The sequence below is a fragment of the Pseudomonas sp. GW822-FHT02G04 genome (assembly GCF_058802085.1).
This window is the reverse complement of the sequence record NZ_JBXANU010000006.1, coordinates 1-225,929: the sequence shown is the minus strand read 5'-3', so window position 1 is coordinate 225,929 and position 225,929 is coordinate 1. Positions and strand designations below refer to the sequence as shown.

The following is a 225,929-nucleotide window of genomic DNA, read 5'->3' as shown; positions in this document are numbered from 1 at the left end:
TCAGTTTCGGCACCGCGCAGTATCACGACATCATTAGCTATACGATCAAAAGTGCGATTGACCTGGCGGTATTCGAACAAGCCGTGCGGATTCTGGTGCAGCGCAATCCGATTTTCCGCACCAGCTATCACTTGTCCGGGTTTGACCAGTTCATTCAGATGGTCAATCGGGAAGTGGAGCTGCCGCTGACCATGGCGGACCTGCGTGGCATGGACGAGCGCGCGCAGGAGCAGTGGTATCAGCAATGGATCGAGGACGAAAAGGCCCACCGTTTCGTCTGGGAAAACGCCGGCCTGGTGCGCCTGCATGTGCATGTGCTGAGCGACAATCTGTACCGCTATGTCCTCAGTCAGCACAACTCGGCCCTGGATGGCTGGAGCATTACGCTGGTGCACACGCAGCTTTTTGAAATCTACTACAGCCTGCTCAAGGGCAATGCCTACGACAAGCCGCTGGTGGATAACCACCTGCGCAATTACATGGGGCTGGAACAGCAGTCCCTGGCCAGCGACGCCGACCGCCAGTTCTGGCACAACCTGATGGATAACGCGCGGTTTACCCAACTGCCGCGCTTGCAACCGGAGGTGCCCACCTCGGGCCTGTCGGTGGTGTTCCATGAAGTGAAGATCGACAGCCTGCTGTCGGAGCGCATCATCGCCCTGGCCGACGCCCTGAATGTGCCAGTCAAAACCGTGCTGATGGCCGCGCACTTGAAAGTCCTGAGCGAGCTGGCGGCTGATGACGACGTGTTGGTGGGCTATGAACATAGCGGCCGCCCGGAAGTGGATGGGGCGACGCGGGCGATTGGCTTGTTCCTCAATACCCTGCCGCTGCGGGTAAAGATTGCCAAGGGCTCCTGGGCGCAATTGATCCAGCAGGTGTACAACGCGGAAACGGACTTGTTACCGCACCGTCGTTACCCGATGGCCCGGATCAAGCAAGACATGGGGACTCAGCAACCGCTGTTTGAAACCGCGTTCAACTACACCCACTTCTACCTGCTCAAGGACCTGGAGAGCCTGCCGGAGTTTGACCTGCTGGACGTGCGCGCCAACTCCGAAACCGAGTTTGTCCTGCGGGCCGAATTCTCCCGGCATTTTTCCACCGACGATGTCCGGCTCAGCTTGCACTACCACGACCATGTCTTCAGTGCGCAGTACATCGAACAGATGGGCAGTTACTACCGCCAGGCATTCGAGTTGATGACCCGTGACATGCAAGCCCGCCATGACGCAATCCCGCTGCCGAGTCCTGAACAGGCGCAGTTGTTGAACCAGGCCCGGGCCATTGAGGCCATGACCTTCTCCCGGGCGAGCAAGCCTGCAATCACCGGGCAGAGCGTAGCGCCACTGACGCCGAGCTCGCCCACCGAGCGGCGTATTGCCCAGGTCTGGGCAGAAGTCCTCGGCGTGCCGGTGGAGAGCATCATGGTCGAGGACAACTTCTTTGAACTGGGAGGCACCTCGCTGGCCGCGATCCGTGTGGCCCTGGTGTCCGACGGCCTGATCTCCATTCCCAACCTGATGCGCCATTCCACCCTCAAGCCCCTGGCCGAGGCCATTGATGAGGGGGCGGGAAATACCCAGAGCCTGCTGCAGCGCCTGACGCCGCCGTGCAGCGATGCCAGCGTCGCGGTGGTGTGCTTCCCTTATGCGGGAGGCAACGCCATCAACTTCCGCGATCTGGGGCAGACCCTGGCGGCGGACGGCCGCGAGCGTTCTATCTTCGCTGTCGAGCTTCCGGGGCACGACATCACCCGTGCCGACGAGCCGCTGCTGGATGTGCGTGAGGCGGCGCAACGCATCGCCCGGGCCATCGAGCAAACGTCGCCGTCCGTGCCATTGCTGTTCTGGGGACATTGCGTAGGGGCGGCGCTGATGTTGGAAACCGCTCGAATCCTCGAAGGGCAGGGCCAGCACATCAGCCGGGTATTCGTCGGTGGCAAGCTGCTGGACAGCGCCGAGGTGACTCGCCAGCGCACGGCCCAGACTCAGGCGCTCTCCCATGAACAGGTGCTGAACTGGATGGTGGGCGAGACCGGCTATCAGGAATTGGCGCAGATGAGTGAGCAGCAGTCGACAACCTTGATCCGTGCCTTTCGTCACGACGCCACGGTGGCCAATCTCTACTTGGCGGATGCCGAGCAAGCGTGGAGCGCCCACACCCTGGCTGCGCCGCTCACGGTGGTGGTGACTCGCGATGACAGCATGACCCCGGACTATGCAGAGCGCTATCAACGCTGGGGCCTGTTCAGCCAGGACGTTTCCCTGCACGTCATCGAGAACGGTGGGCATTACTTCTGCCGGACCCGCCCGGAGGAGGTTGCTGCCGTGATCAACGGTGCGATCCAGGCAAGCACCCCGCGTACTAATCCATAAGGAATCGACATGACCAACAAAGAGTCTTTTGTGCAGGACGCGGCGGTCGCGGTTTCATCCGCCGATCTTGATGCCATCCCCGCACCCAACCGGCGAGAGGAGTTGATTGCCGGGGCGAGAGCCATGACGCCGTTCCTGGTCTCGGCGTTTCCCATGGGCCTGCTGGGCGGTGCCTTCGGCATGACCAGCGGCCTGGGTGAAGCCAAGACCCTGGCACTGGCCATGGTGTTGAACTCCGGAACCGTGCAATTTATTGCCATCAAGTTGCTGCAACAGGATGCGGCGGCGTCGGTGTTGCTGTTGACCGGCCTGGTGCTCAGCCTGCGGTTGTTGATCTACAGCACGGTGCTGCGTTCAAGCACCCGCTACCTGTCGCAGCGTTGGCGGGCGGTGTTGGCCTTCGGCATGATCGACGCGGTGTTTTTCGTGATGCTTGACCGCTTCAAGAAAAAGCAGGACGCGTATGCCGGCTGGCAATGGTTCTACTGTGGCGCTTCCCTGGCCATGTATTTGAACTGGATGGTGGCGACCGTGATCGGCATTGCCATCGGTGCCTCGTTGCCCGACCTGATTCAACACGGGTTGGATTTCCCGATGATCGCGGTGTTTGTCGCCATGCTGGCTTCCACGCTGGTCAACTGGAAGGTCTGGGCCATCGTCAGCTGTGCCGGGGTGATCGCGCTGCTGTTTGTGGGGCTGCCTTACAACCTGGGGTTGCTGGTTGCCACCGTGGCGGGCGCGGCGATGGGCGTGCTGTGTGAAGTGCTGGAAAAACGTCGCGCCAAGGAGGTGTGAAATGAGTACCTGGATCCTGATTTTCGGCTTGGGCCTTTGCACCTTCCTGCCGCGTTATCTGCCCTTGGTGCTCTGGGGGCAACGAGAGCTGCCACCGCTGGCCAAGACCGTGCTGGGCGCGGTGCCCCCGGCGGTGCTGGCAGCGCTGGTGGTGCCGGCGATGCTGGTGCCCACCGGGACAACCATCAACACCAGCCTGGAAAACCCCTATTTGCTGGGGGCCGTGGCGGTATTTCTGCTGTTTTTCCTGACTCGGCGTATGTTGTTGTCGAGTTTCATCGGTGTGCTGGTGTTTTTTGCAGCCCAATGGTTCTTTGGTGGCGTATGAATGGTTTTGAAGGAGAAGGAAGATGACAGTCAGGGTTTTGATTTTGCCGGGCCTGTTCAATTCGGGTGAAACACACTGGCAGTCACAGTGGGAGCGGCAGTTTTCTGGCTTGTGCAGGGTTGAGCAGCGGGACTGGGAAACGCCAGTCGCTGAGGATTGGGTTACGCGCCTGAATGAGGAAATAGCGGCAACTGATGGGGAAGTCGTGCTGGTGGCCCACAGCCTGGCTTGTACGCTAATTACTCGCTGGGCGCAGCAGTATCCCAAAGCGGGCAAGGTGCGTGGTGCACTGTTGGTGGCTCCGAGTGATACTGAAGCGGATACCTATCCACTTGGTACCAGCGGTTTTGTGCCGATGTTGATGCAACGCCTGCCTTTTCCGACGATCATGGTGGCGAGTACGGACGACCCGTACGTTACCCAAGACCGAGCCAGGGCCTTCTCCCAGGCTTGGGGCAGTGAATTGGTCTGGGTGGAAAATGCCGGCCATATCAATGGCCAAACCGGATATGGACCCTGGCCCGAAGGCGTTGAGTTAATGTTCAAACTGACGGGCGACCCGCAGTTTCAGCTTAAGTAGCCTTCGCGGGTCAGGCTATATCAGTGGGGGCACCAAAGCTCGCAGTAGGCGCCACAGACTTTGCCGCTCGTGGTAGCAAACGAATCCGGTCAGATTCTCGATTTGTTCCGGATTCACCTTAATCGTTCTTGATCGCCAGGTGTCCGCTGTCCCCCCACTTCATCGTCGGATGAGGTGGAGCTTGATCGAACACCATTGGACAGGGAAGTAGCTGTAATCCCCGGAATAGCTAGGTTATCAGGTAGATTTTTGGACGGAACAGGATTATTTCAGACAATTAAAAAGCCGGCTTGTGGCCGGCTTCTCGGGGACTGGCTTGGTTTATTTTTGGTAAACCGCGCCAGCCTTCAAAACGTACACCCGGATCTTGCGTCCGGCTGTGGGACTTGGCGAGAAAGTGATCTGCCTTGTCGGTGCGATCTGAGCCTTAAAAGGGTCGATGCGCAAATGTGGGGCGCAGCATACTGATTTTTTTGAAGAATTCCCAGCTTGGCGTGCGGGGTAGAGCGATAGCGCTGAGGCGTAGCAGCTGCCGAAGGCTGCTGCTACAGGGCTTCGTATTTACAGGAACGGTATGGATGGTCTGCGTTTGTTGAGCGTGGACCACCAGAACACCCACCCCAATACCCTGATGTTCTGCTTGTCGATCTGCTCGGCACTGAAGATCTCATCCGGATACTCAGTACGGTTGTGACTGCGCAGCCGCAGCGCATTTCCCGGCATCCGGTGCAGGTATTTGATCCGCAACATTCCGTCATGCTCGATCGCATAGATCTCGCCATCGATAATCTGCGTAAGCCCGCGATCAATGGCTAGGGTTGAACCGTCTTCAATCTTTTCGGCCATGCTGTTACCGATCATATGGGTGCAGATGGCATTGGCATGTTTGATTTCCAGGGAGTCGAGGTGGCTGTGGGGCAGGCGGATGGATTGACCTTTGTCCTCGACGACGTGGGTTTTATTGGAGCCTGGGACGGTGGTGGTTTCTTTGAAGAAGGGCAGTTCGACGTCGATGGGCTCGATCACCGTGTAGATGCCACGGATGGCCTGGGCGTCGAAGGTGTTGCCGGACTCGTCGAGCACACGCAGGCGCGAGGACTCTTTCGGGCCTTCGCCGGTTTTCAGCCAGTCACTGTTTACAGACAGAAGTCGGGAGACTTCTTCCATGCGATAAGCGGGCACACCACGGGTGTACCAGTTATGGATGTTTTGCGCTTCCGTGTCGAAGAAAGCGGCAAATCCTGTCGTTGTGATGTTGGCTGCTTCGAGGAGCGCTCTAAACCGTGGGCCGCTAGTGTTCTTTTTCATAAACACGAGTCTACGGGCGCAGGATGGGGGTTTGAATAAACGACCCGTTCAAATTTCGAGGGAAATTTAAGACCGGATGTAAGACGCTTTTCGTAAAAAATAAACAGGCAAACACCCAGGCCGAAATGCTCAAAACTCATTGTTAAAAGCGTTCCAGGCAGGCACAAAAAAACCCCGGATCAACCGGGGTTTTCCTTGAAGCGTGAGGCTAGAAACTAACCGTTGCTTCTCAGCCTTTGTAGGCAGCGACCGACTTGGTGATCGCGGCGCGGGCGGCGTCTGCGCCGTCCCAGCCTTCGATTTTCACCCATTTGCCTTTTTCGAGGTCTTTGTAGTTCGCGAAGAAGTGCTCGATCTGCTGGATCAGCAGGGCTGGCAGGTCGGTGTATTCCTTCACGTCCACGTACAGCTGGGACAGCTTGTCGTGTGGGACTGCGATGACTTTGGCATCGCCGCCGCCGTCGTCGGTCATGTTCAGGATGCCGACTGGACGCGCACGGATCACCGAACCTGGAGCAACCGGGTAAGGAGTCACGACCAGCACGTCGAGGGGATCACCGTCGTCAGCCAGGGTGTTCGGGATGTAACCGTAGTTGGCCGGGTAGAACATTGGGGTGGCCATGAAACGGTCAACGAACAGGCAGTCGCTGTCTTTGTCGATTTCGTATTTGATCGGCGCGTGGTTGGCCGGGATCTCGATCGCGACGTAGATGTCGTTCGGCAGGTCTTTGCCAGCCGGAATCTTGCTGTAGCTCATTGGGCGGTGCCCCCGTTAGTTGACCAAAAACACTTGGCCGGATTGACCAAAAAGTGGCGGCGATTATAGGCATATTCCGCCGTTGATGCCATGCACCTAGGGTCGTAGAGACCCAGGTGCCCAGCCTCACAGATACTGTCGCTTTTTGACGGCGTCCGTTGCGGTCATGCTGCGTTGCCGCTCCTCGCCATAGCCAGCTATGACTCGTCGCGGCGCCTTGCCTGACCACAACGGCCACTCGTCAAAAGAGCAACGTATCTGTGAGGCTGGGCACTAGTCGCGTGCCTGATAGACCGGGTCTTCGGCTAGAAGTTGCCGTAGACGGGCCAGCGGATCCTGACGGTAAAACAACTTCAACTGCTCGTAGACCTGTGGATAAGCCTCATGCAGCAGATCCGGGGCGCTGAAGAAGTATTCGCTGGTAACCGCGAAGAACTCGGCGGGGTTTTCCGCCGCGTACGGGTCAATGGCGGTTTCAGCGTCGGGGTTGCGCTCCAGTTGCCGGTCGAGGTCGTCATAGGCTTCCTGCATGACCTTGGCCCAGTCGCTGACGCGCATGTCGGCGTGCAGCGGTGGCAGGCCGTTGGCGCTGCCGTTGAGCATGTCGAGTTTGTGCGCGAGTTCGTGGATCACCAGGTTGTAGCCTTCCCAGCCACCGCTGGCCATCACGCCGGGCCAGGCGAGGATGATCGGGCCTTGCTGCCAGGCTTCGCCGCTGTGTTCACCATCCCATTCGTGTTCGACGCCGCTGGCATCGCGATGGCGCTGGGGGCTGAGGAAATCGTCGGGGTAGAGGATGACTTCGTGAAAGCCCTGATACCAGTTCAGATCGCCCAAATGCATGAGCGGCAATTGGGCCTGGGCGGCGAGCAGTAGGCGTTGTTCCTGGTGCAGTTCGACGCCGGGCAGGGCGGTCAGGTGTTTGTCTTGCAGGAACAGCACGCTGGCTTCGCGCAGCCAATGGTCTTCGGCCGCGCTGATGCCATCGAGGAAACTCAGGTGATGACGCACCCGTTGCCACATGTCGTCGGCAATCGGATGCCTGGCCAGGGTGCGCCGGCGTCGCCAGGCGCTAAGGGACCACATCGTCAGTCAGCGGGGTTCAGCTTTGGACGCGGCATTAGCGAGGCGGCTGCGGATCACGCCAATGATCATCGGTAGCAGCGACACCAGGATGATACCCACCACCAGCAGCGACAGGTTTTTCTTGATGAACGGTACGTTGCCGAAGAAGTAACCGAGGGTTACCAGGCCACCCACCCAGAGGATGGTGCCGAAAACGCTGAAGGCGAAGAAACGCGGGTAAGGCATTTTGCCAACGCCGGCGACGAACGGGGCAAAGGTACGGATGATTGGCATGAAACGCGCCAGGGTCACGGTTTTGCCGCCATGTTTGTCGTAGAAATCGTGGGTTTGTTGCAGGTAGTCGCGGCGGAAGATTTTCGAGTTCGGGTTGCTGAACAGCCGTTCGCCGACGGTGCGGCCGATCACGTAGTTGGTACTGTCGCCGAGGATCGCCGCCAGCATCAGCAGACCGCCCAGCAGTACCGGATCCATGCCGCCACCGGCCGCCACGGCGCCCGCGATGAACAACAGGGAATCGCCCGGCAGGAACGGCATCACCACCAGACCGGTTTCGCAGAAGATCACCATAAACAGGATGGCGTAGATCCATGCTCCGTAGTTGTTCACCAGCATCTCGAGGTAAACATCGAGATGCAGAATAACGTCGATCGGGTTGAAATCCATGGAAAGCACCTGTGGTGATGGCCCGACTCAGCAGGCCTGTGCGGATGGCTTCGCGTAAGACTACAGCGGGGTGTAATTTTTCTTACGAGCCGTGAGGTGTGGGCATTATACGGGGTGAAAAGTGAAAAACGCGTCGAGTTTGTAGCGAGGAATGTCAATGTGTTGCGGAGTTTGTCGGAAAAGTTCGCAGCCTTTGGCAGCTCCTACAGGTTCGAGGTCGCCCCGGTCAATGTAGAGCTGCCGAAGGCTGCGATCTTTTTGGTGACCTTAAAGTCCGTCACTGATCGGCAACACGTAGTTCTTGAACTCGGTGTCCTCCCTGAACCCGATGGATTCGTAGGTTTTCTGCGCGACTTCGTTGTTGCTGCTGGTGGATACGCGCATGCGCACGGCATTGGTTTCCTTGGCCATTTTCTTCGCGGTGCGGATCAGGTTGTCGGCCACCAACTGGCGGCGGGCGTCTTCGGCGACGTAGATGTCGTTGAGGATCCATACGCGTTTGAGCGAAAGAGACGAAAAGCTCGGGTACAACTGACAGAAACCCATCAGTTTGTTGTTGTCGTCATCGGCCAGGGCCAGGTAGATCACCGACTCTTTGCGCCGCAGGCGCTTTTCGAGGAACGCTCGGGACGAGTCCGGATACGGCAGGGAACCGTAAAACTCGCGATATTTGACGAACAACGGGGTCAGCAGGTCCAGGTGTTCGAGGGTCGCTTGAATAATCCGCATGGTAGGTCTCGTCTTCAAGTGGCTGTCTTACATGGTGACGGCGATAGGAAACCCTTGGCGGCCGTGCATCGATCCTGCCTTAAACCAGAATAGAAACGCAATGCGGAAACGGTTCAGGCATCCGACGGGCTGAGTAGGAAATTACCTTTCAAGTCTGCTCCTGTGTCCGACTCCAGCGTCTGAACCTGGGCTTCGTCCTTCAGACTGACCCCTGATAACTGCCGCCGACAGGCTTCTCGCATCAAATACAGCAAACGGTGTGCCGCCATGCCGTAACTCAAGCCTTCGAGCCGGACATTCGAGATGCAGTTGCGGTAGGCATCCGTCAGTCCGACCTTGGGATTATAGGTGAAATACAGCCCCAGGCTGTCTGGCGAGCTTAATCCGGGGCGCTCGCCGATCAGAATGACCACCATTTTTGCGCCCAGCAGCTCGCCAATCTCGTCAGCCACCGCAACCCGGCCTTGTTCCACCAGAATCACCGGCGACAGGGACCAGCCTTCAATAGCTGTCTGTTCTTCCATGCGTGCCAGAAACGGCAAGGTGTGGCGATGAACGGCCAGTGCCGAGAGACCATCGGCCACCACCACGGCCAGATCCACCCCGCCAGGATTGGCTCGCGCGTAATCACGCAGTGTCTGCGCCGACTCGTCACTCAACTTGCGCCCCAAATCGGGGCGCTGCAAATAGCTGTTCCGATCCGTGGCGGCACTGTGCAGCAGCAAACTCTCACGTCCACGCTCGGTCAGTTGCGAACTGAGCCCCGTGTGGTCGAAGGGCAGGTGTACCGCGTCCCGGGCCTGGGCATGGGCGTACTGGAAATCCAGCTGCGCGCTGGTCGGCATACTGGTGCCGGTGCGGCCCAGTGCAATTCGCGCAGGGGTCAGGCGACGCAGTTCCAGCCATGGGTTTTGCGGATCGACGGGTGGTTTATCCATATCAACACTCATCCCAGTTGCGCCAATGCCTGGCGGAAGGCCGGCGGCAGGCTGTTGCCGAAGCGAATTTTGCCGTCTGCCTGGGTGAAGATGCCCATGTTCGCCAGCCATTGTTCAAACTCTGGCGCCGGTTTCAGGCCCAGGGTTTGCCGGGCGTAGAGGGCGTCGTGGAACGAGGTGGTCTGGTAATTGAGCATGATGTCGTCGGAGCCGGGGATGCCCATGATGAAGTTGATCCCGGCTACGCCCAGCAAGGTCAGCAGAGTGTCCATGTCGTCCTGGTCGGCTTCGGCATGGTTGGTGTAACAGATATCGCAGCCCATGGGTACGCCCAGCAGCTTGCCGCAGAAGTGGTCTTCGAGGCCGGCGCGGATGATCTGTTTACCGTTATAGAGGTATTCCGGGCCGATGAAGCCTACGACGGTGTTCACCAGAAACGGTTTGAAATGCCGTGCCACGGCGTAGGCGCGGGTTTCACAGGTCTGTTGATCGATGCCGTGGTGGGCGTTGGCCGACAAGGCACTGCCTTGGCCGGTCTCGAAATACATCAGGTTTTGGCCCAGAGTGCCGCGATTCAGGCTCAAACCCGCTTCATAGCCTTCCTGTAAAACGTTGAGGTTAATACCGAAACTGGCGTTGGCCGCTTCGGTGCCGGCAATCGACTGGAACACAAGGTCCAGCGGAACCCCGCGATTCACTGCCTCGATGGAGGTGGTGACGTGGGTCAGCACGCAGGCCTGTGTCGGAATGTCGTAGCGCTGGATGATCGCGTCGAGCATTTCCAGAATGGCGCAGATCGAAGCGATGCTGTCGGTGGCCGGGTTGATGCCGATCATTGCGTCACCGTTGCCGTACAGCAGGCCGTCGAGAATGCTGGCGGCGATGCCGGCCGGTTCGTCGGTGGGGTGATTGGGTTGCAGGCGCGTCGAGAGCCGGCCGCGCAGGCCCAGGGTGCCGCGGAACTGGGTGACCACGCGGATTTTCTGCGCCACCAGCACCAGGTCCTGCACGCGCATGATCTTCGACACGGCGGCGACCATTTCCGGGGTTAGGCCGGGGGCGAGTGCGCGCAGGCTCTGTTCGTCGGCGGCTTCGCTGAGCAGCCAGTCGCGGAAACCGCCGACGGTGAGGTGGCTGACCACCTTGAAGGCTTGCTTGTCGTGGGTGTCGATGATCAGTCGGGTGACTTCATCGGCCTCGTAAGGAATCAGCACTTCGTCCAGGAAGTGGGTCAGCGGGGTGTTGGCCAGGGCCATCTGCGCGGCCACTCGCTCGCCATCGTTGAGGGCGGCAACGCCGGCCAGAAAGTCCCCGGAGCGCGCCGGGCTGGCTTTGGCCATGACATCCTTGAGGCTGTTGAAGCGGTAGGTCTGGGCGCCGACGGTATGGGCAAATACGGCCATGGGGCGGTGTCCTCCTGATTCAATAAATATCTCAAATGCACCGCCGAACCCCTGTGGGTGATCTTGTGCACTTCAATATGGCAGGCGCCGGGAGTCAGCCCGGCGCCGGTGCAATTCAGACTCCTTCGAGCATCGCATCCGCCGGTGCATCGGCACGTTGCTTGGCGGTCAGTTGGAAGTACAGGTAGCCGGCCACCATGAAACCGAGGAACACGCAGCCGATCAGCGTGTTGAACCAGGCCATCGCCACCAGGCATACCACCGCCAGAAACAGCGCGATGCCTGGCACGATCGGATAGCCCGGCGCACGGAAGGTGCGTTCCAGGTTTGGCTCGGTTTTACGCAGTTTGAACAGGCTCAGCATACTGATGATGTACATCACGATGGCGCCGAATACCGACATGGTGATCATCGCAGCCGTCAGCGTCATGCCTTGCAGGTTGACCAGGCCGTCGCTGTAGATCGCCGCGATGCCGATCACGCCGCCCGCCAGGATCGCCCGGTGCGGGGTCTGGAAGCGCGACAGTTTGGCCAGGGAGGCCGGCAGGTAACCGGCGCGAGCCAGGGCGAAGAACTGCCGCGAATAACCCAGAATGATTCCGTGGAAACTCGCCACCAGGCCGAACAGGCCGATCCACACCAGCATGTGCATCCAGCTTGAATTGTTGCCGACCACGGCTTTCATCGCCTGAGGCAGCGGGTCGTTGATGTTCGACAGTTGACGCCAGTCGCCGACACCGCCCGCCATGACCATCACGCCGATGGCGAGGAACACCAGGGTCAGAATGCCGCTGACGTAAGCCTTGGGAATCGTGCGTTTCGGGTCCTTGGCTTCTTCGGCGGCCATGGCTGCGCCTTCAATGGCGAGGAAAAACCAGATCGCGAACGGGATGGCCGCAAAGATGCCGGGAATCGAGGCCATGCTGAATTCATTGGCGCCCGACCAGCCGTTGAGCACGAAGTTACTGAAGCTGAAGCCCGGTGCGACCACACCCATGAACACCAGCAATTCGGCGACGGCGAGCACGGTGACCACCAGTTCGAAGGTGGCCGCGATGCTGACGCCGAGGATATTCAGGGTCATGAACACGAAATAGGCACCTACGGCGGCGACCTTCGGGTCCAGTTCCGGGTACTGCACGTTGAGGTAGGCGCCGATGGCCATGGCAATCGCCGGTGGCGCAAAGACGAATTCGATCAGGGTGGCGATGCCGGCGATCAGTCCGCCGCGCTCGCCGAAGGCCCGGCGGCTGTAGGCAAACGGCCCGCCCGCGTGGGGAATGGCGGTGGTTAATTCGGTGAAACTGAAGATGAAGCAGGTGTACATCGTCGCCACCATCAATGCGGTGACGAGAAAACCCAGGGTGCCTGCGGTGCCCCAGCCGTAACTCCAGCCGAAATACTCGCCGGAAATCACCAGGCCGACGGCAATGCCCCATAGATGCAGGGTGCCGAGTGTGGGTTTGAGCTGTGTAGTAGAAGTCATAAGTCCTCTCTGTCTTTTTTATTGTTTGATCTATTGGACTTTCAGGTATGGCGTTCAGGTGTAGAGCGGGCACGCAAAGCCCATGCCATACCGGCAGGGCGCTGTGGATGGTGTTAATGGGGGCGCCTTCGCTGGCAAGCCATGCTCCTGTAGGAGCGAGGCTTGCCCGCGAAAGCCGTTACGCGGTATCGCGTCGCGTTAGAAGAAACCCAACGGATTGATGTCGTAGCTCACCAGCAGGTTTTTGGTCTGCTGATAGTGATCGAGCATCATTTTGTGGGTTTCACGGCCGACGCCGGACTTTTTGTAACCACCGAACGCGGCGTGTGCCGGGTACAGGTGGTAGCAGTTGGTCCACACGCGACCGGCCTTGATGGCGCGGCCCACGCGGTAGGCGCGGTTGATGTCGCGGGTCCAGAGGCCGGCACCCAGGCCGAACTCGGTATCGTTGGCGATGGCCAGGGCCTCGGCTTCGTCCTTGAAGGTGGTGATGCTCACCACCGGGCCGAAGATTTCTTCCTGGAACACGCGCATTTTGTTGGTGCCCTTGAGCAGGGTCGGCTGGATGTAATACCCGGTCGCCAGGCTGCCCTCGAGTTTTTCTACCTTGCCGCCGGTTAGCAGTTCGGCACCTTCGCCCTTGGCGATCTCCAGGTACGAAAGGATTTTGTCGAATTGCTGCTCGGACGCCTGGGCGCCGACCATGGTGTCGGTATCCAGCGGGTCGCCACGCTTGATCTGCAGGACTTTATTCATGACGACTTTCATGAACTCGTCATAGATCGACTCCTGTACCAAGGCGCGGGACGGGCAGGTGCAGACTTCGCCCTGGTTGAAGAACGCCAGCACCAGGCCTTCGGCCGCCTTTTCGATGAAGGTCGGTTCGGCTTGCATGATGTCGGCGAAGAAGATGTTCGGCGACTTGCCACCCAGCTCCACGGTGGACGGAATGATGTTTTCGGCGGCGCATTTCATGATGTGCGAGCCGACCGGGGTCGAGCCGGTGAAGGCGATCTTGGCGATGCGTTTGCTGGTGGCCAGGGCTTCCCCGGCTTCTTTGCCGAAGCCTTGCACCACGTTGAGCACGCCAGGTGGCAGCAAGTCGCCGATCAGTTCCATCAGCACGGTAATGCCCAGCGGGGTTTGCTCGGCAGGTTTGAGAACGATGCAGTTACCGGCAGCCAGGGCCGGGGCGAGTTTCCAGGCGGCCATCAGAATCGGGAAGTTCCACGGGATGATCTGCCCGACCACGCCCAGCGGTTCATGGATGTGATAGGCCACTGTGTTGCCGTCGATTTCGGCGGCACTGCCTTCCTGGGCGCGGATGCAACCGGCGAAGTAGCGGAAGTGGTCGGCGGCCAGCGGGATGTCGGCGTTGAGGGTTTCGCGCACGGCTTTGCCGTTGTCCCAGGATTCGGTGATCGCCAGCAGTTCCAGGTTCTGTTCGATGCGATCGGCGATTTTCAGCAGGACCAGCGAACGAGCCTGGGCGGACGTGGCGCCCCAGGCATCGGCGGCGGCATGGGCAGCGTCCAGGGCTTTTTCGATGTCTTCGGCCGTGGAGCGCGGGAATTCGGCAATAGGCTGGCCGTTGACCGGCGAAGTATTGGTGAAGTACTGACCTTTGACAGGCGCGACGAACTCGCCGCCGATGTAGTTACCGTACTTGCTCTTGAACGAAACGATAGCGCCTTCAGTACCGGGGTGAGCGTAACGCATGATGGGTTTCTCCTTGGCTTTTGTGCTTATAAGGGAGGACGCGCCAGAGCGCGGTAACAAGCGTAGAGCAAAGGTCGGGCCACCGCCTTGTGGGTCAGGTAAATCAAGGGCTTGTGTGTTTTTTGTCGGACGGCTGGGCGGTGCTTGTGACGCTTGCGGTACAACCCGTGTGACACTTTGTACCGCTTGTGGCACAGCCTGTGACCAATGGGTCTTGCCAGCATTGCAATGCGTCGATGGCTGGAGGATGCTGGGCCTCAAATTGCCCCGCAGGTAATCCTCTGTGGCGAGGGAGCTTGCGTGGCGAGGGGGCTTGCCCCCGTTGGGCAGCGAAGCAGCCCCCTCGCCACAGGAAGTGGTTATAGGTAAGCACTCACCTATCGGGGAGAATAATAAGAAATGCACGACAACCATTTGAGTCGCCATGCCCAGCAAGTGTTGACCGTGACCCAGGGTAAATCCCACCTGCACGGCCCCGGCAGCGATCCGTCCATTGCCCGTTCCTGGTTGCGTTGCCTTGAGGACTATCACCTCGACCCGGCCCTGACCATGGCGCCGACGGTGCTGGAACATGGTCGCATCCTGGAAAGCCGCGAACGTTTGCAGCAGGTGCTGCAGATCGCCGGCAACGAAATGACCAGCCTCCACCAGCAACTCTCCGGCGCCGGCCACGCGGTGCTGCTGACCGACGTCCGTGGGGTGATCCTCAACTGCGTTACCGCGCCCGCCGAACGGAAGATTTTCGAACGCGCCGGCCTTTGGCTTGGCGCCGACTGGAGCGAAGCCTGCGAAGGCACTAATGGTATCGGCACCTGTCTGGTAGAGCGCCAGTCCCTGACCATTCACCAGGACGAACACTTTCGCGGCCGCCACACCGGCCTGACCTGCTCGGCAAGCCCGGTGTTCGACCCTCACGGCGAACTGTTGGCGGTGCTCGACGTGTCTTCGGCGCGTCACGAGGTTTCGCGGCAGAGCCAGTTTCACACTATGGCCCTGGTCAATCTGTCGGCGAAGATGATCGAGAGCTGTTATTTCCTGCGTTACTTCGACAATCAATGGCTGCTGCGTTTTCACTTGCAGGCCGAATCCGTCGGGCTGTTCAGCGAAGGGTTGCTGGCGTTCGACGGGGAAGGGCGGATCTGTGCGGTCAATCAGAGTGCGCTGAATTTGCTGGGGCATATTCGCGGCGGGCTGTTGGGCCAACCGGTGGAAGCGTTTTTCGATTGCTCACTGGATGAGTTGCTCGGCCGCGCGAGCGCCAATGCCAGCGCCAGTTGGCCGTTGCGCACCCGCGACGGGCGGCGGCTGTTTGCTGTATTGCGCGGGCAGCCGCGCAGCATTCCGGCACCCGTGGTGCAAAGCCCGGCAGTGGTCGAGCGTCCACGGCTGTCGGGTATTTGCCTGGGTGATGCCGCGCTGCAGGAAGACTTCCGCAAGGCCTTGCGGGTGTTCGAACGGGACGTGCCGTTGCTGATCAACGGTGAAACCGGCTGTGGCAAGGAGGCTTTCGCCAAGGCCGTGCATCAGGCCAGCCAACGGGCGGAAAAATCGTTCGTCGCCCTCAATTGCGCGGCGATCCCCGAAAGCCTGATCGAAAGCGAGCTGTTCGGCTATCGCGGTGGCAGTTTCACCGGTGCCCGCAAGGAAGGCATGCGCGGTAAGTTGCAGCAGGCCGATGGCGGGACTTTATTCCTCGATGAAATCGGCGACATGCCGCTGAGCATGCAAACCCGGCTATTAAGGGTGCTGGAAGACCGTCAGGTGGTGCCGATTGGCGGCGAGCCGGAGTCGGTCAATGTGCGAATCATCAGCGCCACTCACCGCAACTTGCTCGAAAGGGTGCAGGACGGCAGTTTCCGCGAGGATTTGTATTACCGGCTCAATGGGCTGGAAGTCGCATTGCCGGCGTTGCGCGAGCGCACGGATAAATCACAGTTGCTCGACTTTCTGCTGGCCGAAGAGGCGGGCGGGGAGACGGTGCTGATTGATGCTGCGGCGCGGCAGGCCTTGCTGGATTTTGCCTGGCCGGGGAACGTGCGGCAGTTGCGCAATGTGCTGCGGACCCTGGCGGCGCTGTGTGACGGCGGTCGGATCGGACTGGAAGATTTGCCGGCGATGATTCGTCAGGCCCGGCCGGTAGCAGTGGCGACGATTGAAGAGCCGTCAGGGTATCCGCTGGACGATGCCGAGCGGTTGGCGTTGCTCAACGCACTGGAACAGCAGCGCTGGCACATGACTCACACAGCCGAGCAGCTGGGCGTGAGCCGCAATACCCTCTACCGGAAGCTGCGCAAACACGGCATCGCCCGCTAGGTTGTGACTGATCGTTCCCACGCTCTGCGTGGGAATGCCTCCCTGGACGCTCTGCGTTCGCTTTTGGGACGCAGAGCGTCCCTTGCTGCATTCCCACGCAGAGCGTGGGAACGAGCGTGGTTACAGCTAAAGAGTGCGATTTTCCCCTCCCTACGCTAACCTGCGGCCATGTTTTACGAGGTCGACTATGCACATTCATATTCTTGGTATTTGCGGCACTTTCATGGGTTCGATGGCGGTTCTGGCCAAAGAGCTGGGCCATCGCGTGACCGGCTCCGATGCCAACGTCTACCCGCCGATGAGCACTCAGCTGCAAGCCCAGGGCATTGAGTTGACCCAAGGTTACGACCCGGCGCAGCTCGATCCAGCCCCGGACCTGGTGGTGATCGGCAATGCCATGTCCCGCGGCAACCCGGCCGTCGAGTACGTGCTGAACAAAGGCCTGCCGTATGTCTCCGGCCCGCAATGGCTGGCGGATCACGTACTGCAAGGCCGCTGGGTGCTGGCGGTTGCCGGCACGCATGGCAAAACCACCACCAGCAGCATGCTCGCCTGGGTCCTGGAACACGCCGGCATGAGCCCGGGTTTCCTGATCGGTGGCGTGCCGCAGAATTTCTCGGTGTCGGCGCGTCTGGGCGATACGCCGTTCTTCGTGATTGAAGCCGACGAATACGACAGCGCGTTTTTCGACAAGCGCTCCAAGTTCGTTCACTACCGCCCGCGCACGGCGATCCTGAACAATCTGGAGTTCGATCACGCTGACATCTTCCCCGACCTGCCAGCCATCGAGCGACAGTTCCACCATTTGGTGCGGACCATTCCGAGCGAAGGCCTGGTGATCCATCCGACCACTGAGCCGGCTTTGCAGCGCGTGATCGAGATGGGCTGCTGGACCCCGGTGCAAACCACCGGCGCCGGCGGTCAATGGCAGGTCAAACTGCTCAGTGAAGATGGCTCGAAGTTCGAAGTGATGTTCGAAGGCGTCGCTCAAGGCGTGGTCGAGTGGGACATGACCGGTCAGCACAACGTCGCCAACGCCTTGGCTACCCTGGCCGCCGCGCGTCACGTCGGCGTCGTGCCGTCGATGGGCGTCGCGGCACTGAGCGCGTTCAAAAGCGTGAAGCGCCGGATGGAAAAAGTCGCTGAAGTCCGTGGCATCACCATCTACGACGACTTCGCCCACCACCCGACCGCCATTGCCACCACCCTCGACGGTCTGCGCAAGCGCATTGGCGATGCGCCGTTGATTGCGATCATCGAGCCGCGCTCCAACTCCATGAAGCTCGGTGCTCACCGTGATGGCTTGCCGGAGAGTGTGGTCGATGCCGATCAGGTGATCTGGTATTCGCCAGCCAACCTCGGCTGGGACCTGGGCGCCACGGCGGCGTTGTGCACGGTGCCGTCGATTGTCAGCGATTCGCTGGAAGGCATCATCGAGCGCGTGAAGAGCCAGGCCCAGCCCGGCACTCACGTGGTGATCATGAGCAACGGCGGCTTCGGCGGCCTGCACGGCAAACTGGCCGAGGCGCTGCAATGAACAATGGTCCGGAACGCATCACGCTGGCGATGACCGGCGCTTCGGGCGCCCAGTACGGCTTGCGCCTGCTCGACTGCCTGGTGCGTGAAGACCGCGAGGTGCACTTCCTGATTTCCAAGGCCGCGCAACTGGTGATGGCCACCGAGACCGATGTCTCGCTGCCGTCCAAGCCGCAGATGATGCAGGCCTTCCTCACTGAATACACCGGCGCCGCCGTCGGGCAGATTCGGGTGTACGGCAAGGAAGACTGGATGTCGCCGGTGGCTTCGGGCTCCGGCTCGCCAGCGGCGATGGTGGTGGTGCCGTGTTCCACCGGGACCTTGTCGGCTATCGCGACCGGGGCCTGCAACAACTTGATCGAGCGGGCGGCCGACGTGACGTTGAAAGAGCGCCGCCAGCTGATTCTGGTACCGCGCGAGGCGCCGTATTCGAGCATTCATCTGGAGAATATGCTCAAGTTGTCGAACATGGGTGTGACGATTCTGCCGGCATCGCCGGGCTTCTATCATCAGCCGCAAACCATTGATGACTTGATCGACTTCGTCGTGGCGCGAATTCTCAATCTGCTGAACATTCCGCAAGACATGCTGCCGCGTTGGGGCGAGCACCATTTGAGCAGTGATGAATAAGCTGCTGATCATTCTGCTGGTGGTGCAACTGGCGGGCTGCGCCACCGCGCGCACCCTCGATGCCGCCAAACCCGGGGCGCCGGTGGTGTATTCGGGGACGCGTCTGGATTTGTATGCAATGAACGGCGGGTGCTGCGCCATGGACAGATTTGGTGCAGAGGCGCCGAGCTATCCCGGCGTTGATCTGCCGGCCAGTGCGTTGCTCGACACGCTGCTGTTGCCGTTGTCGTTGTTGACAGTTTTAGGTGTTGGGTTTCAGGCGACCGGCGGATTGTGAGGGTAGCTGCGCTCCCTGTGGCGAGGGGGCTTGCCCCCGTTGGGTCGCGTAGCGGCCCTCCGTTTCTTCAGTTGCACCAAATCGCCTGGATTTACGACTGCTTCGCAGCCGAACGGGGGCAAGCCCCCTCGCCACAGGTCCGATATCGATCTGAAATCACTTGCCTAACTTGCGCAACTCATCCGACTCGACAATCCGCACGCCATCTTGCTCTTCCAGCGCCAGGCGCCACATGGCGCGGGCCAGTTGGCAGGCTTCGATGCCGTGGTATTTTCCCGGAATCAATTTCGACAACGGGCCGGCGACCCGTTCGGCCAGTCGCGGCTCAGCGCGATCGCCCAGCAACAGCGAAGGCCGGCAAATGGTCAGCTGCGGCCAGTTCTGCGCGCGCAATGCGTGTTCCATCTCGCCTTTAACCCGGTTGTAGAAAATCGAGGATCTGCGATCGGCCCCCAAGGCACTGATCACGATCAGGTGCCGTGCGCCCATTTCCCGGGCACGCTTGGCGAAGGCCACGACCATGTCCAGGTCCACCGCGCGAAACGCTTCCTCGGAGCCGGCCTGCTTGATCGTAGTACCGAGGCAGCAGTAGGCGACGTCGACGCGACCGTTCAATTGCGGCAGAAACACCGTCGGGTCACCGACCGGGTTTTCCAGGTGAGGATGCTCGGCCAGTGGCCGGCGTGAGGGTGCCAATACGCGTGCAATCGTTGGCTCATTGAGCAGACGGTCAAGCAAATGTTCACCGGTTAACCCGGTAGCTCCGGCAAGCAATACATGCTGAGGCGTCAAGTACATAAAAATTCCCCCTTGATACTGTTCAGCTTAGTTGCTCTTTTCATCCTTGCTGATAGAGACACTTTGCAGTGCCTTTCGTGCCTGCTGCTTGCGTAACAATTGCCAGTGGGCGAGCACGGTTTTCGGTGCCCAGATCTGTGGTTCGGAGGCTTCGAAGTTGTCGGCCAGCTCACGTTCGGCCACGGTGGCACTGGCCCGTTTGAAGGCTTGCTCCAGATCATCGGTCTGGTTCAGCGCCTGGGCGAACAGTGCGTCACCGAAGTAAGTGAAGTTGGCTTCTTCCGAACACCCGAAGGACACCCGGTCGGCGCGTGAGGCGGTCATGATCAGGGTGTGTTCATCCTTGAGGGCTGGGATGAAACCGCCGGAATAACAGGACGAAATCACGATAATCTTGTCGCGCTTCTTCAGGGGCGCGAGGACGGCGGCGAGTTCGTCGGCCGGCAGGTCGGCCAGTTCCATGCGTGGCTGGTCGAGTACCAGTTCGTGTTCACTGGAGCCATGACTGGTCAGGTAAATGAACAGCAAGTCTTCCGGGCCACTGCGTTCGGCCAGCGTCTGGGCGGCGCGACGCAGGTTTTCCCGGGTGGCCATTGGCCGGTCGCCGAGGTGGTCGCGATGGTTGACCAGACGGATCTGGCCGAAGGCGCCGAAACGGCTGGCGAGCATGTTGGCGACGTAGTCGGATTCGCGCAGGAACACGCTCTGCTTGCCGTCACCGCCCAGGGTCAAGGTGTACAGTTCGACCGCCGGAGTCGAGGCCGGCACGTTGGCCAGTGCTTCGTCGAGCAAGCGGCCCTGGGCCAGCAAGCCGAGTTCCAGGGTGTCGGGCAGCAGCTTGCCGTCGGCGTCGCGCACGCGCTGACTATTGATCCAGGTGCCGCTCAGCACCGTGCCATCGGTCAGCACCAACGTGCCTTTGCCCTGATAGTTGTCGCCGTCGAACTGGCCGATATAGAAACTGCCGTCAGCCAGGTTCAAGCGGCCCTGGCCGGTGAAGCGCCAGTCGCTGAACTGACCGATGTAGTGACTGCCGTCGGCGCCGATCAACTCGCCCTTGCCGTTCAGTACGCCTTCCTTGAACTGACCGATCCAGACATCGCCATCGGCGTTTTCGTAGCGGCCTTTGCCATGCAGTTGATTGTTCTTGAACCCGCCGACGTAGATATCGCCATCGGCGCTGTTGAAAGTACCGTTGCCTTCCAACTGGCCATCGACGAAATGCCCGGTGAACTGATTGCCGCTGGCATCGCTACGCTGGCCTTCGCCGTTGGGTTTGCCGTGGGTGAACTGACCCTGGTACTGGCTGCCGTCTTCGAGTTCCAGACGACCGAGCCCTGAATATTGGTCGGCCTTGAATTCGCCACGGTAGGTCATGGCATTTTCCTTGAGGGTGCCTTCACCGTCCCGTCGACCGGCCTTGAAACCGCCGGTGTAGCTGCTGCCGGTGGTGGTCAGCGTGCCCTGGCCGTCGAACAGCCCCAGCTGGAACTGCCCGCGATAGACCTCGCCGTTGCTGCCGTGCCATTCGCCCTGGCCATGCCATTGGCCTTTGTCGAACTGGCCGGCGTACCAGCTGCCGTTCGGGTAATCGATGCGGCCCTCGCCTTGCAGCAAGCCGTTGACCAGATCACCACGATAGCGTCCGCCGTCCGGCAGGCGGGCGTCGGGGGGCAACAGCGATTTGCCATCGCCGCAAGCGGTGAGCAACAGAGTCAGAGCAAGGAGTGCAAGTGAGCGCATAGCGGGATCCGGGCAATTAGGCGACGGAGTATGCCGCAGCTATGTGTCGCATTTATAGAGACACGGCAGAGACACAGCGCGAAACAGCGTGAGCTGCTTCGCAATCAGGCATGTGTCAGACGAAGCAGAGGGACAGTGGCTCGGCGATATACGCCGGTTTGTCCGACCCTTCGATTTCCAGCGTGGCGGTGGCCTTGAGCAGCCATTGACCGGGTTTCTTCTCGGTGACGTCGTTCATGTCGACCTTGAGTCGAACCCTGGAATTGACCTTCACAGGCTGGATGAAACGCACGCTGTCCAGGCCATAGTTGACCACCATCTTCGCGCCTTGGGGCAGGATGAGGATGTCTTCCATCAGTTTGGGGATCAGCGACAACGACAGGAAACCATGGGCGATGGTGCTGCCAAAAGGCGTTTGCGCGGCTTTGACCGGGTCGACATGGATGAACTGATAATCGCCTGTGGCTTCTGCGAACAGGTTGATGCGTTCCTGGTCGATGGTGAGCCATTGGGAACGTCCGAGTTCCTTGCCGACATAATCTTTGAGCTCTGCAACTGGAACATAGGGCATTGAGACTCTCCTTGGGTTCATCGGATTTATAGTTTTTCGAGTGGGGGACTTGACCTCCCTGCGAACCACTTTAGATCAACATGACAAATTGCTCCGGTCAACTGACCATGCTTTTGGCGAATGCCGATTCATAGCGTGGGCGTGCTTATAATGTCTGGCCCCTGCTTGGTGGGGGAGAGCGCGGGAGAGGATGGATGTTGTTACGTGGCCTGACCTGGCTGGTGCTGTTTCAATTGCTCGGCACTGCCCTCAACCATTTGATATTGCCGGTGCTGCCGGGGCCGATTATTGGTCTGCTGTTGCTGCTGGGGTATCTGATTAGTCGCGGTCAAGTCGGCGAACCGCTGAACCTTGCGGCCAGCAGCCTGCTGCGCTACTTGCCGTTGCTGCTGGTGCCGCCGGCTGTGGGGGTGATGGTTTATGCCACTGACATTGCCGCGGATTTCTGGGCGATCACCGGTGCGCTGGTGTTGTCGCTGGTGCTGTCGATGGCCTTCGCCGGGGTGCTGATGCAGCGCATGGTCAAGCGTCACGCCCATCCCGAGGACAACCAATGATGTTCGATTGGCACGGCGCCTGGGCATCGGTGATCCATCATCCACTGTTCGGTATCGGCATTACGCTGGGTGCGTATCAGTTGGTGCTGGCGGCGTTCGAGAAAACCCGCTGGATATTCCTGCAACCGGTGCTGGTCTCCATGTTGCTGGTCATTGGCGTGCTGGTCAGTTGCGGCCTGAGCTACGTTGAGTATCGCAAGAGCACCGAGATCCTCAGTATTTTGCTTGGGCCGGCCACCGTTGCGCTGGCGGTGCCGCTGTACCTCAACCTGCGGCGGATTCGACAGTTGTTCTGGCCGATATTTACTACGCTGGTGATAGGTGGGGTGGTCGCCACGGGCATGGGTGTGCTGTTGGGTTGGTGGTTCGGTGCCGAACACATGATCTTGATGACCATGGCCCCCAAGTCGGTCACCTCGCCGATTGCCATGCTGGTGGCGGAGCAGATTGGTGGCGTCGCGGCGCTGGCGGCGGTGTTCGTGTTGATTACCGGGGTGATCGGAGCGATCTTCGGGCCGAGTATTTTGACCCGTCTCGGCGTCCACAGCCCGGAGGCCCGCGGTATGGCCCTGGGCATGACCGCCCATGCGGTCGGCACCTCGGTGGCCTTGCAGGAAAGTGAAGAGTGCGGCGCCTTCGCGGCGCTGGCGATGAGTCTGATGGGCGTGGCCACGGCGGTGTTCCTGCCGTTGGCGGTGTCGATGGTGGTGTAAGGAAATGTCTATGAGTCTGCCGCTTTTTCCTCTGAACACGGTGCTGTTTCCGGACTGCATCCTCGACTTGCAGATTTTCGAGGCGCGCTACCTGGACATGATCGGTCGTTGCATGAAACAGGGCAGTGGCTTCGGCGTGGTGTGCATTCTCGAGGGTGAAGAAGTCGGCATCGCTCCTGAAGGCTACGCTCGCGTGGGGTGCGAGGCGCTGATCACCGATTTCCATCAGCAGGACAACGGCCTGTTGGGCATTCGGGTAAAGGGCGGGCGGCGTTTCCACGTGGTGCGCACCGAGGTGCAGCGCGACCAGTTGATCGTCGCCGAAGTCGAGTGGCTCAAAGATGAGCCTGAACAACCGTTACAGGATGAAGACGCCGACCTGGTCGCGCTGCTCAAGGCCTTGGCGGAACACCCGATGGTCGAAGCACTGAGCATGGGCACCGAAGCGACAGGGCAACAGTCGCTGGCCAATCAGTTGGCGTATCTGTTGCCGTTTTCCGAGGTGGACAAGATCGACTTGCTGCAACTCGATGATCCGCAGCAACGGCTGGATGCGATTCAGGCGTTGCTGGATGAGTTGCAGGGTGAGTTGTTTGCCTGATGTCCGCTTTTGATCTTCTAATACGCATACCGCAACAAAGCATGCGGCAAATGCCTCAACACAAAGAAACCGAACAACGCCACCAACGACGGCAACACCAGCCACCAGACCTTGGGTGGCATGGCGTTGAGCGGCGTCTGGCGTTGCGTCAGCCACAGGCTCGCCGCACACACGCATGCCGCCAGCATCGCTCCGGCCAGCACATCGGTAGGCCAGTGCGCCCCCAGGTACACCCGCGACAGGGCAATCGCCAGCGCCGGCAAACAACCCAGCAGCAACCAGGTCAGGCGCATTCGCGGCGGTTGTCCGCGGCCAGCCAGCACCGCGAGCGTCAGAAACAGCGCGAACGAGCCCGAGGCGTGGCCGCTGGGCATGCTGTAGCTGGTCAGTGGATCGCTCAGCACTTCCGGGCGAATGCGGGCGAAAAAGTGCTTGGTTGCAGTGTTGCCCAGCGCGGTGAAAAGCAACGTGCTGCCAGCAAAGATCGCGTGCCGCCATTGTCGCGTCAGCAACAGCAAGGCAATCAACAGGGCGCTGAACATAAACATGTTGCGGAACTCGCCAATCAGCGTGAACACCACGGCTACTTCATCGAGCATCGGGCTGCGGTGTTCCTGCACCAGGGTCATCAGCCCTTGGTCGAGGGCGGTCAGGAGCGGGTAACCGATGAACAGTCCCGCCAGAATTAGAAAACTCATGCCGGTGATCAGCATCGTCGCCTTGCGATGGCGGCGCATGCTGCTGGTAATGCTCAAGCCCACCATGACGGCGATGCTGCCGGCAACGATCCCTGCCTCGGGCCAGAACCCTTCGGGCAATGGCAAACGAATCGCCGCGCCGGTGGCCCAACCGGGCAGTAGATAGGCAACGCTCCAGCCCGCGGCGGCCAACAGGCTGACGGCGGCGAAGCGGGGGAAGGGCATGTCGAACATTCCTGCGACCATCGGCAGCATTGGTCGCAACGGGCCGATAAAGCGTCCGACTAACAGGCTGGCAATGCCATAACGCTGAAAATACGCTTCGGCCCCGGCGATCCATTCCGGATGATGGCGCAACCCCGGCAGGCGCCGGATGTTCTGGTGGAAATGTCGCCCCAGGAAATACGAAACGATGTCGCCCAGCACGCCGCCGAGGAAACCCAGCAGCAATGTTTCACCCAGCGACAGTGCGCCACTGCCGGCCAGCACTGCCACGGCAAACAACAACACCGTACCGGGTACGATCAGCCCTGCAATCGCCAGGCACTCCACACACGCCACTACGAACACTGCCATGGCCAGCCACTGCGGATTGACCGTCAGCCAACCGGTCACGCTATCGAGCCATGGGCCCATAAAAACAACTCCATCGTATTGATTGAACCTGTGTAGGGGACTGTGTTCACAGCAAAAAATAATCGCGACCTTCGACTTGCCCACGTCGCAGCGGGTTCCGAGTGCAATAGGCGGCGTAAGCCGCATCGACAAAGCGGTACAGCAAATGTTCGTCGCGCCCCTGGGGAATGCCCAGGCGGGTGGTCTGGATGATGTGGCCGGGCGCAGGCCCGATGTCTTCCACCAGCAGCACTTCATGGTCAAAGCGTTTGGCGTCCCAGACCGGCACCTTCAGCCCCAGCGCCTTGCACAGCAAGGTCTGCCCGGCGCACAGCTTTTGCGAGGGGCGAGGGCGGCCCTGGGTGTCGGGATTGTTCAACAGCATCTGCGCCAGGCTGGCTGGCCCGCTCAGTTCGTCGACCCATGGATAGGCGGATTTGATCAGCACCGCATTGCCCGGACCTTGGGCGCTGAAGTTCAGGGAATCACCGCCGCGGGCGTAATACATATAGATGTGGCCGCCATCCAGAAACAAAGCCTTACGTTTTTCTGTGTAACCCAGGGAGGCGTGGCTGCCTTTTTCTTCGCAGTAATAGGCTTCGGTCTCGATGATCCTGGCGCTGAGCCACAGGTCGTCGACCCGGTGACGGATGATTTTGCCCAGTAAATCCCGGGCCAGTGTTTGGGCGTCACGATCGAAAAAAGCATCTGGCAGCGCCTTGGGCGGGCGCGTTTCGGACGCACGAACAGTCAGGTTGGTCATGATGAACAGCGTTTATCAGGGCTGATTGAGTCGTGATGATAACAATGTGCAGCTTAATCCCGGCTGAACGTCGGCAAATTGCTCTCCATTTCGACCATCCGCCCGTCACCGCTGTTAGTCCCGAGACGCGACAGCTATAATCTGCCGCTTTCCTCTTTACCAAGACCACAGCAGACCATGACTGAGTCCGTTCTTGACTACATGACCCGTTTGGGTCGCGCCGCCCGCGAAGCTTCCCGCGTGATCGGCCGTGCCAGCACCGCGCAGAAAAACCGCGCCTTGCAGGCGGCCGCCAATGCGCTGGACGCCTCCCGCGCCGAGCTGACCGCAGCCAATGAACTGGATTTGGCCGCCGGCCGTGCCAATGGTCTTGAGCCGGCCCTGCTGGAACGCCTGGCGCTGACCCCGGCGCGCATCGACGGCATGATCGTCGGTTTGCGTCAGGTCGCGGCCTTGCCGGACCCGGTCGGCGCGATCCGCGACATGAGTTACCGGCCGTCGGGCATTCAGGTCGGCAAGATGCGCGTGCCGTTGGGCGTGATCGGCATCATCTACGAATCCCGGCCTAACGTGACCATCGATGCTGCCAGCCTGTGCCTGAAGTCCGGCAACGCGACCATCCTGCGTGGCGGCTCCGAAGCGATTCACTCCAACCGCGCCATCGCCGCCTGCATCCAGCGCGGCTTGGCCGAGGCCGATCTGCCGGCCGCGGTGGTGCAAGTGGTCGAAACCACCGACCGTGCGGCCGTCGGCGCGCTGATCACCATGCCCGAATACGTCGACGTCATCGTGCCCCGTGGCGGCCGTGGCCTGATCGAACGGATCAGCCGCGATGCCCGCGTGCCCGTCATCAAGCACCTGGACGGCATCTGCCACGTCTACGTCAGTGCCCACGCCGATCTGCCAAAAGCCCAGCGCATCGCATTCAACGCCAAGACTTACCGTTACGGCATCTGCGGCGCCATGGAAACCCTGTTGGTCGATCAGGCCGTTGCCAAAGAGTTTCTGCCGGAGATGGCTGCCCAGTTCCGCGAAAAAGGCGTCGAGCTGCGCGGTTGTGAGCGCACCCGGGCGATCATCGAGGCCGTCGCGGCCACTGAAGAAGACTGGACTACCGAATACCTGGCGCCGATCCTCTCGATCCGCGTGGTCGACGGGCTGGATCAGGCCATCGAGCACATCAACAAATACGGCTCCCATCACACCGACTCGATCGTCAGCGAAAACCTGGCCGACACCCGGCGTTTCGTGGCTGAAGTCGATTCGTCCTCGGTGATGATCAACACCCCGACGTGCTTCGCCGATGGCTTCGAATACGGATTGGGTGCCGAGATTGGCATTTCTACTGATAAGCTGCACGCCCGCGGCCCGGTGGGCCTCGAAGGTCTGACCTGCGAGAAGTACATCGTGGTCGGTGACGGTCAGTTGCGCGGCCAGGAGTCGCTCTGACTTGGGCGACCTCGACCCGTCAGCCCCAGTGACCGCCAGCGAGCCCCGGCCTCGACGCATTGGCGTACTGGGCGGGACCTTCGACCCGGTGCACATCGGCCATTTGCGCGGTGCGCTGGAAGTCGCCGAATCGCTGACTCTCGATGAGTTGCGTCTGACACCCAGTGCCAGGCCGCCCCATCGGGACAAGCCGCAGGTATCGGCGAAGGACCGTCTGGCGATGGTCAAGTGCGCGGTGGCCGGTGTGGCACCGTTGGTGGTGGATGCCCGCGAATTGCAGCGGGACAAACCGTCCTACACCATCGACACCCTGGAACTGATGCGCGCCGAACTTGCCGCTTCAGACCAGGTTTTTCTACTTTTGGGCTGGGACGCATTTTGCGGCCTGCCCACTTGGCACCGCTGGGAAGAGTTGCTCCAGCATTGCCACATCCTGGTGCTGCAACGCCCGGATGCCGACAGCGAACCGCCGGATGCCTTGCGCAACCTGCTGGCAGCACGTTCGGTGAACGACCCGCTGGCCCTCAAAGGGCCGAGCGGACAGATTGCATTCGTCTGGCAGACACCGCTCGCGGTATCCGCCACCCAGATCCGTCAACTGCTGGCCAGCGGTAAGTCGGTACGTTTCCTGGTGCCCGACGCGGTCCTGGCCTACATCGATGCGCACGGACTTTACCGTGCGTCGAACTGAAAAAGGGCGCGCTTCAAGGCACGTGAATGCGTGTATCGAAGCGCCCGAACATACGAGCAAAACGAGTTTTATATGACTGACAAAGACGTAAGCAAAGTAAAGCGCAAAGGCACATTCAAGAGCGCCCCGCTGCCAGTAGAAGCACCAACTGGCGCGCCACTGGCCGGCGAAGAGCTGGTCAAGGTTGCCGTAGCGGCCCTGGAAGACGTCAAGGCCCAGGACATCCAGGTGATCGACGTTCGTGAAAAGCAGAGCATCACTGACTACATGATCATCGCCACCGGTACGTCCAACCGCCAGATCGGCGCGATGCTGGACAAGGTCCGCGAAGCGGTCAAGGCTCAGGGCGTCAAGCCGCTGGGTGAAGAAGGCAAGGGCGACAGCGACTGGGTACTGCTGGATATGGACGACGTCATCGTGCACATGATGACTGCCTCGGCTCGCCAGTTCTATGACCTGGAGCGCCTGTGGGCCGGTGCAGAGCAGAGCCGTTCGGCCAGCGCTGCGCATCACAGCCCGGAAAACACCCATGAGCATTTCACCAAGCTCAACAAAGACCAGCAATAAGGGAACGCTGTGCGACTGCGACTGATCGCCGTCGGTTCACGCATGCCCAAGTGGGTGGAAGAAGGCTGGCATGAATATGCCAAGCGTCTTCCTTCCGAGCTGGCGCTGGAACTGGTGGAAATTCCGCTCAACACCCGCGGCAAGAACGCTGACGTGGCGCGCTTTATCCGTCAGGAAGGCGAAGCCATGCTGGCCAAGGTCGGGCCGAACGAGCGCGTTGTCACCCTCGAAGTCCACGGCAAGCCCTGGAGCACCGAGCAACTGGCGGTCGAGCTCGATCGCTGGCGGCTGGACTCGCGCACGGTGAATTTCATGGTCGGCGGCCCCGAGGGGCTGGCGCCGGAAGTCTGTGCCCGGGCGGATCAGCGTTGGTCGTTGTCGCCGTTGACGTTGCCGCACCCACTGGTGCGGATTCTGATCGGCGAACAGCTGTATCGTGCCTGGACAGTGTTGTCCGGCCACCCTTACCACAAGTAGTTCTGCCCTCATGTCCCAGCCGATCCGCATCAAGGACCACGAAAAAGACGCCCGTCTGGTGCGTGGCCGCGTCGTGTTCGGGGCTATTGCGGTCGTGACGCTGATCGGCGTGCTGATCGCGCGGCTGTATTTCCTTCAGGTGATCCAGTACGAGTACCACTCGACCCTGTCGGAAAACAACCGCGTCCATGTGCAGCCGATTCCGCCGACTCGCGGGCTGATCTTCGATCGCAATGGCGTGGTGGTGGCCGACAACCGGCCCAGCTTCAGCCTGAGCATGACCCGCGAACGCTCCGGCGACTGGCAGCAAGTGCTCGACGTGATCGTTGAAGTGCTGGAGCTGACGCCCGAGGACCGGGTGATCTTCGAGAAGCGCATGCGTCAGGGGCGTCGGCCGTTCGAGCCGGTGCCGATCCTGTTCGAGCTGACCGAAGAGCAGATCGCCCGCATCGCAGTGAACCAGTTCCGTCTGCCGGGCGTGGAAGTGGTTGCGCAGCTGGTTCGTCACTATCCGCAGGGCGCGCACTTTGCGCACTCGGTGGGTTACATGGGGCGGATCAACGAGAAAGAGCTCAAGACTCTGGACCCGGTGAGTTACAGCGGCACCCATCAAATTGGCAAAACCGGCATCGAGCGCTTCTACGAGCCCGAATTGCACGGTCAGGTCGGTTACGAAGAAGTCGAGACCAACGCCCGTGGCCGCGTGCTGCGGGTACTCAAACGTACCGAACCGATTTCCGGCAAGGACATCGTCCTGAGCCTGGACATCAAATTGCAGGAAGCCGCCGAAGCCGCGCTTGGCGGTCGCCGTGGCGCGGTCGTGGCACTGGATCCGGCGACCGGCGAAGTGCTGGCGATGGTCAGTCAGCCGAGTTTCGACCCGAACCTGTTCGTCACCGGCATCAGTTTCAAGGCCTACTCCGAGCTGCGTGACTCCATCGACCGGCCACTGTTCAACCGCGTGCTGCGCGGTCTGTACCCGCCGGGTTCGACCATCAAGCCAGCGGTGGCGATTGCCGGCCTGGATGCGGGCGTGGTCACGGCGTCGACCCGGGTGTTCGACCCGGGCTACTACATGCTGCCCAACTACGATCACAAGTACCGCAACTGGAACCGTACCGGCGACGGCTTTGTCGATCTCGACACGGCGATCATGCGCTCCAACGACACCTACTTCTATGACCTGGCGCACAAACTGGGGATTGATCGCTTGTCGTCCTACCTGAGCAAATTCGGCATTGGCCAGAAGGTCTCCCTGGACATGTTCGAAGAGTCGCCGGGGCTGATGCCGACACGGGAATGGAAGCGCGTAACCCGGCGTCAGGCCTGGTTCCCGGGCGAGACACTGATTCTCGGGATCGGGCAGGGCTACATGCAGTCCACTCCGTTGCAACTGGCGCAGGCCACGGCGCTGGTGGCCAACAAGGGTGTGTGGAATCGTCCGCACCTGGCCAAGACCATCGAGGGCGAGAAGCCGAAGGATGAAAATCCGATGCCGGACATTATCCTGCGCGACCCGTCGGACTGGACCAAGGTCAACCACGGCATGCAGCAGGTGATGCACGGTGCCCGGGGTACGGCGCGCAAGGCCTCGATCGGCGCGCAATACCGGATCGCCGGCAAAAGTGGTACGGCCCAGGTGGTCGCGATCAAGCAGGGCGAGAAGTACGACCGCTCCAAGGTGCAGGAGCGCCACCGCGACCACGCCTTGTTCGTCGGCTTCGCACCGGCCGACAACCCAAAAATCGTGGTCTCGGTGATGGTCGAGAACGGCGAGTCCGGCTCCGGCGTCGCCGCGCCGGTGGTGCGTCAAGTGATGGACGCCTGGCTCCTCGACCAGGACGGCCGACTGAAAGCCGAATACGCCAGCCCTATCAGTGCGGAGGCTACGGCCCGTGAAGAATAATTTCGATCGCATGCTCTCCAGCGAGGATGTGATGCGTCGCCGTGCGACGCTGTTGCAACGTCTGCACATCGACGGCCCGTTGCTGATCCTGTTGTTGACCCTCGCCGCCGGCAGCCTGTTCGTGCTGTATTCGGCCAGCGGCAAGAGCTGGGATCTGTTGGCCAAGCAAGCCACTTCCTTCGGCATCGGCCTGGTATCGATGATCGTCATCGCCCAGTTCGAACCGCGCTTCATGGCCCGCTGGGTGCCGCTCGGTTATGTGGTCGGCGTGATCTTGCTAGTGGTGGTGGACGTCATGGGCCATAACGCCATGGGGGCTACCCGCTGGATCAATATCCCCGGGGTGATCCGCTTCCAGCCCTCGGAATTCATGAAAATCCTGATGCCGGCGACCATCGCCTGGTATTTGGCCAAGCGCTCCTTGCCACCCCAGCTCAAGCACGTGGGGATCAGTCTGGTGCTGATCGGTGTCCCGTTCATTCTGATCGTGCGTCAGCCCGACCTCGGCACTTCGTTGCTGATCCTCGCCGGCGGCGCATTCGTGCTGTTCATGGGTGGCCTGCGCTGGCGCTGGATCCTCAGCGTGATCGCCGCCGCCGTGCCGGTGGCCGTGGCGATGTGGTTCTTCATCATGCACGACTATCAAAAGCAGCGAATCCTGACCTTCCTCGACCCCGAGAGCGATCCGCTGGGCACGGGCTGGAACATCATTCAGTCGAAAGCGGCCATCGGTTCCGGCGGCGTGTTCGGCAAAGGCTGGTTGCTCGGCACCCAGTCGCACCTGGACTTCCTGCCGGAAAGCCACACCGACTTCATTATTGCGGTCCTGGGCGAAGAGTTCGGCCTTGTAGGTATCTGCGCGCTGCTGCTGATTTACCTGCTGTTGATCGGTCGCGGGCTGGTGATTACCGCCCAGGCCCAGACATTGTTCGGCAAATTGCTCGCGGGCAGCCTGACCATGACGTTTTTTGTTTACGTTTTCGTCAACATCGGTATGGTCAGTGGCCTGTTGCCGGTGGTGGGGGTGCCGTTGCCGTTCATTAGCTACGGAGGAACTTCGCTGGTGACGCTGCTGTCAGCGTTTGGGGTTTTGATGTCGATCCATACCCATCGTAAGTGGATCGCACAGGTTTGAATAAGGTGAAGATTTCAATGCAAGTAATGCGTGGCTGGGCGACTCGATACGCACCGTGGGTCGGCCTGGTGAGCATCCTTGGTTCCGTGCAGGAAGCATTGGCCGGCGATTACGAAGGTTCACCCCAGGTGGCCGAGTTCGTTGGTGAAATGACCCGTGACTACGGCTTTGCCGGTGAACAGCTGATGGGCGTGTTCCGCGAAGCCGAGCGCAAACAGTCGATTCTGGACGCCATCTCCAAACCCGCCGAACGCGTCAAGCAGTGGAAAGAATATCGCCCGATGTTCATCACCGACGCGCGCATCGCCCGTGGCGTGGACTTCTGGCGTCAGCACGAAGCGGTGCTGGCCCGCGCCGAGCAGGAATACGGCGTGCCGGCGCAGGTGATCGTCTCGATCATCGGCGTCGAGACCTTTTTTGGCCGCAATACCGGTAATTATCGGGTGATCGACGCCTTGTCGACCCTGGGTTTCGACTATCCTCCCCGTGCCGATTTCTTCCGCAAGGAATTGCGTGAGTTCCTGCTGCTGGCCCGAGAAGAACAGGTCGACCCGTTGACCCTCAAAGGCTCCTACGCCGGGGCCATGGGCTTGCCGCAATTCATGCCGAGCAGCTTTCGCGCCTATGCGGTGGATTTCGACGGTGACGGCCACATTAATATCTGGACCAACCCCGATGATGCCATCGGCAGCGTCGCCAGTTATTTCAAGCAACACGGCTGGGTTGCCGGCGAACCTGTGGTCAGTCGTGCCGATGTGCGCGGCGATCAGGTGGACGACGGGCTGACCGATGGCATCGAACCGACGAAAACTGTCGGGGAGTTGCGGGCGCTGGGCTGGTCGAGTCATGATGCGCTGCGCGATGATATGCCGGTCACGGCTTTCCGCCTGGAAGGTGACAATGGCCCCGAATACTGGATGGGCCTGACGAATTTTTACGCGATCACGCGTTATAACCGCAGCGTGATGTACGCCATGGCTGTACATCAACTGTCTGAACAGCTGGTCCAAGCACGGGGCGTCAAGTAATGCGGGCATTGCCTATGAATAAACCCCTGAAGCTCATGGCATTCGCCGCGTTGGCGGTGCTGGTCGCCAGTTGTTCGACCAGCCGCTCGCCGACCCAGAAGTCCTCCACCGCCGTTCGTTCAGCACCCGGCCTGGACATCAACCGGGCTCACAAGGATGGCGCACCCTGGTGGGACGTCGACGTATCGCGCATCCCGGATGCCACGCCGACCCTGCACAGCGGTCCTTATAAAGCCAACCCGTACACCGTGCTGGGCAAGACCTACTTCCCGCTGCAGGAATCCAAGACCTACGTCGCGTCGGGCACGGCGTCCTGGTACGGCACCAAGTTCCACGGCCAGAACACCGCCAACGGCGAGGTGTATGACCTGTATGGCATGAGCGCCGCCCACAAGACCTTGCCACTGCCAAGTTACGTTCGGGTGACCAACCTGGACAACAACAAGACGGTGATTCTGCGGGTCAATGACCGTGGGCCGTTCTATTCAGACCGGATCATCGACTTGTCCTACGCGGCCGCCAAGAAGCTCGGCTACGCTGAAATCGGCACGGCGCGGGTCAAGGTCGAAGGCATCGACCCGCAAGAATGGTGGGCGCAGAAAGGTCGTCCGGCACCGTTGATGCTCAACGAGCCACAAGTGGCGCAAAATGCCGCGCCGACCGTGACCGCCTCCACCGGCACCGTCGAGCAATGGACGCCACCGCCGCAGCAACACGCCGCGGCCGTTGTGCCTGTGCAGATCGATGCAAAAAAAAACGCTTCTGTACCAGCCTCTGGCCAGTATCTGCAGGTGGGCGCGTTCGCCAACCCGGACGCTGCAGAACTCCTGAGATCGAAGCTCAGCGGGATGGTGAGCGCTCCGGTGTTCATCAGCTCGATAGTGCGTAACCAACAGACTTTGCATCGGGTGCGCATGGGGCCGATCGGCTCGCCAGGTGAAATCCAGCAGGTGCAGAACAGCGTGCGGCTGGCCAATCTCGGCTCGCCGAGCCTGGTCAGCGCCGAGTAACACGTAGTACTTGATTGACGGTTCGCTTGCGGTTTGGGGGGCGAACCGGGTTGTTGGCTCGTTGAAGAACAAAAGCCCGGCAAGGGTTACAGAGTGAGCAACTGAACACGTGACAGCTTTTTGAAAAGTTGTCTGATTAGTTTTGCCCTAGGGCAGTTTCCATTAGCGATTTCGAGAGACGGATGAACATCACCACCTTTGCCAAACGCCTGTGCCTGCTAGTCCCGCTGCTTCTCTCACCCGCGGCTTTCGCGGTCGAGATGATGCCGTCGCCACCGCAATTGGCCGCCAAAGCCTACGTACTCATGGACGCCAGCAGCGGCAACGTGCTGGTAGAGAACAACGGTGACCAGCGTCTGCCGCCGGCCAGCCTGACCAAGCTGATGACCGCGTACATCGCGACCCTGGAAATCCGTCGTGGCCAGATCGGCGAAAACGATCCGGTGACCGTCAGCGAGAACGCCTGGCGTACCGGCGGTTCGCGGATGTTCATCAAGGTCGGCTCGCAAGTCACCGTCAGCGACCTGCTGCACGGCATCATCATTCAGTCGGGCAACGACGCCAGTGTTGCGCTCTCCGAGCACATCGCCGGCAGCGAAGACGCATTCGCCGACCTGATGAACAAAACCGTTGCTGATCTGGGCATGAGCAATACCCACTTCATGAACCCGACCGGTCTGCCGAACCCGGAGCACTACTCGTCGGCTCACGACATGGCCGTGTTGGCTCGCGCGATCATCCACGAAGACCCGGCTCACTATGCGATCTACTCGCAGAAAGAGTTCTTCTGGAACGGCATCAAGCAGCCTAACCGCAACCTGCTGCTGTGGCGCGACAAGACCGTCGACGGTCTGAAAACCGGTCACACCGATGAAGCCGGCTACTGCATGGTGTCTTCGGCCGTACGTGATGGCATGCGCCTGATCGCCGTGGTGTTCGGCACCAACAGCGAAGTGGCTCGTGCTGCTGAAACCCAGAAGCTGCTGACTTACGGTTTCCGCTTCTTCGAAACCCAGACTTTCTATCAGAAAGGTGCCGAGCTGGCTCAGGCACCTGTCTGGAAAGGCACCACCAATCAAGTCAAGGCCGGCCTGGCTGAAGACCTGACCATGACCTTGCCCAAAGGCCAGCTGAAAAAGCTTGCTGCCAGCATGACCATGAACCCGCAACTGGTTGCGCCAATCGCCAAGGGCGACGTGATCGGTAAAGTCGAAGTGAAACTGGACGACAAAGTGGTGCACAGCGCCGACCTGATCGCTCTGGACGCGGTCGACGAGGGTGGTATCTTCCGCCGCATGTGGGATAGCATCCGTCTATTTTTCTACGGCTTGTTCAACTGATAGTGTGCACCTGCAAGGCCCCACGCTGATCCGGCGCGGGGCCTTGCTGTCGCCACGGCTTACGCTTACGAGGCCGTTACGCCATGACCGATACCGAAGTAAAGGCGCCAAAGATCGAATTTCCCCAAGTTGATTATCCGGTTAAGGTGATCAGCGATACGGGCGTCGGTAACAAAGACAAGATCATCGACATCGTCAAGAAACACGCGACCATCAACGATGAGCGTGTCGACGAGCGCCAAAGCACCAACGGCAAGTACACCACGATTCAGTTGCACATCGTCGCCACCGACCAGGACCAGCTGTACAACATCAACAGCGAACTGCGGGCTACCGGCTTCGTGCACATGGTGCTGTGATGCCTGGCACGCTGGGCTTTCGCGAACTCGGCCAGATGGCTTACGAGCCGGTCTGGCATGCCATGCAGCGCTTCACCAACGAACGCGGCAGTGATGCCGCCGACGAGATCTGGCTGGTCGAGCACCCGCCGGTTTTCACCCAGGGCCAGGCCGGCAAGGCTGAGCACCTGTTGCTGCCAGGCGATATTCCGGTGGTGCAGGTCGATCGCGGTGGTCAGGTGACTTACCACGGTCCAGGCCAATTGGTGGCCTACCTGTTGCTGGATGTGCGCAAGCTGGGTTTCGGTGTGCGTGACCTGGTCAGCCGCATGGAGCAGTGCCTGATCGAGTTGCTGGCCAGTTATGGCGTGACCGCATCCGCCAAGCCGGATGCACCGGGTGTCTATGTCGATGGCGCGAAAATCGCGTCCCTGGGTCTGCGGATCCGCCACGGTTGTTCCTTTCATGGCCTGGCCCTGAACGTGGATATGAACCTGGAACCGTTTCGACGGATTAATCCCTGCGGCTATGCCGGGCTGGCGATGACCCAGCTCCGCGATCACGCAGGACCGATTGAATTTGCCGAGGTAAGTGCCCGGCTGCGCGCGCAGCTCGTCAAACACCTCGACTATGCTGAGCAGACGACCCTAACGGGCGGAATCGATTGATATGACTACTGATGCAGTGCAAACCATGATCCCGACGCTCGATGTCACCGAGCGTCCGGCCCCGCGTGCCAAGGTTGAAGCCGGCGTCAAGCTGCGCGGCGCCGAGAAGGTTGCACGCATCCCGGTGAAGATCATCCCGACCACCGAACTACCGAAGAAACCCGACTGGATTCGCGTGCGCATCCCGGTTTCCCCGGAGGTCGACCGCATCAAGGCCCTGCTGCGCAAGCACAAGCTGCACAGCGTTTGCGAAGAAGCATCCTGCCCGAACCTGGGCGAGTGCTTCTCCGGCGGCACCGCGACCTTCATGATCATGGGCGACATCTGCACCCGTCGCTGCCCGTTCTGCGACGTTGGCCACGGCCGTCCGAAGCCACTGGACGTGAACGAGCCTGAAAGCCTGGCCATTGCCATCGCCGACCTGAAACTGAAATACGTGGTCATCACCTCGGTAGACCGCGACGACCTGCGTGACGGCGGTGCCCAGCACTTTGCCGACTGCATCCGCGAAATCCGCAAACTGTCGCCGAACGTACAGCTCGAAACCCTGGTCCCGGACTACCGTGGCCGTATGGACATCGCGCTGGAAATCACCGCCGCCGAGCCGCCGGATGTGTTTAACCACAACCTGGAAACCGTGCCGCGCCTGTACAAGGCTGCGCGTCCGGGGTCGGATTACCAGTGGTCGCTGACCCTGCTGCAACGCTTCAAGCAGATGATGCCGCACATTCCGACCAAGTCTGGCCTGATGCTGGGTCTGGGCGAGACAGACGAAGAAGTCATCGAAGTCATGAAGCGCATGCGCGAACACGACATCGACATGCTGACCCTGGGCCAGTACCTGCAACCATCCCGCAGCCACTTGCCGGTCCAGCGCTTCGTGCACCCGGACACCTTCGCCTGGTTTGCCGAGGAAGGTTACAAGATGGGCTTCAAGAACGTCGCTTCCGGTCCGCTGGTACGCTCCTCGTACCACGCCGACGAGCAGGCGAAGCTGGTCAAGGCCGAGTTGATGTCGTCCTGATTCCGCGCTGAGAAAAGAACACGCCCGCAAGGTCAGGCCTTGCGGGCGTTTTCATTGGCGGTGCCCACATCCTCTTCAGTCTTTTCCTGCAAGCCGTGGTGCGACTGACCCTCTTTTGTTTATTTCCGTTCCTGACTACTGTGTGCTGAAGCATTCACACAGGGAGAATCATGGATGACTGCTCGACCGACCCACACCCTTTGTCCTCACGTCCCTGTTCCGGCCTTGCCGCCTGCAGGGCTGATCGGCGTCATCGCACCTGCCGGCCCCGCTGCCCTGGACACCGATAAAGCGATTGCCTGGATGCGCGCTCGCGGCTATTCGCTGCGAGTGTTCCCCGGCGTTTACGAGAATGACGGCTACCTGGCCGGCAGCGACGATGTGCGGCTCAATGACTTGCACGCGGCATTTACCGACAGCGAGGTCGACGCCATCATCTGTTTGCGTGGCGGTTACGGTACGCCGCGTTTGCTCGATCGTATCGATTTCGAGTTACTGCGCAACAATGCCAAACCGTTCATCGGCTACAGCGACGTCACTGCGCTGCATCTGGCTATCAGCCGTTATGCGGGTTTCGTGACGTTTCACGGTCCGATGCTCAATGCTGACCTGCTGGGTGACAAGCAGAAACCCACCGAGTCCTCGTTTTTCAATATGTTGCGCGGGCAGGTGACGGCGGACAGCGTACTGGCGCACCCGGTGGCCTATCCGTTGACGACCGTCTCGCCAGGCATCGCTCACGGGCGTTTGCTGGGGGGCAATCTGTCGATGATCGCCGCGACTATGGGCACGCCTTACGAGATCGATGCCGAGGGCGCCATTCTGTTTATCGAAGACATCAACGAGCCGTTGTATCGCATCGACCGGCTGCTGACCCATTTGCGTCTGGCCGGCACGTTGCACAAGTTGCGCGGGGTTCTGGTGGGGGATGTGGCGGGTGTGGACACAATCGCGCTGGAGGGCTTGCTCAAGCAGACCTTCGCGTCGTTGCGCATACCCGTGCTGGCGGGGTGGCGCAGCGGGCATTGCGACCCGAACCTGACGTTACCGATGGGGGCGCTGGTCAGGCTGGATGCGGGGAGCAAGACGTTGGTGCTGGAGCAGGATGTGGTGATCAAGCGTTAGATCGTTATTGCCTGACAGTCAGTCTTCGCGGGCAAGCCTCGCTCCTACAGGGTTTGTGTCACCGTGAAAATCATGGTGAACCAGATACTGTAGGAGCGAGGCTTGCCCGCGAAGCTTTTAGCGGTTCCGCAGACCTTCGAGCAACTTGTGCGTCGGATACCCATCCGCCGGCCAGCCAAACGACTGCTGCGCGCTGCGGATTGCTTTACGGGTATTGGCGCCGATGATGCCGTCTGGGGTGCCGGCGTCATAGTTCCGGGCGCTCAGCAGGGTTTGCAGCTCGATTCGCTCGGTACGGCTCAGCGGCAAGTCGTCTTTTGGCCATAGACCGTTGATCAGGCCACCGCCATTGAAACGCTCGGACAACAGGCTCACGCCCAAGGCGTAGGACGAAGAGTTGTTGTACTTGAGGATTGCGCGGAAGTTATCGAAGATCAGGAATGCCGGGCCGCGATAACCTGCCGGCAGGAGCAGGGCGGCCGACAGGTGTTCGGAACCGGCCGGAGCCTGGACACCATTGGGCAGGGTAACCCCCAGTTGCTGCCACTCGGCGACACTTTTGCGAATCGCGCCATCGGCCAGGACGTAATTGAAGCTGCTCGGCAGTTGTACTTCGAAGCCCCACGGCTGGCCTTTCTGCCAGCCGGAGCTTTGCAGGTAGTGCGCGGTCGAGGCCAGCGCATCGGCGGAGCTGTTCCAGATGTCACGACGGCCATCGCCGTCGAAGTCTACGGCGTGGGTGTTGTAGGTGGTCGGGATAAACTGGGTCTGGCCCATGGCGCCAGCCCAGGAACCAAGCATCTTCTCGGGTTCGATATCGCCCTGTTGCAGGATTTGCAGGGCAGCGATCAGCTGCGCATGAGCAAAGCCTGGGCGTCGACCTTCATAGGCCAGGGTTGCCAGGGAGTTGATCACAGACTTGTTGCCCTGGAACTGACCGAAGTTACTCTCCATGCCCCACACCGCGACCAGTGCCTGACGGTCGACGCCATAGCGCTGTTCGATGCTTTGCAGGATATCGGCGTACTGGCTGACCAGTGCCTGACCTTTGCGCACCCGCAACGGCGACAGCGCGCCATCGAGGTATTCCCACACCGGGCGAGTAAACTCCGGCTGGCTGCGGTCGGCACGGATCACGCTGGCGTCCAGGCTGACATTGGCAAAGGCGCGGTCGAACAGGTCGGCGCGAATGCCGGCGGCGAGGGCGTCTTTGCGAAAACCCGCCTGCCATTCGGCAAAGGTCTGGGTTGGCTGGATGTCGAGATTCTCACCGGTCGGAACCACCGGCGGAATGACCGCAGGGGCCGTGGCAACGGTGCGGGTCTGAAGCGGCTGGGCGTCGGCGGCGGTGGGTTTTTCCGCGCAGGCGACAAGCAGAATGAGGCTGGAGGCAGCGATCAATTGGCGAAGGTGCCAACGACGGGAAAGACAAAGGGGCATGCACAGGTCCAGAGGATACGAATCAGGTGCAGACCTTAACATGTTGAGCGATGGCTTGCCTTTCAGGCCGCCAGAAAGTAAGAAGCCTCCCAGCTGTTAGACTGGAAGGCTTCGCGGCGGTAGCTGCCTTTGCCCTTGCCGGCTCGTTCCTGACGGCTGCGGAACAGTGGCTGGGCGATGATGGATTTGGCCTTGTTGGGGCCATGCCTGGATGGCTTTTTGCTCATGATGATCTCTCGCAAGTGAGTGGATTTTGCGGGGCAAATCATCGGCCGAAGTTGGGGTTCTGTCTAGTCCCTACATTGTGTAGGAAATGATACCTGTGGCGAGGGAGCTTGCTCCCGCTCGGCTGCGTAGCAGTCGTGAAACTGGTAGCCGAGGAACATCTGAAGACGCGCGGTGATTGGTTTTAGGGGCGCTTCGCAACCCAGCGGGAGCAAGCTCCCTCGCCACAGAGGTTGGTACAGGTTATTCGGCAGGCAACGACAATCTCTGCCCGGCCATCAACAACGTCAACCGGCTCAAACTCATCCACGGCGAACCCGCCGCCTGGCCTTTGATCTGCGCGTCGATGCGCTGTGCTTCAAGCAGCAATTGCGCCCAGCGTTGCGCCGAGTAGCGTTGCAGTGCCTTGCTCATCAGCGGTTTGCGCTTGTCCCAGACCGGTGGCCGGGCCTGGCTGAAGGCTTTGTCCAGCGGCACGCCCTGGCTGTATTGCAGCGACAGGTTGGCCAGCAGGCGCAGTTCACGGGCCAGCGCCCAGAGAATCACCGGCGGTTCAACGCCTTCGCCGCGCAGCCCTTCGAGCATGCGCAGGGCATGAGCGGCTTCGCCGTTGAGGATCGCGTCGGTCAAGCCGAAGACGTCGAAGCGCGCGCTGTCGGCCACTGCCGCTTGCACGGTTTCGACGGTGATCTGACCACCTTCGGCCATCAGCTTGAGCTTTTCGATTTCCTGGGCGGCAGCCAGCAAGTTGCCTTCGACCCGAGCGGCGATCAGTTCGACGGCGTCCTGGCTGGCGGAAAGCCCGGCCTGGGACAGTCGTTGACGAATCCAGCTCGGCAACTGGTTGGTGTCCACGGGCCAGATCTGCACGAACTGGGTCTGCGGACCTTCGACCAGCGCCTTGCCCCACTTGGTTTTCTGCGCACTGCCATCAAGCTTGGGCAGGCTGATCAGCAGCAGCGTGTCTTCTGCCGGGCGCGAGCAGTACTCGATAAGCGCGGCGGCGCCTTTGTCGCCAGGTTTGCCGGAGGGCAAACGCAGTTCCAGAAGACGTTTTTCGGCGAACAGCGACATGCTTGCACCAGCCTGCAGCAGCGTACCCCAGTCGAAACTGGCGTCGGCGGCGAAGACCTGGCGTTCATCGAAACCTTGTTGGCGAGCAGCGGCGCGAATGGCGTCGGCGGCTTCCTGGCACAGCAGTGGGTCATCGCCACTGATGATGTAGACCGGCGCAAGAGCGCCTTGCAGGTGTTTGCCGAGTTGGGCGGGGGCGAGTTTCATAAGAAGAGGCGAACGGGGCGCCTGAGCGCCCCGTAAGTCTTACTGCCGTGGCAGTTCGACAGGCGACTGACGCGGAGTCTCCGCTTCAGCCTTCTGCGCCGCTTCCAGCGCGGCGGCTTCAGCCTTGGCCCGGGCGTCGGCGGTCTGTTGCAGCTGGTCCAACTGAGTCGGGGTGAGCTGTTGCAGACGCAGCATCATGCGTTGAACCAGTTCACGACGAATGTCCTTGCGGGCATCGTTGGCTTCCTGGTCGGAGCCCACCAGGTTGTTGCCGTCGTGGATGAACACCTTCTGCACTTCAAGCTTGTCGCTCAGCAGTGGCAGGTCACCCTGACCACGGATGTCGTAATTGAGCACGGTGTTCACCTGGTACTCACCAGTACGGCCGGCACCGGCATAGCTGAGGATGCGCTGGCTTTCCTGCTCATCGGTCAGCACCAGTTTGTAAGGTGCGCCGGTGTAGACCCGGACGCCGCTGCTTTCCAGTACCTGACGCAATTGTGTCACGGTTTCGCCGTAGGCATTGCGGGCGCTCAGGTCGAGTTCCTTGATCGCCAGTTCGGTGGTGCCGGTGCCACGCAGGTGGAAACCGCAGGCGCTCAGCAGGACTGCGAGGCCCATCACCAGCAAATTGCGTTTGATCATCTTGTTGCTCCCCTTGAAACCATGTGGGCCGGTCAAACGGCCCGAAAGGTTTTACTCGGCGCCAGGCTCACCTGGCGCCCGATCCAATTTTTAGCTGGCGACGATATTGACCAGTTTCCCGGGCACTACGATCACTTTGCGAATAGTCAGGCCATCGACGAAGCGCAGGACGTTTTCGTTAGCCCGTGCGGCGGCTTCGACTTCTTCGCGGCTGGCGCTGGCCGGCATTTCGATGTGGCCGCGCAGCTTGCCATTCACTTGAATAACCAGTTGCAGGCTGTCCTGTACCAGGGCGCTTTCGTCCAGCACCGGCCAACCAGCGTCGATCACCGGGTCGGCGTGGCCCAGGCGATGCCACAGCTCGTGGCTGATGTGCGGGGTGATCGGGGCCAGCAGCAGAGTCACGGTTTCCAGGCCTTCGTGAATCAGCGCGCGATCCTGTTCGGTGCCTTGCGGGGCTTTTTCCAGCACGTTCATCAGCGTCATCACCTGGGCGATGGCGGTGTTGAATTTGTGGTTCTGGCCGACGTCGTGGCTGGCCTGCTTGATGGCCTGGTGGATCGAACGCCGAATGGCTTTCTGCTCGTCGTTCAGGCTGGCGACATCCAGTTTGCCCGGCAGGCCCTGAGTGACGTGCGCTTGAGCCAGGCGCCAGACGCGCTTGAGGAAGCGGTGCGAGCCTTCTACTCCGGAATCGGACCATTCCGCGCTCATGTCAGGTGGCGAGGCGAACATCATGAACAGGCGGCAGGTGTCTGCGCCGAACTGGTCAATCATCGACTGTGGGTCAACGCCGTTGTTCTTTGACTTGGCCATCTTCTCGGTGCCACCGATTTCCACCGGCAGACCGTCTGCGATCAGCTTGGCGCTAATGACCTTGGCCTTGCTGTCGCGTTCGAGTTCGACGTCCGCCGGGTTGAACCAGGTGTAGGCGCCGTTGGCTTCGCGACGATAGTAAGTCTCGGCGATCACCATGCCCTGGGTCAGCAGATTCTTGAACGGCTCGTTGGAGCTCACCAGGCCTTCGTCGCGCATCAGCTTGTGGAAGAAGCGCGCGTAGAGCAGGTGAAGAATCGCGTGTTCGATGCCGCCGATGTACTGATCCACCGGCAACCAGTGGTCGGCCGCCGGCTTTTCTACCAGGCCGCCTTCAAAGTGCGGCGAGGCGTAGCGGGCGTAGTACCACGAGGACTCGACGAAGGTGTCCATGGTGTCAGTTTCACGCTTGGCCGGTGCGCCGCATTTCGGGCAAGCGCACTCGTAGAACTCGGGCATGCGCGCCAATGGCGAACCAGCACCGTCCGGTACCACGTCTTCCGGCAGCACGACAGGCAGTTGATCTTCCGGGACCGGCACATCACCACAAGTATTGCAGTGGATGATCGGGATCGGGCAGCCCCAGTAGCGTTGACGGCTGATGCCCCAGTCGCGCAGGCGGAACTGGGTGCGCGAGGCACCGAGGTTTTTCTTGATCAGTGCGACTTCGATGGCGTCGAAAGCGCCTGCGAAGTCGAGGCCGTCGAACTCACCGGAGTTGATCAGCGTGCCGTACTCGCCGTAAGCGTCCTGCCACGGGGCCGGGTTGGTGTCACCGGAGCTGGTGCGCACCACGGATTTGATCGGCAGGTTGTACTTGGTGGCGAACTCGAAATCGCGCTCGTCGTGGGCCGGAACAGCCATGACCGCGCCATCGCCGTAGTGCATCAGCACGTAGTTGGCGACCCATACCGGGAGTTTCTCACCGGTCAGCGGGTGCTCGACGAACAGCGAGGTCGGCAGGCCTTTTTTCTCTTGAGTGGCGACGTCGGCTTCAGCAACGCTGCCGCCCTTGCATTCAGCGATGAACGCTTGCAGCTCAGGGTTGTTCTGCGCGGCCAGGGTGGCCAGGTGGTGCTCGGCGGCCACGGCGACGTAAGTCGCTCCCATTAAAGTATCCGGACGGGTGGTGAAGACTTTCAGCGCGCCGGCTTCACCGATGGAAGCGACGTCGTACGGGAACTGCACTTCCATGCCGCGGGATTTGCCGATCCAGTTGCGCTGCATGGTCTTGACCTGTTCAGGCCAGCCAGTCAGTTCGTCGAGGCTCTCCAGCAGCTCATCCGCGTAAGCGGTGATCTTGAAGTAGTACATCGGGATTTCGCGCTTTTCAATCAGCGCGCCGGAACGCCAGCCGCGACCGTCGATCACTTGCTCGTTGGCCAGAACGGTCTGGTCGACCGGGTCCCAGTTCACGGTGCCGCTTTTTTTGTAAATCACGCCTTTTTCGAACAGGCGAGTGAACAGCCATTGTTCCCAGCGGTAGTAATCGGGCTTGCAGGTGGTCACTTCGCGCGACCAGTCCACCGCCAGGCCCAGGCTGCGCAGCTGGCTTTTCATGTAGGCGATGTTTTCGTAGGTCCACTTGGCGGGCGCTACGTTGTTTTTCATCGCGGCGTTTTCCGCCGGCATGCCGAAGGCGTCCCAACCCATGGGTTGCAGGACGTTCTTGCCTTGCATGCGCTGGTAGCGGGAGATCACGTCGCCGATGGTGTAGTTGCGCACGTGCCCCATGTGTAGCTTGCCGCTGGGGTAAGGGAACATCGACAGGCAGTAGAAAGTCTCCTTGCCTGGCTGTTCACTGACTTCAAAGGACTTTTGCTCGTCCCAGAACGACTGGGCGGCGGCTTCGATTTCACGGGGCTGATATTGTTCGTGCATGGCTACTTTTGAACTGAATAGGGGTGGCCTAATCCTCTTCAATGCAACGCTGGACGATGATGACGCCAAATCGGCGTTTCGCTGCCCAGGCGAGCTGGAAGTGGAGTTACAGGAAGCGCCGTAGCATACATGACGGCACTCTACCGAGGGAAACCCTGATTACACGCAAGGGCGCGGCCAATTCCCGCCCCAAGGGCCGTTGGTCGCGGCGCTCAGCCGGTTTTTTCAGCGAAGCTAAGCTCTAAATGGGGAGAGAGTCTTATCTTCAATGAGGTGATGGATGGTTGATTCACAGCAAAAAGCTACAAAACCGGAGTTGTACGAAAGACTGATCGACCGTCTCGCAATGGCCTTGGACGCGGCCAAAACCGCTGGACGGCTTCGCGACGAGCGTCCCCTGGAGCTGGAACTGCGTGGTTTGACCCCCGCAGAGTTTGAACTGGTCAAGGCCTATCTGGACCGCAGTGAACGTGAAACGCACGGATGCTTGTCAGCAGCAGTGAAGCAACTCGAGGCACCACGTACGGCCAAGATCCTCTGGCTCAAGGATAAGACACCCGGCGGAGGCGCGGTAAAGGTCCGGTCTCTGCAGTTCAAGTAAGGACACTTGAAACCATGCCTTATGGTTTTTTGAAACAAAGTCCTTCCGCATTTGTTGTCGCATTGCGTCAACCCACTTAGGCTTCGGGCATCTATGGAGATGCCCGATGCCTTTTCGTTATTTCATTAAACAACTTCTATTGCCGCCCGGCGTTCTTTTGCTGTTACTGGTACTCGCCTGGTGGTGGCGCCGCTCAAGGCCGAGGCTGGCGGGAGTGTGCTTTGTTATGGGTGTGGGCGGCTTCTGGTTGATGAGCCTGCCAGTGATGGTGGAGTGGACTGCCAGAGCTCTGGAGCGCGAGCCGCCGCTCGTACGCGAAGAATGGGCCACCCTGGGCCAGCGCGCCGACGCGATCGTGGTGCTGGGTTCGGGGCGTGAGCGTGGCGACCTGGCCTGGGGCGTCGACCAGCCCACCGGCGTAGGTCTTGGGCGCGAGCGCTATGCCGCACGTCTGGCCAAGGTTTCCGGTTTGCCGATTCTGGCCAGCGGCGGCCTGCATTACGGGACACCGCCGACTGAAGCGCAGCTGATGGCGGATTCGTTGCTCGATGATTTTGGCGTGACGGTACGCTGGCAGGAAGGGCGCAGCCGCACAACCTGGGAAAACGCGCAGTTCAGCGCCCAGGTATTGTTGCCGCAGGGGATCAAACGGGTGGTGGTCGTGACTCAGGCGTGGCATATGCCGCGGGCGGTCTGGAGCTTTGAGCAGGCCGGATTTGAGGTGGTGCCGGCGCCGGTGGGGTTTTTAGGCGTGGACAATGCGCGGCCACTGGGTGGCTGGATGCCGGAATTCAAATCGATCTGGCAATCGGGGCAGTTGATGAATGAGCTCGTGGGGCAGGTCGGGTATTGGATGTTCTATCGAGGCGAGCCTGTTGAGGAGTGATCATTCCCGCAGGGGAATGATCACCAGGCCTGGGTTAAACGGTCTTCGCCATCCGGTTGGCCATCAACGCCCAGCCAAACAACAGCACACAAACGATGATCAACGGCCACGAACGCCATTGCAGATACGGCGTCAGGTTATGCATTGGCACCACTTCGCCGTACAGAATCCCGCGTTCGAATTGCGGGATCCGGGCAGTGATCTGACCAAACGGGTTGATCAGACCGGTCACGCCGTTGTTGGTGGCGCGGATCATCCAGCGGCCGGCCTCAAGGGCGCGCATCTGCGCCATCTGCAAGTGTTGCAATGGGCCGATCGAGGTGCCGAACCAGGTGTCGTTGCTGATGGTCAGCAGCAAATCGCTGCGGGCGGCGAGGCCGGCGGCGAATTCCGGGTAGACCACTTCGTAGCAGATGTACGGCGCAATCTGATAGCCCTTGGCCTGTAGCAGCGGTTGATCGGCCGGCCCACGGGCAAAGTCGGACATCGGCAGGTCGAAGAACGCGATCAGGCCGCGCAAGACTTCCTGCAACGGAACGTATTCGCCGAATGGCACCAGTTTCTGCTTCAGGTAAGTGCCATCGCCTTCACCAACCACGGTAATGCCGTTGAAGTAACGTTTCTCGTGACGGACTTCCTGGCGAATCGGCACGCCGGTAATCAGCGCAGATTTACGCTCTGCCGCGAAGCTGCCCATCATGTTCAGGTAGCCCTCGGCGGACTCCTTGAGCACCGGGACCGCTGTTTCCGGCCAGATCAGCAGGTCGACGGGTTTGGAGCTGAAACTCATGTCGCGGTAAAGCGCCAGCTGCGCGTTGATCTGCGAGGGGTCCCATTTCATGCTTTGTTCGATGTTGCCCTGAATCGCTGCGACGCTCAGCGGCGCACCCGAAGGGCTGGTCCAGGCGTGTTCCTTGAGCGCCATGCCGATCACCCAAGGGCCGGCCAGCAGCAACACGCCAGCGGCAATAAAGCCCTTGCGAGCGGTGCGAATCAGGCGCGGTGCGTTGTAGATCAGCGCGGCGGTCAGGGCCAGCGCGAAGGAAATCAGCCACATCCCGCCGACCGGCGCGAGCCCGGCCAATGGGCCGTCGAGCTGGCTGTAACCGGAATAGAGCCATGGGAAGCCGGTGAGGAACCAGCCGCGAAAGGCTTCCTGGCCCACCCACAACGCCGCAAACGCCAGGGCATCAGCCAGCGGCGCTTCGTTACGGCGCAGCCAGCGCGCCCAAATCCAGGCGGGCAGGGCGAAGAACCAGGCAATCGCTGCGGTGAAGAGCAGCATCAAGAACCCGGCCAGCAACACCGAGGCGCCGCCGAAGTTGTGAATGCTGTAGTAGATCCAGCTGGTTCCGCCGGCAAACAGGCCGAAACCGAAACACCAGCCACGGCCCAAGGCCTGACGGGGGCTCAGTTCGCGCAAACCGGCGTAAAAGAAACCGACCGCCAGCAATGCCAGCGGCCAGATATCGAATGGCGCCAAGGCCAGGGTGGTGAGTGCACCGGCCGCCACGGCCAGCAGATTACCGGGCCAGCCGGGGCGGGTCATCCAGCGCATTTCTTTCCTTAATTTTTACCGGGCGATTGGTGTCAAACGCAGCAAATGAATCCGACGGCTGTCAGCGTTCAGGATGCGGAAGCGATAGGCGCCGATTTCGGTGATTTCGTTGCGTTTTGGCAAGTGCCCGAACGCGCTCATCACCAGACCGCCGACGGTGTCGAATTCGTCGTCGGAGAATTCGCTGTCGAAGAACTCGTTGAAGTTCTCGATCGGCGTCAGGGCCTTGATCAGGAAGTCACCGCTGGGCAGCGGCTTGATGTAGCTGTCTTCTTCGACGTCATGCTCGTCTTCGATGTCGCCGACGATCTGTTCGAGCACGTCTTCGATGGTCACAAGGCCAGCCACGCCGCCGTATTCGTCAATGACAATGGCCATGTGGTTATGGTTGGCGCGGAACTCGCGCAGCAGCACATTCAGGCGCTTGGACTCGGGCACGAAGGTGGCCGGGCGCAGCAGGTCCTTGATGTTGAAGCTGTCGCCGTTCTCCTTGAGGATCAACGGCAGCAAGTCCTTGGCCAGCAGCACGCCCATCACGTCATCGTGGCTTTCGCCGATCACCGGGTAGCGGGAGTGGGCCGAGTCGACCACGGCGGGCAGGAACTCGCGAGGTGTCTGGGTCGCCTTGATGCTGATCATCTGCGAGCGCGGGACCATGATGTCCCGTACTTGCAGGTCTGCAACCTGGATGGCGCCTTCGACGATGGCCAGCGCTTCGCTGTCCAGCAACTTGTTTTGGTGTGCATCGCGCAGCAGCTCCAGCAGCTCCTGGCGGTTCTTCGGCTCGTGGGCAAAAGCCTGGGTGAGCTTACCCAGCCAAGACTTCTGCCCGTTGCTCGATCGATCTTCGCTCATAGCGATTACTCTGAATCCTTTGTTGTAACGATAGGGGATGTGTCTGTTTCGTCGTCCGCATAAGGGTCCGGATGACCCAGTTCTGCAAGCAACGTTCGTTCCAGTGCTTCCATTTCTTCGGCTTCGTCGTCATCTATATGGTCGTAACCAAGCAGATGCAAGCAGCCGTGAATGACCAGATGCGCCCAATGGGCGTTGAGTGCCTTGCCTTGTTCGGCGGCTTCGCGCTCGACCACGGCAATGCAGATCACCAGATCTCCCAGTAACGGGATATCCAGCAACTCGTCCGGCACGTCGGCCGGGAATGACAGCACGTTGGTGGCGTAATCCTTCTGCCGCCAGGTGTGATTGAGTTCGCGGCCTTCTTCTTCGTCGACCAGACGAATGGTCAGCTCGGAGTCGGCGGTGCGCTGGCGCAGGGCCAGTTCACACCATTTCCGGAACTCGGCTTCAGTCGGGGCAGGTGCGTCGCTCGCCAGTTGCAGATCAAGCTCAAGCATCGCGTGGGGTGTCCTTTGGCGCGGCATCGGCAGCGCGATTTTCGAAGCGCTCGTACGCCTCGACAATGCGTTGCACCAGCGGATGGCGCACCACGTCCTTGGGCTGGAAGTGGGTGAAGCTGATGCCCGGAACGTCCTTGAGCACTTCGATCACATGATGCAACCCGGACTTGGTGCCGCGTGGCAGGTCGACCTGGGTGATGTCACCGGTGATGACCGCCGTGGAACCAAAGCCGATCCGGGTCAGGAACATTTTCATCTGTTCGACGGTGGTGTTCTGGCTTTCGTCGAGGATGATGAAGCTGTTGTTCAGCGTGCGGCCGCGCATGTAGGCCAGCGGCGCGACTTCGATCACCTGACGCTCGATCAGCTTGGCGACGTATTCGAAACCGAGCATTTCGTAGAGTGCGTCGTAGAGCGGGCGCAGGTACGGGTCGATTTTTTGCGACAGGTCGCCGGGCAGGAAGCCGAGTTTTTCACCCGCTTCAACCGCCGGACGCACCAACAGAATGCGACGAATCTGCTCGCGTTCCAGTGCGTCTACCGCGCAGGCAACAGCCAGATAGGTCTTGCCGGTACCGGCGGGGCCGATGCCGAAGTTGATGTCGTTACCGAGGATTTCCTTCACGTAGCGCAGCTGATTCAAGCCGCGAGGGCGAATCATGCCTTTTTTGGTGCGCAAGGCGACGGACGGTTCGGCGGGGGAGTGGTTGTCCAGTTCCTCGACGGCCGATTCCTGCAGGAACAGGTGAACCATGTCCGTCGACAGCTCGGTACCCTTGGTTTCCCGGTACAGGCGGCGCAGGAGGTTTTCCGCGGAGGTGGTGTGTTTGGGCTCGCCGATCAGTTCGAACTGGTTTCCGCGGTTGCGGATCTCGATGGTCAGGCGCTGTTCGATCAAGCGCAGATGCTCGTCGAATTGCCCGCACAGATTGGCGAAGCGGCGAGCTTCAAAAGGCTCGAGGATGAAGCGATGTGGTTCTATGGGTGCGTTCAAGGTCGTATTTAGCCGCCCTGGGGCAATATTGATGAAATAAAGGATAACGCCAGTCGCCTGGGTGCGAAAGCTCTTAAAGCAGTCTCACTGGATAACTGTGGCGAGGGAGCTTGCTCCCGCTGGAGTGCGAAGCGCTCCCAAATTATCCAGCCTCAATCTTTCAGGATGATCGAGGTGTCTGGTTTGCGGCTGCTTCGCAACCGAGCGGGAGCAAGCTCCCTCGCCACAAAGGCTCTCTGGCCTGCTGTTATTGGATCAACGAGCCCCGCAGCGAGTGCGGTTGCGCGGCGTCGATGTGCACGTCGGCGAACTGGCCGATCAGGGTCGGATTGTCGCAGCGGAAGTTGACGATACGGTTATTCTCGGTGCGCCCCTGCAGTTCGCCAGGGTCTTTTTTCGAATAATCGGTGACCAGAATCCGCTGAATGGAGCCCACCATTTGTCGGCTGATCTCGAACCCTTGCTGGTTCAGGCGATGTTGCAGGGCATTCAGGCGTTCTTTTTTCAGTTCTTCCGGCGTTTCGTCGGCCAGATCGGCAGCAGGGGTGCCTGGGCGTTGGCTGTAGACGAACGAGTAGGAGAAGTCGAAACCGACGTCTTCGATCAGTTTCATGGTCTGTTCAAAGTCTTTCTCGGTCTCACCCGGGAAGCCGACGATGAAGTCCGAGCTGATGCAGATCCCTGGCACGGCGGCCCGCAATTTGCGCAGTTTGGACTTGTACTCCAGCGCGGTGTGGTTGCGCTTCATCGCCGCGAGGATCCGGTCGGAGCCCGATTGCACCGGCAAGTGCAGGTGTTTTACCAGTTCCGGCACGTCGGCGTGGGCCTGGATCAGGCTGTCGGAGAACTCCAGCGGGTGCGAAGTGGTGTAGCGAATCCGGTCGATGCCATCGACAGCGGCGACCACCCGGATCAATTCCGCCAGGTCGGCCAGGCGACCATCGTGAGTGGTCCCGCGATAGCCGTTGACGTTTTGCCCCAGCAGGGTCACTTCGCGCACGCCGTTTTCGGCCAGGTGGATGATCTCGGCGATCACGTCGTCGAACGGCCGGCTGACTTCTTCACCGCGTGTATAAGGCACCACGCAGAAGGTGCAGTACTTGCTGCAGCCTTCCATGACCGACACGTAAGCGCTCGGTCCATCGATGCGTGGTTCGGGCAAATGGTCGAATTTTTCGATTTCCGGGAACGAGACGTCGACTTGCGGCAGTTTGGTAGCGCGCGCGGCGTCGATCATTTCCGGCAGGCGGTGCAGGGTCTGCGGGCCGAACACCACGTCGACATACGGAGCGCGATCACGTATGGCTGCGCCTTCCTGACTGGCCACGCAACCGCCGACGGCGATAACCATTTCCGGATTGGCCAGTTTCAGTTCGCGCCAGCGGCCGAGCTGGGAATACACCCGGTCCTGGGCGCGTTCGCGGATTGAGCAGGTGTTGAGCAGGATCACGTCGGCGTCTTCAGCGCGGGCAGTGACTTCCAGGGCCTGATGTTCACCCAACAGATCGACCATGCGCGAGCTGTCGTACTCGTTCATCTGGCAACCGTGGGTTTCGATGTAAAGCTTCTTGGCCATGGAAAGATTCATCACGTGATTCAAAGAACCGCGCATTATAGGGAACATGTCCCAAGGTTCCTACCGTTGCGCGTCCGGTGGCTATGCTATAGTTCGCGCCCTCATTTTTATCCCCGATGTGTTACCCGCCCACCATGACCAAACGTGAAGCTCCAATCTACAAGGTGATTTTCCTCAACCAAGGCCAGGTGTTCGAAATGTACGCCAAGCAGATCTATCAAAGTGATCTGTGGGGCTTTCTGGAAGTGGAAGAGTTCGTCTTTGGCGAGCGCACGCAAGTGGTCGTCGATCCGAGCGAAGAAAAACTCAAGGCTCAGTTCGAAGGCGTTGTGCGCAGTTTTGTGCCGATGCATTCGATTGTGCGCATTGACGAGGTCGAACGCCTCGGCACGCCTAAAATCAGCGAAGCCCGCGGCGCGGTCGGCAATGTCATGCCGTTTCCGATGCCGATGCCTGAGAAGTAAGCAGCAGGTTTTGATCGTTCCCACGCTCTGCGTGGGAATGCCGCCTTCGACGCTCTGCGTCGGTGACGCGGAGCGTCACGGGATGAATTCCCACGCAGAGCGTGGGAACTATCGGATCCGGCAATTCAGGGAAGTGGCGAAAACGGCGTACGCCCGTCGGCGCTCTGCAATTCCATCAGGTATTTACGGAAAATTTGCCCTAGCACCTGGGTAGCAACTTCCAGGTCTTCGCGAGGCATTTTTTCGGCGACTTCGTCGGCGGTGTCCAGTGCCTCTTCGGCGCCGTTGACCGCGGCCATTTTCAGCACGATATACGCCTGAACGTTATTGGCCGGTACGCCTTCGCCATGGAAGAACATGGTGCCGAGTTTGAATTGCGCCTGGGCATGACCTTGCAGCGAGGCCTTTTCGAAGTAACTCAGGGCTTTATTGAGGTCGCGCGGCGCGTTTTTGCCTTCGTAGTAGAACTCACCCAACTCGTATTGCGCTTGCGCATCCCCTTCATCCGACGCTTTCTGGCAGGCGGCGAGCGCTTGCGTCAGGTCTTGCGGCTGAGTATTGAGGGTGCAGCGACCCATCGCTGGGATCAACAACGAGTTGCCGCCTGCTTGTGCGAGCGCGAGCAGGGGCTGAAGGAGCAACAGGCAGCCCAATGCAAGGGTGCGGCCGGTGCGGTTCATGGGAATCGACTTACCTCTGAGGGGCGCGCGGACCCGTCGAGGGATCCAATAAGCGCGCATTATGAAATAAGCAGGGCCAACCTTACAAAGTCTTTACTCGTTTTTCTGCTGCGCGGGGACTATATCACCCACTTTGCGGGGGATTATTGGCAGATGACCAGGAAAAAGGCTGCGGATGTAGGTGAAAGCTGACGCTGGCAATCGCCAACGTCAGCGTCGTAGCTTTACTTCAGTGCGGCGAAGGCACGCTCGGCGGCGTCCAGCGTCAGTTTCAACTCGGTTTCGCCGTGGGCGATCGAGGTGAAGCCGGCTTCGAAGGCGCTCGGCGCCAGGTACACGCCGCCCTCGAGCATCAGGTGGAAGAAGCGCCCGAACAGGTTCGCATCGCTGGCCATGACGTCATCGAAGGTGACGATGTCGTCGGCGCCGCTGAAGTACAGACCGAACATGCCGCCGGCCTGAGTGGTCACGAACGGAATGCCAGCGGCATCGGCGCGCTGTTGCAGGCCATCGAGCAGGCGGCTGGTGTAGTCGCTCAGCTCGGCGTGGAAACCGGGACGACTGATCAGGCGCAGCGTGGTCAGGCCAGCCGCCATCGCCAGCGGGTTGCCCGACAAGGTACCAGCCTGGTAGACCGGGCCCAGTGGCGCGATGTGTTCCATGATTTTGCGTTTGCCGCCGAAGCAGCCTACCGGCATGCCGCCACCGATGATCTTGCCGAAGGTGCTCAGGTCCGGTGTTACGCCGTAATAGGCTTGGGCACCGCCGAGGGCGACACGGAAACCGGTCATCACTTCGTCGAAAATCAGCACCACGCCGTGCTTGTCGCACAGGGTCCGCAGGCCTTCGAGGAAACCCGGTGCCGGCGGTACGCAGTTCATGTTGCCGGCCACCGGTTCGACGATGATGCACGCCACGTCCTGGCCGACTTCGGCGAGCATGGCTTCTACCGCGTCGATGTCGTTGAACGGCAGGGTCAGAGTGTGCTTGGCGAATGCCGCCGGTACACCGGCCGAGCTCGGTACGCCTTGGGTCAGTGCGCCGGAACCGGCCTTGACCAGCAGGCTGTCGGAGTGGCCGTGGTAGCAGCCTTCGAATTTGATGATGCTGTCGCGACCGGTGAAACCACGGGCCAGACGGATCGCACTCATGGTCGCTTCGGTGCCGGAGCTGACCATGCGCACCATTTCCATCGATGGCACGATCGAGCAGACCAGATCGGCCATCTCGGTTTCCATCGCGGTCGGGGCGCCGTAGGACAATCCGTGCTCAAGCTGTTTACGCACCGCGTCCAGCACGTCCGGGTGGCTGTGGCCGAGAATCATCGGGCCCCAGGAACCGACGTAATCCACATAACGCTTGTCGTCTTCGTCGGTGACGTAGGCGCCTTCGGCGTGTTTGAAGAACAACGGCGTGCCGCCAACGCTCTTGAACGCACGAACCGGCGAGTTCACGCCTCCGGGGATGTGTTTCTGGGCATTGGCAAACAGGGTTTCGGAACGAGACATTATTTGGCTCTCAAAATCAGGATTTGAACAATTCGTTAAAGGCGCGGGCGCGACGTGTAACTTCAGCAGTGCTCTCGGCGCCAAACAGGCCATGCACCACCGCCAGCAGATCGATCCCGTGGGCCACCAGCGGGGCGGCGTTGTCCAGGGTGATGCCGCCGATCGCACAGATCGGCAGGTGCAGTTTGCTGCGGGCCTGGTCAAGCAAGTCGAGGCTGCACGTCGGTGCGCCGGGCTTGGTGTTGGAATTGAAGAAACGGCCGAAAGCGACGTAACTGGCACCTTCATTGGCGGCTTGTTCGGCAAGTTCGAGTTGCGCATGGCAGGTCGAGCCGATGATCGCCTGACGCCCGAGCAGTGCTCGCACCGGCATCAGCGGGCCATCGGTCTGGCCCAGGTGCACGCCGACATTCAGGCGCGCGGCCAGTTCGGCGTCGTCGTTGATGATCAGCTGGGTCTTGTAGCGATCGCACAGATCGCGCAGGGCCTCAGCCTCGCGCAGGCGGCGGGCCTCGTCGCTGCTTTTGTCGCGGTATTGCAGCAGGGTGACGCCGCCTTCGAGCGCCGCCTCCACGTACGAAAGAAATTTACCGGCCAGTAACTGGCTGTCGGTAATGGCGTACAGGCCACGTAGTTTCATCGGACAAGCCTCTGCGCTTTACGCATCGAAAGTTACGAACAGAAATCCAGCGGCAGACGGCGGGGCACGAACTGGCCTTTGCCCAGTTGTTCCGCATCTCGCAGGGTGCGCCAAGTGTAGTCAAGCGCGCTCTGTACGGCACTGGCGAGGTGTTCACCCTGGGCCAGACGACCGGCGAGGGCGCTGGCCAACGTGCAACCGGAACCGTGATAGCTGCCGGGCAGGCGCTGGCAGGTAAAGGTTTCGCGGCGACCGTCGCGGCTGTACAGGCGGTTGTGGATTTCGTGTTCGTCGCCATGGCCGCCGGTGATCAGCAGGTGTTTGACGAATGGCAGGAGTTTTTCCGCGCACTCGTCGGCGGTGCCTTCGGGCAGTTCGGCGAGGATGCGGGCTTCGGGAAGGTTAGGGGTGGCGATGATCGACAGCGGCAGCAAGCGTTCGCGCATGGCGTAGCCGACTTCGTCCTTGCCCAGTCGTCCGCCACCGCCGGCGCGCAGCACCGGGTCGCAGACCACAGGCAGATGTGGGTGCGCTGAAAGCAGTTCGACCACGGTGTCGACCATTTCCAGGGAACCGAGCATGCCCAGTTTGACGGCGGCGACTTCGGAGTCGTTGAGCACGGCATTGGCCTGGGCCAGTACCCACTCGCGATCGAGCACGCGGAAGTCAGTGACGTTGACCGTGTCTTGCACGGTCAGGGCGGTGACGGCCGGAGCCGCATGGCAACCCTGAGCAAGCAGGGCTTCGATATCTGCCTGCAAGCCGGCGCCACCACTTGGGTCGTGGCCGGAGAGACAGAGGACAACGGGGCGAGAGCTGTAGATATTCATGGTGCGCGAGCTTACCACCAAACATGTTTTTTCGGGTGTTGCGACGTCCAGTCCGGCCGATACATTGTGGCGAGGGGGCTTGCTCCCGTTCGGCTGCGAAGCAGTCGTAAACCTGCCGACGCGGTGTTCCAGACAGAAGGCAAAGGGGCCGCTACGCAGCCCAACGGGAGCAAGCTCCCTCGCCACAGTTGTTCACCACTCGCCGGGACATTGTCTCATCCTGACCAAGCCAACAGCTCTAGCTCAATACATTGCGCTGGAACGCCCGTTCTAGAGCCTTTGTAGGAAAAATTTCAATGGTGTTCAATGGCCACTAACGGCTATGCTAGAGTGGATCCAAACCAATAACAGGTAATACCGGTTTTACGTCTACTCAAAAGGAATGGGGGGCTTCCTGACAGAACCGGACAGGCCACGCTGGGGCTTAAATGCGCTATTTGCTGATGTTGCTGCTGTGCTTGCCCCTCCTGGCGAGCGCCGTCGAATTCGACGAGTTCACCCAGAGCCTTCCCCTGGGCCGAACGATGCAGGTTTATGAAGACGCGGGCGGTCAAGCGACCATTGCCGAAGTCCGTGCACAAGCCGCGGCCGGGCACTTCAAACCCCACGATAAAGCCACCCTCAACGCCGGCTATTCGCGTTCGGTGTTCTGGCTGAAAATCGACCTGCAATACCGTCCGACCAATCCGTCGGCGCAACGGACCTGGCTGCTGGAGCTGGCCTATCCGCCCCTCGATCACCTTGATTTGTACTTGCCCGATGCTGGCGGTGACTATCAATTGGTCCGACAGACGGGCGATGCGCTGCCGTTCGCCACTCGCGAGATTCGTCAGAACAACTATCTGTTCGATCTGAACTTTGCCCCCGGGCAGGCGCAAACCGTGTACCTGCGTCTGCAAAGCGAAGGCTCGATTCAGGCGCCCGTCACCTTGTGGTCGAGCACTGCTTACCTTGAAGAGCAGCCGGTGCGGCTCTACGTGCTGGGGCTGATTTACGGCGTGTTGCTGGGGATGCTGGTCTACAACCTGTTCATCTTCCTCAGCGTGCGCGATACCAGCTACCTCTATTACATCGTCTACATCGCCTCGTTCGGCTTGTATCAGCTGTCGGTGAACGGCGCGGCCGTGGAGTATTTCTGGCCGAACAATCCGTGGTGGGCCAATGCCGCGACGCCGTTCTTCATCGGCTGTTCGGGGTTGTTCGGCAGCCAGTTTGCCCGCAGCTTCCTGCGGACGGCCACCCACAGCCGCTGGCTGGACCGTGTGCTATTGGCGCTGATCGCGTTCAGTGCGCTGGTGGTCGGGTTGTCTTTGATGACCAGTTACGCCTTGGCCCTACGTCTGGCGACGGCGTTGGCACTGGTCTTTACCGTGGTGATTTTCGCTGCCGGGATTTTCGCCTGGTGGCGTGGCTTGAGGGTGGCGCGCTACTTCATCATTGCCTGGTCGGCATTTTTGCTCGGTGGCGTCGTCAACACGATGATGGTGTTGGGGTATTTGCCCAACGTGTTCCTCACCATGTACGCCAGCCAGATCGGCTCGGCGATTGAAGTGGCGTTGCTGTCCCTGGCCCTGGCCGATCGTATCAACGCCATGCGCGAGCAACAGGCACAGACGTTGTTCGACGCCGGCCAGAAGCTTGAGGTGCTGAACCAGCAACTGGCTCACAGCAACAGGCTCAAGGACGAATTCCTCGCCACGTTGACCCACGAACTGCGCACGCCCATGAACGGTGTGATCGGTTCGCTGGAGCTGATGCAGACCGTCGAGATGAACCCAGAGCTGGAGCAGTATCAGCAAACGGCGGCAGGTTCGGCGCGGGACATGATGCGCATGGTCAACGGCATCCTCACCCTGACCGAATTGCAGGCCGGCAAGCTCAAGGTCTATCCGGACACGTTCAGCTTGCGCAGTGTGGTCGAGTCTTTGCGCGGGCAGTTCGATGGCAATGCGTCGAGCAAGTCGTTGGACTTCAAGGTCGAGGTAACGCCCGGGTTGCCGGATCGTTTGTTCGGCGACAGCGGCAAGCTGGCGCAATGCCTGGAATGCTTGCTGGACAACGCAATCAAATTCACCCGAGTCGGTGGTCTGGCGCTGCGGGTGACGGGTAAACCGGCGGCGGAGCCCGGTCGGCTGGCGCTGTCTTTTGCGGTGATCGACACCGGCATCGGTTTTACCGATTTGGGAGAGGCGACGCTGTACCAGCGCTTCTTCCAGCTCGACGGCTCGATGACCCGTGAGTACGGCGGTCTTGGCGTTGGCCTGGCGATCTGTCGGCAGTTGGTCGAATTGCTCGGTGGCCGCCTGAGCCACCGTTCGGAACTGGGCCGTGGAAGCCGCTTCCAGCTCGACGTCGAATTCGAGCTGTCGGTGGTGGATCCCGCCCCCTCGATCACCCGGCAAACCACCGGCCTGCGCTTGCCCCAGGAGTGCACGGTATTGCTGGTCGATGACAACAGCATCAATCAATTGGTGATGCGCGGTATGTTGCTCAAGCTTGGTTTCCGGGTACGCACTGCTGACAGTGGCCTTGCTGCGCTCGATCAATTGCAGTGTGAAGCCGTTGACGCAGTGCTGTTCGATTGCCAGTTGCCGTCAGTGGACAGCGCCTCCATCTGCAGTCGGATCCGCGCGTTGCCGGGTTGCGCCGAATTACCCGTGTTCATGATTGCCCTGAGTGCGGACCGAGTGCATTGCCCGAGCAATACCTTGGTCGACTACCTGAACAAACCGGTGAAATTCGAGGACTTGCAGGCAGCGCTCTATCGACGGGTGCTCTGTTCTGGCCAAGGCGAAAGCGCCGACAGTTAGGCAGATATGCCACTTTGTTCGGCCTCGGGGCGGTGCTTAACTGAAAGTCCCTTGGCTGACCAAAGGAGCCCCGTCATGAACCTGCATCAGTTCGCCGAAACCCACGAAGTCACCAACCAGCCACCATCGCTGGACGGCACCAACCTCTATCGCATCGACCTGCCTTTGCAGGAGTGGTCGCGGCGGTTCGATGCTGGTTGGGCCGAGTCGCGGATCGACGCTTACGGCGCATTGGCCGGCGGGCCGCTGATGGAGGCCGGGTTTGCGGCCAATCAGAACAAACCGGTGTTCGTCAGCCATGACCGTTACGGCCATCGTATCGACCTGGTGGAATTTCATCCGGCTTATCACCAGTTGATGCGCACGGCGGTGGAGCATGGCCTGACAGGGTTGCCCTGGACCGATCCGCAACCGGGCGCCCATGTGGCCCGCGCATCCATGACGTATCTGCACAGTCAGGCTGAAGCCGGCAGCGGTTGCCCATTGACCATGACCTTCGCCAGCGTCCCGGCGATGCGCCTGCAAGCGGATCTGGCCCGGCAATGGCTGCCGAAAATCCTCGCCACCGAATACGACCCACGCAATGTTGGCATGGCCCACAAGGCCGGGGTCACCATCGGCATGGCGATGACCGAGAAACAGGGCGGCACCGACGTGCGGGCCAACACCACCAAGGCGTATCCGGTAGGTGCCGGAGGGCCGGGCCAGGCGTATGAACTGGTGGGCCACAAGTGGTTCTGCTCGGCGCCAATGTGCGACGCCTTCCTGACCCTGGCCCAGACCGACAAAGGGCTGACCTGCTTCCTGCTGCCGCGTCATCGTCCGGATGACACGCGCAATCAGTTCTACATACAGCGCCTGAAAAACAAACTCGGCAACTGGTCAAACGCCTCCAGCGAGGTGGAGTTTCGTGGCGCCCTGGCCTGGATGGTCGGCGAAGAGGGCCGGGGCGTTCCGACCATCATCGAAATGGTCGCCATGACCCGTTTTGATTGCATGGTCGGTTCCAGTGCGCTGATGCGCCAGGCCCTGACCCAGGCCAGCCATCATTGCGCCCACCGCAAGGTCGGTGGCAAGTTGCTCAGCGAACAACCGTTGATGCAAAACGTGCTGGCCGACCTGGCCCTGGAAAGCGAAGCCGCCCTGGCGTTGAGCCTGCGCATGGGCCGGGCTCTGGATCATCTGGATGACGAGCACGAAGCGAAATTCGCTCGATTGGTGACGGCAGTGGGCAAGTACTGGATCTGCAAACGCGCGCCCGCGATGATCAACGAAGCGGCCGAATGCATGGGCGGCGCCGGTTACGTCGAAGAAAGCATCTTGCCGCGACTGTACCGTGAGGCACCGGTCAACTCGACGTGGGAAGGTTCCGGCAACGTGCAATGCCTCGACGTGCTGCGAGCACTGTCGAAAGAGCCGGGTGTGCTCGATGTGCTGTTCAACGAGTTGGGCGATGGTCATGGCGACAAGCGCCTGGCCGCGCACATCGGCCAGTTGCAGAAGGCGTTCAAGGACACCGACGACATTCAATACCGCGCCCGCCAGCTCACCGAAGACATCGCCTTGGGGCTTCAGGCCAGGCTGTTGCTGGAGGCTGGCAATGCGGCGGTCAGCGATGCGTTTATCGCCAGCCGCCTCGGTTCGGCCGGTCGGGTGTATGGAACATTGCCACGTGGGCTGGATGTGCAAGCGATAGTCGCCCGGTCAACACCGCAGGGCTTCTGAGGGGCGAAAAGATCGCAGCCTTCGGCAGCTCCTACAGGCGTGTGAAGGCTGCGATCTTTTTTCACTGTTCCCGTGAAGCGATGATGCAGGCAAGATGAAGGTCTGCAAGTCAGAACACAGGAAGCTGATCGTGACCGAAGCGTTTATTGTCGTTCAAACCGCCGAGCAAGCCGTTGACCGGCTTGCTGTCTTGCACGAGCGTGCAACCACAGCGCTGAATCAGGCGCTCAAGCGTTATCTCAAGGATCGCGTCGAGCCGGACGCTGAACAGCGTGCCCTGTTTCGTTATCCCGAGTTGCGTCTGACCTACCTCTGCCAGGGCGAAGTCCCACAGACCACTCGCGCCTATGCCAAGGTTCAATTGCCGGGGACCTACAGCGTCACCGTCACTCATCCGGCAGCCTTCCGCAAATACCTGCTGGAACAACTCGTCCCGTTGATGCACGACTTCACCGTGACCGTGGAAGTCGGCGTCAGCCAGCAGAACATTCCTTATCCGTACGTGGTCGAGCAGGGCGATGAACTGGCCGGCTCCGGTGTCACGGCGGCGGTGCTGGCGCGGGTGTTCCCGAGTACCGATCTGTCGGCCGCCACCGATGGCATCGCCGATGGCTTGTACGATTGGGAAAACACCGACCCGCTGCCATTGGCCCTGTTCGATGCCGCGCGGGTGGACTTCTCCCTGCGCCGACTGGTGCACTACACCGGCAGCGACTGGCGGCATGTGCAGCCGTGGATTCTGCTGACCAACTACCACCGCTACGTCGACCAGTTCATCGTTCATGGCCTGGAGCAACTGCGCAAAGACCCGCGTTTTGTGCGCATGGTGTTGCCGGGCAATGTGATTATCGAAAAGGGCATGGACCACGGCGAAGCCTCGGCGATTGCCGCGGGCGTGGTCTGGCATCGTTACCAGATGCCGGCCTATCACCTGATCGCCAGCGACGGCCATGGCGTGACCCTGGTAAACATCGGCGTCGGCCCGTCCAACGCCAAGAACATCACCGACCATTTGGCCGTGCTGCGTCCGCATTGCTGGCTGATGATCGGCCACTGCGGCGGCTTACGTCAGTCACAGACCATTGGCGATTACGTGCTGGCCCACGCTTACATGCGCCGCGACGGGATTCTCGACCGGGTGGTGCCGCCGAACATTCCGATTCCGGCCTTGGCCGAAGTGCAGTTGGCGTTGCAGCAAGCGGCGGCCAACATCACCGGTGAAAAGGGCGACGAACTGAAGAAGCGCCTGCGTACCGGCACCGTGTTGACCTACGACGACCGTAACTGGGAACTGCGCTGGGCGCAGGAACGTCCGCTGATCAACCTGTCCCGCGCCGTGGCGGTGGACATGGAAAGCGGCACGATTGCGGCCCAGGGTTATCGCTTGCGGGTGCCCTACGGCACGCTGCTCTGTGTGTCGGATAAACCGCTGCACAGCGAAATCAAACTGCCGGGTTCGGCCAACGCGTTCTATGAACGCGCGGTCAGCCAGCACTTGAAGATCGGCATCGAGGCGGTGGATCTGTTGCGCACCGAGCTCAACTCGCTGCACTCGCGCAAACTGCGCAGCTTCGACGAGCCGCCGTTCCGCTGATTGTTCTCATGGTCATTTAACGGTCAGGGCACTAGCATTAGCAGCCCTGACCGTTAGATGTTCCTTTGCTCATGTCTCGTCCTCAACGTCCCGACTCTCGCCGCCCAGGCGCGAACAAACCGCAATCAGCCCCGCGCCGTGTCGCCAAAGCGCCGCCGGCCGAGCCGAAGCTGATTCTGTTCAACAAGCCTTTTGATGTACTGACGCAATTCAGCGACGGCGAAGGGCGGGCGACGCTCAAGGACTTTATCGAGATTCCGGGGATTTACCCGGCAGGACGGCTGGACCGTGACAGCGAAGGCTTGCTGTTGCTGACTAACGACGGCCAGCTTCAGGCGCGGATTGCCGACCCGAAACACAAACTGGCCAAGACCTACTGGGTGCAAGTGGAAGGCGAGCCAACCGCTGAGCAGTTGCAGCGTTTGCGCGATGGCGTTGAATTGAACGACGGTATGACCTTGCCGGCCGAAGCGCGACAACTGGATGAGCCGCAACTGTGGCCACGCAACCCGCCGGTGCGCTTTCGCAAAAGCGTGCCCACCAGTTGGCTGGAGTTGGTGATTCGCGAGGGACGCAACCGTCAGGTGCGGCGCATGACCGCGGCGGTCGGCTTGCCGACGTTGCGTCTGGTGCGGGTCAGAATCGGTGACTGGTCGATCGAAGGGCTCGATCAGGGCCAGTGGAAGGAAGTGCCGGCGCGTTTATAGCGTGCCGGATTCGATCAGGCCGATGACCACGCTTTTGATCACGAATGCAGCCACGCCCAACCCCAGCACAAAGAACAGAATGAACGAGCCGAAGCGCCCGGCTTTGGATTTTTTTGCCAGATCCCAGACGATGAAGCCCATGAAAATGATCAGGATGCTGACCAGGCCAGTCATCATCCACTCTTCGAAAACTGCAGGATCCATCGAATATCTCCAGCGCGGGCGGGGCTAAAAAGGCCGGAGGAGTATACGCCAAGGGGGATTGGCGGGGTATTGACCTGCGTCGGATTGTGGCGAGGGAGCTTGCTCCCGTTGGGTTGCGAAGCAGCCCCCAAAGCCAGCCCATGAGTTTTACCTGACACACCGCGTTCTTTGATTTTATGACCGCTGCGCGGCCGAACGGGGGCAAGCCCCCTCGCCACATAGGCATTCTCAGCTGCGCAGATGGGTTAACGGCAACTCGGTGCTGTTAAGCACCTGGTTCAACACAAAACTCGACCGTACACTCGTCACCCCTTCAATTCGGGTCAAATGCCCCAGCAACAGCTTCTGATAGTGATCCATGTCCGGCACCACCACCTTGAGCTGGTAATCCGCATCCATCCCCGTCACCAGGCTACATTCCAGCACTTGCGGTAACGTGCGAATGGCGGCTTCGAAGTTCTCGAAACGCTCGGGAGTATGGCGGTCCATGCCGATCAGCACGTAGGCAGTCAGGCTCAGGCCGAGCATCTTGCGGTCCAGCAAGGCGACCTGGCGTGAGATGTAGCCGTCGTCTTCCAGTTGCTTGACCCGCCGCGAGCAAGGCGAAGGTGAGAGGCCGATGCGTTCGGCCAGCTCCTGATTGGAGATGCGCGCGTCGCGCTGTAATTCCGCCAAAATACTCAGGTCGTATCGGTCGAGTTTGCTCATCAATCAGGCCTTTGTCATAACTATTGCGGCAGATTATCTATCCTGAGTTAAAAATTGCGCAAGTGATGTTTATTTGAGCAATCTTCGCAATCCTCTGCCGGCGCTCCGGGCCTATTCTTATCACCAGAATCACTGCTCGGACAAACAGTCCAGTGCGGCTCGCCCAATCAGGCCAGCTGCGGTCGCCACCCCCACCGGGGATGCGTCGGCCCCCGAGCTACACACTGTCCAGAAGACGGCGTGAGGTGAGCCGACGTCATAAGCGTCGAGCACGGACGAAGTTCTCAAAGGGAGGCCGACGGGTCTCCCTTTTTTCTTGCCCGCAATTTGGCATGCCCTTAATAAAGAGCCGCTCAATAAATAAGTGGAGGACTGATAACCTGTTGCAGAACCGGCCTGTTCTTTCCCAGTCTTACGTATAGGCCCTAACCCGCAGTGAGGAAAAGCATGAAATCGCGCATCTGGCGTTTGGCCGGTGTTGGTTTGCTGTGTGTGAGTGTCACTGCACAATCGCTTGCCGATGAGCCGCAGAACCGCGGCCCCGATGGCGGGCAACATGGGCCTGATCATCGTGGCAATGACCAGGGGCAGGGCCATGGCGGCAGCAATCAGCCTCGCCCGCAGAACAACGAAATCATTCGTGGCGACAACAGCCGCAAGTTCGAGCTCCACGACCAGAATCAGGGCGGCCAGTGGCAGAACCGCGCGCCGCACGAGTCCAACAATCAGGGCGGCCAGTGGCAGAACCGTGCGCCGCACGAGTCCAGCGTTCAAGGCGGCCAGTGGCAGAACCGTCCACTGCACGACTCCAACGTTCAGGAGCGAGCGCCGCAACAGCCGAGTAACAATCTGCCAATCCAGAGTCGGCCCGACACCGTGCGCCAGACCCAGGAACCGCGGCGTGGCTACTATCAGGACGAGCGGTGGCGTAACAATTACAACCAGCCGTGGCAGACCGGGGGGCGGGAGCCGCGTCACGATGACCGTCGCTGGCCCGGTCGCCCGGATGGGCACGGCAATGGCTGGGGCCCCGGCCCGCAGTATCGTCCGGGGTATGTGATCGACCGCTTCCCGGAGGAGCGCCACTTCCGTGTGCCGTATCGTGGCCAGGATTATTTCTATTCCGGTGGCTACTGGTATCGCCCGCAAGGCCCGCGTTATGTGGTGGTTCAGCCGCCTCGCGGGATTCGTGTCAGCTACTTGCCCGATTACACCCGCGAAGTGTGGATCGGCGGCGCGCTGTTGTTCCTGGCAGCCGGCGCGTATTACGCCTACCAGGAGAGCACTCAGGATTACGTCGTGGTCGAACCTCCTGTGCAGCCGCAACCGGTCGGCAATGGTTACGATGTGGTGGCATACCCGGCCAACGGCCAGTCGCCGGAGGACGTCAGCCGAGACGGTTATGAATGTTATCGCTGGGCCGTGCAACAGAGCGGTTTCGATCCGCGTGCCGTCACCTACCAACCGGATCCGTCGGTGGTGCAAGCTTACCGACAGGCCCAAGGCAACTGCCTGAGCAGTCGCGGTTATCAGGTGAGTTACTGAGCCCTGGCAGCCTTTACCACTTCCTGCGGGTCGGCGTGCACCAGCACTTCGGCTCGCGGGTAGGCGGCGTGAATCGCATCGGCGGCTTGATCGCTGATGCTGTGGGCGACTGACAGGGTCAAGTCCCCCGGCAATTCCAGATGCAATTGCACGAACCACTGGTTACCGGAAATCCGCGTGCGCAAGTCGTGGGCGCCCAAAACCCCCGGTACGCTGCAGGCCAGTTCGAGCATGTGCTGGCTGACATCAGTCGGTAACTCTTCATCCATCAGCACTGCAAAACTTTCCCGGGCGATCTGAATTGCGCTCCAGAGGATGTAAGCAGCGATCCCCAGACCGAACCAAGGGTCGACTTGCTGCCAGCCAAATCCGGCCAGCACCAGCGCCACGAGAATGCCGCCGTTGAGCAGCAGGTCCGAGCGGTAATGCAAGGAGTCGGCGCTCACCGCGTTGGAACCGGTAGCCTTGATTACCCGATGCTGCAACATCAGCAGGGCCACGGTCAGGACGAGGGAAAACACAATCACCCCGATGCTGAGCCACGCTGCGCCTATCGGTTCCGGATGTTTCAACCGTTCGATCGCCTGCAAGGCAATCAGCACTGCACTGCCGCCAATGAACAGCGCCTGAGCCATGCCCGCCAATGATTCGGCCTTGCCGTGCCCATAACGATGATCGTTGTCGGCCGGGCGCAAGGCGTAATGCACGGCCAGCAGATTGAGCAGCGAGCTGACGCCGTCGAGTGCCGAGTCGGTCAACCCGGCGAGCATGCTCACCGAGCCGCTCAGCCACCAGGCGATGGCTTTGGCGATGATCAATATGCACGCGACCGCCACCGAGGCGCGCGTCGCCAGCCGCAGCAGGCGGGCGTGGTCGGTAGGGGTAGTCATCAGTGCTGTCATTCCTTTAAGTGCACCTTATGCGGCCGGTTGCAGGCCGAACATGGCCAGTTGCTGGGCGCTGCCCTTGTGCTGGATCAGGCGTGGATCGTCCAGCGGAAAGCTGCGGCCCAGTTCACTTTCCAGAATAGTCTGCAACTTGTGGTTATCGACCTTGCCGTCGGCGCCGATGGCTTCCTTGAGTTTTTCCGGGGCCACCTGAGCGGTCCGGCCGGGCTCGAAGTAAATGGCACCCGTGGCGAAGTCCACCGCAAAGGCAATCAGGCCGGGGATGATGTAGAACAGCAGGCCCACGGCATCCAGCGCAGCGATGGCCGGGTCGATCTTGCCGTCGATCTGGCCGCGACGATCCGGGTAGAAAATCGAACCGCAGGCGGTCACCTGGGTCAGCAAGGACGCGATCAATACACCGCCGATCAAGCGAAAGGGAGCACGCATTTGAAATCTCCTGGGTTATCTGGAAACGAAGCATCGTCGATATGAATTAGGACCGCGCTGAACGCCGTTATACTCGCGGCTCTGTTTGGGAGCCAGCATGATTTCTTTGCCAATTGATGAAGTTTTACCCGCCCTGCGTGAAGCCCTCGCTACACGCCACGAAGCTGTGCTCGAAGCACCGCCCGGCGCCGGTAAAACCACCCGTGTGCCGTTGGCCTTGCTCGATGAGCCATGGCTGGCCGGGCAGACCATTCTGATGCTCGAACCGCGCCGGTTGGCGGCGCGGGCGGCGGCAGAGCGGTTGGCCAGTGAATTGGGCGAGAAGGTCGGCGAAACCGTTGGCTATCGCATTCGTCTCGACAGCAAGGTCGGCCCCACTACCCGCATCGAAGTGGTCACCGAAGGCATCCTCACCCGACGCTTGCAGGATGACCCGGCGCTGGAAGGCGTGGGCTTGCTGATTTTCGATGAGTTTCATGAGCGTAGTCTTGATGCCGACCTGGCCTTGGCCCTGAGCCTGAATGGCCGGGAACTGTTCCGCGACGATCAACCGCTGAAAATTCTCTTGATGTCGGCGACTCTGGAAGGCGAACGCCTGGCCGGGTTGCTGGATGACGCACCAATCCTGCGCAGTGAAGGGCGCATGTACCCGGTGGCAATGCGCTGGGGCCGGCCGTTTCAGCCCGGTGAGTTCATCGAGCCAAAGGTGGTGCAGACCATCCTCGACGCGCTGAACGATGAAACCGGCAGCCTGCTGGTGTTCCTGCCGGGGCAGGCGGAAATTCGGCGGGTGCATCAACAATTGGCCGATGCGCTGGGCGAGGGCTCGCCGGTGTTGCTGTGCCCGTTGCACGGCGAGCTGGACCTGGCGGCGCAGCGTGCAGCGATTGATCCGGCGCCTGCGGGCAAGCGCAAAGTGGTGCTGGCCACCAACATCGCCGAAACCAGCCTGACCATCGACGGTGTACGCGTGGTGATCGATGCCGGGCTGGCGCGCGTGCCGCGTTTCGACCCCGGCAGCGGCATGACCCGCCTCGACACTCAACGCATTTCCAAAGCCAGTGCCACGCAGCGCGCGGGCCGGGCCGGGCGTTTGGAGCCTGGCGTGTGTTATCGCTTGTGGTCGCAGGATCAGCATGAACAACTGGCGGCTTACGCCAGTGCTGAAATTCTCTCGGCGGACCTTGCCGGGCTGGCCTTGCAACTCGGTCGTTGGGGCGTGACACCGGGGCAGTTGGTTTGGCTGGATGTTCCTCCGGCAGCGGCTTATGCACAGGCCCAGGATCTGCTTGAGCGCTTGGGCGCGCTGGAGGGCGAAGCACTGACCCGTCACGGTCAGGCCATGGCCGAACTGCCGGCGCATCCACGAATCGCGCATTTGCTGTTGCGTGGCCAGGCGCTCGGCCTGGCTGACATGGCCTGTGATGTTGCGGCACTGCTCTGCGAGCGCGATATCTTGCGTGGTGCTGGCGCAGACCTGCACAGCCGACTGGTGCTGTTATCCGGTGAAGAGCGGGCCGCTCGCGGTGCGCAGGGTGGTGTTCAACGGGCCCGGCAACTGGCGCGGCAGTATCGCGGTTATCTGCGGGGTAAAGCGTCGGAGCCGGTCAGTGATCCCGAACATCCGCGCTGGCTCGGTGCGTTGCTGGCGTTGGCTTATCCCGACCGGGTCGCCCAACAGCGGCGGGCCGGTGGCGCTGAATATCGCTTGGCCAACGGTCGTGCGGCATTGTTCGCCGAGGCGGACAGCCTGATGAAGCAACCGTGGCTGGTGATCGCCGATCTGGGCAGTCGTCAGGGCCAGCGTGAAGAACGGATTTATCTGGCGACGGATTTTGATCCAGCGCTGTTTGATTCGGTGCTGGCCGAACAGGTGCGCTGCGTCGATCAACTGGATTGGGATGAGCGCGAAGGTGTGCTGCGGGCCGAGCGTCAGCGTAAGGTCGGTGAATTGATCCTCAGCCGCGAACCGTTGACCGGGCTCGATGAGACCGCACGCAGTCAGGCGTTGGTGAATCTGGTGCGGCGCAAAGGTCTGGAGCTGTTGCCCTGGACGCCAGAGCTGCGTCAGTGGCAGGCGCGGGTGGCGCTGTTGCGGCAGCTGGATCTCGGCAGTAAGGAGCAGAGTGAATGGCCGGATGTCAGCGATGCTGCATTGCTCAAAAGCCTTGAGCATTGGCTGATGCCGTATCTAGGCAAAGTCTCGCGACTCAGTCACTTCGCCAACCTGGACTTGTCGAGCATCGTTCATAACCTGCTGCCATGGCCATTACCGCAACGGTTGGATGAGTTGGCGCCGCATCATTTGAGTGTGCCGTCGGGCTCTTCGATTCGTCTGGATTACAGCGAGCAGCCGCCGATTCTGGCGGTGCGTTTGCAGGAGTTGTTCGGCCTGGCCGAGACCCCGCGCATTGCTGGTGGCCGGCAAGTGGTGAAACTGCATCTTTTATCCCCGGCGCGGCGGCCGGTGCAGGTGACTCAGGATTTGGCGAACTTCTGGCGCAGTACGTATGCCGAGGTGAAGAAGGATTTGAAGGGGCGGTATCCGAAGCATTACTGGCCGGATGATCCGCTGGTGGCCGAGGCGACGGCGCGGATCAAGCCCCGTAAGTAGCGCCGGGACTTTTGTGGCGAGGGAGCTTGCTCCCGTTGGGCTGCAAAGCAGCCCCAAATGCTGTCACATCATTTTTTCAGGTGCGTGGCGTCAATCGGTTTACGACTGCTACGCAGCCGAGCGGGAGCAAGCTCCCTCGCCACAGGTGTTTTAAGGCGCAGCCGGCAACAGAAACCGCGCAATCACCGGCAAGTGATCGGAAATGCGCAGCGTATCGTCCTGCCGCACCCGTGCTTCGACCCGTTTGATATGCGGGCTGTAAAACAGGTAGTCGACGGTCCGGTCCGGCCCGTTCAAGCCGGGATCGTTCGGGTAATGGGTCAACCATTGCGCCCGGTCGATACCGCTGGCTTCGTTGTTGGTGGGGATCATCGGGTATTTGTCCCACAACACATGCAGAGCGCTGTCGGCGGAGTAGGGCGTGCGTTGCTCGGCGGGCAGGCGTCGATACTGGCCCAGCGGTAACAGATTGAAATCACCACCGATCAACCACGGCGTGCCGCGGCTTTCGTATTTGTCGAGTACCTTGGCCACGGCGGTCACCTGGGTTTGCAAGGTATCGTCGAGCTGGGTGGCGCGGTCCAGATGGGTGTTGAGCACAGCCATCTGGCCACCGTCGTTCAATGGCAGGTACGTGACCAGCAAGGCGTCTTTCGGCTTGAACTGACGGCTGATGAGATTGGCCGGCGCGACCGGCAATTGCAGGCGTTCGGCGTGTTCGATCCGGTAGCGGCTCAGGGTCGCCAATTGCCGGCCAACGCTGCCGAAGATGTGCGGTTCAGGCACGAAGTCGGCTTTCCAGTCGAAGGCTTGAGCGGAGCACGGATACAGGTCGGTGACCCGATCCTGAAGCAATTTGAACTGGTTCTGGTAGTCGCTGGCCTTGGCGCCGTCATCGAGTTCCTGCAACAGCACGATGTCCGGTTGCTCGTCGCGAATCACCCGCGCCACTTCGTCGAGGCTGAAGGCCATGTCTTCAGGCGTAGGGCTCTCGTCGTTTCCTGCGGCCAGGTCGTTCCAGAACACATAGCGCTTGCCGGCCAGGTACTGGACGTTCCAGGTCATCACCTTCAGCGCCTGGCCGGGCACCAGCGTCGGCGCCTGGGCGTTGCAACTGACCGGCAGCGCTTCCTTGGCGTCGGGGCGCCAGGTCAGGCTGTAGATCAGCATTGCAATCAGGCTGATGGCGATCAGCAGGCCCAGCAGGGTGTAGCGCAGTAGACGGGGCATGGCTCGGCTTATCGCGTTACAAAGATGACCCCGAGCATAACCGAGAGCCGCGCCAAAGCCCAAGGGTAGAGCGGTCAGAGCCGCTCGTCAGATTTCTCGGGCGCATCGGCGATCAGCATGAACAAGCGGAACAGCACCACGCTGGTAAACAGTTGCAGGAAGCTGTGGGCACTGTCGATCAGCAGCGAGATCACCGGGTTCTGCGGGTCAGGGTAAACCGCCAGTGTCGCTCCCTTGAGCACCCACAGCGGGCCCATCACACAGAGAATGCACACCAGAATGCGGATGAAATGCCCGCGGGTCAGGCGCATGCTTTCCTTCATCGCCGCCAGCGGAGCCAGGCCGCGCAATACCAGCAGGTACTCGCCGAACGCCAGCGTCACCATCAACCAGATGCCCGGCAGGAAATACAGCGACAGGCCGACCAGGATCAGCAGGGTATTAAGGGCGGTCAGCACGGCGAAGCGCGGCCACAGGGTCGCGGCGCTCGCCAGCAGGTCGCGGGTACGCGGCGATTCGCCGCGGCTGCGGGCATCGAGGAACAGGATCAGCGCGGCGGTGTACAGCGGATATACCAGCAAGCCGACAATCACACTGATGCCGGCGAAACTGTCCGGCCCGGTGGAGTGGTCGACCACTTGTTGCAGCAGCGCCTCGACAATCACCAGCGGCAGGCACAGCTGCACGATCTGGCCCAGATTGCGCTTGAAGAAATACAGAGAGTCACGCAGTACATCGAACGAATTCATCAGTCGGTATCGCAGGTTGAAAGCAGTGCCTCACTTTAACCGATCAAACCCTTCGGGGCACAAACGTAAACGTTCGGTAAAGGTCATTGAAACATCCTGTATCAGCCCCATTACTGGTGAGCACCTTATCCACTGTGGGTGAGGGCAACGATATTCCCGGCAATCTACGAGGTCGCCATGAACAGCGAAGAACAAACCCTGATCGATGGACTGTTTTCCCGGCTGCAACAGGCCGAAACGGACTCAGCCCCGCGCGATGCCCAGGCCGAAGCGCGGATCAAGGAGCACCTGACTCGCCAACCTGCGGCGGGCTATTTCATGACCCAGGCGATTCTGGTGCAAGAGGCAGCCATCAAGAGCCTCGACGAACAGAACAAGCAACTCACCCAGCAAGTGCAGCAATTGCAGGCCGAACTGCAACAGGCCAAGGCGCAGACAGCGGCGCCGGCGTCGAGCGGCGGCTTTTTGTCGAGCATCTTCGGCGGCGCTTCTCGTGATCCGCAGCCTGCGCCGACGCAAAGCGCAGCTCCATCGAATGGCGGCTGGCGTGAACCAGGACGGCCGTCGTTCAACTCGCAGCCGCAGCAAAACTTCGGTGCACCGCCTGCTCAGCAGAATTTCGGAGCGCCACCTCAGCAGAATTACGCACCGCAACAGCCTGTCGGCAGCGGTTTCCTCGGCGGTGCGTTGAAAACGGCAGCGGGCGTGGCCGGTGGCGTGATGCTGGCGCAAGGCATCAGCAGCCTGTTCCATCACAATCAGCAGCCGGAAGTGGTTGAAGTCATCAAGGAAGAACCGGCCCAGGTCAACAATCAGAGTGACAGTGGCAATGGCTGGGGCGACGATCAGCGCGTGGCTGACAACTCCAGCGATCAGGGCGGTTTCACCGACGCGAATTACGACGATGACGGTTCATCGTTCTTCGGCGGCGATGACGACGACTCCTTCATCTGATTCACCTGTGGCGAGGGAGCTTGCTCCCGCTGGACTGCGTAGCAGGCCCTTGGGTTTTAAAGCAAGGGGGCCGCTTCGCACCCCAGCGGGACGGTGCGGCGTTCCGACAAGCTCCCTCGCCACACGGCCGATTATTCGCGGAACAATCCTTCTGGCTGGCATACTGGGCGACTTTTCGGGCCTGGAGCCTGATCCAGCCCGCGCGCCTGTGCGCCAAGACCCCGCGCGCCAACGCGCTGAGAGGATGTACGGTGAAAAAAATCGCAGTGTTCGCCGATGTCCAGAACCTCTACTACACCGTGCGTCAGGCCTATGGTTGCCACTTCAACTACGCCGCCTTGTGGGCTGACGTCAGCAAACAGGGGCAGATCGTCGAGGCCTATGCCTATGCGATCGATCGTGGCGACAGCAAACAGCAGCAGTTCCAGCAGATCCTGCGTAACCTCGGCTTCATCGTGAAGCTCAAGCCCTATATCCAGCGCAGCGACGGTTCGGCCAAAGGCGACTGGGACGTGGGCATTACCCTCGACATCATGGACGCCGCCGACCATGTCGACGAAGTGGTGCTGGCCTCCGGCGACGGTGATTTCGACATGCTGCTGGAACGCATCATCGCCAAGCACGGCGTGCAAGCGGTGGCCTATGGCGTGCCGGGCCTGACGGCCAACTCGCTGATCCGCGCCGCCAGTCGTTACGTGCCGATCGAAGGCGCGTTGCTGCTCAAGAATTGATTTTTACGGAGTTGAAACAGGTTTGGAACGCATAGCAGTCATCGACTTTGAAACCACCGGGATCTCCCCGAGCAGTAGCTGCCGGGCCACGGAAATTGCCGTGGTGATTCTTGAACAGGGGCGCATCGTCGAGCGTTACCAAAGCCTGATGAATGCCGGCGTGCGTGTGCCGGCGTTCATCGAACAACTGACCGGCATCAGCAACGCCATGCTGCGCACTGCACCTTCGGCCGAGCAGGTGATGAACGAGGTCAACGAATTCGTCGGCATCACGCCGCTGCTGGCGCACAACGCTGCGTTCGACCAGAAGTTCTGGGATTACGAACTTGGGCGAATCAAACGTACACGCCTGCAGAACTTTGCCTGCTCGCTGTTACTCGCCCGCCGCCTGATGCCCGCTGCGCCGAACCACAAACTCGGCACCCTCACCACCTTCGCCAGCCTGCCCAATACCGGCAAGGCTCACCGGGCCATGGCCGATGCCGAAATGGCTGCCAACCTGACGGCGCATCTGGCGCAAGAGCTGCGGCAAAAGCATGGGTTGCGCGAGTTGTCCCATGATCTGCTGTGCAGCTTGCAGAAAGTGCCGGCGGCGAAGATCAATGAGCATTTGAAGCGGTATCGCGGGTTCTGACAGAAGCCCCCTGATCCTCTGAATCACTGGCCCCCTGAACCTCTACGGGGGAATTATTTTCCGTTTCCTTCCAGTTGACCCAACGGCACGCGCTTTTCGATGGCACTGGACAACACAATCGAGGTCTTGCTGAACCCGAACGTGGCGATCCGGTTGATCAACTCCTCCAGCTCGGGCATCGACCCAACCGCCGCTTGCATGATTACGCACGGGTCGCCGGTGACGCGATGGCATTCGGTGAGCTGTGGGATTTTGATCAGTTCGTCGTAGGTTTTCTGGTTGCCGTGCTGGTTCAGGCGCAGTTCGATGACGCACTGGATCGGCAGGCCGATTTTGGACATGTCGACTTTCGCCTGGTAACCGGTGATCACCCCGCAGGCCTCAAGTTTGGCAACGCGTTCGGCCACCGCCGGAGCGGACAGGTTCACCTTGCGCGCCAGATCGGCGTAGGACGCACGACCGTTTTCCAGCAGGGCGCTGAGGAGCATGCGGTCGTATTTGTCCATCGTGGCCTACCTGAAAAATGACTGGCTTTCGAAAGCACGGTTTATAGCGTCGAACTCCGTGTTTTGAAAAGTGTACCGGCGCTATAAACAGGTTTTGTAGCTTATTTTCCGCTGTTGGCCTTTCTAGAATAGCTGCTCTCCTTGTCTTGTTCCTCGAGCTGCCCATGTCTGGTCTACGCCGTTTTTCCTTACCGCTGATCGCTGCTTTTTTCGCGTTGTACGTGATTTGGGGGTCGACCTACCTGGTGATTCGCATCGGCGTGCAGTACTGGCCGCCGTTGCTGCTCGCCGGTATTCGCTTCGTGATCGCCGGGACGTTGATGTACGCGTACCTGCGCTGGCGTGGCGCGCCGGCACCGACCTGGGCACAGTGGAAAGCGGCGGGGATCATCGGGATTTTGCTGCTGACGTGCGGTAATGGTGCGGTGAGCGTCGCCGAGCACACGGGCGTAGCCTCTGGCGTGGCCGCGTTGGCGGTGGCGACGGTGCCGCTGTTTACCTTGCTGTGCGGATATTTCTGGGGCGCGCGTAATACCCGTCTCGAATGGGCCGGGATTGTGCTCGGGCTGATCGGCATTGCCATGCTCAACCTCGGTTCCAACCTGCAATCGAGCCCGTTGGGTGCGGCGTTGCTGGTGTTCGCGGCGGCTTCCTGGGCCTTCGGCTCGGTGTGGAGTAAACACTTGCCGTTGCCTCAGGGCGCGATGGCCAGTGCCGTGGAAATGCTGGTGGGCGGCGTGGTGTTGCTGATCGGCAGCGCGGCGAGTGGCGAGCGTCTGGAAAGTCTGCCGCCGATCGAAGGCTGGGCGGCGTTGGCGTACCTGACCATTTTCGGTTCGATCATCGCCTTCAACGCCTACATGTACCTGTTGAAACACGTGCGTCCGGCCGCGGCCACCAGCTATGCCTACGTCAACCCTGCGGTGGCGGTGTTGCTGGGGATCGTATTTGTTGGCGAGACCATCGGTATCGAGGAAGCGCTGGCCATGGCGGTGATCATCAGTGCCGTGGTGTTGATCGGGTTGCCGCAGTGGCGACGTACGCCGCAACAGTCGGTGGTCAAGCCAGTGCCGACTGTGGTGCCGAAAGAATCCCGCGCGAATTAGGGTAAACTGCGCGCCATTGCACACTTGTTTCGCACAATCGCGCTGAATTTTCCTACGGTACTCCCATGACTTTCGCCACCCTTGGCCTGATCGAACCCTTGCTGCGCGCCCTCGAGACGCTTGGTTACCAGACCCCGACGCCGGTTCAGGCGCAAGCGATTCCGGCGGTGCTGGCCGGTCGCGACCTGATGGCTGCGGCCCAGACCGGTACCGGCAAAACCGCCGGTTTCGCCTTGCCGCTGCTGCAATTGCTGGCCATGGAAGGGCCGAAAGTCAGCGCCAACTCCGTGCGTGCGCTGATTCTGGTGCCGACCCGCGAACTGGCTGAGCAGGTTCACGAAGCCGTGCGCCAGTACGCCGAGAACCTGCCGTTGAGCACCTACGCGGTGTACGGCGGCGTCAGCATCAACCCGCAAATGATGAAACTGCGCAAAGGCGTCGACCTGTTGGTAGCGACCCCTGGCCGCTTGCTCGACCTGTTCCGCCAGAACGCGCTCAAGTTCAACCAGCTGCAAACCCTGGTGCTGGACGAAGCCGATCGCATGCTCGATCTGGGCTTTTCCGAAGAGCTGGGGAACATTTACAAGGCGCTGCCGAAGAAACGTCAGACGTTGTTGTTCTCCGCGACCTTCTCCGATGCCATCCGCATGCTGGCCGGGCAAATGCTCAACGACCCGCTGAGCATCGAAGTCAGCCCGCGCAACGTGGCCGCCAACACCGTCAAGCAATGGGTGGTGACGGTGGACAAGAAGCGCAAGCCGGAACTGTTCATTCACTTGATGCGCAAGGGCAAGTGGAAGCAGGTGCTGGTGTTCGCCAAGACCCGTAACGGCGTCGACGCGTTGGTGGAAAAACTCCAGGGCCTGGGCGTCAATGCCGACGGCATCCACGGCGACAAACCTCAAGCGACCCGTCAGCGGGCACTGGATCGCTTCAAGGCCAGCGAAGTGCAGATCCTTGTGGCCACCGACGTGGCTGCGCGTGGTCTGGATATCGAAGATTTGCCATTGGTGGTCAACTTCGACCTGCCGATCGTGGCAGAGGACTACATCCACCGCATTGGTCGTACCGGCCGTGCGGGTGCAACCGGACAGGCGATTTCGCTGGTCTGCGCCGATGAAGTGAATCAGCTGTCAGCCATCGAGATGTTGACCCGTCAGACGTTGACTCGCCAGATGGAGCCGGACTTCGAACCGGAACACCGCGTGCCGGATACCGATGCCAGCGGTCAGGTGATCAAGAAGCCGAAAAAACCGAAGAAGCCCAAAACCTCCGGTGGCGGCAAGCGCAACCTGGGTAAATGGGTCGAGAGCGGTGAGGCGTCGGCGCCGGAGCCTTCGATCAAGCCTGTGCGTAAAGTGCCGGTGTTCAATACCGGGCCGCGCAAGCGTAAGCCTTGATCCAGTAAAGATCGTTCCCACGCTCTGCGTGGGAACGCCTCAATGGACGCTCTGCGTCCGCTTCGAAAGGAACGCGGAGCGTCCCGGGTTGCATTCCCACGCAGAGCGTGGGAACGATCAATCCTTGCGCCGCAACCACTCCACCATCCCCAACCCCGCCGCTCGCCCACTGGCGAAACACGCGGTCAGCAGATAGCCGCCGGTCGGCGCTTCCCAATCGAGCATTTCCCCTGCGCAGAACACGCCGGGCAGTTGCTTGAGCATCAAACGTTTATCCATCGCCTCGAACATCACGCCACCGGCGCTGCTGATGGCTTCGTCCAATGGCCGGGTTTTCACCAGCGTCAGCGGCAATGCCTTGATTGCTTTGGCCAGCAGCGCCGGATCGGTAAAGCATTCGGCCGGTGTCAGCTCCCGCAACAACGCTGCTTTCACGCCATCAAGCCCAAGCTGACTGTGCAGGTGTTTGGCCATGGAACGAGAGCCGCGCGGTTTGCTCAGCGCCGTCTGGATTTTATCCACAGGCTTGCCCGGCAACAGGTCGAGGTGAATGGTCGCTGAGTCATGTTGATTGATCGCTTCGCGGATCGCTGCCGACAGGGCGTAGATCAAACTGCCTTCAATCCCCGTGGCAGTGATCACACACTCGCCGAGTCGTGGCACGTCGTCATTGAGGCCGATGGCGATGTTTTTCAGCGGGCTGCCGGCGAATTTGCTGACCATCAATTCGCTCCAGGCCTGCACCTCGAAGCCGCAATTACTCGGTTGCAACGGCGCCAGTCCTACACCGCGCTGTTCCAGCGGCAGCATCCAGGTACCGTCCGACCCCAGGCGCGACCAACTGCCGCCGCCAAGGGCCAGTAAGGTCGCATTCGCTTGAACGGCTTTTTCGCCTTCGGGGCTGTCGATGCGCAAGTCACCGTTGTTATCCCAACCGAGCCAGCGATGGCGGGTGTGGATAACTACGCCGGCATCGCGCAGGCGTTTGAGCCAGGCACGCAGCAAGGGCGCGGCTTTCATGTCGGTGGGAAACACTCGGCCGGAGCTGCCGACAAAGGTTTCGATGCCCAAATCATGAATCCATTGGCACAAGGCTTCGGCGCCGAACGAGCGTAACAGCGGGGCAATCTGCGGCGCCCGTTCGGCATAGCGTGAGAGAAATGCCGGGTAGGCCTCGGAGTGGGTGATGTTCATGCCGCCGACCCCGGCGAGCAGGAATTTTCGCCCCACTGAAGGCATGCCGTCGTACAGGTCGACCTTGACCCCGGCCTGGCTCAACACTTCAGCCGCCATCAAGCCGGCGGGGCCGCCGCCGATGATGGCGACGTGAGGGGGAAGGGAAGTGGAGGGCTGGGTCATGGCGAGAGCTGCGGCGTGGCGGAATAAGCCGCGCATTCTAGCAGTCCTGCTCCTTGTGGGAGGATTCGAGGGCTGGTTAAAAAACAACCACCGTTCTGTAGCCTATACCCCGCATGGGCTGCAGACCCTTTCACTCAGGTTATCCACAGGCGGTTCCACAGGCATTGTGGGTAAAGACCCACACATCAATGACAACCTGATGACTGCCACACCCGTTGGGCGCTGTGATGGAGGAGGCCATGACGGCGCGCCAGGGCCTTGCGGTCCTTGCTGTAGCCGCCGCCGATCACGCCAACGACCGGAATATCCCGGCCCAGGCAATGGCGCATCACGCTTTCATCGCGAGTGGCGACGCCTTCGTCGGTCAGCTTCAGGTAACCCAGTGCGTCGTCTTTATGCACATCGACACCGGCGTCGTACAGCACCAGATCCGGTTGATAGAGCGGCAGCAAATAGTTGAGCGCGTCGTCTACCACCTTCAGATAATCGGCGTCGCCCATGCCCATCGGCAACGGGATGTCCCAGTCACTCTCGGCTTTGCGTGCAGGAAAATTCTTTTCGCAGTGCAGGGAAACGGTTACCGCCTCCGGGGTGTTGTGCAGGATTCGTGCAGTCCCGTCGCCCTGATGCACATCGCAGTCGAAGATCAGCACCCGATTCACCCGGCCACTTTCCAGCAGGTAATGGCTGATCACCGCCAGGTCATTGAAGATGCAGAACCCGGCAGGGTGATCGTAGTGCGCGTGGTGCGTGCCGCCGGCCAGGTGACAGGCCAAGCCGTGTTCCAGCGCCTGTTCGGCCGCCAGCAGCGAACCGCCGACCGCCCGCACTGTGCGCCGGGCCAGTGCTTCGCTCCAGGGCAGGCCGAGGCGCCGCTGGTCTTCGCGGGACAACTCGCCACCCATGTAGCGTTCGATATACGCAGGGTCATGGGCGAGGGCGAGAATATCCGCCGGGCACAGGTCCGGGCGCAGCAGGTCGGTATCGCGGGTCAGGCCACTGTCCACCAGGTGATCGCGCAGCAGGCGAAACTTGTCCATGGGGAAGCGGTGATCCGCCGGGAACTCGGGACTGTAGTCTTCGTGGTAGATCAGGGGCAGGGGCATGGCTGATTTATCGGGGAAGCGTGTAGGAATGAGTGAACGATCCTACCAGCGATGTAGACTTGCGGCATGGAAACAGAGAGGCGGGGCACGATGGAGCCGATACTGGAACTCGAAAGCGCGCGACTGTCGTTACGGCAGTGGCGCGATGAGGATTTGCCGGCGTTTGCGGCGATGTGCGCCGATCCACAGGTGATGCGTTATTTTCCGGCACCCTTGAGTCGGCTGGAAAGCGCCTCGCTGATCGGGCGGGTTCGCGGGCATTTTGCCGAGTATGGTTTCGGCCTCTGGGCACTGGAGCGCAAGGACACCGGGGCGTTCATCGGGTTTACCGGGCTGGGTGTGGTCGGTTTCGACGCGCCGTTCACGCCGGCCATCGAAATCGGCTGGCGCCTGGCGCGCGAGCACTGGGGCCTGGGTTATGCCAGCGAAGCGGCGTGGACCGCTCTGCGCTGCGGGTTTGACCGCTTGGCGCTGCAAGAGGTCGTGGCGTTCACCACCGAAACCAACCTGCCTTCGCAAAAAGTCATGCAGGCGATCGGCATGCACCATGACCCCGTTGATGACTTCGAGCATCCGAGGCTTGTCGCCGATCATCCGCTGCGCCCGCACGTGTTGTACCGCATCACCCGTGAGCAATGGCTGCAAACCTTGCATGGATAAGCAGGCGCGGACGTTTACAATGGCCCTCATGTTGAACCGGGCCATAAACTGAATCGACCGCCGCAGCCCAGACTGCGCGGCATTGCTTTGTGTGAGGAGAGTCTGAATGAGCCAAGTGTTGGAAGATCTGGTAGACCTGCTGACCCTGGAACCGATTGAAGAAAACCTGTTCCGTGGCCGCAGCCAGGACCTGGGTTTCCGTCAGTTGTTCGGCGGCCAGGTGCTCGGCCAGTCCCTGTCGGCGGCCAGTCAGACAGTCGAAGCGGCGCGTCATGTGCATTCGATGCACGGTTACTTCCTGCGCCCGGGCGATGCCAAGTTGCCGGTGGTGTATCAGGTCGATCGGGTGCGCGATGGCGGCAGTTTCAGCACGCGCCGGGTGACGGCGATCCAGAAGGGCAACCCGATTTTCACCTGCAGCGCCTCGTTCCAGTACGACGAAGAGGGCTTCCAGCACCAGAGCGAAATGCCGCAAGTGGTTGGCCCGGAGAACCTGCCGTCGGAGCTGGAACTCACTCAGCAGCGCGCACACCTGATTCCGGAGCACATGCGCGAAAAACTGCTGTGCCCGAAACCGATCGAATTCCGGCCGGTGACCGAAAAAGACCCCTACAACCCGCAGCCTGCCGATCCGGTCAAATACGTCTGGTTCCGTGCTGACGGTGCGTTGGCCGACACCCCGGCGCTGCACAAATACCTGCTGGCCTACGCCTCGGACTTCGGCTTGCTGACCACCTCGATGCTGCCCCATGGCAAATCGGTCTGGCAGAAAGACATGCAGGTCGCCAGCCTTGATCATGCGTTGTGGTTCCACGCCGACCTGCGCGCCGATGACTGGTTGCTGTACGCCATGGACAGCCCGTGGGCCGGCAACTCGCGTGGATTCTCCCGTGGCAGCGTGTTCAACCGTGCCGGGCAACTGGTGGCCTCGGTCACTCAGGAAGGCCTGATTCGTCATCGCAAGGATTGGGCATGAGCCTGGCCGAAGTGCGGCACTGGGTGTTCGACATGGACGGCACCCTGACCGTGGCCGTGCATGACTTCGCGGCGATCCGCGTAGCGTTGGCGATTCCTGCAGAACACGACATCCTCACTCACCTCGCGGCGCTGCCGGCCGAAGAAGCAGCAGCCAAACATGCGTGGCTGCTGGAGCATGAGCGGGATCTGGCACTGGGTTCGAAACCGGCGCCGGGCGCGGTGGAACTGGTGCGTGAGTTGGCCGGGCGCGGTTATCGTCTGGGCATTCTCACGCGCAATGCTCGCGAGCTGGCCCATGTCACGCTGGAGGCCATCGGACTGGCTGATTGCTTTGCGGTGGAGGATGTACTGGGTCGCGATGAAGCGCCGCCCAAACCGCATCCCGGTGGTTTACTGAAACTGGCCGAGGCCTGGAAGGTGCCGGCGAGTGAAATGGTGATGGTCGGTGATTACCGCTTCGATCTGGATTGCGGCCGGGCGGCGGGAACGCGGACGGTACTGGTGAATCTGCCGGATAATCCGTGGCCGGAATTGACTGATTGGCATGCGCGCGATTGCGTGGAGTTACGGCAGCTGCTTTCGGCTTGAGAGAGGGGGGCGTCCGATCAGATGCCCCAAAACTCACTGACCAAACAACGCCTTCTGCCCCTCGGGCGAGGTAAACATCTCGTCCCCATTGTGCCCGACCCCGGGCACTTCGATCAGTTGCTGACTCAACCCTTGAGGATGGCGCCGTTTCAGATAATTGAAATAATTGCGCCCGCGAATCAAACGAGACGCGCCCTGGGCTTTGGCCTCGCAACTTTTATCCAGCGCCGGGTGATTCGGGTCGATGTCCTGCTGCCCGAGTAGATAAACGACGTCACGTTTGACGTAATTTTCTTCCAACTGCGCGGGCGTTTGCCCACCGGCATAGGCGGGCAAGTCCGCCAGCCCGTACTTCCAGCGGTTGAAGTTCGGGCACCCCGCGTGACTGAACGCCACCGGCCGTTGCTCATTGAAATAGGCATACGACGAAGGATTGGCGATCACATAGCGCACCTTCACCCCCGCTGTGTCGAGGGCTGGCTGAGGGTGGCTCAACAAGGCGTAACGCTGAACCACCTGAGCGCCACCGGAGTGACCGGCGATGACGATTTGCTTCACGTCCGGAAACTGTCGCCGATCACCCAGGCGAGCGATGATTTCGTCGAGCGCCGCATAGGAGCTCAACGTAAACGGTGCTGTGGACAAGCCGCCGGCCATCCAGTCATTGCCCTGCCAGCGTAAAACGCTGTCAGGCACTGGATGGCTCGCGATGTCGGTTTCATTGAGGAACTGCGGGGCGAGCACCAAGGTGTTCGCGCTTTGCCCGGCTTGCTCGACGGCCTGCTCGGCGCTCTGGCGGTAGGTTTCAGCGTTGCGCAAACGACCATGGATGATGATCAGCACCCGTTCGATCTTTTCCGGCGGTGTCGGGCCGATGCCCACGGCGATTTCGCCGGCGCTCAACAGCAGGCGCCCGGAACTGATTGCCTTGACCCCATGCTCGGCCGCCTGGGTACTTGCGCAGGTGATCAACAGAGCCAGCAGCCACTTACGCATTACAGATTCTTCGCAGAAAAGGTATCGCACTGGCCGATCTCGCCCTGTGCGAATCCGGCTTTGAACCAGCGCACCCTTTGCGCTGACGTACCATGAGTAAACGAGTCCGGCACCACGCGGCCCTGACCTTGCTGTTGCAAGCGGTCGTCGCCGATGGCGTTGGCGGCGTTCAAGGCTTCTTCGATGTCACCGGGTTCCAGCCAGTTCAGGCGCTTCTGCGCATTGTTGGCCCAGACCCCGGCCAGGCAATCGGCCTGCAGTTCCTGGCGCACCAGCAAACCACCGTCGCCCTCCATTTGGCGGCCCTGTTGGCGAGCGGTCTGAATCTTCGCCGAAACACCGAGCAAGGTCTGCACGTGGTGTCCGACTTCGTGAGCGATCACGTAGGCCTGGGCGAAATCACCTGCTGCGGAAAAGCGTTGCGACATTTCCTGGAAGAAACTCATGTCCAGGTAGACCTTCTGGTCTGCCGGGCAATAGAACGGACCGGTCGCCGACGTCGCCAGGCCGCACGCCGAGTTCACCTGATTGCTGAACAGCACCAGGGTCGGGTCTTTATATTGCCGACCGGCCTGCTGGAAAATCTGGCCCCAAGTGTCTTCGGTATCGCCGAGGATCGAGCGCACGAATTCGGCGCCTTCATCATTGGCCGGTGGTGCCTTGCGGGTTTGGGTGGTGGCCGGGGCCGATTGCTCGCTCATCTGTCCGGTCAGTTGGCCGAGGATCTGCAACGGGTCCTGGCCGGTGATCCAGCCGATCCCGACGATCAACAGGATCGCCGTCAGGCTCAGGCCCTTGCCTCCACCGAAGCGCATCCCGCCGCCCCCACCGCCGACATCATCGCCACGGGCATCGACCACGTTGTCGCTGCGTCGGCCTTTTTTCCAAAGCATGGGGAGGAATCCTCGTTTGAATATGGTGATGAGTGTTGCTGGTCAGTGAGAGCGGCGCCAGTCCGGTCGTCTGTCTTTTACTGCGCACGGAATGTTTCAGACTTGTATTGAACACGGATAGCCCAGCGAATTCCTTCAGGGCGACAGGTTTTTACCGAGTGGGCGAATGCTTGTCTCGAGAATCACTGATCAAACTCACGCTATACCGGCGATATGCCGTGCAGCGATGTAGCCGAAAGTCAGCGCCGGGCCAAGATTGATGCCCCCGGCGGGATAGTGCCCGCCCATGATGCTGGCCATGTCACCGCCCGCCGCATACAGCCCGGCGATGGCTTGACCGGATGCGTCGAGGACTTGCGCGTGTTCGTTGACCTTGAGCCCGGCGAAGGTGCCAAAGCAGCCAGGCTGAACCTTCACCGCGTAGAACGGGCCCTGTTCAATCGGCGCGACGCACGGGTTGGGCTGCTGCAACGCATCGCCCTGTTTGCGGTTGTAGGGCGTCGAGCCACGACCGAACAACGGATCTTCACCGTTGCGCGCATGCCGGTTGTACTCATCCACCGTGCTGCGCAATCCGCTTGGGTCGATGCCGCAGGCCAGGGCCAATTCCTCGACGGTGTTGCCGGTTTTCAGATAGCCACTGCGGATAAAGGATGACAGCGGTACTGGAAAAGGCCGAGAGATGCCCAAGCCATAACGCCGCTGGAAACCATGGGGGCAGATCAGCCAGGAGGCGACTTCTTCACCCTGCGGTGCGGCGGCGACCATGGCCGTCACGTAGTCGTAGTAGCCGTCGGCTTCGTTGACGAAGCGCTGGCCGTTGCTCAGCACACCGATGATCCCCGGTTTGCCGCGTTCGATGATGTGCGGGAAGTGACCGATGCTGCCGTCACTGTGCGGCACTTGCGAAACCGGCGCCCAGGCCACGGGCGATGCCATGTCGGTGCTGACCCGCGCACCGGCGCTTTCGCCCAATCGCAAACCATCACCGGCGACGCCGAGAGGCGGTAGCGCCAGGTGTTCGTTGCCGGTCGGTGTGCGAGGGAACAGCGCCTTGCGCCGCTCGATGTCATTGGCAAACCCGCCGGCCGCGAGCAACACGGCCTTGCGCGCACGGATGCGGGTTTTACCTTTGGCGGTACTGACAATCGCGCCTTGCACCTGATCGCCTTCGCGAAGCAACTCGGTCACCGGCGCCGATTCCCAGAGCAAGACGCCCAAGTCTTCGGCGGACTTTGCCAGCCGGGCGATCAGCGCAACACCGTTGACCAGTTGCATCGCCCGGCCATGAACGGTGAGGTCGAGCAGGTGCCGGGTAAAGCGCCGGGTCACGTGCCATGCAGCGGGCAAAGAGCGAGTCAGGTTGAGAAATGCGCTCAGGTCCGCCCCTGCCATGATCGGCATACCCATGAACGAAGTTTCCCGCATGGTTTTGCGAAGGCGCTTCAGCAGCTTGCCGACTTTTCGCCCGTCATAAGGCGCAGCGATCACCGAGCGCCCACCGGTGCCGGCACCCGGCGTGTCGCCATGAATGTCGGCGATGGCGTTGCCGTCGGCGAATTGCAGGGAGGTGTGCTGCTCGAAGAACGCGACCATTCGCGGGCCAGCCTCAAGGAACGCGTCGATCATCGCCGGATCGTAACGCTCACCCAATTCGTGCTTCAGGTAAGTGCGCGGTTGCTCGACGTCTTCAACGATGCCGGCACGCCGCGCCAAAGGATTGCACGGCACCCAGGCCCATCCGCCGGACCACGCCGTGGCGCCGCCGAATACCGGGTCTTTCTCGACCACGATCACTTTCAAACCATGCCAGGCCGCGGTAACGGCTGCGGACAATCCGGCTGCGCCGGAGCCGACGATCAGCACATCGCATTCGATGTCCGCAAGGAGGGTGGATTCGGCAGGCATCGTCTAAAAGCTCCATCGCGTATTTTTAGAATTTGATTCCAGAAAATATAAGAATGAGATTGGCCTCGGCAATCATTCAAGGGCGTAAAGAGGGCGGTTATCGGACAGTGGGTTCCAGATTTCGCATTACGTGGTTTGTCTTCTAGAATCGGCCAAATTTCGAGTGGAACCCCCCATGGCCGGCAGTCAGATCGAACGTGTTTTCAGCGTGCTGGAAAGCCTCACCAGTGACCCTCGCGGCCTGCCGATGCAGACGCTGGCGGAGCAACTGGACATCCCCAAAAGTGCGACTCACCGGCTACTCGCCGAGCTGATTCGGCTGGGTTACGTGCGACAGAATCCAGAGAACCTGCGCTATCACCTGTCGACCAAACTGGTGGCGATGGGTTTCCGTTACCTGTCGAGCAGCGGCGCGGATATCGTGCAGCCGGTGCTCGATCGCCTGGCCGAGGAAACCGGTGAACTGGTGCGCCTTGGCGTTATTGAAGGCGAGCGGCAGGTCTGGATCGCCAAGTCTCAAGGCGCCCGCTCAGGGCTGCGTTACGACCCGGACATGGGCCGTGATGCGCCATTGTTCTACACCGCCTCGGGCCACGCATGGCTGGCGTGCATGAGCGATGCCGAAGCGTTGTCGCTGGTGGAGCGTCAGGGGAGCGAACGGCCGAAAGACCTGGGGCCAAACGCGCCGCGCTCCAACATTGAATTGCTGGAGCGTCTGCGTCTGGCGCGAGAGCAGGGCTATGCCTGGGTCGAAGAGAGTTCGGCCGTGGGCACCTCGGCGATTGCGGCGGTGGTGCGCCACTCAGGCGATGGTCGAGTGATCGGGGTGCTGAGCATTGCCGGGCCAAGCGCGCGGATGCCTGGGGCACGGTTGCATGAGTTGGCGCCGCTGTTGTTGAAGTTTACTGAAGAGCTGTCTGCCGCAAGTCTGGCTTCTGAGTTGTTCAGCTGACGTTTTAATCGTGTGCGCTGTTCGCACACTTTTACGGTTCGCTTGTGTAAGAATCTGGAACCAGGTTCTAAATTGTCGGAATTCATCCTTCCGACAATAATCACAAGAGGACCGCACCATGACTTCGCCCCTTCGCATCGCCCTGATCGGTGCCGGCAACATGGGCCAGCAGCATTACCGGCATCTGCAAACCCTGACACAAGCGACGTTGTGTGCGGTTGCCGATCCCGGCCCACAAGCGGCAGGCCTCGCGGCCGAATGGGGCGTGGGGTATTTCGCCGATCACCGTCAGATGCTGGAGCAGGTGAAGCCAGACGCAGTGATCGTCGCCAACCCGAACACACTCCACGTCAGCACTGCGCTCGATTGCCTCGCCGCCGGCGTGCCGGTGCTGCTGGAAAAACCGGTCGGTGTGCACCTGGATGAAGCGCGCGAACTGGTGGCTGCGTCGAAAGCCACCGGTGTTCCCGTGCTGGTCGGCCATCATCGCCGGCACAATCCGTTGATCGTCCGCGCCCATGAACTGGTGCAGGGTGGCGCTTTGGGGCAGCTGACGACGGTGACGGCGCTCTGGCAGCTGCGCAAACCCGACAGCTATTTCGAAACGCCGTGGCGCCGCGAGCCCGGTGCGGGGATGTTGCTGACTAACCTGATTCACGACCTCGACCTGCTGCGCCATCTGTGCGGCGAAGTGCGGCAGGTGCAGGCGATCACCAGCAATGCGGTGCGCGGGTTTGCCAACGAAGATTGCGCGGCGGTGTTGCTGCAATTCGACAATGGCGCACTGGGCAGCCTGACCGGTTCCGACGCGGTGGCGGCGCCCTGGAGTTGGGAACTGGATTCCGGGGAGAACCCGGTCTACCCGCGCCAGGCCGATCAGCCGTGTTACTTGCTGGCCGGGACGGGCGGTGCATTGAGCATTCCGCAGCTCAAGCGCTGGCATTACGCCGACGTCGATGGCGGATGGCATCAACCGTTGCTGGCGGAGCAGGAAAGCTTCAGCGCCGATGAAGCGTTGCGTTTGCAGTTGCAGCATTTCGTGCGCGTGGCACGTCGGGAAGTCGAACCATTGGTGAGCGCTGCCGATGCTGCGCGCACTCTGGCGCTGGTTGAAGCGATTCGCGAGGCCGCCGAAACCGGTCGTGCCTGCACCCCGATGTTGATCGAGGAATGAACATGAGTGAGCGGATCTTTTCCCTGGCCAGCCTGACCGTGCTGGAGTTGTCTCCGCCGGAGATGGTGGACGTTGCGGCGCGTGCCGGTTACAGCCATGTCGGATTACGCCTTGAACCGGCGACACCCGAAGAACATCACTTTGCGCTGGTAGCCGATGTCGGTTTACGGCGTGAGACGCTGGCACGGTTGCGCGATACCGGTATTCGTGTGCTGGATGTTGAAATCCTGCGTCTTAAACCGCAAACCGTCGTCGCCGACTTCGAGAAGATTCTGGCAGTCGGAGCGGAATTTGGTGCCAGCGAATTGCTGGTGGCCGGTAACGATTCTGACGAACAACGACTCACCGAGAACTTCGCCCGGTTGTGTGATCTGGCGGCGCCTTACGGGCTGCATCCGCACCTGGAGTTCATGCCGTGGACCGATGCGCGCAACCTTGAACAAGCGGTGCGTGTCGTCGAAAACGCTGACCGTGAAAATGGTGCGGTGTTGGTGGACGCGTTCCATTTCGACCGATCGGGTTCGCGGCTGGAAGATCTGGCCAAAGTTGCCCCGTCACGGTTACGGTATGCACAGCTGTGCGATGTTGCGGGACCACGGCCAACGGACATGGCGGAGATTTTGCGTCAGGCGCGTAACGAACGGCGTTTTCCGGGCGATGGCGATTGTGATCTGGCGGGGTTGTTGCAGTGTTTGCCGGCCGATATTCCATTAAGCCTGGAGATTCCCACCGTGAAGTTGCTGGAGCAGGGCGTGAGCGGTTTGCAACGGGCGCAGATGGCGTTGGATAAAACCCGGGAATTGTTGGCGCGCCTTTGAACCTGTGGCGAGGGAGCTTGTCGGACCGCCGCACCGTCCCGTTCGGCCGCGAAGCGGTCGTCAACGACCCTTTATATGAAGTGACGGAACACCTTTGCTGATTTGGGGACTGCTGCGCAGTCCAGCGGGAGCAAGCTCCCTCGCCACATTCTGATTTGATTCCAGAGGCCTTGCATGACCGTCAGCACACCGCTCTCCGGCGTAAACCAACCCTTCAAAGGGATTCTGCTGATCGTCGTCGCGACCTTCCTGTTTTCCAGTCACGACGCCTTGTCGAAATATCTATCGGGTTTCTATCCGATCGTCATGGTGGTTTGGGCCCGCTATGTGGTTCACACCCTACTGATGGCCGGGATTTTCCTGCCGCAATCGGGGATGCGAGTTCTGCGCACCAAACGGCCGTTGCTGCAGTTGCTGAGGGCGTTGTGCCTGTTGGGCACCAGTTTGTTTTTCACCACCGGTTTGCAGTACATCCCGTTGGCCGAAGCCACGGCGGTCAACTTTCTCGCACCGGTTCTGGTCACCGCGCTGTCGGTGCCACTGCTGCGTGAGCGGGTCACCCGTGGCCAATGGATCGCAGTGATTTGCGGATTTGTCGGCGTATTGATCATCGTCCATCCCGGCGGTGATCTGTTCACGCCAGCAGTCTTGCTGCCGCTCTGCTCGGCGCTGTTTTTCTGCTTCTATCAATTGCTCACCCGCAAGCTCAGTGAAATCGACAGTCCGACCACCAGTAACTTCTTTGCCGGCCTGTGCAACACCCTGGTGATGAGTGCTCTGGTGCCGTTCTTCTGGAAAGTGCCAAGCCTTGGGCATGGATTGATGATGGTTGCACTGGGCGCCTGCGGGATGACGGCTCACCTGTTTCTGACCCAGGCGTTCCGCCACGCCGCCCCCGCGCTGCTGGCGCCGTTCGGCTATTGCCAGATTGTCTTTGCCGGTTTGCTGGGCTGGTTGCTGTTTTCTCACACGCCGACCCTGACCACGGTGGTCGGGATCGCGGTGATTTGCTGCAGTGGGTTGGCGGCGGCGTGGCAACAAAGCCGCCGCTGAGGCCGGTCAAAACCTGAAACGCACCACCAGATTTTGCAGGCCGTCCGCCAGTCGCGACAACTCCTGGCTGGTGGCGCTGGTCCGAGTCGAGGCGTCGGCGCTTTCCAGCGACAGGTCGCGGATGTTCAGCAGATTGCGATCCACCTCACGGGCCACTTGCGCCTGTTCCTCCGAGGCACTGGCGATCACCAGGTTACGTTCATGGATCTGCTCCATCGCCCGGGTGATTTCTGCCAACGCCAGGCCCGCCTGTTCAGCAATCGACAGGGTTTCGGCGACACGCTGACTGTTGTCGTGCATCGACATCACCACACCGTCGGTGTCGCCCTGAACCCGACCAATGATCTGTTCGATCTCCCGGGTTGATTGCTGAGTGCGATGCGCCAGCGCCCGAACTTCATCGGCCACTACCGCGAAACCACGTCCGGCTTCACCGGCCCGCGCAGCCTCGATGGCGGCATTGAGCGCGAGCAGATTGGTCTGTTCGGCGATGGCGCGGATCACGTCCAGCACCTTGCCGATTTCCCGGGACTGCTCGGCCAGGGTCTGGACCTGTTGCAGTGCGGTGCCCGCATTGCTGCTCATCGCCTGAATCGAATCCAGGGTTTCAATCACCCGCGCCTGGCCCTGGCTGGCTTGCTGCGTTGACTGGCGGGTGCTGTCGGAAGTCGATACCGCGTTGCGCGCCACTTCTTCCACCGCGGCAGTCATTTCGTTGACGGCCGTGGCGGCCTGCTCGATTTCATTGTGTTGCTGTTGCAGCCGACTGGAGTCCTGCTGAGTGCTCTGATTCATCTGCAGGGCGGCGGCCGCCAATTGAGTCGACGTGCCGCTGATCAGTTGCAGGGTTTCCCGCAGGCTGGTCTGCATGGCCGACAGGGCCTTGAGCAAGCGTGCGGTTTCATCGGCGCCGTGGCTGCGGATCGGTTGACTCAGGTCACCGGCGGCCACTTGCTCGGCCACTTCGACCGCCTGACGGATCGGCATGACGATGCTGCGAATCAACAGCCAGGCCAGGCACAGGGTCAGGAGCGCAACCGCGATCAGCGCACCGATCACGGTGATTTTTACCTGGTTGTAGAGCGAGTCGGCCTGGTTGGCCGAGAGGCTGACTTCGTTGGCGGAAAGAGCCATCAATTCGGCGAACTGGTCACCGGTCTGGGTCGAGTAGTCCTGGATTTTGCCATTGAGCAACGCGGTCATTTCTTCACTGCGGTTTTCCCGCGACAGCGCTTCGTATTGCGCCAGCGCCTGGCGGTAGCTGGTGACGGTGGCGACGAACTTTTCGTACGGCCCCCGGTTGTAATCGCCGACCAGCGGGGTGAATTTTTCCAGCGTCTCTGTAAGCCAACCCTGCACTTGATGCAGGCGTGTGACGGTGGCATCGAGCACCTTTGGATCGCGGTTGAGCGCCATGCGCAAGCTGAGCACGCGAATGCTCAGGATGTAGTCGCGGATTTCACCCAGGTGGCGAATGCTGGGCAGGGAGATGTTTTCAGTGTGCTGGCCGGTGGCGCGAACCTGCGCGACCTGATTGAGGGCGAATAGTCCCTGCAACAGGACCAGCAGGGCGATGACGCCGAAGCTGATCACGGCACGTTTGGCGATGCTCAAGTTACCTGGCGACATGGTGTGCCTCTGTGGCGTTGAGAAAAAAAGGGGAAATTGATAAACCGCGCGCAAAAAAAAAACGCAGGCCCGGGATCAGGCCTGCGTTTGAGGTGTATCAATCTTTTAGGGTCGGAATCTTGCGCGGTGCCATGAAGTACATCCAGGTCAGCGCGATGAAGTACATCGCCGGAATGATGGTGAACAGCACGGTGTAGTTGTTGTTGGTGATGGTCAGAATGTGGCCGACCAACTGGGTCATGAACATCCCGCCGATGGCTGCGCACATGCCGCCGAAACCGAACACCGTACTCATCATGTGTTTAGGCGTGTAGTCCATCACCAGGCTCCAGATGTTCGCGGTCCAGGCCTGGTGCGCGCCGATGGCCAGGGAGATGGCGAATACCGCGAGCCACAGGCTGCTCGAACCGGCGGCCATGACCACGCCGATAATGCAGCAGGCGAACAGGAGCATGGACATCAGTCGCGCTGTGATCGGTTTGATTCCGCGACCGATCAGGAACGAAGACAGGATCCCGCCGCCGACGCTGCCGAAGTCAGCCGTGAGGTAGATGATGATCAGCGGGATACCCATCTGGGTCACGTTGATCCCCAGGTTGTATTGCTGATTGAGGAACGGCGGCAGCCAGTACAGGTAGAACCAGAACACTGGCGCTGTGATCGAGTAGGCGAGGGCGAAGGCCCAGGTGCCACGCATGCGCAGGATTTTCGAGAACGGTACGCGGGTCTGTTCCGGTTCGACTTCCTTCTGGATGTAGTCCAGTTCCGATTGTTTGACGCTCGGGTGATCTTCCGGGTTGAAGTACTTCAGACCCCAGAACAGCAACCAGATGGCGCCCAGCGACGCTATGCACAGGAACGCGGCTTGCCAGCCCCAGGCGTGGAGGATCAGTGGCAGCAGCATCGGCGTGAACATCGCACCGACGTTGGTCCCGGCGTTGAAGATACCGGTGGCCACGGCACGCTCGCCGGCAGGGAACCACAACCGGGTGGTTTTCACACAGGCCGGGTAGTTGGCGGCTTCGGTCAGACCGAGAATGAACCGGCAGACCATGAAGCCCGCCGCCGAAGTGGCCAAGCCATGAGCACCGGTGGCCAGGCTCCAGAGCAGTACCGCGAAGAAGAACACGCGCTTCACGCCGACCCGGTCGATCAACCGGCCTTGCAGCACGAAGCCGACGGCGTAGCCGACCTGGAACCAGAAGTTGATGTTGGCGTAATCCATCGCCGTCCAGCTCATTTCCTTGGCGAGGATCGGTTGCATGACGCCCAGGGCGGCGCGGTCGATGTAGTTCAGGGTGGTGGCGAAAAATACCAGTGCCAGCATTCCCCAACGGGTTTTGCCGACAGCCATGGCGCCGCGGATTTTGTCGCCGATGCCGCCAGTGGCGACGCTTTGGGCCGAAGCCACGCGAGAGCTTTGAGAAGGAAACATGTGTGTGCCATCCGTTCAATGACTGACAAGCGAGGCTTGTCGGGACTTCAAGGGCGCGTGATCAATCGATGGCGACGGGCGCGGGTGAGATTGATCGGCTGAGGTGTTCTCGTCAGGTGACGACAACGTTTTATTCAGCGAGCGGCACGGTTCGGCCGAGGGGGCGCAAGGTTCGGATGGGCACCAGGTCTGGCGTGAGATCGGTGGAGCAAGCAAACAAGGCGTTGAATGAGCGCATGAGCGTGTACCCGTTTTTTGAAATTTTTATGTGGTGTTCAGGGTCTTTGGTAACCGAGTCCATGGGTTCGTGACCGGACTCAATGTGGTGTCGATGGTGCGCAGTGGACGAAAAATCGTCAATTCGCCAACCGCCATTGTGTTCGATAATCGCCCGCAAAACTAACCGGGTAGTACACTTTGAATTGCTGTGCGGATTCGTCAAGCCAATAATTTACCCAACAAGAATGTCCCCACCACCGGGAGTCGACACATGCAGCGTTCCATTGCCACCGTTTCCTTGAGCGGTACCCTGCCGGAAAAACTAGAAGCCATCGCCGCTGCCGGTTTTGACGGGGTGGAAATTTTCGAGAACGACCTTCTCTACTACGACGGCAGCCCACGGGAAATCAGGCAGATGTGCGCTGATCTCGGGATCGCGATCACACTGTTTCAACCCTTTCGGGATTTCGAAGGTTGCCGCCGCGATCGCCTGCCGCGCAATCTGGAGCGGGCCGAGCGCAAGTTTGATTTGATGCAGGAGCTGGGCACCGACCTGGTGCTGGTGTGCAGCAACGTCTCGGCCGACTCCATCGGCGATGAGCAGATCCTGGTCGACGATTTGCGCCTGCTCGCCGAACGGGCCGGTGCTCGTGGTTTGCGGATCGGTTACGAAGCGCTGGCCTGGGGCCGACACGTGAACACGTATCAACAGGTGTGGAACATCGTTCGCCAGGCCGACCATCCGAACCTCGGCGTGTTGCTGGACAGTTTCCATACGTTGTCGCTCAAGGGCGATCCGAAGGCGATCGCCGAGATTCCCGGTGACAAGATCTTCTTCGTGCAAATGGCCGACGCGCCGATCCTGGCCATGGACGTGCTGGAGTGGAGCCGGCATTTCCGTTGTTTTCCGGGGCAGGGCGAATTCGATCTGCCGGGGTTCCTCGCGCCGATCATCAAGAGCGGCTACACCGGCCCGCTGTCGCTGGAGATCTTCAACGACGGCTTCCGCGCCGCACCACCCCGGGCCAACGCTGCCGATGGTTTGCGTTCGTTGCTGTACCTGGAAGAGAAAACCCGCCAGCGTCTGGAACAGGAAGCCGCGCCTGTGGCCAATCGCGACATTCTGTTCGATACCCCAGGCGCCAGCGAATACAACGGCATCGAGTTTCTTGAATTCGCCGTGGACGAGAGCCTCGGCGCCAAGCTGTCCCACTGGCTGGAGCGGCTGGGTTTCGTCAAGGCCGGGCAACACCGTTCCAAGAGTGTCAGCCTGTTGCGTCAGGGCGATATCAACCTGATCCTCAACTCCGAACCTTATTCCTTCGCCCACAGTTTTTTCGAGGCCCATGGGCCATCGCTGTGCGCCACTGCCGTGCGGGTCAAGGACAGCAGCAGTGCACTGGCGCGTGCCGTGGCTTATAAAGGCCAGCCGTATCGCGGGCTGGTAGGCCCTAATGAACTTGAACTGGCAGCGGTGCGTGCGCCGGACGGCAGTCTGATTTACCTGGTGGACCAGGACGCCGACGTCTATGGCACTGACTTCAATCTGCAACCCACAGCCGTGGCCAGCGGCGGCCTCAAGCGTATCGACCACATGGCCATGGCACTGCCAGCCGACAGCCTCGACAGTTGGGTGCTGTTCTATAAGAGCCTGCTGGATTTCGAAGCCGACGATGAAGTGGTGCTGCCCGACCCGTATGGTCTGGTGAAGAGCCGTGCCTTGCGCAGCCGTTGCAGTTCGATCCGCCTGCCGCTGAACATTTCCGAGAATCGCAATACCGCGATCTCACACGCGCTGTCGAGTTATCGCGGTTCCGGCGTGCATCACATCGCTTTCGATTGTGACGACATCTTTGCCGAAGTCAGCCGCGCCAAGGAGGCGGGCGTGCCGTTGCTGGATATCCCGCTCAACTACTACGATGACCTCGCCGCGCGCTTCGATTTCGACGATGAGTTCCTCAGCGAGCTGGCGTATTTCAACGTGCTCTACGACCGCGATGCTCAGGGCGGCGAGCTGTTTCACGTGTACACCGAGCCGTTCGAAGGGCGGTTTTTCTTTGAAATCATCCAGCGTAAAAACGGCTATGCGGGTTACGGCGCGGCCAACGTGGCCGTGCGACTGGCGGCCATGGCCAAATCTCGAAGTGGTGGCGTACGTCAGACAAAGTTGTAGGAAAATCGTAAACACGGGTACAAAACCGCTGCCGCGTGGCTTCCTTCACTGTGCGCAGCGGCCCATAATCGCCTACTTGTGCAGTGATGGCCGTGAGCCCGCAATGACAATAATTTCAGAACTCTCCGTAGCGCCCGAAAAGCCAATTGCCGAGCCTCGCAAGAGTCGCAAGAACAACCCGGAAAAAACCCGCGAGAACATCCTTCAAGAGGCTATTGTCGAGTTCGTCCAGCAGGGGCTTTCCGGTGCGCGCGTCGATGCGATCGCCGAGCGCATCCACACCTCCAAACGCATGATCTATTACTACTTCGGCAGTAAGGAACAGCTCTACGTCGAGGTATTGGAAAAACTCTACGGAGATATCCGCAGCACCGAAAGTCGCTTGCACCTGGCCGAGCTGGCGCCGGTGGAGGCGATTCGGCGGTTGGTGGAATTCACCTTCGATCACCATGATCGCAACGTTGATTTCGTGCGCATCGTCTGCATCGAGAACATTCACAACGCCGAGTATGTGAAGCGCTCCGATGCGATCAAGGCGATGAACAACACCATCCTCGATTCACTGGGCGAGATTTTGCGTCGTGGGGCCGCAGAGGGTGTATTCCGCGCCGGTCTCGATCCGCTGGATGTGCACCTGCTGATCAGTTCGTTTTGCTTCTATCGCGTGTCGAACCGTCATACCTTCGGTGAGATCTTTCAGATCGACTTGCCGGACGAAAGCATCAAGCAGCGTCATCGAGAGATGATTTGCGAGTCGGTGTTGCGATATCTGCAGGCCTGATTTTCAGGACCTTAAAAGATCGCAGCCTCGTTTCACTCGACAGCTCCTACAGGGGTATGGGTACTTGTAGGAGCTGTCGAGTGAAACGAGGCTGCGATCTTTTGCATTTCAACCATTCATGCTTTGAAAATGCGCCAGCATCCGCTGGGCATCCGGCACCACGCCGCTGAATAATTCAAACGCCTTCACCGCCTGAAACACCGCCATGTTGCCGCCGTCCAGGGTTCGGCAACCCAACGCACGAGCGTTGCGCAGCAGTTCGGTTTCCAGCGGGAAGTAAACGATCTCCGCTACCCACAACTGCGCCCGAAGCAGCTCTACTGGCACCGGCATGCCTGGCAGCTTTTTCATACCCATGGGCGTGGTATTCACCAGACCGTCAGCCTGACCCAGCGTGCCCGGCAAGTCATGACCGGCCACGGCGCGGCCAAAACCGAAATGCTGATTGAGGTTGTCCGCCAAAGACTGAGCCCGGCTCTGATCCACATCGAAAATGCTCAGCAGTTGTACGCCTTCGCTCAATAACGCGTGGGCCACCGCCGCGCCTGCGCCACCGGCGCCCATTTGCACCACACGCTCACGGGCAACGTCCTGCAGGCCGCGACGAAACCCTTCGGCAAAACCCAGGCAATCGGTGTTGTGGCCGATGCGTTTGCCGTCCTTCAGCACCACCGTGTTTACCGCGCCAATGCCACGGGCTTCCGGCGACAATTCGTCGAGTAACGGGATGATTGTCTGCTTGCACGGGAAGGTGATGTTCAGCCCGGTGAAATTCATCCGTTCGGCGGCCATCAGCAGATCGGGCAGGGCGCCGCTGTCGAGTTTCAGCTGATCCAGATCGATCAGTCGATACAGGTAGCGCAAACCCTGCGCATCGCCTTCATGCTCGTGCAGCGCCGGAGTGCGGGAAGCCTGAATGCCGGCGCCGATCAGCCCGGCCAATACCACGGTGTTCTGTGTCATGGCGCTTAACCTTTCAAACGTTGGCTGAAATGCTCCAGCGCCAAACGATAGCCGTGGCTGCCGAAACCGCACATGACCGCCGTGGCGATGGACGAGACAAAGGAGTGATGCCGGAAGGGTTCGCGGGCATGGACGTTGGACAGGTGCACTTCGATCACCGGCAGTTCGCTGGCGACCAGGGCATCGCGAATGGCGACCGAGGTGTGAGTCCAGGCGGCCGGGTTGATGACGATCCCGGCGCAGCGGCCACGGGCGGCATGAATCCAGTCGAGCAGTTCGCCTTCATGGTTGGTCTGGCGAAACTCCACCTTCAGGCCGAACTCTTCGGCGGCGCGACCGCACAGCGCTGAAATATCCGCCAGGGTTTCGTGGCCATAAGTTGCCGGTTCACGGGTACCAAGCAGGTTCAGGTTCGGGCCGTTGAGCACCAGAACGATAGAGGACATCGGGTTTCTCCACTTATTATTTTTGGAATTGGCCGAGGGTTTCAGCCTGTGGAGATAAATTGTACTAACTGGTTAATAAGGTCAATTGAAGAGGCGTCGGCCCTGGATTATCTGTGCGGTGATCGAACATTCAGCGCGGAAGATGCTCAACCAGAAAATCGATAAACGCCCTGAGCCGCAACGGCACATGGCGGCTTTGCGGATACAGCAACGTGAAGGGGCGGGAGCGCCCGCCATAGGGCTCGAGCACTTCCACCAGCGAGCCATCCGCCAGTTCATTTTCGACGATGAAACGATAGGTTTGAAACAACCCGGCACCGTGTTTCGCCAGCGTCACGCCGCCCAATACATCATCGGAACAGCAGTAATTACCCTCAGCCAAAATCTCCAGCGGCACGCCGTTATCGTTGAACAGCCAGGCAATCCGCCGCCCGCTGCTGGGCAGTTCGAACTGGATACATTCGTGGTGCGCCAGGTCGTCGAGGGTCTGTGGAGTGCCGGCACGCTTCAAATAGTCAGGGCTGGCAATCATCACCAGCGCGGCGTCCTCCAGCGGCCGGGCAATCAGCCCGGAGTCGGGAATGGCGCGCACACGGATTGCCATGTCATAGCCTTCGCCGACGAAATCGATGTTGCGATTGCTGATGTGCGCCTCGACTTTCACGGCGGGAAAACGCGCCCGGAACGCCGGCAGCAGCGGCAGGATGCGGTGGTGGGCATAAGTGGTGGGAATGCTGATGCGCAAGGTGCCGGAGGGTTCCTGCTGTTGGCCCATCACTTCGCGCTGAGCCTCGACCAGTTGCGCAAGAGCCAGGCGACATTCCTCGAAATAACGTCGGCCACTGTCGGTCAGCTTGACGCTGCGGGTGGTACGCGCGAACAGCCGCACACCCAGACGTTCTTCCATTCGCGACACCGAGCGGCTGACCGCAGCCGGGGTAACGCCCGCCACCAGGGCTGCGGCGGTAAAGCTGCCGGCTTCGGCGGCCAGGCAAAACAGTTCGATGCTGCCGAGCTGAAGATCGTCGAAATGTCGCTGCATGATTGATTACACCGGGAATCAAATGAAAGGTCTGAGGTGGTATTTATCAAAGATGGGCGCACAAATACAGGGCGTTTCAATCGCCCACAAAAAAGCCGTCCCAAGGACGGCTGATTTGTATAACGACTGCAATCAACGACGGGTCAACAACACTCCGGACTCCATGTGATGGGTCCATGGGAACTGGTCGAACATCGCGCATTGGGTAATGCGGTGGGTGTCGTTCAGTTGGGCGATGTTGGCCGCGAGGGTTTCCGGGTTGCAGGAAATGTAGAGGATGTTGTCGAAGCGCCGGGTCAGTTCGCAAGTGTCCGGGTCCATGCCGGCGCGGGGCGGATCGACGAACACGCTACCGAACTCGTAGCTCTTGAGGTCGATGCCGTGCAGGCGCCGGAACGGGCGCACTTCGTTCAGGGCTTCGGTCAGCTCTTCAGCAGACAAACGCACCAACGTGACGTTATCCACCGCGTTTTCGCTCAGGTTGCTGAGCGCTGCGTTGACCGAGGTCTTGCTGATTTCAGTGGCCAGCACTTTGCGCACGCGGGTAGCGAGCGGCAAAGTGAAGTTGCCGTTGCCGCAATACAGCTCCAGCAAATCGTCGGAACGATCGCCAAGGGCGTCATACGCCCAGTTGAGCATCTTCTGGTTCACCGTGCCGTTGGGCTGGGTGAACGCACCTTCCGGCTGGCGATAGCTGAAGGTGCGGCCGCCGACTTCAAGTTTCTCGACCACGTAATCGTGACCGATCACTTCGCGCTTGCCCTTCGAGCGACCGATGATGCTGACGTTCAGGTCGGCTGCCAGCTTCGACGCCGCCGTGTGCCAGTGCTCGTCCAGCGGGCGGTGGTAGCACAGGGTGATCATCGCATCGCCGGCCAGCGTAGTCAGAAACTCCACCTGAAACAGTTTGTGGCTCAGGGCTGCACTCGCTTGCCACGCCGTCTTGAGCTGCGGCATCAACTGGTTGATGCGCAGGCTGGCGATCGGGAATTCTTCGATCAGGATCGGCGTGCGTTTGTCTTCCTGGGAAAACATTGCGTAATGGCGCTCGCCGGCTTCACGCCACAGGCGGAATTCGGCACGCAGGCGGAAGTTTTTCAGCGGCGAATCAAACACCACTGGTTCGGGCGCATCGAACGGGGCCAGCAGGTCGCGCAGGCGCGTGACCTTTTCTTCGAGCTGAATGGCATAAGCCTGGGAATCAAAAGTCATGCGTTGAACCAACCCAACTTGATCACGAACAGAATCGACAGAATCACCAGCGCCGAATTCAGTTCACGGCCGCGACCGGACAACAACTTGGTGGCGGTCCAGGAGATGAAACCGAAGGCGATGCCGTTGGCGATGGAGTACGTGAATGGCATGGCCAGGGCGGTGACCACGACCGGTGCGGCGACGGTGATGTCGTCCCAGTCTATTTCCGCCAGGCCGGATGTCATCAATACGGCGACGAACAGTAACGCAGGCGCCGTGGCGAAGGCTGGAACGCTGGCCGCCAATGGCGAGAAGAACAGCGCCAGCAGGAACAGAATCGCCACCACGACGGCGGTCAGGCCGGTGCGGCCACCGGCACTCACGCCGGCTGCGGACTCGATATAGCTGGTGGTGGTCGAGGTGCCCAGCAACGAACCGGCCATGGCCGCGGTGCTGTCGGCGATCAGGGCGCGGCCCATTTTCGGCATGTGGCCGTCCTTGCCCATCAGGCCGGCGCGCTTGGCGACGCCGATCAGGGTGCCGGAGTTGTCGAACAGGTCGACGAACAGGAACGCGAAGATCACGCTGACCAGACCGATGTCCAGTGCGCCTTTGATGTCCAGTTGCAGGAAAGTCGGTGCCAGCGACGGTGGCATCGACATCACGCCGCCGAACGGGGTGAAGCCCAGCAGGATGGAGACGATGGTTACCGACAGAATGCCGATCAGCACTGCTCCACGGACTTTCAGGGCCTCCAGGGCGACGATCAGGGCAAAGCCCAGGGTCGCGAGGATCGGCGCCGGTTGCTTCAGGTCGCCGAGGCCGACCATGGTCGCCGGATTGCTGACGACGATGCCGGCATTGTGCAGGGCGATCAGCGCCAGGAACAGGCCGATGCCGGCGGCAATCGCCGAGCGCAGCGCCAGCGGGATGCTGTTGATGATCCATTCGCGGATGCGGAAGATCGACAGCAGGAAAAACATCACCGCCGAGAGGAACACCGCACCCAGCGCCACTTGCCAGGTGTGGCCCATGTGCAGGACCACGGTGTAAGTGAAGAAGGCGTTCAGGCCCATGCCCGGTGCCAGGGCGATCGGGTAGTTGGCGATCAGGCCCATGGTCGTCGAGCCGATGGCAGCTGCCAGACAGGTGGCGACAAACACCGCGCCTTTGTCCATGCCGGTCTCGCCGAGGATGCTCGGGTTGACGAACAGAATGTAGGCCATGGCCAAAAAGGTCGTGACGCCCGCCAGAATCTCGGTCCGCACGTTGGTGTTGTGTGCCTTGAGTTGAAACAGCCTTTCCAGCATGTCTGCTCCCCGTGGCGCGCCCGGCGCCGTGAATGTATCGACCTCAACAGCAAAGCACAGACCGCCGTAGGCGCCTGGGAATTTTCTGTGGGTCGGAAAAAGCCGCGCATCATACCAGCAGCGTGGGGCTATGGCTGCTTATGGCTGCGATCGTCGTCGATGTTTTGCCAGAAAGGGAACTGAGCCATACTGCGCGCTGTTTTTTTGGGGGCGGCTGGGGTGAATATGAAGTACATGAACAGGCGTGTGGTTGCCGCATTCGCAATAGTGAGCGCGTTGTTCCTGAGCGCACAAACCGCCTCGGCAGCGACAGCGCCACCGTTGAGCCAGGTCAAGGTGCTCAAGGTCGAGTCACCCAGCTGTGGCTTTGAAGATATTGCGGACAAGCAGGAGCAGACCCGTTGCGATCACCAGGGGCCGAACATCAAGGTTTACGTGCTGGAAGTCGGTTATGGTCGTGAGGCCCATGTCGCGCTGGACGGTTTCGAAGTGGATGGCACCCGGACCCCAGTCTGTGCTTTTGATACCGGCAACCTGACCGAGTGCTCAGTCGGGAAAAAAACTGTCGGTTATCTGTACATCTTCAACCTGGCAGGCAAGCAGGACGGCATCTTCACGTTCAGCAACACCTCGATCAACGCGCCGGGCAACACGATGTCGACGCAGCTTTACATCAAGTAACGGCCAGGCTCGAACAAGGGTCAGGAAAGCTGACTACGCTTTAAAGATCATCCTGTGGACCGCGCCCATGACCTTTAGAGCCCTGATTACCCTCGCCGAGGGCATCGACGATCTGCAAACCGTGACCCTGATCGATGTACTGCGCCGCGCCAAGGTTGAAGTGGTGGTGGCCAGTATCGAGTCGCGCCGCATGCTTACCTGCGCTCGCGGCACCCGCCTGACCGCCGATGCGATGCTGGTCGATTTGCTGGCCCAACCCTTCGACTTGATCGTTTTGCCCGGCGGCGCCGTGGGGGCGCAGCATTTGGCGGCCCATCAACCCCTGCAACAATTGATCAAGGAGCAGGTCGCCGCCGGACGCTTGTTCGCCGGCATTGCCGAAGCGCCGGCGCTGGCGCTGCAGACTTTTGGTGTACTGCGTCAGCGGCGCATGACGTGCCTGCCTTCCGTCAGCCATCAATTGTCGGGCTGCAACTTCGTCGATCAACCGGTGGTGGTCGATGGCAACTGCATTACCGCCCAGGGGGCGGGCGCCGCTCTGGAGTTTGCGCTGACGCTGGTGGAGCAACTCTGCGGTAAAGCCACGCGGTTGGCGGTGGCGGGGGAGTTGCTGGTGTAGAAGACTGCTTCAGGCCCTGACCTCTTCCACCGGCACATGCATGCGGTCGCGGTTGGCCAGGGTCGGGAACAGTTTGACCCAGGCCCCGGTCACCATCAGCGTGCCGATGCCGCCCATCACCACGGCCGGCACGGTGCCGAACCAGTGGGCCGTCAAACCGGACTCGAATTCGCCGAGCTGATTCGAAGCGCCGATGAACAAGCCATTCACGGCGCTGACCCGACCGCGCATCTCGTCCGGGGTTTCCAGCTGCACGAACGAGGCGCGGATCACCATGCTGATCATGTCTGCCGCACCTAAAACCACCAACACGGCGAGAGAGAACCAGAACGAAGTCGACAGGCCGAAAGCGATGGTTGCCACGCCGAATACACCCACGGCGGTAAACATCACCCGTCCGACGTTGCGTTCCACGGCAAATCGCGCCAGAAACAGCGACATCAGCAGTGCGCCCACCGCCGGGGCCGAACGCAGCAGGCCCAGACCCCAAGGGCCGGTCAGCAGAATATCTTTGGCGAACACCGGCAGCAGCGCAGTCGCGCCACCCAGCAAGACGGCAAACAGATCCAGGGAAATCGCCCCGAGAATGTCCGGGCGGCTGCGAATGAAGCGGATGCCTGCCAGCAGCGAATCCAGGGTCGCCTTGCCCTTGTTCAACGGTGTCTGCCGGGCCGGGAGGTTAAGCATCAGCGCACAGGCGATGAGGTAGAGGATCACCGTCGGGCCATACACCCAGACGCTGCCGAAGGCGTAAAGCAAACCGCCCAGCGCCGGGGCAACGATGGTGGCCGATTGCTGTGCAGATTGCGCGGCAGCAACCGCGCGCGGGAATAGAGCACTGGGCACGATGCTCGGCAGCAAGGCCTGGGTGGTCGGCATCTCGAAGGAGCGGGCGGCGCCGAGCAGGAATGCGAGGATGAAGATCATCTCCCGGGTGACATGGTCAGTCGCGCTGCCGATGGCCAGCGACAGGGCGATCAGCGCTTGCACGGACTGACAGATAGCCGCGACCTTGCGCCGGTCATAGCGATCCGCGACATGCCCGGTGTGCAGCATGAACAACACCCGCGGGGCAAATTCCACCAGACCCACCAGACCCAGATCGAGCACATTGCCGGTCAGTTGATACAGATTCCAGCCGATGGCCACGGTCAACATCTGAAAACCGCTGGCGGTAAATACCCGAGCCAGCCAGAACGCGATAAAAGGGCGGTGATGACGTAACAGCAGGGGCGCTTGGCTGGGCATCTGAAAGGCAAGTCTGGGCGAGGGGAAGGGCGAGATTATCACCAACCTGTAACCAGAGGTTGCGAGCGCGGAAAATTTAGTTAGCTAGACACCGATTCCACAAAACATACAAATCCCCCTGTGGCGAGGGAGCTTGCTCCCGCTGGGCTGCGAAGCAGCCCCGAACCTGCTACCCCATACCACAGGCACATCGCGTTACCCGGTTTTACGACTGCTGCGCAGCCGAGCGGGAGCAAGCTCCCTCGCCACAGGGAATGTATTGCAACGCATGACCAAACCCGTGAGGCAACCTGTCACGCGGCAATAGACCACACCGTCCATCGGCAAAAATGCGACTACTCTTTCAACGTTGCTTGATCCAGATCAAGACCCTTCGTGGAAATGATCCGGCGGCCAGATGGCCAGATTCCCTACGTTGTGATGATGGTAGAAAAAGAACGAGTTCAAATTCGCCACACTCCATTTTCGTGGGGGCAGTGGGTGTAGGCCACAAGCCTTCAGCCGGTTTTACCTGACAGAGGAAGACTTATGTTCGGTTTGGAGGCACTTGATCTCGCCCGGATTCAGTTCGCGTTCACCATTTCGTTCCACATCCTGTTCCCGGCCATCACCATTGGCCTGGCGAGTTACCTGGCGGTACTCGAAGGCCTGTGGCTGAAGACGCACAACGACACTTACCGCGATCTGTACCATTTCTGGTCGAAGATCTTTGCCGTCAACTTCGGCATGGGTGTGGTGTCCGGCTTGGTCATGGCCTATCAGTTCGGCACCAACTGGAGCCGCTTCTCGGATTTCGCCGGCTCCGTGACCGGGCCGTTGCTGACGTATGAAGTACTCACCGCGTTCTTCCTGGAAGCCGGTTTCCTTGGCGTCATGCTGTTCGGCTGGAACAGGGTCGGGCGCAAGCTGCACTTCTTCGCCACGGTCATGGTCGCCATCGGTACCTTGATTTCGACCTTCTGGATTCTCGCCTCCAACAGCTGGATGCAGACCCCGCAGGGCTACGAGATCGTCAACGGGCAAGTCATCCCGGTGGACTGGCTGGCGGTGATTTTCAACCCTTCGTTCCCCTACCGCCTGATGCACATGGCCACGGCGGCATTCGTCGCTACCGCTTTCTTCGTCGGTTCGTCGGCGGCCTGGCACTTGCTACGCGGCAAGGACAACCCGGCCATCCGCACCATGCTCTCGATGGCCATGTGGATGGCGTTGATCGTGGCGCCGATTCAGGCGGTCATCGGTGACTTCCACGGTCTCAACACCCTCAAGCACCAGCCGGCGAAAATCGCTGCGATTGAAGGTCACTGGGAAAATGTCGGTGATGAACCGACCCCGTTGATCCTGTTCGGCTGGCCGGACATGAAAGCCGAAAAGACCAAATTCGCGGTCGAGATTCCGTACCTGGGCAGCCTGATCCTGACCCACACCCTGGACAAACAGGTACCGGCGCTCAAGGAGTTCCCGCCTGAAGACCGGCCGAATTCGACCATCGTGTTCTGGTCGTTCCGGATCATGGTCGGCCTGGGGTTCCTGATGATCTTCACCGGTTTGTGGAGCCTGTGGCTGCGCAAGCGCGACACGCTGTATACCTCGCGTCCGTTCCTGTACCTGGCGCTGTGGATGGGGCCGTCCGGCCTGATCGCGATTCTCGCTGGCTGGTTCACCACTGAGATCGGCCGTCAGCCGTGGGTGGTCTACGGCTTGATGCGCACGGCGGACGCGTCCTCCGGGCACAGCTTCATGCAGATGAGCATCACCTTGATCATGTTCGTTGTGGTGTATTTCGCGCTGTTCGGTGCCGGTCTTGGCTACATGATGCGCCTGGTGCGCAAAGGGCCGAAGATCGACGAAGGCAAGGAAACCAACGAAGGCGGTCCTGGCCAGAAACGCACGCCGGCCCGTCCGCTGTCCGCCGCCGACGACAACGGTGACGGCGATCACAACCACAGCCTGACCAAGGAGATTTGAATCATGGGTATTGATCTTCCGCTGATCTGGGCCGTGATTATCATCTTCGGCATCATGATGTACGTGGTCATGGACGGCTTCGACCTGGGGATCGGGATTCTCTTCCCGTTCGTCAAGGGCAAGACCGACCGTGACGTGATGATGAACACCGTCGCCCCGGTCTGGGACGGTAACGAAACCTGGCTGGTATTGGGCGGTGCGGCCTTGTTCGGCGCCTTCCCGCTGGCCTATTCGGTGGTGCTCTCGGCGTTGTACCTGCCGCTGATTTTCATGCTGATCGGGCTGATTTTCCGTGGCGTGGCCTTTGAGTTTCGCTTCAAGGCCAAGGACGCCAAGCGCCACTTGTGGGACAAGGCATTCATCGGTGGCTCGATCGCCGCAACCTTCTTCCAGGGCGTGGCATTGGGTGCGTTCATCGATGGGCTGCCGGTGGTCAATCGTCAGTTTGCCGGTGGTTCACTCGACTGGCTGACACCGTTCACGATGTTCTGTGGCGCGGCGCTGGTAGTGGCTTATGCGCTGCTCGGTTGCACCTGGCTGATCATGAAGACCGAAGGCAAGCTGCAGGAACAGATGCATGACCTGGCGCGACCATTGGCCTTCGTGTTGCTGGCGGTGATTGGCATCGTCAGCGTCTGGACGCCGTTGGCCCACGCCGAGATCGCCGCACGCTGGTTCACCCTGCCGAATCTGTTCTGGTTCCTGCCAGTGCCGATTCTGGTGCTGGTGACCCTGTACGGTTTGATTCGCGCGGTGGCCCGCAATGCGCACTACACGCCATTCCTGCTGACCCTGGTGCTGATCTTCCTCGGCTACAGCGGTCTGGGTATCAGCCTGTGGCCGAACATCGTGCCGCCGTCGATTTCGATCTGGGACGCTGCCGCACCGCCGCAGAGCCAGGGCTTCATGCTGGTGGGCACGCTGTTCATCATCCCGTTCATCCTGGGTTACACCTTCTGGAGCTACTACGTGTTCCGCGGCAAGGTCACCCACGAAGATGGTTACCACTAGCCCATACCACTACGGCGCAAGGTTGATCCTGCGCCGTTGCAAAGGAGAAAGCGATGATGGCTGGCAAACCTGATTTGCAGGAAATCGAAGCCGCAGAGAAAAAGCCACTCTGGCAACGGCTCGGCTGGCTGGCGTTGATCTGGGCCGGTAGCGTTATGGCACTGTTCATCGTGGCCACGCTGATGCGCATGTTCATGAATGCCGCGGGCCTGAGTACCCACTGAAATTCCCATCCCGTTGCCTTGCGGCACGGATTTATAACCCTCCCTCGATGGAGGGTTTTTTTTGTGCGCGATTATTTGCGGGCTTTGAGGATCACGAACTTGGGGGTGGCCGCTACTTGCTCGACACCACGGAACAACCGCGCAAGCTTGCTGTGATAGCCCAGATGACGGTTGCCGACGATGTACAGCGCGCCGCCCACCACCAGCGCTTCGCGCGCCTGCTGGAACATCCGCCAGGCCAGGAAGTCGCCGACCACTTGCTGTTGGTGAAATGGCGGATTGCACAGCACGACGTCGAGGGATTGGGGTTCCTGCCCCGCCAACCCATCGCCGGCCCGTACGATCACATCACGATCACCCAGCGCCGCGCGCCAGTTTTCAGCGGCCGATTGCACGGCCATGAACGACTCGTCCACCAACGTGTAATGGGCCTCAGGGTTTTGCAGGGCGCTGGCGATTGCCAGCACGCCGTTGCCACACCCCAGATCGGCGACCCGCGCTGTGCCGAGGTTCTTCGGCAAGTGCGGCAGAAAGGCCCGCGTGCCGATATCCAGCCCTTCGCGACAGAACACATTGGCGTGATTGAGCAGTTCGATTGCTGGCGTATCGAGTCGATAGCGAGTCGGGTATGGAGAGACAGCGGGGGCTTTGGCTTCGGGCGTGGCGATCAGCAGCCGAGCCTTCTTCACGGCCAGCGAGGCTTGCACCGGGCCAATGTAGCGTTCCAGCAGATCGCCCGCGGCACGTGGCAGATGCTTCACCATCGCGCCAGCAATCACCTGAGCACCGGGAGCCAATTGACCCTGTAGCCGGATCAGTTGTTCTTCCAGCAAGGCCAGGGTTTTCGGTACCCGGATCAATACCCGGTCAAACGGACCGACGAACGCTTCGCTGGCAGGCACCCTTGGCACCGCATCAAACGCCTGGCCATTGCGAATCAGGTTTTTTTCCAGCCCCTGAAAAGCCAGGAACGAATCGCCGCTGCTGGTCACCCGGACCTTGCCCGCGAGGCTAACGGCCAATGCGCCGAAGCTGTCGTTGAGCACCAGCACTCGGGTATCTGCAGCCGGTTTTTGCCCGGCCAGATGATCGAGCAGGTATTCGTCTGCGGCATCAAACGCTTGCAGCGGTTCGTTCTGCTGTTCTGGCTGGCGGATCAGATCGAGTTGAGCGAAGGGGGTTTCGAGCAGGGGCATGAGGCGGGGGGCTCTGGGTAGTCAACGGAGGAATCAACGAGTGGTCCGCCGCTCACGAGCGTTGTAGCGGACGGCACCATTCGAGCGGACAGCGTCGTGGAACTTCCCACGGCATCACTCAGAACGGATCGCAAATGGTACGTTTTTTTCGTCCGGATTACTCGCACGGATTACCTGATTCGAACAGTTTCAGATAACCCCCGATCTTGCTGCGCTGATCACCGCTGCAATCTTGTTGTTGACGCCAAATTTGCGGATAGCACCCTTTATATGGAAATTTACTGTGCTTTCACTCAGTCTGAGGATGATTGCGATCTCGCATGCCGTCTTGCCGTCGGCTGAATATTTCAGCACTTCGATTTCTCTGCATGATAAATGCACCGTGGCCGGCTTCAGCGAGGATACATGCAGGTCTTTCGCGACAAGCCCGTGCAGGTGACGGCCAATGAACATCGCGTAGCCCAGATTTTTGTACAGTTCATATGCGGTAATCGGGCAATGGGTTCTGGCTACGCTCAGCATGCTGCGAAGCCCGTTTTTATCATGAACGGATAGGGACCAACCGTAGCGCACCCCCTGGTCTATTTGCGCTTGCCACAGACTTGGTGTTTTTGAATAGCACTCTTCTTGCCAGAGAATCGGCACTTCGGAATCATGGCAGTGGGCTAGTATTGGATCAACCGCACCGTAATGCTCGCTTTCATATTTCGTGTTCAACCCGCTAGGGTAATTATTCAGATTTATCTTATGGGGGTGTGCCCTTGTTGTTGGGGATGTTATTGAAAATGCACAGAAATTAAAGCCCATGTTTTTGACGAAATTAAGCGATATCTCATATGCAGTCTTTATTTCTTGAGCGTAAGAAAGCTGTGTTAACTGTGACTCCTTCCAGACTTTCATTTGGTAACTCCATGCGGACTTTCTTGGGGGCGCCGATTGGATCCAAGATCCGGCACGTCCCAGAGTGTAGGAGAATTCTTACAAACATGCTGAACTATTTTGCTCTTTAAAAAAGCGTGGAGCGGCATAACTGGTTCTTAGCTCTTTTTATGGAAAGACAAAATCCAACGTTCATATATTTGTTTTTATTGTTGTACTGTTTTGTTACCCGGATGAAAGACATTACAAATCATCGGTGTTTACACAGCACGCTTTGCGGGACACTGGGGGCATCTGTTGAATGGAGCGACCCATGACTGCCAGTGCAGAAAAATTCACTCGCCAGACGCTGTTTAACGTCCAGCCATTGACTCCCAATCTGTTTGCCCTGCGGACCACCAGGGATCCGGGCTTTCGTTTTCGCGCAGGACAATTCGCCCGGCTTGGCGTGACCAAGGCGGACGGCAACACGGTATGGCGGGCCTATTCCATGGTTTCGTCACCCTATGACGAGTTCCTTGAGTTTTTCTCCATTGTTGTGCCGGGAGGGGAGTTCACCAGTGAGCTGAGTCGGCTGGAAGTCGGCGATACGCTGCTGGTCGACCGTCAGGCTTTTGGTTATCTGACGCTGGATCGCTTCGTCGATGGCCGTGACCTCTGGTTGTTATCCACAGGCACGGGCGTAGCGCCGTTTCTGTCGATCCTTCAGGACTTCGAAGTTTGGGAGAAATTTGAACGAATCATCCTGGTCTACAGCGTGCGCGAAGCGCGGGAGCTGGCGTACCAGGCATTGATTGCGGAGCTGGCGCAGCGTGACTACCTGGCCGAGTACGCGCACAAACTGCAATTCATCGCCACCGTCACCCGCGAACAGCATCCGGGTGCCTTGAATGGGCGGATCACCAGACTCCTGGAAAATGGCGAACTGGAACAGACGGCTGGTGTAGCACTGACCGCGGAGCATTCACGGGTGATGCTCTGCGGTAACCCACAGATGATCGATGACACGCGCAAGCTACTCAAACAACGGAATATGCACTTGAGCCTCAGTCGCCGACCTGGCCAAGTGGCGGTGGAAACCTACTGGTAAACATACGGCGCCCCGAAGGCGCCGTTTCTCTGGGCAACCAGCTATCAGGGCCGATTGTTCTGAGCCTTGAGCAGATCGCGGATCTCGCTCAGCAGTTCTTCCTCTTTGGTCGGAACCGGCGGCAGGGTTGGCGCAACGGCCTCTTCGCGTTTCAGACGGTTGATGGCCTTGACGCCCATGAAGATCGCGAAGGCAACGATGATGAAGTCGATCATGCTCTGGATGAACTTGCCGTACGCCAGCACCACTGCCGGGACATTACCGTTAGCGGCCTTGAGCGTAATGGCCAGATCACTGAAGTCCACCCCACCGATCAGCAAGCCAATTGGCGGCATCACCACATCGCCGACAAACGAAGAAACGATTTTGCCGAAGGCAGCGCCGATGATGATACCGACGGCCATGTCGACCACATTACCTTTGACCGCGAAGGCCTTGAACTCACTTATCACGCCCATAGGTTATTTCCTTGTTACAGATGAGGTTGGTGAACGCAGTGTAATTCAGCAAAGCGTCCCTTGCTTGAAACGCCTTCTTACAATGCCCGTGTCTATCGACATATCTTCTGGCAATTAGTTTACAAGATGCCACTATTCGCGCGCGTCTATCCGCTCTAGACCGGGCTTTCCAGAACCTTTTCGCTATCGGCCCGGTACGGGATTTCTATTTATGTTTTGGCCCTTGGGTCACTAGCCTCTGTGGTGCGCACCAGGATGCGCTCAATAAAACCAGAGGAAACTTCCATGACAACTCCCCTTGGCCTCGGGGCTTTTCCCCTCCGTCGTACCTTCGGCGTTCTGACCGTCAGCCTGCTGTCCTTCTCCATCAACGCTGCAACGTTGACCCGTGATAACGGTGCCGCTGTCGGCGACAACCAGAACTCGCAAACCGCCGGCGCGACCGGGCCGGTGCTGTTGCAAGACGTACAGTTGATTCAGAAGCTCCAGCGTTTCGACCGTGAACGCATTCCTGAGCGCGTGGTGCATGCCCGTGGCACCGGCGCCCATGGCACGTTCACCGTGACTGACGACCTCAGTGACTTGACCAAGGCCAAGGTATTCGCCGGCGGGCAGAGCACGCCGGTATTTGTGCGTTTCTCCGCAGTGGTCCATGGCAACCACTCACCGGAAACCCTGCGTGACCCACGGGGGTTCGCCACCAAGTTCTACACCGCAGACGGAAACTGGGACCTGGTCGGCAACAATTTCCCGACCTTCTTCATCAGGGACGCCATCAAGTTTCCGGACATGGTCCATGCCTTCAAGCCGGACCCACGCACCAACCTTGACGACGACTCCCGTCGTTTCGATTTCTTCTCCCATGTTCCGGAAGCCACTCGCACTTTGACCGAGTTGTATTCCAACTCCGGTACCCCGGCCAGTTATCGGGAGATGGACGGCAACGGTGTACATGCCTACAAGTTGGTTAACGCCAAAGGCGATGTTCACTATGTAAAATTTCACTGGAAAAGTTTGCAGGGGATAAAAAATCTCGACCCCAAAGAAGTTACCAATGTTCAAGGTCAAGACTACAGTCATATGACTAACGACTTGGTCGCTCATATTGACAAGGGTGATTTTCCGAAGTGGGACTTGTACGTCCAGGTTCTGAATCCTCAAGACTTGTCCAAGTTTGATTTCGATCCATTGGACGCGACCAAGATCTGGCCCGGTGTTCCTGAGCGAAAAGTTGGACAAATGGTGTTGAACCGTAATCCGGCGAATGTATTCCAGGAAACCGAACAAGTGGCGATGGCACCGGCCAACCTGGTGCCGGGTATCGAACCTTCGGAAGATCGCTTGTTGCAAGGGCGAGTGTTCTCGTATGCCGATACCCAACTGTATCGCCTGGGGGCCAATGCTCTGCAGTTGCCGATCAACGCACCAAAAAACGCCGTGAACAACGGTAATCAGGATGGTGCGATGAACATCGGCGCCAGCAGCACGGGGGTGAATTACCAGCCAAGCCGTCTGCTGCCTCGTGAGGAGCCGCAAACTGCGCGTTACAGCCAGTCGACCCTGTCGGGCAGCACGCAGCAGGCGAAGATTCAGCGTGAGCAGAACTTCAAGCAGGCCGGCGATCTGTATCGCTCGTTCAACCAGAAGGAACGCCAGGACCTGATCGACAGCTTCGGCGGCTCCCTGGCCACCACCGATGACGAGAGCAAGCACATCATCTTGTCCTTCCTCTATAAGGCCGACCCGGAATACGGGACGGGAGTAACCAAAGTGGCCAAGGGTGATCTGGCCCGGGTCAAGACGCTGGCGGCCAAACTGGTCGATTGATCTATCTGTCTGAAGCGGGGCCTCACGCGAGGTCCCGTCTGATCAAGGAGCGCTGCCATGCGTCTTTATTTGTCTGTGTTTCTGGCGTGCTGGTCACTCAGTGTGCTCGCCGGGGCTGAGCCGCAAATCTCGAAGGACCCCGAGGCGCTGAAAGCGCAATTACAGGATTACTATTTCGATGCCGCTCGACGGGGTGATGTGCCGATGCTCGAGACCTTCATCGAGGCCGGCTATTCCCTCGACACCCGCGACAGCAAGAGTTACACCGCACTGATTCTGGCCGCTTATCATGGTCAGAGTGCCGCCGTGGAGCGTTTGCTCGCGGCCGGGGCGGACGCCTGCGCTCAGGATCAACGCGGCAATACCGCGCTGATGGGCGCGATTTTCAAAGGCGAAGTGCAGATCGCTCGAACCCTGCTGGCCGCCAATTGCAGCCCCGACCAACGCAACGGCGCGGGGCAGACTGCGGCGATGTATGCCGGGTTGTTCAAGCGCGTCGAGTTGCTCGAGGCACTCAAGGCCAAAGGAGCGGACATGAACGCCGAAGATCCGTTGGGCAACAGTGCCGCGCGTCTGGCCAGCGGTGAAATCCGCACGGCGGCGCCGCGCTGATCCGCGTCAGCTGAGCTATCATCGCGGTTTTTGCCGGGAGTTCAGATGGCCAAGGCCAAGCGCATGTACGGCTGCACCGAGTGTGGTTCAACCTTCCCCAAGTGGGCCGGCCAGTGCGGCGAATGCGGGGCCTGGAACACGCTGACCGAAACCATGGTGGAGAGTGGCGGCGCCGCGGCCCCCAGCGGTCGCACCGGTTGGACTGGCCAGCAGGCGCAGATCAAGACTCTGGCCGAAGTCAGCGTCGAAGAAATTCCGCGTTTCTCCACGGCGTCCAGTGAGCTCGATCGCGTACTGGGCGGCGGTCTGGTGGATGGCTCGGTGGTGTTGATCGGTGGTGACCCCGGCATCGGCAAGTCGACCATTCTGTTGCAAACCTTGTGCAACCTCGCCAAGAGCATGCCGGCGCTGTATGTCACCGGCGAAGAGTCCCAGCAACAAGTGGCCATGCGTGCCCGGCGGCTGGGCTTGCCGCAGGATCAACTGCGGGTGATGACCGAAACCTGCATCGAAACCATCATCGCCACCGCCCGGCAGGAAAAGCCCAAGGTGATGGTGATCGACTCGATCCAGACGATCTTCACCGAGCAACTGCAGTCGGCACCGGGCGGTGTCTCCCAGGTGCGTGAGAGTGCCGCATTGTTGGTGCGTTACGCCAAGCAAAGCGGCACGGCGATTTTCCTCGTGGGCCATGTCACCAAGGAAGGCGCGCTGGCCGGCCCCCGGGTGCTGGAACACATGGTCGACACCGTTCTGTATTTCGAAGGCGAATCCGATGGGCGCCTGCGTTTGCTGCGGGCGGTGAAAAACCGGTTTGGCGCGGTGAATGAATTGGGCGTGTTCGGCATGACCGACAAAGGCCTGAAAGAAGTCTCCAACCCTTCGGCGATTTTCCTGACACGCGCCCAGGAAGAAGTCCCGGGCAGTGTGGTCATGGCCACGTGGGAAGGCACTCGGCCGATGCTGGTGGAAGTTCAGGCGCTGGTGGACGACAGTCATCTGGCCAACCCGCGCCGGGTGACGCTCGGTCTGGATCAGAATCGCCTGGCCATGTTGTTGGCGGTTTTGCACCGCCACGGCGGCATCCCGACCCACGATCAGGACGTGTTCCTCAATGTGGTCGGCGGTGTGAAGGTCCTGGAAACCGCTTCCGACCTGGCCTTGATGGCGGCGGTCATGTCCAGTTTGCGCAACCGGCCGCTGCCGCATGATCTGCTGGTGTTTGGCGAAGTCGGGTTGTCGGGTGAAGTACGCCCGGTACCGAGTGGCCAGGAGCGCTTGAAAGAAGCTGCCAAGCACGGCTTCAAACGCGCCATCGTGCCCAAGGGCAACGCGCCGAAAGAAGCACCGCCGGGGTTGCAGATTATTGCCGTGACACGCCTGGAACAGGCCCTCGACGCACTGTTCGAATAAACACTCATTTACGCCTGAACACCAGTAGGAGCTGCCGAAGGCTGCGATCTTTTGATCTTGATCTTCAGCGGTCTGTGAAAGCGCCCCGATCAAAAGATCGCAGCCTGCGGCAGCGCCTACACAAGCCAATCAGATTTCGATCAGCGCCCCCAATTCCCGCTCCAGTTCCTCGGGATCTCCCAGGTTCAGCTCGACCAGCCGTCTCAGGTGTTCGATCGAGTCCAGCCCGATATGCAGGCAGACAAAACCCAACTGGCCCTTGCCATCGTGGGTCAGCTGCACGTCCATTCGGATCTCGGCCTCGTTGTTCAAATGGATATCGGCTGCGAAGGGCTGGCTGGCGTCGCCTGACCAGGGCTCGGGACGCTGGATCAGCATGCCCTTGAGCGACAGGTCGAGCAATTGCACCGGCCAACGCTGCCCGTCCTGGCTCAGTTCGGTCTGCGCGCTGAAGGCGATGCGCTTGAAACGGCGGCGATCGGAATGCTGTTCGCTCATGGCCTGACCTCTCTGCTTGGTGCAATGACTATAGACCGGGCTTTGCGTCAGCCGCCACGCAATCCCTTATCTAGACCAACGTTGGGGGTGGCCTTTGAGGCCAGTAGCGCTAAACTCGAGATGGCTGTCTTTCTTGTCCACTCTGGCTGGAATCATAAAATGAAAAATAATAATAGCCCGCTACGCCATTTACCCTGGCTGCTGCTGGCAGTCGTAGGAGCGTGCGCCCTGGGCGTAGTGGCATTGCGCCGAGGCGAGGCGATCAACGCCTTGTGGATCGTGGTTGCCGCCGTGGCCATTTATCTGGTCGCGTATCGCTACTACAGCCTGTTCATCGCCAACAATGTGATGCAACTCGATTCGCGTCGGGCTACACCTGCCGTACTCAACAATGACGGTCTGGACTATGTGCCGACCAACAAACACATTCTTTTCGGCCACCACTTCGCAGCCATCGCCGGTGCGGGGCCGCTGGTCGGTCCGGTGTTGGCGGCGCAGATGGGGTACCTGCCCGGTACGCTGTGGCTGATTGCCGGCGTGGTGCTGGCCGGTGCGGTTCAGGACTTCATGGTCCTGTTCATGTCCACCCGCCGCAACGGCCGTTCCCTGGGCGACATGGTCCGTGAAGAAATGGGCCGCATCCCCGGGACCATCGCGCTGTTTGGCTGCTTCCTGATCATGATCATCATCCTCGCGGTGCTGGCGCTGATCGTGGTCAAGGCGCTGGCCGAAAGCCCGTGGGGCATCTTTACCGTGATGGCGACCATTCCGATCGCGATGTTCATGGGCGTCTACATGCGCTACATCCGCCCGGGTCGCATCGGTGAAATCTCGGTGATCGGCGTGCTGTTGCTGCTGGGTTCGATCTGGCTGGGCGGGCAGATCGCCGCGGATCCGGTCTGGGCCAAAGCCTTTACCTTCACCGGACTGCAGATTACCTGGATGTTGATCGGCTACGGTTTCGTGGCAGCCGTGTTGCCAGTGTGGCTGATCCTTGCGCCGCGTGACTACCTGTCGACCTTCCTGAAGATCGGCACCATCGTTGCGCTGGCGATCGGTATCCTGATCACCATGCCCGAGCTGAAAATGCCGGCCCTGACCCAGTTCATCGACGGCACCGGGCCGGTGTGGAAGGGTGGGTTGTTCCCGTTCCTGTTCATCACCATCGCCTGTGGCGCGGTGTCCGGTTTCCACGCACTGATCGCTTCCGGCACCACGCCGAAGCTGCTTGCCAGTGAAGGCCATGCCCGTTACATCGGTTACGGCGGCATGCTGATGGAATCGTTCGTGGCGATTATGGCAATGGTCGCTGCCTCGGTGATCGAACCGGGCGTGTACTTCGCCATGAACAGCCCGGCCGCGGTCGTCGGCGGTGATGTGGTGGCGGTAGCGACAGCGGTCAGCAACTGGGGCTTTGCCATCACGCCGGAAGCGTTGCAAGCGGTGGCCAAGGACATCGGTGAAACCACCATCCTGGCCCGTGCCGGCGGCGCACCGACCCTGGCGGTCGGTATCGCGCAGATCCTGCACAGCGTGCTGCCGGGTGAAAACACCATGGCGTTCTGGTACCACTTCGCGATCCTGTTTGAGGCGCTGTTCATCCTCACCGCGGTCGACGCCGGCACCCGTGCCGGACGCTTCATGCTGCAGGACTTGCTCGGCTCTTTCGTACCGGCGCTGAGACGCACCGAGTCCTGGACCGCCAACCTGATCGCCACCGCCGGTTGCGTGGCGATGTGGGGCTACTTGCTGTACCAAGGCGTGATCGACCCATTGGGCGGCATCAACACCTTGTGGCCATTGTTCGGTATCTCCAACCAGATGCTGGCCGGTATCGCGCTGATGCTGGCGACTGTCGTCTTGATCAAAATGAAACGTCAACGTTACATCTGGGTCACCATGCTGCCAGCCGTTTGGTTGCTGATCTGCACCACCACCGCAGGCTTCATCAAGCTGTTCGACGCCAACCCGGCGATCGGCTTCCTGTCGCTGGCCAAGAAGTACAGCGATGCCCTGGCCAACGGTCAGATCCTCGCTCCGGCCAAGAGCATCGAGCAGATGCAGCACGTGATCTACAACGCCTATACCAATGCAACGCTGACCGCGCTGTTCCTGTTCGTGGTGTTCAGCATCCTGTTCTATGCGCTCAAGGTCGGCATTGCCGCCTGGGGTACCAAAGAACGTACGGATAAAGAATCGCCATTCCAGGCTCAGCCGGATGCGTAACCTGAGGATTGCACCATGTTCAATGACCTGAGTCGCCTCGGTAAATACCTCGGTCAGGCCGCGCGCCTGATGGTCGGCATGCCCGACTACGACAACTACGTCGAGCATATGCAGACCAAACACCCGGACAAACCGGTGATGAGCTACGAGGCGTTCTTTCGCGAACGTCAGGAGGCTCGTTACGGTGGCAAGGGTGGACCGAAGTGCTGTTGATGTACGCGGTTTAGGCAACACACCACTGTAGGAGCACGGCTTTCCGGCGAAGGCGATCGTCAAGACGCTTTTGCCGGCAAGCCTGGCTCCTACAGTTTTTTGCGTCCGGGAGATCTTATTTTGTTAGCGCCAATCCCTGTCACGATCCTCAGCGGCTTCCTCGGCGCTGGTAAAACCACCTTGCTGCGCCACCTGCTCAAAGCCGAGCACGGCTTGAAAATCGCCGTGATCGAAAACGAATTCAGTGACGCCGGCATCGACACCCAACTGTTGGGCGACGAGCCAGTGCAAGTGATGACGCTGTCCAACGGCTGCGTCTGCTGCACCATCCACACCGATTTGACCAAAGCGCTGTACCTGTTGCTCGAACGCCTGGACAGCGGTGAAATTGCCTTCGACCGTCTGGTGATCGAATGCACCGGCCTGGCTGACCCGGCCCCGGTGGCGCAAACCTTTTTCATCGATGAAGAGCTGCGTGAGCGCTACATCCTCGACGGCATCATCACCTTGGTGGACGCGGCCCACGCCGACCTGCACCTGACCCAGACCATCGCCCAGGCGCAGATCGGTTTTGCCGACCGCTTGCTGGTGAGCAAGCGCGATCTGGTGGATGAGCCGACCTTCACGGCCCTCAGCGAACGCCTGACCCGCATCAACCGTCGCGCACCGATTCGTGTGGTCGACCACGGCAAGATTGATCTGGTCGAATTGCTCGATGTGCGTGGCTTCAACCTCAATGCCGACCTCGGTGGTGGCGTGAGTTTGCGCCCGGTGAGCAAGGCGCCCTCCATCGATCGCATTTCCAGCCTGGTGCTGCGTACCGACAAGCCGCTGGATATCGACAAGCTCAGCGAGTTCATGAATGAACTGCTGGAAGAGCATGGCAAACAACTGCTGCGCTACAAAGGCGTTTTGAACATCCTTGGCGAGCCGCGGCGCATGGTGTTTCAGGGGGTGCTGAAACTGTACGGCTTCGATTGGGATACCGAGTGGGCGGACGATGACACGCGCGAAAGCGTGATCGTGTTCATCGCCGATGAGTTGCCGGAAGAGAAGATTCGCGAGGGGTTTGCGCGGGTTGCGGCGCAGTAAGCCCCGACATTTTCAGCGGGCCTGATGCCGTCGTCGCGAGCAGGCTCGCTCCCACAAGGGAATGCATTTCTAATGTGGGATCGAGCCTGCTCGCGACGGCAATCTACCCGGCAACACGATTCTGGCTGACTACTGATCCAGAGTGCAGCAGTACCTCCTCAAGATGATCCAGATGTCGGTGCATCAACATTTCGGCCATCACCACATTCCCACGTTCCACCGCATCGACAATCCCCATGTGCTCCTGCCAGCCGCAATAATCACCGGTCTGAGCGTCATACTGCGCAATCGCCAACGAAGTCAGCGGCACCAAACTGCCAAGAAAATGCGCCAGCGGTGCATTTCCCGCCATTTCGGCCAGTTGCAAGTGAAACTCCCCCGATAACCGGATCGATGGACCACGCTCCTTACATTGGCGTTCGCTTTCGATCAAGGCACGCAGGCGCTTCAGGTTTTGCGCACGAGGTTGCTGGCAGGCAAGTTTCACCAGCGTGATTTCGGTCAGACGGCGGGCATGAAGAGTCTGACGGGTCTGTTCGGCATCGGGCTCGGCGACCCGGGGACGATGATTGGTCCGCAGGATGATGACCTGCTGATGGGACAGCTGCGTCAGCACACTACGGATGTCACTGCGCCTGGCACCGAACATCTGCGCCAGGCTATCTTCGGTAAAGCGGCTGGCCGCATTGATGCGCTGTTCGAGAATCGCGTCGAAGATCCGCGAATAGAGATCATCCACCGGTGGGCGAAAGGGCAGGGCAACAAGAGTTTGTGGTGAGGCGAAGCTGTTCATGGCCTGTCTCCAGTTCGAAGAGGGGGTCAACTGCCGAGGTGGTCATCCGGGATGTTCAATTCGATGCCCATCCGTTGGCCTTCGCTAAGGATGTGTCGACGCATCTCTGCACTGGCCTGGGCGCTGTTCTTGCTGCGGATGGCGCGCACCACCGCTTCGTTTTCCTCGAGACGTTCTGCCAAGTGCTCCGGAGAATTGCGCAGCACGTCGGCGCTTTGCTTGAGGGCATTGCTGGTCTGCTGCACCACGCTCTGGAAAATCGGGTTCGAGGTCAGGGTGAACAACTCTTCGTGGAACGCGATGTAGGCGTTCACACCGGCCTCGCTGTCATTGGCTTCCAGGGCTTCGCGCATGTCCATCAGGGTCAGGCGCAGTTGCCCGACTTCCTTGCTGCTGATGGACTGTGCCACCAGGCCGACGATGAACGGTTCGAGGGTGTAGCGCAGTTGCAGCACGTCTTCCAGGCTGGCCCCGGCGACCGCGCTGTCATGGCTTTGGCTGTCGCTGAGATTGGCCTCCAGCACCACCACGCCTTTGCCCGGCATCGAGCGCACCAGCCCGAGGGTTTCCAGCACGATCACCGCTTCACGCAGGCTTGGGCGGCTGATGCCCAGTTGTTCGGCCAGTTCACGCTGGCCCGGCAGCATGTCGCCGGAGCGCCACTGACCGCGGGCCAGCGCGGCCCGAAGTTTTTCTACCACTGAATTTACGACGGTTGACGAGGTAATCACTGTTCGCTCCAAGTCGCGATAAATGTGCCCGCCCGTGGGCAGGCACATGTTGTTTAAAATTCCTGCTGATGCGCCGGGACCACCGGTTTTCTCGGCTGGAAGGTATATCCCACTTGGCCGGAAAGCACTTTGTTTGCCCGTTGGATATCGATGTCCTTTTCCCAGCGAGCGATGGCCACCGTGGCGACGCAGTTACCAATCAAATTGGTCAGCGCCCGGCCGATGCCCATGAACCAGTCCACCGCCAGCACCAGCACCAGGCCCACCACCGGAATTGCCGGGATCGCTGTCAGGGTGGCGGCGAGAATCACCAGCGCCGAGCCGGGAATTCCGTGGGCACCTTTGGAGGTGATCAGCGACACCAGCAGAATCGTCAGCAGGTCAGTCATGGCCAGCGGCGTGCCGGTGGCATTGGCGATGAATACAATGGCCAGGGTCAGGTAGATCGAAAAACCATCAAGGTTGAACGAATACCCGGTCGGAATCACCAGCCCGACCGTGGAGCTGCCGATGCCCAGATGCTCAAGCTTGCGCATGATTTGTGGCAGCACGGCGTCGGAAGAAGCGGTGCCCATGACGATCAGCAGTTCTTCGCGCAGGTACTTGAGCAGCGGCCACATCCGCAGACCCGAGAGGCGCATCACCAGGCCGAGTATCAGCGCCACGAATGCCGCGCAAGTCAGGTAAAACAGGCCGACCAGGCTGCCCAAGTGTTGCAGCGAGTCCAGGCCATATTTACTGGTGGTGAAGGCGATGGCGCCGAAGACGCCGATCGGCGCCAGGCGCACAATCATGCCCATGATGCGGAAGATCACATGGCTCAGCTCGTTGATCAGCCGGGAAATACCCGACGCCGCTTCACCCACCAGGTTCAGCGCGCTGCCGAACAGCACCGAAAACAGCAGGACTTGCAGGATGTTGTTGTCGGCGAAGGCGCCGATCACCGACGTCGGAATCAGGTCCATCAGGAACTGCGTGGTGGTGTGCATGTGCTGTCCGCGCTGGGCAATGTCGCCCATGTCGGCGGCGGAGAGCTGCTCCAGATGAATGTTCGCGCCGCTGCCGATGCCGGTAGTGAAGGCGAACACCAGGCCGATCACCAGCGCGATGGTGGTCAGTATTTCGAAGTAGATCACCGACTTGAGGCCAATGCGGCCGACCTTCTTCAGGTCACCGGCACCGCTGATGCCGCTGACCACCACGCAAAACACGATCAGGCCAATGAGCATCTTGATCAGTTTGATGAAGCCGTCGCCGAGGGGTTTGAGTTGGGCGGAGTATTCGGGAAGGGCCAGCCCGCAGACGATGCCGAGCACCAGTCCGAGAACCACTTGAAGGAAGATTGAACGCGAGCACCATCTGAGCATGGGAGGAATCCTGGTCGGTGTCCTGGCTGCCGTGCGCGGGGCGCATCAGATTCAGGACTTAATTATTGTGGTCTTACCGGTATGTCCAGTGCAGGCGCAGTCTACGCTGAGTTTTTTCGGGATTACAAGTGAAAATCTAAAAATTGGCATGACCGGTCTGACCAGTGGTGCCGGTCCCATTGAATCTTTATGACGGACGAAAAAAAACCGGCCATCACTGGCCGGTTTTTTCATTACTGCGATTTAGCGGTGCAATTAAGCGCCGTATACCGGCAGTTTCTTGCAGATGGCCTTGACCTTCTCACGAACGGCGTCGATCACCGCTTCGTTGTTCAGGTCAGCCAGGATGTCGCAGATCCAGCCGGCCAGCTCTTTGCACTCTGCTTCCTTGAAGCCGCGAGTAGTCACAGCCGGGGTACCGAAACGCAGGCCGGAGGTGACGAACGGGGAGCGTGGATCGTTCGGTACCGAGTTCTTGTTCACGGTGATGAACGCTTTGCCCAGTGCGGCGTCGGCGTCTTTACCGGAGATTTCCTGCTTGATCAGCGACAGCAGGAACAGGTGGTTCTGAGTACCGCCCGACACCACGTCGAAACCGCGCTCGATGAACACGCCGGCCATGGCCTGGGCGTTTTTCACCACTTGTTGCTGGTAGGCCTTGAACTCAGGCTGCAGCGCTTCCTTGAAGCAGATCGCCTTGGCAGCGATCACGTGCTCCAGCGGGCCGCCCTGGGCGCCCGGGAATACTGCGGAGTTCAGCTTCTTCTCGATGTCGGCGTTGGCGCGAGCCAGGATCAGGCCGCCACGTGGACCGCGCAGGGTTTTGTGGGTGGTGGTGGTCACCACGTCAGCGAAAGGCACCGGGTTCGGGTAGACGCCAGCGGCGACCAGACCGGCCACGTGGGCCATGTCGACGAACAGGTAAGCACCAACCTTGTCAGCGATAGCGCGAAAGCGTGGGAAGTCCAGAACCTGCGAGTAGGCAGAGAAACCGGCCACGATCATTTTCGGCTTGTGCTCAACAGCCAGGCGCTCGACTTCGTCGTAGTCGATCAGGCCATTAGCGTCGATGCCGTACTGAACGGCGTTGTACAGCTTGCCGGAGGAGGAAACGCTGGCACCGTGGGTCAGGTGACCGCCGTGAGCCAGGCTCATGCCCAGAATGGTGTCGCCCGCTTGCAGCAGGGCCAGGTAAACGGCGCTGTTGGCTTGCGAACCGGCGTGCGGCTGAACGTTGGCGTAATCGGCGCCGAACAGTTCTTTGGCACGGTCGATGGCCAGTTGCTCGACCACATCGACGAACTCGCAACCGCCGTAGTAGCGCTTGCCCGGGTAACCTTCGGCGTACTTATTGGTCAGTACCGAGCCTTGAGCTTCCATCACCGCAGGGCTGGTGTAGTTTTCCGAAGCGATCAGCTCAATGTGCTCTTCCTGGCGCTGAGCTTCTTGCTCCATGGCGGCAAAGAGATCGGCGTCGTACTTGGCAATAGTCAAATCACGGCTGAACATGGCGGTCCTCAAGGATCGGGGGCAGAAAAGGGGGGCATTCTAACCCAATGGGTTTTAGATGGCATATGAAAGGACATCATGTCGCAGACAAGTGGTGTTCATGCGCAGGATTTTCAGTGTCTGTGGCGTCTGTGGCGAGGGGGCTTGCCCCCGTTCGGCTGCGAAGCAGTCGTAATTTGCGCGAATGCGGTTTGTCTGAAGAAATGTCATCGCAGGTTTTGGGGCCGCTTCGCGACCCAACGGGAGCAAGCCTCCTCGCCACAGAAGTTCCTCTTCAGTCGAACATGAACAACGCATCATTGCTGAACTGCGCTTCGAACCGGCTGGCCGGCATCGGGCGGCCGAACAGGTAGCCCTGAACCTCATCGCAGCCATGCTCGCGCAGGAAGTCGAGTTGCTCATGGGTTTCCACACCCTCGGCGATTACCGCCAGATTGAGGCTGTGGGCCATGGCGATGATCGCCCGGGCAATCTGCGCATCCTGTTCACCCGACGGCAGGCCATCAACGAAGGTGCGGTCGATTTTCAGCACATCGATCGGGAATTGCTTGAGGTAGTTGAGCGATGAGTAGCCGGTGCCGAAGTCGTCGACCGCAATGCTCAGGCCGAGGTTTTTCAGACCGGCAAGAATCTGCATCGCTTCGCTGACTTCGCGCATCAGGATACTTTCGGTCAGCTCCAGCTCCAGGCACGCCGGCGGCAGGCCGGTTTCCTTGAGGATGGTGGCGATCCGCGTGCCGAGCTGCCCGTCGGAGAACTGCCGGGCCGAAATATTCACCGAAACCTTCGGCACCCGCACCTTGGCCTGGTGCCAGGTCTTGAGTTGACGACAGGCCTCACCGATCACCCAGTCGCCGACATCCACCACCAGCCCGAGCTCTTCGAGCACCGGAATGAAATCCCCCGGCGGCACCAGACCGCGGCGCGGATGGCGCCAGCGCAGCAGGGCTTCGGCGCCGGTCAGGCGTTTGCCGTCGCCGCTGAATTGCGGCTGGTAGTACAGCACGAATTCGTTTTGTTCCAGGGCGTGGCGCAAATCGCTTTCCAGCTCCAGACGCTCCAGGGCGCTGGCGTTCATGTCGGCCTGATAGAACTGGAAGTTGTTCTTGCCGCGCTCCTTGGCGTGGTACATCGCGGTGTCGGCGTTCTTCATCAGCTGGCTGAGTTCGCTGCCGTCCTGAGGGCTAAGGGCGATGCCGATACTGGCGGTGACGAAGAACTCGCGGCCTTCGAGCACGAACGGTTTCACCAGGCTGGCGAGGATCTGTTCGGCCACGTGAATCGCCCGGTTCAGCGCGATCTCACGGTTGACCCGCGGTTGCAGCAGCAACGTGAACTCATCACCGCCCATGCGCGCCACGGTGTCGTCATCGTCGACGCAGCCGAGCAGGCGCGCGGCCATTTCCTTGAGCATGCGGTCGCCGGCGGCATGGCCCAGGGAGTCGTTGATCGGCTTGAAGCGGTCCAGGTCGAGGAACATCAGCACCACCCAGGACTTCTGCCGTTCGGCCGATTGCAGCGCGGTGTGCAGGCGATCCTGGAACAGCGTGCGGTTGGGCAGGTGGGTCAGGGCGTCGTAATAGGCGAGGCGGTGAATCCGTTGCTCACTCGCCTTGCGTTCGCTGATGTCACTGAAGAAACACACATAGCTGGCCAGGTCGCCTTCGTCGTCGAGCACCGCCGTAATCCCGACCCAGGCCGGATAGTGTTCGCCGTTGCGACGCTTGAGCCAGACTTCGCCTTCCCAGGTGCTGTGCTGATGCAATTGCTTGAGCACATAGCGCAGATGAGCTTCCTGCTGCTCGTCGACGGTGAGCATGTTCGGCAACTGGTCGAGCACCTGGGACACCGCATAGCCGCTGACGCGACTGAAGGCCTCGTTGGCCTGGACGATGTAGCCGGCCGGGTCAGTGATCAGAATCGCCGAGGTCGAATGCTCGAATACCGTGGCTGCCATGCGCAGGTCTTTCTCGGCCCGGCGCTGCTGGCTGATGTCGCGACCGACCCCGAGCACGCCTTCGAAGGCGCCGTGTTCGTCCCAGACCAGTACCAGACGCAGCTCGATGGGAATCTTGCGCCCATCGGCCCGCAGGCAGTCGAACAAAAACAGTTGGGTCTGTACCTGACTGCGCAGCAGCGCCAGTTGATCGGGTTTATCCAGCGCTTTGCTGACCCGGTCCATCAGGCTGTAGATGCCGCTCAGTTGTTGCGGGTTGGCAATGGTCGATTGCCAGCCGTTCTGGAATATCCAGTCGGCGTCGAAGCCCAGCACCGCTTGCACCGAAGGGCTGACGTAATTGAGCGCCATCTTGCTGTCGGTGGAGAAAATCACGTCGCTGATGCTTTCGGCGAGCATCCGGTAGCGCTGCTCGCTGTCGCGCAGGGATTCACTGGCTTCGATCTGCTCGGTGATGTCCTTGGCCACGCCGATGATGCGCGTGACCTGATCGTGCTTGTCCCGCGCCAGGGCCTGTTCGCGAATGTCGAAACGTCGCCATTTGCCATCGCGATGACGGAAGCGCAGCTGGCATTGCAGCAATTGGGTGTAACCGGCGTGGCGCTGGGATTGGCGCGATCGGTGGTAGTAGTCGGCATCTTCCGGGTGCAGGAGGATTTCCCAGAAGTACTCGCCCATCTGGTGCAGCTCGGTGCGGTTGTAACCCAGCGTCTGCCCCAGGTGATGGTTGCTGAAGATCATCCGCTGGCTGATCACGTCCTGCACATACAGGTGATCCGGCACGGTACGCACCACATCGGACCAGAACCCTTCACGCTCCAGCAGCGAAAGCTCTATGAGTTTTCGGCTGGTAATGTCGCTGATGCTCAGGATCACCGCTCTATAGTCGGGCTGATCTTCCGGCAGGCGCAGCACCAGCCACAAGTGCTGGTCGCGGCCATTGGCATCCTGGAGTTTGATTTCCAGCTCAAGCTGTTTCTGCTGGTGGAGCACCGCTTCGAGTACTTGATTGCCGATGGCCGTGCAGTCCAGTGGGCAGCCGTTGATCAGCAGTTTCCAGGCCTGGTCGCAAGAATTGACGTTGAGCAGTTGCAGGGCGACCTGGTTGACTTCGGTGATGCGCAATTCCTGCAACAGTTGCTGGCGTTGCTCCGGTATCTCGAGCCAGGTTCTCAACTGCTCGCTGCTGGTGAGTTGCGCCTTGTCGAAAAAACTTTTGAGCCCGGACAGGTCGAGCACGCACAGGGCAACGCCGGTGCCTTCGAAGATGTCCTGATAGCGTCGGCGGCCTTCATGCAGTTGGCGTTGGCGGCGACGGATGTTCAGTAAAGCGACGAACGGTAACAGCGAGAAGGCCAGTCCCAGCAGGCATTTGCCGATGAACGCCGGCAGCAGTTGTTCGATCACCCGCTGCCGGTCGAACAGCCCGCGCAGTTGCCAGTCGCTGCCGCTCAGGGGGACGGTCAACACGCTGTTGGTCAGTTCGTCGGGTGTCAGCACCGCGGGTTTGGCTGAGGGCAGGGCGTCATCGCGACTGATGATCTGATGATTGATGCGATTTTCCACCAGCCACAGGGGGCGGATGCCGGCGTCGCCCTGTTTGGTCAGCGAAGAGAAAAACGTCGGTGTCAGGCGCAGGGCCCAGTAGCCGCGGGTGCTGCCGCTAGCCTGATGCAGGAGCAGGTGCACCACCGAACCGTCATCGGCATTGCTGAAATAGTGAGCCTGGGCACGGCTGCGCTGGACCAGTTCGCTCAGGTAGTTGGCGTCCTGGCTGTCGACGGCGCTGTCGCCGAGGACTTTTCCGGAGGGGCTAAGCAGCGCCAGGCTGCGCAGGTCGGGCAGAGCCTGTTGCAGTTTGCGCAGCAACGCCTGCTGTTCGTCGGCGCTTTGCGGTTGTTCGACGATCGGTAGCAGATTAAGGGCGATCTGGGCGTTGAGCGCCATGTTGAGGCTGACTTGAGAAGCCAGATCGGCGGTGTAGTCGATGGTGTACTGGCGCTGGTTTTTCTGGGTTTCGCGCAGCTGATCCAGCAACTGCCAGAACAGCAGTGCGAGCAGCAACAGCACCAGAGTCGCCAGCGCGCCCTTCAAGCTTCCGCGCAGGGGCGAGCCGAGCCCAGGGTTGAGCACGCTCGCGGACGGTGGCGGAGTGACATTGGACAAACTGTAATCCTGCGGTTTGGCTGGACTGGCGCGCGTGCACTATAAGCCGGACGCCCGAAGGGCGGCTAGCATGCCTTGAGTTGTGGCGAAGTGCCAGTCCCGCTCGGCTGGACTGCCTTCTGTCAATGAGGTAGCTTTGCCGGTTACGCGGGAGCGTTCCAGCTCCTAGGTTTTTTCAGCGCGCCGCCTTGATACCCATCAAACGAACGACGCGCATGGCCTGGCCGGGCATCGCCTGCGCTCCAATCATTCATCAGTCACTGACCCTAGGTTCTCCATGGCTCAATACGTCTTCACCATGCATCGGCTGGGCAAAGTTGTTCCGCCGAAGCGGGAAATCCTGAAAAACATTTCGCTGTCGTTCTTCCCCGGCGCCAAAATCGGCGTCCTCGGCCTCAACGGTTCGGGTAAGTCCACGCTGCTGAAAATCATGGCGGGCGTCGACACCGAGTTCGACGGCGAAGCCCGTCCGATGCCGGAGCTGAACATCGGCTACCTGCCGCAAGAACCGATCCTGGACCCGACCAAGACCGTGCGTGAAGTGGTCGAGGAAGCGGTCAGCGTGATCAAGGACGCCCAGGCGCGTCTGGACGAGGTCTACGCGGCCTACGCCGATCCGGATGCCGACTTCGACAAGCTGGCTGCAGAGCAAGCCAAACTTGAAGCCATCCTGCAGGCCAGCGATGGCCACAACCTGGATCGCCAACTGGAAGTCGCTGCCGATGCACTGCGTCTGCCGGCCTGGGATGCCAAGGTTGAACATCTTTCCGGTGGTGAAAAGCGTCGTGTGGCCCTGTGCCGCCTGCTGCTGTCCGCCCCGGACATGCTGCTGCTCGACGAACCAACCAACCACCTGGACGCCGATTCCGTCGCCTGGCTGGAGCATTTCCTGCACGATTTCCCGGGCACCGTGGTTGCGATCACGCACGACCGTTACTTCCTGGACAACGTTGCCGGCTGGATCCTCGAACTCGACCGCGGCGCCGGTATCCCGTACGAGGGCAACTATTCGGGTTGGCTCGAAGCCAAGTCCGATCGTCTGGCGGCCGAATCCAAGCAGCAATCGGCCCATGAAAAGGCCATGAAGGAAGAACTGGAGTGGGTGCGCAAAGGCGCCAAGGCCCGCCAGTCCAAATCCAAGGCTCGTCTGCAACGCTTCGAAGAAATGCAATCGCAGGAATTCCAGAAGCGCAGCGAAACCAACGAGATCTACATCCCGGCCGGTCCGCGCCTGGGCGACAAGGTCATCGAGTTCAAGAATGTCACCAAGGGCTACGGCGATCGCGTGCTGATCGACAACCTGTCGTTCTCCATGCCTAAAGGCGCCATCGTTGGCGTGATCGGCGGTAACGGTGCCGGTAAATCGACCCTGTTCCGCATGCTGATGGGCAAGGAAACGCCGGATTCGGGCAGCATCGAAGTCGGCGAAACCGTGCAACTGGCGTGCGTCGATCAGAGCCGTGAAGACCTGGATGGCAGCAAGACTGTGTTCCAGCAGATCTCCGACGGTTCCGACCAGATTCGCATCGGCAGCTACGAGATCCCGTCGCGTACCTACGTCGGTCGTTTCAACTTCAAGGGCGGCGATCAGCAGAAGTTCGTCAAGGACCTGTCCGGTGGTGAGCGTGGTCGCTTGCACCTGGCCCTTACCCTGAAAGAGGGCGGCAACGTCCTGCTGCTCGACGAACCGTCCAACGACCTCGACGTTGAAACCCTGCGTTCCCTGGAAGAAGCCTTGCTGGACTTCCCGGGCGCCGCCATTGTGATCTCTCACGATCGGTGGTTCCTTGACCGCGTCGCGACGCACATCCTGGCGTACGAAGACGACTCGCAAGCGGTGTTCTTCGAAGGCAACTACACCGAGTACGAAGCCGATCGCAAGAAACGCCTCGGCGAAGCGGCCTCCCAGCCGCACCGCGTACGGCACAAGAAACTGGCCTGATTTCAGGCTGGTTGCATAAAAAAACGGAGCCTTCGTTCGGGGGCTCCGTTTTTTATGGGCGTTGTAGGAGCGAGGCTTGCCCGCGAAGGCGTCATCAAATTCACTCGATCTCTATCGCCAGAACCTCAATCACCAAATCCCCCGCCGGCCGCTTCCACAACACCTCATCGCCCTTGTGCGCGCCCAGCAACGCCCGACCCAGCGGCGAACTCCAATTGATCAAGCCATGGGCGGCATCCGCCTGGTCTTCTCCGACCAATTGCACGCGCTGCTCATGATCGTGCTCGTCGGCAAAGGTCACCCAGTTGCCGATCTGCACTTTGTCGGTCGAGGAGGCTTGTGCGACCAACTGCGCACTTTGCAGGCGCTGCTTGAAGTAGCGCCAGTCGCGATCGAGGTCGGCCTGGCGCTGCTTGTCGGCCAGGTCACCTTTGGCGCTTTCCTCGTCGAGCAGGTTTTGCAGCTCGGTGACTTTCGCCTGAAGCTGTGCGAGCCCGGCGGGCGTGACGTAATTGGGCTGCGCGCTGACCTGTCGTTCGACTGGCAGGTCGGCTTGCGCGGCAGCGTTATCTTCATTGACGAAGGCGCGACTCATGTTGTTCTCCCGTTATAGGGTTTGGGCCATGGTCGCGTGCTTTAAGTTTCGACGAATGTCTGTAAACGACTTATTGCGAGCGATAGGCTCGCGCGGCGTCCCGGTCTTTCTCTCGTTGCCAGGCCCTTTCGCGCTCATCCCAATGGCGTTCCCTGTACTCGTTTCGATCCTCGTTTTCGCGCATGGCCTGGCATTGACGGAAGCCATCGGTCCAGCCTTCGGCGTATTGCTTGTCCTTGAGGTAGCGTGGGACGTTTTTGCGAAATTCACCGGTAATCGCCCCGGCGGCTTGCCGGCCACTGCTGCAACCGTCATCGAAGCCATCGGCGAACGCCGGCGGATAACCCCTGGCGATCAGATCCTCGTGGGTCGACTGACACCCTGTGATCAAGACCAATAACCCCAACACTCCCACGCAACGCCACATCTCGGACTCCAGGGCCGTTCAACGGCCTATAGGGGAAGTCTAGAAGCGGATTTGTCGGATGGGAGTGAAAGAAAGGTCAAAAGATCAATAGTGATACCACTTCACTTCAAGCATCACTTCGTTTTCAGGTGACGCCAGGTGGCTGAATTCGCGTTGGGCACTCAGGCGCAAACCGAGGTTACGCGACAATTCCCACTGCTGATTCACGCTCATGCTCCGGCGCACTTCGCCATTGGTGAAGTAATCGCCCTTGGCTTCCAGGCTGAAATTACCCAACGGGTTTTTCCACAGCAGGCCACTGTTGAAGCCTGCCGCCGGGGCAATGAAACCGGCGAAGTCGTTGTTGTGCTCCACACGCACGGTGCCCAAGGCGAACCCGAGCATGTCGTCGCCCAGTTGCCAGGTCCCGCCGCCGCCACCGTTGACATGACTGACCAGGGTTTCGTCATCATGCTTGCCCGGTACACGTTCCAGGCCGCCGGTGACTTGCCACGACAGCGGCTGCAACAGCGCGTTGCGCGGGGTCAGGGAGCGGATGGTCGCCAGGTCCAGTTGCTGCAACTGCCAGTGATTGCCTTCGTATTGGCGCAGCTTCATCTGCAGGATTTCGATCTGCGCGCCAAGGGGGAAGCTTTCGGCGTTGTCGTTGAGGTCGTGGTAGGCCATGCGCAGGCCATATTCGCCGAAGGCTTTGTCACCCCGGGTGCCGATGCCAGCCTGCCATGTGCGGGACTCGTGGCCATCCTCAGGCAAGCCAGGTCGCGCAATGTCCAGTTCCGGAGGCGGGTTTTGATTGATCGCGCGCAGCAATTCGAAACTGCGCTGAGCCCGTTGCGGGTCACGTTCCTGACCGTTGGCGCGATAACGCTCCAGGCGATAAGCCGCATCGATGATCAATGCCTGGCGCTCGCGCGGTTGTGCCTTGAATGCCGGCTCCTGCAATTGTTTCTGATCGGCGCTGACTTTCAGCACCCACTGCTGCTCTTCATCGGTCAACGGCTCTGCACGGCTCAACAGCTCCCGCTCGCGGGACGGGCGATATTCGATCGATTCCACCAGCCCGGCCTGTTTCACCGCTTTGACGGTGTCGGTGGGGATAGCGGTCAACGGGAATTGCTCGGTTAACCTCAGGTTCGGCCGCGCCACTTGCAGCAGCTCAAGCAGGCGATAGGAGCAGTTTTCATCGAAGAAGAAGTAATCGAACTGGATCTGCTTGAGCTCCCAGACATGCTCGACCATGCGCTCGGTTTCCTGCTGGGTCAGGTTCAGGCGGTATTCCCACAGGTCGCGGTTCTCGAGGCTACGGTATTCCGAGAGTTTTTCCTGGTACGGCACCAGCGCAAACAGCCCCGGATAGCCGCCCATCAGGCCTTTCCAGGCATACAGAATGCTGTTGTCCGAACCTTCGATGTAGGCGCCAAAGTTGATTGCGTAACTGAGCAGCGAGGTCTTGTCGTTCTGTACATTGGCCTGATCGATGCGCAGCAGGGTGTGGCCGAACATCGACGACGGGCTGTTCAGGTAGGCAGCCGGGAAAATCATCACCGCGCTGTGGGGCGAAACGTCCTTGAACCATTGCTTGAATTCAGCACAGTCCGGTGACGGCAGATCTGTCAGGTCAAGTTGCGTCTTGAGCCAGCGAGTACGGGCCGGGTAGACGCATTGCGCATGCTGCTCGCCGGCACTGGCCGGGGCGTACAGCGCCTGTACGGTCGCCGTCAGTTCACGCTCGGGGTGTTCGTTGCCGTCGGGGGCAAGAAAGAATTTTTTGTCGCTGACATAGCTGCGCCAGCCACCGAGCTTGGCGGTTTCGTAATGACCCAGGGAAATCCAGAAGGGGTCGTTGGCCAGTTGCTGCAAACGTTGATTGTCGATGTGGGGCGCGGCGGACAGCGGGGCGCAGACACAGAGCGCCAGCCAGGCAAGGCGTTTGAGCATAGTGAGCAACTTAAGTCGAAAGAAACAAAGACCCAAAGGGGCAGGCCAAAAAGGGCCAGGGTCAAAAAATAAAACCCGCTCCCCAAAGAGAGCGGGACGGGTCGAGCTTAAGCTTGAGTGGCGTACTTGGCCAGACGAGGATCGTTCTTCAATACGGCCAGGGTATTGGTGTGCACATCTTCAGCGGTCACATCCGCTTTGCTGAAAATTTGCTGGAAGTGCTGATGAGTCACAGCGGCGAAATACGCACGATCTTGCGGTGCCACGCCCAGTACCACGGCGTAAGTGGTCAGCGCTTCGCCCTGACCTTTAGCCATGTCTTCGGACAACTCGTTCATCATGCCATTCATGGCAATCCAGGATTTGCCGCCATAGGTCAGCGCCGCATTGGTCGCGCAACCGTTGGTACCGGAGGTCATGCCGAAAGTTGCGTTGCCGGAGGTGCCGTTGGTGGTGGATGCGAGGAAGTGTGCCGGGGTGCCACGCTGACCTTCGAACAGCATGTTGCCCCAACCGCAGTCCGGACCGCCTGGCGCCTGAGCCATGGCGTTGATGGATACAGCGGTGAAGAGAGTACCAAGAAGAATCCGTTTCATAGCTATGTTCTCTTTGTGTGCATACCAATGGACAGGGTGCTGGCCCCTAATGGTGCCAGTGGGCCGGTTATTCGTTTATTGCGTTCCAGCCGCGCAGTTTGGAGTTTAGGCAGGTTCCAGGGGTTCCGTGATTTTTTGCGAGACATTCCCTGAAAACATTGATTTTGGCTCGCGCGGCCCGGGGCTGAGGGTTTGTCTATGCTTTGGCTTGAGGCGCGCCTTGCCAGTGAGGTGCAGGCAGCGCCAGAATGCCGCTATCTGCCCCGCCTGATGTAAGGAAGCCCGATGCCTGATCCTGTTGCTGCCAGCTTGCGTCTAGCGCCTGAAGCGCTGACCCGTCCGTTTTCCGCTGAACAGTTCAGCTTCTCTACCACCAATGATCTGGAGCCCTTCCGCGGTGTGCTTGGCCAGGAACGTGCGGTCGAAGCCTTGCAGTTCGGTGTGGCCATGCCACGCCCCGGTTACAACGTATTTGTCATGGGCGAGCCCGGCACTGGCCGGTTTTCGTTCGTCAAGCGCTACCTCAAGGCCGAAGGCAAACGCCTGCAGACCCCGGCGGACTGGGTCTACGTCAATAATTTCGATGAGCCGCGCGAGCCTCGCGCCCTGGAGTTGCCGTCGGGCACCGCTGGCGCCTTTATCGGTGACATCAACGGCTTGATCGACAATTTGCTGGCGACCTTTCCGGCGGTGTTCGAGCACCCGTCCTACCAGCAGAAGAAAAGCGCCATCGACCGCGCGTTCAACCAGCGTTATGACCGTGCACTGGATGTGATCGAACGTCTGGCGCTGGAGAAAGACGTCGCGCTCTACCGCGACAGCAGCAACATTGCCTTCACACCGATGAGCGAAGGCAAGGCCCTGGATGAGGCGGAATTCGCCCAGTTGCCGGAAGCCGAGCGCGAGCGCTTTCACGACGACATCTCCGGGCTCGAAGAGCGGTTGAACGAAGAACTCGCCAGCCTGCCGCAATGGAAGCGCGAGTCGAGTAATCAACTGCGTCAACTCAACGAAGAAACCATCACCCTGGCCTTGCAGCCATTGTTGGCGCCGCTGTCGGAAAAGTACGCGGAAAACGCAGGCGTTTGCGGTTACCTGCAAGCGATGCAGGTGTACCTGCTCAAAACGGTGGTCGAGCAACTGGTGGACGACAGCAAGACCGACGCCGTCGCCCGTAAATTGCTTGAAGAACAATACGCCCCGAGCCTGGTGGTGGGGCATCCGTTCAGCGGCGGTGCGCCGGTGGTGTTCGAGCCGCACCCGACCTACGACAACCTGTTCGGCCGCATCGAATACAGCACCGATCAGGGCGCGCTCTACACCACCTATCGGCAGCTGCGACCGGGTGCTCTGCACCGGGCCAACGGCGGTTTCCTGATCCTCGAAGCGGAAAAAATGCTCAGCGAGCCATTCGTGTGGGATGCGCTCAAGCGCGCCATACAATCGCGCAAACTGAAAATGGAATCGCCACTGGGTGAACTGGGCCGTCTGGCCACCGTGACGCTGACACCGCAACACATTCCGTTGCAGGTCAAAGTCGTGATCATCGGCGCCCGGCAGCTCTACTACACGCTGCAAGACCTCGATCCGGACTTCCAGGAGATGTTCCGCGTCCTGGTGGATTTCGACGAAGACATCCCGATGGTCGACGAGAGCCTGGAGCAGTTCGCCCAGTTGCTCAAAACCCGTACATCCGAGGAAGGCATGGCACCGCTGACCGCCGATGCGGTGGCGCGCCTGGCGACTTACAGCGCGCGTCTGGCCGAGCACCAGGGGCGTTTGTCGGCGCGGATTGGTGATCTGTTCCAACTGGTCAGCGAGGCGGATTTCATTCGCGACCTGGCGGGCGACGAGATGACTGACGCCGGGCACATCGAGCGTGCACTCAAGGCCAAGGCCACCCGTACCGGGCGGGTTTCGGCGCGGATTCTCGATGACATGCTGGCCGGGATCATTCTGATCGACACCGATGGCGCGGCGGTCGGCAAGTGCAACGGGCTGACGGTGCTGGAAGTCGGCGATTCGGCCTTCGGGATACCGGCGCGGATTTCCGCCACGGTGTATCCGGGCGGCAGCGGCATCGTCGACATCGAGCGCGAGGTCAACCTCGGTCAGCCGATTCACTCCAAAGGCGTGATGATCCTCACCGGGTATCTGGGCAGCCGTTATGCCCAGGAATTCCCGTTGGCGATTTCCGCGAGCATCGCCCTGGAGCAGTCCTACGGTTACGTCGACGGCGACAGCGCATCGTTGGGCGAGGCCTGCACGCTGATCTCGGCCTTGTCGAAAACTCCACTCAAGCAGTGCTTTGCGATTACCGGTTCGATCAACCAGTTCGGTGAAGTGCAGGCGGTAGGCGGGGTCAACGAGAAGATCGAAGGCTTCTTCCGGCTTTGCGAAGCTCGCGGCCTGACGGGCGAGCAGGGGGCGATCATTCCTCAGGCCAACGTCGCCACGCTGATGCTCGACGAGAAGGTGCTGGCAGCGGTGCGCGCGGGGCAGTTCCATGTCTACGCAGTGCGCCAGGCCGACGAGGCGCTGAGCCTGCTGGTCGGCGAGCCGGCCGGTACGCCGGATGAGAATGGCGACTTTCCCGAGGGCAGCGTCAACGCGCGGGTGGTGGAACGCTTGCGGGTGATCGCGGAAATGGTCAGCGAGGAAGACCTCAAGGAGGCCGAAAAGGAGTTGGCGCAGGAAGCATTGCTGGAAGTCAAACCAGCCTGAGTTGTTCGCCTTGTAGGAGCGAGGCTTGCCCGCGAAGAGGCCGTGTCAGTCGACATCAATGTTGTCTGATTCGCCACCTTCGCGGGCAAGCCTCGCTCCTACAAGGGGCCGACAAGCTGCTCGCCACAAGTCTGGCGTCAATATTTGCACGGTGACCACTCGGCGCCTTCTGGCCGCGGTCCGCGTGCGAACCGGACTTTTCTTCTATTCTCTGCTCAAGGATATCGACAGTTATCACTGGATCGAGACAGCCTTCCCGTGGAGGCTGAATACCGGATCTACCGAGGGTCGCCGCCATGTCGCGCAACCTCTGCCTCACCCGTCAATGCTTGGGCCTTGTGACCCGTATCGAATGTGCTATCCGCCCGCTGGCGGGAGATACGGGCATGTGGACCTTGCTTTTTGCCGCCGGAATGGCCGGCGAGCAACCTTCAGCCATCAAGGCTCAAGGCCCGTTCCGTGGGCCGGTCGTGGCTGAATCGATCCTCGACACCATCGTTGAAAGTCTGACTCTGCATGGCTACGAGCTGGCCGATGACCCGCAAATCTGGTGCCTGCACCTGCAAGCCCAGTTGCGAGAGATCAACGGTGGCCGTTTCCACAACCTTGCCGGTCCCGGGTTTCGGCCCGAGGGCTGATCCAGGCTATTGATCCAGGTTGGCAGGCTCGGTCTTGTCGAGTTTGACCTCGAAACCGTATTGCACGGTGGTGAGGTTGGTTCGCTGATAAGTTTCCAGACGTGTGGGCTGGCCGTAGAAGTAATGCACTGCGAATAACCCCGGGCCTTGCGCGTTCGCGTCGTGACTGACCGAAAGAATCTCCCTCAGATAGTTGCCACTGTCGTCCTTGGCGAAAAAGCGCCAGTCCTGGTCGGGGAACAGCCTCAGATCAACCACCAACTCATTCCCTTTGAGCGCCAGGCCCTTGGGCAGTTGGTGGGCGTCGTAGGTTTGCTTGTCGACAGTCGCCAGGAACAGCGGCATGGAGCCCACCGCGTAGGCCGGAGTTTCTGCAAACAGATTCAGATCGTAGGTGATGCTGCTGCGTAGCGGGTCGACCTGATACGCCTCCGGTGGCAGCTCGATCGGCCCGTCGCGCCGGCCATTGCTGTCTTGGGTAAAGAACGTCACGGGACTTTCGCCGGGATTGAACGAGGTGCCGAGCAGTTCGTCATTGAAACTTCTGGGGTGATCGAAATCGATGCGCGCGGCGCTCGGATCATCGACCGACTGGCTGATGCTGATGCTTTTTTTCAGTTGCGCCTCGCTCAGCGTTGCACCCTTGAGCCAGGTCGCAGCCTGGTCGTCGTATACCACCGCGGGCAAGGCCAGTGGCTGGATGGTTTTTTCCGTAGTGTGCGGGTCGAAGCGGCGTACCGGCAGGTTCAGGCTCTTGCGGGTCACCGTGACCGCCGAGAAGTCCAGCAGACTGACTTCGAGTGTGTCGATCGACCCGTTGAAGTACACCTTGGCGTAATGCCGGGTTTGTTGCTTTTCAAACGCACGCTGATCGTCTTCGAGCTGTTTTTCGAAAGCTTCGCTCCAAGCCTTCTGCTGTTGCATTTGCGCCAGTTGTTTTTGATAGAACGCAATTTGCGCGGCGGTTTCATTGATCGCGCCCGAGCGCGAGAGGAATTGCCCGGTGGTGTCCCTGGCCTGAACGATCAGCGGGTTGGGCGGTGTATCGCGAACCTCGGGGGCCGGCGGCGCGCTGTTACTGAATTCGATTTCGGCATAGTTATTGGCCAGTTTCAGCAGCGTGACACTGAGGTTGTCATTGGTGCGCGTCTGGCCGATGTCCTTTTTCGTCAGGTCGAAGCTGTAGAGTCGGCGCGGGGCGATGACCTCCACCTTGCCTTGCAGGCTCACTGGTTGTGGCAGGTTCTTCTTGTCCACACCCAGGCCTTCGATGAAGGGGTAGGTCACCGTCAAATCATCGGGGTTGGTCAGGTTGGAGCTCGACGGGCTCAGCTGGATTCCGGGGTCGGTTTCTGACCATTCCGGCTGAAACGCGATGACGCGCTTGTTGCTGAGGGTAACCGATTGCCATTCCAGGTCATGAGGGAAAAGGAATGCGCCAGGGGTGTTGAAGTGAAGGGGGAATACCGGTTGCAGATCGGTCAGGTAATCCGAGCTGGACTCCTTGTGCAGCACGAGCAGCCCGTTGATGTAGGTGTCGACCAGCGCCTGGGGCGTGGGGTAGTGCTTGAACACGGCGAGGGCATCTTCGCCGTATTCGGTGACCACCGGTTTACTGTCGAGCTTGAGTTGCGCGCGCTCGAGTAGCAGCAGTGAACCGCCGAGTTCGGTCACCACGTCCTTGAGTTTCGGATCCTTGATCGCCTCCAGAGACTTTTCGAATTGCGCGGTCTTTTCTTCGAGGCTGACCTGGCGTTTCTCATCGCTGGGTGAACAACCACCGAGCAGCAATGCGAGGCAAAGTCCGGCACTCGTTAAAGGCAATCGCACATCCATTTCCAGTTTTCCTGTCCGATGTCGCTGACCTGTCATTGATCTGGACACTAGCAGAAAAACTTTGTCACACACACGCAGGTTGCGGATTTTCCGGCGGTTTCTGGGTGTAACAGGCGGCTGTTATACTCGCCGCCATTTCCAGCCCCTTGTGTGAGATTCAATGGAACGCTTTATCGAAAATACAATGTACGCCTCCCGCTGGTTACTGGCGCCGATCTATTTTGGTTTGTCGCTGGGCTTGCTGGCGTTGGCACTGAAATTCTTCCAGGAAGTCATCCACGTCATCCCTAACGTGTTCTCGATGGCCGAGTCGGATCTGATTCTGGTGTTGTTGTCGCTGATCGACATGGCGCTGGTAGGCGGCTTGCTGGTGATGGTGATGATTTCCGGTTACGAAAACTTCGTTTCCGAACTGGACATCGACGACAGCAAGGAAAAACTCAACTGGCTGGGCACCATGGATTCGTCTTCGTTGAAGATGAAGGTCGCGGCTTCTATCGTGGCGATTTCGTCGATCCACCTGCTGCGAATCTTCATGGACGCCAAGAACGTCGATCCCGAGCATTTGCAGTGGTACGTGATCATCCACATGACCTTCGTGGTATCGGCGTTTGCCATGGGTTACCTGGACAAGCTGACCAAGCACTGATCCGCTCTTACTTGCTTCACCGCACCGCCCGTCTGTTGCGAAACAGACGGGCGGTGTCGTTTGTGGCTTGTACTTTAGTGCGTCGAGGCATATCCATGTAAGGATCCTGGCTCGCCACTGCATGAGGTGCGTTCATGAACCTGCAAGAGTTGAATGCGTATGCCATCGCCGGAAAGATCGATGAGCTGAACCTGATCTCGATGGAAGGCGTGTTCTACGTACTGGAGGCTCGGATGCATGGTGCGGCGCATCCAGTGCTCGATGCTCATGGCGTGACATTGCAGCTGCGCTCGGTCGAGCATGCGCGTGAAGTGCTTCATGCCTGCCCCAAGCCATTCAACGTTGTACATACCTCGGCTCATGATGAAATGTGCGGTGCCAGCGCCGAGGAAAGTCCGAAATTACCGAGCACCTTCCGTTCTGCGTAACAGGGCTGATGCCGCTCATCAACGTGACTGCAACTGTGCTAGTCTGCTCGCCCTTTTGATTCCGGGCGCTCCGGGATGCGCTGTGCACGCACGGCAAGTTCCAGGGCCGTCCGCACAGCGGAGCAGTGTCATGTCCGAAGTAAATCTGTCCACCGACGAAACCCGCGTCAGCTACGGCATTGGCCGTCAGTTGGGCGACCAACTGCGTGACAACCCGCCACCGGGCGTGAGCCTGGACGCTATCCTGGCTGGTTTGACCGACGCGTTCGCCGGCAAGCCAAGCCGTGTGGGTCAGGAAGAAATGTCCGCCAGCTTCAAGGTGATCCGCGAGATCATGCAAGCCGAAGCGGCTGCCAAGGCTGAAGCTGCTGCTGGCGAAGGTTTGGCTTTCCTGGCTGAAAACGCCAAGCGTGAAGGCATCACTACTCTGGCTTCGGGCCTGCAATTTGAAGTGCTGACTCAAGGTGAAGGCGCCAAGCCAACCCGTGAAGATCAAGTACGCACTCACTACCACGGCACTCTGATCGACGGCACTGTGTTCGACAGCTCCTACGAGCGCGGCCAGCCTGCAGAATTCCCGGTGGGCGGCGTTATCGCTGGCTGGACCGAAGCCCTGCAACTGATGAATGCCGGCAGCAAATGGCGTCTGTACGTGCCGAGCGAACTGGCTTACGGCGCTCAAGGCGTTGGCAGCATTCCGCCGCACAGCGTATTGGTATTCGACGTCGAACTGCTCGACGTTCTGTAATCCTGTGATCCTGTAGGAGCGAGGCTTGCCCGCGAACGCATCAACTCGGTTTCAAGCTCAAACCGGGTCCCTGCTTCGCGAGCAAGCTTCGCTCCTACAGAGATTTGCTGTGTTACTCATATTTCGATCTTGTTGTGCAGCTCATTCGTCGGGCGCAGCGCCCGGGCATAGCAGAACAGAAACAGATTGCGCACCAGTTCCTTGAGCACCACCGGCTCACTGGAACTCAGGCCGTTGACGTCCAGATCACCCTGATCCTGCAGCTCGTTCAAGGCTTCTTCTTCAAGCACCGCACAGACTTCTCCGGTTTCCCGATGCAGGATTCTGAGGTAGGGGTGTGGGCGGTCCAGCCAGGCATCGATCAAATAAGTCATGAGTCTCATCTCCATTGACGGGTTTCAATGAGAATAATTCTTATTCGTCAAATAGCAAGGGTCTATTGGCGGTTTGCTTTTTTTTGCGGGTAAAGATTGCGTAAGGTCAAAACGGCTGGCGTTTGGCTATTGCGAGGACATGCTGGGTGGCGCGGGGGAGGGCGAAGCTCCATCCCACGCCAGGCGCGGGATGGAGTACAAAAGGCTCAGACTTTTCTGACGAACTCGGATTTGAGTTTCATCGGGCCGATGCCGTCGATCTTGCAGTCGATGTCGTGGTCGCCATCGCACAGGCGGATGTTCTTGACCTTGGTGCCGACCTTGACCACCAGGGAAGTGCCTTTGACCTTGAGGTCCTTGATCACGGTGATGGTATCGCCGTCCTGCAGGACGTTGCCGACCGAGTCCTTTTTCACGGTATCGTCGGACGCTACTTCGGCTTCGCCGTTGGCGGACCACTCATGGGCGCACTCCGGGCAGATCAGCTGTGCGCCGTCTTCGTAGGTGTATTCGGAATTGCATTTCGGGCAGGGTGGCAACGTGCTCACTAAAGCTCCTTGGATTCAGGATGGCTAAAAAGCGCACATTATATAGGGTTTATACGAGGAGGGGTGACACATGACTTGTAGGAGCGAGGCTTGCCCGCGAATGCGATCTACCAGCCGGATTAATGTGACTGACGTATCGCCTTCGCGGGCAAGCCTCGCTCCTACAACCGCGGATCAGTGCGTGCGAGCGACCGCAAACTCGCTCAGCTCCACCAGCGCATCGCGGTATTCGCTGGCGGGCAGGGCGTCGAGGCACTTGATCGCACGGGCCACGTAGTCGCGGGCCAGTTGCGCGGTGTAATCCAGCGAGCCGGAAGCTTCGACCGCTTCGCGAATGCTTTCCAGGTCTTCGATGCCACCTTTCTGGATCGCCTGACGAACCAGTGCGGCCTGCTCCGGAGTGCCTTCGCGCATGGTGTAGATCAGCGGCAGCGTCGGCTTGCCCTCGGCCAGATCGTCACCGACGTTCTTGCCCAGGGTCTCGGCGTCGCCACGGTAGTCCAGCAGGTCGTCGACCAGTTGGAAGGCTACGCCCAGGTGATCGCCGAAGGTGCGCAGCGCTTCGCTCTGTTCCAGCGAGGCACCGGCCAGGGCAGCGGCACTGTGGGTCGAAGCCTCGAAGAGCATCGCGGTTTTGCCGCGAATGACTTCCATGTAGGTTTCTTCGGTGGTGCTGGCGTCGCGGACCTTCGACAGCTGTAGCACCTCGCCTTCAGCGATGATGCGCGTGGCTTGCGAAAGGATCTTCATCACCGGCATGGAGCCCAGTTCGACCATCATTTCGAAAGAACGCGAATACAGGAAGTCGCCTACCAGCACGCTCGGCGCGTTGCCCCACATGGCGTTGGCGGTCGAACGGCCACGGCGCATGCCGGACATGTCGACGACGTCGTCGTGCAGCAGGGTGGCGGTGTGCAGGAACTCGATGGTCGCGGCCAGCAGACGCAGGTCATCGCCTTCGCGGCCCAGTGCCTTGCCGCATAGCAGTACGAGCAAGGGACGCAGGCGTTTACCGCCAGCCGAGGTAATGTAGTCGCCGATTTTCGATACCAGCGGCACTCGGGAAGTCAGCTGCTTCTTGATGATGCCGTCGACGGCGCTAAAATCGTCCGCCACCGCGCGGTAGAAAGCTTGGGGTTGCATCAGCGACAGTTGCTCCAGAAGGGTTGCGCGGCATGCTAGGACCCACGTCCGGGCCTGTCAAGGCGCGATGGGCGGCCACTTGCAACGCCAGAGCAGCTTGCGTACAATCGCGCACCCTGAACTTCCTGGGCAGCACCTGCCTTACGCAATTGCAAGCGGGCCTTCCAGCCCCATGCAGCCATGCCAGCCAATACCTCTTCTTATAAAGAGCTGGGTGAGCAGGATTATCGGAGAAATACCATGTCTTATGCAGTAATCGTTACTGGTGGCAAGCAGTACAAAGTCGCTCCAGGTGAATACCTGAAGATCGAAAAACTGGAAATCGCTACCGGCGAATCCGTAACTTTTGATCGCGTTCTGTTGGTTGCCAATGGCGACGACGTGAATATCGGCGCTCCAGTTGTTCCTGGCGCTACCGTTGTGGCTGAAGTGATCTCCCAAGGTCGTCACGATAAAGTCCGCATCATCAAGTTCCGTCGCCGTAAGCACCACATGAAGCGTATGGGCCACCGCCAGTGGTACACCGAGATCAAAATCACCGGTATTCAGGCTTAATCAGCCTAATTCCTCACTAGGAGAATTGAACTCATGGCACACAAAAAAGCTGGTGGTAGTACCCGTAACGGTCGCGACTCAGAAGCCAAACGCCTTGGCGTGAAGATGTATGGCGGCCAGGTCATCAAGGCCGGTAACATCATCGTGCGTCAGCGCGGCACCCAATTCCACGCTGGCTACGGCGTTGGCATGGGTAAAGATCACACCCTCTTCGCGAAAATCGAAGGCGTGATCAAGTTTGAAGTAAAAGGCGCCTTCGGTCGTCGTTACGTGAGCGTCGTCGCAGCTTAATTGCGCGATCGCTGGAAAAGCCCTGTCTTGCGACGGGGCTTTTTCGTTTGTGGGGTGAGTCTCTTGCAAAGCTGTTTGTGATGGGCTCCAGCGCTGTATTGGCGGTCGTTGATTGAGGTCGCTGCGCTCATTTTTGCAAGAGTCTTATGTCTTGGTTGTTTTTCGGCTCGTCCGTATGGCGAGAGGCGTTTTGTTATGAAGTTTGTTGATGAAGTATCGATTCGAGTAAAGGCCGGCGACGGTGGCAACGGTTGCATGAGTTTCCGTCGGGAAAAATTCATTGAAAACGGCGGCCCGAACGGCGGCGACGGTGGTGATGGCGGTTCCATCTACATGATGGCCGACGAAAACCTGAACACCCTGGTCGACTACCGTTACACCCGGCACTTCGATGCCGAGCGCGGTTCCAACGGTGGCAGCACCGACTGCACCGGCAAAAAAGGTGAGGATCTGATCCTGCGGGTGCCGGTCGGTACCACAGTGATCGACTCTGCCACCCAGGAAGTCATTGGCGACCTGACCAAGGCCGGCCAGAAGCTGATGGTGGTTCAGGGCGGCTGGCATGGTCTGGGCAACACTCGTTTCAAATCCAGTACCAACCGCGCGCCGCGCCAGACCACGCCGGGTAAGCCGGGTGAGCAGCGCGACCTGAAACTGGAAATGAAGGTGTTGGCGGACGTCGGTCTGCTCGGTTTGCCGAACGCCGGTAAGAGTACCTTCATTCGCTCGGTGTCGGCCGCCAAGCCGAAAGTCGCTGACTACCCGTTCACCACGTTGGTGCCGAACCTGGGTGTGGTCAGTGTCGATCGCTGGAAGAGCTTCGTGGTCGCGGATATTCCGGGCCTGATCGAAGGTGCTTCCGACGGCGCGGGCCTGGGGATTCGTTTCCTCAAGCACTTGTCGCGTACGCGTTTGCTGCTGCACCTCGTCGACATGGCGCCGCTGGATGATACCAGTGCGCCGGATGCTGCTGAGGTGATCGTCAGCGAGCTGACCAAGTTCAGCCCGTCCCTGGCTGAGCGTGATCGCTGGCTGGTGCTGAACAAGTGCGACCAGATCCTCGAAGAAGAGCACGATGCTCGCGTCAAGGAAATCGTTGATCGTCTGGAATGGACCGGTCCTGTCTACGTGATCTCGGCGATCGCCAAGCAGGGTACCGAGCGTCTGTGCCACGACATCATGCGTTACCTGGAAGATCGCGCCGATCGCTTGGCTAACGACCCAGCCTACAAAGAAGAGTTGGCTGAACTCGATCAGCGTATCGAAGATGAAGCTCGTGCCCAGCTGCAGGCGCTGGACGATCAGCGTGCTCTGCGCCGCAGCGGCGTGAAGTCGGTCCATGACATCGGTGACGACGATTGGGACGAAGAAGATGTGGATGACGAAGATGGTCCGGAAATCATTTACGTGCGTGACTGATTCGTTGCGATAAACTTAAGCGCCGCTCACTGGAGCGGCGTTTTAGTATCTGGAAATCGACTGTTGGTCACGAAGAACCACGAATAACGTCACGGGCAGTGCCAGGTCGCGCTGCCCTCAAGCTAAGGTTGAAGATGATGCGGAGCAAGGTGACAGGTGCGCAGCGTTGGGTCGTGAAGATCGGCAGCGCTTTGCTGACGGCGGACGGCAAGGGCCTGGATCGCGCGGCGATGAGTGTCTGGGTCGAGCAGATGGTTGCCCTGCATGAGGCGGGCGTTGAGCTGGTGCTGGTGTCCTCCGGGGCGGTGGCAGCAGGCATGAGCCGTCTGGGCTGGACCTCGCGACCCAGTGCGATGCACGAGTTGCAGGCGGCTGCCGCCATCGGTCAGATGGGGCTGGTGCAGGCCTGGGAGTCGAGCTTCGCCGAACATGGTCGGCATACCGCACAGATTCTCCTGACTCACGACGACTTGTCCGACCGCAAGCGCTACCTGAACGCTCGCAGTACCCTGCGCGCGCTGGTCGAGCTCAAGGTGATCCCGGTGATCAACGAGAACGACACGGTGGTCACTGACGAAATCCGTTTCGGCGACAACGACACATTGGCGGCGCTGGTGGCGAATCTGGTCGAAGCCGATTTGCTGGTGATCCTCACTGATCGCGACGGCATGTTCGATGCTGATCCGCGCAACAATCCCGACGCCAAGCTGATTTACGAGGCGCGGGCCGATGATCCGGCGCTCGATGCGGTAGCCGGTGGCACTGGTGGTGCGCTGGGGCGTGGCGGCATGCAAACCAAATTGCGCGCTGCGCGTCTGGCGGCACGCTCCGGTGCGCACACCATCATTGTTGGTGGGCGCATCGAGCGAGTGCTGGATCGCCTCAAGGCTGGCGAGCGCATCGGCACCTTGCTGTCACCTGAGCGCGGCATGCTGGCGGCCCGCAAACAGTGGCTGGCCGGGCATCTGCAAACTCGCGGCACGCTGGTGCTGGACGCGGGTGCGGTGACCGCGCTGTCCCAAGGCAATAAAAGTTTGCTGCCGGTAGGTGTAAAGCTGGTCCAGGGCAGCTTCCGTCGCGGCGAAATGGTGGTCTGTGTGGCGCCGGACGGTCGTGAAATCGCCCGTGGCCTGGCTAACTACAGCGCTCTGGAAGCACAAAAAATCATCGGTCAGTCGTCTGAGGCGATTATCGGTCTGTTGGGTTACATGGCGGAGCCGGAGCTGGTTCACCGCGATAACCTGATTCTGGTCTGAAGGAATACCTGAATGCGTGTGGCAAAAGGATTATTGGGTTTGTTGTTGGCGATGCCGCTGCTGGCCTCGGCCGAGGAAATTGGCCAGGTGTCGACGGTGTTCAAATTCGTCGGCCCGAACGACCGGATTGTTGTTGAGGCGTTTGATGATCCGAAAGTGGAGGGCGTGACCTGTTACCTGTCGCGCGCCAAGACGGGTGGCGTGAAAGGTGGTCTGGGATTGGCCGAGGATCGCGCTGAGGCGTCTATTGCATGCCGTCAGGTCGGGCCGATCAACTTCAAGGGTGAGCTCAAGGATGGCGAGGAGGTGTTCAAGGAGCGCACCTCGCTGGTATTCAAGACTATGCAGGTGGTGCGATTCCTCGACAAGAAGCGCAATACCCTGGTGTATCTGGTCTACAGCGATCGTTTGATCGAGGGTAGTCCGCAGAATGCGGTGACAGCGATTCCGATTCTGCCGTGGACGCACGCTCAGTAAGATAACGAAGATCCAAATGTGGGAGCGAGCCTGATCGCTCCCACATTTTTTTGCATTGTATTTAATAAATCGCAGGCAATAAAAAACCGACCCTGAGGTCGGTTTTTTAACGAGCGCGTCGCTTAGGCAGCAGCGGCAACGTTCAGGGCCTTGACGTGGCCATTCAGACGGCTCTTATGGCGAGCAGCTTTGTTCTTGTGGATGATGCCTTTATCGGCCATACGGTCGATAACTGGCACGGCCAGAACGTAAGCAGCTTGAGCTTTAGCAGCGTCTTTTGCGTCGATGGCTTTAACTACATTCTTGATGTAGGTACGAACCATGGAACGCAGGCTGGCGTTGTGGCTGCGACGCTTCTCAGCCTGTTTTGCACGTTTTTTGGCGGAAGGTGTGTTGGCCACCGTCGAGCTCCTCGAAAGACTTTTTAGGAAATAGCAAACAAAATAGGCCGCGAATCATGCCGATGAGTTGATGGCTTGTCAAGGGCGGGAGAGACGTTCCGCTAAGTGGCCGGTTCCGACCCCATGAAAACTACTGCGCTCGGCAATACAGCGTTGAAAGCAGACTCGAAATGCTCATTGACTAAAGTCAACTCCGCTATCTCGCCTGTTTTCGCCTTATCTTGCCTTCGCTCGCTACGTTTTCAAGGGGACGGTGCGCTGGATATTTCTTTCCGGCGCGCGACCTGTAAACTCGCGAGCTTTGGCTCTGTGCTGTTGCGGCGCGGAGTATCGCATAAGTGGGCGCGTTGTTCGCCTGCTGTTTATCGACAGGCACAAACTCTTTCAATGAATCTGCTCAAATCGTTGGCCGCTGTCAGCTCTATCACGATGCTTTCCCGGGTGTTGGGGTTTGTTCGTGACACTCTAATCGCCCGTGCATTTGGTGCCGGAATGGCGACCGACGCCTTCTTTATCGCCTTCAAACTGCCCAATCTGCTGCGGCGGATCTTCGCCGAAGGAGCATTTTCCCAGGCTTTTGTGCCGATTCTTGCCGAATACAAAAGCCAGAAGGGCGAGGAGGCGACGCGAACCTTCATTGCCTACGTCTCGGGCCTGCTGACACTGGTACTGGCGCTGGTCACCGCGTTGGGCATGCTCGCCGCCCCCTGGGTTATCTGGGCCACTGCACCGGGTTTCGTCGATTCTCCGGAAAAATTCCGGCTGACCACCGATCTGCTGCGGGTCACTTTCCCTTATATATTGCTGATCTCTCTGTCATCGCTGGCCGGGGCGATCCTTAACACTTGGAACCGCTTCTCGGTGCCGGCCTTCGTGCCGACCCTGCTCAATGTCAGCATGATCATCTTTGCGGTATTCCTGACGCCGTATTTCGATCCGCCGGTGATGGCGCTGGGCTGGGCTGTTCTGGTGGGGGGGCTGGCGCAGTTGCTGTTTCAACTGCCGCACCTGAAAAAAATCGGCATGTTGGTATTGCCGCGCCTGAACCTGCGCGATAGCGGCGTCTGGCGGGTCATGAAGCAGATGCTGCCCGCGATCATCGGGGTTTCGGTGAGCCAGATATCGCTGATCATCAACACCATTTTTGCCTCGTTCCTGGTGGCCGGTTCCGTGTCCTGGATGTATTACGCCGACCGCCTGATGGAATTGCCATCCGGCGTGCTGGGTGTGGCGCTGGGCACGATTTTGTTGCCGACGCTGGCCAAGACCTATGCCAGCCAGGATCGCCACGAATACTCGCGGATCCTCGATTGGGGGCTGCGCCTGTGCTTCATGCTGGTGTTGCCGTGCGCCCTGGCGCTGGGGATTCTGTCTGAGCCGCTGACGGCTTCGCTGTTCCAGTACGGCCAGTTCAGTGCTTTCGATGCGGCCATGACCCAGCGTGCGTTGATCGCTTATTCCGTCGGCTTGCTGGGGATTATTGTGATTAAAGTGCTGGCACCGGGCTTTTATGCGCAACAAAACATCCGCACCCCGGTAAAAATCGCGATTTTCACCTTGATTGTCACCCAGCTGTTCAACCTGGTGCTGATCGGTCCGCTGGCTCACGCCGGCCTGGCCCTGGCCATCAGCGCGGGTGCCTGCATCAACGCCGGTTTACTGTTTTATCAACTGCGCAAGCAGCAGATGTATCAGCCGCAACCGGGCTGGGCGAAGTTCGGGCTCAAATTGCTGGTGGCGGTAGCGGTGATGTCTGCGGTATTGCTGGGCGCGATGCACTTTATGCCGGCCTGGGGGCAGGGGTCTATGCTTGAGCGGCTGCTGCGTCTGGGCGCATTGGTGATCGCCGGCGTCGTGGCGTATTTCGGCATGTTGCTGTTGATGGGCTTCCGTTTGCGCGACTTCAATCGCAAGGCCTTGAGCTGAAGACGTTATCTCGATAATCATGGGCGAACCGGCAGTTTTGTCGGCTCGATTACTTTGGGTTACGGTGTTGCCTGTCGTCGGCCGCCGGGTGTGGTTATAATCGACCACTTTATGAGCAAGAAGCGCGTTATGCAGCTGGTTCGAGGCCTCCACAACCTGCGCCCCCAGCATCGGGGCTGTGTCGCCACTATTGGCAACTTTGACGGTGTTCACCGTGGCCACCAGGCTATCCTGGTCCGGCTGCGAGAGCGTGCGCTCGAGTTGGGCGTGCCCAGCTGCGTAGTGATTTTCGAGCCGCAGCCGCGGGAGTTCTTCGCCCCGGACACCGCCCCGGCCCGTCTGGCTCGCCTGCGGGACAAACTGCAGCTGCTGGCCGAAGAAGGTGTCGACCGGGTGCTGTGCCTGGCTTTCAATCAGCGCCTGAGCAAACTCAGCGCCAGAGAATTCGTCGATACTATTCTGGTGGACGGCCTCGGCGTGCAGCATCTGGAAGTCGGTGACGATTTCCGTTTCGGCTGTGACCGGCTGGGGGATTTCGATTACCTGCAACAAGCCGGCGTCCTTCAGGGCTTTACCGTCGAAGCGGCGCAGACCGTCGAGCTGGACGGCATTCGTGTTAGCAGCACTCAGGTCCGCAATGCCCTGGCCGCTGCCGATTTCGCCTTGGCCGAGCAACTGCTCGGTCGCCCGTATCGGATTGCCGGTCGGATCCTGCATGGCCAGAAGCTGGCGCGCCAGTTGGGTACGCCCACGGCCAACGTGCAACTCAAGCGTCGTCGTGTGCCGCTGAGCGGGGTTTACCTGGTCAACGTCGACATCGACGGCAAGACCTGGCCAGGCGTCGCCAATATCGGCGTGCGGCCAACGGTCCAAGGGGATGGCAAAGCCCACCTCGAAGTACACCTTTTAGATTTTGCCGGCGATCTGTATGACCGGCGTTTGACGGTGGTTTTCCACCACAAGCTGCGTGAAGAGCAGCGTTTCGCCTCTCTGGAGGCGCTTAAGACGGCGATCAATGCGGATATCGCCGCCGCCCGTGCCCTGTCGCACCTAGCGCCAATCGCTAATGAAGAGCCTTAAATGACCGACTATAAAGCCACGCTAAACCTTCCGGACACCGCCTTCCCAATGAAGGCCGGCCTGCCTCAGCGCGAACCGCAGATTCTGCAGCGCTGGGACAGCATTGGCCTGTACGGTAAGTTGCGCGAGATTGGCAAGGATCGTCCGAAGTTCGTACTGCACGACGGTCCTCCGTACGCCAACGGCACGATTCACATCGGTCATGCGCTGAACAAGATTCTCAAGGACATGATCATCCGCTCGAAAACCCTCTCGGGTTTCGACGCGCCTTATGTTCCGGGCTGGGACTGCCACGGTCTGCCGATCGAGCACAAAGTCGAAGTGACCCATGGCAAGAACCTGGGCGCCGACAAGACCCGCGAACTGTGCCGTGCCTACGCCACCGAGCAGATCGAAGGGCAGAAGTCCGAATTTATCCGTCTGGGCGTGTTGGGCGACTTCGCCAACCCGTACAAGACCATGGATTTCAAAAACGAGGCCGGTGAAATCCGCGCCCTGGCGGAAATCGTCAAGGGTGGCTTCGTGTTCAAGGGCCTGAAGCCTGTGAACTGGTGCTTTGACTGCGGTTCGGCCCTGGCTGAAGCGGAAGTCGAGTACGAGAACAAAAAGTCCGCGACCATCGATGTGGCGTTCCCGATCGCCGACGAAGCCAAACTGGCGGCCGCGTTCGGTCTGCCATCGCTGGCCAAGCCAGCCTCGATCGTGATCTGGACCACCACCCCGTGGACCATCCCGGCCAACCAGGCGCTGAACGTTCACCCGGAGTTCAACTACGCCCTGGTCGACGTCGGCGACAAGCTGCTGGTACTGGCTGAAGAACTGGTCGAATCCTGCCTGGCCCGCTACAGCCTGGAAGGTTCGGTGATCGCCACCACCACCGGTAAAGCGCTGGAACTGATTAACTTCCGTCACCCGTTCTACGATCGCCTGTCGCCGGTTTACCTGGCCGACTACGTTGAGCTGGGCGCGGGCACCGGCGTGGTTCACTCCTCGCCAGCCTACGGCGTAGACGACTTCGTGACCTGCAAGAAGTACGGCATGGTCAACGATGACATCATCAATCCGGTGCAAAGCAATGGCGTGTATGTGCCATCGCTGGAATTCTTCGGCGGCCAGTTCATCTGGAAGGCCAACCCGGCCATCGTCGATAAACTGACCGAAGTCGGCGCGCTGCTGCACACCACCACCATCGAACACAGCTACATGCACTGCTGGCGTCACAAGACCCCGCTGATCTACCGCGCCACCGCGCAGTGGTTCATCGGCATGGACAAAGAGCCAGCAGCGGGCGACACCCTGCGCAAACGCGCAATCAAAGCCATCGAAGACACCAAATTCGTTCCTGCCTGGGGCCAGGCGCGTCTGCACTCGATGATCGCCAACCGTCCGGACTGGTGCATCTCCCGTCAGCGTAACTGGGGTGTGCCGATCCCGTTCTTCCTGAACAAGGAAAGCGGCGAACTGCACCCACGCACCGTCGAACTGATGGAAATCGTCGCCCAGCGCGTCGAAGTCGAAGGCATCGAAGCCTGGTTCAAGATGGACGCCGCCGAGTTGCTCGGTGACGAAGCGCCGCTGTACGACAAGATCAGCGACACCCTGGACGTCTGGTTCGACTCGGGCACCACGCACTGGCACGTCCTGCGCGGTTCGCACCCGATGGGTCACGAGACCGGCCCACGCGCCGACCTGTACCTGGAAGGTTCGGACCAGCACCGCGGCTGGTTCCACTCGTCGTTGCTGACCGGTTGCGCCATCGACGACCACGCACCGTACCGCGAGCTGCTGACCCACGGTTTCACCGTCGACGAATCCGGTCGCAAAATGTCCAAGTCCCTGGGCAACGTGATCGCGCCGCAGAAGGTCAACGACACCCTGGGCGCCGACATCATGCGTCTTTGGGTCGCTTCCACCGATTACTCGGGTGAAATGGCGGTTTCCGAGCAGATCCTGCAACGCAGTGCGGACGCTTACCGGCGTATCCGTAACACCGCGCGCTTCCTGCTTTCCAACCTGACCGGTTTCAACCCGGCCACCGACATCCTGCCGGCCGAAGAAATGCTCGCCCTGGACCGTTGGGCCGTGGACCGCACCCTGTTGCTGCAACGCGAGCTGCAAGAGCACTACGGCGAATACCGCTTCTGGAACGTTTACTCCAAGATCCACAACTTCTGCGTGCAGGAGTTGGGCGGTTTCTACCTGGACATCATCAAGGACCGTCAGTACACCACTGGCGCCGACAGCAAGGCCCGTCGTTCGTGCCAGACCGCGCTGTTCCACATCAGCGAAGCGCTGGTGCGCTGGATCGCGCCGATCCTGGCGTTCACCGCCGACGAGCTGTGGCAGTACCTGCCGGGCGAGCGTAACGAGTCTGTGATGCTCAACACCTGGTACGAAGGCCTGAGCGAATTGCCGGAAGGCTTCGAGCTGGACCGCGACTACTGGGAGCGGATCATGGCGGTGAAGGTGGCGGTCAACAAGGAAATGGAAATCCAGCGCGCGGCGAAGGCCGTCGGTGGCAACCTGCAAGCCGAAGTGACGCTGTTCGCCGAAGACGCGCTGAGCGCCGACCTGGCCAAGCTGAGCAACGAACTGCGCTTCGTACTGATCACCTCGACCGCCAGTGTTGCGCCATTGGTGCAGGCACCGGCCGATGCCGTGGTCACCGAAGTCAGCGGCCTGAAGCTCAAGATCGTCAAGTCGGCTCACGCCAAGTGCGCCCGTTGCTGGCACTGCCGTGAAGACGTCGGCGTGAACCCGGAGCATCCGGAAATCTGCGGTCGTTGCGTCGACAACATCAGCGGCGCGGGCGAGGTTCGTCACTATGCCTAATGCGGCTGGCCGTTTCGGACGGCTGAGCTGGCTCTGGTTGAGTTTGCTGGTCCTGGTCATTGACCAGGCCAGCAAGTTCTACTTCGAAGGCAAGCTCGAGATGTACCAGCAAATCGTGGTGATCCCCGATTTATTCAGCTGGACCCTGGCCTACAACACTGGCGCGGCGTTCAGCTTCCTGGCCGATAGCTCGGGCTGGCAGCGCTGGCTGTTCGCCCTGATCGCGGTGGTGGTCAGTGCGGTGCTGGTGATCTGGCTCAAGCGCCTGGGGCGCAACGAAACCTGGCTGGCGATTGCGCTGGCCCTGGTGCTGGGTGGCGCGCTGGGCAATCTGTACGACCGCATTGCCCTGGGCCATGTGATCGATTTCATTCTGGTGCATTGGCAGAACCGCTGGTATTTCCCGGCGTTCAACTTTGCTGACAGTGCCATTTCTGTCGGTGCCGTGATGCTCGCGCTGGATATGTTCAAAAGTAAGAAGACCGGAGAAACCGTTCATGACTGAACAGGTATTGGCTGAACAACGCATCGGCCAGAACACGGAAGTCACCTTGCATTTTGCATTGCGCCTGGAGAACGGCGACACCGTCGACAGCACCTTCGATAAAGCCCCGGCAACCTTCAAGGTCGGCGACGGCAACCTGTTGCCAGGTTTCGAAGCTGCGTTGTTCGGCTTCAAGGCCGGCGACAAGCGCAGCCTGTCCATCGAGCCGGAAAACGCCTTTGGCCAGCCTAACCCGCAAAACGTGCAGATCATCCCGCGCTCGCAGTTCCAGGACATGGAACTGTCGCCAGGACTGCTGGTGATCTTCAACGATGCTGCCAATACCGAGCTGCCAGGCGTGGTGAAGGAATTCGATGACGCGCAAGTGACCATCGACTTCAACCACCCGCTCGCCGGTAAAACCTTGACCTTTGACGTCGAGATCATCAACGTCAAAGCGCTGTAACTGACCGAATACGGTTACCTGTAGGAGCAGAGCTTGCTCGCGAAGGCGTCATCACATTCAGCATCAATGTTGACTGACACACCGCTTTCGCGAGCAAGCTCTGCTCCTACAATGATCTAACTTCTTGCGCGCAAGACACGAGGCACAGCATGCAAATCAAACTCGCCAACCCCCGTGGCTTCTGCGCCGGTGTGGACCGGGCAATCGAAATCGTCAACCGCGCCCTGGAAGTCTTCGGGCCACCGATCTACGTGCGCCACGAAGTGGTCCACAACAAATTCGTCGTCGAAGACCTGCGTGCCCGTGGGGCGATCTTCGTCGAGGAACTGGATCAGGTGCCGGACGACGTGATCGTGATCTTCAGCGCCCACGGCGTTTCCCAGGCCGTGCGCACCGAAGCCACAGGCCGTGGCCTTAAGGTGTTCGACGCTACCTGCCCGCTGGTGACCAAGGTGCATATCGAAGTCGCGCGTTACAGCCGCGACGGTCGGGAATGCATCCTCATCGGCCATGCTGGCCATCCTGAAGTCGAAGGCACCATGGGCCAGTACGATGGCAGCAATGGTGGCGCGATCTATCTGGTCGAAGACGAGAAAGACGTCGCCGCGTTGCAGGTAAAGAATCCTGAAAGACTGGCCTTCGTTACCCAGACCACCCTGTCCATGGACGACACCAGTCGCGTGATCGACGCCCTGCGTACACGTTTCCCGGCGATCGGCGGTCCGCGCAAGGACGACATCTGCTACGCCACGCAAAACCGTCAGGACGCCGTCAAGCAACTGGCGGACGAGTGCGACGTGGTGCTGGTGGTCGGCAGCCCGAACAGCTCCAACTCCAATCGTCTGCGTGAACTGGCCGAACGCATGGCCACCCCGGCCTATCTGATCGACGGTGCCGAAGACCTGCAAAAGAGCTGGTTCGACGGTGTCGAGCGTATTGGCATTACGGCCGGTGCCTCCGCTCCGGAAGTGTTGGTACGTGGCGTGATCCAGCAATTGCAGGCCTGGGGTGCCACCGGTGCCGATGAACTGGCCGGTCGCGAGGAGAACATCACCTTCTCCATGCCTAAAGAGCTGCGCGTGCGCTCGCTGCTGTAATACTTTTCGCCTTTCGACACAGCGCCTGCTCAGCCTTATGGTTGGCCAGGCGCACTCGACCACTTCGTGCCAGCACAATCTGGAGCCGGCTGACCGGCTCGCGAGCCTCGCAAATGTGCAGTCTCCCTGCCTGAAATGTCCCCTCGGGCATTAACGGTTCCCCCAGGCTGCTGAACCGCACAAAACGCCTGACCCACCAATTGCCGACAATCGGCGTCCGCGCATCACTCGCGCGCTCGACCAGCAGCGGATTGCTGCTGTCCTCCGGCCCTTTGCCGCTGATGTCCAGAATGATCCGCCAGCCCTGGCTCCAATCGCCGTTGATGCCATGAATGACCACGCTCTGGTTGCGGGTAATGGCCAGGGTTCTGGCGTGCCGGATCCCGCTGATCAGCGACTCGGCCGCTTGCTCCCGATGGTTTGATTCTGTCAGGGCCGCAAATGCCGGGCTGACCAGGTGCAGAACAATCCCGACAATTGTCAGTCCCATGAGCAGTCCGATCAGGCTGAAACCTTGCTGATGCATGTCATCTCCCTCCATGGAGTGCTGCGGCCCGCGCGATCCTTGCGCGAGTAATGGCAAAACAACCATACATACGCCGGTCGAATGTTCTAGCGTGTAGAAGCAGGTATAGCCGACGGCAACGGAGGGCACTGATGGATCATCGTACAAAAGGTTTCACGCTGATCGAGCTGCTGATCACGCTCGCGGTGTTTCTGATCCTGATTACACTGGCCGTTCCGGCGTTCACCCGCTCGGTGCAAAGCAACAAGGCCGACACCGAGGTCGGCGATTTGCAACGGGCACTCAATTACGCACGGCTTGAGGCGATTGATCGGGGCCTCACCACTCGGGTTCGCCCGACGGCCGGCGGCAGTGTCTGGACCGGCGAGCTGAGCGTTTATGACGGTACTGGCAATCCGGCCAATGTATTGCGGGTTGTTCCAGCGATGAGCAGCGGAGCAACTCTGACGCTAACCTCAGGAGTGACCGCGATTGATTTCAACAATCTCGGCGGTTTGGCGGCGCCGTCCACGGCGGTGGTGATCAGTTATGTGCTGGGGGCGCAAAGCAGGACGCTGAATGTGTGTTTGAACGGACGAATTCTATTGGGTGGAAGTTGCGGATGAGGGGTTGGAGCAAGCGTGCACAGGAGGGCATGACGCTGATCGAGGTATTGGTCGCGTTGTTGGTGCTGGCTGTGGGTCTGTTGGGCGCGGCGGCGATTCAGCTCAATGCGCTGAAGTACACCGACAGCTCGCGGATGACCAGTCAGGCGAGTTTTATCGCCTACGACATGATGGACCGCATCCGCGCCAACTCCGGCGCCGATTACACCGTCACGCCACCGACCTCGGGCAACCTGAGCGTGGCCCGGGATCAGGACCTCTACGACTTCACTACCAATATCATCAATTTCGGCGGCACCACGGCCACCGGCAGCATCGTCCGCAACCAGCGGGTGTACACCATCACCATTACCTGGGACGACTCCCGGGCTGCCAATATCGCCGATTCGCGCCGCAATTTCGTCCTCACCAGTCGCGCCACCGTTGATCCGGTGACGACACCATGATCAGAACCAGCAGAGGTTTCGGCCTGATCGAATTGCTGATCGCCCTGGCATTGAGCCTGATCGTGGTCCTGGGCGTGGCGCAGATTTTCATCGCGGCCAAAAACACCTACGTCAGCCAGAGCACTGCCGCTGGCATGCAGGAAGATGCTCGGTTCGTCCTGAGCAAGATGATTCAGGAAATCCGCATGGTCGGCATGTTCGGTTGTTTGGGGACGATTACCGATGCCAGCTCGGCGGGGGATTTCAATGCAAGCCTGCTCACGCCGATCAGTTGGGACAATGCCAACCTCAAATTGACGCTGGTCACCGCAGATGTCGGCGGCAGTGGCGGAGTGCCGACCTGGACGGTGGTTTCCGACTGCCGAAATACCGCGACGGCCTACACCGGTTTACGCACGCCGGCATCGGGGCAGTTGGCGTTTCCGATCAGGCGGCTGATCTACAGCTTCAGCAACAACCAACTGCTGATGGGCACCGGCACCGGCACGCCGACTCAGGCGGTGCTCATCAATAACGTCAGTGCTTTTGGCGTGAGCTTCGGGCTCGCCAGCTCAGCTACGGATACAGCCGCCTCCAGCTATAGCAGCAATCCGTCCGATCCGGCGCGAATCCGCAGTGTGCGGCTGACGCTGACCCTCACCGACCCGAACAACCGGGTCCGCAATCAAACCTTCAACGTGGTTGCCGCCTTGCGCAACCGGTTGCAATGAGGGGAGGGCCGATGAGTCGTGCACCCATGACATCTCACGCCCAGCGCGGCATGGCGCTGTTGGTCAGCCTGGTGTTTCTCCTGGTGCTGACGTTGATCGGTCTCTCGTCGATGCAGAGCGCCACGTTGCAGGAGAAAATGACCAGCAGCGTGATCCTGCGCAACCAGTCGTTCCAGGGCGCGGAAGCGGCGTTGCGTGTCGGTGAGAGCGCGGTGCAACTGAACTCCTACTCATTGCCGGTCTGCAGTGGCACCAGCCAATGCGCGCCGCCGGCCGAGGCGTCGGTCATCACCGCCGCCGGGTTCAACTCCACCTCGGGGGTGACCTGGATCGCCTCCGGTAGCGGCTTTTACGGAGTGCAGAACATCGGCACTACCCTGACTGCCGTGAACGTGGCGAGCAACACGTCGGCAACACTTTACCGAGTGACCGCCGTGGGCATCGCGGGCAGCTCGCGCAGCGTGGTGGAGAGTATTTATGCGAAGTACTGAGGCCCGCACAGGCTGGCGCCGTTGGTTATTGCAGCTGTTCTGCGGCGCGGCCTCGAGCCTTTATCTGGTTGCGCCGACCTACGCCTTCACGCCCTCGGATTCGCCGCTGTTGAGCGCCGCCGCCGTGCCTCCCAACGTGATGCTGTTGCTCGATGACTCGGGGAGTATGAACAACATTATCTGGGCGGCCGGCTTCGACCCGACGCTCGTACGCACCCAGGTGACTATTTGCCTCTCGAATGGTACGTGCCTGAAAGGCCGCGACCTGGACATGACCGACACCAATATTCCCTTGTCGAGTTTGACTCATGGAACATGCTCGAAGGCTGGATGGTACGGTTTCTATAAAAACAGCATTCTCGGCTGGGAGTCGCTTTGCCTGAAGCTTCCTGATCCGGTGGGGAGCGAGGACACGCGGTATACGGCGAATTATTTGTCCTACCTGATCAGCCTGTCCAACAATACCGACCGGGACTTCACCGACGGCTCGATACCCAACGATTACCGGATGAATGTGGCGCGCAACGTTTCCAAGACGTTGGTGGCCGGCAACCGTTCGCTGCGCATCGGCCTGTCCACGTTCAATCTTGCGGTCGGTAACCATAAGAATGACGGCGGTTACATCGCCCGCTCGATCAGCGATTTGTCGGCGGTCAGCGGCACCGTGACCCAGGCTCAGGCCGATACCAATTACAACGCACTGATCGCCGGGATCGACGAGCTGAGTGCGCAAGCCAATACACCGCTGGCGGAAGCCTACTACGAGATCACTCGCTATTTCCGTGGCATGGCGCCGTACAACAACTCGACGCCCGCCACTTATACCAGCCCGATTCAGTACCGTTGCCAGAAAAATTACGGGGTGGTGATCACCGATGGTCTGCCGACCTACGATCGAACCTTTCCGACCGACGACCCGCTGGGTGGCAGCCGGTTACCGAACTGGGACGGGATCAGCAGTAACGATGGTGCCGACCCCTCAGGCGATGATGAGGGCGATACCCTGTACCTGGATGACATTGCCAAGTTCGCCTTCGACATCGACATGCGCTCCACGGGAACCGATGCCACGGGCAAAAGCTGGAACGCCCTGGATTTTCCCAGGCAGTACATGAACACCTATACCGTGGGTTTCACCGCTGCAAACCAGATGTTGGCGGATGCCGCGACCTATGGGCAGGGCAAGTACTACCAGGCGAGCGACAGTGCGGGACTTAACAATGCACTGACTGCTGCCCTGAGCGACATCATTTCCAAGGCCGGCTCAGGTGGCAGTGGCGTGGCCAGCGGCACGACCCTGACCAGCGACTCGAGCTATTTCCAGACCAGCTACGATCCCAAGGACTGGCGGGGTACGATCAAGTCCTTCGGCTTCACGTCGGCGGGCGCGGTTAACACCGCCGCTGTGCTGTGGACGACCGACACCACCATCGTGCCCGGCGCCACTGCGCCGACCTACCAGTCCTGGAACACCCAGACCAACGCCGCGGTCACCCTGGCCTACAGCAATTTCTCTTCGGCGCAGCAAACCTCCCTCAACCAGGGGCTGCCCACTGGCATCAACGGCAACGATCTGGTGGAGTGGAGCAAGGGCATCAACAAAACCGGGCTGAAAGTTCGCAGTGTATTGCTCGGCGACATCATCAATTCGCCACTCGTGCTGGCTGCACCCACGGACAAAACCGCGTCAGATCTGGTGGGTGACACCACCTACAGCACCTACCTGACCACCAAAGCCGCCAACATGAATACCAGCCTGGTGGTGAATGCCAACGACGGTTTTGTAAACGTCATCAACTCGACCAACGGTGTCAGGCGTTATGCCTACATGCCCTCCAGCGTGCTGCCATCGCTGAATGACATCGCTGATCCCACTTACATCAACGGTGTGAGCCACCAGTTTCTGGTCGATGGTCAGGTCGGCGTGTTCGATGCCCAGCTCAACAGCGCGTGGAAAACCCTGGCGATTGGCGGAACAGGGGCGGGCGGTAAAACGTTCTATGCGTTGCAGCTATTCGACGCCTCGGCCGGTAACGTGACTAAAGCGCTTTGGGAAATCAGTGCACCGGCCACGGCCAGTACCGCGAACGTTTTCAATGATCTGGGTTATGCCTATGCACGTCCAGAAGTGGCACGCTTGGCTGATGGGCGCTGGGCTGCGTTTATCTCCAATGGCTATGGCAGCAACTCCGGAGTGGCAGCGTTGTATGTGGTGGATATTCGCGACGGCTCGCTGATCAAGAAAATCGTGGTCGACAGTACCGAAACCACTAACGGCCTGTCGTCGGTGAAGCTCAGGGTCAACTCGCAGAATGTAGTGCAGGCCGCCTATGGGGGGGACCTGAAAGGGCGGTTGTGGAAGTTCGATTTGAGTGGCACCACCACCGATACCTGGGGCGTGGCGTTTTCCGGCAAGCCGTTGTTCACCACTGCAGGTGGCGCGACCCAGCCGATTACCGCGCAACCGTTGCTGGCGGATCACGTGTTGGGCGGCAAGGAGGTGTTTTTCGGCACCGGCAAATTCAATGAGGTCGCCGACAAGACCAACAAGGATCTACAGGCGTTCTACGCGGTATGGGATGCCGAGGGGGGCGCGGGGCAAATCACCGTTTCCAGTTTGCAGGCGCAGGCGGTGACCGGCGTGTTTTCGGGCAGTACCGGGCAATTCATCACCACCAGCCAGAACGAGGTGACCTACCCGGCCAAGAAAGGCTGGTACTTGCCCTTGGTATACAACAACGTGCTGACGGGGGAGCGGGTGATCTATCAGGCCAGTCTGGTATCGGGGCGAATCGTTTTTACCACGCTCAGTGTGGATACCGTGGACCCCTGTGCCAGCTTCGGTACCGGCAAACTGGTCGAACTCGATGCGTTCAGCGGTAAGATGCTCAATTACGCGGTACTCGACACCAATGCCGACGGGGTGGTCGACGGTAACGACACGATTTCCAGCGGGGTGATCTTTACCGGTGGTATCCCGACCCTGAACGCGGTCGTCAATGACGCAACCCGCAAGATTGTGAACGACTCCGGTGGTGGCGTGACCACTCTGGTGGAAAAATCTGGTGGCGGCAGCGGCCGTCGCATCATGTGGCGACAAATACAGTAAGTGAGAGTGGGGCATGCGCAGATCCAACCGAGGTTTTACCCTGATCGAAATCATGATCGTGATCGCGATCATCGGGATCGTCATCACCATTGGCTATCCGAGCCTTACCGAGTACGTAAAAAAGGGCCGCCGTACTGAAGTCGCCGGGTTGCTTTCCGAGCAGGCGCAGATCCTCGAGCGTTTCTATTCGAAGAATAATGTCTACACCAATGCCACCGGTCTGAGCACCGGCAATGATTTCTACACCATCACCCCGACCCTGACCGATCAGACCTTCCTGCTGACGGCAACACGCAAGGCCGGTTCGACCATGGCCAGTGACAAGTGCGGTGATTTCACTCTCACCAATACCGGTGTCAGGAGCATGGTCAATGCCGTGTCCGGCCTGGCCACCAAGGATTGCTGGGGTCGCTGAGTTCCTTTTTCGGGCGCCTTTTGCGCCCTCTGTCTATTGAACGGTTGGATCAGAACATGAGCAGTCAACAGCAAGTGGTGATTGTCGGTGGCGGGGTGATTGGCCTGCTGACGGCGTTCAATCTCGCGTCCGAAGTGCAGAGCGTGGTGCTGCTGGACCGCTCGAACGTCGGTCAGGAATCTTCCTGGGCCGGTGGCGGGATCGTTTCGCCGCTCTACCCATGGCGCTACAGCCCGGCGGTCACTGCACTGGCTCATTGGTCCCAGGATTTTTATCCACAGCTGGCCCAGCGTTTGTTCGCTGCCACCGGTGTCGATCCTGAAGTGCACACCACCGGGTTGTATTGGCTGGACCTGGATGACGAGGCCGAAGCACGCGCCTGGGCCGAACGGGAGAACCGTCCGCTGCGGGCTGTGGATATCTCTGCGGCCCACGATGCGGTGCCGGTATTGGGCGCCGGTTTTTCGCGGGCGATCTACATGGCCGATGTGGCCAATGTGCGTAATCCACGGCTGGTGAAATCCCTCAAGGCCGCCTTGCTGGCGTTGCCGAACGTGACGATCCATGAACAATGCGAGGTCGGCGAATTTATCCGGGAAGGTTCTGTGGTGGTCGGGGTACAGACCTCGATGGGGGCCATTCGGGGTGATGAGGTGGTTTTGACAGCGGGGGCCTGGAGCGGTGACTTGCTGAAAAAGCTGGGCCTGGAGCTGCCGGTCGAACCGGTCAAGGGACAGATGATTCTCTACAAGTGCGCAGCGGACTTCCTTCCGAGCATGGTCCTGGCCAAGGGGCGTTATGCCATTCCCCGGCGCGACGGGCACATCCTGATCGGCAGTACGCTGGAGCATGAGGGCTTCGACAAGACGCCAACCGACACGGCGCTGGAAAGCCTGAAGGCATCGGCGGTGGAATTGATTCCGGCGTTGGCGGATGCCGAGGTGGTGGGGCATTGGGCGGGGTTGCGGCCCGGGTCGCCTGAAGGAATCCCCTATATCGGTCGGGTGCCGGGATATGACGGGCTCTGGCTCAATTGCGGGCATTACCGTAACGGGCTGGTGCTGGCGCCGGCGTCGTGTCAGTTGTTTGCCGATGTGATGCTGGGGCGGGCGCCGATTATCGACCCTGCGCCGTATGCGCCAGCTGGGCGTATTTGACCGCACATTCTTTGTCGTTGGTCAGATCGCCTTCGCGGGCAAGCCTCGCTCCTACAAGATCTGTGCAAGACACATAACCTGTAGGAGCGAGGCTTGCCCGCGAAGGGGCCCTCAATCCAGCCCCAATTTCTTCAGCCTGTAACGCATCGACCGAAACGACAGATTCAATCGCTGGGCCGCCGCCGTGCGGTTCCAGCGGGTTTCTTCCAGGGCCTGGAGGATGAGTTTGCGTTCGACGTTTTCCAGATAGGCTTCCAGATTATCGATCTGTGTCAGGTCCGGCACGCCGCCGTCCGGGTTGCAGTTGCCTTCAGCCAGGCGCAGGTCGCTGGCTTCGATCTGTTTGTTCTCGCACAAGGTGTGAGCCCGCTCGAGCATGTTCTCCAATTCCCGCACGTTTCCAGGAAAGCGATAGTTTTTCAGCGCTTCGAGGGCTTGCGGGTGGAGTTTTGCAGGGGGGTGGCCAGTGCTGGCCGCCAGTCGCTTGAGCATATTGTTGGCCAGAAGCTCAATGTCGTCGCGGCGTTCACGCAAGGACGGTACTCGCAGCTCGATCACGTTCAGGCGGTAGTACAGGTCCTGGCGAAAGCGTTCGGCGGCGACTTCGGCGTCGAGGTCTTTGTGGGTGGCGCAGAGGATGCGCACATCGACCACGGTTTCCTGCTGGCCACCGATGCTGCGAACGGCTTTCTCCTGAATCGCCCGCAGCAGTTTGACCTGCATTGCCAGCGGCAGGTCAGCCACTTCGTCGAGGAACAATGTACCGCCATGGGCGGCCTGGAACAGCCCGGGCTTGTCTTCGATGGCGCCGCTGAAACTGCCTTTGCGATGGCCGAAAAACTCGCTTTCCATCAGTTCTGACGGGATTGCCCCACAGTTCACCGGGACGAACGGTCGGCTGGCGCGCGGGCCTTGGTCGTGGATCAGTCGAGCGACCAGTTCCTTGCCGCTGCCGGACTCGCCACTGATGTACACCGGAGCCTGGCTGCGGGCCAGTTTGTCGATTTGTTTGCGCAGGTTGCGCATTGGCAGCGAGTCGCCCAGCAGTCGACGGTCGATGCCGCTGCTGGCGCCGCCTGGCGCTGGCAAACTCAGGGCGCTGATGACCAGTTCGCGCAGGCGGGTGAGGTCGACGGGTTTGGTCAGGAAGTCGAAGGCGCCGGCCTTGAGGGCATTTATTGCTGTCTCCAGGCTGCCGTAGGCGGTGATCATCGCCACCGGCACTTGCGCATAGCGCTGCTGGATATGCTGCACCAACGCCAGACCAGTGCCGTCAGGCAGGCGCATGTCGGTCAGGCACAGGTCGAACGTATCCCGTGCCAGTAGCGCCTGCGCCTCTGCGAGGTTGCGTGCGCTGAAGGTGTCGAGTTTCATCCGTCCCAGGGTGATTTCCAGGAGTTCGCGGATATCCGGCTCGTCGTCGACGATGAGGATTTTTTGCCGTGGGCTCGTGTTCAACTTTGTTTCCGTCCGTGAGCAAAGGTGATGCGAAAGCAGCCGCCGCCTTGGCGTGATTTGAAGTCTAGGCGGGCTTGATTGCTTTCGCACAGCTCACGGGACAGATAAAGCCCCAGGCCAGTACCCTGGCTGCTGGTGGTGAAAAACGGTTCGAACAAGTGCGTGCGCTGGTCCAGCGCAACGCCGGGGCCATCGTCCAGGACTTCCAGGGTCGGCAACTGGCTGTCAGGGTCGACAAACAACTCGAACCAGGCCTGCGCCTGATCATGCTTCAGGGCGCTATGGCGCCAGGCATTACGCAACAGGTTATCGAGAACCTGGGTCAGCTGATTCGGATCCATCAGGGTTTTGAAGTCTCCCGCACCGATGCGCAGGTGAATCTGCTGACGTTCGTTCGACCCTTCGCGGGTTTCGGCGACGAAATGCTCCAGCCACGGCTTCAAATCGAGCCGTTGCGGCACGGTTTGCTGACGACGGGACAATTGCAGGACGTTTTCGATTACCCGATTCATGCGCTGAGAGTGGTCTTGAATAATCTGCGTCAGACGCCGGTCCGCACCGTTCAGTTCCTCGGATTCCTGCAGTAACTGCGCGGCATGACTAATGGCGCCCAGTGGATTGCGGATCTCATGGGCAATCCCGGCGGTCAGGCGACCGAGGGCGGCAAGTTTCAGTTGTTGGGCCTGTTGGGCGATTTGGGCGAGGTCTTCGAGAAAAACCAGCGTCTGGTGGTGCGGGCTTTGGTCCAGGGCAATGAAGCTTGGTTGCAGCTCCAGGCCGCTGCTGGCGATTTTCAGGCTTTGTGGGCGTAACGTCGGATTGTTGAGCCACAGTTGGAGTCGCTCGACCAACGGTATCGAATAATCGTCGATCAACTGGCCGTCCAGTTTTTCCTGCCCCAGCAAGGTCAAGGCGCTGTGATTGGCCAGTTGCACCCGCCGCTGGTCGTCGAGCACCAGAATGCCGGTGCGCATGCGTTGCAGGATCAAGGCGTTGAGGGCTTCGAGACCGAGCACCTCGCTGGCTCGCTGTTCGGCCAGGGTTTCGCTGACCTCCAGTCGTCGGGTCAAGCCCTGCACCAGCAGCGCCGCGGCAAAACACAGGGCGCCGAGGGTGCCGATTTGCAGGTAATCACTGGGGCTGGCGGGGTGGTTGAAGCTCAGGATGAAGCTCAAACCCACGATGCCAAGGGCACCGACCGCTGCGATCAGCAGACCGACACGCCCACGCAGCAAGGTATTGCTGATGGCCACCGAGACGATCAGCAAGTTGCCGATGGCGCTGGCCATGCCGCCTGCGGCATAGAACAGGCCGCACAGCAGCAGGACATCGACTAGCGCCAGGCCGAACAGCTGCGCGGGGCGCCGGGTGTTCCCCAGAAAGACCACCAGCAGGATATTCAGCACCAGGTACAACCAGCTGCCGTTGCGCAGCAGGTTGTCATCGGCGAACTTCAGCAACTGGTTGTCCATGTTGCTGGAGATCAACAGCACCAGGGTGATGCCGACGCTTAAGCGGTAGAGGTGATAGAGGCGCAGCAGTCGCTGGGCCTGTTTGTTGCCGGGGCTGGGCGTCTCAGCGATCACTGGAGCCCGGGCCTTGCTCAAGGTGAGCCTGGCTGCAATACCACTGTTGTTCGAGTTTCAACGCGCGGTCGCGGGGCAGGTGTACGCCACAATGAGCGCAGCGAACCATGGGCGGAGCATCTTGCTCGCGCGGCATATTGGCGACCGACGTCGGGCCCTTGAACTTGCGCCAGAACCATACGGCAGCGGCAATCAGGGCGATCCAGAACAATAGACGAAGCATGGTGAGCTGCTTTTTGATTAATGAATTGGCAGTTTAGCCAAGGACGGGTCAAGCGCACAGCGCAATACGCTCACCCAAAAATCCGGCAATAAAAAAGGCGCCTCGAAAGGCGCCTTCTCGGTACAACAACCCGGCGTCAGTCAAACACGCCGAAGGTCATGTAGCTGAACCACGAGCGGTCGGTGCTGTTGGCTTCGGACTCGTGTTTCTCTTCTTCGATCACATCGCCGTTTTCATTTTTAGGCTTGAGCTCGTTCGGAATCGCGTCCTTGGCATCCTGGAACTGCTTCTGCACGTCCTGGTTGGCGCGGGTTTCGCCCGGCGGCAGCGGCGGACGGGATTCGATCAGGCCCAGGGTGGCCTTGCTCAGCCACGAACGGTTGTCGGCTTCGGCTACCCTCGGCACAAACTGACCGTCCACCAGGCTTGGGTGGTTCGGGTAGTTGAGTTTCAGGGTTTCGAGGCTGGTCGCGGCCAGTTCGTCCAGGTGCAGACGCTGGTAGGCTTCGGTCATCACCGCCAGGCCGTCACCGACCGATGGGGTTTCCTGGAAGTTTTCCACCACGTAACGACCACGGTTGGCGGCGGCAACGTAGGCCTGACGGGTCAGGTAGTAGTCGGCAACGTGGATTTCGTAGGCCGCCAGCAGGTTGCGCAGGTAAATCATGCGCTGCTTGGCGTCCGGCGCGTAGCGGCTGTTCGGGTAGCGGCTGGTCAGCTGGGCGAACTCGTTGTAGGAGTCGCGGGCGGCGCCCGGGTCACGCTTGGTCATATCCAGTGGCAGGAAGCGCGCCAGCAGGCCGACGTCCTGGTCAAAAGAGGTCAGACCCTTGAGGTAGTAGGCGTAATCGACGTTCGGGTGCTGCGGGTGCAAGCGAATGAATCGCTCGGCGGCGGACTTCGCAGCCTCAGGCTCGGAGTTCTTGTAGTTGGCGTAGATGAGCTCGAGCTGAGCCTGATCGGCATAGCGACCGAACGGATAACGCGACTCCAGGGCCTTCAGCTTGGCTGTGGCGCTGGTGTAGCTATTGTTGTCCAGATCGTGCTGAGCCTGCTGGTACAGCTCGACTTCGCTCAGGTTTTCGTCTACGACTTCCTTCGATGAGCAAGCAGCGGTCAATGCGAGGATGGCGATCAGCAGCAGGTGTTTCACTTGCATGGCGGCTTGCGTCCCTATGACGGCCGCTGTCTTGGGCGGGGCCGTCCTGTTATGATGAGTGCCCCGTTGAAAAGCCTCGGGGCAAAAGACGCCGTATTTAACCACAAGCGCGCAGCCGAAACCAAAGGCTGTGCCGACGCCTAGTCTGAGCATGTCCGATAAAATTGAACTTCGCGCAGAGGTGCCGTCCGAATTGGGCGGCCAACGCCTCGATCAAGTCGCCGCACAACTATTCGCTGAGCACTCGCGCTCGCGCCTTTCCGCCTGGATCAAAGACGGCCGCCTGACTGTGGATGGGGCGGTTATCCGCCCGCGAGACATCGTTCACGGTGGCGCCATCCTTGAACTGACTGCCGAGCAGGAAGCTCAGGGTGAATGGATCGCTCAAGACATCGAGCTGGACATCGTCTATGAAGACGACGACATCCTGGTGATCAACAAGCCTGCGGGCCTGGTGGTGCATCCGGCCGCCGGTCACGCCGACGGTACCTTGCTCAACGCCTTGCTGCACCACGTGCCGGACATCATCAATGTGCCCCGCGCCGGTATCGTGCATCGCCTGGACAAGGACACCACCGGTCTGATGGTGGTGGCCAAGACCATTCAGGCGCAGACACAGCTGGTCACGCAATTGCAGAGCCGCAGCGTCAGCCGGATCTACGAGTGCATCGTGATCGGTGTGGTGACGGCCGGCGGCAAGATCAACGCACCGATCGGTCGTCACGGCCAGCAGCGCCAGCGCATGGCGGTGATGGAAGGTGGCAAGCAAGCCGTCAGCCACTACCGCGTGCTCGAGCGTTTCCGCTCCCACACTCATGTGCGGGTGAAGCTGGAAACCGGTCGTACGCACCAGATTCGCGTGCACATGGCGCACATCAACTACCCGTTGGTCGGAGATCCTGCCTACGGCGGTCGTTTCCGTATTCCACCGGCCGCCAGCGTGACCATGGTCGAATCCCTGAAGAATTTCCCGCGTCAGGCGCTGCATGCGCGGTTCCTGGAGCTGGATCATCCGACCACCGGTAAACGCATGAGCTGGGAATCGCCACTGCCGGATGACTTCGTCTGGTTGCTGTCGCTGCTCAAGCAAGACCGCGAGGCGTTCATCGGATGACCTGGCTGACGCCTGACTGGCCCGCGCCGGCCCGCGTCAAAGCCTGCGTTACCACCCGTGCGGGCGGCGTCAGTCTGGCGCCGTTCGACAGCCTCAACCTGGGCGATCATGTCGACGACAGCCCTGAAGCCGTCGCCGAAAACCGCCGTCGCCTCACCGATCACTTCTCGATTCAACCGGCCTGGCTGCAACAGGTTCACGGCATTGTCGTGGCTGATGCTGACCCAAGCCAGGTTGTCACCGCTGACGCCAGCTGGACGGCAACGCCCGGTATCGCCTGCGCGGTGATGACCGCCGATTGCCTGCCGGCGCTGTTCTGTGACCGTGCCGGCACCCGCGTTGCTGCCGCCCATGCCGGTTGGCGCGGGTTGGCGGCGGGTGTGCTGGAAGCGACCCTCGACAGTCTGGCCGTGCCGCCTGAAGACGTGCTCGTCTGGCTTGGCCCGGCCATTGGTCCGCAAGCCTTCGAAGTCGGTCCCGAAGTGCGCGAAGCCTTCGTCCAGCAACTGCCTGAAACCGCTAACGCCTTCGTACCGAGCCACAACGCCGGCAAATTCATGGCTGACATCTATGAACTGGCGCGTTTGCGTCTGGCCGCTCGCGGTGTCACGGCTGTTTATGGCGGTGGTTTCTGTACAGTGACCGATCCACGTTTCTTTTCTTACCGCCGCAGCCCTCGCACCGGCCGGTTTGCCTCCCTGGTTTGGCTCGAACACTAGACTCGAACGCTAGACTTCTCTGATCTGCATCAACTCCACTGCGCTTGAATCTCCCAGAATCGACCACATCTATAGCGGTATCTGGCAGGTTTCTTTATTCGGGATGTTTATAGGTCCGGCCTGCTCAAAAGGAAGGTGAACCCATGCGTATAGACCGTTTAACCAGCAAGTTACAGTTAGCCTTGTCCGACGCCCAATCCCTGGCTGTCGGTCTCGATCATCCGGCCATTGAACCGGCGCATTTGATGCAGGCCATGCTTGAACAGCAGGGTGGTTCGATCAAACCCCTGCTGATGCAGGTGGGTTTCGACGTCAACAGCCTGCGTAAAGAGCTGACCAAAGCGCTCGATCAGCTGCCGAAAATCCAGAACCCGACCGGCGACGTGAACATGTCGCAGGATCTGGCGCGTCTGCTCAACCAGGCCGATCGCCTGGCCCAGCAGAAGGGCGACCAATTCATCTCCAGCGAACTGGTGCTGCTCGCCGCGATGGACGAGAACAGCAAGCTCGGCAAATTGCTGCTCGGCCAGGGCGTGAGCAAGAAAGCCCTGGAAAATGCAATCAACAACCTGCGCGGCGGTGAGGCAGTCAATGACGCCAACCACGAAGAATCGCGTCAGGCGCTGGATAAATACACCATCGACCTGACCAAGCGCGCCGAAGAGGGCAAGCTCGATCCGGTGATTGGCCGTGACGACGAAATTCGCCGCACGATTCAGGTCCTGCAACGCCGCACCAAGAACAACCCGGTGCTGATCGGTGAGCCTGGCGTGGGTAAAACCGCGATCGCCGAAGGCTTGGCCCAGCGCATCATCAACGGGGAAGTGCCCGATGGCCTGAGAGGCAAGCGCCTGTTGTCCCTGGACATGGGGGCGCTGATTGCCGGTGCCAAATACCGTGGCGAATTCGAAGAGCGCCTCAAGTCTCTGCTCAATGAACTGTCGAAGCAGGAAGGGCAGATCATTCTGTTCATCGACGAATTGCACACCATGGTCGGTGCCGGCAAGGGCGAAGGCTCGATGGACGCCGGCAACATGCTCAAACCGGCATTGGCTCGCGGTGAGCTGCATTGCGTCGGCGCGACCACGCTCAACGAGTACCGCCAATATATAGAGAAGGACGCGGCCCTCGAACGGCGCTTCCAGAAAGTCCTGGTGGACGAGCCGAGCGAAGAAGACACCATCGCCATCCTGCGAGGCCTGAAAGAGCGCTACGAAGTTCACCACAAGGTGGCAATCACCGACGGTGCAATCATCGCCGCGGCCAAGCTCAGTCATCGCTACATCACTGACCGTCAGCTGCCGGACAAGGCGATCGACCTGATCGACGAAGCTGCTAGCCGCATCCGCATGGAGATCGACTCCAAGCCGGAAGTGCTGGACCGTCTGGAGCGTCGCCTGATTCAGCTGAAGGTGGAATCCCAGGCGCTGAAGAAAGAAAGCGACGACGCGGCGAAGAAACGTCTGGAAAAACTGCAGGAAGAAATCGCCCGTCACGAGCGTGAGTATTCGGACCTCGAAGAAATCTGGAACTCAGAAAAAGCCGAAGTTCATGGTTCGGCGCAGATCCAGCAGAAAATCGAACAGTCCCGTCAGGAACTGGAAGCCGCACGCCGTAAAGGCGACCTGAACCGCATGGCCGAGCTGCAATACGGGGTGATCCCGGACCTGGAGCGCAGCCTGCAAATGGTCGACCAGCATGGCAAAAGCGAAAATCAGTTGCTGCGCAGCAAGGTGACTGAAGAAGAGATCGCTGAAGTCGTGTCGAAGTGGACCGGCATCCCCGTGGCGAAAATGCTCGAGGGCGAGCGCGAAAAACTGATGAAGATGGAAAGCCTGTTGCACCAACGTGTGATTGGTCAGGACGAAGCAGTGATCGCCGTCTCCAACGCAGTGCGGCGTTCCCGTGCCGGGTTGTCCGATCCGAATCGCCCGAGCGGTTCGTTCATGTTCCTCGGCCCGACCGGTGTCGGTAAAACCGAGTTATGCAAGGCGCTGGCCGAGTTCCTCTTTGATACCGAAGAGGCGATGGTACGGATCGATATGTCCGAGTTCATGGAGAAACATTCCGTGGCTCGTCTGATCGGCGCGCCACCAGGCTACGTGGGCTATGAGGAGGGCGGTTACCTGACCGAGGCGGTGCGTCGCAAGCCTTACTCGGTGATCCTCCTGGATGAGGTCGAGAAGGCCCACCCGGACGTGTTCAACATCTTGCTGCAAGTGCTCGAAGATGGCCGTTTGACCGACAGCCATGGCCGCACGGTGGATTTCAAAAATACCGTGATCGTCATGACCTCCAACCTGGGGTCGGTGCAGATCCAGGAACTGATAGGGGATCGCGAAGCGCAGCGTGCGGCGGTGATGGATGCGATTTCCACGCACTTCCGGCCGGAGTTCATCAACCGGGTCGACGAAGTGGTGATCTTCGAACCATTGGCTCGGGATCAGATCGCCGGCATTACCGAGATCCAGTTGGGCCGCCTGCGTAGCCGCCTCACCGAGCGCGAGCTGAAGCTTGAGCTGAGCCCGGAAGCGATGGATAAGCTGATCGCCGTCGGTTACGACCCGGTCTATGGCGCACGGCCGCTCAAACGGGCGATCCAGCGCTGGATCGAGAACCCGCTGGCACAGCTGATCCTATCGGGTCGTTTCATGCCCGGAGAGACCGCCAAAGGTGTGGTGGAGAACGACGAAATCGTCTTCGTCTGATCCCCAGTGGCAACAAAATGAAAGAGGCCTCGCATTGCGAGGCCTTTTTTTCGATAGGCTGTTGAACTCAAAGGAAAATGCTTGTAAAGTGCGCCCCGCAGTAAGTCACCCCGATGGGGTTTCTGCTCCCCAAGCAGGAATCTGAAATAAGTTGCAAATCATTAACTTGAAAGCAATTTAGGGGGTTGACAGAGGTGCTTAAGATTGTAGAATAGCGCGCCTCAGACACACGAACGCAGCGATGCGAACGGGTAGAAGAGGTGAAGCAAGCTTCACAGTTTTAAATTGAAATACCAGTTGTAATTGAAATATGTAGTTCCGTGATAGCTCAGTCGGTAGAGCAAATGACTGTTAATCATTGGGTCCCAGGTTCGAGTCCTGGTCACGGAGCCAATTTCAAACCGGGGTATAGCGCAGTCCGGTAGCGCGCCTGCTTTGGGAGCAGGATGTCAGGAGTTCGAATCCCCTTACCCCGACCATTTTTGGGTCGTTAGCTCAGTTGGTAGAGCAGTTGGCTTTTAACCAATTGGTCGTAGGTTCGAATCCCACACGACCCACCATTTTTGAAACCAGTTAGCGCTGGAATCGAATCTTAAGATCAGACGCCAAAAGCTCTGTTCGCAGAAGGCGCCTTTCAAAGGTGCCTTTTTTTTACCGGGGTATAGCGCAGTCCGGTAGCGCGCCTGCTTTGGGAGCAGGATGTCAGGAGTTCGAATCCCCTTACCCCGACCATATTAAAAATCCTCGTATCGAAAGATACGGGGATTTTTTTTGCCTTGAACAAATGCAGATTGCTTCCAGTGCAACCGAAGCGCAGGGCCGGGCCGGTGCTTTCGGTAAATCCTCCAGACAAAAAAAGCCCTGCTTATCGATGGAAAAGCAGGGCTTGGCTCTTCAGGGCTAAGTCTTCGCAGACTTAGCTGTTGTCTTTCAGGTGCTCGAACAAGCCTTTTGGCATTTGTTTGCCGTTGGCTTCGTAGTTGGCTTTCACGTTATCGAAAGCCTCTTGCTCCGAGATTTGACCATCGTGGTTGGTGTCGATCTTGTCGAAGTCTCCCTTGGGCGCCACTTTCAGGAACTCCGCACGGGACACCTGACCATCGCCATCGGTGTCGGTCTTGGCCATCGAGGCATCGCCGCACTTGCCTTCGCCACATTTGCCTTCTGGGGTTTTTACCGAAGTTTCGGCCGAGGCGACCATGTAGCCCTGGGTCAGTGGCTGCGCGGCGAATACGGAACCGGACAACATCAGGCCGCCGGCCAGGACAGCACCAAGCAGGCCAACGGTATTTTTGCTGAGAGTAGTGGTACGGGACATTACAAATCTCCTGGGTTGCACGACACAACCGTTCGATAAAGGACGCCACGCAAGTGCGGCGATGACCGAAGCAGGCGGTGCCTTGCTCGGGTGTGGCCATTTAGCGGGCGCGGTGTATCGCTACTGTGTCGCGCAACGGGGGAGTTTGTAAGCGAAGGGGCGCAATCGTGGGGGAGATACAGTGAGACACATAGGTGTCAGGAAGTTGGACCGAGACGCCTGCTTCGCGGGCAAGCCTCGCTCCTACGGGGGAGTCGATGCATCTTTCGATTTGACTCCGAACTGTAGGAGCGAGGCTTGCCCGCGAAGAGACCCTAAGTGATGCCGAAGCTCTTAATGCAACTTGAGCCGCGGCTCGGTCCCACGCCCAATCTTGCTACCAAGCATCAACATCGCCGTACGGAACGCGCCATACAGTGCCATCTGGTGCATGCGGTACAGCGACACGTAAAACATCCGCGCCAGCCAGCCCTCTAGCATCACGCTGCCGGTCAGGTTGCCCATCAAGTTACCCACAGCCGAAAAACGCGACAGCGAGATCAGCGAGCCGTAGTCGGTGTATTTGTATTCCGGCAGGGCCTTGCCTTCGATCCGCAGTTTCAGCGATTTGGCCAGCAACGAAGCCTGTTGGTGGGCCGCCTGGGCACGCGGCGGCACATTGCGGTCGCTGCCCGGTTGCGGACAGGCCGCGCAGTCACCGAAGGCGAAGATGTTCTCGTCGCGGGTGGTTTGCAGGGTCGGCAGCACTTGCAGCTGGTTGATGCGGTTGGTTTCCAGGCCATCGATATCCTTGAGGAAACCCGGCGCACGAATCCCGGCGGCCCAGACTTTGAGGCTGGCGTTGATTACCTGGCCGTCGGCGGTAATCAAGCTGTCGGCGGTCACTTCGCTGACCGCGGCATTGGTCATGACGTTGACCCCGAGTTTCTCCAGGGTTTTATGCACAGGCCCGCCGATCCGCTCCGGCAGCGCCGGGAGAACCCGTGGCCCGGCTTCGATCAGGGTGATGTGCATGTTTTCCGGCTTGATCCGGTCCAGACCATAAGCTGCCAGTTCATGGGCGGCGTTGTGCAGTTCCGCTGCCAGTTCGACCCCGGTGGCACCGGCGCCGACGATGGCCACGCTGATCTGTTGCACCGTGTCAGTCTGCCCGGCGTGCGCGCGCAGGTAGTGATTGAGCAGTTGCTGATGGAAGCGCTCGGCCTGTTTGCGGGTGTCGAGGAACAGGCAATGCTGCGCAGCGCCTTGAGTGCCGAAGTCATTGGTGGTGCTGCCGACAGCAATCACCAGCGAGTCGTAAGGCACTTCGCGCGCCGGCACCAGTTCCAGGCCAGCATCGTCGTAGGTGGCGGCCAGCTGGATTTTTTTCTGCGCGCGATCGAGCCCGCTCATGCGCCCCAGCTGGAACTCGAAGTGGTTCCATTTTGCCTGGGCGACATAGTTGAGTTCGTCTTCGGAAGAGTTCAGGGAACCCGCCGCGACTTCGTGCAACAGCGGTTTCCAGATGTGGGTCAGGTTCGCGTCGACCAGCATCACACTGGCCGTGCCGCGCTTGCCCAGAGTCTTACCCAGACGGGTAGCCAACTCCAGACCGCCGGCGCCGCCGCCAACGATGACAATACGATGAGTCATGGGGATATCTCGCAAGGCTAAAAGAAATCGGTGCAATTACCCGAGCGAGCGCGATGCAGCTCATAGCGTCAGGTAACTGATCAGGCGGCTCAACAGGCCTAAACCAATGGTCACTGCCAGCACCACCACCAGAAGCATCCACGGCCGGAAAGGCCGGCGCTCGACTCGGTGCTGGGACAGGTGCAGGTACTCTTCGACATGCTTCTGGTCGTCGGGGTTCAGGCGGCTGGTCATATTGGGCCTCGTCAGGTAGACGTTGCTGAATGTGAGGAAGCTACAGCGCGCAGCGATATTGCGAACTGTCCGGTGTGGAGCGGAGCATAGCCGCTGGCTGGAGTGGCTCGACGCTCACCGTGTCGTCCAGGCGAATGATGCCACTTTGTAACACTCGGCGACCCGCTCCTGCAACGGACTCACAAGCTGATCCCGACATCGAAGACGATGCTGCGCCCCAGGTTGCTGCGCAGGAAATCCGGGGCATCGGGGTGGGCGAAGAGCACGCGGGCGAAGGTCGGGCCGACCAGCGACAACGAGCGCCAGCCCTGGCGCAGGTATTCGGTGGGGGGCGGAAAGTGGCTGTTGAGGTCCAGCACTTCGCGCTTGAGGCTGGCGAAGGCGATGATGTCCAGATCCCCCAGGTCCATACCGCGTTCTTTGTAGTTGTGGGCTTTTTTGCGCAAGGTCGGCGCCAGTCTCAGCAGGAATTCATTGGCCGGGATCCGCCGGGGCTTGGCCTCGCGGCGCACCAGCTGGCTCAGGGAGAACGCGCTGCGCCGACGTTGCAGCTCATCACGCCATTCGTCGTTGAGGCGCCGGCCCTCGTCGAGCACGAAGAACACCTCGAAATTCGCGTCGCGAAACAGCACGTCCGGTGGCTCTCCGGCGGGGGCAAACTCATCGGCGCGATAGGGAATGTTCAGACCTTGCAGCAGGCGCTGGCAAACCCAACGCTCACGCTCCCATTTGCGGGCATTGGAAAGGAACGTGTTGGCTTGCTCGGCCGCAATGGTCAGCAGGCGTAAATAATCGGAGTCATCCATAGGCCCAAGCTTAGCGTTCAAATGTGATCTGAATAATAAAGTCGGTCGCGATTTTTTTCAGATAGAGCCTTTTCTGGCGTGCCTATGGAGTCAGCAGCGTCGGTCCCTGGTTGTCTGGCCCGGGTTCTTGCGCTTGATCGTCCACCCATTGCCAGAACAGCCGATAGCCGACCGCCAGTATCACGGGGCCGATAAACAGGCCGAGGATACCGCTCGTGACCATGCCGCCCAAGGCACCGATCAGCACCACCGGCATTGGCACATCGACACCTCGACCTAGCAGCAACGGTTTGAGGACGTTATCTACCAGGCCCGCAACGAAGACATAGATGGCAAACACAATGGTCGCCGTACTGGCACCTTCGCTCGCGAAGACGTAGACGATGACCGGAACGGTAATCAGGGTGGCCGGTAATTGCATGATGCCAATAAGCAGTACCGCCAAGGCGAGAAGACCTGCGCCGGGGATGCCCATGAACACAAAGCCGATGCCGATCAACAGCATCTGAATGAAGGCGATGCCGACCACGCCCAACGCCACTGCCCGGATGGTCGCGGTGCACAGCTCGGTGATTTTCGGTCCCTTGACCGGACCGCAGAAGCGCGAAGCGATTTGCACTGCGCTGCGGTGGCCACTTTCACCATAGGCTAAAAAAATACCGGCAATAATCAGGGCGAAAATGAATAAAAGGAGCCCCATGCCGGCACCCGCCAGCCTGCTCAGCAGGGAGAGGCTGACACCTTTGATTTGCGGTATGAACTTCTGTAGCAGGTCGGGCAGGTTGGTGACAGCTTGTGTCCATAAGCCATGAAGGGGTTTGCCCACGAGTGGCCAGCCGGCTACCGCATCGGACGGAGGGGGGATATGGAAACTGTCACTTTTGACCATGCTTATCGCCCGTTCCACGGAGTCTGCAATCGAGGTTCCCAGCAAATAGGCAGGCACCATCAGGATGCAGATGGCGATCAGCACGATCAGCGTCGCGCTGAGCCCGTCCTTGTTTCCCAGCACGCGTTTGAACCTGACTTGCGATGGGTAGAGGGTGATTGCCAGGATTATCGACCACAGCATCAGATCGAGGAATGGACTGAATATCTGGAAGCAGAAAACCACCAGAACGGCAATCAACCCGGCACGAATCAGTACATCGAGCAGACCTCGGGAGAAAGCCTTCTCGGAAATGGGCGTGGGAACCATCGATTTTCCTCCTGTAGATAGGAGCAAAGGCATGAACCGGGTAAGTCCAGCATAGACGTGCTCCTCGCCACGGGTTTCTCTGATTCAAGACCCTCTTTCCCCACCCAGCGCCCGGTTCCGGGCAGTGCACAAAACGGATAGCGATCTGCGCAAAGCGGATATTGCCCTGCGCCTGGCGTCTTTACCCTCGGCTATACGGACGTTAGCCGCGTTACCGACTCTTAAAAAAACAACAACAAGAGATAGATGCCATGCGCAAGATTGACGTACACGAGGTTATCGACAAAGCACGATTCAACCGCTTTCACTGGATGGTGCTGTTCTGGTGCGCCCTGATCATCATTTTCGACGGTTACGATTTGGTGATCTACGGCGTGGTGTTGCCGATGCTGATGAAAGAGTGGGGGCTCAGTCCTCTGCAAGCCGGCGCATTGGGAAGTTACGCACTGTTTGGAATGATGTTCGGCGCGCTGTTTTTCGGCCCGCTGTCGGACAAGATCGGCCGCAAAAAAGCCATCACCCTGTGCGTGATGCTGTTTAGCGGTTTTACCGTGCTCAACGGTTTTGCCAGTAACCCCACCGAATTTGGCCTCTGTCGGTTCATTGCCGGGCTGGGCATTGGCGGGGTGATGCCCAACGTCGTGGCGCTGATGAACGAATACGCGCCGAAGAAAATCCGCAGCACGCTGGTGGCGATCATGTTCAGCGGCTACTCGGTGGGCGGCATGCTTTCGGCGGGGCTTGGCATCGTGTTGATCCCGAGTTTTGGCTGGCAGTCGGTGTTTTACGTGGCGGTGCTGCCGTTGCTGTTGTTGCCGTTGATCATGTACTTCCTGCCCGAATCGGTGGGTTTCATGCTGCGTCAGGGGCGTGATGAAGAAGCGCGCAACATTCTCCAGCGAGTCGATCCGGCGTACATCGCGCAAACCGGCGATCAGCTGCACATGAGCGAAGTGAAGGGCAGCGGCACCCCGGTGTTGCAGTTGTTTCGTGAGGGGCGGGCGCTGCGCACACTGATGCTGTGGCTGGCATTTTTCTGCTGCTTGCTGATGGTCTACGCCTTGAGTTCCTGGCTACCGAAACTGATGGCCAACGCCGGTTACAGCCTGGGCTCGAGCCTGTCGTTCCTGCTGGTGCTCAACTTCGGCGCCATTTTCGGCGCGGTCGGCGGCGGTGTACTGGGTGACAAACTCAACCTGCCGCGCGTGTTGGCGGGGTTCTTCATCGTTGCGGCGGCATCGATCACCTTGCTTGGCTTCAACAGTCCGATGCCGGTGTTGTACCTGCTGATCGCCATCGCTGGCGCCACCACCATCGGCTCGCAGATTCTGCTGTACGCCTGCGCCGCGCAGTTCTACTCCATGGCCATTCGCTCCACCGGTTTGGGCTGGGCGTCGGGCATCGGCCGCAACGGCGCCATCGTCGGCCCGCTGCTGGGCGGTGCCTTGCTGGGGATCAGCCTGCCGCTGCAACTGAACTTCATGGCGTTTGCCTTGCCCGGTGCGGTGGCCGCCATTGCCATGACCGTGTTCGCGATCAGCAGTCAGCGTAGCGCCAAACAAGCGCTGTCGGGCCTGCGCCATGGTTCGCCTGACGGGTCTGTCGGCGACGTTTCATGAAAGCGTTATTCCGGGATTTTTCCTTGTCGGCTGCCGTCGCCGGATTTATCGCGACGGTGATTTCCTACGCGGGCCCCTTGGTGATCATCTTTCAGGCTGCCGAAACCGCGCACCTCTCGCGAGAAGTGCTGTCGTCGTGGGTCTGGGCGATTTCCATCGGCAGCGCCGTGCTCGGCATCGGTTTGAGCCTGCGTTACCGGGTGCCGGTGATCATCGCGTGGTCGGCGCCGGGCTCGGCGTTGCTGGTGGCGCTGTTGCCGGGAATCTCCATGCCCGAAGCGGTGGGCGCATACCTGGTCAGCAGCCTGATTATCTTTCTGGTCGGGGTGTCGGGGGCATTTGACCGGATCATCGGCAAGCTGCCCGCGGCGATTGCGGCGGCGATGCTGGCGGGGATTCTGTTCAGTTTCGGCACCGGGTTGTTCGTCTCGTTGCAAGGCAAGCCGCTGCTGGTGCTGGCGATGTTTGCCACGTATCTGATCTGCAAACGGGTGATGCCGCGATATGCGGTGTTGATGGTGCTGCTGGTGGGCTGTTCCATCGCGTTTCTCGCCGGTGATTTGCACCGCGAAGCGCTGGTGATCGGTTTGGCCACTCCAGTGTGGATCACGCCTGCGTTCAGTTTGAGCGCGACGCTGAATATCGCCTTGCCGCTGGTGATGGTGGCGCTGACCGGCCAGTTTGTCCCCGGCATGGCGGTGCTGCGCGCCAGCGGCTACGCAACGCCCGCCGGCCCGATCATCGCCAGCAGTGCGTTGGGCACGGCGCTGTTGGCGCCGTTCGGTTGTCACGGGCTGAATCTGGCGGCGATTACCGCCGCCATTTGTACCGGCCCCGAGGCCCATGAAAATCCGGGCAAGCGCTATGTGGCCGGGGTTGCGGGCGGTCTCTGTTATTTGGTGCTGGGGATCTTTGGCGCCACGCTGGTTTCGTTGTTTTCAGCGTTCCCCAAAGAGCTGATCGCGGCCCTGGCCGGGCTGGCGTTGTTCGCCGCGATCGCCGGGGCACTGGCTGGCGCAATGGCGGTGCCGAGTGATCGCGAAGCCGCGCTGGTGACCTTTCTCACTACCGCCTCGGGCATGTCGCTGTTTGGGTTGTCTGCCGCTTTCTGGGGACTGATTTTCGGCATGGTCACCCACTTGTTTTTAAGCGCCCGTCGTCCCGTCCCTAGCGGCGAAATCGCCGCAATCGAATCACTTCAACCTGTCGATCAATAAAAATAAGAGAAAAAACGATGAAACAGATTTTCCCAACAACCGGTTCAGTGTTGTCCATGGCTGTCGTCTCGAGTTTCTCCGCCGGCGCGATGGCCGCCGAGGGCGGCTTCATCGAAGACACCACCGCCACCTTGCAAGCGCGCAATTACTACTTCAGCCGGGACTTCTCCGACATCGTCGGCGCCAATAAACAGTCGAAGGCCGAAGAGTGGGCGCAGGGCTTCATTCTCAACGTCAAATCCGGTTACGCCCAGGGGCCTGTCGGTTTTGGTGTGGATGTCATTGGCCTGCTCGGCCTCAAACTAGACAGCGGCCCGGATCGGGTCAATACCGGTTTGTTGCCGGTGCACGATGATGGACGCGCGGCGAATGAATACAGTCGTCTGGAAGGCGCGCTGAAGGTGCGTTACTCCAAGACCGAATTGAAGGTGGGTGAGCTGCAACCCAACCTGCCGGTGCTGGCCTTCAGCGATATCCGTCTGCTGCCGCCCAGCTATCAGGGCGCAAGCATCAGCTCCAATGAGATCGAAGGCCTGACCTTGCAGGGCGGCCATTTGAGTTCGACCAGCCTGCGCAACGAGGCCGGTGACGAAAAAATGCAAGCCATGCTCGGTCATGTACCCCAGCGTCAGGTCAGCAGCGATGGTTTCAACTTTGCCGGCGCCGATTACGCCTTCAATGACAAACGCAGCTCGGTCAGCGCCTGGTTCGGGCAATTGGAAGACATCTACAACCAGCGCTTTCTCGGCTTCAAGCACAGCGAGCCGCTGGGAGAGTGGACCCTGGGCGCCAACCTTGGCTATTACGATTCGCGCGAAGACGGCAAAAAGTTGTTGGGCAACATCGACAACCAGGCGTTCTTCTCTTTGCTGTCGGCCAAGCGCGGCGGTCACACGTTTTATGTCGGCTACCAGGGCATGTTCGGCGACAGCGCCTTTCCGCGAGTGTTTGCCAACATCTCACCGCTGGGCAACGAGGTGCCGACCTACGAGTTTGCCTACACCGATGAGCGTTCCTGGCAGGCGCGTTACGACTACGACTTCGCCGCCCTCGGCGTGCCGGGGCTGACCAGCACCGTGCGTTACATCACCGGCAATAACGTCGATACCGGCAAGGGGTTTGAAGGCAAGGATCGCGAGCGCGATCTGGACATCGGCTATGTGTTGCAAAGCGGCAGCCTCAAAGGCCTCGGGATCCGCGTGCGCAACGCCATGGCGCGTTCCAACTACCGCAGTGATATCGACGAGAACCGCCTGATTCTCAGCTACACATGGAAGTTGTTATGAGCCGGTGATCACAGATCAGTGGTGCAATTACCCATGACTTCGTACGTCACGCGGTGGGTCTGGCCCTGATGATCGATATATTCCATGGTCGCTGGCACGACTCCGCAGGCGGTTGCGGTGTTTGTCACTGAAACTACTTTGGCGATGTCCAGCGGCTGTGCCGGGTTGTACGGGGTGGCAGCGGCTGGCTCGTTGGCGGCCAGGGCCGAGGTGGCTGCGAGGGTCAGGAACAGGCTGGTCAGGGTTTTCATTTTTCTGTGCTCTGTGTGGGTTCCAGTGTCTGAATTTTAGTCTTTGCCTGTGGGTGATAAAGGGGGTTGGGTCTGATTCAGTCTTGCAGGAAATGTAATAATCGCTGTTGATTGTGTGCATATCCGTTTCTGCGGTAGTGCCGGCTGGTGGTTTCGCTCTTACAGCGAGTCACTTTGAAAAGCCCAAAGTAACCAAAGGCTCTTGCCCCTTTCGTTCGGCCCTTCGCCTAGGCTCAGGGTGCCCTCGCTCCGGTCCTGCTCCGTGGGCCCGCCGCCATCGGCCATCCATGGCCGGGGGCGGCTAACCCGGCATCCATGCCGGGTTGCCCACTGCGCAGAACCTCCACTCGGCCTCTCGAGGGGGCGTGCACCGCAAAAGCCAAAGCGAGGCGGCCTACCGGCCGGCCTGACTTCAAGTGAACGCATTCCCCTGTAGGAGCTGCCGAAGGCTGCGATCTTTTGATCTTGCCGTTGCCGTTGCCGTTGCTTTGGTTTTTGATCTTGATCTATCCGCCCCTTTCCCAGAGGCCGAACGCAGGCATTGCGTAGGGGGCACCGCGGCAGGGATGCCGCGGTAGCCGCCCCCGGCCATGGATGGCCGATGGCGGCGGGCCCCCGGAGCAATGCCGGAGTGAGGGCATGCCGAGCCTAGGCGAGGCACCGAATGGAGGGGCAAAAGCGCTTTGGTTACTTTCGCGCTTTTCGAAAGTGACCCGCCGTAAGGGCGGAACCATAAGTGGCCGTTACAAAAAAATGGATATGTACGCAACCAAAGAGCCGCCATTACCGCAGCAACGAATATGCCCCCCAATCGTAAAACGCCCCTCCAGAGCAAAGTCGAAGGGCGGTGTAGACTGATGACCTGTTCTCTTCTGGCAAGACAAGGGAGTGTGCCCAGCCATGATAGGTGCCGAGTTACTGTCATCCGAAACCCTGACGGTGGGTTGGCTGATCTATATACCGGCGCTGATCTGGGCAATTGCGCGAGCGCCATGGGTCGAACTGTTCAGCGACAGCCGTCGCCAGCATCTGCTGTTCGGTACGGTGTTCGCGCTGTTCATGCTGTGGCTGGTGCGACGGGACTTTGATACCGGCGTGTCCTATCACTTCATCGGCATGACCGCCGTGACCTTACTGCTGGATTGTCCGTTGGCGATTGTCGGCGGGTTGGTCGCGCAAGCAGGATTGGTGTTGCTCGGGCGTCAGGACCTGGCCGCTGTCGGCGTAAACGGAGCGCTGCTGATTCTGCTGCCGGTGCTGGTCACCGAGTGCTGCGCCATTCTGGTGGAGCGTGCGCAGCCGCGTAATCCCTTCGTGTACATCTTCTGTTCCGGTTTTTTTGCCGCTGCGCTGTCGGCCTTGTTGTGCCTGATCCTGACGCTCACGCTGCTGTGGTACGACGAGCGATTCGCCATGCCGTACTGGCTGGAAGACTTTGTTGGTTACCTGTGGTTGCTGATTTTTCCGGAAGCGTTCATCAACGGCATGGTGATCAGCGCGTTGGTGGTGTTCTGCCCCGAATGGCTGGAAACGTTCAATCGCACGCGCTATCTATCGGCGCCCTGGAAAGATGACGATCCCAAATCTTGATCCACATCAAATCCAAAAAACGCTGACGAATCCATGCTTCGGAAAACTTTCAGGAGCATCGAAATGAGTGTCTACGAGTGGGCCAGGCAGGAGTTGCGTCAGAGTCTGGATGTGGCGCAAGAGGTGGGCTTCGATCCGGGATTGAGCTTGCGCGCCTTGCTCAGTGCAGTGGTGCAGCAGAGCAAGGCAGTACGCAATACCGAAGACCTGGCCGATGAGTTGCGGTTTCTCGCCGAGAACCTCGACGAGGGCCAGGACTATGGCTTTATGCGGCCCTGATGGCCGGGATCAGTGACGCGGGTCGAAGTCGCCGCTGAACATCTCGTCCTCGGCATCAGGGGGCACCGGGATCTTGTGTTCTTCCGACGCCCAGGCGCCCAGGTCGATCAGTTTGCAACGGTCCGAACAGAACGGCCGGAACTTGCTCTCGGGGCTCCATTCGACAGGGGCGCCACAGGTTGGGCATTCGACGGTCGGGGGTTGGCTCATGACTGGCCTCCACGCAAAGTAAGGTAAAAGTGATGCAGGCGTTCGACCTCGCTGTGCAGCCAGGCGAGGTCGCGGTCGTTGACCACCACATCGTCGGCATGGTTCACGCGGTCCTGTCGGCTGGACTGAGCCTTGAGGATCGCCTGGACTTGCTGTTCGCTGGTCTGGTCACGCTGCAGGGTGCGTTCGATCTGTAACTGTTCCGGGGCATCGATCACCAGGACCCGTTGGGTCATGGCGTACTGCCCGGACTCGATCAGCAGCGGCGAAACCAGAATCGCGTAAGGCGATTGTGCCTTGGCCAGATGATGGGCGATTTCCTCGGCGATCAACGGATGCAGTAGCGCTTCGAGCCAGCGGCGTTCTTCCGGCACCTCGAAGATCAGCTTGCGCAGGGCCGCACGATCCAGCTGGCCATCGGCTTGCAACACGCCGGGACCAAAGTGCTCGGCGATCTTCGCCAGTGCCGGGCGGCCGGGTTCGACCACCCAGCGAGCCGCATGATCGGCGTCCACCACGTGCACGCCGAGGTCGATGAAGTGCTGCGCGGCCGCGCTTTTGCCGCTGCCGATGCCGCCGGTCAGGCCGAGAATCCAGGGTTTTTCCACAGGGGTATTCATTTCAAACCGACAAACTGCCAATAGAAGCCGGTTATTTGACCACCCCAGAGCAAGGCAATCCAGCCGGCAATGGCCAGATAAGGTCCAAAGGGCAGCGGCGTCGAGGTTTTCGCATCCCGCAGGCGCAGCAAAATCACCCCGAGAATGGCCCCTACCAGCGATGACAGCAGTATGGTCATGGGCAGGATCTGCCAGCCGCCCCAGGCGCCGAGCATCGCCAGGAGCTTGAAGTCACCGTAGCCGATGCCGTCCTTGCCGGTGATCAGCTTGAACAGCCAGAACACCGTCCACAGCGCCATGTAGCCGGCCACCGCGCCCCAGAACGCGTCATGCAGTGATACGAAGAGCCCGAAGCTGTTGAGGATCAATCCCAGCCACATCAACGGCATCACCAGTACGTCCGGCAACAGTTGATGTTCGGCATCGATCAGGCTCATCGCCAACAGTCCCCAGCTCAGGACCAGCACCATGCAGGCCTGCCAGCCGAAACCGAAATGCCAGGCGACGAACGCCGACAGCAGGGCGCAAGCCAGTTCGGTCAGCGGGTAACGTTTACTGATCGGCGCCGCGCAGTTCGAGCATCGTCCACGCAAAAACAGATAACTGAGTATTGGAATGTTTTCCCACACTCGAATCCGATGGCCGCAGTGAGGACACTCGGAGTGGGGCAGTATCAGGTTGTAAGTCGGGCCGGGGGCTTCGACTGGCAAGTCCAGTACATCATGGGCCTGCAGGCGCCATTCACGCTCAAGCATTTTCGGCAGGCGCCAGACCACCACGTTGAGAAAACTGCCGATCAGCAGGCCGATCAGCCCCGCGGTAATCACAAAGGCCAGCGGGGTGAGGCTCAGAAATTCGTTCAAGGACATATCAGACCGCTGAGCCGAGTTGGAAGATGGGTAGGTACATTGCCACTACCAGCCCGCCGACGATAACCCCCAGCACCACCATGATGAATGGCTCCATCAGGCTGGTCAGGTTATCGACCATGTTGTCCACCTCAGCCTCATAGAAACTCGCGACCTTGTCGAGCATGTCGTCCAGCGCGCCGGACTCTTCGCCAATGGCCGTCATCTGGATCGCCATGGTCGGAAAGATGCCGGAGGTACGCATGGAAAAATTCAGCTGCATGCCGGTCGAAACGTCCTGCTTGATGCGTAACACCGCTCGCTTGAACACGATATTGCCGGTCGCGCCCGCCACTGACTCCAGCGCTTCGACCAGTGGCACGCCGGCGGCAAACGTCGTCGACAGGGTGCGGGCGTATCGGGCCACGGCGGACTTGTACATGAGCGCGCCAACCAACGGCAGTTTCAGCAGCCAGGTGTCCGTCCGGTCGCGAAAGCCCGGGGAATTCTTGAAGGCATGGCGCAGGCCGAAGATCCCCCCGGCCAGCACGCCGAGTATCATCCACCACCAGTCCTGCATGAACTCCGACAAGCCGATGACCATCACGGTGAACGCCGGCAGTTCGGCGCCGAACCCCGAGAATACCGACTGGAACTGCGGCACAACCTTGACCAGCAGAATGCCAGTCACAATGATCGCAACGAACACCACCGCCAACGGGTAGGTCATGGCTTTCTTGATCTTGGCCTTGAGGCTTTCGCTCTTTTCCTTGTAGGTCGCCACCCGTTCCAGCAGGGTATCCAGGGCACCGGCCTGCTCGCCGGCGTCCACCAGGTTGCAGTACAACTCGTCGAAATACTGGGGCTTTTTGCGCAGGGCCGCGGCGAAGCTGTTACCGGCCGCGACTTCCTGTTTCACCTCGTCCACCAGTTTGCGCATGTTCGGGTTGTCGAAGCCTTCGCCGATGATCTCGAACGATTGCAGGAGCGGTACGCCGGCTTTCATCATGGTCGCCATCTGCCGGGTAAACAGGGCAATGTCCAAGGGTTTGATGCGCTTACCGGCACTGAAAATGGACGCGGATTTTTTCCGCACCTTGCCCGGGTTGATGCCCTGCTTGCGCAATTGGGCCTTGATCAGCGCTGGATTTTGTCCGGTCAACTCGCCGGTCATTCTCGCGCCTTTGCGATCCGTGCCTTCCCAGGCATACACGCTGATTTTCGCTGCTTTGACCGCCATATTCAGTCCTTCGTGACCCGGTTGATTTCTTCAAGGCTGGTGATGCCTTGCATGGCCTTGAGCAAGCCCGAGGTGCGCAGGTCGTTGAAGCCGTCCTTGCGCATCTGGAGGTCGATCTCCAGTGAATTGCCTTCGGCCATGATCAGCCGTTGCAGGTCAGGGGTGTTCTTTACCACTTCATAAATCCCCACTCGCCCTTTGTAGCCAGCGTTGCATTGATTGCAACCGACCGGTTCATAGATCGTGAACGAGCCGATGCGTTCCTCGGGGAAGCCTTCCTTGAGCAGCGTCTCGCGGGGAATCTCGATGGGTTTCTTGCAATGGCTGCACAACTTGCGCGCCAGGCGCTGGGCGATGATCAGGCTGACCGAAGTCGCAATGTTGAAGCCCTGAATCCCCATGTTGTGCAGGCGGGTCAGGGTTTGCGCGGCGCTGTTGGTGTGCAGGGTGGAAAGCACCATGTGCCCGGTCTGGGCGGCCTTGATGGCGATTTCGGCGGTTTCGAGGTCGCGGATTTCGCCGACCATGATCACGTCCGGGTCCTGGCGCAGAAACGAGCGCAACGCCTGGGCGAAATCCATTCCCTGCCTGGGATTGACGTTGACCTGGTTGACGCCCTCCATGTTGATTTCCACCGGGTCTTCGGCAGTGGAGATGTTGATGTCGACGGTGTTGAGGATGTTCAGCCCGGTATAGAGCGACACGGTCTTGCCTGATCCAGTTGGCCCGGTCACCAGGATCATCCCCTGTGGTTGCTTGAGGGCGGCCATGTACAGGTCTTTCTGCTCCGGCTCGTAGCCGAGGGCATCGATGCCCATTTGCGCACTGGACGGATCGAGGATCCGGATCACCACTTTTTCGCCCCACAGGGTCGGCAGGGTGTTGACCCGGAAGTCGATGGACTTGCTCTTGGACAGGCGCATCTTGATCCGCCCGTCCTGGGGTTTGCGCCGCTCGGAGATGTCGAGACTGGCCATGACTTTGAGTCGGGAAGCAATGCGGTTGGCCAGTTGCGTCGGTGGCTTGGCGACTTCATGCAGGATGCCATCGGTGCGCATCCGCACGCGGTAGATTTTTTCGTAGGGTTCGAAATGCAGGTCGGAAGAACCGCTCTTGATTGCATCGAGCAACATCTTGTGGACGAAGCGCACCACGGGCGCGTCATCGGTATCCTGTCCGGCGATGGCGTCCTGTTTCTGGTCATCGACCGACTCGATGTCCAGACCGTCGAGGTCGACATCGGCCATCTCTTCCAGGCCGGTGGCGTGGCTGTCGAAGAATTTTTCGATGGCGTCGCTGAGCTTGTCTTCTTCGACCAGGATGGCTTCGGTGTTCAGCCCGGTACTGAACTGGATGTCGTTGATGACCTGTTGATTGCTCGGATCGGAAACCCCCACGAACAGTTTGTTGCCGCGTCGCCAGAGGGGCAGGGCGTGGTGCTGGCGGATCAGTTTCTCGCTGACCAGCCCCTTGGGTTGGGTGTCTTTGTCCAGGCAGTTGAGGTCCAGCAGGGCCATGCCGAAATGCTCCGAAGCCACCTCGGCGACCTGCCAGCTTTTCAGCAGTTTGTTCTGCACCAGATAGCTGACCAGCGAGATTCGATCGCGTTGGGCTTGCTGATACGCCTGTTGCGCACTTTGGTCAGTGATCAGCTCGGCCAATACCAATTGCTTGGCCAGACCGCTAAGGGCAATGTCATTCATTGGGATTCCGGACGCAGGCGGTTAATGACTTATAGCCTAGTCAAGCAGTGGAACCAAACCAGCCGAGGTGAGGTGACAAAAAGTGTCAGAAAGTGCGGATCCTGGGAGTAGGAAAGATCTTTGTCGTGATCTCGAGTCCCGTCTGCAGGGGCATGTACGACTTGGCATGACCTGTGCTGTACCCTGTTCAGATCATGAGATTTCGACTCATGCATGGAGCCTGTCTATGAAAAATCAAAATGGTTTTACCTTGATCGAACTGTTGATCGTGGTGGCGATCATCGGGATTCTGGCGACGTTTGCATTGCCGCAGTATTCGAAGTACCAATCACGGGCGAAGGTCACCGCTGCGCTTGCAGAAATCTCGGCACTGAAGGTGCCTTTCGAAGACATTATGAATCAGGGCACAGATCCTACCCTCGCTTTGATCGGCGGTACGGCGACTACAGGTAATTGCACGATTACGGCATCGGGTACCACCGCTACCGGTGTGGGCAGTATTGCCTGCACGATCCTCAATGCTCCAGGGCCTGTGCTCAGCAAAACCATTACGCTTTCGCGTACCCTCGCCGGTGGCTGGACATGCGCCACTACGGCTCTACAAGAGTACGCACCTAAAGGCTGCACCGGTACCTGATCCATATCACCCGGCATAAACAATGCCCCGCTTCTCACGACGCGGGGCATTTTTTTTGGCCATTTGGGGGCGATTCGGATGATCACGAAAACCCCGACAATTCATGGCCTTAGGCCTGCGTTAAAACCCGCAAGTTGCATGTCGATAATTTCGCACTCTTGCATTTTGCATGATTTCGAAAATTGTCATTTTTATTAAATTGTTGATTTATAAGTGTTTATTTTTAATCGATCAGTTGGCATAGCGTTCGCACTCTCTCAGGTAACCCTGCTGACAAGACGACACGCAGCAGACTTTCCAGAAGAACAGGAGTTACTCGTATGAAGAAGTTCGCGATCGCTGCCGCTACTGCTACCGCGCTGACCCTGACCATGGTCAACGCTGCATTTGCACAGACCACCCAAACCACCCAGGCTCCCATGACGCTGGCCGCCGGTGAAGTGACCAAAGCCAAAGAGGCTACTTCCGATACCTGGATCACGACCAAAGTCAAAGCAGACCTGGTGACCGAAAAAGGCATCCCAGGCACCGACATCAAAGTCGAAACCAACAAAGGTGTCGTGTCGCTGTCGTCCACTGTTGCGGTGACTGAAGCTCAGAAAACCACCGCCGTGGCCATCGCCAAGAAAATCAAAGGCGTCAAAGCGGTGTCCGCTGACGGCCTGAAAGCCGAGTAAGGCAAGGCTTCTCGCCTGGACCGGGAGAAGATGCGGCAGGCGGGCCAAGTCATACGTCTGTCGCGTTTTGAGAGTTCATGCGAAAGGCCACAAGGACGTGGCCGTTACAGGCCCCGACATTCGTGTCGGGGCCTGTTCTATTGGGAGCAACGCAAAAAACTGTGGGAGCAAGCCTTTGTGGCGAGGGGGCTTGCCCCCGTTCGATTGCGAAGCAATCGTAAACCGGTTACCGCTTTCCCATTCAAGATCGCAGTGACGGGTTTCAGGGGCGCTCCGCACCCCAACGGGGGCAAGCCCCCTCGCCACACATTGGTTTGTGGTGGGTTCAGTTACCGCGTTTGCTGGTGATTTGAACCAACCGGTTTCCTTCGAAGCGCAGGTACTGGTACATCCCGCTGTTGGGCCCGTAGGTCCATTCCTCGACCTGAAACTCTTCCCGGCGATTGGCGCTGCGCTTGTAGCCGAGCAGGTCACGTGCGACAGGCTCTCCGCATTTTTGCAGCACTTCGCTGGACCTGTCCCCGACGCTGATCAGCTGGCTGCCGCAGCGCAGGGTATCGGCCGCAACGGCTTGGCCGGCGGCCAGCATCAAGGCCAGATTCAGAAGCCAGCGCGCGTCCATCACTCGGCATCCAGATGCATGGCCGTCACCACGCGGCCATCGCTTTCGGCCTCACCGAGGTTGGCGTCGATGAAGTACACGCGGTCATCGGCCAACTGCCCTTTGTCCACCAGATAGTCCTTGATGCTGCTGGCCCGCTCTTGTCCCAGTTGGCGCAACAGCACTTCGCTGGAACTCCAGAAGTCGATCACGCTTTCACGCATTTTTTTGCTGCGTTCTTCCTTGCCCAGATCCTTCCATTCCGCGGGCGGCTGGATCTTGAGGCGCGTGCGGTAGATCCCTTCAAGCAGCGGGCCTTTCTCATTGTCCGGCACTTGCAGCATGGAGGCTTGGGCCGGCACCTTGTCACCGCGGCGCTGGAGCATTTTGTAGTAGTTGTACTGGTATTCCCGTTCCAGGCGTTGCTCGGCGAGCAGCGGGCCGTCGCTGCTCTTGGCGGCAGTGCCTTCGATTTCCAGGCGCAGGGCCGGACGCTCCTTGAGCGCCTGGGACAGTTTGATCAATGTCGCTTCGGCTTCCTTGTTCAAGTCACTTGAACCTGGTGCAAACGCCACGGTACCCAGATCCTCTGAACCACCGCCGCTGACCAGCCCACCAATCATTTTGAACGGCGCCGCGGCCGCTTTCACGATCAGATTGCGCAGGGTCTGCCAGATGATCGGCATGACGCTGAACTGCGGGTTGTTCAGATCGCCGCTCACCGGCAGTTCGATGGAAATCTTGCCGTCGACATCCTTGAGCAAGGCAATCGCCAGTTTCAGCGGCAGGCTAACCGCATCCGGACTGTCGACTTTTTCACCCAGTTGCAGCTGCTCGACCACCACTTTGTTTTCGGCCAGGAGCTGGCCATTGGTGATCTTGTAATGCAGATCCAGATTGAGCCGGCCCTTGCGGATGCGGTAACCGGCGAACTTGCCGGAATAGGGCGTCAGGGTGGTCAGTTCCACCCGTTTGAAACTGGTGGCGATGTCCAGGCTGGCCATTGGGTCGAACGGGTTGACCGAGCCCTTGATGGTCACCGGCGCATAGCGGTCGACCTTGCCTTTGACGTCGACGCTGGCCGGTTTTACGTGGCGACTGTCGATGGTGCCGATCTGCCCATTCAACTGTTGAACGGCCGTGGCGAAGTTCGGGGTCAGGCTGAAGTCGGCGAAGTTCGCCGAACCGTCATTGATGGCAATTGCGCCAATGTGGATGCCCAGCGGTTTTTCGTTTCCGGCTGCCGGTTTGGCCGCGGCGGTCTTGGCGCCGGAGTCGGCCGGTTGCGGGATCAGCAGGTCATCGATGTTGGTGGTGCGGTCATCGTTGATCATGAAGCGCGCATAGGGCTGGAACAGGTTGACCTTGTCGATCGACAGGCTGTCGCCGTGCTGATAGTTCAGGCCTTCGAGCACCAACTGCTGCCATTTGAGGAAGTCGCGGGTTTTCAGGGTGTCGAGGGTATGCAGTTGATCGACCTGCGCCCGGCCAGTGACGCTGAACGCCAGTGGCTCGGTGCTTTTCAAGTCGACCGCCAGATCACTGCCCAGCATGCCGCTACGCAGTTCGAGGCGAATGAACGGATTGATGTAGGACTGGGCGACGCGCAGGTCGATATCCCTGGTCTGCACGTTCAGTTTGGCGCTGATCGGGGCCAGATTGACCGTGCCGTCTGCCATGATCTTGCCTTGCTTGCCCACGCCCGTGTCGAGCTTGAGGTTGAAAGGCGAACCATTGAGGCTGTCGAAATTCTGCAGGTCCAGATTCAGTGGGCCGAGCTCCAGTGCCACAGCGGGTTGCGCCTTGCGGTCGGCCAGGTGCACCTGATAATTACGCAGTTGCACGTCTTTGAGCAGCACCTGCCAGGGCTTGCTCGGCGCGGTCGGTTCGGGCTTCGGTGAATCGGCTGCCGCAGGTGTGCTGGTGGGTTCGGCGTTGGCTTTGGCAGCCTGTTTGGACGGCTGGCTGGCGAACAGTTTTTGCCAATCGAGTTGCCCATCGGCTTCGAGGGCGGCCCAGGTTTCCAGTTTCTGGCTGCGGATCTTGCCGACCACCACTTGCTGCTTGGCCAGATCCACGGTGGTGTCGCTGATGTCCAGCCGTTCGAGCTTCGCCAGCGGTCGACCATCCGGCGCCTTGATGGCGAAAGGCGCAACGCTGACGGCGACGTTGTTCAGCAGCAGTTCGGTGCCCTTGTTCAGATTGAGTTTGTAGTCGGTGCTCAAGTTCAGGACACCGTTTTCCAGGACCAGCGGCAGCGCATCGCGCACGTATGGCCACCAGACTTTCATCTGGCCGTCGGTGACTTTCAACTTACCTTCGGAGGCGATCGGGCTCAGGCTGAAATTGCCGGTCCAGTCGATCTGCCCGCCGGCCGGGCCGACCGCGACCAGGGTCATGTCGGCGTTGTCGTCGGGCAGGGTGCTGAGATTCTTCAGCTCGAAATCGAGTTTGTCGTAGAGGAACTCGATCGGCTCGCTGGGCCGGGCATCTTCGAAATGCACGTAGCCGCCGGCCAGTTTGATCCGCTCCACGCGCAGCGGGAAGGGTTTGGCATTCGGGTCGACCGGGGTCGGTTCGCTGGCGGGGATTTTGAACAGCCCGAGCAGGTTGAGTTGGCCGTCCTTGCCGAAGAGGATTTCAGTCTTGGGCTTGTCCAGTTCGATATCGGACAGGTGCAGCGCCTTGGTCCACAGGCTGTCGATCTGCAGGTTGGCGTACAGGCGTTCGAAGCCCACTTGCTCCTTGCCCGGCTCGCCGATGATCAGGCCCCAAAGGGTTACTTCAAGGCTGAACGGGTTGAGTTCGATCCGCGAAATCGTCGCGGGCGTTGTGGCGTAGTTGGCCAGTTGTTGGTTGGCAACCCGCAACGCGATGCCCGGCAAAATCAGAAACCCCAGCAGGCTGTAAAGGGCCAGGGCTGTTAACAAGGCGCCGATAGCGCGGATCAATCCTTTGGGCATGTGTGGCTTCATCTGTCGGAATCGGAGTGCCTTGGAGTATGGCATGCGTTTGCGGTTCCGAAGCAACCACGCTTTATAGGATTTGTCTGATAATGGGTGTGGATTTTCAGAGCTGCAGGATCAGCGTTTTCAGCGGCGGTTGTTGATCCATCGACGGAAAGTCGCTGCCCGGTGTCAGCGCTGTCCACTCACGCACCGGGCGCCCGGCCTTCTCTGCGCAGCGCAGCACTTGCTCGCGCCAATCGTCCATGCTGACCTTCGCCAGGTTGTTGCAGCAGATCAGCACGCCATTATCAGCAGTGGTCAGCAGCGCCGGTTTGAGCAGGCTCTGGTAGTCGCGCAGCAGGTCGACCGTGCCGAAAGCACTCTTGGCCCAGGCCGGTGGATCGAGCAGCACCAGATCGTACTGACGCTGCTCCAGACGTTGATAGCTCGGCAGTTTCTGCCCGCGACGCTGGCTGATCGGCAGGCCGGCCAATTGACGAATCGCCGGGAAGTAATCGGACTGGATAAATTCCATGGTCGGCAAATGTGGGTTGAGTAGACCGTTCTCGCGGCCGACCGCCAGGTTGCCTTCGGCAAAGTCCAGGTTGCACACCTCGCTGGCACCACCGGCCGCAGCGCAGAGGCCGACGCCACAGGTGTAGGCAAACAGGTTCAGCACACTTTTGTTTTTGCTGTGTGCCTTGACCCAGCCACGGGCGTTGCGCAGGTCGAGAAACAGCAACGGATCCTGGCCGGCATGGCGCCCGCGAACCCGGTAGTTCAGCCCCCATTCGTGGCCGATCAAATCTTGCAGGGCTGCTTCGTCCGCGCGGTAGACGGTGTCTTCGCGGTCGATGCGCGAGTTGCCGCGAGAACGGTCGTTGTACACCAGCAGGATATCGAGGCCCAGCTGTTGATTGACGATTTCGTGCAATTGCAGCAGGGCGTCACGCTCCAGCGCCTGGTGAAAACTTTGCACCAACAGTTGCGGGCCATAGCGGTCGATGGTCAAACCGCCGGCACCTTCCTGGCTGCCGTGGAACAGGCGATAGCAATCGGTGCCTTGCTGATGCAGCTCGGCGAGCAGGTCCTGGCGACGATCAAGGGCGGCGCACAGCGCCTGATTCAAGGAAGACATGCTGGGCGCCTTGCTGGAGGGAATTGAGGGCGCGGGAGTTTAACAGCTATGGGCTGATCGTTCCCACGCTCTGCGTGGGAATGCCTCACCGGACGCTCTGCGTCTGCTTCCGGGACGCGGAGCGTCCCCTGGCTGCATTCCCACGCAGAGCGTGGGAACGATCATTGCGCGAACGATTTACGAGTTCAGGCGTTTGTCGATCAAGCCCTGCACCACGCTCGGGTCGGCGAGGGTCGAGGTGTCGCCGAGGCTGTCCAGTTCGTTGCAGGCGATCTTGCGCAGGATCCGTCGCATGATCTTGCCCGAACGGGTTTTCGGCAGGGCCGGGGCCCACTGGATCAAGTCCGGTTTGGCGAAGCTGCCGATTTCCTGGCTGACATGGGCCAGCAGTTCTTTCTTCAGATCGTCGTCGGGTTCGACGCCGTTCATGGGCGTGACGAAGGCGTAGATGCCCTGGCCTTTGATGTCGTGGGGGTAACCGACCACGGCGGCCTCGGCAATGCTGTCGTGCAGCACCAGCGCGCTCTCCACTTCGGCGGTGCCGATGCGGTGCCCGGAGACGTTGATCACATCGTCGATGCGCCCGGTGATCCAGTAATCGCCGTCCTCGTCGCGGCGTGCGCCGTCACCGGTGAAGTAGTAGCCGGGATAGGGCTTGAAGTAGGTTTCGACCATCCGTTTCGGATCGCCGTAGACGCTGCGGATCTGCGCCGGCCAACTGGACTTGATGGCCAGCACGCCGCTGCCTGCGCCTTTGATTTCCTTGCCGTGTTCATCGAGCAACACCGGTTGTACGCCGAACATCGGTTGGGTGGCGCAACCGGGTTTGACCCATTGGGTGCTGACCAGCGGGCTGAGCATGATGCCGCCGGTTTCGGTCTGCCACCAGGTATCGACAATCGGGCAGCGTTGCTCGCCGACCGTATTGAAATACCACTCCCAGGCTTCCGGGTTAATCGGCTCGCCGACAGTGCCGAGTAAGCGCAGGCTCTCGCGGGATGTTTCCTTCAACGGTTCGGGACCTTCACGCATCAACGCGCGCAGGGCGGTCGGGGCGGTGTAGAAGATGTTCACGTGGTGCTTGTCGATCACCTGCCAGAAGCGCGAGGTGCTGGGGTAGCTCGGTACGCCCTCGAAGATCAGCGTGGTTGCGCCGTTGGCCAACGGCCCGTAGACGATGTAGCTGTGGCCGGTGACCCAGCCGACGTCGGCGGTGCACCAGAAGACTTCACCGTCGCGATAGTCGAGCACGTATTTGAAGGTCATCGCCGCTTGCAGCAAGTAGCCGCCAGTGGTGTGCAGCACGCCTTTGGGTTTGCCGGTGCTGCCGGAGGTGTAGAGGATAAACAGCGGGTCTTCGGCGTCCATCGGCTCTGGCGGGCAATCGTCACCGACATCGCGCAGTGCCTGGTGATACCAGAGGTCGCGGCCTTCAACCCAATTCACCTGGTTTTGGCTGTGCTCGACCACGATCACGCTGCTGACGTTCGGGCAACTTTGCAGGGCTTTGTCGACGTTCTGTTTGAGCGGCACGAATTTACCACCGCGCACGCCTTCATCGGCGGTGATCACGGTGCGGCAGTCGGCGTCGAGGATTCGGTCACGCAGCGAGTCCGGGGAGAATCCGCCGAACACCACCGAATGAATCGCGCCGATTCGCGCACAGGCGAGCATGGCGTAGGCAGCTTCGGGGATCATCGGCATGTAGATGCATACGCGGTCGCCTTTCTTCACGCCACGGCTTTTAAGCACGTTGGCCAGTCGACAGACGTTGTGATGGAGTTTTTTGTAGGTGATTTGGGTGGATTCGGCGGGGTCATCGCCTTCCCAGATGATCGCGACTTGATCGCCACGCTTTTCCAGATGACGGTCGATGCAGTTGTAACTGACGTTTAACTTTCCGCCGGCGAACCAGCTTGCGTCACCGGTTTTCAGGTCGTACCGCTGGACGGTCTGCCACGGCGTGCTCCAGTCGAGGAACCGTGTGGCCTGTTCGGCCCAGAAGGTGCTGGGGTGTTCAATGGATTCACGGTACAGGCGCTTATAGTCGTCCTGACTCAACTGTGCAGCCCGGCGGACGGCATCGGCTTTGGGGAACGTGCTGATATCGAACATGACGGTTCCTTATTCTTGTTTTGCGACAAGAGGGGAGCTGCGCGACCCCGTGTAGGAGCTGCCGAAGGCTGCGATCTTTTGATCCTGGTTGTAAAAACAAGATCAAAAGATCGCAGCCTTCGGCAGCTCCTACACAGTAATAGCGCACGCCACCGATTTTGCAGTAAACCCGGTGCCGTGGAACTGTCGGTGCTGCAAGTTGAAGGGGCGGGTCAACCGCCCCTTCAGCCTATCACCCGCGGTGACGACCGCGGAAGTAGTTGATCAGGCCTTGGGTGGAAGCATCGTCGGCCGGGGTTTCTTCGCTGCCGACCAGGCGGTTGTAGACGCCTTTGCCCAGCTCTTTACCCAGCTCCACACCCCACTGGTCGAAGGCATTGATGCCCCAGACCACGCTTTGCACGAAGACTTTGTGTTCGTACAGCGCCACCAGGGCGCCAAGACGCCGCGGGCTGATGCGTTCGACTACCAGGGTGTTGCTCGGACGGTTGCCCGGGATCACCTTGTGCGCTGCCAGCTTTTGCACTTCATCCTCGGCCATGCCCTTGTCACGCAGCTCGGCTTCGGCTTCGGCGCGAGTCTTGCCGAGCATCAATGCCTGGCTTTGCGACAGGCAGTTGGCGTACAGCCACTGGTGGTGGTCGGACACCGGGTTGAAACTGACGATCGGCACAATGAAGTCGGCCGGGATCAGTTGGGTGCCCTGGTGCAGCAACTGGTGGTAAGCATGCTGGCCGTTGCAACCAACGCCGCCCCAGATCACCGGGCCGGTATCGGTGGACACTGGCGTGCCGTCCTGGCGCACGCTCTTGCCGTTGGATTCCATGTCCAGCTGTTGCAAGTGCTTGGTGATGTTGCGCAGGTAGTGGTCGTACGGCAGGATCGCGTGGCTCTGCGCGCCCCAGAAGTTGCCGTACCAGACACCGAGCAACGCCAGCAGCACCGGCATGTTCTGTTCGAATGGCGCGCTCTGGAAATGCTGGTCCATGGTGTAGGCACCGGACAACAGTTCCTTGAAGTTCGACATGCCGATGGCCAGGGCAATCGGCAAACCGATGGCCGACCACAGCGAGTAACGGCCGCCGACCCAGTCCCACATCGGGAAGATGTTCTCTTCGCGAATACCGAACGCCACGGCCGCCGCGTTGTTGCTGGAAACGGCGATGAAGTGACGGTACAGCTCGGCTTCCGAACCGCCCTGAGCCAGATACCAAGCGCGGGCGGCCTGGGCGTTTTTCAGGGTTTCGAGGGTGTTGAAGGATTTCGACGAGACGATGAACAGCGTGGTCTCGGCGCGCAGCTTCATGGTCAGTTCGTGGAATTCACTGCCGTCGATGTTCGCCAGGTAATGGCAACGCACGCCTTTCTGGGCGTAGGACAGCAGCGCTTCGGACACCAGCTCAGGGCCGAGGAACGAGCCACCGATGCCGATGTTCACAACGTCAGTGATCGGCTTCTCGGTGTAACCGCGCCACAGACCGTCGTGGATTCGGCCTACGAGATCGGTGATTTGGTTGAGCACCTTGTGCACGTCGGGCATCACGTTGACACCGTTGACCGACAGCTTGTCGCCCACCGGACGGCGCAGTGCGGTGTGCAGGGCCGGGCGTCCTTCGGAAGCGTTGATGATTTCGCCCGAGAACAGCGCTTTGATCGCGCCCTTGAGGTCGACTTCGTTGGCCAGGCCCACCAGCAGATTGCGGGTCTCGGCGTTGATCAGGTTCTTCGAGTAGTCGAGAAACAGGCCGCAGCTGCTGAGGGTGAATTGATTAAAACGCTGCGGATCGGCATTAAAGGCTTCGCGCATGCTGAAATCCTGCATGGCTTGGCGGTGGTCATTCAGCGCTTGCCAAGCGGGCAGAGCGGTAACGTCGTGAGGAGTGCGGTAATACGCCATCGCTGCGGTTTTCCTTTTACTTGAACGGCCTTTTGAACACTAAAAATCCCGGAGCGCTGTGGGTGGGCGTCCGGTCAACTGCGTCGACACGATTTCTGGCGCAGGGCGAATACAGTAAACCTCGCGCTGCAATCTGTCTTGACTTTGTCTGACCTGCTCCCGGTACTTTTTTAACATTTAACCAAGAGCGGTCCGACAAACGGAAAGCTGGCAGGGGGGCGGTTCGGTCAGGCAACCTGAACCGGAATGGCATTGCTGGTGTGGCTCAGTTCGTTACCCGGAGCCATGTAGAGCATGCGCGGCTTGAAGTTGAGCAGCTCGGCTTCGCTGTAGTGAGCGTAAGCGCAGATGATTACGCGGTCGCCGACCTTGGCCTTGTGGGCTGCGGCACCGTTGACCGAGATCATGCGCGAACCTTCTTCGCCACGAATCGCGTAGGTGGTGAAGCGTTCGCCGTTGTCGACGTTGTAGATCTGGATCTGTTCGTACTCACGGATGCCGGACAGGTCCAGCCATTCGCCGTCGATGGCGCAAGAGCCTTCGTAATCGAGTACAGCATGGGTGACTTCGGCGCGATGCAGCTTGGCCTTGAGCATGATGGCGTGCATGAATGTTTCCCCGGGTCGGAATCGAACGGGGGGCAGTTTGCCCGAAGGCTTTGTGGGCGGCAATACAGTCTGGAAACGACGCAGATCTAATGTGGGAGCGAGCCTGTGGCGAGGGGGCTTGCCCCCGTTTGAGTGCATAGCACTCACAGGATCTTTGATATATCAGAGATTTTGGGGCTGCTTCGCAGCCCAACGGGGGCAAGCCCCCTCGCCACAGGGTTTTGCGGTGTTCAGGCGGGTGCGTCGAGGTTCAGGTGCAGGTTGTCGATCAACCGCGTCGTGCCGAGGAACGCGGCCACCAGAATCACCAGATCCCGATCTTGCGCTGTCGCCGGACGCAAGGTCAGCGCATGGCGAATTTCCAGGTAATCCGGACGCAGGCCAGCCGCTTCCAGTTGCTTGATCTGCTCGTTGATCAGCGTCGGGTAATCGCGCTCGCCCTGTTTGATCGCGTCGCTGATCCGGGTCAGGGTGCGATAGACCTCTGGTGCGATGGCCCGCTGTTCTTCGCTGAGGAAACCATTGCGTGACGACAACGCCAGACCGTCGGCGGCCCGTACGGTCGGTTCGCCGATGATCTGGATCGGCATGTTCAGGTCGTGTACCAGGGCGCGAATCACCGCCAGTTGCTGGAAGTCTTTCTGGCCGAAGATCGCCAGGTCCGGCTGGACCATGTTGAACAGCTTGCTGACTACCGTCGCCACCCCTTCGAAATGCCCAGGACGGCTGGCGCCGCACAGGCCTTCAGACAGTTGCGGAACGCTGACGCGGGTCTGGCCGGCCATGCCGTCGGGGTACATTTCTTCGACGGTTGGGGCAAACAGTAGATGGCAACCGGCCTGGAGCAGTTTCTCCTGATCGGCGGCCAGGGTCCGCGGGTATTTGTCGAGGTCTTCGCCGACGCCGAATTGCAGCGGGTTGACGAAAATGCTCGCGACCACGAAATCCACCCGTTGGGTGGCTTTGGTAATCAGCGCGATATGCCCGCTGTGCAGGTTGCCCATGGTCGGCACAAAGCCGATGCGCTTGCCTTCGCTACGGGCGCGGGCCACCGCGGCCCGCAGTTCGCGTACGGTTTTTACGGTGTTCATGCAGAGAATCCGTGTTCGATGCCAGGGAAAGTCGCCGCTTTGACTTCAGTGACGTAAGCGCTCAAGGCGGCTTGAATGCTGGTTTGGCCGGTCATGAAGTTCTTCACGAACTTTGGCACGCGGCCGGTAATGGACAAGCCCAGCATGTCGTGCAGGACCAGGACCTGACCGTCGGTGCCATTGCCGGCGCCGATGCCGATCACCGGGATCTTCACCGCCTGGCTGATTTCTTCGGCCAGTTCGCTCGGCACGCATTCGAGCAGCAGCATGGCCGCGCCGGCCTGTTCCAGGGAAATCGCGTCGGCACGCATCTGCCGCGCCTGGTTCTCGTTGCGGCCCTGGACCTTATAGCCGCCGAGGATGTTGACCGATTGCGGCGTCAGCCCCATGTGCGCACACACCGGGATGCCGCGTTCGGCCAGCAGACGGATCGAGTCCGCGAGCCACAATGCCCCTTCAACCTTGACCATGTGCGCACCGGCCTGCATCAACAGCGCGCTGTTGGTCATGGTTTGTTCGAGGGTGGCGTAGGCCATGAAGGGCAGGTCGGCGAGGATCAGTGCATCGGTATTGCCGCGTTTGACGGCCGCCACGTGGTAGGCCATTTCAGCGGTGGTCACCGGCAGCGTGCTGTCGTGACCTTGCAAGACCATGCCGAGGGAGTCGCCCACCAGCAGCACTTCAACCCCGGCCTCATTGCAGGCGTGGGCGAAGGTCGCGTCATAGCAGGTCAGCATGGTGATCTTTTCACCTTTCTGCTTGAGGCTCTGGAGCGTGGTCAGGGTGATGGCTGGCATGAAAAAAATCCTCATTACAGGCGCTATGAAAACTACTGCGAGTAACGCGCGTGATTCGTCATTTATACAGGCGCACCCTCTTTCGTGGTGCTTGTAAGGCCTGGATTGCGCCCTTTAGCGCCGCGTTGGCGGCAGCGGGACGCCTATAGTCGTGAGGAGAACCCGGGAAGTCAATTGCGTGTGTTACCGCATTGTTACGTGTGGGGTGTTACCGGCGTTACTGATGCGATTCAGCAGATTTGCAATGGGCTTGTATCGTCAAAAGCGGCAACTCAGGCTGCCGGGAGGCGTTCCAGGCCGACGAACGGGCAGGCGGCGAGTAATTCTGCGAGGGTGCGGCCATCGGCCAGGCGCAAGTCCGCCGGTGCCAGTTCGGCCAGCGGATAGAGCACAAAGGCTCGCTCCTGCATGTGATAGTGAGGGACTTTGAGGCGCGGTTCGTCGATCAGTCGATCGCCAAACAGCACGATGTCCAGATCCAGCGTGCGCGGGCCCCAGCGTTCAAGGCGCTGGCGGCCTTGTCCGTTCTCGATGGCTTGCAGGGCATCGAGCAGCTCCAGCGGCGCGAGGCGGCTGTCGAGGGCGGCGACCGCGTTGGTATAACGCGGTTGGCCGGGCAGCAGCGAGTCGCTTTGATAAAACCCGGAAACGCCGACCAGTTCGGTCTGCGGCAACCGCGCCAGCGCCAGGGCGGCGCTGCGCAACTGTTCGGCAGGGTCAGCCAGATTGCTGCCCATGCCGATGTAGATGCGTTCCATGGCTTACTCGCCTGTCGTGCTCGAAGCGCCGGCAGCGCGTTTGCGTTTGGCACCGCCACTGCGGCGACGTTTGCGCGGAGCACCGCTGCCGTCGTCCTTGCCGCTGAGTTCGCGGATCATGTCCCGACGTTCGCTGTCGTTGGCGTCCTGATAGTCGGTCCACCATTCGCCCAGGCCATCGGTCTGTTCGCCAGCGCTTTCGCGCAGCAGCAGGAAGTCGTAACCGGCGCGGAACCGTGGGTTGTCCAACAACAGGTCGGCACGCTTGCCGCTGCGGCGTGGCAGACGCTCCTGCATGTCCCAGATCTCGCGGATCGGCATGGTGAAGCGTTTTGGAATCGCAATACGCTGGCACTGTTCGGCGATCAGCTCATGCGCTGCTTCCTGCATCGCTGGAATCGGCGGCATGCCACGTTCTTGCAGGCGCAACACACGGGCCGGTAGCGCAGGCCACAGAAGAGCGGCAAACAGGAACGCCGGGGTGACCGGTTTGTTCTGCTTGATCCGCAAGTCGGTGTTGATCAGTGCTTCACTGATCAACGTGTGGGTGTACGTCGGGTTGTATTCCAGCGCCTCGGCACTGGCCGGGAACAGCGGATCGAACAGCTGCAGGTCGACCAGCATCTCGAAGGTGTCCGCGGCGTGGCCGGAGAGGAACAGCTTGAGCACTTCTTCGAACAGACGGGCTGATGGAATCTCGCGCAGCATCGGTGCCAGATCGCGGATCGGCAGGGCGCTGTGCTTCTCGATACCGAAATTCAGCTTGGCGGCGAAACGCACGGCCCGCAGCATCCGCACCGGGTCTTCCTGGTAGCGCTGCTTCGGATCGCCGATCAGGCGGATCAGGTGATTGCGGATGTCATGTACGCCATTGGCGTAGTCGAGAATGCGTTCGCTGACCGGGTCGTAATACAAGGCGTTGATGGTGAAGTCGCGGCGTTGCGCGTCTTCTTCCAGGGTGCCGTAGACGTTATCGCGCAGAATGCGCCCGCTTTCGTTGCGGGAAGACTGGTTGCTGTCTTCGTCCTCGTCGTTTTGCGGGTGATTGGCGCGGAAGGTCGCGACTTCGATGATTTCGCGGCCAAAGTGGATATGCACCAGTTTGAAGCGACGACCGATGATCCGCGCGTTGCGGAATTCGGCCCGTACCTGTTCAGGGGTGGCACTGGTGGCGACGTCGAAATCTTTCGGCGTGATGCCGAGCAGCATGTCACGCACACAGCCGCCGACCAGGTAAGCCTGGTAACCGGCGTTCTGCAAGCGTTCGACGATGTTGACCGCGTAACGGCTGAATTGCGCCTTTTGCAGCGAATGTTGGCCGCTATTGAGCACTTCAGGCGTGCTGCGGATGTGTTGCGTATGACGCTTGGGAGAACGGAATGACTGGAACAACTTCTTCAGCATGGGATGCACTGTTTGAAGGAATGTTCGGCCATAACGAAGAATGACCGCATGATGGGCCGGGATTCTAGCATTTAGTCGGGGGATGGTGTAGGAAGCTGCACAAGCGCTTGAAGGGAGATGTCTGGCACGGCTTGTAACAGCTGCCGAGCTGCGTACTGTGGCGAGGGGGCTTGCCCCCGTTCCAGTGCGTAGCGCTGGCATGGTTTCGGAAATGCTCAAGGGCTTGGGGCTGCTTCGCAACCCAACGGGGGCAAGCCCCATCGCCACAGAAACCACAAGGGGAGCCGAAGCTCCCCCAGAAGTAGTTGCGTGCTCTATTTTTATTATTGGTTTCGGGCTTCTTGTTTTTGTTGAGCGCCCTCGCCATGAAGTTTTCCTTCATGACCCTCCCAATCGGGAGCCAAGAGCAAACGGATTGCTTTGGTCGCTGTGTTGCTATGATCGTGTGATCCAACCAGTTCAGGCACTGTCTTGAGACAGTTTTTTATTGTTCTCGGCCTGGTTGCGGGGCAAGCCCCAAATGCAACGCCTCTCCAAAAGAATCAGTTAGCTACGCCTCTCGCCGTCTTGTTTTTATTGTGCGTGAGTCGATTCGTCTTATTTTTATTGTCTTGTGCATTACTTGTTATTGTTCTTGTACCGAACATATAGCAGGGTGCGTGCCAACTTTTGTGAAGCCCAGTAAAACAAGGGGTTAAGCGGGCTAATGGTGTTTTTCGAGGCCAAAAAAAACCGGGGCTTCGTTACCGTAAGCCCCGGCTTCTGTTACGTGAAAAAGCTGAGGTAACAGTTTTTCCACAATGTCACGTGTTACCCGCGCATCTGACAGGCGCGGTTCAGCTCTCGCTGGCCACCCCGGTTTTGCGCCGCGGGATGCCCAGGCGCTGGCGGCGTTCCCACAAGCATTTGCGACTGACCCCGAGTTTGCGGGCCAGTTCGGTTTCGGTCATGTGATCCTGATGCTCCAGCACGAAGTGCTGGAAGTAGTCTTCCAGGGACAAATCTTCGGTCGGTTCGTGGCTGGTGTTACCGGCGTTGTTGCCCTGCTGGGGCGCGAGGCCGATGAAATCGTCGTCTTCCAGATCGCTGAGTTCGATGTCGATGCCCAGCAGCTCGGCGGAAATCTCCGGGCTCTCGCACAGAATCACCGCACGCTCGACCGCGTTTTCCAGTTCGCGAACGTTACCCGGCCAGGAGTAATGCCGGATCGCCTGCTCGGCATCCAGGGCGAATTTCAGATCGGTGCGGTTGACCCGCGCGCTCTGCCGCGCCAGGAAGGCATTGGCAATTTCATTGACGTCCGCACCGCGCTCGCGCAGGGCCGGCAGTTTCAGGGCGATCACGTGGAGGCGGTAATACAAGTCTTCACGGAACTGGCCGATCTTCGCCAGGCTCTTGAGGTCCCGGTGGGTCGCGGCGATCAGGCGTACATCGACCTTCTGCGACTGGACCGAGCCAACCCGGCGGATTTCACCTTCCTGCAATACGCGCAACAGGCGGGCCTGGGCTTCCAGTGGCAGTTCACCGATTTCATCGAGGAACAAGGTGCCGCCGTCCGCCGCTTCCACCAACCCGGCACGCCCGGCGCTGGCGCCGGTGAACGCGCCTTTTTCGTGGCCGAACAGTTCGGACTCGATCAGGCTTTCCGGGATGGCTGCGCAGTTCACCGAAATCATCGGTGCCTTGGCGCGTTTGGACAGGTTGTGCAGGGCACGTGCTACCAGTTCTTTACCGGTACCGGATTCGCCCTGGATCAGGACATTGGAATCGGTCGGCGCGACTTTACGGATTTTGCTGTACAGGTCCTGCATCGGCGGGCAAGAGCCGATGATGCCGATTTCGCCGTTGCTGTTGTCGACACCGCTTTTGGCTGCGGCGCCATTGGACGCTTTGCCGACGACCGGCTCACCGCTGGCTTGCGCCGATTGCCGGTCACGCAGGATTCGCGCGACGGCCTGGAGCATCTCGTCGTGATCGAAAGGCTTGGCGATGTAGTCCACCGCGCCCATTTTCATGGAGTCGACGGCCGAACGCAGGCTGGCGTAACTGGTCATGATCAGCACCGGAGTGCCCTGGCCAAGTTTGATCAACTCGGTACCCGGCGCGCCCGGCAGGCGCAGGTCACTGACGATCAGGTCAAACGTGGGAATGCTGAAACGCTCTTGTGCTTCCTGCACGGATCCGGCTTCGCTGACCTGGTACTGGTTACGTTCCAGCAGACGGCGCAAGGCGGAGCGGATAATTGTTTCGTCTTCGACGATCAAAATGTGCGGCATTGATTCGATACTCTCGACGGTCTCAGTTCACAGCGGACGTCGCTTCGACATGACGCGGTAAGGTCACCCGGATACGGGTGCCGCGTTGGCTTTGAACATCAGCCGGGCTGTCGATGGTGATTTGTCCATAATGCTCTTCAACGATGGAATAGACCAGTGCAAGGCCCAGACCGGTGCCTTCGCCAGGATCCTTGGTGGTGAAGAAGGGTTCGAACAGTCGGTCCATGATGCTCGAGGGAATACCGCTGCCTTCGTCTTCGACGATCAGATCGACCGTGTGTTCGCCGGCTTCGCTCTTGACGCGCACTGCACTGCCCGGAGGCGAGGCGTCACGGGCGTTCGAGAGCAGATTGATCAATACCTGGGCGAGCCGCTGAGGGTCACCTTCGACCCAGTGATCAGGGTCGCACAGGTTGTAGAACTGTACTTCGAAATTGCGCCGGTTCAAGGCCAGCAGGCCGATGGCATCCTGGGCCACTTCTGCCAGACAAACGGGCTCGTCGCTGTGCTGATGACCGCCCGCATGGGCGAAGCTCATCAGCGACTGAACGATGCGTGACACGCGTTTGGTCTGCTCGAGGATCTGCCCGCTGATTTCCGTGAGTTCGGAGTCTTCTTCACGTTCTTCGCGCAGGTTTTGCGCGAGACAGGCAATGCCGGTGATCGGGTTGCCGATTTCATGGGCCACGCCGGCCGCCAATCGGCCGATGCTGGCCAGACGCTCGGAGTGCACCAGTTTGTCTTCGAGCATCTGGGTTTCGGTCAGGTCTTCCACCAGCAGTACCAGGCCGCTGTTACCCGGTGCCAGCGGTTCGTCGATCGCCGCTTTGTGCAGGTTCAGCCAGCGGGTCTGGCCATCGAGGGCCAGGTGCTGCTTGTGCAAGTGTTCGTCCGGCAGATTGATGAAGCCTTGCAGCAGCTCTTTCCACGGATCGGCAATGGTGCTCAGGCGCGAACCGACCACACGCTGCGCGGCAATCCCGGTCAGCTCCTCCATGGCTTTGTTCCACATGAGGATTTCCTGGTCCTTGGCCAGCGAGCACACGCCCATCGGCAATTCCTGCAGGGTCTGGCGGTGATAGCGGCGCAGGGCATCGAGTTCGGCGGCAAGGCCGGTGAGGCGCGAGTGGTAATCCTCGAGGCGACTTTCGATGAAGTGGATGTCTTCGGTGACGTAGTTTTCGCCGCCGGCCTTATAGGGCAGGAATGTTTCGACCATGTCCTGCGCCACGCTCGGGCCCATCAGGCCGGAGAGGTTGGCTTCGATACGGTCACGCAAACGACGCAAGGCATAAGGCCGGCGTTCGTCGAACGGCAGATAGAGGTCGCGCAGCGCCTGTTCGACTTCCTTCTGAGCGGCCTTGGCACCCAGCGGTTTGGCCAGTTGCGTGGCGAATTCCTGAGGCGAGGCGGCATGCAGTTCGCGGCGTTGCGGGCGGCGAACGTTGTCCACCGCGCAGGCTTCGGCGGCGCTGGCCTCTTCGGGGCTGGCGTTGGTGAACAGTGAAATCAGGGTGAACATCAGCACGTTGGCGGCCAGCGAGGCAATCGCCGCCATGTGCCAGCTGGTGTCGTCCAGCACGTAAATCATGTTCAGCAGCGGAATGTAGAAGCCTTGCAGATTGCCGACCAGCGGCAACAGCATGGTCACCAGCCACACCAGAATCCCCGCCAGCAAGCCTGCGATGAAGCCGCGTCGGTTGGCGGTCGGCCAGTACAGCACCGACAACACCCCTGGCAGGAACTGCAACGTGGCGACGAAGGCGACGATGCCGAGGTTGGCCAGGTCCTGTTCCGCGCCCAGCATCAGGTAGAAACCGTAGCCGGCCATGATGATCGCGACGATCAGCGCCCGGCGGGTCCATTTCAGCCAGCGGTAGATATTGCCCTCGGCCGGCGGCTGATAGAGCGGCAGCACCAAGTGGTTCAGCGCCATCCCGGACAGCGCCAGCGTGGTGACGATGATCAGCCCGCTGGCCGCCGACAATCCACCGACATACGCCAACAGCGCCAGGGCTTTGCTATTGGCGGCGATGCCGATGCCCAGGGTGAAATATTCCGGATTGGTGGTGGCGCCGAGTTTCAGCCCGGCCCAGAGAATCAGCGGCACTGCCAGGCTCATCAGCAACAGGAACAGCGGTAAGCCCCAGCTCGCGCTGACCAGAGAGCGCGGGTTGAGGTTTTCGGTAAAGGTCATGTGGTACATGTGCGGCATGACGATCGCCGAGGCGAAGAACACCAGCAGCAGCGTGCGCCATGGGCCTTCCTGCAGTGGCGTGTGCAGGGCGGCGAGGGCGGTCTGGTTTTGCAGCAGCCACAGTTCCAGTTGTTGCGGGCCGTCGAACACGCCATACAGCGCATACAGGCCGACGCCACCAATCGCGATCAGCTTGATCACCGACTCGAAGGCAATCGCGAACACCAGGCCTTCATGTTTCTCGCGGGTGGCGATGTGGCGCGAGCCGAAGAAAATCGTGAACAGCGTAATCAGCGCGCAGAAACTCAGGGCCACGCGATGTTGCACCGGCTCGCGGGTGAGGATGCCGATGGAGTCGGCCACCGCCTGAATCTGCAATGCCAGCAACGGCAGCACGCCGACCAGCATGAAAATTGTCGTCAGCGCGCCGGCCCAGGTGCTGCGGAAACGGAACGCGAACAGGTCGGCCAGCGATGAGAGTTGGTAAGTGCGGGTGATTTTCAGGATCGGGTACAAAAGCACCGGCGCCAGCAGAAACGCCCCGGAAACCCCGAGGTAGCTGGACAGAAAACCGTAGCCGTACTGATAGGCCAGGCCCACTGTGCCGTAAAACGCCCAGGCACTGGCATAAACGCCCAGCGACAGGGTGTACGTCAGCGGGTGGCGAATGATCGCCCGGGGGATCATCCCCCGTTCACTGATCCAGGCCACACCGAACAGCACCGCCAGGTACGCGGCGCTGATCAGGATCATCTGGGTCAGGCTAAAGCTCATCGGCATCTTTTTGGCTCTGCAGGATGAAGGTCACGACGATCAGAATCAGCCAGAGCAAATAAGGGCGATACCAGGCGCCAGTGGCGTCGATCCACCAATCCATGATGGCCGGGGAGAACAGATAAATCCCCACTACCAGGAGCAGGACCAAGCGATAGATGTACATCCCGGCCTCTCTCTTTTATGCGCGTGCCCGAAAACGTGCGGCGATGGTAACGGATGGGTGCGCCACTGCAAGTGGCATCACTGCAGTTGCGCTTCAGGCAATGTCAGTGTGCGCGGGATCAGCGACGCATCCCAGTGGGCGATGCCCCAGTTCAGTACTTCCCGTGGCGTGGCGTCATTCAGTTCGGTAACAGGATTGTGCCCCAGCGCCCGCAATGCTCGCAGCAACAGCGGCGTGGCCTGATCTTCGGCCAACGGCGGCGAGCGATAGGACTTGCCGAGTTTGTGGCCGTCCGGCTGGGTAATCAGCGGGATGTGCAGGTAGCGCGGTTGCGGCAGGCCGAGCAGTTCTTGCAGATAGAGCTGGCGTGGCGTGGAGTCCAGCAGGTCGGCGCCGCGCACGATATCAGTGATGCCTTGCCAGGCATCGTCCAGCACTACCGCCAATTGATAGGCGTAGAGCCCGTCACGGCGACGAATTACGAAGTCACCCACCTCGCGGCCCAGGTGTTGACGGAATTCGCCCTGCACCCGGTCTATGAAGTGGTATTCCAGCTCTGGTACGCGCACGCGGATCGCCGCATTCTCGGTGCCGTGCCCCGCGTTGCGGCAGAACCCGGGATAGATGCCGTGATACGGCTCCAGTTGCTTGCGCGAGCAGGTGCACGCATAGGCCAGGCCCTGGCTGAACAGGCGATTGAGGACGTCGGCGTAGGCCGCGTGCCGGTCACTCTGTCGGACCATCTCGCCATCCCACTCGAAACCGTAGCTTTCCAGCGCCTTGAGAATCGCCGCCTGAGCGCCGGGCTCCTCACGTGGCGGATCGAGATCCTCCATGCGCACCAGCCAGCGCCCGCCGGCCGAACGGGCGTCGAGGTACGAGGCTAGCGCGGCCACCAGCGAACCGAAGTGCAGATGCCCGCTGGGCGTGGGGGCGAAGCGCCCGATGTAGGTGGGGGAGGAGATGGCAGTCATGGCGATTATTTAACGTCTAAAAGCGTCAGAAACAAAAACGGAGCGTTCGCACGCTCCGTCTTTCGTTCAAGTCGAGATTACTTGCCGACTTGCTTTTCCTTGATTTCCGCCAGGGTCTTGCAGTCGACGCACATGTCGGCGGTAGGGCGGGCTTCCAGTCGCTTGACGCCGATCTCGACGCCGCAGGACTCGCACCAACCGTATTCTTCGTCTTCGATCAATTGCAGGGTCTTGTCGATTTTCTTGATCAACTTGCGCTCGCGGTCGCGGGCGCGCAATTCGAGGCTGAATTCCTCTTCCTGGCTGGCACGGTCTGCCGGGTCAGGGAAGTTGGCCGCCTCGTCTTTCATGTGATCAACAGTACGGTCGACTTCCTGCATCAAGTCCTGTTTCCACTTGTTCAGGATCTTGGTGAAGTGAGCACGCATGGGCTTGCCCATGTACTCTTCGCCCTTCACTTCTTTGTAGGGTTCGAAGCCGCTGATCGACTGATTTTGCTGCTTTGCTTGGGTGGGCATGAAATGGACCGCCTCTACTCTTGTAATCCATTGCGCAGGATTGCTCCATCACCGACACCTGCCGGCCCTGCGGCTGCAAGCGGGCGAACTTACCAGATCAAATCGGACCGCGCTACTCCCGGATGTCGAGCCCGCGGCCCGTGGTGCTTGCAAAAGATTGCAAAGCTTCGTCTGGTGGCTAAGGAGACCTGATCAATTATTGATTTTAGCCAAACCTGAGACATACGCTTGAATCAATTGAGGCCTGCATTATATGGGCTCGGACCGCTTTAGACTCTCGCTCGTTCCTGCGCTTGGGTAGAATCAATTCTTTTCCCCCGTTGTAAGGAAGGCTAATGGCTCTGTCCTACAGTGCGCGCAGTCGCGCTATCGAACCGTTCCACGTCATGGCTCTGCTGGCGCGGGCCAATGAGCTGCAAGCGGCCGGCCACGACGTGATTCACCTGGAAATCGGCGAGCCGGACTTCACCACCGCCGAGCCGATCATTCAGGCCGGCCAGGCCGCGCTGACGGCGGGGAAGACCCGTTACACCGCCGCCCGTGGCATTCCCGAGCTGCGTGAAGCCATTTCGGGCTTTTATCAGCAGCGCTACGGGCTGAACATCGATCCGCAGCGCATCCTGATCACGCCTGGCGGTTCAGGCGCGTTGCTGTTGGCCAGTGCCTTGCTGGTGGATCCGGGCAAGCACTGGCTGCTGGCCGACCCGGGTTACCCGTGCAACCGGCACTTCCTGCGCCTGGTGGAAGGCGCGGCGCAACTGGTGCCGGTCGGCCCGGACGTGCGTTATCAACTGACCCCGGACCTGGTCGCGCGTCATTGGGATCACGACAGCGTCGGCGCCCTGGTGGCATCGCCGGCCAACCCCACCGGGACCATCCTGACCCGTGATGAGCTGGCCGGGCTGTCCGCGGCGATCAAGGCCCGCCACGGTCATTTGGTGGTCGACGAGATTTACCACGGCCTGACTTACGGCACGGACGCGGCCAGCGTGCTGGAAGTCGATGACAGCGCTTTCGTCCTCAATAGTTTTTCCAAGTATTTCGGCATGACCGGTTGGCGCCTTGGTTGGCTGGTCGCGCCTGAAGCGGCGGTCGGTGAACTGGAAAAGCTCGCCCAGAACCTCTACATCAGTGCACCGAGCATGGCCCAGCACGCGGCATTGGCCTGCTTCGAGCCCGCCACCATCAGCATTTTCGAGGAGCGCCGCGCCGAGTTCGGTCGACGTCGTGACTTCCTGCTGCCAGCCCTGCGGGAATTGGGTTTCGGCATCGCTGTTGAACCGGAAGGCGCGTTCTATCTGTACGCCGATATCAGCAAGTTCGGCGGCGATGCCTTCGCGTTCTGCCGACACTTCCTCGAGACCGAGCACGTTGCGATCACCCCGGGGTTGGACTTCGGGCGTCATCAGGCCGGGCATCATGTGCGGTTTGCCTACACCCAAAGCCTTCCGCGCTTGCAAGAAGCAGTCGAGCGGATCGCCCGCGGTTTGAAGAGCTGGCAAGGCTGATGCGCTTTCATCCTCCCCTTGAAGAGGGTCGCTTGATTCGTCGTTACAAGCGTTTTCTTGCCGATATCGAAACCGTTGGCGGCGAGTTGCTGACCATTCACTGCCCGAACACTGGCTCGATGCTTAATTGCCAGGTCGAGGGCGGGCAAGTCTGGTTCAGCCGCTCCACCGACCCCAAGCGCAAGTTGCCCGGCACTTGGGAAGTTGGCGAAACCCCACAGGGGCGGCTGTTTTGCGTGAACACCGGGCGCGCCAACGGCTTGATCGAGGAGGCGTTGCAGGCCGGCGTCATCACCGAGTTGAACGGCTTTACCGAACTGAAGCGCGAAGTGGCCTACGGTCAGGAAAGCAGTCGCATCGATTTTCGTCTCGATTACCCGGGCGGCCCGGCTTATGTTGAAGTCAAAAGCGTCACCCTGGGCTTCGATGGCTCGGCAGTGGCGGCATTTCCTGACGCGGTGACCCAGCGCGGGGCCAAGCATTTGCGCGAACTGGCGCATTTGGCCAGGGACGGGATTCGCGCAGTGCAGTTGTATTGCGTGAACCTGACAGGGATCGACGCGGTACGTCCTGCCGAAGAAATCGATTCGGCCTACGCAGCTGCGTTGCGTGAGGCGGTGGCGTGTGGAGTCGAAGTGCTGGCGTATGGCGTGCGCTTGACCCACCAAGAGATGGTGGTCGATCGGCGGCTGGATGTGTTGCTTTAGAGCGTAACCCAGATCCCTTGTTCATCCTCGCGGCAGAGGATGGTAGTCAGGGATTGCCCGGCGCAGGGTCCGGCGACGCATTCACCGTCCTCGATCAGAAACAGTGCGCCGTGGGTCGCGCACTGGATCAAGCTGTTGCTGGGGTCGAGAAACTGGTCGGGTTTCCATTCCAGTCCGACGCCCCGGTGCGGGCAGCGATTTTCATACACATACACCCGACCGCCCCGGCGCACGGCCAGGAGCTTCTGGCCGTCGACGTCGAAACCGCGACTGCTGGCGTCAGCCAATTCGGCGCCTGTGCAAAGAAACTTCATGTCTATCCTCAAGTCCTGCGGCTCGTGACCCGGTATGTCCGAGCTTGACGTTCAAATGCAAGCAATTATCAAATGGTGGCTCGCCTGCAGGGCGATTGCCGGATGCCGAGGATACTTGGCCTGTCATCTCTATGCCCGGGAAACCTTTAAAGGAGGCTGTTTATGCACCTGTTCGATCCCGGTACGACTGGCCAATGACCCTTCTGGTTAAACCTCGTGCGTTGTTCATTGGCTTGAGCCTGCTGTGTTTGCTGGCGATCTGGCTGTCGCTGGCGTTGGGGTCGGTGAGCTTGCCGTTGTTCGACACCTTGCGCGCGGCGCTGCGCTTGGTCGGCCTGCCGATTGCTGCCGACGGGTTGGAGCAGGCCGAACTGATCCTCGGGCAAATCCGCCTGCCGCGAACCTTGCTGGGCTTGGCGGTGGGCGGCGTTCTGGCGCTGTCCGGCGTGGCGATGCAGGGCTTGTTTCGCAATCCTCTGGCCGACCCGGGCCTGGTGGGGGTGTCGAGCGGTGCGGCACTGGGCGCGGCTATCGCGATTGTCGGTGGCTCGGTATTCGGTGGACTGCCTGAATCCATCGGACCTTATCTGTTGTCAGTGTGCGCGTTTCTCGGCGGGTTGGGTGTGACGGCGCTGGTCTATCGACTGGGGCGACGCGATGGCCAGACCAACGTCGCGACCATGCTGCTGGCTGGTATTGCATTGACTGCCCTGGCTGGTTCGGCGGTCGGGCTCTTCACCTATCTGGCGGATGACGCGACCCTGCGCACCCTGACGTTCTGGAACCTGGGCAGTCTTAACGGCGCCAGTTATGCGCGACTCTGGCCGTTGCTGCTGGTGAGCACCGGCGTGGCGCTGTGGTTGCCGCGTCGGGCCAAGGCCTTGAACGCATTGTTGCTGGGGGAGTCGGAGGCCGGTCACCTGGGTATCGACGTCGAAGGACTCAAGCGCGAATTGGTGTTCTGCACGGCGCTGGGTGTCGGCGCGGCGGTAGCTGCGGCGGGGATGATCGGGTTTGTCGGCCTGGTGGTGCCGCATCTGGTGCGACTGCTGGTCGGCCCCGATCATCGGGTGTTGTTGCCGGCGTCGGTGTTGGCGGGGGCCAGTCTCCTGTTGTTTGCCGATCTGGTGGCGCGGCTGGCCCTGACGCCGGCTGAGTTGCCGATCGGGATTGTCACGGCCTTCATCGGCGCGCCGTTCTTTCTGTATTTATTGCTCAGAGGGCGTGCCTGATGTTGCGAACGCAGAACCTGCAAATCCGCCGCGGTCGAAAGATTGTCCTGACGGACATAACCCTTGAGCTTAAACCGGGCGAAGTCCTCGGCGTGCTGGGGCCTAATGGCGCCGGTAAAAGCACGTTGCTCGGCGCCCTGTGCGGCGAATTGCCTGCGGACCACGGCAGTGTCTGGCTTGATGAGCGTGAGCTGAGTCATTGGAACGGAGCGCAGCGAGCCCAGCGTTTGGCGGTGTTGCCGCAAGTGTCGACCCTGGACTTTGCCTTTCGCGTCGAAGAAGTGGTCGGCATGGGCCGCCTGCCTTATCAAAGCGGTCGGGTCCGGGATGACGAGATTGTCGCCGCCGCACTGCAGGCGGCCGATGCGGGGCACTTGAGCGGTCGCAGTTATCTGGCGTTGTCCGGCGGCGAACGTCAGCGGGTGCATTTGGCGCGAGTGTTGGCGCAGCTCTGGCCGGGCGAGGCGGGGCAGGCGTTGTTGCTCGATGAGCCGACGTCGATGCTCGACCCGCTGCATCAGCACACCACTCTGCAAGCGGTGCGTGAATTCGCCGATCGCGGTGCGGCGGTGCTGGTGATCCTGCATGATCTGAACCTGGCGGCGCGCTATTGTGATCGCCTGTTACTGCTCGAAGGTGGGCGTCCTGTGGTGCTGGACACGCCGGAACAGGTATTGCGCCCGGAACCGCTCAAGGCTGTGTTCGGGCTGGAAGTATTGGTGCAACCGCACCCGGAGCGTGGGCATCCGCTGATCATCGCCCGCTGAGGTGTTTTAGGGATGAAAACACGCATGATGGTTTTTCTGGCCGCGCTGATACTGAGTGCTTGCCAGCATGTAGCGGTGCCGCCGGTCAGCGGCGAAATCCGGGATCTGCGCAGCGGTCAGACCCTGACGGCGCAAGAACTGCTTGCACGGTTGGCGGAACCTTCGCGGTTGATCGTCGGCGAGCAGCATGACAATCGTGATCACCATCAACTGCAATTGTGGTTATTGCAGGCACTGGGTGAGCGACGGCCTCAAGGCAGCCTGCTGCTGGAAATGCTGACGCCGGCTCAGCAACAGCGCGTCGATGACGTTCGGCATGCCTCACCGCTGCCGACCGATTTGTCCGGGGCATTGGCCTGGCAGCCGGGATGGGACTGGAATCTTTACGGGCCGATCGTTCGTTTTGCCCTGACTCAGCCATACCCGTTACTGGCGGCCAATCTGGATACGCCTGAAGTCCGTACGGTCTATGCCAAACCGACAACATTGAGCGGTACGCGATCCAACGCTCCCACGGTCAAGAATGAGTTGCTGGCACAGATCAGCGATTCCCACTGCGGCTTGTTGCCTGAATCACAGATGCCCGCGATGCTGGCCGTCCAGCAGCAGCGTGACCGGCGGATAGCCGAGCGATTACTGGCGGCACCGATGCCTTCACTGTTGTTTGCCGGCGCGTTCCACGCACGCAAGGATGTCGGGGTGCCGATCCATGTGCTGGATCTGGGTGAGCAGGCTCCAACGGTATTGATGCTGGCGGAGCAGGGCGCTGAGGTCACGCCGGCCATGGCTGATTACGTCTGGTATACGCCAGCCACGCCGCCACAGGATTACTGCGCGCAAATGCGCAAGCAGTTCGGCAAGCCGTCAGGCCAATAAAATCAGGTGAGTTTTCCACAGGCAAAAAAAGACCCGGCAAGAGCCGGGTCAAATAACCGTGATTAGCCTGATGAGGAGATAATCTGAGAGTCCGAACCAAGGGCTTTTCAGAATATCGACCAGTCTCGCGACCAGTTGTGATAATAATAGCGATTCTCATTACCAAGTCAACCGCTGATTTCCCATTTCCGTGAATTACGTCATTCCTTCGCTGGAAAGCCCCGTAATCATTGGGTTTCAGGCTGTGCGTTCGAGTGAAATTACCCGTTCAATTCTTGTGGCGAGACGAAATAGCATCCAGCTGTTTGTTCAAGGCTTCCTTGCGCTCGGCGGGAATGTCGTTCCAGTGAACATCCATCAACGCGCCTTCAATCGCATACAACAACACCTTGGACGCCCGAAAACCGCGAGTGCGCACGGCCCGATAAGCATCCACAGCTCCCAGCCGACGCAAGTCCGAGGCACTGTGGATGCCCACGGCATGCAGCCATTGCGCCGACGTCTTGCCAAGATTCTTCAGGTGTTGCAGTTCATCATTCATCAAGCCTCCTTGCGACAGCCGAATGGTGCGTGGGCGAGCCTCTCAGCAGTGTAGCCATCAGTAGGAAAAGCGTGATTGTTTGGTCGGTTTCGACGCAAAAGCTTCTAAGAGGAAAACTCAAGAAGCGGCGGGAAAAGGTGGCTGATGCAACCCGATGGCGTATGGAAAATTGAGTTTTCGAGCAAAAAAACTACAAAGTCCAGCGCAAAGCGGGGGCGCCGGACTGAGTGAAACATCGCTTTTTAGCGGGTGCGATAACGCAGGCGTGTCCCGAAATTCATCGACATCAGAATCTCATCGGCACTCAGCTCTGGCGGGAAGTAGGCGCCGGAGATCTGCGCGTGGGCCAGGCTCGCGCCTTCCAGGGATGAGTTGCGAAAGTCGATGCCGCGCAAGTCGGCAGAGCGAAAATAGGCATCGGTGAAGTCGATGCCATCGGCGTTCAGTTCACGCAGATCGAGCCCTCGGAAGTCACCACCGACCATGTCGATAGGTCCATCTTTCGGGCGTTCATTATTGAAGCTTGTGATGTCGTCTTTGTGCAGCAAGGCATAAAGCGGGGTGTCGAGAAGTTTCGGCTGGCTCATGTCACATCACCTGATGGTTTTATGACGCCAGTATAGTGCCACTATTTGACAGCCGTGAAGCCGGCGAGGGCTTCACGGTTGAAATAGTTTCTTACAGGCCAGGCAGGCGCTGGCGAATCTGCGCTACGACGGTGTCGAGGGTGCCACTTTCATTGGTCTGGACGCGTTTGCTGCAGAGGATTTCTGCTGGCGTCAGTGCTTCGCGGCTGGCTTGCTGGGCGGCGATAACAGCCAGATTGGCGTCGGACGGATCGTTGTTGTCCGCCTGGCGTTGCTTCAACCAGCTCTCGATCACCGCTTGCGGTGCGTCGCAATCGAGGATCAGGAACGGCGCGCCGGTGGCCTCGGCGATTTTTGCCGCGCTGTCGCGTTGGTCGCGCTTGAGATAAGTGGCATCGATCACCACCGGGAAGCCGGCACGCAGAATCACATTGGCAACTTCATGCAGACGGGCATAGGTGGCGACGCTGGCGTCGGCGCTATAAATGCCGGCCTGCGGGTCGTTCGGTACGGTCTGTTCGCCGAACATACGCTTGCGCTCGACATCCGAACGCAGGCGAATGGCGCCCAATGCCTCCACCAGGCGCATGGCCACATGGCTTTTGCCGACGGCGGAAACACCGTGGGTGATCGCCAGGAAACGCGAAGGAATGGTGCTGTAGCTTTCCGCCAGGTTGGCGTAGTTGCGGTACTGACGCAGAGTGGTAGCGCGCTGCACCGGGTCGGCCTCGGCCGGCATGCTGAACAGGCTGACCTTGGCGCGAACCAGCGCGCGGTAGGCTTTATAGAAGTTCAGCAGCTCAAGGCCCTGGTAGTCGCCGGTCAGTTCCAGGTATTGGCTGATGAAACGGCGCGCCAGGCTCTTCAGGCCGCGGTCTTCCAGGTCCATTGCCAGGAAACCGGTGTCGGCGTAAACGTCGGTGAAGCGGAACGGTTCGTTGAACTCGATGCAGTCGAAGATCACCACTTTGCCGTCGATGACGGTAGCGTTGCCCAGGTGAATGTCACCATGGCATTCGCGAATGAAACCGTCGGCCTTGCGCTGGGCGAACAGCGGCTTGAGGCGCTCGAAGCTGCTTTCGGCCCAGGCCTGCAGTGCCTCGAGTTGCAGCAGATCGGCCTTGTCGCTGAGGAACGGGCGGATCTGTTCGAAGTTCTGCCGTACCGGCGCCATGACGCTGTCCGGCGTGCCGGCTTCGTGTTCGGCGGGCACTTTCGGTGCGCTGAGGTGGAATTGAGCGATCTGCGCGGCCATCTCGTCGATGTGCGCGGTGGTCAATTCGCCGTTGGCTTGCAGGGTGCTGAGTAGTTGGCTTTGTGGGAACTGACGCATTTTCAGGGCGTAGTCGACAACCGGACCGTCGCCGCCCAATTGTGGTACCTCGGCGCTGCCGGTGATCGGCAACACTTCAAGGTACAAGTCATGGGTCAAGCGCTGGTTCAGGCGCAGCTCTTCACCGCAGAAATGCTCGCGAGCCTCAAGGCTGGTGAAGTCGAGGAAGCCGAAATTCACCGGCTTCTTCACTTTATAAGCATAGGGGCCTGTGAGTATCACCCAGGAAATATGGGTCTCGATGACCTGGAACCCTTCTACGGGATGCGGGTAGAGGGCCGGGTTTTGCAGGGCAGCGATCAGGGACTGGCTCACAGGTGATCCTTCAGAGTCTGGGGGGAATTCAAGGCCGTCATTATGGCTGCAAGTCCGTCCGACGCAAACCTCAGAGGGCTCCTGTTGAGGATGAATAAAGTGCGTATAATCCGCCGCCATGACTCGAACTCGATCCCCCCGCACCCCTAAAAAACCACCTTCCAAGGGCATGCGCCCCTGGCTGGGCTGGGCCCTTAAACTCAGCCTGGTCGGCCTTGTGGTGCTCGCCGGGTTCGCGGTTTACCTCGACGCCGTGGTCCAGGAGAAGTTCTCCGGCAAGCGCTGGACTATCCCGGCCAAGGTGTACGCGCGCCCGCTCGAGCTGTTCGTCGGACAGAAGCTCAGCAAGGACGACTTCCTCACCGAACTCGATGCCTTGGGCTACCGGCGCGAAGCGGTCAGCAACGGCCCCGGCGCGGCAGCGGTCAATGGCAATACCGTCGACTTGAATACCCGAGGCTTCCAGTTCTATGAAGGCATGGAGCAGGCGCAGCCCGTGCGCGTGCGGTTCTCCGGCGATTACGTGGCCGAGCTCTCGGCGACCAACGGTTCGAAGCTTTCCGTGGTGCGACTGGAGCCGCTGCTGATCGGCGGCATTTACCCGAAAAACCTTGAAGACCGCATCCTGATCAAGATCGATCAGGTTCCGCCGTATCTGCTCGAAACCCTGGTTGCCGTAGAAGACCGGGATTTCTACAGCCACTGGGGCGTGTCGCCGAAGTCGATTGCCCGAGCTATCTACGTCAACACCTCGGGCGGCAAGATGACCCAGGGCGGTAGTACGCTGACGCAACAGTTGGTCAAGAACTTCTACCTCACCAATGAGCGCAGCCTGACCCGTAAGCTCACCGAAGCCATGATGGCGATGTTGCTTGAGCTGCATTACGACAAGAGCGAAATTCTTGAGGCTTACCTCAATGAAGTGTTCGTCGGCCAGGATGGTCAGCGCGCGGTGCACGGCTTCGGCCTGGCCAGCCAGTTCTTCTTCGGGCAGCCATTGTCCGAGCTGAAACTGCATCAAGTCGCTTTGTTGGTGGGCATGGTCAAGGGGCCGTCCTATTACAACCCCCGTCGCAACCCTGAGCGGGCGTTGGAGCGGCGCAATCTGGTACTCGATGTTCTGAAGGAACAAGGCGTTGCCAGCGCCGAGCAGGTTGAGGCGGCGAAGAAAATGCCACTGGGTGTGACCACTCGCGGCAAGTTGGCCGACAGCTCGTTCCCCGGCTTCCTCGATCTGGTCAAACGTCAGTTGCGCGAAGACTACCGCGACGAAGACTTGACCGAAGAAGGGCTGCGAATCTTCACCAGTTTCGACCCGATCCTGCAGATGAAAGCCGAAGCCTCGGTCAATGACACGTTCAAACGTCTTTCGGGTCGCAAGGGTTCCGATGACGTGGAAGCGGCGATGGTCGTGACCAACCCGGAAACCGGCGAAGTCCAGGCCATGATCGGTAGCCGTCAGGCGAGTTTTGCCGGTTTCAACCGGGCGCTGGACGCGGTACGACCGATCGGTTCTTTGATCAAGCCGGCGGTTTATCTGACGGCCCTTGAGAAACCGAGCCAGTACACGTTGACCAGTTGGCTGTCGGACGACTACTTCTCGGTCAAGGGTGCGGACGGTCAGATCTGGAAACCGCAGAACTATGATCGCCGTTCTCACGGTACGGTATTCCTTTATCAAGGGTTGGCGCATTCCTACAACCTGTCGACCGCGCGTCTCGGGTTGGCGGTGGGCGTGCCGAATGTCTTGAAGACCCTTGCACGACTGGGGGTGAGTCGCGAGTTCCCGGCGTTCCCGTCGATGTTGCTCGGTGCCGGCGGTATGACCCCGATCGAAGTGGCGACCATGTACCAGACGCTGGCCAATGGCGGGTTCAATACGCCGATGCGCGGGATTCGCAGCGTACTGACTGCCGAGGGAGAGCCGCTCAAGCGTTATCCGTTCCAGATTCAGCAGCAATTTGATCCGGCGTCCATTTACCTGATCCAGAACGCCATGCAGCGCGTCATGCGTGAAGGTACCGGCAGTTCGGTTTACAACGTGTTGCCGAAAACCCTGACCCTGGCCGGCAAGACCGGTACCAGTAACGATTCGCGGGACAGCTGGTTCGCCGGCTTCAGTCAGGATCTGCTGGCCGTGGTCTGGCTGGGGCGCGATGATAATGGCAAGACACCGTTCACCGGTGCCACCGGTGCGTTGCAGGTCTGGACCAGTTTCATGCGCAAGGCCGATCCGCTGCCGCTGGACATGCCGCAGCCGGACAACATTGTTCAGGCCTGGGTCGATTCACGTACCGGGCAAGGTTCCGAAGCCAACTGCCCAGGCGCGGTGCAGATGCCGTATATTCGCGGCAGCGAACCGCCTCCCGGTGCTGCTTGCGGTGGCGAAAGCCCTGCTGAATCGGTGATGGATTGGGTCAAGGGCTGGATGAATTAAGCAAAGAGGATTTGAAGTGAACAAGTGGTTGATTCCAGCGGTGACTGCCGTGGCTTTGCTCAGCGGCTGCTCCACTGTACAGCGTGGTTCGATCCCGGTTGTGGATTCCGGTACTGCCGTCTCCAACAGCGAGCGGATTTCGGCGAATGGTGGTTTCCGTCAGTCGACGGTGAAACGTCCTGTACAAGCTCAGACTCAGGCGATCCCGCAAGGTGACACCGGCGTCGTGGTGATGGTCCCGGGTGGTGGCGCCGTCTCCTCGGCACCGATCAGCACTTCGCCGATCACCCCGGGTCCGATTACTCCGGGGCCGATTGATACCTCGCCGGTTCAGTCGGCACCGATCAATCAGGGCAGTTACAGCATGCCATCGACGCCCAGTGGGATTCCTTCGGCGAACTCCGGCGGTCTGTCCGCCGATGAGCAACTGGACGGTCCGGTCCTGGCATTGTTGACCACCGCCCAGCAGCAACAGGCCAGTGGCGACCTTAATGGCGCATCTTCCAGCCTCGAACGTGCCCAGCGTGTTGCACCGCGCGAGCCGCAAGTGCTTTATCGCCTGGCCCAGGTACGTATGGCTCAAGGTGATGCGGCGCAGGCCGAGCAGTTTGCCCGTCGTGGCCTGACGTTCGCCAATGGGCGTCCGGATCTTCAGGCCAGCCTGTGGGAATTGATCGCCCAGGCCCGTGAGAAGCAGGGTGACCCGGCCGGTGCAGCGTTGGCTCGTCAGAAGGCCAAGGTTTCGCTGTGATGGATATGCGCTTTCCGAAGATTGCCGAGCAGTTGCTGTTGATCGAGCGCGAACTGCGCGTTCAGGGCTGGTGGGATGAAGTGCCGCCGTCCGCTGAGGCGCTTTCCAGCGTTGAACCGTTTTCGGTGGATACGCTGGATTTCGAGCAATGGCTGCAATGGATCTTCCTGCCAAGGATGAAGTCGATCCTGGAGCAGGATCTGCCATTGCCCAACGCATCGGGGATTCAGGAGATGGCCGAAATGGTCTTCGCCTCCCGCAACGTCCAGGGCAAGGATCGGCAGCTTCAGGTACTGCTCAAAGAGTTCGACGGGTTGATCACTGCCTCCCGCTGACTCCCGATCCGTTGTAGGAACCGTAGGAACCGTAGGAGCTGTCGAGTGAAACGAGACTGCGATCTTTTGATTTTGTTTTTAAAAGCAACGTCAAAAGATCGCAGCCTCGTTTCACTCGACAGCTCCTACATGCAGTTTTTCGTAATCTGTTTCTGTGCTTCGGTGATGCGCTCCTGACGTTGTTGGTCGGTCAGGCGGCGCGTCTCGCCGTCGACTTCCTCCCGTAATCGCGGATTGTTCTGCAGTTGAGCCAGGTTCGTCCGGGCTTGTTCGCAGAACACCTTCAGTTGGGCCTGCTGCTCGGCGACCTGCTTTTTCACTTTTTTATCGATGGCTTTTTGATCGCCTATGACGTTGCCGCGCGATGGCGCGCTCGGCTTGCCGACGAGCGGGGAGGGCGTGACCATCAAGGTGGCCTCTCGGCCCTGGGGCGGTTGCGCATCGAAATGGGTGACGCCCTGGGCATCGACCCATTTATAGATCTGACCCGCCATGCACAAAGGGCTCAGGCTGATCAGCAGGCTGGCGGTGAAGATGAACGTTCGCATGCGATTTCCTTGTCATGGGTGCGCAATTGAAGCTAACACAGTTGCGGTTTAAAGGTTTTTTCTTGCGTTCTCATGCGCTTAGTTCAATAAAGCACATTGACGGCTTGACTTGCGATGGGCGAAACAGAAGAATCCAAAGTCCGCTGTAGAGGGACTGCCAGAAGCAGACCCACTCGGTAGATCATGAGGCGCACATCCGCGCCGACCTGTTACACCCGCAACGCGTTACCTCGCGCTGGGTGGGAAAGGCCCGCAACACTTGGGACGATCCCAATACTTGCTCAGTCAGTGCTGACGTAGTCGGCGACCACCGTCGCTCATGCTCTGCCGAGAAGTAAACCTATTAAGACCCGTCCTCTTGTATGTGGGCGGTATTCTGGCGTTTTAGAGGTGAACAACGTGGAGCTTTTATCTGGCGGTGAGATGCTCGTCCGCTTTTTGCGTGACGAAGGCGTCAAATATATCTACGGGTACCCGGGCGGTGCTCTTCTTCATGTCTACGATGCCCTGTTCAAAGAACCGGAAGTGACCCACATCCTGGTTCGTCACGAGCAGGCTGCGACCCATATGGCTGACGGCTATGCCCGTGCCACCGGTAAAGCCGGCGTGGTACTGGTGACGTCCGGCCCGGGCGCAACCAACGCCATCACCGGTATTGCCACGGCCTACATGGACTCCATTCCGATGGTGATCATTTCCGGCCAGGTGCCTAGCACCATGGTAGGCACCGATGCGTTCCAGGAAACCGACATGATCGGTATCTCCCGGCCGATCGTGAAGCACAGCTTCATGATCAAGCACGCCTCGGAAATCCCGGAAGTCATGAAGAAGGCGTTCTACCTGGCGCAATCCGGTCGTCCTGGTCCGGTCGTTGTCGATATCCCGAAAGACATGACCAACCCGGCCGAGAAGTTCGAATACATCTTCCCGAAAAAAGCCAAGCTGCGTTCCTACAGCCCGGCCGTTCGCGGTCACTCCGGGCAAATCCGCAAGGCAGCCGAAATGCTTCTGGCGGCCAAGCGTCCTGTGTTGTACTCGGGCGGCGGCGTGATCCTCGGTGGTGGCTCTGCGCCGCTGACCGAACTGGCGAAGATGCTCAACCTGCCAGTGACCAATACCCTGATGGGCCTGGGTGCCTACCCTGGCACCGACCGTCAGTTCATCGGCATGCTCGGCATGCACGGCAGCTACACCGCCAACCTGGCGATGCACCATGCCGATGTGATCCTTGCAGTTGGCGCGCGTTTCGATGACCGCGTGATCAACGGCCCGGCCAAGTTCTGCCCGAATGCCAAGATCATTCACATCGACATCGACCCGGCTTCGATCTCCAAGACCATCAAGGCAGACGTGCCTATCGTTGGTCCGGTCGAGAGCGTCCTGACCGAAATGGTCGCGATCCTCAAGGAAATCGGCGAGACCCCGAACAAGGAGTCTGTTGCCAGCTGGTGGAAGCAAGTCGATGAGTGGCGCGGTGACCGCGGCCTGTTCCCTTATGACAAGGGCGACGGCAGCATCATCAAGCCACAGACCGTGATCGAAACCCTGTGTGAAGTGACCAAGGGCGACGCCTTTGTGACCTCCGACGTGGGTCAGCACCAGATGTTCGCGGCGCAGTATTACAAGTTCAACAAGCCGAACCGCTGGATCAACTCCGGTGGCCTGGGCACCATGGGCTTCGGTTTCCCGGCGGCCATGGGCGTCAAGTTGAGCTTCCCGGATTCTGACGTCGCCTGCGTAACGGGCGAGGGCAGTATCCAGATGAACATTCAGGAACTGTCGACCTGCCTGCAATACGGTTTGCCGGTGAAGATCGTCAACCTGAACAACGGCGTGCTGGGCATGGTTCGCCAGTGGCAGGACATGAGTTACGGTAGCCGTCACTCGCACTCCTACATGGAATCGCTGCCTGACTTCGTCAAGCTGGCCGAAGCCTATGGTCACGTGGGCATCCGCATCACTGACCTGAAGGACTTGAAGCCGAAGCTGGAAGAAGCCTTCGCCATGAAGGATCGCCTGGTGTTCCTCGATATCCAGGTCGATACCAGCGAGCACGTCTACCCGATGCAGATCAAAGACGGCTCCATGCGCGATATGTGGTTGAGCAAGACGGAGCGTACTTAATCATGCGGCACATTATTTCCCTGCTTCTGGAAAACGAACCGGGCGCTCTGTCTCGTGTAGTCGGCCTGTTTTCGCAGCGCAACTACAACATCGAAAGCCTGACCGTGGCGCCAACCGAAGACCCGACTTTGTCGCGTCTGACGCTGACCACTGTCGGCCACGATGAAATCATCGAGCAGATCACCAAGAACCTGAACAAGCTGATCGAAGTGGTCAAACTGGTCGACTTGTCGGAGAGTGCTCACATCGAGCGCGAACTGATGCTGGTCAAGGTCAAGGCCACCGGCGCCCAGCGCGCCGAGATCAAGCGCACCACCGATATTTATCGTGGGCAGATCGTTGATGTCAGCGCCAGCGTGTATACCGTTCAATTGACCGGTACCAGCGACAAGCTCGACAGCTTCATTCAATCGATCGGCACTGCCTCGATTCTGGAAACCGTACGCAGTGGCGTCACCGGGATTGCCCGCGGCGACAAAGTACTGAGCATCTAAACCAAATTAGCGAATGGCCTGAAGGGCCAGATATAAAGGGGAAATTCATGAAAGTTTTCTACGATAAAGACTGCGACCTGTCGATCATCCAGGGCAAGAAAGTTGCCATCATCGGTTACGGCTCCCAAGGCCACGCTCAAGCGTGCAACCTGAAAGACTCCGGCGTTGACGTTACTGTTGGCCTGCGTAAAGGTTCGGCCACCGTTGCCAAAGCCGAAGCCCACGGCCTGAAAGTAACCGACGTTGCTTCCGCCGTAGCAGCTGCCGACCTGGTCATGATCCTGACCCCGGACGAGTTCCAGTCCTCCCTGTACAAGAACGAAATCGAGCCGAACATCAAGAAAGGCGCCACCCTGGCCTTCTCCCACGGCTTCGCGATCCACTACAACCAGGTTGTTCCGCGCGCTGACCTCGACGTGATCATGATCGCGCCGAAAGCTCCGGGCCACACCGTGCGTTCCGAGTTCGTCAAAGGCGGCGGTATCCCTGACCTGATCGCTATCTACCAGGATGCTTCGGGCAACGCCAAAAACGTTGCACTGTCCTACGCTGCCGGCGTTGGTGGCGGTCGTACCGGCATCATCGAAACCACCTTCAAGGACGAGACTGAAACCGACCTGTTCGGCGAACAAGCCGTTCTGTGCGGCGGTACCGTTGAACTGGTAAAAGCCGGTTTCGAAACCCTGGTTGAAGCTGGCTACGCGCCGGAAATGGCCTACTTCGAATGCCTGCACGAACTGAAGCTGATCGTTGACCTCATGTACGAAGGCGGTATCGCCAACATGAACTACTCGATCTCCAACAACGCTGAGTACGGCGAGTACGTGACAGGTCCGGAAGTAATCAACGCCGAATCCCGTCAGGCCATGCGCAACGCCCTGAAACGTATTCAGGACGGCGAATACGCCAAGATGTTCATCAGCGAAGGCGCCACCGGCTATCCTTCGATGACCGCCAAGCGTCGTAACAACGCCGCTCACGGTATCGAAATCATCGGTGAGCAACTGCGCTCCATGATGCCGTGGATCGGTGCCAACAAGATCGTCGACAAAGCCAAGAACTAAGTCACGAGCTTGTACGGAAAACGCGGCCTAGGCCGCGTTTTTTCGTTTGGATCCGCCGGTTCTGGTATAAAGCTGCATCGTTTGCGGTCGAACCGTCGTCCCAGACACCTGTCGAAACTTTCCACCCCGTTGCAAGGTAATGTCCATGAGCGAACGTCCCGAAGAGCCAAAGCAGGCTTCTGACGCCGAAAGCCTTCTGCCCATCGATGAGCACATCGAAGAAGGGCATGATGCCGAAGGCCGTAAAGTCCGGCATCGTGGTATCTATCTTCTGCCGAATCTGTTCACCACTGCGAACCTCTTCGCAGGGTTCTATTCCATCATCAACTCGATGAGCGCCCAGAGTGCCTTGAGTGCTGGTGATGCGATCGGGGCGAGCAAGTACTTTGCGTTTGCCGCGATCGCGATTTTCGTCGCCATGGTGCTCGACGGTCTCGACGGTCGCGTTGCGCGCATGACCAATACCCAAAGCGCCTTCGGTGCCGAGTACGACTCGCTGTCGGACATGGTTGCCTTCGGTGTCGCGCCGGCATTGCTGGCGTTCGGCTGGGCCTTGGGTGATATGGGCAAGGTCGGCTGGATGGTCGCCTTCATCTATGTGGCGGGTGCGGCGTTGCGCCTGGCGCGCTTCAACACGCAGGTCGGCACCGCCGACAAGCGCTACTTCATCGGTCTGGCCAGCCCGGCTGCGGCCGGTGTGGTCGCGGGAATTGTCTGGGCGTTCAGCGATTACGGCATTCAGGGCTCCAAAATGTCGTTCCTGGTTGCGCTGATGGTTGCCGCCGCGGGCATGCTGATGGTCAGTAACATCAAGTACAACAGCTTCAAGGAGCTGGACTTGAAGGGGCGCGTTCCCTTTGTCGCGATCCTGGCAGTGGTGCTGGTATTTGCCGTTGTATTCAGTGATCCACCGCGCATCCTGCTGCTGGTTTTCCTTGCCTATGCGGCTTCCGGGCCGGTGCAGTACCTGCTGCGTCTTCGTCGGCACAAAAAAGCCGAGTGATGTAATTTCCCTCATACTCCGCAGTCTATGGGTGCATCTGTCCTCCAATGCTGCGGAGTTGCCATGCTGATCAAAGTCCCCAAAGCGTCTGACTGTCATGAGTCGGACGTCACGCCTGAATCTCTCTACCTTTCCCGTCGCAATATATTAGGCGCCGCCGTCGCCGGTTTGGCTGTGAGTACGCTGCCGCGCTGGGCGAGTGCCGACGATGCTGCGCGTTATGCCGATGTCGAGCCTGGCAAGGCGCCGTCCTGGTTTGCCGAAAAACTGCCTTCCACTAAATGGGGGGCGGTCAACGTCAAGGATGAAGCAATCACGCCTTTCAAGGATGCGACCCACTACAACAACTTCTATGAGTTCGGTACCGACAAAGGCGATCCTGCGGCCAACGCCGGTGCGCTAAAAACAGAGCCGTGGAGCGTGGTGGTAGACGGGGAGGTGGGTAAGCCGGGGCGGTATGCGCTGGAAGACTTCATGAAGCCTTATCAGCTGGAAGAGCGTATTTATCGTCTTCGCTGTGTGGAGGCCTGGTCGATGGTCATTCCGTGGATAGGTTTTCCAATTTCGGCTTTGCTGAAGGAAGTAGAACCGACGTCCAAGGCCAAATTCATTCGCTTTGAAACCCTGCAAGATCCCAAGAGTATGCCTGGACAGCGTTCTGGCTTCGCCTTGATCGACTGGCCATATGTAGAAGGGCTGCGCCTGGATGAGGCGATGAATCCGTTGGCGATTCTCGCGGTAGGCATGTATGGGCGTGAGTTGCCCAATCAGAACGGTGCGCCGCTACGTCTGGTGGTGCCGTGGAAATACGGCTTCAAGAGCATCAAGTCCATCGTGCGAATCAGCCTGGTCAGTGAGCAGCCGAAAACCACCTGGCAGAGCATTGCCTCGAATGAGTATGGCTTTTATGCGAACGTGAACCCGACAGTCGACCACCCGCGCTGGACGCAGGCGCGGGAAAGGCGTTTGCCGAGCGGTCTGTTCAAGCCCAATGTGCGGGACACGCAAATGTTCAACGGCTACTCGGATGAAGTCGCTTCTTTATATGCAGGGCTCGATCTGCGGAAGAATTACTGATGCGATATCTGTTCTGGCGTACTGGTGTCTTTATCGCCGCAGCGATTTGGCCGCTGCTTTGGTTGTATCAAGCCTGGGCGGATGTGCTGGGACCTGATCCAGGAAAGGTGCTGGTTGATCGTCTGGGGTTGGGGACGCTTGTCCTGCTGCTCATTACGTTAAGCATGACGCCTTTGCAGAAACTCACCGGTTGGTCGGGGTGGATAGCTGTCCGGCGGCAGTTGGGGTTGTGGTGTTTCGCCTATGTGGTTTTGCATTTGAGCGGTTATACGGCATTCATCCTCGGCTTTGATTGGTCACAGCTGGGTGTCGAGTTGCGCAAGCGGCCGTACATTATTGTCGGCGCGCTGGGGTTTCTCTGTTTGTTGGCGCTGGCGGTTACCTCCAATCGGTACAGTCAGCGGCATTTGGGCGTTCGCTGGAAAAAATTGCATCGGTTGGTCTATGTGATTCTCGGGCTTGGGCTGCTGCATATGTTGTGGATTATTCGTGCTGATCTGAGGGAGTGGGCGATCTACGCTTCTATAGGCGCGTTGTTATTAGTCTTGAGATTGCCGCCTGTAACCCGCCGAATTCCACGTTTAATTGTTAAAAAGGTACCTTCTGCAAGAAAGGCGTAATTAAAGGTTGACGGCAGATTCTGGACGTCTATAATTCGCCCCACTTCCGGCGCAGTCGAAACGGAAAACTCCTTGGTAAACAATGAGTTATGCAGTTTTCGGCAGCGGTTACGCTTCAGTTCATCGAAGCCCAGAAGGAGTTGGTAAGGCAGTATGTTGTTGCCTTATTGACGGTTCGATCTTCTCGGTCGAAAGCGGAGAAAAAGAGGTGTTGACAGCAGCGACTAACGCTGTAGAA

General features: G+C 59.9%; 209 protein-coding genes and 4 tRNA genes (1 of these 213 running past the window's edge). 111 read left to right on the top strand and 102 right to left on the bottom strand.

The annotated features are described in order from the left end of the window. The 4 genes in view from AC1RO5_RS11165 to AC1RO5_RS11150 are tightly spaced (at most 22 nt apart) and all read left to right on the top strand, a layout consistent with a single transcriptional unit that may run on beyond the window. On the top strand, nt 1-2,378 hold the final stretch of the coding sequence (locus AC1RO5_RS11165) for an amino acid adenylation domain-containing protein (protein WP_493174907.1). Its footprint begins 2,692 nt before the window's first position; 2,378 of the gene's 5,070 nt are visible here — the last part of the coding sequence; its start codon lies beyond the left edge, outside the window; its stop codon occupies nt 2,376-2,378. A gap of 9 nt (nt 2,379-2,387) precedes the next feature. Next, nucleotides 2,388-3,173, top strand: coding sequence for an AzlC family ABC transporter permease (locus tag AC1RO5_RS11160; RefSeq protein WP_493174906.1), 786 nt, complete (start codon nt 2,388-2,390; stop codon nt 3,171-3,173). 1 nt (nt 3,174) lies between these two features. Further along, entirely contained in the window at nt 3,175-3,501 is a 327-nt protein-coding gene (locus AC1RO5_RS11155) for an AzlD domain-containing protein (protein ID WP_493174905.1), read from the top strand. Between the two features lie 22 nt (nt 3,502-3,523). After that, the gene (locus AC1RO5_RS11150) at nt 3,524-4,081 is read left to right on the top strand and encodes an RBBP9/YdeN family alpha/beta hydrolase (protein ID WP_493174904.1); all 558 of its coding nucleotides are present in this window, start codon (nt 3,524-3,526) and stop codon (nt 4,079-4,081) included. Nucleotides 4,082-4,642: 561 nt separating this feature from the next. Here the strand turns inward: AC1RO5_RS11150 and AC1RO5_RS11145 are convergent. From AC1RO5_RS11145 to exaC, 9 genes are all read right to left on the bottom strand, one after another. After that, on the bottom strand, nt 4,643-5,389 hold the full coding sequence (locus AC1RO5_RS11145) for a S24 family peptidase (protein ID WP_493174903.1): 747 nt from the start codon (nt 5,387-5,389) through the stop codon (nt 4,643-4,645). Nucleotides 5,390-5,618: 229 nt separating this feature from the next. Continuing rightward, nucleotides 5,619-6,146, bottom strand: coding sequence for an inorganic diphosphatase (gene ppa / locus AC1RO5_RS11140; protein WP_007933577.1), 528 nt, complete (start codon nt 6,144-6,146; stop codon nt 5,619-5,621). A 273-nt stretch (nt 6,147-6,419) separates the two neighbouring features. Continuing rightward, nucleotides 6,420-7,232: a M90 family metallopeptidase gene (locus AC1RO5_RS11135; protein WP_493174902.1), complete on the bottom strand. Its 813-nt coding sequence runs from the start codon at nt 7,230-7,232 to the stop codon at nt 6,420-6,422. 6 nt (nt 7,233-7,238) lie between these two features. Beyond that, on the bottom strand, nt 7,239-7,895 hold the full coding sequence (locus AC1RO5_RS11130) for a DedA family protein (RefSeq protein WP_019650877.1): 657 nt from the start codon (nt 7,893-7,895) through the stop codon (nt 7,239-7,241). A 267-nt stretch (nt 7,896-8,162) separates the two neighbouring features. Beyond that, entirely contained in the window at nt 8,163-8,624 is a 462-nt protein-coding gene (locus AC1RO5_RS11125; protein WP_253418281.1) for a GNAT family N-acetyltransferase, read from the bottom strand. A gap of 113 nt (nt 8,625-8,737) precedes the next feature. Continuing rightward, nucleotides 8,738-9,562: an ethanolamine ammonia-lyase subunit EutC gene (gene eutC, locus AC1RO5_RS11120; protein WP_493174901.1), complete on the bottom strand. Its 825-nt coding sequence runs from the start codon at nt 9,560-9,562 to the stop codon at nt 8,738-8,740. Between the two features lie 8 nt (nt 9,563-9,570). Beyond that, nucleotides 9,571-10,965 (bottom strand): ethanolamine ammonia-lyase subunit EutB, encoded by a 1,395-nt coding sequence (locus tag AC1RO5_RS11115; RefSeq protein WP_493174900.1) that lies wholly within the window; start codon nt 10,963-10,965, stop codon nt 9,571-9,573. A gap of 115 nt (nt 10,966-11,080) precedes the next feature. Continuing rightward, the gene (gene eat, locus AC1RO5_RS11110; RefSeq protein ID WP_007933568.1) at nt 11,081-12,451 is read right to left on the bottom strand and encodes an ethanolamine permease; all 1,371 of its coding nucleotides are present in this window, start codon (nt 12,449-12,451) and stop codon (nt 11,081-11,083) included. A gap of 198 nt (nt 12,452-12,649) precedes the next feature. Next, the gene (gene exaC, locus AC1RO5_RS11105; protein WP_413695116.1) at nt 12,650-14,170 is read right to left on the bottom strand and encodes an acetaldehyde dehydrogenase ExaC; all 1,521 of its coding nucleotides are present in this window, start codon (nt 14,168-14,170) and stop codon (nt 12,650-12,652) included. A 399-nt stretch (nt 14,171-14,569) separates the two neighbouring features. Between exaC and AC1RO5_RS11100 the strand changes: the two genes are divergently transcribed. The 4 genes from AC1RO5_RS11100 (at nt 14,570) to AC1RO5_RS11085 (ending at nt 18,926) form a co-directional block, all read left to right on the top strand. Further along, complete coding sequence (locus AC1RO5_RS11100; protein ID WP_493174899.1) at nt 14,570-16,483, top strand: sigma-54-dependent Fis family transcriptional regulator; 1,914 nt, start codon at nt 14,570-14,572, stop codon at nt 16,481-16,483. Between the two features lie 187 nt (nt 16,484-16,670). Further along, nucleotides 16,671-18,020: a UDP-N-acetylmuramate:L-alanyl-gamma-D-glutamyl-meso-diaminopimelate ligase gene (gene mpl / locus AC1RO5_RS11095; RefSeq protein WP_493174898.1), complete on the top strand. Its 1,350-nt coding sequence runs from the start codon at nt 16,671-16,673 to the stop codon at nt 18,018-18,020. Then, nucleotides 18,017-18,649: a flavin prenyltransferase UbiX gene (ubiX, locus tag AC1RO5_RS11090; protein ID WP_493174897.1), complete on the top strand. Its 633-nt coding sequence runs from the start codon at nt 18,017-18,019 to the stop codon at nt 18,647-18,649. The genes mpl and ubiX overlap by 4 nt, the downstream gene beginning before the upstream one ends. After that, on the top strand, nt 18,642-18,926 hold the full coding sequence (locus AC1RO5_RS11085; RefSeq protein ID WP_493174896.1) for a YceK/YidQ family lipoprotein: 285 nt from the start codon (nt 18,642-18,644) through the stop codon (nt 18,924-18,926). Before ubiX ends, AC1RO5_RS11085 begins: the two co-directional genes overlap by 8 nt. Nucleotides 18,927-19,082: 156 nt before the next feature. Here AC1RO5_RS11085 and AC1RO5_RS11080 read toward each other — a convergent pair whose 3' ends face one another. The 3 genes from AC1RO5_RS11080 to AC1RO5_RS11070 all read right to left on the bottom strand — a co-directional run bounded on the left by AC1RO5_RS11080 (nt 19,083) and on the right by AC1RO5_RS11070 (nt 22,038). Further along, complete coding sequence (locus AC1RO5_RS11080) at nt 19,083-19,724, bottom strand: oxidoreductase (RefSeq protein WP_477814553.1); 642 nt, start codon at nt 19,722-19,724, stop codon at nt 19,083-19,085. Between the two features lie 27 nt (nt 19,725-19,751). Continuing rightward, on the bottom strand, nt 19,752-21,467 hold the full coding sequence (locus AC1RO5_RS11075; protein WP_493174895.1) for a C13 family peptidase: 1,716 nt from the start codon (nt 21,465-21,467) through the stop codon (nt 19,752-19,754). Between the two features lie 115 nt (nt 21,468-21,582). Continuing rightward, entirely contained in the window at nt 21,583-22,038 is a 456-nt protein-coding gene (locus tag AC1RO5_RS11070; RefSeq protein ID WP_205886531.1) for a MaoC family dehydratase, read from the bottom strand. Nucleotides 22,039-22,232: 194 nt separating this feature from the next. On the opposite strand from AC1RO5_RS11070, the gene AC1RO5_RS11065 reads away from it, so the two are divergent. The 3 genes from AC1RO5_RS11065 to AC1RO5_RS11055 are packed head-to-tail and all read left to right on the top strand — an operon-like array spanning nt 22,233 to nt 23,909. Further along, nucleotides 22,233-22,595: a CidA/LrgA family protein gene (locus AC1RO5_RS11065; RefSeq protein WP_493174894.1), complete on the top strand. Its 363-nt coding sequence runs from the start codon at nt 22,233-22,235 to the stop codon at nt 22,593-22,595. Further along, the gene (locus AC1RO5_RS11060) at nt 22,592-23,308 is read left to right on the top strand and encodes an LrgB family protein (RefSeq protein ID WP_493174893.1); all 717 of its coding nucleotides are present in this window, start codon (nt 22,592-22,594) and stop codon (nt 23,306-23,308) included. Before AC1RO5_RS11065 ends, AC1RO5_RS11060 begins: the two co-directional genes overlap by 4 nt. Nucleotides 23,309-23,318: 10 nt before the next feature. Beyond that, nucleotides 23,319-23,909 (top strand): LON peptidase substrate-binding domain-containing protein, encoded by a 591-nt coding sequence (locus AC1RO5_RS11055; protein ID WP_018925747.1) that lies wholly within the window; start codon nt 23,319-23,321, stop codon nt 23,907-23,909. Between the two features lie 17 nt (nt 23,910-23,926). Here the strand turns inward: AC1RO5_RS11055 and AC1RO5_RS11050 are convergent, their stop codons facing one another. Continuing rightward, complete coding sequence (locus tag AC1RO5_RS11050) at nt 23,927-25,243, bottom strand: bifunctional DedA family/phosphatase PAP2 family protein (RefSeq protein ID WP_493174892.1); 1,317 nt, start codon at nt 25,241-25,243, stop codon at nt 23,927-23,929. Between the two features lie 46 nt (nt 25,244-25,289). Continuing rightward, the gene (locus AC1RO5_RS11045; protein WP_493174891.1) at nt 25,290-25,985 is read right to left on the bottom strand and encodes a DNA-3-methyladenine glycosylase; all 696 of its coding nucleotides are present in this window, start codon (nt 25,983-25,985) and stop codon (nt 25,290-25,292) included. Between the two features lie 177 nt (nt 25,986-26,162). Between AC1RO5_RS11045 and AC1RO5_RS11040 the strand changes: the two genes are divergently transcribed. The 13 genes from AC1RO5_RS11040 (at nt 26,163) to AC1RO5_RS10980 (ending at nt 38,743) form a co-directional block, all read left to right on the top strand. Next, nucleotides 26,163-27,434, top strand: a complete 1,272-nt coding sequence (locus AC1RO5_RS11040) for a glutamate-5-semialdehyde dehydrogenase (RefSeq protein WP_493174890.1) — start codon at nt 26,163-26,165, stop codon at nt 27,432-27,434. A gap of 1 nt (nt 27,435) precedes the next feature. Further along, nucleotides 27,436-28,125 carry a nicotinate-nucleotide adenylyltransferase gene (nadD, locus tag AC1RO5_RS11035; protein ID WP_493174889.1) on the top strand — a complete coding sequence of 230 codons (690 nt, stop codon included), beginning with the start codon at nt 27,436-27,438 and terminating at the stop codon, nt 28,123-28,125. A gap of 72 nt (nt 28,126-28,197) precedes the next feature. After that, nucleotides 28,198-28,692 (top strand): ribosome silencing factor, encoded by a 495-nt coding sequence (rsfS, locus tag AC1RO5_RS11030; protein WP_007937440.1) that lies wholly within the window; start codon nt 28,198-28,200, stop codon nt 28,690-28,692. A 9-nt stretch (nt 28,693-28,701) separates the two neighbouring features. Next, the gene (gene rlmH / locus AC1RO5_RS11025) at nt 28,702-29,169 is read left to right on the top strand and encodes a 23S rRNA (pseudouridine(1915)-N(3))-methyltransferase RlmH (protein WP_007937439.1); all 468 of its coding nucleotides are present in this window, start codon (nt 28,702-28,704) and stop codon (nt 29,167-29,169) included. A gap of 10 nt (nt 29,170-29,179) precedes the next feature. Then, nucleotides 29,180-31,075: a penicillin-binding protein 2 gene (mrdA, locus tag AC1RO5_RS11020; protein ID WP_007937437.1), complete on the top strand. Its 1,896-nt coding sequence runs from the start codon at nt 29,180-29,182 to the stop codon at nt 31,073-31,075. A gap of 31 nt (nt 31,076-31,106) precedes the next feature. Further along, a complete protein-coding gene (gene rodA / locus AC1RO5_RS11015; RefSeq protein WP_050438283.1) occupies nt 31,107-32,210 on the top strand; it encodes a rod shape-determining protein RodA in 1,104 nt (367 codons plus the stop codon). A gap of 17 nt (nt 32,211-32,227) precedes the next feature. Further along, the gene (gene mltB, locus AC1RO5_RS11010; RefSeq protein ID WP_018925755.1) at nt 32,228-33,238 is read left to right on the top strand and encodes a lytic murein transglycosylase B; all 1,011 of its coding nucleotides are present in this window, start codon (nt 32,228-32,230) and stop codon (nt 33,236-33,238) included. After that, nucleotides 33,238-34,248 carry a septal ring lytic transglycosylase RlpA family protein gene (locus AC1RO5_RS11005; RefSeq protein WP_493174888.1) on the top strand — a complete coding sequence of 337 codons (1,011 nt, stop codon included), beginning with the start codon at nt 33,238-33,240 and terminating at the stop codon, nt 34,246-34,248. The genes mltB and AC1RO5_RS11005 overlap by 1 nt, the downstream gene beginning before the upstream one ends. 182 nt (nt 34,249-34,430) lie before the next feature. After that, nucleotides 34,431-35,588: a D-alanyl-D-alanine carboxypeptidase family protein gene (locus tag AC1RO5_RS11000; RefSeq protein WP_493174887.1), complete on the top strand. Its 1,158-nt coding sequence runs from the start codon at nt 34,431-34,433 to the stop codon at nt 35,586-35,588. Between the two features lie 83 nt (nt 35,589-35,671). Beyond that, nucleotides 35,672-35,947, top strand: a complete 276-nt coding sequence (locus AC1RO5_RS10995; RefSeq protein WP_007937427.1) for a DUF493 domain-containing protein — start codon at nt 35,672-35,674, stop codon at nt 35,945-35,947. Then, complete coding sequence (lipB, locus tag AC1RO5_RS10990; RefSeq protein ID WP_007937425.1) at nt 35,947-36,594, top strand: lipoyl(octanoyl) transferase LipB; 648 nt, start codon at nt 35,947-35,949, stop codon at nt 36,592-36,594. The genes AC1RO5_RS10995 and lipB overlap by 1 nt, the downstream gene beginning before the upstream one ends. Nucleotide 36,595: 1 nt before the next feature. Next, on the top strand, nt 36,596-37,618 hold the full coding sequence (gene lipA / locus AC1RO5_RS10985; protein WP_007937422.1) for a lipoyl synthase: 1,023 nt from the start codon (nt 36,596-36,598) through the stop codon (nt 37,616-37,618). Nucleotides 37,619-37,792: 174 nt separating this feature from the next. Then, entirely contained in the window at nt 37,793-38,743 is a 951-nt protein-coding gene (locus AC1RO5_RS10980) for a S66 peptidase family protein (protein WP_493174886.1), read from the top strand. A gap of 117 nt (nt 38,744-38,860) precedes the next feature. On the opposite strand, the gene AC1RO5_RS10975 is transcribed toward AC1RO5_RS10980, so the two are convergent. From AC1RO5_RS10975 to leuS, 5 genes are all read right to left on the bottom strand, one after another. Beyond that, the gene (locus tag AC1RO5_RS10975) at nt 38,861-40,183 is read right to left on the bottom strand and encodes a lytic murein transglycosylase (protein ID WP_493174885.1); all 1,323 of its coding nucleotides are present in this window, start codon (nt 40,181-40,183) and stop codon (nt 38,861-38,863) included. 62 nt (nt 40,184-40,245) lie between these two features. Further along, the gene (gene arfA / locus AC1RO5_RS10970) at nt 40,246-40,410 is read right to left on the bottom strand and encodes an alternative ribosome rescue factor ArfA (RefSeq protein ID WP_065908951.1); all 165 of its coding nucleotides are present in this window, start codon (nt 40,408-40,410) and stop codon (nt 40,246-40,248) included. 241 nt (nt 40,411-40,651) lie between these two features. Then, nucleotides 40,652-41,689, bottom strand: a complete 1,038-nt coding sequence (gene holA / locus AC1RO5_RS10965) for a DNA polymerase III subunit delta (RefSeq protein ID WP_007937416.1) — start codon at nt 41,687-41,689, stop codon at nt 40,652-40,654. A gap of 39 nt (nt 41,690-41,728) precedes the next feature. Beyond that, complete coding sequence (locus AC1RO5_RS10960) at nt 41,729-42,334, bottom strand: LPS-assembly lipoprotein LptE (protein ID WP_493174884.1); 606 nt, start codon at nt 42,332-42,334, stop codon at nt 41,729-41,731. Between the two features lie 90 nt (nt 42,335-42,424). After that, nucleotides 42,425-45,031, bottom strand: coding sequence for a leucine--tRNA ligase (leuS, locus tag AC1RO5_RS10955; RefSeq protein WP_493174883.1), 2,607 nt, complete (start codon nt 45,029-45,031; stop codon nt 42,425-42,427). 280 nt (nt 45,032-45,311) lie between these two features. Between leuS and AC1RO5_RS10950 the strand changes: the two genes are divergently transcribed. Both AC1RO5_RS10950 and AC1RO5_RS10945 read left to right on the top strand, forming a co-directional pair. After that, nucleotides 45,312-45,632, top strand: coding sequence for a hypothetical protein (locus tag AC1RO5_RS10950; protein ID WP_493174882.1), 321 nt, complete (start codon nt 45,312-45,314; stop codon nt 45,630-45,632). 106 nt (nt 45,633-45,738) lie between these two features. Next, on the top strand, nt 45,739-46,518 hold the full coding sequence (locus AC1RO5_RS10945; protein WP_493174881.1) for a YdcF family protein: 780 nt from the start codon (nt 45,739-45,741) through the stop codon (nt 46,516-46,518). A 34-nt stretch (nt 46,519-46,552) separates the two neighbouring features. Here the strand turns inward: AC1RO5_RS10945 and lnt are convergent, their stop codons facing one another. From lnt to miaB, 5 genes are all read right to left on the bottom strand, one after another. Then, complete coding sequence (gene lnt / locus AC1RO5_RS10940) at nt 46,553-48,076, bottom strand: apolipoprotein N-acyltransferase (RefSeq protein ID WP_493174880.1); 1,524 nt, start codon at nt 48,074-48,076, stop codon at nt 46,553-46,555. A 15-nt stretch (nt 48,077-48,091) separates the two neighbouring features. Beyond that, nucleotides 48,092-48,931 carry a CorC family transporter gene (locus tag AC1RO5_RS10935; protein WP_007909641.1) on the bottom strand — a complete coding sequence of 280 codons (840 nt, stop codon included), beginning with the start codon at nt 48,929-48,931 and terminating at the stop codon, nt 48,092-48,094. A 5-nt stretch (nt 48,932-48,936) separates the two neighbouring features. Next, on the bottom strand, nt 48,937-49,431 hold the full coding sequence (ybeY, locus tag AC1RO5_RS10930) for an rRNA maturation RNase YbeY (protein WP_493174879.1): 495 nt from the start codon (nt 49,429-49,431) through the stop codon (nt 48,937-48,939). Beyond that, nucleotides 49,424-50,428 carry a PhoH family protein gene (locus tag AC1RO5_RS10925; protein WP_493174878.1) on the bottom strand — a complete coding sequence of 335 codons (1,005 nt, stop codon included), beginning with the start codon at nt 50,426-50,428 and terminating at the stop codon, nt 49,424-49,426. The genes ybeY and AC1RO5_RS10925 overlap by 8 nt, the downstream gene beginning before the upstream one ends. 247 nt (nt 50,429-50,675) lie before the next feature. Next, nucleotides 50,676-52,004 (bottom strand): tRNA (N6-isopentenyl adenosine(37)-C2)-methylthiotransferase MiaB, encoded by a 1,329-nt coding sequence (miaB, locus tag AC1RO5_RS10920; protein WP_018925767.1) that lies wholly within the window; start codon nt 52,002-52,004, stop codon nt 50,676-50,678. 134 nt (nt 52,005-52,138) lie between these two features. On the opposite strand from miaB, the gene AC1RO5_RS10915 reads away from it, so the two are divergent. Beyond that, nucleotides 52,139-52,468 (top strand): DUF1820 family protein, encoded by a 330-nt coding sequence (locus AC1RO5_RS10915; RefSeq protein WP_003185742.1) that lies wholly within the window; start codon nt 52,139-52,141, stop codon nt 52,466-52,468. 125 nt (nt 52,469-52,593) lie between these two features. On the opposite strand, the gene AC1RO5_RS10910 is transcribed toward AC1RO5_RS10915, so the two are convergent. From AC1RO5_RS10910 to AC1RO5_RS10895, 4 genes are all read right to left on the bottom strand, one after another. After that, the gene (locus tag AC1RO5_RS10910) at nt 52,594-53,148 is read right to left on the bottom strand and encodes a tetratricopeptide repeat protein (RefSeq protein ID WP_007937389.1); all 555 of its coding nucleotides are present in this window, start codon (nt 53,146-53,148) and stop codon (nt 52,594-52,596) included. A 224-nt stretch (nt 53,149-53,372) separates the two neighbouring features. Then, a complete protein-coding gene (gene hemL / locus AC1RO5_RS10905; protein ID WP_018925769.1) occupies nt 53,373-54,656 on the bottom strand; it encodes a glutamate-1-semialdehyde 2,1-aminomutase in 1,284 nt (427 codons plus the stop codon). A gap of 16 nt (nt 54,657-54,672) precedes the next feature. Further along, nucleotides 54,673-55,296: a thiamine phosphate synthase gene (gene thiE, locus AC1RO5_RS10900; protein ID WP_493174877.1), complete on the bottom strand. Its 624-nt coding sequence runs from the start codon at nt 55,294-55,296 to the stop codon at nt 54,673-54,675. A 32-nt stretch (nt 55,297-55,328) separates the two neighbouring features. Continuing rightward, nucleotides 55,329-56,126: a hydroxymethylpyrimidine/phosphomethylpyrimidine kinase gene (locus AC1RO5_RS10895; RefSeq protein ID WP_019581334.1), complete on the bottom strand. Its 798-nt coding sequence runs from the start codon at nt 56,124-56,126 to the stop codon at nt 55,329-55,331. Between the two features lie 428 nt (nt 56,127-56,554). On the opposite strand from AC1RO5_RS10895, the gene AC1RO5_RS10890 reads away from it, so the two are divergent. From AC1RO5_RS10890 to AC1RO5_RS10875, 4 genes are all read left to right on the top strand, one after another. After that, entirely contained in the window at nt 56,555-58,936 is a 2,382-nt protein-coding gene (locus tag AC1RO5_RS10890) for a 7TM diverse intracellular signaling domain-containing protein (protein WP_493174876.1), read from the top strand. Between the two features lie 75 nt (nt 58,937-59,011). Beyond that, entirely contained in the window at nt 59,012-60,661 is a 1,650-nt protein-coding gene (locus tag AC1RO5_RS10885) for an acyl-CoA dehydrogenase family protein (RefSeq protein ID WP_493174875.1), read from the top strand. Nucleotides 60,662-60,755: 94 nt separating this feature from the next. Next, a complete protein-coding gene (gene amn / locus AC1RO5_RS10880) occupies nt 60,756-62,255 on the top strand; it encodes an AMP nucleosidase (protein WP_018925774.1) in 1,500 nt (499 codons plus the stop codon). Nucleotides 62,256-62,326: 71 nt separating this feature from the next. After that, the gene (locus AC1RO5_RS10875) at nt 62,327-62,962 is read left to right on the top strand and encodes a pseudouridine synthase (protein ID WP_493174874.1); all 636 of its coding nucleotides are present in this window, start codon (nt 62,327-62,329) and stop codon (nt 62,960-62,962) included. Here the strand turns inward: AC1RO5_RS10875 and AC1RO5_RS10870 are convergent. Continuing rightward, the gene (locus tag AC1RO5_RS10870; protein WP_007937369.1) at nt 62,957-63,166 is read right to left on the bottom strand and encodes a DUF2788 domain-containing protein; all 210 of its coding nucleotides are present in this window, start codon (nt 63,164-63,166) and stop codon (nt 62,957-62,959) included. The genes AC1RO5_RS10875 and AC1RO5_RS10870 overlap by 6 nt on opposite strands. A gap of 228 nt (nt 63,167-63,394) precedes the next feature. Continuing rightward, nucleotides 63,395-63,874, bottom strand: coding sequence for an Lrp/AsnC family transcriptional regulator (locus tag AC1RO5_RS10865; RefSeq protein ID WP_007937367.1), 480 nt, complete (start codon nt 63,872-63,874; stop codon nt 63,395-63,397). Between the two features lie 447 nt (nt 63,875-64,321). Between AC1RO5_RS10865 and AC1RO5_RS10860 the strand changes: the two genes are divergently transcribed. Next, a complete protein-coding gene (locus AC1RO5_RS10860; RefSeq protein WP_493174873.1) occupies nt 64,322-65,419 on the top strand; it encodes a DUF6515 family protein in 1,098 nt (365 codons plus the stop codon). Here AC1RO5_RS10860 and AC1RO5_RS10855 read toward each other — a convergent pair. After that, nucleotides 65,413-66,309, bottom strand: coding sequence for a cation diffusion facilitator family transporter (locus AC1RO5_RS10855; protein WP_493174872.1), 897 nt, complete (start codon nt 66,307-66,309; stop codon nt 65,413-65,415). The genes AC1RO5_RS10860 and AC1RO5_RS10855 overlap by 7 nt on opposite strands. Nucleotides 66,310-66,336: 27 nt before the next feature. Further along, a complete protein-coding gene (locus tag AC1RO5_RS10850) occupies nt 66,337-66,756 on the bottom strand; it encodes a hypothetical protein (protein WP_007937354.1) in 420 nt (139 codons plus the stop codon). 97 nt (nt 66,757-66,853) lie between these two features. On the opposite strand from AC1RO5_RS10850, the gene hrpB reads away from it, so the two are divergent. Beyond that, nucleotides 66,854-69,370, top strand: a complete 2,517-nt coding sequence (gene hrpB, locus AC1RO5_RS10845) for an ATP-dependent helicase HrpB (protein ID WP_493174871.1) — start codon at nt 66,854-66,856, stop codon at nt 69,368-69,370. Nucleotides 69,371-69,520: 150 nt separating this feature from the next. Here the strand turns inward: hrpB and AC1RO5_RS10840 are convergent, their stop codons facing one another. Together AC1RO5_RS10840 and AC1RO5_RS10835 are read right to left on the bottom strand one after the other, a co-directional pair. Further along, nucleotides 69,521-70,600 (bottom strand): endonuclease/exonuclease/phosphatase family protein, encoded by a 1,080-nt coding sequence (locus AC1RO5_RS10840; RefSeq protein ID WP_493174870.1) that lies wholly within the window; start codon nt 70,598-70,600, stop codon nt 69,521-69,523. A 74-nt stretch (nt 70,601-70,674) separates the two neighbouring features. Continuing rightward, nucleotides 70,675-71,349, bottom strand: coding sequence for a YciC family protein (locus AC1RO5_RS10835; RefSeq protein WP_493174869.1), 675 nt, complete (start codon nt 71,347-71,349; stop codon nt 70,675-70,677). Nucleotides 71,350-71,526: 177 nt separating this feature from the next. On the opposite strand from AC1RO5_RS10835, the gene AC1RO5_RS10830 reads away from it, so the two are divergent. The 3 genes from AC1RO5_RS10830 to AC1RO5_RS10820 all read left to right on the top strand — a co-directional run bounded on the left by AC1RO5_RS10830 (nt 71,527) and on the right by AC1RO5_RS10820 (nt 73,668). Continuing rightward, on the top strand, nt 71,527-72,303 hold the full coding sequence (locus AC1RO5_RS10830) for a DUF2076 domain-containing protein (RefSeq protein ID WP_493174868.1): 777 nt from the start codon (nt 71,527-71,529) through the stop codon (nt 72,301-72,303). A gap of 251 nt (nt 72,304-72,554) precedes the next feature. Next, nucleotides 72,555-73,034 carry a LabA-like NYN domain-containing protein gene (locus AC1RO5_RS10825; RefSeq protein WP_007895393.1) on the top strand — a complete coding sequence of 160 codons (480 nt, stop codon included), beginning with the start codon at nt 72,555-72,557 and terminating at the stop codon, nt 73,032-73,034. Between the two features lie 22 nt (nt 73,035-73,056). Beyond that, nucleotides 73,057-73,668 (top strand): 3'-5' exonuclease, encoded by a 612-nt coding sequence (locus AC1RO5_RS10820; RefSeq protein WP_018925784.1) that lies wholly within the window; start codon nt 73,057-73,059, stop codon nt 73,666-73,668. Nucleotides 73,669-73,721: 53 nt separating this feature from the next. Here the strand turns inward: AC1RO5_RS10820 and AC1RO5_RS10815 are convergent, their stop codons facing one another. Continuing rightward, nucleotides 73,722-74,174, bottom strand: a complete 453-nt coding sequence (locus tag AC1RO5_RS10815) for an Lrp/AsnC family transcriptional regulator (protein ID WP_007937341.1) — start codon at nt 74,172-74,174, stop codon at nt 73,722-73,724. 164 nt (nt 74,175-74,338) lie between these two features. Here AC1RO5_RS10815 and yedA point away from each other — a divergent pair, with 164 nt between their 5' ends. Together yedA and rhlE1 are read left to right on the top strand one after the other, a co-directional pair. Then, a complete protein-coding gene (gene yedA / locus AC1RO5_RS10810) occupies nt 74,339-75,280 on the top strand; it encodes a drug/metabolite exporter YedA (RefSeq protein WP_493174867.1) in 942 nt (313 codons plus the stop codon). Nucleotides 75,281-75,345: 65 nt separating this feature from the next. Continuing rightward, complete coding sequence (gene rhlE1 / locus AC1RO5_RS10805) at nt 75,346-76,680, top strand: RNA helicase RhlE1 (protein ID WP_018925787.1); 1,335 nt, start codon at nt 75,346-75,348, stop codon at nt 76,678-76,680. A gap of 117 nt (nt 76,681-76,797) precedes the next feature. Here rhlE1 and AC1RO5_RS10800 read toward each other — a convergent pair whose 3' ends face one another. Together AC1RO5_RS10800 and AC1RO5_RS10795 are read right to left on the bottom strand one after the other, a co-directional pair. After that, a complete protein-coding gene (locus AC1RO5_RS10800) occupies nt 76,798-78,039 on the bottom strand; it encodes a TIGR03862 family flavoprotein (RefSeq protein WP_493174969.1) in 1,242 nt (413 codons plus the stop codon). 185 nt (nt 78,040-78,224) lie between these two features. Then, nucleotides 78,225-79,145, bottom strand: coding sequence for a histone deacetylase family protein (locus AC1RO5_RS10795; protein WP_493174866.1), 921 nt, complete (start codon nt 79,143-79,145; stop codon nt 78,225-78,227). A gap of 90 nt (nt 79,146-79,235) precedes the next feature. Here AC1RO5_RS10795 and AC1RO5_RS10790 point away from each other — a divergent pair, with 90 nt between their 5' ends. From AC1RO5_RS10790 to AC1RO5_RS10780, 3 genes are all read left to right on the top strand, one after another. Further along, nucleotides 79,236-79,805, top strand: coding sequence for a GNAT family N-acetyltransferase (locus tag AC1RO5_RS10790; RefSeq protein WP_493174865.1), 570 nt, complete (start codon nt 79,236-79,238; stop codon nt 79,803-79,805). Nucleotides 79,806-79,911: 106 nt separating this feature from the next. Next, complete coding sequence (tesB, locus tag AC1RO5_RS10785) at nt 79,912-80,781, top strand: acyl-CoA thioesterase II (RefSeq protein ID WP_465806752.1); 870 nt, start codon at nt 79,912-79,914, stop codon at nt 80,779-80,781. Then, nucleotides 80,778-81,371 (top strand): HAD family hydrolase, encoded by a 594-nt coding sequence (locus tag AC1RO5_RS10780; protein WP_138866345.1) that lies wholly within the window; start codon nt 80,778-80,780, stop codon nt 81,369-81,371. The genes tesB and AC1RO5_RS10780 overlap by 4 nt, the downstream gene beginning before the upstream one ends. A gap of 33 nt (nt 81,372-81,404) precedes the next feature. On the opposite strand, the gene AC1RO5_RS10775 is transcribed toward AC1RO5_RS10780, so the two are convergent. The 3 genes from AC1RO5_RS10775 to AC1RO5_RS10765 form a co-directional block, all read right to left on the bottom strand. Continuing rightward, nucleotides 81,405-82,367, bottom strand: coding sequence for an alpha/beta fold hydrolase (locus AC1RO5_RS10775; protein WP_493174864.1), 963 nt, complete (start codon nt 82,365-82,367; stop codon nt 81,405-81,407). Next, nucleotides 82,367-83,260: a KPN_02809 family neutral zinc metallopeptidase gene (ypfJ, locus tag AC1RO5_RS10770; protein ID WP_413695094.1), complete on the bottom strand. Its 894-nt coding sequence runs from the start codon at nt 83,258-83,260 to the stop codon at nt 82,367-82,369. The genes AC1RO5_RS10775 and ypfJ overlap by 1 nt, the downstream gene beginning before the upstream one ends. Nucleotides 83,261-83,455: 195 nt before the next feature. Then, entirely contained in the window at nt 83,456-85,168 is a 1,713-nt protein-coding gene (locus tag AC1RO5_RS10765) for an FAD-dependent oxidoreductase (protein WP_493174863.1), read from the bottom strand. A gap of 175 nt (nt 85,169-85,343) precedes the next feature. Here AC1RO5_RS10765 and AC1RO5_RS10760 point away from each other — a divergent pair, with 175 nt between their 5' ends. The 4 genes from AC1RO5_RS10760 (at nt 85,344) to AC1RO5_RS10745 (ending at nt 89,165) form a co-directional block, all read left to right on the top strand. Then, complete coding sequence (locus AC1RO5_RS10760; protein ID WP_493174862.1) at nt 85,344-86,120, top strand: IclR family transcriptional regulator; 777 nt, start codon at nt 85,344-85,346, stop codon at nt 86,118-86,120. 118 nt (nt 86,121-86,238) lie between these two features. Next, nucleotides 86,239-87,294: a Gfo/Idh/MocA family protein gene (locus AC1RO5_RS10755; RefSeq protein WP_493174861.1), complete on the top strand. Its 1,056-nt coding sequence runs from the start codon at nt 86,239-86,241 to the stop codon at nt 87,292-87,294. 2 nt (nt 87,295-87,296) lie between these two features. Continuing rightward, nucleotides 87,297-88,112, top strand: a complete 816-nt coding sequence (locus AC1RO5_RS10750) for a sugar phosphate isomerase/epimerase family protein (protein ID WP_493174860.1) — start codon at nt 87,297-87,299, stop codon at nt 88,110-88,112. Between the two features lie 174 nt (nt 88,113-88,286). After that, a complete protein-coding gene (locus AC1RO5_RS10745) occupies nt 88,287-89,165 on the top strand; it encodes a DMT family transporter (protein ID WP_493174859.1) in 879 nt (292 codons plus the stop codon). Between the two features lie 6 nt (nt 89,166-89,171). On the opposite strand, the gene AC1RO5_RS10740 is transcribed toward AC1RO5_RS10745, so the two are convergent. Together AC1RO5_RS10740 and AC1RO5_RS10735 are read right to left on the bottom strand one after the other, a co-directional pair. After that, nucleotides 89,172-90,794, bottom strand: a complete 1,623-nt coding sequence (locus AC1RO5_RS10740; RefSeq protein ID WP_493174858.1) for a methyl-accepting chemotaxis protein — start codon at nt 90,792-90,794, stop codon at nt 89,172-89,174. A 97-nt stretch (nt 90,795-90,891) separates the two neighbouring features. After that, nucleotides 90,892-92,229, bottom strand: a complete 1,338-nt coding sequence (locus tag AC1RO5_RS10735) for an MFS transporter (RefSeq protein WP_493174857.1) — start codon at nt 92,227-92,229, stop codon at nt 90,892-90,894. A 490-nt stretch (nt 92,230-92,719) separates the two neighbouring features. On the opposite strand from AC1RO5_RS10735, the gene quiC reads away from it, so the two are divergent. Together quiC and AC1RO5_RS10725 are read left to right on the top strand one after the other, a co-directional pair. After that, entirely contained in the window at nt 92,720-94,621 is a 1,902-nt protein-coding gene (gene quiC / locus AC1RO5_RS10730; RefSeq protein WP_493174856.1) for a 3-dehydroshikimate dehydratase QuiC, read from the top strand. A 103-nt stretch (nt 94,622-94,724) separates the two neighbouring features. Next, nucleotides 94,725-95,402: a TetR/AcrR family transcriptional regulator gene (locus AC1RO5_RS10725; RefSeq protein ID WP_258671217.1), complete on the top strand. Its 678-nt coding sequence runs from the start codon at nt 94,725-94,727 to the stop codon at nt 95,400-95,402. Between the two features lie 108 nt (nt 95,403-95,510). On the opposite strand, the gene AC1RO5_RS10720 is transcribed toward AC1RO5_RS10725, so the two are convergent. The 5 genes from AC1RO5_RS10720 to AC1RO5_RS10700 all read right to left on the bottom strand — a co-directional run bounded on the left by AC1RO5_RS10720 (nt 95,511) and on the right by AC1RO5_RS10700 (nt 100,357). After that, a complete protein-coding gene (locus tag AC1RO5_RS10720) occupies nt 95,511-96,365 on the bottom strand; it encodes a shikimate dehydrogenase (RefSeq protein WP_493174855.1) in 855 nt (284 codons plus the stop codon). Nucleotides 96,366-96,370: 5 nt separating this feature from the next. Beyond that, on the bottom strand, nt 96,371-96,811 hold the full coding sequence (gene aroQ / locus AC1RO5_RS10715; protein WP_493174854.1) for a type II 3-dehydroquinate dehydratase: 441 nt from the start codon (nt 96,809-96,811) through the stop codon (nt 96,371-96,373). A 130-nt stretch (nt 96,812-96,941) separates the two neighbouring features. After that, nucleotides 96,942-97,853 carry a LysR family transcriptional regulator gene (locus AC1RO5_RS10710; protein WP_493174853.1) on the bottom strand — a complete coding sequence of 304 codons (912 nt, stop codon included), beginning with the start codon at nt 97,851-97,853 and terminating at the stop codon, nt 96,942-96,944. Between the two features lie 132 nt (nt 97,854-97,985). Beyond that, nucleotides 97,986-99,065, bottom strand: coding sequence for a tRNA (uridine(54)-C5)-methyltransferase TrmA (gene trmA, locus AC1RO5_RS10705; protein WP_493174852.1), 1,080 nt, complete (start codon nt 99,063-99,065; stop codon nt 97,986-97,988). Next, on the bottom strand, nt 99,062-100,357 hold the full coding sequence (locus AC1RO5_RS10700) for an NCS2 family permease (protein ID WP_493174851.1): 1,296 nt from the start codon (nt 100,355-100,357) through the stop codon (nt 99,062-99,064). The genes trmA and AC1RO5_RS10700 overlap by 4 nt, the downstream gene beginning before the upstream one ends. A gap of 225 nt (nt 100,358-100,582) precedes the next feature. On the opposite strand from AC1RO5_RS10700, the gene AC1RO5_RS10695 reads away from it, so the two are divergent. Together AC1RO5_RS10695 and AC1RO5_RS10690 are read left to right on the top strand one after the other, a co-directional pair. Continuing rightward, the gene (locus AC1RO5_RS10695) at nt 100,583-101,038 is read left to right on the top strand and encodes a DUF4879 domain-containing protein (RefSeq protein ID WP_493174850.1); all 456 of its coding nucleotides are present in this window, start codon (nt 100,583-100,585) and stop codon (nt 101,036-101,038) included. A gap of 67 nt (nt 101,039-101,105) precedes the next feature. After that, the gene (locus AC1RO5_RS10690; RefSeq protein WP_493174849.1) at nt 101,106-101,657 is read left to right on the top strand and encodes a DJ-1 family glyoxalase III; all 552 of its coding nucleotides are present in this window, start codon (nt 101,106-101,108) and stop codon (nt 101,655-101,657) included. 9 nt (nt 101,658-101,666) lie between these two features. On the opposite strand, the gene AC1RO5_RS10685 is transcribed toward AC1RO5_RS10690, so the two are convergent. Beyond that, nucleotides 101,667-102,905, bottom strand: a complete 1,239-nt coding sequence (locus AC1RO5_RS10685; protein WP_428635878.1) for an MFS transporter — start codon at nt 102,903-102,905, stop codon at nt 101,667-101,669. 528 nt (nt 102,906-103,433) lie between these two features. On the opposite strand from AC1RO5_RS10685, the gene AC1RO5_RS10680 reads away from it, so the two are divergent. From AC1RO5_RS10680 to AC1RO5_RS10670, 3 genes are read left to right on the top strand one after another with little or no spacing between them, the layout of a single operon-like run. Next, nucleotides 103,434-104,873, top strand: a complete 1,440-nt coding sequence (locus tag AC1RO5_RS10680; protein WP_493174848.1) for a cytochrome ubiquinol oxidase subunit I — start codon at nt 103,434-103,436, stop codon at nt 104,871-104,873. Nucleotides 104,874-104,876: 3 nt separating this feature from the next. Beyond that, complete coding sequence (gene cydB / locus AC1RO5_RS10675) at nt 104,877-105,884, top strand: cytochrome d ubiquinol oxidase subunit II (protein WP_019650938.1); 1,008 nt, start codon at nt 104,877-104,879, stop codon at nt 105,882-105,884. 56 nt (nt 105,885-105,940) lie between these two features. Further along, a complete protein-coding gene (locus AC1RO5_RS10670; protein ID WP_177318282.1) occupies nt 105,941-106,108 on the top strand; it encodes a DUF2474 domain-containing protein in 168 nt (55 codons plus the stop codon). Nucleotides 106,109-106,179: 71 nt separating this feature from the next. Here the strand turns inward: AC1RO5_RS10670 and AC1RO5_RS10665 are convergent, their stop codons facing one another. After that, nucleotides 106,180-107,304, bottom strand: a complete 1,125-nt coding sequence (locus tag AC1RO5_RS10665; RefSeq protein WP_493174847.1) for a methyltransferase — start codon at nt 107,302-107,304, stop codon at nt 106,180-106,182. A 189-nt stretch (nt 107,305-107,493) separates the two neighbouring features. Further along, nucleotides 107,494-108,204, bottom strand: coding sequence for an autoinducer binding domain-containing protein (locus tag AC1RO5_RS10660; protein WP_493174846.1), 711 nt, complete (start codon nt 108,202-108,204; stop codon nt 107,494-107,496). Between the two features lie 292 nt (nt 108,205-108,496). On the opposite strand from AC1RO5_RS10660, the gene AC1RO5_RS10655 reads away from it, so the two are divergent. Beyond that, the gene (locus AC1RO5_RS10655; protein ID WP_493174845.1) at nt 108,497-109,273 is read left to right on the top strand and encodes a ferredoxin--NADP reductase; all 777 of its coding nucleotides are present in this window, start codon (nt 108,497-108,499) and stop codon (nt 109,271-109,273) included. 44 nt (nt 109,274-109,317) lie between these two features. Here the strand turns inward: AC1RO5_RS10655 and mscL are convergent, their stop codons facing one another. Further along, entirely contained in the window at nt 109,318-109,731 is a 414-nt protein-coding gene (mscL, locus tag AC1RO5_RS10650; protein WP_019581290.1) for a large-conductance mechanosensitive channel protein MscL, read from the bottom strand. 285 nt (nt 109,732-110,016) lie between these two features. Between mscL and katB the strand changes: the two genes are divergently transcribed. From katB to radA, 3 genes are read left to right on the top strand one after another with little or no spacing between them, the layout of a single operon-like run. Next, nucleotides 110,017-111,558 (top strand): catalase KatB, encoded by a 1,542-nt coding sequence (katB, locus tag AC1RO5_RS10645; protein WP_493174844.1) that lies wholly within the window; start codon nt 110,017-110,019, stop codon nt 111,556-111,558. A gap of 57 nt (nt 111,559-111,615) precedes the next feature. Further along, a complete protein-coding gene (locus AC1RO5_RS10640; protein WP_493174843.1) occupies nt 111,616-112,170 on the top strand; it encodes an ankyrin repeat domain-containing protein in 555 nt (184 codons plus the stop codon). A gap of 45 nt (nt 112,171-112,215) precedes the next feature. Beyond that, complete coding sequence (gene radA, locus AC1RO5_RS10635; protein WP_007937264.1) at nt 112,216-113,583, top strand: DNA repair protein RadA; 1,368 nt, start codon at nt 112,216-112,218, stop codon at nt 113,581-113,583. 129 nt (nt 113,584-113,712) lie between these two features. Here the strand turns inward: radA and AC1RO5_RS10630 are convergent, their stop codons facing one another. Next, entirely contained in the window at nt 113,713-114,081 is a 369-nt protein-coding gene (locus AC1RO5_RS10630) for a PilZ domain-containing protein (RefSeq protein ID WP_493174842.1), read from the bottom strand. 159 nt (nt 114,082-114,240) lie between these two features. Between AC1RO5_RS10630 and AC1RO5_RS10625 the strand changes: the two genes are divergently transcribed. The 3 genes from AC1RO5_RS10625 to yjiA all read left to right on the top strand — a co-directional run bounded on the left by AC1RO5_RS10625 (nt 114,241) and on the right by yjiA (nt 117,612). Continuing rightward, nucleotides 114,241-116,307 (top strand): carbon starvation CstA family protein, encoded by a 2,067-nt coding sequence (locus AC1RO5_RS10625; protein ID WP_493174841.1) that lies wholly within the window; start codon nt 114,241-114,243, stop codon nt 116,305-116,307. 15 nt (nt 116,308-116,322) lie between these two features. Further along, nucleotides 116,323-116,520, top strand: coding sequence for a YbdD/YjiX family protein (locus AC1RO5_RS10620; protein ID WP_007937254.1), 198 nt, complete (start codon nt 116,323-116,325; stop codon nt 116,518-116,520). A 120-nt stretch (nt 116,521-116,640) separates the two neighbouring features. Beyond that, nucleotides 116,641-117,612 (top strand): GTPase, encoded by a 972-nt coding sequence (gene yjiA, locus AC1RO5_RS10615; RefSeq protein ID WP_493174840.1) that lies wholly within the window; start codon nt 116,641-116,643, stop codon nt 117,610-117,612. A 103-nt stretch (nt 117,613-117,715) separates the two neighbouring features. Here the strand turns inward: yjiA and AC1RO5_RS10610 are convergent, their stop codons facing one another. The 5 genes from AC1RO5_RS10610 to AC1RO5_RS10590 all read right to left on the bottom strand — a co-directional run bounded on the left by AC1RO5_RS10610 (nt 117,716) and on the right by AC1RO5_RS10590 (nt 126,135). Continuing rightward, a complete protein-coding gene (locus AC1RO5_RS10610) occupies nt 117,716-118,405 on the bottom strand; it encodes a GntR family transcriptional regulator (protein WP_493174839.1) in 690 nt (229 codons plus the stop codon). Between the two features lie 26 nt (nt 118,406-118,431). Continuing rightward, nucleotides 118,432-119,136 (bottom strand): FadR/GntR family transcriptional regulator, encoded by a 705-nt coding sequence (locus AC1RO5_RS10605; RefSeq protein ID WP_493174838.1) that lies wholly within the window; start codon nt 119,134-119,136, stop codon nt 118,432-118,434. Nucleotides 119,137-119,189: 53 nt separating this feature from the next. Then, entirely contained in the window at nt 119,190-120,503 is a 1,314-nt protein-coding gene (locus AC1RO5_RS10600) for a C4-dicarboxylate transporter DctA (protein WP_493174837.1), read from the bottom strand. 255 nt (nt 120,504-120,758) lie between these two features. Next, a complete protein-coding gene (gene glyA, locus AC1RO5_RS10595) occupies nt 120,759-122,012 on the bottom strand; it encodes a serine hydroxymethyltransferase (protein ID WP_493174836.1) in 1,254 nt (417 codons plus the stop codon). 274 nt (nt 122,013-122,286) lie between these two features. Continuing rightward, a complete protein-coding gene (locus tag AC1RO5_RS10590) occupies nt 122,287-126,135 on the bottom strand; it encodes a sensor domain-containing protein (protein WP_493174835.1) in 3,849 nt (1,282 codons plus the stop codon). A gap of 277 nt (nt 126,136-126,412) precedes the next feature. Here AC1RO5_RS10590 and ettA point away from each other — a divergent pair, with 277 nt between their 5' ends. Further along, on the top strand, nt 126,413-128,077 hold the full coding sequence (gene ettA, locus AC1RO5_RS10585) for an energy-dependent translational throttle protein EttA (RefSeq protein ID WP_493174834.1): 1,665 nt from the start codon (nt 126,413-126,415) through the stop codon (nt 128,075-128,077). 100 nt (nt 128,078-128,177) lie between these two features. On the opposite strand, the gene AC1RO5_RS10580 is transcribed toward ettA, so the two are convergent. From AC1RO5_RS10580 to AC1RO5_RS10565, 4 genes are all read right to left on the bottom strand, one after another. Then, nucleotides 128,178-128,672, bottom strand: coding sequence for a GreA/GreB family elongation factor (locus AC1RO5_RS10580; RefSeq protein WP_493174833.1), 495 nt, complete (start codon nt 128,670-128,672; stop codon nt 128,178-128,180). Between the two features lie 70 nt (nt 128,673-128,742). Then, the gene (locus AC1RO5_RS10575) at nt 128,743-129,099 is read right to left on the bottom strand and encodes a hypothetical protein (protein ID WP_493174832.1); all 357 of its coding nucleotides are present in this window, start codon (nt 129,097-129,099) and stop codon (nt 128,743-128,745) included. A gap of 84 nt (nt 129,100-129,183) precedes the next feature. After that, nucleotides 129,184-131,037 carry an Lnb N-terminal periplasmic domain-containing protein gene (locus AC1RO5_RS10570; protein WP_493174831.1) on the bottom strand — a complete coding sequence of 618 codons (1,854 nt, stop codon included), beginning with the start codon at nt 131,035-131,037 and terminating at the stop codon, nt 129,184-129,186. A 107-nt stretch (nt 131,038-131,144) separates the two neighbouring features. Next, nucleotides 131,145-131,633 (bottom strand): DUF3015 domain-containing protein, encoded by a 489-nt coding sequence (locus AC1RO5_RS10565; protein WP_493174830.1) that lies wholly within the window; start codon nt 131,631-131,633, stop codon nt 131,145-131,147. Nucleotides 131,634-131,918: 285 nt separating this feature from the next. Between AC1RO5_RS10565 and AC1RO5_RS10560 the strand changes: the two genes are divergently transcribed. After that, complete coding sequence (locus AC1RO5_RS10560; RefSeq protein ID WP_493174829.1) at nt 131,919-134,357, top strand: Lon protease family protein; 2,439 nt, start codon at nt 131,919-131,921, stop codon at nt 134,355-134,357. A 296-nt stretch (nt 134,358-134,653) separates the two neighbouring features. After that, nucleotides 134,654-134,995 (top strand): PA4575 family protein, encoded by a 342-nt coding sequence (locus tag AC1RO5_RS10555; RefSeq protein ID WP_019581273.1) that lies wholly within the window; start codon nt 134,654-134,656, stop codon nt 134,993-134,995. A 6-nt stretch (nt 134,996-135,001) separates the two neighbouring features. Here the strand turns inward: AC1RO5_RS10555 and AC1RO5_RS10550 are convergent, their stop codons facing one another. Beyond that, nucleotides 135,002-136,831 carry a hypothetical protein gene (locus tag AC1RO5_RS10550; protein WP_493174828.1) on the bottom strand — a complete coding sequence of 610 codons (1,830 nt, stop codon included), beginning with the start codon at nt 136,829-136,831 and terminating at the stop codon, nt 135,002-135,004. Between the two features lie 160 nt (nt 136,832-136,991). On the opposite strand from AC1RO5_RS10550, the gene AC1RO5_RS10545 reads away from it, so the two are divergent. From AC1RO5_RS10545 to bamJ, 3 genes are all read left to right on the top strand, one after another. After that, nucleotides 136,992-137,480, top strand: coding sequence for a TIGR00645 family protein (locus AC1RO5_RS10545; protein ID WP_007938436.1), 489 nt, complete (start codon nt 136,992-136,994; stop codon nt 137,478-137,480). A 134-nt stretch (nt 137,481-137,614) separates the two neighbouring features. After that, on the top strand, nt 137,615-137,908 hold the full coding sequence (locus tag AC1RO5_RS10540) for a DUF6482 family protein (protein ID WP_493174827.1): 294 nt from the start codon (nt 137,615-137,617) through the stop codon (nt 137,906-137,908). Between the two features lie 130 nt (nt 137,909-138,038). Next, on the top strand, nt 138,039-138,656 hold the full coding sequence (gene bamJ / locus AC1RO5_RS10535) for a BamJ family beta-barrel-assembly machinery protein (protein ID WP_007938433.1): 618 nt from the start codon (nt 138,039-138,041) through the stop codon (nt 138,654-138,656). Between the two features lie 116 nt (nt 138,657-138,772). On the opposite strand, the gene AC1RO5_RS10530 is transcribed toward bamJ, so the two are convergent. The 3 genes from AC1RO5_RS10530 to AC1RO5_RS10520 form a co-directional block, all read right to left on the bottom strand. Continuing rightward, nucleotides 138,773-139,030 (bottom strand): PA4570 family protein, encoded by a 258-nt coding sequence (locus tag AC1RO5_RS10530; protein WP_007938432.1) that lies wholly within the window; start codon nt 139,028-139,030, stop codon nt 138,773-138,775. Between the two features lie 206 nt (nt 139,031-139,236). Beyond that, a complete protein-coding gene (locus tag AC1RO5_RS10525) occupies nt 139,237-139,578 on the bottom strand; it encodes a zinc ribbon domain-containing protein YjdM (RefSeq protein ID WP_007938431.1) in 342 nt (113 codons plus the stop codon). 174 nt (nt 139,579-139,752) lie between these two features. After that, a complete protein-coding gene (locus AC1RO5_RS10520) occupies nt 139,753-140,721 on the bottom strand; it encodes a polyprenyl synthetase family protein (RefSeq protein WP_019650960.1) in 969 nt (322 codons plus the stop codon). A 240-nt stretch (nt 140,722-140,961) separates the two neighbouring features. On the opposite strand from AC1RO5_RS10520, the gene rplU reads away from it, so the two are divergent. The 5 genes from rplU (at nt 140,962) to AC1RO5_RS10495 (ending at nt 144,719) form a co-directional block, all read left to right on the top strand. After that, nucleotides 140,962-141,276, top strand: coding sequence for a 50S ribosomal protein L21 (gene rplU, locus AC1RO5_RS10515; protein WP_007901869.1), 315 nt, complete (start codon nt 140,962-140,964; stop codon nt 141,274-141,276). Between the two features lie 33 nt (nt 141,277-141,309). Continuing rightward, nucleotides 141,310-141,567 (top strand): 50S ribosomal protein L27, encoded by a 258-nt coding sequence (rpmA, locus tag AC1RO5_RS10510; RefSeq protein WP_003228360.1) that lies wholly within the window; start codon nt 141,310-141,312, stop codon nt 141,565-141,567. 195 nt (nt 141,568-141,762) lie between these two features. Beyond that, complete coding sequence (gene cgtA / locus AC1RO5_RS10505; protein ID WP_018925882.1) at nt 141,763-142,986, top strand: Obg family GTPase CgtA; 1,224 nt, start codon at nt 141,763-141,765, stop codon at nt 142,984-142,986. Nucleotides 142,987-143,123: 137 nt separating this feature from the next. After that, nucleotides 143,124-144,242, top strand: coding sequence for a glutamate 5-kinase (gene proB, locus AC1RO5_RS10500; protein ID WP_493174968.1), 1,119 nt, complete (start codon nt 143,124-143,126; stop codon nt 144,240-144,242). 12 nt (nt 144,243-144,254) lie between these two features. Then, nucleotides 144,255-144,719: a CreA family protein gene (locus AC1RO5_RS10495; RefSeq protein WP_007938427.1), complete on the top strand. Its 465-nt coding sequence runs from the start codon at nt 144,255-144,257 to the stop codon at nt 144,717-144,719. A 122-nt stretch (nt 144,720-144,841) separates the two neighbouring features. Here the strand turns inward: AC1RO5_RS10495 and rpsT are convergent, their stop codons facing one another. Next, nucleotides 144,842-145,120 carry a 30S ribosomal protein S20 gene (rpsT, locus tag AC1RO5_RS10490; RefSeq protein WP_007901883.1) on the bottom strand — a complete coding sequence of 93 codons (279 nt, stop codon included), beginning with the start codon at nt 145,118-145,120 and terminating at the stop codon, nt 144,842-144,844. A 387-nt stretch (nt 145,121-145,507) separates the two neighbouring features. Here rpsT and murJ point away from each other — a divergent pair, with 387 nt between their 5' ends. The 6 genes from murJ (at nt 145,508) to ispH (ending at nt 153,005) form a co-directional block, all read left to right on the top strand. Further along, the gene (murJ, locus tag AC1RO5_RS10485; protein WP_493174826.1) at nt 145,508-147,046 is read left to right on the top strand and encodes a murein biosynthesis integral membrane protein MurJ; all 1,539 of its coding nucleotides are present in this window, start codon (nt 145,508-145,510) and stop codon (nt 147,044-147,046) included. Nucleotides 147,047-147,175: 129 nt separating this feature from the next. Continuing rightward, nucleotides 147,176-148,126 (top strand): bifunctional riboflavin kinase/FAD synthetase, encoded by a 951-nt coding sequence (gene ribF, locus AC1RO5_RS10480; RefSeq protein ID WP_493174825.1) that lies wholly within the window; start codon nt 147,176-147,178, stop codon nt 148,124-148,126. Further along, on the top strand, nt 148,127-150,958 hold the full coding sequence (gene ileS, locus AC1RO5_RS10475; RefSeq protein WP_493174824.1) for an isoleucine--tRNA ligase: 2,832 nt from the start codon (nt 148,127-148,129) through the stop codon (nt 150,956-150,958). Continuing rightward, nucleotides 150,951-151,463 carry a signal peptidase II gene (gene lspA / locus AC1RO5_RS10470; protein ID WP_007938422.1) on the top strand — a complete coding sequence of 171 codons (513 nt, stop codon included), beginning with the start codon at nt 150,951-150,953 and terminating at the stop codon, nt 151,461-151,463. The genes ileS and lspA overlap by 8 nt, the downstream gene beginning before the upstream one ends. Before the next feature lie 7 nt (nt 151,464-151,470). Next, on the top strand, nt 151,471-151,908 hold the full coding sequence (gene fkpB / locus AC1RO5_RS10465) for an FKBP-type peptidyl-prolyl cis-trans isomerase (RefSeq protein WP_177318289.1): 438 nt from the start codon (nt 151,471-151,473) through the stop codon (nt 151,906-151,908). Between the two features lie 149 nt (nt 151,909-152,057). Next, nucleotides 152,058-153,005 (top strand): 4-hydroxy-3-methylbut-2-enyl diphosphate reductase, encoded by a 948-nt coding sequence (ispH, locus tag AC1RO5_RS10460; RefSeq protein WP_493174823.1) that lies wholly within the window; start codon nt 152,058-152,060, stop codon nt 153,003-153,005. On the opposite strand, the gene AC1RO5_RS10455 is transcribed toward ispH, so the two are convergent. Then, a complete protein-coding gene (locus AC1RO5_RS10455; RefSeq protein WP_493174967.1) occupies nt 152,974-153,531 on the bottom strand; it encodes a GspH/FimT family pseudopilin in 558 nt (185 codons plus the stop codon). The two genes, ispH and AC1RO5_RS10455, sit on opposite strands and share 32 nt — an antisense overlap. A 131-nt stretch (nt 153,532-153,662) precedes the next feature. Here AC1RO5_RS10455 and AC1RO5_RS10450 point away from each other — a divergent pair, with 131 nt between their 5' ends. Genes AC1RO5_RS10450 through thiO form a run of 7 tightly spaced genes read left to right on the top strand, consistent with a single transcriptional unit; the run spans nt 153,663 to nt 160,464 of the window. Then, a complete protein-coding gene (locus AC1RO5_RS10450) occupies nt 153,663-154,136 on the top strand; it encodes a GspH/FimT family pseudopilin (RefSeq protein ID WP_007938416.1) in 474 nt (157 codons plus the stop codon). Then, nucleotides 154,133-154,582, top strand: coding sequence for a type IV pilus modification protein PilV (gene pilV, locus AC1RO5_RS10445; protein ID WP_493174822.1), 450 nt, complete (start codon nt 154,133-154,135; stop codon nt 154,580-154,582). Before AC1RO5_RS10450 ends, pilV begins: the two co-directional genes overlap by 4 nt. Further along, the gene (locus tag AC1RO5_RS10440; protein WP_493174821.1) at nt 154,579-155,292 is read left to right on the top strand and encodes a PilW family protein; all 714 of its coding nucleotides are present in this window, start codon (nt 154,579-154,581) and stop codon (nt 155,290-155,292) included. Before pilV ends, AC1RO5_RS10440 begins: the two co-directional genes overlap by 4 nt. An 11-nt stretch (nt 155,293-155,303) precedes the next feature. After that, nucleotides 155,304-155,783 (top strand): pilus assembly PilX family protein, encoded by a 480-nt coding sequence (locus AC1RO5_RS10435; RefSeq protein ID WP_258671196.1) that lies wholly within the window; start codon nt 155,304-155,306, stop codon nt 155,781-155,783. Beyond that, entirely contained in the window at nt 155,770-158,892 is a 3,123-nt protein-coding gene (locus tag AC1RO5_RS10430) for a pilus assembly protein (protein ID WP_493174820.1), read from the top strand. The genes AC1RO5_RS10435 and AC1RO5_RS10430 overlap by 14 nt, the downstream gene beginning before the upstream one ends. A gap of 13 nt (nt 158,893-158,905) precedes the next feature. Further along, nucleotides 158,906-159,307, top strand: coding sequence for a type IV pilin protein (locus AC1RO5_RS10425; RefSeq protein WP_493174819.1), 402 nt, complete (start codon nt 158,906-158,908; stop codon nt 159,305-159,307). A gap of 56 nt (nt 159,308-159,363) precedes the next feature. Continuing rightward, nucleotides 159,364-160,464 (top strand): glycine oxidase ThiO, encoded by a 1,101-nt coding sequence (thiO, locus tag AC1RO5_RS10420; protein ID WP_493174818.1) that lies wholly within the window; start codon nt 159,364-159,366, stop codon nt 160,462-160,464. 111 nt (nt 160,465-160,575) lie between these two features. Here thiO and AC1RO5_RS10415 read toward each other — a convergent pair whose 3' ends face one another. From AC1RO5_RS10415 to AC1RO5_RS10400, 4 genes are all read right to left on the bottom strand, one after another. Further along, nucleotides 160,576-161,922 carry a sigma-54-dependent transcriptional regulator gene (locus AC1RO5_RS10415; protein WP_493174817.1) on the bottom strand — a complete coding sequence of 449 codons (1,347 nt, stop codon included), beginning with the start codon at nt 161,920-161,922 and terminating at the stop codon, nt 160,576-160,578. Beyond that, nucleotides 161,919-163,508 (bottom strand): sensor histidine kinase, encoded by a 1,590-nt coding sequence (locus AC1RO5_RS10410; RefSeq protein WP_493174816.1) that lies wholly within the window; start codon nt 163,506-163,508, stop codon nt 161,919-161,921. The genes AC1RO5_RS10415 and AC1RO5_RS10410 overlap by 4 nt, the downstream gene beginning before the upstream one ends. Next, nucleotides 163,498-163,731: a PP0621 family protein gene (locus AC1RO5_RS10405; protein ID WP_007938406.1), complete on the bottom strand. Its 234-nt coding sequence runs from the start codon at nt 163,729-163,731 to the stop codon at nt 163,498-163,500. Before AC1RO5_RS10405 ends, AC1RO5_RS10410 begins: the two co-directional genes overlap by 11 nt. Nucleotides 163,732-163,867: 136 nt before the next feature. Continuing rightward, nucleotides 163,868-164,890 (bottom strand): outer membrane protein assembly factor BamD, encoded by a 1,023-nt coding sequence (locus AC1RO5_RS10400; RefSeq protein ID WP_493174815.1) that lies wholly within the window; start codon nt 164,888-164,890, stop codon nt 163,868-163,870. Nucleotides 164,891-165,041: 151 nt separating this feature from the next. On the opposite strand from AC1RO5_RS10400, the gene rluD reads away from it, so the two are divergent. From rluD to AC1RO5_RS10365, 7 genes are all read left to right on the top strand, one after another. Continuing rightward, entirely contained in the window at nt 165,042-166,004 is a 963-nt protein-coding gene (rluD, locus tag AC1RO5_RS10395; RefSeq protein ID WP_007901932.1) for a 23S rRNA pseudouridine(1911/1915/1917) synthase RluD, read from the top strand. Then, nucleotides 166,001-166,723, top strand: coding sequence for a peptidoglycan editing factor PgeF (gene pgeF, locus AC1RO5_RS10390; RefSeq protein WP_493174814.1), 723 nt, complete (start codon nt 166,001-166,003; stop codon nt 166,721-166,723). The genes rluD and pgeF overlap by 4 nt, the downstream gene beginning before the upstream one ends. A gap of 143 nt (nt 166,724-166,866) precedes the next feature. Beyond that, nucleotides 166,867-169,431, top strand: a complete 2,565-nt coding sequence (gene clpB, locus AC1RO5_RS10385; protein ID WP_493174813.1) for an ATP-dependent chaperone ClpB — start codon at nt 166,867-166,869, stop codon at nt 169,429-169,431. 317 nt (nt 169,432-169,748) lie between these two features. Beyond that, nucleotides 169,749-169,824 (top strand) — tRNA-Asn (locus AC1RO5_RS10380). A 9-nt stretch (nt 169,825-169,833) separates the two neighbouring features. Continuing rightward, nucleotides 169,834-169,910: transfer RNA gene (locus tag AC1RO5_RS10375), tRNA-Pro, on the top strand. Between the two features lie 5 nt (nt 169,911-169,915). Further along, nucleotides 169,916-169,991, top strand: a tRNA-Lys gene (locus AC1RO5_RS10370). Nucleotides 169,992-170,086: 95 nt separating this feature from the next. Continuing rightward, a tRNA-Pro gene (locus AC1RO5_RS10365) sits at nt 170,087-170,163 on the top strand. Nucleotides 170,164-170,347: 184 nt separating this feature from the next. Here AC1RO5_RS10365 and AC1RO5_RS10360 read toward each other — a convergent pair. The 5 genes from AC1RO5_RS10360 to AC1RO5_RS10340 form a co-directional block, all read right to left on the bottom strand. Continuing rightward, nucleotides 170,348-170,749 (bottom strand): HvfA family oxazolone/thioamide-modified RiPP metallophore, encoded by a 402-nt coding sequence (locus AC1RO5_RS10360; protein WP_019650978.1) that lies wholly within the window; start codon nt 170,747-170,749, stop codon nt 170,348-170,350. 333 nt (nt 170,750-171,082) lie between these two features. Then, entirely contained in the window at nt 171,083-172,381 is a 1,299-nt protein-coding gene (locus AC1RO5_RS10355) for an NAD(P)/FAD-dependent oxidoreductase (RefSeq protein ID WP_493174812.1), read from the bottom strand. A 60-nt stretch (nt 172,382-172,441) separates the two neighbouring features. Beyond that, nucleotides 172,442-172,615, bottom strand: coding sequence for a DUF3094 domain-containing protein (locus AC1RO5_RS10350; protein ID WP_032830895.1), 174 nt, complete (start codon nt 172,613-172,615; stop codon nt 172,442-172,444). A 179-nt stretch (nt 172,616-172,794) separates the two neighbouring features. Next, nucleotides 172,795-173,421 (bottom strand): DUF1780 domain-containing protein, encoded by a 627-nt coding sequence (locus AC1RO5_RS10345; RefSeq protein WP_007938395.1) that lies wholly within the window; start codon nt 173,419-173,421, stop codon nt 172,795-172,797. Nucleotides 173,422-173,503: 82 nt separating this feature from the next. Then, nucleotides 173,504-174,619, bottom strand: a complete 1,116-nt coding sequence (locus AC1RO5_RS10340) for an AI-2E family transporter (protein ID WP_493174811.1) — start codon at nt 174,617-174,619, stop codon at nt 173,504-173,506. Nucleotides 174,620-174,870: 251 nt separating this feature from the next. On the opposite strand from AC1RO5_RS10340, the gene AC1RO5_RS10335 reads away from it, so the two are divergent. The 3 genes from AC1RO5_RS10335 to AC1RO5_RS10325 are packed head-to-tail and all read left to right on the top strand — an operon-like array spanning nt 174,871 to nt 178,741. Further along, a complete protein-coding gene (locus AC1RO5_RS10335) occupies nt 174,871-176,238 on the top strand; it encodes an aromatic acid/H+ symport family MFS transporter (RefSeq protein ID WP_493174810.1) in 1,368 nt (455 codons plus the stop codon). Continuing rightward, nucleotides 176,235-177,455: a benzoate/H(+) symporter BenE family transporter gene (locus AC1RO5_RS10330; RefSeq protein WP_493174809.1), complete on the top strand. Its 1,221-nt coding sequence runs from the start codon at nt 176,235-176,237 to the stop codon at nt 177,453-177,455. The genes AC1RO5_RS10335 and AC1RO5_RS10330 overlap by 4 nt, the downstream gene beginning before the upstream one ends. A gap of 17 nt (nt 177,456-177,472) precedes the next feature. Beyond that, nucleotides 177,473-178,741, top strand: coding sequence for an OprD family porin (locus AC1RO5_RS10325; RefSeq protein ID WP_493174808.1), 1,269 nt, complete (start codon nt 177,473-177,475; stop codon nt 178,739-178,741). A gap of 8 nt (nt 178,742-178,749) precedes the next feature. Here AC1RO5_RS10325 and AC1RO5_RS10320 read toward each other — a convergent pair whose 3' ends face one another. Continuing rightward, nucleotides 178,750-178,992, bottom strand: a complete 243-nt coding sequence (locus AC1RO5_RS10320; protein ID WP_493174807.1) for a DUF2790 domain-containing protein — start codon at nt 178,990-178,992, stop codon at nt 178,750-178,752. Between the two features lie 900 nt (nt 178,993-179,892). Between AC1RO5_RS10320 and AC1RO5_RS10315 the strand changes: the two genes are divergently transcribed. Both AC1RO5_RS10315 and AC1RO5_RS10310 read left to right on the top strand, forming a co-directional pair. Continuing rightward, nucleotides 179,893-180,582 carry an energy-coupling factor ABC transporter permease gene (locus tag AC1RO5_RS10315; RefSeq protein WP_493174806.1) on the top strand — a complete coding sequence of 230 codons (690 nt, stop codon included), beginning with the start codon at nt 179,893-179,895 and terminating at the stop codon, nt 180,580-180,582. 63 nt (nt 180,583-180,645) lie between these two features. Beyond that, nucleotides 180,646-180,861, top strand: coding sequence for a hypothetical protein (locus AC1RO5_RS10310; RefSeq protein ID WP_477814237.1), 216 nt, complete (start codon nt 180,646-180,648; stop codon nt 180,859-180,861). 9 nt (nt 180,862-180,870) lie between these two features. Here the strand turns inward: AC1RO5_RS10310 and yacG are convergent, their stop codons facing one another. The 5 genes from yacG to pilB are packed head-to-tail and all read right to left on the bottom strand — an operon-like array spanning nt 180,871 to nt 185,482. Further along, nucleotides 180,871-181,071 carry a DNA gyrase inhibitor YacG gene (yacG, locus tag AC1RO5_RS10305; protein WP_493174805.1) on the bottom strand — a complete coding sequence of 67 codons (201 nt, stop codon included), beginning with the start codon at nt 181,069-181,071 and terminating at the stop codon, nt 180,871-180,873. Continuing rightward, the gene (coaE, locus tag AC1RO5_RS10300) at nt 181,068-181,691 is read right to left on the bottom strand and encodes a dephospho-CoA kinase (protein ID WP_493174804.1); all 624 of its coding nucleotides are present in this window, start codon (nt 181,689-181,691) and stop codon (nt 181,068-181,070) included. Before coaE ends, yacG begins: the two co-directional genes overlap by 4 nt. Next, on the bottom strand, nt 181,688-182,560 hold the full coding sequence (locus AC1RO5_RS10295; protein WP_493174803.1) for a prepilin peptidase: 873 nt from the start codon (nt 182,558-182,560) through the stop codon (nt 181,688-181,690). Before AC1RO5_RS10295 ends, coaE begins: the two co-directional genes overlap by 4 nt. 1 nt (nt 182,561) lies before the next feature. Beyond that, nucleotides 182,562-183,779, bottom strand: coding sequence for a type II secretion system F family protein (locus AC1RO5_RS10290; RefSeq protein WP_493174802.1), 1,218 nt, complete (start codon nt 183,777-183,779; stop codon nt 182,562-182,564). A 2-nt stretch (nt 183,780-183,781) separates the two neighbouring features. Next, on the bottom strand, nt 183,782-185,482 hold the full coding sequence (gene pilB, locus AC1RO5_RS10285) for a type IV-A pilus assembly ATPase PilB (RefSeq protein WP_493174801.1): 1,701 nt from the start codon (nt 185,480-185,482) through the stop codon (nt 183,782-183,784). A gap of 226 nt (nt 185,483-185,708) precedes the next feature. Here pilB and AC1RO5_RS10280 point away from each other — a divergent pair, with 226 nt between their 5' ends. Together AC1RO5_RS10280 and AC1RO5_RS10275 are read left to right on the top strand one after the other, a co-directional pair. Beyond that, nucleotides 185,709-186,119 (top strand): pilin, encoded by a 411-nt coding sequence (locus AC1RO5_RS10280; RefSeq protein ID WP_493174800.1) that lies wholly within the window; start codon nt 185,709-185,711, stop codon nt 186,117-186,119. A gap of 320 nt (nt 186,120-186,439) precedes the next feature. Next, entirely contained in the window at nt 186,440-186,796 is a 357-nt protein-coding gene (locus tag AC1RO5_RS10275) for a BON domain-containing protein (RefSeq protein WP_019650991.1), read from the top strand. 325 nt (nt 186,797-187,121) lie between these two features. Here the strand turns inward: AC1RO5_RS10275 and AC1RO5_RS10270 are convergent, their stop codons facing one another. From AC1RO5_RS10270 to dksA, 15 genes are all read right to left on the bottom strand, one after another. After that, nucleotides 187,122-187,418 carry a DUF2845 domain-containing protein gene (locus AC1RO5_RS10270; protein ID WP_493174799.1) on the bottom strand — a complete coding sequence of 99 codons (297 nt, stop codon included), beginning with the start codon at nt 187,416-187,418 and terminating at the stop codon, nt 187,122-187,124. Further along, complete coding sequence (locus tag AC1RO5_RS10265; protein WP_493174798.1) at nt 187,418-190,405, bottom strand: DUF748 domain-containing protein; 2,988 nt, start codon at nt 190,403-190,405, stop codon at nt 187,418-187,420. Before AC1RO5_RS10265 ends, AC1RO5_RS10270 begins: the two co-directional genes overlap by 1 nt. A gap of 61 nt (nt 190,406-190,466) precedes the next feature. Then, a complete protein-coding gene (locus tag AC1RO5_RS10260; RefSeq protein WP_493174797.1) occupies nt 190,467-191,483 on the bottom strand; it encodes a class I SAM-dependent rRNA methyltransferase in 1,017 nt (338 codons plus the stop codon). Between the two features lie 177 nt (nt 191,484-191,660). After that, nucleotides 191,661-193,598 carry an acetate--CoA ligase gene (acs, locus tag AC1RO5_RS10255; protein ID WP_493174796.1) on the bottom strand — a complete coding sequence of 646 codons (1,938 nt, stop codon included), beginning with the start codon at nt 193,596-193,598 and terminating at the stop codon, nt 191,661-191,663. Between the two features lie 232 nt (nt 193,599-193,830). Then, nucleotides 193,831-195,495, bottom strand: coding sequence for a glucose-6-phosphate isomerase (pgi, locus tag AC1RO5_RS10250; protein WP_493174795.1), 1,665 nt, complete (start codon nt 195,493-195,495; stop codon nt 193,831-193,833). Between the two features lie 227 nt (nt 195,496-195,722). Further along, complete coding sequence (panD, locus tag AC1RO5_RS10245) at nt 195,723-196,103, bottom strand: aspartate 1-decarboxylase (protein ID WP_003228271.1); 381 nt, start codon at nt 196,101-196,103, stop codon at nt 195,723-195,725. 230 nt (nt 196,104-196,333) lie between these two features. Next, the gene (gene panC, locus AC1RO5_RS10240) at nt 196,334-197,194 is read right to left on the bottom strand and encodes a pantoate--beta-alanine ligase (RefSeq protein ID WP_493174794.1); all 861 of its coding nucleotides are present in this window, start codon (nt 197,192-197,194) and stop codon (nt 196,334-196,336) included. Next, nucleotides 197,191-197,991 carry a 3-methyl-2-oxobutanoate hydroxymethyltransferase gene (panB, locus tag AC1RO5_RS10235; RefSeq protein ID WP_493174793.1) on the bottom strand — a complete coding sequence of 267 codons (801 nt, stop codon included), beginning with the start codon at nt 197,989-197,991 and terminating at the stop codon, nt 197,191-197,193. Before panB ends, panC begins: the two co-directional genes overlap by 4 nt. Before the next feature lie 272 nt (nt 197,992-198,263). After that, entirely contained in the window at nt 198,264-198,749 is a 486-nt protein-coding gene (folK, locus tag AC1RO5_RS10230; RefSeq protein ID WP_493174792.1) for a 2-amino-4-hydroxy-6-hydroxymethyldihydropteridine diphosphokinase, read from the bottom strand. Nucleotides 198,750-198,752: 3 nt separating this feature from the next. Further along, the gene (locus AC1RO5_RS10225; protein ID WP_493174791.1) at nt 198,753-200,153 is read right to left on the bottom strand and encodes a polynucleotide adenylyltransferase PcnB; all 1,401 of its coding nucleotides are present in this window, start codon (nt 200,151-200,153) and stop codon (nt 198,753-198,755) included. 836 nt (nt 200,154-200,989) lie between these two features. Further along, complete coding sequence (locus AC1RO5_RS10220; RefSeq protein WP_007938062.1) at nt 200,990-202,429, bottom strand: sigma-54-dependent transcriptional regulator; 1,440 nt, start codon at nt 202,427-202,429, stop codon at nt 200,990-200,992. Nucleotides 202,430-202,451: 22 nt separating this feature from the next. Continuing rightward, entirely contained in the window at nt 202,452-205,406 is a 2,955-nt protein-coding gene (locus tag AC1RO5_RS10215; RefSeq protein ID WP_493174790.1) for a sensor histidine kinase, read from the bottom strand. Beyond that, nucleotides 205,390-205,566 carry a hypothetical protein gene (locus AC1RO5_RS10210; RefSeq protein WP_003176118.1) on the bottom strand — a complete coding sequence of 59 codons (177 nt, stop codon included), beginning with the start codon at nt 205,564-205,566 and terminating at the stop codon, nt 205,390-205,392. The genes AC1RO5_RS10215 and AC1RO5_RS10210 overlap by 17 nt, the downstream gene beginning before the upstream one ends. Nucleotides 205,567-205,643: 77 nt before the next feature. Next, complete coding sequence (gene gluQRS / locus AC1RO5_RS10205) at nt 205,644-206,540, bottom strand: tRNA glutamyl-Q(34) synthetase GluQRS (RefSeq protein ID WP_493174789.1); 897 nt, start codon at nt 206,538-206,540, stop codon at nt 205,644-205,646. A 77-nt stretch (nt 206,541-206,617) separates the two neighbouring features. Beyond that, entirely contained in the window at nt 206,618-207,058 is a 441-nt protein-coding gene (gene dksA / locus AC1RO5_RS10200) for an RNA polymerase-binding protein DksA (protein ID WP_007902025.1), read from the bottom strand. 335 nt (nt 207,059-207,393) lie between these two features. On the opposite strand from dksA, the gene AC1RO5_RS10195 reads away from it, so the two are divergent. Together AC1RO5_RS10195 and sfsA are read left to right on the top strand one after the other, a co-directional pair. Next, nucleotides 207,394-208,566, top strand: a complete 1,173-nt coding sequence (locus tag AC1RO5_RS10195; protein WP_018930205.1) for a pyridoxal phosphate-dependent aminotransferase — start codon at nt 207,394-207,396, stop codon at nt 208,564-208,566. Beyond that, a complete protein-coding gene (gene sfsA, locus AC1RO5_RS10190) occupies nt 208,566-209,273 on the top strand; it encodes a DNA/RNA nuclease SfsA (protein ID WP_493174788.1) in 708 nt (235 codons plus the stop codon). The genes AC1RO5_RS10195 and sfsA overlap by 1 nt, the downstream gene beginning before the upstream one ends. On the opposite strand, the gene AC1RO5_RS10185 is transcribed toward sfsA, so the two are convergent. Beyond that, nucleotides 209,270-209,587, bottom strand: a complete 318-nt coding sequence (locus AC1RO5_RS10185) for a Rieske (2Fe-2S) protein (RefSeq protein ID WP_007938052.1) — start codon at nt 209,585-209,587, stop codon at nt 209,270-209,272. The two genes, sfsA and AC1RO5_RS10185, sit on opposite strands and share 4 nt — an antisense overlap. A gap of 248 nt (nt 209,588-209,835) precedes the next feature. Here AC1RO5_RS10185 and AC1RO5_RS10180 point away from each other — a divergent pair, with 248 nt between their 5' ends. The 3 genes from AC1RO5_RS10180 to AC1RO5_RS10170 are packed head-to-tail and all read left to right on the top strand — an operon-like array spanning nt 209,836 to nt 212,462. Continuing rightward, nucleotides 209,836-210,819, top strand: a complete 984-nt coding sequence (locus AC1RO5_RS10180) for a FecCD family ABC transporter permease (RefSeq protein WP_493174966.1) — start codon at nt 209,836-209,838, stop codon at nt 210,817-210,819. After that, entirely contained in the window at nt 210,819-211,586 is a 768-nt protein-coding gene (locus AC1RO5_RS10175) for a heme ABC transporter ATP-binding protein (RefSeq protein WP_493174787.1), read from the top strand. The genes AC1RO5_RS10180 and AC1RO5_RS10175 overlap by 1 nt, the downstream gene beginning before the upstream one ends. 12 nt (nt 211,587-211,598) lie before the next feature. Further along, complete coding sequence (locus AC1RO5_RS10170; protein ID WP_493174786.1) at nt 211,599-212,462, top strand: ChaN family lipoprotein; 864 nt, start codon at nt 211,599-211,601, stop codon at nt 212,460-212,462. Between the two features lie 268 nt (nt 212,463-212,730). On the opposite strand, the gene AC1RO5_RS10165 is transcribed toward AC1RO5_RS10170, so the two are convergent. The 3 genes from AC1RO5_RS10165 to AC1RO5_RS10155 all read right to left on the bottom strand — a co-directional run bounded on the left by AC1RO5_RS10165 (nt 212,731) and on the right by AC1RO5_RS10155 (nt 215,238). Beyond that, complete coding sequence (locus tag AC1RO5_RS10165; protein ID WP_009050884.1) at nt 212,731-213,003, bottom strand: TfoX/Sxy family protein; 273 nt, start codon at nt 213,001-213,003, stop codon at nt 212,731-212,733. Between the two features lie 242 nt (nt 213,004-213,245). Next, complete coding sequence (locus tag AC1RO5_RS10160; protein ID WP_019582853.1) at nt 213,246-213,590, bottom strand: pentapeptide repeat-containing protein; 345 nt, start codon at nt 213,588-213,590, stop codon at nt 213,246-213,248. 91 nt (nt 213,591-213,681) lie between these two features. Beyond that, the gene (locus AC1RO5_RS10155) at nt 213,682-215,238 is read right to left on the bottom strand and encodes a bifunctional aminoglycoside phosphotransferase/ATP-binding protein (RefSeq protein WP_493174785.1); all 1,557 of its coding nucleotides are present in this window, start codon (nt 215,236-215,238) and stop codon (nt 213,682-213,684) included. Between the two features lie 118 nt (nt 215,239-215,356). On the opposite strand from AC1RO5_RS10155, the gene mrcB reads away from it, so the two are divergent. From mrcB to AC1RO5_RS10140, 3 genes are read left to right on the top strand one after another with little or no spacing between them, the layout of a single operon-like run. Further along, nucleotides 215,357-217,675, top strand: a complete 2,319-nt coding sequence (gene mrcB / locus AC1RO5_RS10150; RefSeq protein ID WP_493174784.1) for a penicillin-binding protein 1B — start codon at nt 215,357-215,359, stop codon at nt 217,673-217,675. A 16-nt stretch (nt 217,676-217,691) separates the two neighbouring features. Continuing rightward, nucleotides 217,692-218,426, top strand: coding sequence for a tetratricopeptide repeat protein (locus tag AC1RO5_RS10145; protein ID WP_493174783.1), 735 nt, complete (start codon nt 217,692-217,694; stop codon nt 218,424-218,426). After that, entirely contained in the window at nt 218,426-218,761 is a 336-nt protein-coding gene (locus AC1RO5_RS10140) for a YqcC family protein (RefSeq protein ID WP_493174782.1), read from the top strand. The genes AC1RO5_RS10145 and AC1RO5_RS10140 overlap by 1 nt, the downstream gene beginning before the upstream one ends. Nucleotides 218,762-218,886: 125 nt before the next feature. On the opposite strand, the gene AC1RO5_RS10135 is transcribed toward AC1RO5_RS10140, so the two are convergent. Continuing rightward, nucleotides 218,887-219,309 carry a DUF4124 domain-containing protein gene (locus AC1RO5_RS10135; protein ID WP_493174781.1) on the bottom strand — a complete coding sequence of 141 codons (423 nt, stop codon included), beginning with the start codon at nt 219,307-219,309 and terminating at the stop codon, nt 218,887-218,889. Between the two features lie 399 nt (nt 219,310-219,708). Here AC1RO5_RS10135 and AC1RO5_RS10130 point away from each other — a divergent pair, with 399 nt between their 5' ends. The 6 genes from AC1RO5_RS10130 (at nt 219,709) to msrQ (ending at nt 225,691) form a co-directional block, all read left to right on the top strand. Continuing rightward, complete coding sequence (locus tag AC1RO5_RS10130; RefSeq protein ID WP_007938031.1) at nt 219,709-221,433, top strand: acetolactate synthase 3 large subunit; 1,725 nt, start codon at nt 219,709-219,711, stop codon at nt 221,431-221,433. Nucleotides 221,434-221,435: 2 nt separating this feature from the next. Beyond that, on the top strand, nt 221,436-221,927 hold the full coding sequence (gene ilvN / locus AC1RO5_RS10125; protein ID WP_003205610.1) for an acetolactate synthase small subunit: 492 nt from the start codon (nt 221,436-221,438) through the stop codon (nt 221,925-221,927). Between the two features lie 47 nt (nt 221,928-221,974). Beyond that, nucleotides 221,975-222,991 (top strand): ketol-acid reductoisomerase, encoded by a 1,017-nt coding sequence (gene ilvC / locus AC1RO5_RS10120; protein WP_003228216.1) that lies wholly within the window; start codon nt 221,975-221,977, stop codon nt 222,989-222,991. Between the two features lie 145 nt (nt 222,992-223,136). After that, nucleotides 223,137-223,994: a CDP-diacylglycerol--serine O-phosphatidyltransferase gene (pssA, locus tag AC1RO5_RS10115; protein WP_008006914.1), complete on the top strand. Its 858-nt coding sequence runs from the start codon at nt 223,137-223,139 to the stop codon at nt 223,992-223,994. Nucleotides 223,995-224,057: 63 nt separating this feature from the next. Beyond that, a complete protein-coding gene (gene msrP / locus AC1RO5_RS10110; protein ID WP_493174780.1) occupies nt 224,058-225,071 on the top strand; it encodes a protein-methionine-sulfoxide reductase catalytic subunit MsrP in 1,014 nt (337 codons plus the stop codon). Beyond that, nucleotides 225,071-225,691 (top strand): protein-methionine-sulfoxide reductase heme-binding subunit MsrQ, encoded by a 621-nt coding sequence (gene msrQ / locus AC1RO5_RS10105; protein ID WP_493174779.1) that lies wholly within the window; start codon nt 225,071-225,073, stop codon nt 225,689-225,691. The genes msrP and msrQ overlap by 1 nt, the downstream gene beginning before the upstream one ends. Nucleotides 225,692-225,929 lie beyond the last annotated feature (238 nt).

What these genes read in the sequence shown, in the direction of transcription:
- tesB (WP_465806752.1), top strand. Translation starts at nt 79,912, where the DNA reads ATGAGCCAAGTGTTGGAAGATCTGGTAGACCTGCTGACCCTGGAACCG.
- AC1RO5_RS10210 (WP_003176118.1), bottom strand. Translation starts at nt 205,566, where the DNA reads ATGTACATCTATCGCTTGGTCCTGCTCCTGGTAGTGGGGATTTATCTG.
- AC1RO5_RS11075 (WP_493174895.1), bottom strand. Translation starts at nt 21,467, where the DNA reads ATGCGCTCACTTGCACTCCTTGCTCTGACTCTGTTGCTCACCGCTTGC.
- AC1RO5_RS10570 (WP_493174831.1), bottom strand. Translation starts at nt 131,037, where the DNA reads ATGCTCAAACGCCTTGCCTGGCTGGCGCTCTGTGTCTGCGCCCCGCTG.
- AC1RO5_RS10725 (WP_258671217.1), top strand. Translation starts at nt 94,725, where the DNA reads ATGACAATAATTTCAGAACTCTCCGTAGCGCCCGAAAAGCCAATTGCC.
- mscL (WP_019581290.1), bottom strand. Translation starts at nt 109,731, where the DNA reads ATGGGCGTGATAAGTGAGTTCAAGGCCTTCGCGGTCAAAGGTAATGTG.
- cydB (WP_019650938.1), top strand. Translation starts at nt 104,877, where the DNA reads ATGGGTATTGATCTTCCGCTGATCTGGGCCGTGATTATCATCTTCGGC.
- AC1RO5_RS10950 (WP_493174882.1), top strand. Translation starts at nt 45,312, where the DNA reads ATGGTTGATTCACAGCAAAAAGCTACAAAACCGGAGTTGTACGAAAGA.
- lspA (WP_007938422.1), top strand. Translation starts at nt 150,951, where the DNA reads ATGCCTAATGCGGCTGGCCGTTTCGGACGGCTGAGCTGGCTCTGGTTG.
- rpmA (WP_003228360.1), top strand. Translation starts at nt 141,310, where the DNA reads ATGGCACACAAAAAAGCTGGTGGTAGTACCCGTAACGGTCGCGACTCA.
- AC1RO5_RS10280 (WP_493174800.1), top strand. Translation starts at nt 185,709, where the DNA reads ATGAAAAATCAAAATGGTTTTACCTTGATCGAACTGTTGATCGTGGTG.
- AC1RO5_RS10495 (WP_007938427.1), top strand. Translation starts at nt 144,255, where the DNA reads ATGCGTGTGGCAAAAGGATTATTGGGTTTGTTGTTGGCGATGCCGCTG.
- murJ (WP_493174826.1), top strand. Translation starts at nt 145,508, where the DNA reads ATGAATCTGCTCAAATCGTTGGCCGCTGTCAGCTCTATCACGATGCTT.
- mpl (WP_493174898.1), top strand. Translation starts at nt 16,671, where the DNA reads ATGCACATTCATATTCTTGGTATTTGCGGCACTTTCATGGGTTCGATG.
- AC1RO5_RS10530 (WP_007938432.1), bottom strand. Translation starts at nt 139,030, where the DNA reads ATGACTTATTTGATCGATGCCTGGCTGGACCGCCCACACCCCTACCTC.
- ettA (WP_493174834.1), top strand. Translation starts at nt 126,413, where the DNA reads ATGGCTCAATACGTCTTCACCATGCATCGGCTGGGCAAAGTTGTTCCG.
- AC1RO5_RS10720 (WP_493174855.1), bottom strand. Translation starts at nt 96,365, where the DNA reads ATGACACAGAACACCGTGGTATTGGCCGGGCTGATCGGCGCCGGCATT.
- AC1RO5_RS10685 (WP_428635878.1), bottom strand. Translation starts at nt 102,905, where the DNA reads ATGCCCAGCCAAGCGCCCCTGCTGTTACGTCATCACCGCCCTTTTATC.
- AC1RO5_RS10165 (WP_009050884.1), bottom strand. Translation starts at nt 213,003, where the DNA reads ATGAATGATGAACTGCAACACCTGAAGAATCTTGGCAAGACGTCGGCG.
- amn (WP_018925774.1), top strand. Translation starts at nt 60,756, where the DNA reads ATGAAGGTCTGCAAGTCAGAACACAGGAAGCTGATCGTGACCGAAGCG.
- quiC (WP_493174856.1), top strand. Translation starts at nt 92,720, where the DNA reads ATGCAGCGTTCCATTGCCACCGTTTCCTTGAGCGGTACCCTGCCGGAA.
- AC1RO5_RS10690 (WP_493174849.1), top strand. Translation starts at nt 101,106, where the DNA reads ATGACCTTTAGAGCCCTGATTACCCTCGCCGAGGGCATCGACGATCTG.
- AC1RO5_RS11145 (WP_493174903.1), bottom strand. Translation starts at nt 5,389, where the DNA reads ATGAAAAAGAACACTAGCGGCCCACGGTTTAGAGCGCTCCTCGAAGCA.
- hrpB (WP_493174871.1), top strand. Translation starts at nt 66,854, where the DNA reads ATGATTTCTTTGCCAATTGATGAAGTTTTACCCGCCCTGCGTGAAGCC.
- AC1RO5_RS10750 (WP_493174860.1), top strand. Translation starts at nt 87,297, where the DNA reads ATGAGTGAGCGGATCTTTTCCCTGGCCAGCCTGACCGTGCTGGAGTTG.
- AC1RO5_RS10310 (WP_477814237.1), top strand. Translation starts at nt 180,646, where the DNA reads ATGAGTGTCTACGAGTGGGCCAGGCAGGAGTTGCGTCAGAGTCTGGAT.
- AC1RO5_RS10710 (WP_493174853.1), bottom strand. Translation starts at nt 97,853, where the DNA reads ATGCAGCGACATTTCGACGATCTTCAGCTCGGCAGCATCGAACTGTTT.
- AC1RO5_RS10550 (WP_493174828.1), bottom strand. Translation starts at nt 136,831, where the DNA reads ATGGATGTGCGATTGCCTTTAACGAGTGCCGGACTTTGCCTCGCATTG.
- panB (WP_493174793.1), bottom strand. Translation starts at nt 197,991, where the DNA reads ATGCCAGCCATCACCCTGACCACGCTCCAGAGCCTCAAGCAGAAAGGT.
- pilB (WP_493174801.1), bottom strand. Translation starts at nt 185,482, where the DNA reads ATGAATGACATTGCCCTTAGCGGTCTGGCCAAGCAATTGGTATTGGCC.
- AC1RO5_RS11125 (WP_253418281.1), bottom strand. Translation starts at nt 8,624, where the DNA reads ATGCGGATTATTCAAGCGACCCTCGAACACCTGGACCTGCTGACCCCG.
- AC1RO5_RS10340 (WP_493174811.1), bottom strand. Translation starts at nt 174,619, where the DNA reads ATGGTTCCCACGCCCATTTCCGAGAAGGCTTTCTCCCGAGGTCTGCTC.
- AC1RO5_RS10760 (WP_493174862.1), top strand. Translation starts at nt 85,344, where the DNA reads ATGGCCGGCAGTCAGATCGAACGTGTTTTCAGCGTGCTGGAAAGCCTC.
- AC1RO5_RS10795 (WP_493174866.1), bottom strand. Translation starts at nt 79,145, where the DNA reads ATGCCCCTGCCCCTGATCTACCACGAAGACTACAGTCCCGAGTTCCCG.
- AC1RO5_RS10775 (WP_493174864.1), bottom strand. Translation starts at nt 82,367, where the DNA reads ATGCGTAAGTGGCTGCTGGCTCTGTTGATCACCTGCGCAAGTACCCAG.
- AC1RO5_RS11085 (WP_493174896.1), top strand. Translation starts at nt 18,642, where the DNA reads ATGAATAAGCTGCTGATCATTCTGCTGGTGGTGCAACTGGCGGGCTGC.
- AC1RO5_RS10330 (WP_493174809.1), top strand. Translation starts at nt 176,235, where the DNA reads ATGAAAGCGTTATTCCGGGATTTTTCCTTGTCGGCTGCCGTCGCCGGA.
- AC1RO5_RS10520 (WP_019650960.1), bottom strand. Translation starts at nt 140,721, where the DNA reads ATGCAACCCCAAGCTTTCTACCGCGCGGTGGCGGACGATTTTAGCGCC.
- sfsA (WP_493174788.1), top strand. Translation starts at nt 208,566, where the DNA reads ATGCGCTTTCATCCTCCCCTTGAAGAGGGTCGCTTGATTCGTCGTTAC.
- ubiX (WP_493174897.1), top strand. Translation starts at nt 18,017, where the DNA reads ATGAACAATGGTCCGGAACGCATCACGCTGGCGATGACCGGCGCTTCG.
- AC1RO5_RS10220 (WP_007938062.1), bottom strand. Translation starts at nt 202,429, where the DNA reads ATGCCGCACATTTTGATCGTCGAAGACGAAACAATTATCCGCTCCGCC.
- AC1RO5_RS10555 (WP_019581273.1), top strand. Translation starts at nt 134,654, where the DNA reads ATGTCGCGCAACCTCTGCCTCACCCGTCAATGCTTGGGCCTTGTGACC.
- katB (WP_493174844.1), top strand. Translation starts at nt 110,017, where the DNA reads ATGACAACTCCCCTTGGCCTCGGGGCTTTTCCCCTCCGTCGTACCTTC.
- AC1RO5_RS10910 (WP_007937389.1), bottom strand. Translation starts at nt 53,148, where the DNA reads ATGAACCGCACCGGCCGCACCCTTGCATTGGGCTGCCTGTTGCTCCTT.
- radA (WP_007937264.1), top strand. Translation starts at nt 112,216, where the DNA reads ATGGCCAAGGCCAAGCGCATGTACGGCTGCACCGAGTGTGGTTCAACC.
- AC1RO5_RS10175 (WP_493174787.1), top strand. Translation starts at nt 210,819, where the DNA reads ATGTTGCGAACGCAGAACCTGCAAATCCGCCGCGGTCGAAAGATTGTC.
- AC1RO5_RS10350 (WP_032830895.1), bottom strand. Translation starts at nt 172,615, where the DNA reads ATGACCAGCCGCCTGAACCCCGACGACCAGAAGCATGTCGAAGAGTAC.
- bamJ (WP_007938433.1), top strand. Translation starts at nt 138,039, where the DNA reads ATGTCCGAAGTAAATCTGTCCACCGACGAAACCCGCGTCAGCTACGGC.
- clpB (WP_493174813.1), top strand. Translation starts at nt 166,867, where the DNA reads ATGCGTATAGACCGTTTAACCAGCAAGTTACAGTTAGCCTTGTCCGAC.
- mltB (WP_018925755.1), top strand. Translation starts at nt 32,228, where the DNA reads ATGCAAGTAATGCGTGGCTGGGCGACTCGATACGCACCGTGGGTCGGC.
- AC1RO5_RS10895 (WP_019581334.1), bottom strand. Translation starts at nt 56,126, where the DNA reads ATGAATATCTACAGCTCTCGCCCCGTTGTCCTCTGTCTCTCCGGCCAC.
- AC1RO5_RS11160 (WP_493174906.1), top strand. Translation starts at nt 2,388, where the DNA reads ATGACCAACAAAGAGTCTTTTGTGCAGGACGCGGCGGTCGCGGTTTCA.
- yacG (WP_493174805.1), bottom strand. Translation starts at nt 181,071, where the DNA reads ATGAGCCAACCCCCGACCGTCGAATGCCCAACCTGTGGCGCCCCTGTC.
- arfA (WP_065908951.1), bottom strand. Translation starts at nt 40,410, where the DNA reads ATGAGCAAAAAGCCATCCAGGCATGGCCCCAACAAGGCCAAATCCATC.
- AC1RO5_RS10660 (WP_493174846.1), bottom strand. Translation starts at nt 108,204, where the DNA reads ATGAAAGTCTGGAAGGAGTCACAGTTAACACAGCTTTCTTACGCTCAA.
- AC1RO5_RS11065 (WP_493174894.1), top strand. Translation starts at nt 22,233, where the DNA reads ATGTTGTTACGTGGCCTGACCTGGCTGGTGCTGTTTCAATTGCTCGGC.
- AC1RO5_RS10265 (WP_493174798.1), bottom strand. Translation starts at nt 190,405, where the DNA reads ATGCCATACTCCAAGGCACTCCGATTCCGACAGATGAAGCCACACATG.
- AC1RO5_RS11060 (WP_493174893.1), top strand. Translation starts at nt 22,592, where the DNA reads ATGATGTTCGATTGGCACGGCGCCTGGGCATCGGTGATCCATCATCCA.
- trmA (WP_493174852.1), bottom strand. Translation starts at nt 99,065, where the DNA reads ATGACTTTTGATTCCCAGGCTTATGCCATTCAGCTCGAAGAAAAGGTC.
- AC1RO5_RS10780 (WP_138866345.1), top strand. Translation starts at nt 80,778, where the DNA reads ATGAGCCTGGCCGAAGTGCGGCACTGGGTGTTCGACATGGACGGCACC.
- thiE (WP_493174877.1), bottom strand. Translation starts at nt 55,296, where the DNA reads ATGAAACTACGTGGCCTGTACGCCATTACCGACAGCCAGTTACTGGCC.
- AC1RO5_RS10890 (WP_493174876.1), top strand. Translation starts at nt 56,555, where the DNA reads ATGCGCTATTTGCTGATGTTGCTGCTGTGCTTGCCCCTCCTGGCGAGC.
- AC1RO5_RS11045 (WP_493174891.1), bottom strand. Translation starts at nt 25,985, where the DNA reads ATGACCAACCTGACTGTTCGTGCGTCCGAAACGCGCCCGCCCAAGGCG.
- AC1RO5_RS11070 (WP_205886531.1), bottom strand. Translation starts at nt 22,038, where the DNA reads ATGCCCTATGTTCCAGTTGCAGAGCTCAAAGATTATGTCGGCAAGGAA.
- AC1RO5_RS10170 (WP_493174786.1), top strand. Translation starts at nt 211,599, where the DNA reads ATGAAAACACGCATGATGGTTTTTCTGGCCGCGCTGATACTGAGTGCT.
- panD (WP_003228271.1), bottom strand. Translation starts at nt 196,103, where the DNA reads ATGCACGCCATCATGCTCAAGGCCAAGCTGCATCGCGCCGAAGTCACC.
- AC1RO5_RS10580 (WP_493174833.1), bottom strand. Translation starts at nt 128,672, where the DNA reads ATGAGTCGCGCCTTCGTCAATGAAGATAACGCTGCCGCGCAAGCCGAC.
- AC1RO5_RS10655 (WP_493174845.1), top strand. Translation starts at nt 108,497, where the DNA reads ATGACTGCCAGTGCAGAAAAATTCACTCGCCAGACGCTGTTTAACGTC.
- AC1RO5_RS10135 (WP_493174781.1), bottom strand. Translation starts at nt 219,309, where the DNA reads ATGCGAACGTTCATCTTCACCGCCAGCCTGCTGATCAGCCTGAGCCCT.
- AC1RO5_RS10915 (WP_003185742.1), top strand. Translation starts at nt 52,139, where the DNA reads ATGACCAAACGTGAAGCTCCAATCTACAAGGTGATTTTCCTCAACCAA.
- AC1RO5_RS10545 (WP_007938436.1), top strand. Translation starts at nt 136,992, where the DNA reads ATGGAACGCTTTATCGAAAATACAATGTACGCCTCCCGCTGGTTACTG.
- AC1RO5_RS11040 (WP_493174890.1), top strand. Translation starts at nt 26,163, where the DNA reads ATGACTGAGTCCGTTCTTGACTACATGACCCGTTTGGGTCGCGCCGCC.
- AC1RO5_RS11150 (WP_493174904.1), top strand. Translation starts at nt 3,524, where the DNA reads ATGACAGTCAGGGTTTTGATTTTGCCGGGCCTGTTCAATTCGGGTGAA.
- gluQRS (WP_493174789.1), bottom strand. Translation starts at nt 206,540, where the DNA reads ATGACTGCCATCTCCTCCCCCACCTACATCGGGCGCTTCGCCCCCACG.
- AC1RO5_RS11080 (WP_477814553.1), bottom strand. Translation starts at nt 19,724, where the DNA reads ATGTACTTGACGCCTCAGCATGTATTGCTTGCCGGAGCTACCGGGTTA.
- AC1RO5_RS10345 (WP_007938395.1), bottom strand. Translation starts at nt 173,421, where the DNA reads ATGGATGACTCCGATTATTTACGCCTGCTGACCATTGCGGCCGAGCAA.
- AC1RO5_RS10755 (WP_493174861.1), top strand. Translation starts at nt 86,239, where the DNA reads ATGACTTCGCCCCTTCGCATCGCCCTGATCGGTGCCGGCAACATGGGC.
- AC1RO5_RS11005 (WP_493174888.1), top strand. Translation starts at nt 33,238, where the DNA reads ATGCGGGCATTGCCTATGAATAAACCCCTGAAGCTCATGGCATTCGCC.
- glyA (WP_493174836.1), bottom strand. Translation starts at nt 122,012, where the DNA reads ATGTTCAGCCGTGATTTGACTATTGCCAAGTACGACGCCGATCTCTTT.
- AC1RO5_RS10665 (WP_493174847.1), bottom strand. Translation starts at nt 107,304, where the DNA reads ATGCCCCTGCTCGAAACCCCCTTCGCTCAACTCGATCTGATCCGCCAG.
- rluD (WP_007901932.1), top strand. Translation starts at nt 165,042, where the DNA reads ATGTCCGATAAAATTGAACTTCGCGCAGAGGTGCCGTCCGAATTGGGC.
- pilV (WP_493174822.1), top strand. Translation starts at nt 154,133, where the DNA reads ATGAGGGGTTGGAGCAAGCGTGCACAGGAGGGCATGACGCTGATCGAG.
- AC1RO5_RS10195 (WP_018930205.1), top strand. Translation starts at nt 207,394, where the DNA reads ATGGCTCTGTCCTACAGTGCGCGCAGTCGCGCTATCGAACCGTTCCAC.
- pgeF (WP_493174814.1), top strand. Translation starts at nt 166,001, where the DNA reads ATGACCTGGCTGACGCCTGACTGGCCCGCGCCGGCCCGCGTCAAAGCC.
- cgtA (WP_018925882.1), top strand. Translation starts at nt 141,763, where the DNA reads ATGAAGTTTGTTGATGAAGTATCGATTCGAGTAAAGGCCGGCGACGGT.
- hemL (WP_018925769.1), bottom strand. Translation starts at nt 54,656, where the DNA reads ATGTCTCGTTCCGAAACCCTGTTTGCCAATGCCCAGAAACACATCCCC.
- rhlE1 (WP_018925787.1), top strand. Translation starts at nt 75,346, where the DNA reads ATGACTTTCGCCACCCTTGGCCTGATCGAACCCTTGCTGCGCGCCCTC.
- dksA (WP_007902025.1), bottom strand. Translation starts at nt 207,058, where the DNA reads ATGCCCACCCAAGCAAAGCAGCAAAATCAGTCGATCAGCGGCTTCGAA.
- AC1RO5_RS10945 (WP_493174881.1), top strand. Translation starts at nt 45,739, where the DNA reads ATGCCTTTTCGTTATTTCATTAAACAACTTCTATTGCCGCCCGGCGTT.
- holA (WP_007937416.1), bottom strand. Translation starts at nt 41,689, where the DNA reads ATGAAACTCGCCCCCGCCCAACTCGGCAAACACCTGCAAGGCGCTCTT.
- msrQ (WP_493174779.1), top strand. Translation starts at nt 225,071, where the DNA reads ATGCGATATCTGTTCTGGCGTACTGGTGTCTTTATCGCCGCAGCGATT.
- lnt (WP_493174880.1), bottom strand. Translation starts at nt 48,076, where the DNA reads ATGCGCTGGATGACCCGCCCCGGCTGGCCCGGTAATCTGCTGGCCGTG.
- ppa (WP_007933577.1), bottom strand. Translation starts at nt 6,146, where the DNA reads ATGAGCTACAGCAAGATTCCGGCTGGCAAAGACCTGCCGAACGACATC.
- ybeY (WP_493174879.1), bottom strand. Translation starts at nt 49,431, where the DNA reads ATGCTTGAGCTTGATCTGCAACTGGCGAGCGACGCACCTGCCCCGACT.
- AC1RO5_RS10430 (WP_493174820.1), top strand. Translation starts at nt 155,770, where the DNA reads ATGCGAAGTACTGAGGCCCGCACAGGCTGGCGCCGTTGGTTATTGCAG.
- AC1RO5_RS10540 (WP_493174827.1), top strand. Translation starts at nt 137,615, where the DNA reads ATGAACCTGCAAGAGTTGAATGCGTATGCCATCGCCGGAAAGATCGAT.
- AC1RO5_RS10360 (WP_019650978.1), bottom strand. Translation starts at nt 170,749, where the DNA reads ATGTCCCGTACCACTACTCTCAGCAAAAATACCGTTGGCCTGCTTGGT.
- AC1RO5_RS10670 (WP_177318282.1), top strand. Translation starts at nt 105,941, where the DNA reads ATGGCTGGCAAACCTGATTTGCAGGAAATCGAAGCCGCAGAGAAAAAG.
- AC1RO5_RS11155 (WP_493174905.1), top strand. Translation starts at nt 3,175, where the DNA reads ATGAGTACCTGGATCCTGATTTTCGGCTTGGGCCTTTGCACCTTCCTG.
- AC1RO5_RS10800 (WP_493174969.1), bottom strand. Translation starts at nt 78,039, where the DNA reads ATGACCCAGCCCTCCACTTCCCTTCCCCCTCACGTCGCCATCATCGGC.
- AC1RO5_RS10790 (WP_493174865.1), top strand. Translation starts at nt 79,236, where the DNA reads ATGGAGCCGATACTGGAACTCGAAAGCGCGCGACTGTCGTTACGGCAG.
- AC1RO5_RS10400 (WP_493174815.1), bottom strand. Translation starts at nt 164,890, where the DNA reads ATGCAAGTGAAACACCTGCTGCTGATCGCCATCCTCGCATTGACCGCT.
- AC1RO5_RS10860 (WP_493174873.1), top strand. Translation starts at nt 64,322, where the DNA reads ATGAAATCGCGCATCTGGCGTTTGGCCGGTGTTGGTTTGCTGTGTGTG.
- miaB (WP_018925767.1), bottom strand. Translation starts at nt 52,004, where the DNA reads ATGGCCAAGAAGCTTTACATCGAAACCCACGGTTGCCAGATGAACGAG.
- rplU (WP_007901869.1), top strand. Translation starts at nt 140,962, where the DNA reads ATGTCTTATGCAGTAATCGTTACTGGTGGCAAGCAGTACAAAGTCGCT.
- AC1RO5_RS10745 (WP_493174859.1), top strand. Translation starts at nt 88,287, where the DNA reads ATGACCGTCAGCACACCGCTCTCCGGCGTAAACCAACCCTTCAAAGGG.
- AC1RO5_RS10160 (WP_019582853.1), bottom strand. Translation starts at nt 213,590, where the DNA reads ATGAGCCAGCCGAAACTTCTCGACACCCCGCTTTATGCCTTGCTGCAC.
- rsfS (WP_007937440.1), top strand. Translation starts at nt 28,198, where the DNA reads ATGACTGACAAAGACGTAAGCAAAGTAAAGCGCAAAGGCACATTCAAG.
- AC1RO5_RS11050 (WP_493174892.1), bottom strand. Translation starts at nt 25,243, where the DNA reads ATGGGCCCATGGCTCGATAGCGTGACCGGTTGGCTGACGGTCAATCCG.
- AC1RO5_RS10610 (WP_493174839.1), bottom strand. Translation starts at nt 118,405, where the DNA reads ATGAACAGCTTCGCCTCACCACAAACTCTTGTTGCCCTGCCCTTTCGC.
- AC1RO5_RS10870 (WP_007937369.1), bottom strand. Translation starts at nt 63,166, where the DNA reads ATGGATCCTGCAGTTTTCGAAGAGTGGATGATGACTGGCCTGGTCAGC.
- AC1RO5_RS10455 (WP_493174967.1), bottom strand. Translation starts at nt 153,531, where the DNA reads ATGCATCAGCAAGGTTTCAGCCTGATCGGACTGCTCATGGGACTGACA.
- AC1RO5_RS11115 (WP_493174900.1), bottom strand. Translation starts at nt 10,965, where the DNA reads ATGGCCGTATTTGCCCATACCGTCGGCGCCCAGACCTACCGCTTCAAC.
- AC1RO5_RS10405 (WP_007938406.1), bottom strand. Translation starts at nt 163,731, where the DNA reads ATGCTTCGTCTATTGTTCTGGATCGCCCTGATTGCCGCTGCCGTATGG.
- AC1RO5_RS10630 (WP_493174842.1), bottom strand. Translation starts at nt 114,081, where the DNA reads ATGAGCGAACAGCATTCCGATCGCCGCCGTTTCAAGCGCATCGCCTTC.
- AC1RO5_RS10850 (WP_007937354.1), bottom strand. Translation starts at nt 66,756, where the DNA reads ATGCGTGCTCCCTTTCGCTTGATCGGCGGTGTATTGATCGCGTCCTTG.
- AC1RO5_RS10700 (WP_493174851.1), bottom strand. Translation starts at nt 100,357, where the DNA reads ATGCTGGAAAGGCTGTTTCAACTCAAGGCACACAACACCAACGTGCGG.
- AC1RO5_RS10335 (WP_493174810.1), top strand. Translation starts at nt 174,871, where the DNA reads ATGCGCAAGATTGACGTACACGAGGTTATCGACAAAGCACGATTCAAC.
- ispH (WP_493174823.1), top strand. Translation starts at nt 152,058, where the DNA reads ATGCAAATCAAACTCGCCAACCCCCGTGGCTTCTGCGCCGGTGTGGAC.
- AC1RO5_RS11100 (WP_493174899.1), top strand. Translation starts at nt 14,570, where the DNA reads ATGCACGACAACCATTTGAGTCGCCATGCCCAGCAAGTGTTGACCGTG.
- AC1RO5_RS11000 (WP_493174887.1), top strand. Translation starts at nt 34,431, where the DNA reads ATGAACATCACCACCTTTGCCAAACGCCTGTGCCTGCTAGTCCCGCTG.
- AC1RO5_RS10740 (WP_493174858.1), bottom strand. Translation starts at nt 90,794, where the DNA reads ATGTCGCCAGGTAACTTGAGCATCGCCAAACGTGCCGTGATCAGCTTC.
- ilvC (WP_003228216.1), top strand. Translation starts at nt 221,975, where the DNA reads ATGAAAGTTTTCTACGATAAAGACTGCGACCTGTCGATCATCCAGGGC.
- ileS (WP_493174824.1), top strand. Translation starts at nt 148,127, where the DNA reads ATGACCGACTATAAAGCCACGCTAAACCTTCCGGACACCGCCTTCCCA.
- AC1RO5_RS10290 (WP_493174802.1), bottom strand. Translation starts at nt 183,779, where the DNA reads ATGGCGGTCAAAGCAGCGAAAATCAGCGTGTATGCCTGGGAAGGCACG.
- folK (WP_493174792.1), bottom strand. Translation starts at nt 198,749, where the DNA reads ATGGAACGCATCTACATCGGCATGGGCAGCAATCTGGCTGACCCTGCC.
- eutC (WP_493174901.1), bottom strand. Translation starts at nt 9,562, where the DNA reads ATGGATAAACCACCCGTCGATCCGCAAAACCCATGGCTGGAACTGCGT.
- exaC (WP_413695116.1), bottom strand. Translation starts at nt 14,170, where the DNA reads ATGCGTTACGCTCACCCCGGTACTGAAGGCGCTATCGTTTCGTTCAAG.
- aroQ (WP_493174854.1), bottom strand. Translation starts at nt 96,811, where the DNA reads ATGTCCTCTATCGTTCTGGTGCTCAACGGCCCGAACCTGAACCTGCTT.
- AC1RO5_RS10680 (WP_493174848.1), top strand. Translation starts at nt 103,434, where the DNA reads ATGTTCGGTTTGGAGGCACTTGATCTCGCCCGGATTCAGTTCGCGTTC.
- acs (WP_493174796.1), bottom strand. Translation starts at nt 193,598, where the DNA reads ATGTTCGATATCAGCACGTTCCCCAAAGCCGATGCCGTCCGCCGGGCT.
- AC1RO5_RS10695 (WP_493174850.1), top strand. Translation starts at nt 100,583, where the DNA reads ATGAAGTACATGAACAGGCGTGTGGTTGCCGCATTCGCAATAGTGAGC.
- yedA (WP_493174867.1), top strand. Translation starts at nt 74,339, where the DNA reads ATGTCTGGTCTACGCCGTTTTTCCTTACCGCTGATCGCTGCTTTTTTC.
- AC1RO5_RS11135 (WP_493174902.1), bottom strand. Translation starts at nt 7,232, where the DNA reads ATGTGGTCCCTTAGCGCCTGGCGACGCCGGCGCACCCTGGCCAGGCAT.
- AC1RO5_RS10575 (WP_493174832.1), bottom strand. Translation starts at nt 129,099, where the DNA reads ATGTGGCGTTGCGTGGGAGTGTTGGGGTTATTGGTCTTGATCACAGGG.
- pssA (WP_008006914.1), top strand. Translation starts at nt 223,137, where the DNA reads ATGAGCGAACGTCCCGAAGAGCCAAAGCAGGCTTCTGACGCCGAAAGC.
- AC1RO5_RS10315 (WP_493174806.1), top strand. Translation starts at nt 179,893, where the DNA reads ATGATAGGTGCCGAGTTACTGTCATCCGAAACCCTGACGGTGGGTTGG.
- coaE (WP_493174804.1), bottom strand. Translation starts at nt 181,691, where the DNA reads ATGAATACCCCTGTGGAAAAACCCTGGATTCTCGGCCTGACCGGCGGC.
- msrP (WP_493174780.1), top strand. Translation starts at nt 224,058, where the DNA reads ATGCTGATCAAAGTCCCCAAAGCGTCTGACTGTCATGAGTCGGACGTC.
- AC1RO5_RS10565 (WP_493174830.1), bottom strand. Translation starts at nt 131,633, where the DNA reads ATGAAACGGATTCTTCTTGGTACTCTCTTCACCGCTGTATCCATCAAC.
- AC1RO5_RS10640 (WP_493174843.1), top strand. Translation starts at nt 111,616, where the DNA reads ATGCGTCTTTATTTGTCTGTGTTTCTGGCGTGCTGGTCACTCAGTGTG.
- AC1RO5_RS11055 (WP_018925747.1), top strand. Translation starts at nt 23,319, where the DNA reads ATGAGTCTGCCGCTTTTTCCTCTGAACACGGTGCTGTTTCCGGACTGC.
- AC1RO5_RS10855 (WP_493174872.1), bottom strand. Translation starts at nt 66,309, where the DNA reads ATGACTACCCCTACCGACCACGCCCGCCTGCTGCGGCTGGCGACGCGC.
- thiO (WP_493174818.1), top strand. Translation starts at nt 159,364, where the DNA reads ATGAGCAGTCAACAGCAAGTGGTGATTGTCGGTGGCGGGGTGATTGGC.
- AC1RO5_RS10425 (WP_493174819.1), top strand. Translation starts at nt 158,906, where the DNA reads ATGCGCAGATCCAACCGAGGTTTTACCCTGATCGAAATCATGATCGTG.
- AC1RO5_RS10980 (WP_493174886.1), top strand. Translation starts at nt 37,793, where the DNA reads ATGACTGCTCGACCGACCCACACCCTTTGTCCTCACGTCCCTGTTCCG.
- rodA (WP_050438283.1), top strand. Translation starts at nt 31,107, where the DNA reads ATGCGTCGCCGTGCGACGCTGTTGCAACGTCTGCACATCGACGGCCCG.
- AC1RO5_RS10295 (WP_493174803.1), bottom strand. Translation starts at nt 182,560, where the DNA reads ATGTCCTTGAACGAATTTCTGAGCCTCACCCCGCTGGCCTTTGTGATT.
- AC1RO5_RS10355 (WP_493174812.1), bottom strand. Translation starts at nt 172,381, where the DNA reads ATGACTCATCGTATTGTCATCGTTGGCGGCGGCGCCGGCGGTCTGGAG.
- AC1RO5_RS10600 (WP_493174837.1), bottom strand. Translation starts at nt 120,503, where the DNA reads ATGCTCAGATGGTGCTCGCGTTCAATCTTCCTTCAAGTGGTTCTCGGA.
- AC1RO5_RS10840 (WP_493174870.1), bottom strand. Translation starts at nt 70,600, where the DNA reads ATGCCCCGTCTACTGCGCTACACCCTGCTGGGCCTGCTGATCGCCATC.
- ilvN (WP_003205610.1), top strand. Translation starts at nt 221,436, where the DNA reads ATGCGGCACATTATTTCCCTGCTTCTGGAAAACGAACCGGGCGCTCTG.
- AC1RO5_RS10875 (WP_493174874.1), top strand. Translation starts at nt 62,327, where the DNA reads ATGTCTCGTCCTCAACGTCCCGACTCTCGCCGCCCAGGCGCGAACAAA.
- eat (WP_007933568.1), bottom strand. Translation starts at nt 12,451, where the DNA reads ATGACTTCTACTACACAGCTCAAACCCACACTCGGCACCCTGCATCTA.
- AC1RO5_RS10560 (WP_493174829.1), top strand. Translation starts at nt 131,919, where the DNA reads ATGCCTGATCCTGTTGCTGCCAGCTTGCGTCTAGCGCCTGAAGCGCTG.
- AC1RO5_RS10885 (WP_493174875.1), top strand. Translation starts at nt 59,012, where the DNA reads ATGAACCTGCATCAGTTCGCCGAAACCCACGAAGTCACCAACCAGCCA.
- AC1RO5_RS10995 (WP_007937427.1), top strand. Translation starts at nt 35,672, where the DNA reads ATGACCGATACCGAAGTAAAGGCGCCAAAGATCGAATTTCCCCAAGTT.
- AC1RO5_RS10735 (WP_493174857.1), bottom strand. Translation starts at nt 92,229, where the DNA reads ATGTTTCCTTCTCAAAGCTCTCGCGTGGCTTCGGCCCAAAGCGTCGCC.
- AC1RO5_RS10960 (WP_493174884.1), bottom strand. Translation starts at nt 42,334, where the DNA reads ATGATCAAACGCAATTTGCTGGTGATGGGCCTCGCAGTCCTGCTGAGC.
- AC1RO5_RS10325 (WP_493174808.1), top strand. Translation starts at nt 177,473, where the DNA reads ATGAAACAGATTTTCCCAACAACCGGTTCAGTGTTGTCCATGGCTGTC.
- proB (WP_493174968.1), top strand. Translation starts at nt 143,124, where the DNA reads ATGCGGAGCAAGGTGACAGGTGCGCAGCGTTGGGTCGTGAAGATCGGC.
- AC1RO5_RS10270 (WP_493174799.1), bottom strand. Translation starts at nt 187,418, where the DNA reads ATGGACGCGCGCTGGCTTCTGAATCTGGCCTTGATGCTGGCCGCCGGC.
- AC1RO5_RS10830 (WP_493174868.1), top strand. Translation starts at nt 71,527, where the DNA reads ATGAACAGCGAAGAACAAACCCTGATCGATGGACTGTTTTCCCGGCTG.
- AC1RO5_RS11130 (WP_019650877.1), bottom strand. Translation starts at nt 7,895, where the DNA reads ATGGATTTCAACCCGATCGACGTTATTCTGCATCTCGATGTTTACCTC.
- AC1RO5_RS10625 (WP_493174841.1), top strand. Translation starts at nt 114,241, where the DNA reads ATGAAAAATAATAATAGCCCGCTACGCCATTTACCCTGGCTGCTGCTG.
- mrdA (WP_007937437.1), top strand. Translation starts at nt 29,180, where the DNA reads ATGTCCCAGCCGATCCGCATCAAGGACCACGAAAAAGACGCCCGTCTG.
- AC1RO5_RS10140 (WP_493174782.1), top strand. Translation starts at nt 218,426, where the DNA reads ATGGATATGCGCTTTCCGAAGATTGCCGAGCAGTTGCTGTTGATCGAG.
- lipB (WP_007937425.1), top strand. Translation starts at nt 35,947, where the DNA reads ATGCCTGGCACGCTGGGCTTTCGCGAACTCGGCCAGATGGCTTACGAG.
- AC1RO5_RS10450 (WP_007938416.1), top strand. Translation starts at nt 153,663, where the DNA reads ATGGATCATCGTACAAAAGGTTTCACGCTGATCGAGCTGCTGATCACG.
- AC1RO5_RS10225 (WP_493174791.1), bottom strand. Translation starts at nt 200,153, where the DNA reads ATGCTGAAGAAGTTGTTCCAGTCATTCCGTTCTCCCAAGCGTCATACG.
- ypfJ (WP_413695094.1), bottom strand. Translation starts at nt 83,260, where the DNA reads ATGCTTTGGAAAAAAGGCCGACGCAGCGACAACGTGGTCGATGCCCGT.
- AC1RO5_RS10275 (WP_019650991.1), top strand. Translation starts at nt 186,440, where the DNA reads ATGAAGAAGTTCGCGATCGCTGCCGCTACTGCTACCGCGCTGACCCTG.
- leuS (WP_493174883.1), bottom strand. Translation starts at nt 45,031, where the DNA reads ATGCACGAACAATATCAGCCCCGTGAAATCGAAGCCGCCGCCCAGTCG.
- AC1RO5_RS10440 (WP_493174821.1), top strand. Translation starts at nt 154,579, where the DNA reads ATGATCAGAACCAGCAGAGGTTTCGGCCTGATCGAATTGCTGATCGCC.
- AC1RO5_RS10185 (WP_007938052.1), bottom strand. Translation starts at nt 209,587, where the DNA reads ATGAAGTTTCTTTGCACAGGCGCCGAATTGGCTGACGCCAGCAGTCGC.
- lipA (WP_007937422.1), top strand. Translation starts at nt 36,596, where the DNA reads ATGACTACTGATGCAGTGCAAACCATGATCCCGACGCTCGATGTCACC.
- AC1RO5_RS10935 (WP_007909641.1), bottom strand. Translation starts at nt 48,931, where the DNA reads ATGAGCGAAGATCGATCGAGCAACGGGCAGAAGTCTTGGCTGGGTAAG.
- AC1RO5_RS10215 (WP_493174790.1), bottom strand. Translation starts at nt 205,406, where the DNA reads ATGCCGATGAGCTTTAGCCTGACCCAGATGATCCTGATCAGCGCCGCG.
- panC (WP_493174794.1), bottom strand. Translation starts at nt 197,194, where the DNA reads ATGAACACCGTAAAAACCGTACGCGAACTGCGGGCCGCGGTGGCCCGC.
- AC1RO5_RS10260 (WP_493174797.1), bottom strand. Translation starts at nt 191,483, where the DNA reads ATGTCTTCCTTGAATCAGGCGCTGTGCGCCGCCCTTGATCGTCGCCAG.
- mrcB (WP_493174784.1), top strand. Translation starts at nt 215,357, where the DNA reads ATGACTCGAACTCGATCCCCCCGCACCCCTAAAAAACCACCTTCCAAG.
- AC1RO5_RS10435 (WP_258671196.1), top strand. Translation starts at nt 155,304, where the DNA reads ATGAGTCGTGCACCCATGACATCTCACGCCCAGCGCGGCATGGCGCTG.
- AC1RO5_RS10865 (WP_007937367.1), bottom strand. Translation starts at nt 63,874, where the DNA reads ATGAGCAAACTCGACCGATACGACCTGAGTATTTTGGCGGAATTACAG.
- AC1RO5_RS10320 (WP_493174807.1), bottom strand. Translation starts at nt 178,992, where the DNA reads ATGAAAACCCTGACCAGCCTGTTCCTGACCCTCGCAGCCACCTCGGCC.
- ribF (WP_493174825.1), top strand. Translation starts at nt 147,176, where the DNA reads ATGCAGCTGGTTCGAGGCCTCCACAACCTGCGCCCCCAGCATCGGGGC.
- AC1RO5_RS10765 (WP_493174863.1), bottom strand. Translation starts at nt 85,168, where the DNA reads ATGCCTGCCGAATCCACCCTCCTTGCGGACATCGAATGCGATGTGCTG.
- AC1RO5_RS10835 (WP_493174869.1), bottom strand. Translation starts at nt 71,349, where the DNA reads ATGAATTCGTTCGATGTACTGCGTGACTCTCTGTATTTCTTCAAGCGC.
- AC1RO5_RS10975 (WP_493174885.1), bottom strand. Translation starts at nt 40,183, where the DNA reads ATGCCCCTTTGTCTTTCCCGTCGTTGGCACCTTCGCCAATTGATCGCT.
- AC1RO5_RS10620 (WP_007937254.1), top strand. Translation starts at nt 116,323, where the DNA reads ATGTTCAATGACCTGAGTCGCCTCGGTAAATACCTCGGTCAGGCCGCG.
- pgi (WP_493174795.1), bottom strand. Translation starts at nt 195,495, where the DNA reads ATGGCGTATTACCGCACTCCTCACGACGTTACCGCTCTGCCCGCTTGG.
- AC1RO5_RS10815 (WP_007937341.1), bottom strand. Translation starts at nt 74,174, where the DNA reads ATGGACAAATACGACCGCATGCTCCTCAGCGCCCTGCTGGAAAACGGT.